The sequence below is a fragment of the Aeromonas sp. 601039 genome, assembly GCF_049174415.1.
Lineage (GTDB): Bacteria > Pseudomonadota > Gammaproteobacteria > Enterobacterales > Aeromonadaceae > Aeromonas > Aeromonas veronii_A.
In genome coordinates, this window is the sequence record NZ_JAAKTL010000001.1 from 173,015 (window position 1) to 403,700 (window position 230,686).

Consider the following 230,686-nt stretch of genomic DNA (forward strand, 5'->3'; position numbering starts at 1 on the left):
AGGATCGCTGCGGCAGGCAATACCGCTACCGGCACCATCAGGGCACGGCCGATCTTTTGCAAATAACCGAGAATGTTCACGGTTCCTCTCCTTAGTTAATGTTTTTCTAGAAATTAAGTGCTTATCACGTTTGACGCATAAGCCATCAAGGCTTGATTGGCAGTCTAGGGCTTTTATTTCGCTGCGCAAATTAATAAACCGATAATCGTGATCGTTATCACCCAAACAAGATAAAGGTGGTGGATAGATGTGGCTTAGTTCGCAATCTTTATTTACGCTATAAAACAACTTGAATCCGTCTTAGCCAATTGCCACCGCCAAACCGGTCGCAACCCGACACAGAGGTATCCCATATGCGCCTGATCCCGTTGAAATCTGCCAGCCAAGTAGGCCTGTGGTCTGCTCGTTACATCGTTGACCGCATCAACGCGTTCAAGCCGACCAGCGATCGCCCTTTCGTACTGGGCCTGCCCACCGGTGGCACCCCGCTCAACACCTACAAGCGCCTGATCGAGTTGCACAAAGCCGGTGAAGTGAGCTTCCAGAACGTGGTCACCTTCAACATGGACGAGTACGTTGGCCTGCCGGAAGATCACCCGGAGAGCTACCACAGCTTCATGCACAACAACTTCTTCAGCCACATCGACATTCGTCCCGAGAACATCAACATCCTCAACGGCAATGCCGAGGATCTGGTGGCCGAGTGCAAGCGCTACGAAGACAAAATCAAGTCCTACGGCAAGATCCACCTGTTCATGGGTGGCGTGGGTAACGACGGCCACATCGCATTCAACGAGCCGGCCTCCTCCCTCTCCTCCCGCACCCGGGTCAAGACCCTGACCGAAGACACCCGTATCGCCAACTCCCGCTTCTTCGGTGGCGACATGGAGCAGGTGCCCAAGCTGGCGCTGACCGTGGGTGTCGGCACCCTGATGGATGCGGAAGAGATCATGATCCTGGTCACCGGTCACGGCAAGGCACTGGCCCTGCAGGCCGCCGTGGAAGGCAGCGTCAACCACATGTGGACCATCTCCACCCTGCAACTGCATCCGAAGGGAATGATGGTGTGCGACGAGCCCTCCACCATGGAGCTCAAGGTCAAGACCGTTCGCTACTTCCAGCAACTGGAAGCCGCCAACATCGGCCGTCTGTAAGGAGTCGTCATGTACGCATTGACCAACTGCACCCTCTACACCGGCAGCTGCGTGCTGACCGGCTACGGGGTGCTTATCGAGGGCGACAAGATTGTCGCCATCTCTCACCTGGCCGAACTGCCTGCGGGCATCGAGCAGATTGACCTCAAAGGCGCCAACCTGACCGCCGGTTTTATCGACGTGCAGCTCAACGGCTGTGGCGGGGTGATGTTCAACACCGACATCACGGTCGAGACCCTGGCAACCATGCAGGCGGCCAACCTCAAATCTGGTACCACCAGCTTCCTGCCGACCCTGATCACCAGTCCGGATGCGGATATGAAGCAGGCCGTTGCGGTGACCCGTGACTACATGGCGGCACACCCCAACGAGGTGCTGGGCGTCCATCTGGAAGGGCCTTACACCAACCTCAAGCGCAAGGGGATCCACCCTGCCGCGCAAATTCGCCAGCCAGCGGACGAGATGATCGACTTCTTCTGCGCCAACGCGGATGCCATCACCAAGATCACCCTGGCTCCGGAGCGCAACGAGCCGGCCCATATCCGCCGTCTGGTGGAAGCGGGCATTCTGGTCTCGGCCGGTCACACTGCCGCCAGTTACGATCAGGCCATGGCCGGGTTTGATAACGGTATTCGCTTTGCGACCCACCTCTACAACGCCATGACCCCGACCCTCAACGGTCGCGAGCCGGGTGTTGTGGGCGCCATCTATGATCGCAAGGATGTCTACGCGGGCATCATCGTCGATGGCCACCATGTGCACTGGGCCAACGTGCGTCTGGCTCACAAGGCGCTGGGGGAGCGACTGGTGCTGGTCACCGATGCCACCGCGGCAGCCGGAGCGCCGGAAGGCTTTGAGAAATTTGATTTTTGTGGCACCACCGTCTTTTTACGCGATGGTCAGTGTGTCGACGAGAATGGTACACTCGGCGGTTCCTCCCTCACCATGATTGAGGGGGTGGAAAATCTGGTCAAGCAGGTCGGATTACCGCTCGATGAAGCACTGAGAATGGCCAGCCTCTACCCCGCTCGCGCCATTGGATGGGACTCACGTCTCGGTAGTATCCAGGTCGGTAAAGTAGCCAACCTCACTGTCTTCGATCAGGACTTCACGGTCCGTGGGACCGTGGTTAACGGACACTACACACAACAGTGACATCATGACTGGCGGACAAATAGCAAACGTAGATCTTATCAAGCAGGTCAACAGTGCAGCCGTGTATCGGCTCATCGATCTGCAAGGGCCCATCTCCCGGGTCAAGATTGCCGAGTTGAGTCAGCTGGCCCCGGCCAGCGTGACCAAAATAACCCGGCAACTGATCGAGCATGGCCTGATCAAGGAGACCTCTCCGCAAGCCTCAACCGGCGGGCGGCGTGCCATCTCCCTGACCACCATCAAACATCGCTTTCAGTTTGTCTCTGCCAAGCTGGGCCGCGGCTACCTGCAACTGAGTCTCTATGACCTCGATGGCAAGGAGCTCGACCAGCACGTCATTCAGGTGACCGAGATCGACCAGCAACCCGTGGTCGACATGCTGCTGCGTGAGATTGGCGCCTTTATCGATGCCAACCGCGAACGTTGTCGCAACCTCATCAGCATCGCGCTGACCATGCCGGGTCTGGTCAACCCGGAATCCGGCATGGTCATCTACACCCCCAAGTACCAGATCCGCAATCTGGGACTGGCGAAGCTGCTTGAGAACCACTTCAACCTCCCCTGCTACGTGGGCAACGACACCCGCTCTCTGGCACTGGCCGAACACTTCTTCGGCGAGTCCCGCGACTGCATGGACTCCATTCTGGTGAGTGTTCACCAGGGGACGGGCTCGGGGATCATCACCAAGGGTCAGGTGTTCCTCGGTCAGAACCGCAACGTCGGCGAGATCGGCCATATTCAGGTCGAGCCGCTCGGCAAGCGCTGTCACTGCGGCAACTTCGGCTGCCTCGAAACCATCGCCTCCAACGAGGCCATTGTCGACAAGGTGAAGGAGCTCATCAGCCGCGGTCACCAGAGCGCGCTGCAAGAGAAGCACATCACCATTCAGGAGGTGTGCAAGGCGGCGCTGGCGGGCGATGAACTGGCCCGCAGCGTGATCGAGAACGTGGGTGAGCATCTGGGACGAGCGGTGGCTATTACGGTCAACCTGTTCAACCCGCAGAAGGTGCTGATCGCCGGCGAAATCACCGCCGCCGAAGAGATCCTCTTCCCGGCCATCCGTCGCTGTGTCGAGCATCAATCCCTGCCGAGCTTCCACCGTGGCCTGCCCATCGTGAAAGCCCGCTTCCAGAACCAGCCAACCTATGGCGGCTTTGCACTGGTCAAGCGCGCCCTGCTGGAAGGGGATCTGCTGCAGATCATCATGGAGCAGAAGTAAGACACTGATCTTGCGAGATAACCAAACGGCAGCCAGTGGCTGCCGTTTTCTATTGTGTGCTTTGCTGGCGGTTTAGCCCGCCCGACATGGCTTGAACAGATCCAGCTTGTTGTCGTAAACACGGGTCTGTACATCCATGATCCCCAGCATGGAGTGGAACAGGTTATCGTGGGAGAAGCGCTGACTGCTCGCCTCCGCCGCCAGGCAACCCATATCAAGCTGGCGATCGGCCTGTAACTGGGGCGAGAACCAGGTCAGCAGCGGCACCCGGGTCTGATCATCCGGCGCAAACTTGTAGGGCGTGCCGTGCAGATAGAGCCCCATAGCCCCAAGGGATTCGCCGTGATCGGAGAGATAGACCAGTCCCACATCGTACTGGCTCTCCAGCGACTTGAGCTTGTCTATCAGCAGTCCCACCACCTTGTCGGTGTAGCGGATGGTGTTGTCATAGGTGTTGACCAGCTCTTCGTTGCTGCAGTTTTCAATGTCGCTACGCGGGCAGTCCGGCATAAAGACGCGCTCGCTGGCAGGGTAACGACGAAAATAGGTCGGGCCATGGCTGCCCATCAGGTGAAAAGCCACCAGCTTGTTGCCCTTCATGCCGGCAATCTGCTGATCCAGCCCCTCCAGCAGCACCTCGTCATAGCAAGACTCCCCCTGACAGAGCGCAGGATAGGATTTGGGGAGGATCTCGATGGTCGGCACATTGCGGCACACCCCTTTACAGCCGCCATCGTTCTCTTTCCACAACACCGAGACCCCGGCATGTTGCAGCACATCGAGCAGGCCGTCACGGGAGCTGGCAAGCTGGTCATCGTAACCGCGGCGAGTGAGGTTGGAGAACATGCAGGGCACCGAGACGGCGGTGGCTGTACCGCAGGAGCGCACATTCCTGAACGACACCACCCCCTGCTCTTTTGCTGTAAAGCTGTTGGTCGCCTTGCCATACCCGTTAAGGGAGTAGTTCTGGCTGCGCGCCGTCTCCCCCACCACCAGGAACATCAAAGTCGGCTTGCTTCCCCGCGCCACCACCCTGGCATCTGTCCCCAGATGCTGGTAGGGGATCGGCGTGGCAAACAGCACATCCCGCCCATATTTGTAGAGGCCGTGCACATAGTTGGCGGGCACAATCTCTTTGGCCAGCGACTTGTTGTTGCGCCCGACCGAGGCGTAATCCTGATAGTAAAGTGACGCGACGCCCCCGATAAACAGCAGAGAGATAGCCAGTGCACCAGCCCGCCACGCCAACCCCTGATACCAGCGAGCCGGATAGCGGATCCGCAGTGACCAGAGCACCAGAACAGGCAGCAGCCCGGTCAGCAGAAACCAGAGCGCAACCGAGCCATTCAAATAGGCACCCGCCTCACCACTGTTGGTCTCCACTATGTTCTGGATCATGCCGGCATCAAAGATGACACCGTATTTGAGCATGGCGTAGCTGACGATGGAGCCAGTCAGAATGAGCACGGTAAAAAAGGGCTTGAGCACAAACCGGAACGTGAAGGGAATAAACACGGCATTGAGCGCAGCGATCAGCACCAACGGGATCGAGATGGCAAATCCGGCTTTGACATGGGTCAGGGCGCTGAGCACCGTATAGAAATGCAAAAAGATTGGCCAGTTCAGTACCAGGGCGAAAAAGAGCACCAGCAACAGATTGGTCTGCAGTACACCGAGAGTTACACGCATAAACAACTCCTACATACCGGCCTGCAGCGCAGCGGGCCGGCCAAGCCAACAAAAACGACGGGGCCAGCGTAGGAAGTAAAACTTAAGCGCGAATTAAGAGGAGAAGCACGGCGCTCGTGCGCCCCATCACAGCACGGGGTGCTCCGTAGCCCCGAAATGGATTTTTAGTTGTCTATCCATCGGATTTTGCTAGCTTGTTGAGTAGGCATTCACGAAATGCAGGTTAACCGATGGCACTGATCCAAGCCTCGATAGAGCAATTGAGAGTAGGCCACTATATCCATCTCCCCACGGGATGGACTAACCACCCATTTATGTTCAATACCTTCAAGATCAAGGATCAGCAGCAACTCGACATTCTCCGTCATCTTGATCTCACCCTGCTGATGGTCGACCCCGACAAGAGCGATCTGCCCATCGAGCCGCTGCTGCGCGGCGATATCCCCGATGCCGGGCCCGATCTCGAAGAGCTGGAGTCCCTGATTGATGCCGGCCCGCCCCCTTTTGACGAAAAAGCCTTTCGCCGCTCCATGCGCGCCGCCGACAAGGCCTTTGGCCAGTCCATGAGCGAGCTGCGTGATGCTCTCGGGGCACTCAACCTCAAACCCGATGAAGGGCTGGCCAACACCGCCCAGATCGTCCGCAATGCCGCCTTCACCCTTAGTCAGCACGAGGGCCCCCTCGGGCTCCACCTGATCCGTAGTCCCCACACCGATGTCCTGCTGCAGCACAGTCTCAATGTGGCTTTCATTGCCATGTTGATGGCGCGCGAACTGGGGATGAATCCCATCGAGCTGGAAGAGACCGGCCTTGCGGGACTTATCCACGACATAGGTGAACTGAAAATTCCCAGCCAGATCACCCAAAAGCGTGGTGAGCTAAACAAGGCCGAGCAGAACTTCCTCAAGATGCATCCCCAGTACGGATTTGACATGCTGAACCAACTCAATGCCTTTGAGCCCAAAATTCGTCAGGTAGCCCATCTGCACCACGAACGGCTCGACGGCAGCGGTTATCCGCTGGGGATCAAGGGGGGGGAGATCCCGCCGCTGGCGCGGCTGATCGGACTGGTCGACTTCTACGACGAGCTGCTTCATCCCCGCAACAGTGGCACGCCGGCGGCACCGAGTCAGGCCATCAGCCAGCTCTACAAGTTATCCCAGAAGAAGTTCGACCAGAATCTGGTCAAGTTGCTGGTCAAGGTGCTGGGGGTCTACCCACCGGGCTCCCTGGTGAAACTCTCCGACGAGAGCATTGCGCTGGTGCTATCTACCGAACCCACCATGCCCCTCAAGCCGAAGATCCTGCCCTATATCAAGGCCCAGCGGCCGGAAGCGGTCGCCATGATCGATCTGCGGGAAGATGAACGCACAATCACTGCCTTTATCAAACAGGAGGAGCTGGATGAGGGACAGCGGCAGTTCTTCAATCTGACCCGCCGCTTCTGTTACTACTTTGCATTCTGAGTTATCCCCAGAAGCTGGGGATAACTCATTGGACAAACCGGAATAATTGCTCAAACCCCCATCAGAAGGTTGCCAACTGACCATGTATAAAAAACGCCCAGCCAAGGGGCCGGGCGGAGCATGCCACCTCCGTGTGGCGTATCCGGCGGATACATTCATGCTCCATTCATCAATAGCAATCCATCACCTCTTACACAAATATCAATTTAACATGCTGATTTAATGTAGTTTTATCCAGTTTTTCTGGCAAACTGACGGCCCGTTGCGCCCAGTTGGGCCAACAGAACAAGATCCTGATCACACTTATTCACGGGCTGGTTGTTTTTTAGGCTGGCTGATGAGGCGCGTTTTTTATGCAGTTGGTTCTCTCTTTGTTACAGCAGATGAGCGTCAGCCTGGTGATCGCCTATCTCTTCTCGAAAAGCCCGCTGCTTCGCCCGCTTGCCAACTATTCAGTGAGGCTTCCTCACAAGATACTGATATACATAATATTTTCATGTTTTTGCATCCTCGGAACCTATGTGGGCCTCGATATCGACGATGCCATCGCCAACACCCGGGCGGTCGGCGCCGTCTTGGGGGGATTATTGGGGGGGCCGCTGGTGGGCTTTCTGGTGGGGCTGACCGGTGGTCTGCACCGCTATACGCTGGGGGGATTTACCGATCTCGCCTGCGCTATCTCCACCACCTGCGAGGGGTTGCTTGGGGGCATAGTGCACTGGCGACTGATGCGCTCGGGGCGAACGGATGCCCTGTTTGAACCGCGTATCGCCTTCTTTACCACCCTCTACGCCGAGATCATGCAGATGGTCATCATCCTGCTGGTGGCGACCCCGTTCGACAAATCCCTGCTGCTGGTGCGCACCATCGCCACCCCGATGATTCTCGCCAACTCCTGCGGCGCGGCGCTCTTTATCAGCATGATCCGCGACCAGCAGCGGATGTATGAGAAGTTCTCCCGGGTCTTCTCCGCCAAGGCGCTCAATATCGCCAACCGTACAGTGGGGATCATGAGTCAGGGCTTTACCCCACAGGCGAGCAACAAGATTGCCCGCATCATTCAGGAGGAGACCGGCGTTGGGGCGGTCGCCATCACGGACACCGAGCAGATCCTCGCCTTTATCGGCACCGGCGAAGATCACCATCTGCCGGGCACCCCCATCGCGTCAGCCATCACCATGCAGGCCATCGCCCAGAACAAGGTGCTGTTTGCCGATGGCAACAGCCAGCCCTATCGCTGCAGCCTCTCCTCCGCATGCCAGCTGGGCTCGGTGCTGGTGATCCCGCTGCAGGGGGACAAGGGGGTGATCGGCACCATCAAGCTCTACGAGCCGAAGAAGCGGCTGTTTCTCAAGATCAACCACACCCTGGGGGAAGGGATTGCCAACCTGCTGTCACAGCAGTTGCTGGCCGGTCGGCTGGAGCAGCATCAGCGGCTGCTGGTGCAGTCCGAACTCAAGCTGATCCAGGCCCAGATCAACCCCCACTTTCTGTTCAACACCCTCAACACCATCAGTGCCATCACCCGGCGCGATCCGGACAAGGCGCGGGATCTGCTGCTGCATCTGTCGCTGTTCTTTCGCAAGAACCTCAAGCGCCAGAGCGGCCTTGCGACCCTGCAGGAGGAGCAGGAGCACTGCCAATCCTATCTGGAGATCGAGCTGGCCCGTTTTGGCGATCGGCTGACGGTGATAAACGAGATCCCGCCCCATCTGGCCACACTGCGACTGCCCAGCTTCACCCTGCAACCGTTGATCGAGAATGCCATCAAGCACGGCATCTCGACTCTGCTGGAGCAGGGGCGCATTCGCCTCTGGACCGATGAGCATCCCACCAGCGTCACCATCCATGTGGAAGATAATGCAGGCACCTGGCAAGCACATCCCGCTGGCGACGGTCTGGGCATGACCATCGTAGACCGGCGACTGAAAAGCGCCTTTGGCGAGCGCTATGGCGTGACTATTGCGTGCGAGCCGGAACAGTGGACCCGGGTGTCGTTCACCATCCCCAAGGAGCAACCATGATCCGCACTCTGATAGTCGATGACGAACACTACGCCCGCGAAGAGCTGAGGCAGCAGCTGGCCTGCGATCCTGCCATCGAGATCGTGGGGGAAGCGGCCAACGCCATCGAGGCGCTGCCGCTTATTCAGCGCCTCAAGCCTGATGTGGTGTTCCTCGATATCCAGATGCCCAAGCTGAGCGGCATGGAGCTGGTCGCCATGCTCGACCCCCTGCCCCGCATCGTCTTTGTCACCGCCTTTGACGAATATGCCATTCAGGCCTTTGAAGAGAACGCCTTCGACTACCTGCTCAAGCCGGTGGAGCCCGCCCGGCTCGCCAAGACCCTCGCTCGCCTCAAGCAGGATATCTCCCCGCAGCCCATCGAGCGGCTGGCCCCGACTATCGAACATATTCCGGGCTATCTGCACAATCGGGTCAGGCTGCTGCCCATCGCGCAGGTGGAGTATGCCTTCTCCGATCTGGGCGGGGTCCATGTGGCCTGTCAGGGCGAGCTGTTCCACACCCAGCTCACCCTCAAATCGCTGGAAGAAAAGAGCCCGCTGCTGCGCTGCCACCGCCAGTATCTGGTCTCCCCCAACGCCATCTTCGAGATCCAGCTGCTGGATAACCAGCTGGCAGAGATTGTCACCCCGAGCGGCGCCCGAGTGCCGGTCAGTCGTCGCTATCTCAAGGAGCTCAAAGATCAGCTGGGGCTGGACTGAGCCGCGGAGTGTGCGCCTGATCACAGCCGCCGACCGCTCGGCGCGCCAAAGCGCCGCTCGGGGAGTTTCACCTGCCAGACAGGCGCAACCGTTTTAGACTCGCTCTGCACACTAAAAAAACAATGCAGGAGCGTAGCAATGATCTGGTTCTTCCTCTGTGTCGGCTTACTTGTGGCCGGCTACTTCATATACGGCAAATTCATCGAACGGATATTCAGCCCGAAACCCGAGCTGAAAACCCCCGCCATCACCATGGCTGACGGGGTGGACTATGTCCCGATGTCGGACAAGAAAGTCTATCTGGTTCAACTGCTCAACATCGCAGGCGTCGGCCCCATCTTCGGCCCCATCCTGGGTGCCCTCTACGGCCCGGTCGCCATGCTGTGGATCGTCTTTGGCTGCATCTTCGCCGGTGCGGTACATGACTACTTCTCCGGCATGCTGTCGGTGCGCGCCAAGGGTGCCTCAGTGCCAACCGTGGTCGGTGAGCATCTGGGCACCGCCGCCAAGCACTTCATGAACCTGTTTGCCGTGGTGCTGCTGATGCTGGTGGGCGTGGTATTCGTGCTGAGCCCGGCAGGGCTGCTCGCCAACCTCACCTCCACCGATCTGGTCTACTGGATCGTGGCAATCTTTGCCTACTACATCCTCGCGACCATAGTCCCCATCGACAAGATCATCGGCCGCTTCTACCCCATCTTCGGCGCCCTGCTGGTCTTCATGTCGGTCGGCCTCATCGTTGGCCTGATCGCCTCCGGCAAAGGCTTCTACAACACCGGGATGGACTTCTCCAACCTGCACCCGACCGAACTGCCGCTCTGGCCGCTGCTGTTCATCACCATCGCCTGTGGCGCGGTATCAGGCTTCCACGCCACCCAGTCACCGCTGATGGCGCGCTGCATGCAGAACGAAAAATCCGGCCGCTTCATCTTCTACGGCGCAATGATCGGTGAAGGGATCATCGCCCTTATCTGGTGCACCCTGGGTCTCTCCTTCTACGACAGCACCGAAGCACTCAACGCTACTATGGCCAACGGCGGCCCGGCAGCCGTGGTACACGAAGTCTCCACCAGCCTGCTCGGCACAGTCGGCGGCATTCTGGCCATCCTCGGCGTGGTGATCCTGCCCATCACCTCTGGTGACACCGCGTTTCGCAGTGCTCGCCTGATCGTGGCGGACTTCCTGAAGATGACCCAGAAGCCGCTGGCCAAGCGTCTGCTGATCGCCATCCCCATGTTTATCCTTGGCTTCATCATCTCCAAGGCTGAATTCGGGGTGATCTGGCGCTACTTCGGCTGGGCCAACCAGACCACCGCCGTCATCATGCTGTGGGCTGCGGCTGCCTACCTCATCAAAGAGGGCAAGCTGCACTGGATCTGCACCATTCCCGCCATGTTCATGACTGCTGTAGTGATCACCTATCTGGCCAACGCCCCCATCGGGTTCGGGCTGGAGATGGGGACCTCCACCATCATCGGCCTGACTGCAACGGCGGCCATTACCGTGGCCTTCCTGATGAAGTTCCGCCAGCCGCTGGTCAGCAGTACCAGCGAAGGGTAAAAACAGCAAAAAATGCAGCGAAAGCAGCACAAAAAAGGCGCCTGATGGCGCCTTTTTTAATGACAAAAAGACTAATAATGCAACTGTTGAACGGCTTCAGCTTCAATACAGCGAATAGCTTTAAGATTCCGGGCAAACTGACGATAAATGTGTGATTCTTAATTGCTTTAGTGCTTGTTGGAACCAATGATTAAGCTGTGCGTCATGCCAGTGGAGGTTATAAATGGCCCTTGATTATTTTGCCCTTGGTCTGCTCGTCTTTGTCGGGCTGGTCATTTTTTATGGAGTCATCGTTATCCACGATATTCCTTACGAGATTGCCAAACATCGGAATCACCCTCATCAGGATGCCATTCACGTGGCAGGTTGGGTCAGCCTGTTTACCCTGCATGTGCTGTGGCCCTTCCTCTGGATCTGGGCAACCATCTATCGCCCCGATCGCGGCTGGGGCTTTAGCCAGCGGTTGCAAAAAGATGAAGAGGAGCTGGCGGCCCTCAAGCAGGAGTTGGCGGATCTGAAGAGCCGTATCAACACTATCGAACAGAGTGAGCAACAGGGATAAACCATGGACCTGCTACTGATCCTGACCTACACGGCGCTGTGTGTCGCCATATTCAAAATCTTCCGCATCCCGCTCAACAAGTGGACCGTCCCCACCGCAGCACTGGGTGGCGTGCTGCTCATCGGCACCCTGATCATGCTGATGAACTACAACCACCCCTACTCCGAGATGGCGCGCAACTACTACGTCTCCACCCCCATAGTGCCGCTGGTCAAGGGCCGGGTGGTTGAGGTGCCGGTACAGGCCAACCAGCCGGTGAAAAAAGGGGATGTGCTGTTTCGCATCGATGACGAGCCGTTCCGCCTGAAAGTGGAGAGCCTCACCGCACGGGTCGAATCCAACCGCGAACACCTCAAGTCCATCGAGGCGAGACTGCGCTCCGCCAGGCTGGATCGGGATCGCGCCAGCGACCTGATGCGCCGTGGCGTGGGCAAGCAGCGCGACCTCGACGTCACCCAGGCCAACGTGGACGACATCGTGGCCCAGATTGACCAGCAGAAAGCCACCCTGAACGATCTGCAGGCCCAGCTGATGGAAGCCAAGTACCAGCAGTCACAAACCGTGGTCTATGCCCCGAGCGATGGTCATGTGGTGCAATTGGCCCTACGCCCCGGCATGATCGCCACCCCCTTCATGTATCGTCCGGTGATGACCTTCATCCACAAGGATGACACCGCCTACGTCGGCTGGTTCTGGCAGAACAGCATGCAGAGACTGGCGGTGGGCGATGAGGCCGAAGTGGTGATCGATGGCGTACCCGGCAAGATCTTCAAAGGCAAGGTGACAGCCGTGGTTCCGGCCATTGCCGCCGGTAACGTGCAGGCCAACGCCGGTCTGCTGGATCAGACCACGGCGGTGCGTCCGGGTCGCCTGCCGGTGGTTATCTCCATCACCGACCCCGAATGGGCCAAGTATCAGATGATTGCCGGTGCCAGCGGGCAGGCTGCCATCTATACCCACTACTTCCACCATGTATCTGTGATGCGCAAAGTGCTGCTGCGCATGGCAAGCTGGATGAACTACATCTTCCCGTTCCATTGATCAGCACCCAAGCACCCTGCGGGCCGGCATCATGCCGGCCCGCTGTTTTTGTGACGGCAAGCACCCTATAATGGCGCCATCTTGCACCACCCCACATCGACATACCCAAGCCTGCATGTTCGTTCTCAGACCCTATCAGACCGACGCCGTCAACGCCGTGATCAGCCACTTTCGCAAACACCCGGATCCCGCCGTAGTGGTGCTGCCCACCGGGGCCGGCAAGAGTCTGGTGATCGCCGAGCTGGCCCGCAAAGCGCGCGGTCGGGTGCTGGTGCTGGCCCACGTCAAGGAGCTGGTGGAGCAGAACCACGCTAAATACGAGGCGTGGGGGCTCAAGGCCGATATTTTCGCTGCCGGCCTGGATCGCAAGGAGGCGAGCGCCCAGGTGGTGTTCGGCTCGGTGCAGTCGGTCGCCCGCAATCTGGCGGCCTTCGACGGGGCGTTTTCGCTGCTGATCATCGATGAGTGCCATCGGGTCTCGCTCGATGACGACAGCCAGTACCATCAGGTGTTAGGCCACCTCAAGGCCGCCAATCCGGCCCTCAAGATCCTCGGCCTCACCGCGACCCCCTATCGGCTCGGGCTGGGCTGGATCTACCGGCGCCACTACCACGGCATGGTCAAAAGCCACGGCGAGCGGCTGTTTGGCGACTGCGTGTTCGAGCTGCCACTGCGCTTTATGGTCAAAAACGGCTACCTGACGCCGCCGCGCATGGTGGATGCCCCCATCGTTCACTACGACTTCAGCAAGCTGGTGGCGCGGGAGAACGGCCTCTTCAGCGAGGCGGATCTCAACGGCGAGCTCAAGCGCCAGCAGCGGGTTACACCCCATATCCTGAGCCAAGTGCTGGAGTATGCCGCCGACCGGCAGGGGGTGATGATCTTCGCCGCCACCGTCGAACATGCCCGCGAAATTCACGGCCTGCTTGGCGCCAGAGGCCAGCAGGCGGCCCTTATCACCGGCGAGACACCGGGGCCGGAGCGCGATGCCCTCATCAACGCCTTCAAGGCGCGCGAGCTCAAGTTTCTGGTCAACGTGGCGGTGCTCACCACCGGCTTCGACGCCCCCCATGTCGACCTTATCGTGATGCTCAGACCTACCGAGTCGGTCTCGCTCTATCAGCAGATCGTCGGGCGGGGCCTGCGTCTCTCGCCGGGCAAGGAGGATTGTCTGGTGCTCGACTACGCCGGCAACAACTTCAACCTGTTTGCCCCCGAAGTGGGGGAGCCTCGCCCTCACGCCGGCACCGAGCCGGTGCAGGTGCCCTGCCCCGCCTGCGGCTTTGCCAACACCTTCTGGGGCAAAACCGACGAGGATGGCAAGGTTATCGAGCACTACGGTCGCCGCTGTCAGGGGCTGTTTGAAGATGACGAGGGCAACCGCGAAGAGTGTGACTACCGCTTTCGCGCCAAGATCTGCCCCGGCTGCGGTGCAGAGAACGACATCGCCGCCCGCCGCTGCCAGAGCTGCGATCAGCTGCTGGTCGACCCTGACGACAAGCTTAAAGAGGCGCTCAATCTCAAGGATTGCATGGTGATCCGCTGTGCGGGGCTAACCCTCACCGCAGGGCGCGGCAAACAGGGGGAGCGGCTGGAGGTGACCTACCACGATGAGGATGGATTGACCCTCAGTGAATACTTCGGATTTCACTCCCCGGGCGCACGGCGCTTGTTTCAACAGCACTTTGTGCGTCATCATTGGCCCGCCCCGGGGCTGGAGCCCGAATTTGCCACCCTGGCGAGCGTGCTGGCCGCGCAAAGCCAGTTCCGTCATCCGGATTTTGTCATCGCCCGCAAATCGGGTCGCTTCTGGCAGATAAAAGAGAAAATTTTTGATTATGAGGGTCGCTATCGTACCGCCAACTCGCTGGCGTGATGGCCAGTGGCGACCGGCATCAATCGTATGAATTGCTTTGCCACGGCCGATCCGGCATCGGCGGGTGAAACAAGGTTGAATTATCAGGGTCAGTGCTATCGGTCTGGCCCCTTCGTCACGTTAGAGGATGTTATGCAGCGGCTGTTGATTGGTTTTTGTGCTCTCTTTTCTTCTCTGGCGGCTCATGCCGCCCCGCTGACGCCCCCTCAGGGTGGCCAGTACGCCATCATGGTGCAGGGCAATAACGGCGTCGAGTTCGCCCGCCATGCGGATCAGATGATCGCCCCCGCCTCCACCATGAAGGTGCTCACCGCGCTGGCGGCCCGCCTCGAGCTGGGTGCCGATTTCCGCTTCGCCACTGACATTCAGGCCCAACCCGGCGCCAAACAGGGTGACACCATCAACGGCGATATCTGGATTAACTTCGTCGGCGACCCCACCCTCTCCCGCATGGATCTGCTCGCCCTGTTCAAACAGCTCGGCGTCACCAGCATCAAGGGCAATGTCTACGTCAACACCGGCGCCTACAACGGCTACGAGCGCGGCAACGGCTGGTCGTGGGGAGATCAGACCCTCTGCTTCGCCGCTCCCGTCTCCTCGGTCATCATCGACAAGAACTGCGCCTACGGCACCATCACTGCCACCCAGATTGGCAAACCTGCGGTGGGCAATGTAGCTACCGGCGTGCCCATCGGCATCGGTGCCGACAACGTGGAAGTGATGAGCTATGGCGATATGGCGCGCCAGTTCTGCGCACTGGAAGTGGACATGGCCAAGGGCAACTTCTACGAGCTCAAGGGCTGCATTACTCCGAACAAGGAGCCGCAGGGGCTGCGTTTCGCCATCCACGACGTGGAAGCCTGGGGCTGGGACAACATCCGCTGGGCGATGAACCGTGCCGGTATCAAGCATGATGGCCTGCTGCGGGTCACCCACAAGGCCCCTGAAGGAGCAGAGACCCTCGGCACCCACTACTCGGTCTCCCTGCCGGTGATGCTCGCCAAGATGCTGAAGAAATCGGACAACCTCTATGCCGATACCTTCCTCAAAACCGTGGGCCGTCACTACTACAACAAGCCGGGCAGCTATCGCAGCGGCACCATGGCAGTGCGCGCCATCCTGACCAAGAACGGGATCGATCTGGGCAACGCCACCCTGGCAGACGGCTCCGGTCTATCCGCTCACAATCTCATCAGCGCCCGTCAGATGATGTCGGTGCTGAACTTCATCCAGAAAAATGATGCCGAACTTGGCCTGATCAAGCTGCTGCCAAGCTCTCAGGTGGATGGCACCCTGGCGTGGCGCCGCAGCGTCACCGCCCCCATGATGAAGAACAAGGTCCACGCCAAGACCGGCACCATCACCGGCACCTCCAATCTGGTGGGCTTTATCGACACGGCAGGCGGCCAGCGCAAGGCGTTCGTGATGTTCCAGCGCGGCCTGTCCCAAGATCCGGCCACCCATGAGCGCTACCGTGCCAGCAAGGCGCCGTGGCCCTGGACTGTATTCGAGAAGGGGGTGCTGGAGAGCATCTATCAGCAGCAGCCGATCCAGATCGCCGATGAGAGCTGAGCCAATAGGCCCACTCGAATCACGGTATCGATAATTTCGGCTTCAAGTCGCCACGAGGCAGGGCTATGCTGTTGCCTGCCTCATATCAACGGCCATACATAAACGGCTTAAAAAACGGAGAGAAAATATGTTTGCAGTGATTTTTGGTCGCCCGGGTTGCCCCTACTGTGTCCGTGCCGTACAGATCGCCGAGCAGCTGACCGAACAGCGCGATGACTTCAAATTCCGCTACGTGGATATCCATGCCGAAGGCATCACCAAAGAAGATCTGGCCAAGAGCGCCGGCAAGCCGGTCAATACCGTGCCGCAGATCTTCCTGGACGAGCAGCACATCGGTGGCTGCACCGATTTCGAAGCCTACGCCAAAGCGAATCTGGGTCTCTACCAGTAATGCCAGCGGGTCATCCCAACCGGGTTGACCGCCAGATCGTATAAAAAAATCCGGCGCTATCAGGCGCCGGATTTTTTTATGGGCAACACGCGCACATCATCCCCGATCAGGGGGTCACCGACTGGGCGGCAAAGCGCGCAATGATGGGGTTGTGATCCGAGCTGTCGGTGGCCGGTGAACTCACCTCGACCAGATCCAGATTGCGGTAGTAGAGATGATCCAGTGGGCGACCGAAGGCGGTACGGCGCAGGTCAGGCACCGGCACGGCCTCTTGCAGACCCAGCTCGTCCACCAATTTATTCAGCCAGAACTGGCGCTTGTCGCTCCAGGTATTGAAATCACCGGCCAGGATCACCGGCCCCTGATGGCGGCGCACCAAGGCAGTCAAATCGTTGAGCTGCTCGCGGAAGGTAGCCATCCCCAGCTCGAAATTGACCGCATGGATATTGATGACCATAACGCCGTCAGGATCGCCCTGCAGCGGATAGAGGCTCACCAGCCCGGATTTGGGGATGCGCAGCAAAGGCTCGGGGGAGCGCACGCCACAGACGAACGCCTGCGGGGTCTTGGCCACCGTCATTACCCCGAACGACACGCCGCCCTGGGTGAAGGCTTGCAGCTGTTGCCACTGGAAATCACCGGCGCGCAGCCAGTCGAGCATATCGGGACGGGTGGCCGACTCTTGCAGCAGCACCAGATCCTGCCCCTTGGCATAACTGTCCATCCCTTCGCGCCAGTTTTTGCGCTGGCCCTTGTAGAGATTCCACACCGTCACCCCGAATTCACGGGGCAGCGCCGTGGTCGCCAACGCTACCAGCGGCGGACGCTGGCAGTCGAGTCCCGGCACAATCCCTTGAGCAGTGACCAGATGGTTCTGATCCGGCACCTCAAAACAGCCTACCAACCCCAGGGTCAGCAGGGAGGTGCCAAGAATGCGATAACTATTTTTCATTGGCTAACAACCGCCCGCCTTTGCTTTTTGTTGCGACCATCACAAACGTCATCCACGCCGACTAAGCTGATAGTCCCTGTTCCACCCAAACAGAAGGACCTTGTCTCATGGCGAAAGAACTTCGGTACAACGTGACGTTTTATGATCAACAAGGAAATTGTCATCAAGTGGAGCTGTCCACCGTCTATCAGATAAGACGAGACCCTCAATGCGATCTCTGCCTGTTCGACACCCTGCAATATGTGGGCTCGGAAGAGATGCTGGAACGCATGATACGGCAAAAAACCGGGCTTGAGCAGGAAATATCCATCATCAATGCCCGGCTGATTTAATCAGGCACTCACCGGAACCGGGCGGGATTTGCCCTGTTCGTCGATGGCGACATAGGTGAAGATCCCCTCGGTCACACAGTAACGCTGGGCATCGTTCTCCCGCAGTACCGGCTTGACCCACACCTCCAGCTTGAGCTTCATGGAGCTGCGGCCGATCTTCATGCAGCGGCCGTAGCAGCAGACCACATCGCCCACCTTGACCGGACTGTGAAAGGTCATGCCTTCGACGGATACGGTACAAATACGTCCTTTTGCCAGCTCCTTGGCCATAATGCCCCCACCTATATCCATCTGGGACATGATCCAGCCACCAAAGATGTCGCCATTGGGGTTGGTATCGGCTGGCATTGCCAGGGTTCTCAGCAACAACTCCCCATCGGGGTGACGTTTTGTATCTACCATCATTACCGCCTCTCTCTCATGGATGGCGGCATGATAGGGGGCGATCACCCCCTTGGCAAACCTCAATTGCCCGAGGCGGCGAGCTCGGCAAACCAGTGGGCCGGATCGGGCCAGCGATAGTTGAATCCCATCTGCTGGCAAATCAGCTGACCGTCGATGGGCTGAAATTCACCGGCAGGCTCGATAAAGACCGGCGCGGGCAGCCCCTGCTGGCGCGCCGCAAAGGGGTAAAACTGCTCGCGACGCGGATGCACGGGCGCGCTCAGGTTGAAAACATCCCCGTCCTTGCCCCGCTCAAGCAGCAAGATGCAGGCCGCCACCACATCGTCCAGATGGACCAGATTGACCGACTGGGCGCCGCCATCCAAGGTCTTGCCCGCGAGGAAACGGCCGGGATGGCGATCCGGGCCATAAAGGCCGGAGGGACGCACTATCATCACCGACTCGAAACCGGCCGTCAGCACCGCCTGCTCCGCCGCCAGCATCCGCTCACCACGGGCATGGCGCGGTTGGGGTTGTTCACCCTCCTGCTGCCCCGCCCCCCATACCGAGGTGGCGCTGACAAACAGCACCCGCCGGGTGCCACTCGCGTTGGCCAATGCGCAGGCCTTTGCTACCGCCTGCGGATAGTCATCGGTCTTGCTGGGCGGTACGCAGATAACCAGCGATTCGCAGGGGATGGGCCATGCATCCGACATATGGGCAGAAATCGTCAGCGGATAGGCAGCGATCCCCTCCCCCTGCAGACGGGCCGCCTTCTCGGCGCTGCTGACCGTGACCGCCACCTGCTTGCCTGCCGCCAGCAGAGCCCGCACCAGCGGCAGCCCGAGCCACCCCGCCCCCAGAATACTGATCGTCCCGGCGATATGTTGTTCTGTCATCGTCCCTTCTCCTGTTTGACGCTATTTGCCCCGCAGCTTACCTGCCTTGGAATAAAAAGAAAGCTTTGGCCTGCAGATAGACAAATGCCGCCAATAGCTGCGGCATATCGTTTCTATTAGTGAGTGATGTCGTAAGTCATATCGGGCGTCATATTTTTTCCAACTCTCTTTTCCTCGATCACTCAACCTTCTTTCCCTGTGCCATTGATGCGAATTAAAAACTGAATATGTAACTTCTCAGTTATCTCGAGAGGGTAGAACCTGTTGCTAGGGTAAACATAACTCCCGGCTAAAGGACTTATAACGCAATAACACAACTACCGCAGCATCTTGGAACTAGAAGAGCCAAACGTTGATAGTTATTCTTGAAGCATTTGTTATATACATTATGACAAACCGTTTTTAATTAAATTAAACACTCTATCAAACAACCCATACATTTTGCTGTCAATCCCTTCCTTGTTAAGTATATTTTGCTCAGATTCAATTTTTTTAAGCTTGAGACCATTTATAGGCGTTAAAACAAACATGCCAGTCAGTTTGTTTTCATTAGAATAAGCCATTATGGCATTTCCTGAGTAAGCTCGAATAAGCACTCGACCTAATTCATCCGAAAAATATTCTTTTTGGTTTGATGCTGAAACATTACCAGCAGCATGCGCAGCGACAGCTAGGTAAAAACATATTAATACAACACGCCCAATCGATGCCTCACCAAATACTTTATATCTCTGAGTTAAACCACCATAACCCCTCGACCACTCAATAACTTTACTTTGAGCATCACTATACGAACCATAATTTTTTATTTCAAAAAATGGCATTATTATCTGAAACCACATATTCATAAAAGGGATAGTCAGAAAGAAAACCTTCTTATACCACTCTGCATCAATAAAAAGACACAATATCACCGCAGGAATAAAAATAACCCCATATGAGTCAAAAATTTTAGCTATTGGTTTATCCGCATACTTATCATTAATAACCGTAGTAACCAGATCTAAAACTTGATAAACCAATCCCGTCAGACCTAGAATAGACAAACATGCTAAAATTATTGACTTAACCTCAACCTGTAGTAACCCTTCTGGAACTTCAAAATATGAGAGATAGCTTCTCTCAAAAATATATGCCACCAAATAGGACATTGCAGTTATAACTAGTCCTGCTATAGCTTCATTACTAAAAATGATATTAGTACTACGTTGTTCTTTCAATTTAAAACCTCAATTATCTACAGAACACATATTGCTTCGTATATCGTGCCCAGTTCTGTCAGACAGTTCAATAAAAATGACATGTCTTTTCAATATTTTACTGTCGACATCTTCAAGATAGCCCTACCCTTACTATCGAATAAATGGAAGCTCTCCCTTTATAGACAATCTATTGTATCACTCCCACCCAATTTTTATAAATTTACAACATTGTAGGTGGTGCATATATTCGTAAGCCAAGAACCCTTTGCTATCAATATAAAAATAGCGGGCCAATGGCCCGCTTGGTTATATTTCACTCACACAATCCTCACACCGGCGGATGAAAATGGCTGGCCTCACGGGTGGCCATCTCCTCGTAGGTGGCCCACTTCTGCCACGCCACTTTTTGCGCCACCTGCATCAGCCGCTGCGCCTCCTCCGGGTGGCTCTGGGCCAGCACCCGATAACGGGTCTCCTCCTGCCGGTATTCAGCGAGGGGGATGGAGGGGCGCAGGCTGTCGAGACTAAAGGGGTTCTGCCCCGATCTGCGCAGTACCGGGTTGTAGCGCATCAGCGGCCAGTGGCCAGAGGCCACGGCGCGTTTTTGCTGAGTTAGACCAAACTCCATATCGATGCCATGAGCGATGCAGTGGCTGTAGGCGATGATCAGCGACGGGCCCGGATAGGCTTCGGCCTCACGCAAGGCCTGCAGCGCCTGCTGCGGATTGGCACCAAAGGCGATGCGGGCAACATAGACGTTGCCATAGGAGATGGCCTGCAACGCCACATCCTTCTTGGCCAGCGTCTTGCCCCCCGCCGCGAACTTGGCGACGGCGCCGAGCGGGGTCGATTTCGACATCTGGCCGCCGGTGTTGGAGTAGACCTCGGTATCCATCACCAGCACGTTCACATCGCGGCCGGAGGCGAGCACATGATCGAGCCCCGATGAGCCGATGTCATAGGCCCAGCCATCGCCGCCGATGATCCAGACCGAACGGCGTACCAGCTGATCGATGAGTGACAGCAGCTCGCGGGCCTTGCCGGATTTCACCTCTTCCAGCCGCTCCCGCACTTGCGCCACCCGGGTGCGCTGGGCGCGGATCTCCGACTCCAGCCGCTGCGGGGCGTTGATAAGCGACTCGACCAATGCCTCACCCAACACCCCCTTCATCGCTTCGAGGGCCGCCACCGCCTGACCGTGATGCTGATCGGCGGTGAGACGAAAACCAAAGCCAAACTCGGCGTTGTCCTCAAACAGGGAGTTGGACCAGGCCGGCCCCTTCCCTTCGCCGTTCTTGGCCCACGGCGTGGTCGGCAGGTTGCCGCCGTAGATGGAGGAGCAACCGGTGGCGTTGGCCACCAGCATGCGGTCGCCAAACAGCTGGGTCAGCAGCTTGAGGTACGGGGTCTCGCCACAACCGGCGCAGGCGCCAGAGAACTCGAACAGGGGTTCGAGGAACTGGGTGCCGCGCACCGTGGAGAAATCCACCCGCTCGCGGGCAGGCCAGGGCAGGCTCTCGAACCAGCGCAGCGCCTGTTTCTGACCAGCCAGATGGGGGGCCTTGTCCATCATGGTGATGGCACGTTCGCCCTCGTGTTCCTCATCAGCCCCGGCCCGCACCGGACAGGCCTGCACGCACTGGCCGCAGCCGGTGCAATCTTCCGGGTAGAGCTGCAGGGTGTAGCGGCTGTCGGGGAAACCCTTGGCGGTGACGGGCACCGACTGCGCCGCCTCGGGGGCGGTCGCCAGCCAGTCCTGATGGTAGAACTTGGCCCGCAGCGCCGCGTGGGGGCAGACAAAGACGCAGTTGCCGCACTGGATACAGATATCCGAATGCCAGATCGGGATCTCGCGGGCGATATCCCGCTTCTCGAAGCGGCTGGTGGCAGTGGGGTAAGTGCCATCCACCGGCAGCATGGAGACCGGAATAAGATCGCCACGCCCCGCCAGCATCTCGCCGGTGACCCGCTGGACAAACTCGCTGCCACCCGGTGCCAGTGGCAGCGGATAGTCGCTGATCTGCTCCTCACCGGCCGGGATGGCCACCTGATGGAGATGGGCCAGGGTGTCGTCCACCGCCGCGAAGTTGCGCTCGACCACTTCGGGCCCCTTGCGGGCATAGCTCTTCTCGATGCTCTCCTTGATCAGCGCAATCGCCTCATCCCGCGGCAAAATACCAGCCAGCGCGAAGAAGCAGGTCTGCATGATGGTGTTGATGCGATTGCCCATGCCGTTTTGCTCGGCCACCCGATCGCCGTCGATGCAGTAGAGCTGGATATTGAGGGCACGGATACGGGCGCGTAGCCGCTCGGGTAGCTCTGCCCAGACACGGTCAGCCTCATAGGGCGCATTGAGCAGCAGGGTCGCCCCTTCGGCGGCGTGCTCCAGCAGATCGACCGATTCGACAAAGCCCCACTGGTGGCAGCCGATAAAGCTCGCCTGCTCGATAAGCCAGGGGGCATCGATGGGCTCGGGGCCAAAGCGCAGGTGGGAGACGGTGCGCGAGCCCGACTTCTTGGAGTCGTAGACGAAGTAGCCCTGAGCGTGGAAGCCCTCCAGCTCGCCGATGATCTTGATGCTGTTCTTGTTGGCGCCGACTGTGCCGTCGGCACCGAGGCCGAAGAAGAGCGCCCGTACCCGACTGGCGGGCTCCAGATCGCCGATGGGGTGCCATGCCAGACTGAGGCCCGACACATCATCGACGATCCCCACGGTAAAGCGCGGGCGCGGCGCATCGGATGCCAGCTCCTCGAATACCGCCGCGCACATGGCGGGGGTGAACTCTTTGGAAGAGAGACCATAGCGACCGCCACTGAGCCACGGCAGCCGCTTGATAAGGCCGCGCTGCAAGCCATCGATCAGCGCGCTCTGCACATCCAGCAGCAGCGGCTCGCCACCCGCCCCCGGCTCCTTGGTGCGATCCAGCACTGCGATGCGGCGAACGCTCGCGGGCAGCGCATCGAGCAGCGCCTGTACCGGGAAGGGGCGATAGAGGCGCACAACCAAGACCCCGGTCTTGCGATCCTGTTGGTTGAGCCAATCCACTGTGGTGCGGGCGGTAGCCGCCCCCGAGCCCATCAGCACGATGACGTCGGTGGCATCGGGCGCGCCGTGGTACTCAACCAACCGGTAGTGGCGGCCGGTCAGCTCGCCGAGGCTGTCCATGCACTGCTGCACCCGCGCCGGTACCGCTTCGTAGAAGGGGTTGACGCTCTCGCGGGACTGGAAATAGGTATCCGGGTTCTGGGCGGTGCCGCGCATCACCGGATGATCCGGGTTGAGCGCCCGCGCACGGTGGGCGCGCACCCAGTCGTTGTCGATAAGGGCGCGAATTTCATCCCGATGCAGGGCGGTGATCTTGTTCACCTCGTGGGAGGTACGGAACCCGTCGAAGAAGTGGATAAAGGGCACCCGGCACTGCAGGGTGACACTATGGGCGACCAAGGCCAGGTCCTGCGCCTCCTGCACCGAGCCGGAGGCAAGCATGGCAAAGCCGGTGCTGCGCGCCGCCATCACGTCCTGATGGTCGCCAAAAATCGACAGTCCCTGCGCCGCCAGCGAGCGGGCCGCCACATGGAACACCGCCGCGGTCAATTCACCGGCGATCTTGTACATGTTGGGCAGCATCAACATCAGCCCCTGACTGGCGGTGAAGGTGGTGGCGAGCGCCCCCGCCTGCAGGGCGCCGTGTACCGTGCCGGCCGCCCCCCCTTCGCTCTGCATCTCCACCACTGTGGGGATGTTGCCCCACAGGTTGGTCTGCCCCTCCGCCGCCCAGGCGTCGGCCAGTTCGGCCATGGTCGAGCTCGGGGTAATGGGGTAGATGGCACACACTTCACTCAGCTGGTAGGCCACCCGAGCCGCGGCTTCGTTGCCGTCGACCATGATCAGTTCATGTTTCATTAGGACTCCTCCGGTTGGCGCAGCTCGATGGCGTGACAAGGGCACTGGTCGTGGCAGGCACCGCAGCCGGTGCAGCGCTCGGCATCCACCTGATAGCCTTTGCCCGGCCCCAGCTTGGCGATGGCCTGCTCGGGGCAACTGCCATAGCAGCCGTCGCACTCGAAGCAGTTGCCGCAGGAGTAGCAGCGCGCCGCCTCGTAGCGGGCGGCCACCTCATCCAGCCCGCCGATGATCTCGCCAAAATCATCCCGCGCCCACGCCGGTTTGACCGGCTGACTGCTGGCTGGGGCGTGGGTTTGGAACCAGAGCTGCAACTGCTCCGGCCCCACCAGCGGGTAGGAGAGTGGTTTGTGGTAGTGGCGACCGCGCAGCCAGGCATCCATATGGCGCGCCGCCTTCTTGCCGTGGCCGGTGGCGATGGTGACGGTGCGCTCGGAGGGCACCATGTCACCGCCCGCAAACAGACCCGGCACATCCGTCATCAGGTTGCCCGCCACCTGTACGACCCCCTCCTTGTTGACCCGCACGCCGGGAATACTCTCCAGCACGCTCAAGTCCACCTCTTGGCCCAGCGCCAGAATAAGGGAGTCCGCTTCGAGGGTTTCAAACTTGCCGGTGGGCACCGGCTTGCCCTCGGCATCCAGCGCCATCACCTCCACTTCGATATTGGTGCTATCGAGCTGGCGGATGCTGCGCAGCCAGTTGATCTTGATCCCCTCCTCCTCGGCCTCGTCGGCTTCAAAGGCGTGGGCCGGCATATGGTCCCGGTCGCGGCGGTAGATGATCATTGCCTCTTCAACGCCCAAACGGCGGGCGGTACGGGCCGCATCCATAGCGGTATTGCCACCCCCATAAATCGCTACCCGCCGTCCCAGTTTGGGGGGCGGCAAGCCCTGCTCTTCGGCCAGACTGGCCTGCTCTAGGAAACTCACCGCATCGAGGATCTTGCCCGCTTCCCGGGCCGGAATATCGACCCGCTTGGCCAGATGGGCGCCGATGGCCATAAAGACGGCGTCAAAGCCCCCCTCGTCGCGCTCGCGCAGCACATCCTCCACCTTGTGGTTGAGGGTCAGCGTCACTCCGGCCGCCACGATACGGGCTACCTCCCGATCCAGCACATCGCGGGGCAAACGGTAGGCGGGAATACCGAAACGCAGCATGCCGCCAGCAAGCGGCCCCGCTTCGCGGATCTCCACCTGATGGCCGAGCCGGTTGAGGTGCCAGGCGCAGGAGAGACCGGAGGGGCCAGCGCCAATTACCAGCACCTTCTTGCCGCTGGCAGGGGCAGGTGGCGCAGGCTGCCAGCCACGGGCCAGCGCCTCGTCGCCGAGGAAACGCTCGATGGCATGGATGGAGACGGATTCATCCACCTGCCCGCGATTGCAGGCGCTCTCGCAGGGGTGATAACAGACCCGGCCATGAATGGCGGGCAAAGGGTTCTCTTCGATCAGGGTCTGCCAGGCCGCCTCAAAACGGCCGGCCTGCGCCAAAGAGAGCCAGGCCTGGATATTTTCTCCGGCCGGGCAGGCGTGATTGCAGGGTGGCAGGGCCGGCCGCCAGACGGGTAGCCGGGTACGCACCGGGCCTGTTCCCGTTTTCAGGGAAAGATCCGGCAATGGGGTCATGTCCAGTTGTTTGCTCATACATTGCTTTCTTCTTTTTGTGTGACAGGCCCCACCCGATGGCGCTTGATACCGTGTAGCCGAGGCGGACGGTGGCCGGATGGGGAAGAAGCGAAAGCGTTAGAAACTGGGAACTGAGTCGATAATGGCCGCTTTTTTGTACTGATTAGCGAATCAGGATCAAAAAATGTTGCACTTTATGGTTCATAGAGACCAGAACGTGACTCAAGTAACATCTTCTCCAGCTGACCGCTGGCTTTCAGTTTGGCGAGCCCCCGATTGAAGGTTTTGATCAGCTCTTCAGCGTTGGCGCGCTTGCGGCTGATCAACAGATGACCTTCAACTTTCATCACGGGTTTTGAATGGGTTGCAAAGAGATCGACCGTGCTGGCCGGGTAGAACTGACGCAGGGAGTAGTAGCCGACATCTATGTTCTCTAGGGTCAGGTCGGCGCGGCCGGAGAGCAGCAGATCAAAGCTCTGGCGCAGCCGGGTGACGAACTGCACCTGCAGCGGCACCTGCGCGATGGCTGCAAAAAAATCTGCATTGTAGGTATAGCCACTGACCGCAGCCAGCTTGCGATCCGCCAGATCCTGATAGCCACGCCATTCCAGCGGATCGGACTTGAGATAGAACCAGACGTAGGTCTCGCTCAGGATGGGATCGCTGTAGAGATGGGTTTTGCGCCGCTCGCTCGACTCATACCAGTGGACTGTGCCATCCACTACGCCCTCCTCCGACAAGCGAAAGGCCCGTTTCCAGGGCAGAAACTGGAACTTGACGCTCACCCCCTCACTCTTGAATGCCTCGCTCACCACATGAGGGATTAGCCCCTGATATTTCAGCGTCTCGGAGCAGTAAGGGGGATACTCTCCCGTGGTCAGGGTCAGCTCCTGCGCCCAGAGCCCTTGGCAAAAAAGGCTCCCCGCCAGCAACCAGCTTATTTTCATCCCGATGCCCTCTTGTTCTGTTTTCCCAACTATAGACCGCCCCCTTGAAAGGATTGCCGGATCGCCGGGGAACCGTTATGTTCCCCTTTTTCCAGGCGATCTCGCCGCGCCACAAGGATATGAAGATGCCCAGGCTAGACAGCATTCACCTCTACCCCATCAAATCGACTGCAGGTATGCCGCTGGCTCGCGCCCGGGTGACCGAAGAGGGACTGGCAGGGGATCGCCGCTACATGGTGGTCAAACCGGACGGCACCTTTATCACCGCCCGAACCCATCCCCAACTGCAACAGATCGTGGCCACCCCCATCGAAGGGGGCTTGCAACTGCGCTATCCGGGCTTTGAACCGCTCACCCTGCAAGAGGTCGACTTCAGCCGCGCCCCGCAAGCTACCGGAGTCTGGAGCGACCGCTTCACCGCCCTGTACACCGACCCCAAAGCCGATGGATGGCTGAGCCGGGTGGCAGGGGAAACGGTGCAACTGCTCTGGCTGGGTGAAACCTCTGATCGCTTTCGTGAAAAGACCGGCACCCGGGTCAGCTTTGCCGACGGTTATCCGCTGCTGCTGATAAGCCAGGCTTCCCTTGAGGATCTCAATCTGCGCTCCGATGCCCTGCACCAGATGAGCCAGTTCCGCACCAATCTGGTGGCAAGCAACACCCAGCCCTTCGAGGAGGACAGTTGGGTGCGTATCCGCATCGGCGAGGTGGAATTCAAGGTGGTCAAGCCCTGCAGCCGCTGCATCATGACCACGGTGGAAGCGGGCACCGATCGTTTCAACGCCCTGAAAGAACCGCTGGCCACCCTCACCCGCTACCGCCGTGGCGAGGATGGCGAGGTCTACTTCGGCCAGAATCTGGTGGCGCTGAACGAAGGCTGGATTGAGGCAGGCAGCGAGATCGAGGTGCTGGAGCGCACCCGTCCGGTGGTCTATCCCGCCGCCGCGCCGAAGAAGCGCGAGCTGATTTGCGTGGCCCGCGAACCGCTGGCGCGGGATCTGGAGACCTTCTGGTTCGAAGCCGCCGATGGCGAGCCCCTGCCCGACTACCTGCCGGGCCAGCATCTGCCCATCAGTCTCGATATCAAAAATGAACGGATCCAGCGGCGCTATACCCTGAGCTCCACACCGGATCACCCGGAGCGTTACAGCATCAGCGTCAAGAAGGTGGAGGGTGGCCGCATCTCCCACTGGCTGCACCAGCAGTTGCAGGTGGGTGATCGGCTGCTGGCCGCCAACCCCGCTGGCGAGTTTCACTTAGGGTCCGAGCGCAACCTCCTGTTGCTCTCCGCAGGCTCCGGCGTCACCCCCATGCTGGCGATAGCCCGCACACTGGCGCTACGCGGGGAGCTGGAAGAGGTTCACTTTATGCACCTGTGCCGCAGCGAAGCGGACATTCCCGCCGCCAGCGAACTGCATGCCATGGCACAGCAGGGGATGACCCTCACCATTATCCTGAGCCAGCCGGACAATCACTGGCAGGGGCTGCAAGGGCGACTCAATGATGAGCATCTGCAACTGGTCAAAGGGTTGGCCGAAAAAGAGGTCTTTATCTGCGGCCCCCACGGTTTTATGGCCGACGCGGCGTCGAAAGTTGCGGCCCTCGGCGTTCCGGCCGCACGGATCAAACAGGAGAGTTTTGGCGGCGCCATTCTCTCGGTGGCCCGCCCCCATCAGGCGGTACAACTGCGTATCGGCGCCCAAGCCTTTACCGGCAACAATCAGGGCACTGTGCTGGATCAGGCCAACAAGCAAGGCGTAGAGCTGCCCTGGAGCTGCCGCGCCGGGATCTGCGGCAGTTGCAAACAGACGCTGATCTCGGGCGAGGTGGATCACCCCGACGCCCCCGCCATCAGTGCCGCCGAGCGGGCAGAGGGCAAAATCCTCACCTGCTGCGCCGTACCGCTCACAGACATCGTCATCAAATAAGGTGATCGAGCCACGAAAAGGCTGGCTGGGCCCCGATCCTGGCCGACCTTTTCCCCCTGTCGACCCGCGGTTCCTCCATTCTCGTCTCTTTATCGCCCCGCCTGCGCAACCATGCCGACGATGACTTCTATACTCACAGCAATAACAACAAAACCCCTCCGACGTAGCGGCCTTTGCCGTCTGACCAAGGGGGTTACCCGGTGAGAATAAGGACGCTCAAACCATGGAACAGAACAAACCCGCCTTTCAACTCAACCTCTTGCTCTCCGTCATCACCCTGATCCTGCTGTCACTGGTGTTTTTCGCCTACAGCTGGGCGGGTAAACAACTGGAAGAGAGTTATCGACAACAATATCTCTCCTACCTGCTGGCCGACGAGCTGCGCCAATCCTCCGATGACCTGACCCGACTCGGTCGCACCTACGTCATCACCAAGGATCCAGCCTACGAGCAGCAGTACATGCGGATCCTGGCCATTCGCAACGGCGAACAGCCGAGACCGGATGGCTACAACCGTATCTATTGGGATTTTGTCGCGGCCAACGGCCAGAATCCTCGCCCCGACAGCAATGTTCGCCGCGGCCTGATCGATCTGATGAAGGATGCCGGTTTCACCGATGCTGAACTCGCCAAGCTCAACGAGGCCAAGAACAACTCGGATGCACTGGTCAACACCGAGGTGGCTGCCTTCAAACTGGTGCAGCAGACGGACGGTGATCTGGCCGCCAACCAGCAGAAGGCCATCGCCATGATGCATGACAAGGCCTATCACCAGAACAAGGGTCGCATCATGTCACCCATCGACGATTTCTACGTGATGATGGAGGGGCGCAACCAGGAGGCGGTCGAGAGTGCCACCACCAATACCGACATGCTGCGCTATCTCTTTATCGCCCTCGGTCTGGTATTGATGTTCTTCCTCTGGCGCACATATCGCTCCCTGCTCGATCTGGTGGGCACCTCGGTCGAACAGCTCAAGACCGATCTCCATCTGCTGGCGGAAGGGGATTTCTCCCGCCCCATCAAGGTGCCCCAAGGCTCGAAAGAGAGTCTGATCGGCCTGCTTGGCACCACACAGAGCACCCTCAAGGGGATCATCGGCAAGGTATCCCACTCCACCGAGGAGTTGTCCAATTCGGCCGACAGCATCGCCCAGATAGCGGAGCAGACCGCCCAGTTCGCCACCGATCAGCAAACCAGTACCCAGACCATGGCCGCCGCCATCGAAGAGCTGGTGGTGAGCATCAGCCACCTCTCCGACAATGCCAGCCATGCAGACGAGCTCAGCAAGGTCTCAGCCGACACGCTGGAGGAGGGCTCCGGGGTCATCAAGGAGACGCTTGGCAGCATCGAGAATATCTCCACCACTGTGGGGGATGCAGCCAGCACCATCGCAGAACTCAACAGCCATACCCAGCAGATCTCGGAGATCATCGGCGTGATCCGCGGCATCGCCGATCAGACCAACCTGCTGGCCCTCAACGCGGCTATCGAGGCGGCGCGGGCCGGTGAGCAGGGACGTGGCTTTGCGGTGGTTGCCGACGAAGTACGCAATCTGGCCAGCCGCTCGGCGGCCTCGACCCAGCAGATCACCGGGATGATCAGCAAGATCCAGAGCGGGGCGGATGCCTCTATCCGCAGCATGGAGAACACGGTCAACAACGTCTCCCGCGGGGTCACACTGGCCAACCAGACCGGGCAGGCAATCGCCAGCATCCAGAGCCACGCCTCCAATCTCACCGGTCTGATGGGAGAGATCAGCCACACCCTGCGCGAGCAGTCCACCGCCGCCAACGAGGTGGTCTCTACCGTCGGCAACATCACCTCCCTCTCGGAACAATCGGGGGACGCAGCCCGCCACGTGTCCCAAGAGGCAGCCAAGCTCAAGCAGCTGTCACGGGTGCTGCGCCAGGAGATGGGGCACTTCAAGCTTTAAAGAAGGCTGCAAAACAAAACGGCTGCCCCAAGGCAGCCGTTTTTTATTCGGGGTTATCCCCTGTCATTCAGTATCTATCAACCACGCAGGGCGGCGATACGCTGCTCGATGGGCGGGTGGCTCATGAACAGTTCGCTCATGGAGCGCTTGCCGTTGATGCCAAAGGCCATCATGGAGCCTTCCAGCTGCGGCTCGGCACCGCGGGAGAGGCGCTCAAGGGCGGCAATCATCTTGTCGCGACCGGCCAGCTTGGCGGCACCGGCATCGGCACGGAACTCGCGCTGACGGCTGAACCACATGACGATGATGGAGGCCAGAATGCCGAACAACATCTCCAGCACAAACACGGTGATCATGTAGGCAAAACCACCGGTGCTGCTGCTCTCTTCCTCGTTGTTGGAACTGAAGAAGTTGCTGATGACGCCAGCCACGATGCGGGCGAAGAACATCACGAAGGTGTTCACCACCCCCTGGATCAGGGTCAGGGTCACCATGTCGCCGTTGGCAACGTGGCTCACCTCGTGGGCCAGTACCGCTTCCGCCTCGTCACGGCTCATGCTGTAGAGCAGGCCGGAGGAGACCGCCACCAGCGAATCATCTCGGCGGGCGCCGGTCGCAAAGGCGTTCATCTCGGGAGAGTCGTAGATCCCCACTTCCGGCATCTTGATACCCGCTTCGCGGGCCTGACGGGCAACAGTGCTCACCAGCCAGTGCTCGGTCTCGTTACGAGGTTGCTCGATGACCTGGACGCCATAGCTGCGCTTGGCCATCCACTTGGACATCAGCAAGGAGATAAAGGAACCCCCAAAACCGAACACGGCACAGAACATCAACAGCCCGGAAATGCTGGACTTGTTGATCCCCAGAACCGAGAACAGGATATTGAGTACCACCCCCAGCACCAGCATGACGGCCAGGTTGGTCACCAGGAATAGCATAATTCGCTTCATATAGACTCCTTGTGAGAATTAAAGACACGGAGATAGATCACTCGACCTCCCTATCTCCATGTTATGGATGAATTTTAGGGAGACTCGATGAATGTTCGCTGAATGTGACGTCACAAGAGCGGAGAGATATCAAGCCGCCCCTGCAAATCAGCCTCAAATGGATTGTTTATAAAGGGGATTTCCCCCAGAAACGGGGCCGGTAACATCCCCCTCAGGGTGTCCAGATTTTCCTGATAGTGGCTCATGGCACTGTGAAGGCGATTAATAACCCATCCCGCCACTGGCAACCGATCGTTGCGAATGGCAGCAAAGGTGAGCAGTGCATGGTTGAGACAGCCCAGTTTGGCCCCCACCACCAAAATCACCGGCATGTTCTCCTGCTTCACCCAATCCGACAGCAGATGCTTGCGATCCAGCGGCAGATACCAGCCCCCCGCCCCTTCCACTACTGCAAGCTCGGCCCCTGCCTGTTCAATCTTGCGCAGCCCCTCGCTCAGCCCCTGCATGGTAATGGGCTGGCGCGCCTCGCTGGCAGCGATATGGGGCGCAATCGGCGGCTCATAGGCAAAGGGATTGACCACCTCATAAGGCAGCTGAACACTCGCCGCCTCCTGCAACAGAACAGCGTCGAGGTTGCGCAATCCATCGGGTGTTCGGGCACACCCTGCCGAGATAGGCTTGTAGCCGGCACAGCGGATCCCCTGTGCGCTGAATTCGCGCAGCAGAGTGCGTGCCACCAGCGTCTTGCCCGCATCGGTATCTGTGCCGGTGATAAAGAATGATTTCATATGGTTCTCTCCTTGGCAGGGAGTGGCTCACTGCCCTGCACACACTGCAATTCCCGGCGCTCAGCGAGGCTTGCTGAGGCGACCGAGACACACCCGATAACTGGCGACCAACCTGCCATCGGGCTGGCGAAATGCTTCATATGCCTGAGCCAGCTGCTGCAATCTGGCGCGACCGCTCAGACCGGCTGGGGCGGCGCCCCCTTGATTGTCGTTGATCTGATTGGCCCCAATCCCCTTGAGATCGCGCAACAACTGCGGCAATTCAAGATAGGCGAGATCCCAGGTGATACAACGCAGCTCGGGAGCAGATACCCCGGCGCTAGCCAGCGCCTGCTCCAATTGTGGCAGGCTGAGGAAGCGATTGACATGGGCGCGACCATCAAGCTGCTGCCAGGCGGCTCGCAACTGCCAGAGCGACTCATCGAGCAGGGTCGAGAAAAAGATCTGGCCGCCCGGTTTGACCACCCGAAGCAGCTCGCCAAAAGCCTGGGCCGGACGCTCGCACCACTGCAACGCCAGACTGGAGAAAACCCAGTCGAACGAGTTATCGGCGAAAGGAAGCAGCTCCGCATCGCCGCAGAGCAGGCGAGCACCGCTGCCACGCAAGGCGGCCTGCGCCAGCATGCCGGGGGCGAGATCAAGCCCCACCAGCTGGTGACAACGGTTCGCCAGTTGGGGCAAGAAAAAGCCGGTGCCGCAGCCCAGATCCAGCCCGCTCACCGTCAGATCAGTGCCAACCAGCCTGTCTGGCATCCATTCCAGCAGCGCCTGACCCACCTCCTGCTGAAAGCGGGCGTGGGCATCGTAATGACGAGCGGCGGCGCCGAAACGGCGAGCAAGCTGCGCCTTGTCGACCGTTTGAAAACGCTCAGCCATAGTGAGCCTCCCCAAGCGTTGTAACTGCAGGGCTGACCCCCAAGGCATCGAGCAGGCGATCCACATCCTGCTCGCGGTGAGCCGCACTCAGGGTGATGCGCAGCCGGGCCGTACCGACCGGCACAGTGGGCGGGCGGATGGCGCTCACCCAGACGCCGCGCTCCCGCAGCCGTTCAGCCAGTTGCAGAGCGGTGCTGCTCTCCCCCACCAGCAGCGGCTGGATCGGGGTATCGCTCGCGCCAAGCTGCCAACCCAACGCCTCTGCCCCTTGCCGGAAGCGAGCGATCAGCTGGCCAAGATGGGCGCGGGACTCATCAGCCGCGCGCACCAGTTCGATGCTCTTGCTGACCGCGCAAGCCTGCGCGGCGGGCATATGGGTGCTGTAGACATAGTGGCGGGCAAAGTTGACCAGATACTCCACCAGCTCGCGACTGCCGCCGACAAAGGCACCGGCGACGCCAAGCGACTTGCCAAAAGTGCCCATCTGGATGTGTACGCTGGCAGGTTGAACCCCTTGTGCCGCCAGGGTGCCGCGCCCCTCGGATCCCAGCACACCAAGACCATGGGCATCGTCGATCATCAACCAGTTGCCGCTTTGGGCGGCGAGGGTTGCGAGCTCGCGCCAAGGGCCCTGATCCCCGTCCATGCTGAACACCCCTTCCGAGACAATCAGTCCGCGATTTGGCTCAAGCTGCCGTTCAAGGGCCGCCATGTCGTTGTGGGCAAAGCGCTTCATCTTGCAGGGGAGCTGGCTGCCCATCTCCTGCAGGGAGGCGTGGTTGAGTTTGTCCTGCCACAGCAGATGATCCTTGCCGAGCAGGGCTTTGAGCACCGCCTGATTGGCGGAAAAACCGCAGTTGAAGAGCAGCACCGCCTCCACCCCGAGCCACTCGGCCAGGGTCTTCTCAAGCTCTTGGTGGGCATGACTGTAACCGGTCACCAGCGGCGAGGCGCCGGAGCCCGTGCCATAACGTTCAATCCCCGCGTTGAAGGCGGCCTTGATGGCGCCGTGATCCGCCAGTCCCAGATAGTCGTTGGCGGAAAAGTTGAGGTAGTCGCGCCCCGCAACCCTGAGCCGCCCGCCACTCGCCCCGTCGGTCGCGATGCGGTTGCGGAGCAGGCCGGCCTGCTCGCGCTCGACCAGAGCCGTGCCCAGCACAAAGGGGCCCGTTACTGCAGGGCCGTTCATGACCGCGCAGCCCCTGCACGGGGGCGGGTGGCGTCATAAAACATCTCGGCAGGCTCGCTCTGGCGACTCACCTCGGCCAGCAGTTCCTCTTCTTGAACCTGATCCGGCTTCTGGGCCCGCTGGGCAGGGCGAATGCCGAGCCGCTTGAACAGCTGCATATCGCTGTTTTCGTCCGGGTTGGGGGTGGTCAGCAACTTGCAGCCATAGAAAATGGAGTTGGCCCCGGCCATAAAACACATGGCCTGCATCTGCTCATTCATCTTCTCCCGCCCGGCTGAGAGGCGCACATGGGAGGCGGGCATCATGATCCGTGCCACGGCGATGGTGCGGATAAATTCGAACGGATCGAGGTTCTCCTGATCCTCCAGCGGCGTTCCCTTCACCTTGACCAGCATGTTGATGGGCACACTCTCCGGGTGCCGCGGCAGGTTGGCGAGCGCCATCAAGAGGCCCGCACGGTCTTTGGCCTGCTCGCCCATGCCGACGATACCGCCGGAGCACACCTTCATCCCGGCACCGCGCACATGCTCCAGGGTATCGAGTCGATCCTGATAGGTGCGGGTAGAGATGATCTCGCCGTAAAACTCGGGCGAGGTATCGAGGTTGTGGTTGTAGTAATCGAGCCCCGCGGCCCCCAGACGCGCCGCCTGATCGGCGGTGAGCATCCCGAGCGTCATGCAGGTCTCCATCCCCAGCCCGCGCACCTCCTCGATCATCCGGATGATGTAGGGCATGTCCTTCTCTTTGGGGTTGCGCCAGGCGGCCCCCATGCAAAAGCGTGACGAGCCGTTGGCCTTGGCTTCGCGGGCCCGCTCCAGCACCTTCTCCACCTCCATCAGCCGCTCGGCCTCAAGACCGGTGTGGTAACGGGCGCTCTGGGGGCAGTATTTGCAATCTTCCGGGCAGGCGCCGGTCTTGATGGAGAGCAAAGTGCTCACCTGCACTTCGTTCGGGTCAAAGTGGGCGCGGTGGACGGTCTGGGCCTGAAACAGCAGATCGTTGAATGGCAGGGCAAACAGGGCCTGAACCTCGGCGAGAGTCCAGTCATGACGAAGGGCGTGACCGCCCGCGGTGAGAGCATTCATACATGGCTTCCGGTTGTTATTAGTGGGATCCTGCGCCCGCCATCTTGGGATGGACGGCCACAAAACCCGCCGCCGGGCCTGCGCGCTCAGGGTTATGCGCAGTGCCAAGTGGCTGAAATTGTTGGCTAGTGTAGAGAGCACGCGTAGACTGTCAACACCGACCAGATCAAACAAATTGACAACAGAACAACAAATGACCAATCAAGAATTCGACCTGCACCACATCTGGCACCCCTATACCTCCCTCACTCACCCCCTGCCCTGCTATGAAGTGGTCAGCGCCAAAGGGGTGAAGATCACCCTCAGCGACGGCCGTGAACTGGTGGATGGCATGAGCTCTTGGTGGGCTTGCGTGCACGGCTATCAGGTGCCGGAGTTGGACGCCGCCGCCACCGCCCAGCTCGGCAAGATGTCCCACGTGATGTTTGGCGGCCTCACCCACGCTCCGGCGGTCGAGCTCTGCCGCAAGCTGGTGGAGATCACTCCAAAGGGGCTTGATCGGGTCTTTCTGGCCGATTCCGGCTCGGTGGCAGTGGAAGTGGCGCTCAAGATGGCGCAGCAATACTGGCACGCCAAGGGGACGCCCAGAGCCAAATTTGTCGCCCTGCGCAGCGGCTATCACGGCGACACCTTTGGCGCCATGAGCGTCTGCGATCCCGATGGCGGCATGCACGAGCTCTACAAAGGATTCCTGCCGGAACACTATTTTGTCGAAGCACCCAGCTGCCGCTTCCACGCCGAGTGGGACGAGCAGTGCGTGGTGGAGCTGGCGACGCTCATGGCGGATCATCACGAAGAAATCGCCGCCATCGTGCTTGAGCCCATAGTGCAGGGCGCTGGCGGCATGCGCTTCTATCACCCCCGCTACCTGCAGTGGGTACGCGCCCTGTGCGACGAATTCGGCGTGCTGCTGATTGCTGACGAGATTGCCACCGGCTTTGGCCGCACCGGCCAGCTGTTTGCATGCGACTGGGCGGGGATCTGCCCCGACATCATGTGTCTGGGCAAGGCGCTCACCGGCGGCTACCTCACCCTCTCGGCGACCCTGACCACCGAGCATGTCGCCCATACCATCTGTGACGGCAAGGCGGGGGTCTTTATGCACGGCCCCACTTTTATGGGCAACCCGCTCGCCTGCGCGGTGGCCAACGCCTCCATCGAGTTGCTGCTGGCCTCACCTTGGCAGGAGCGGGTGCGCGCCATCGAGCATCAGCTGCGTACCGAACTGGTAGAGCTGACCCTGCACCCGGCGGTCGCGGATGTGCGGGTGCTCGGCGCCATCGGGGTGGTGGAGATGAAAGAGCGGGTGGATGTAGCGCGCATCCAGCGCAAGTTTGTCGAACTGGGCGCCTGGATCCGCCCCTTTGGCAAGCTGGTCTACCTGATGCCCCCCTTCGTCATCACCCCTGAAGAGTTGCGGGTATTGACCGGCGCCATCCGTCAGGCCATCACCGAGGGCGAGTTTTAATGCATGCAGCGGGCGGCCATCGCAGCCGCCCGTTTGACTACCCGCATTTGATATATAAAGAGGGCAACTTTATCCACTTCAGTGCGCTTTCACTTGCCGTAATGTGAGCAAAACACCAGACCTGAGGCCCCAAGAGGGGTAAACTGCTGCGGTTTTACCATCAAGAAAGACTGCTCATGCGCCTCTCCATTGCTGCCAAAATCAACTTTTTCCTGCTCTTCATCTTCTCCATGGTACTGGTCTTCTCCGCAGCCTATCAGGCGGTGCGCGAGCGCGATCTCATCCTGACCCTCATCAAGGAGCAGAGCCGCGAGCAGACCGAAGCCTATTTCGACGGCCTCAACATGCTGATGCTGACCGGCAAGATGGATGCCCGCGATACCCTGCGCGGCAAGTTTCTCGACCACGCCCATGTGGAGGATGCCCGCATCGTCCGTGGCGACGCGGTGAGCAAACAGTTCGGGCCTGGACGGGAGACAGAGCAGGTAAAAGATGAGTTTGATGAGCTGGCTCTGGCGGGCAAAGGGAGTCTGGAGGTGGTGCACAACGGCATGCACAGCCGTCTGGTAGTGACCCGACCGCTACTAGCCAAGAAGGATTTTCGCGGCACCGACTGCACCAGCTGTCATCTGGTGCCGGAGAACACTGTGCTCGGTGCGGTGCGCTTTGACTACTCCCTCGATTCGCTGTTTACCCGGGTCGAGCAGAATATCCTCACCTCGGCGCTGATCCTCACCGGCATCTTCGGGATGGGACTGCTGCTGACCCTCTGGGTCATCCGCACCTGGATCGTGCGCCCCCTCAACCAGTTGACCCGCTCCATGGAAGAGGCCACCGACTTGCACGACTTCGGCCACCGGCTGGAGGGGGATGACGGCGACGAGATTGGCCGGGTGGCGGTGGCCTACAACCAGATGCTCGACAGTGTGGAGCGCCAGCTCGGCAAGCGACCGCTCGGCGGCAAGCCGGGAGCTCGCCCTGGCGAATAGCGGACCACACCGCCCGGCATCGGCTAACCGGTGTAATAGAACAGCAGACAAGCAATAAGGATCAGCAGCAGGATCGCCAGATTGACGTGATAGGCATCATCCCTGCGCCGACTGCGCCGCCGCTCCAGCAGCAGTACAGCCAGGGTCAGCAAGCTGCAACCCCACAGGCCATGCACCAACCAGGGAGTGAGTGCGGGATCCCAGTAATCGCGTACCTTGATGCCGCCGTAAACCAGAAAACCATATGCAATCTCCGGCCTAGCATAGTGATAGAGCGCAAGCAGCACGATAAAACCGCACCAGCAGATCAGCACCATTGCTCGCAACAGTCGTGTCAGCCAATCCGGCCCTTGTCGCCGCTCTTTCACTCGCATCTCCTGTCCCGAGGGAACCCTGCTTGGGTGAACCATGCTGAAAACCCCACCAGAGTCCGACATTTTTGCTTGTTTATCAAACCCGCGCGGGTAAGATTGACGGCTTAGTCTGCCATGGTGGGCCATCTGTGCCCGGGCCAGACTCCCTAGTGTTGCAAATAGCGCTGCAAGAACAAGCTGGAGACAATATTTCGATGACGCACGCATCCGTAGTTGATGTGCTGACCGGTAAATATGCGGTTGGCACCACCCTGACTGTACGAGGGTGGATCCGGACTCGCCGTGATTCCAAGGCGGGGATCTCATTTTTGGCCATTTCCGATGGCTCCTGTTTCCATCCGGTACAGGCCGTCGTCCCCAATACCCTGGCCAATTACGAGAATGAAGTGCTGCGTCTGACCACCGCCTGCTCCGTGGAAGTGACTGGCATCATCGCCGAATCCCAGGGCAGCGGCCAGGCTTTCGAACTGCAGGCCACCGATGTGAAGGTCGTCGGCTGGGTCGAAGATCCCGATACCTACCCGATGGCCGCCAAGCGCCACAGCATCGAGTACCTGCGTGAACAGGCTCACCTGCGCCCGCGCACCAACATCGTGGGTGCCGTGACCCGGGTTCGCCACTGCCTGGCGCAAGCTATCCACCGCTTCTTCCACGAAGAGGGCTTTGTCTGGGTTGCGACCCCGCTCATCACCGCCTCTGATACCGAAGGGGCCGGCGAGATGTTCCGTGTCTCTACCCTGGATCTGGAAAACCTGCCGCGTACCGACGCCGGCAAGGTGGACTACAACGAAGATTTCTTCGGCAAAGAGGCCTTCCTGACCGTATCCGGCCAGCTGAACGCCGAAACCTATGCCTGCGCCCTCTCCAAGGTCTATACCTTCGGGCCGACCTTCCGCGCTGAAAACTCCAACACCAGCCGTCACCTGGCCGAGTTCTGGATGGTTGAGCCGGAAGTGGCCTTCAACAATCTGGAAGATAACGCCGCCCTGGCCGAAGCCATGCTGAAGTATGTCTTCAACGCCGTCCTGACCGAACGTCGCGACGATCTGGAGTTCTTTGCCCAGCACGTAGACAAGGATGCCATCGGCCGTCTGGAGCGTTTCGTCGCCTCCGACTTCGCCCAGATTGATTACACAGATGCCATCGAAGTGCTGAAAAACTGCGGCAAGAAGTTCGAGTTCCCGGTCTCCTGGGGCATCGATCTCTCCTCCGAGCACGAACGCTATCTGGCCGAGGAGCACTTCAAGTCTCCGGTGGTGGTGAAGAACTATCCGAAAGATATCAAGGCCTTCTACATGCGCCTCAACGACGACGGCAAGACCGTTGCCGCGATGGACGTACTGGCACCGGGCATCGGCGAGATCATCGGTGGCTCCCAGCGTGAAGAGCGTCTGGAGGTACTGGATGCCCGCCTGGCCGAGATGGGCCTGAAGCAGGAAGATTACTGGTGGTATCGCGATCTGCGCCGCTACGGCACAGTCCCGCACTCCGGCTTCGGTCTGGGCTTCGAGCGTCTGGTGGTTTACGTGACCGGTATGGGCAACGTCCGCGACGTGATCCCGTTCCCGCGAACTCCGCGTACCGCCGAGTTCTGATCAGCGGCATATTGCCACTACATTGCAAAAGCCGTCCTCAGGGTCGGCTTTTTTATTACCCCCGTTATGGGTAATACTCAGAACCAATCGACACAAGGAATGGGTCGTTCATGGGATATCGTCGGCTTCTGACACTCTTGCTGCTCTGGCTCCCCCTGCAATTGCGGGCAGAACCCGTGCACCTGACCACCCTGGAGTGGCCCCCCTATACCAGCCAGCATCTCCCTGATGGTGGCCTTACCGGCCATATCGTCAAGCGTGCATTTGCCGAAGCGGGGCTGGAGGTTCAGTTTGACTTCTACCCCTGGCATCGAGCCATGTTGCTGGCATCCGATCCCGCCCAGCACTACAGCGGCTACTTCCCCAAATACTTCGCCGATGATCTGGATAAACGGTGGCATATTTCCACCAGCGTGGGCAGTAGTGTGCTGGGCATGGCGCAGCAAGCCGGCCCCCCTATCCACTGGCAGCGACTCGAAGATCTCGCTTCCTACCGGATTGGGGTCGTCGCAGGTTATATCAATACCCGTGAATTTGATGCCCTGATGGCCAGCAAGCGCCTCAACACCTTTGCCGTGGACGACGATCACCTCAACCTGCGAAAATTGCAGCGCGACCGGCTCGATCTGGCCGTGATCGACCGGGATGTTTTCTACTGGCTCACCTATCACGATGACAAACTCCACCCCGAACAGCTGCAGTTCAACCCGAAGATCCTCGGGTACAAGAGCCTGCACATCATGTTCCGTCCCGATCAACAGCAACTGCAACAGCGAGTGAACAATGCGCTAGCCAGACTCGATATCAAGCAGCTGAGCGAACAGTATCAGCGTCGCTATCTGCTATCAGCACCCGCCCCCCCGATGAGCAGAGTCGCAGAACACCCCATTTGTCAAAAAAGATATCTTTAACCCGTGTTTTTACAGCCTCTTCTCCCCTGACCCGGGCCTTTTTCCACAACTTCCTTACCAACGCATTCCCCATCACAACGCCTCTGGTTGCACTCTGATGGGCTGGCCCCGAGTGATACCACTTGGTGACAAAAATGATGTTTTTGTTAGTACGTGGTTTTTAAGTGGTTTAATCAAAAATTCATCGAGTTATTGAAGTAACTCAATTTTTTCACTTTTTCAGGGGAGCAGAATAGCAACTAACCCTTTCGGGCTAAATAAAACAGACAATGACAATTCATGGTTCAGGCTACCCGCGGCAATATGGGTTGAATCACACGAGGTAACGGAATGATCTTGATGGAATTTTTAGTGGTACTCGGCTGCTTGCTGCTGGGTACCCGCTTTGGGGGCATGGGACTCGGTCTCATCAGTGGTATCGGTCTCTTCCTGCTGACCTTCGTCTTCGGCCTAGTGCCGGGCGAACCGCCTGTTCAGGTAATGCTGACCATTCTGGCGGTGATCGGCTGTGCCGCCACCCTGCAGACTGCCGGTGGCCTTAACCTGATGATGCAAGTGGCCGAGCGTCTGCTGCGCCGTCACCCGCAATACATCACTATCCTGGCGCCGCTCACCACCTGGACCCTCACCTTCCTGTGCGGTACCGGCCACGTGGTCTACACCATGTTCCCCATCATCGCTGACATCGCGCTGCAAAAGAACATCCGTCCCGAGCGCCCGATGGCTGTCGCCTCCGTTGCCTCCCAGATGGCCATCTGCGCCTCCCCGGTCTCCGTTGCTGTGGTCTCCATGGTCTCCATTCTGGCGGCCGGTCACGGTATCGGTCAGGCTTACGGCCTGCTCGACATCCTGATGATCGCCATCCCCTCCTCCCTGACCGGTGTCATCGTGGCGGCCCTGTGGAGCCTGCGTCGCGGCAAGGATCTGGACAAGGACGAAGAGTTCCAGGCCAAGATCAAAGACCCGGAGCAGCGTGCCTTCATCTACGGCGGTGGTGAAACCCTGCTCAACACCAAGTTCCCGAAAGAGGCCTACTGGTCTACCTGGATCTTCTTCGCCGCCATCGCTGCCGTGGTATTGCTCGGTGCCAACGAAGGTCTGCGTCCGGTGTTCACCATCAAGGACAAAACTGGCCCGCTCTCCATGAACCTGGTGATCCAGATGATGATGCTGATCGCCGGTGCCATCATCCTGATGCGCTGCAAGGTCAAGCCGGGCGAGATCGCCAATGGTGCCGTCTTCAAGGCAGGCATGGTCGCCATCTTCTCCGTATTCGGGGTGGCATGGATGAGTGAGACCTTCTTCCAGGCTCATATGCCCCTGCTCAAAGAGACCCTGGCCCATGTGGTACAAGCCCAGCCCTGGACCTACGCCCTGGTGCTGTTCCTCATCTCCAAGCTGGTAAACAGCCAGGCCGCCGCCCTCACCGCCATCGCCCCCATGGGTCTGGCGCTGGGTGTCGAACCCAAGCTGCTGATCGCCTTCCTGCCGGCGAGCTACGGCTACTTCGTGCTGCCGACCTACCCGAGCGATCTGGCCTGTATCGGTTTCGACCGCTCCGGCACCACCCGCATCGGCAAGTTCATCATCAACCACAGCTTCATCATTCCGGGGCTGATCGGGGTGGTGACCTCCTGCTCGCTGGGCTTTATCCTCACCAGCATCCTGCTCTAATCGCAGTCGCGTTTAACACATTGCCAGACAGGCCCCCGCTTCGGGGGCCTGCTTTTTTCCCGCTCTGTGACCCCAACCATTTTCCCGCCGCCATTTCCGGACACAATACCTTTACCTCTGCCCCCGCCGCTGGGTAGCATGCCCCCTCGTTCACCACCGGAATCTCATCCATGTCTCGCGTCATCCTGCTCTGGAGCGGTGGCAAAGATGCCATGCTGGCCCTCTGTCATGCCCGCCAAGCGGGCCATCAGGTGGTGGCACTGGCCACCTTTGCGCCGCCAGAGCCCCGATTTCTCGCTCATCCTTTGCCGCTGGTGCGTCTTCAGGCGGAAGCCCTCGAGCTGCCCCATCTGCTGGTCACCATAGAAGCGCCGTTCGATCTCGGTTATGAGCGGGAACTGGCACGGCTCAAGGAGGAGTGGCAACTCGATGGCGTAGTTACCGGCGATATCGACAGCGTGGGCGGTGCGCCTAACTGGATCCGCGAACGCTGCCAGCCGCTGGGCCTCACCGTCCATACCCCGCTCTGGCAGCAATCTCGTCAAGCCTTGCTGGCGGATATGCTGGCGCGTGGCATCGTCGCCCACCTCTCCTGCGTCGATACCCGGGTGCTGGCTCCCGAGTGGACTGGACGCACCCTTGATGCCGCCACCCTCGCCGAGTTACAGCAACTGGCCGAGCGCGAGGGCTTCGATGCCTGCGGCGAGCAAGGGGAGTACCACACCATGGTGACTGACGGCCCGGGCTTTGCCGCCCCGCTGTGCCTCGATGGCTGGCTGGTGGCGCGACAGGAGCATCTGGCCTATCTGGCCGAGCCGAAGGGGTAACTGCCGCAAGCCATCTGGCCCGCTCACTCAGCGCGCGAAAAATCGAGATAAAAAAACGGGAGGCAACAGCCTCCCGTTTGAGTTTGAGCGAACCAGTTTTGAGCAGGCCATGGCGACCCGAACAAGGGATAAACCGGCTTATTTCGCCAGCTTGCCCAGCACCCGCTGCAGCAGGCGGATGCGCGGCTCGATGCTCTCCAGCATCAGGAATTCCGCCTCCGAGTGGAAGCCGCCCCCCATGGGACCGAAGCCATCCAGCGACGGCACACCCGCGGCGGCGGTGAAGTTGGCATCCGAGCCGCCACCGGCTTCCAGCCAGTTGAAGGGGATACCTTCCTCTTTGGCTGCCGCCTCCACCAGCGCCATCAGCGCCTCGGTGTCACCACTCGGTCGCATCGCCGGCTTGAAGGTCTGGCGATCCACCTCGACCCGACAGCCCGCGAGGAAGGGGTTGTTGGCCATAAAGGTGAGCCGGTCGTGTACCGCAGCGGCCTCTTCGTTGCTCCAGAAGCGCAAATCCACGATCGCCTCGGCAAAGTCCGGCACCACGTTGACGCCGGTGCCGCCCTGTACCACGCCGACGTTCATGGTGGTGCCCGTGGTCATGTTGACCTGCTCGTTGATGGCCAGCACCCAATGCGCCAGCTCGGTGATGGCAGAGACACCTTCGGTCAGGGCCGAACCGGCGTGGGAGGCCTTGCCGTGGAAGGTGATGCGGTACTTGGCATTGCCCTTGCGGGCGCTGATGAGATCCCCGTTGGGACGGGCTGCCTCGGCCACCAGCACGCAGCCGCTCTGTTTGGCCTTCTCCACCAGCCAATCTTTCGACCAAGGGGAGCCAATCTCTTCGTCGCAGTTGTAGCAGACCAGCACCTTGAGCTTGGCAAGCAATGCCGGATCCATCTCTTTGAGGGCATACCAGATAGAGAGCAGGCCGCTCTTCATGTCCGACACACCGGGACCAAAGGCTTGATTGCCTTCGATTTTCAGCGGGCGCTTGGCCGCCGTCCCCTCGGGGAAGACGGTATCCATGTGGCCGCACAGCATCACATCGTAGTGATCGGCACCCGGCGCATTGGTTGCCTCGAGGCAGGGGCCGCACTCGGCAGCGAACTGGTGGCGGGTCACCTGCCAGCCGATGGCTTCATATTTCTCGGTCATGATGTCGGCCACTTTCGCTACCCCGGCCGGGGTGCGAGTACCGCAATCGAGGTTGATGAGCGGGGCCAGATCGGCCAGATAGCTATCGAGGGAAAACGGGCTCTTTACAACTGTCATTATCTTCTCCATGCAACAATCAGCGTTGATGGCCGATCGTCTATTGCAACAATGCGACACAGTGAGAAAAAGGCGGGCAGCCATGCCACCCGCCCGACCGGTAAATTCCAAACACCACTACATAACCCACATCACTACATGAACAGCAGATAGTTGAGGGTCAGCGCCGTCAGCAGCGCCCCCGCCATCGGCACGCTGGTGCGTTTGACCACGGTAAAGGGCGATACCTTGGCAATCCCCGCACAGGCGATCAGTACCGCTGCGATGGGAGAGACGGTGCGGCCGATACTGGAAGCAAGCTGCATCGGCAGCAGCATGGTCACCGCAGGTACGCCAAACTTGGCCGCAACCGCCGGTGCCAGGGTCGAGAAGCTGAGGAACGCCGCGTTGCCGGAGCCCATGATGACCGCCGCTACCATGATCAGCGCCACCATCACCAGGGTCATCAGACCGCTGCCGATACCGGCATTGCTGGCAGAGTGCAGCAGGGTGTCGATGGCACCGATGGCCTTGAGGGATTCAGCAAACAGCTCGGCACAGACGATGAGCGCCACCACGGGGCCAAACACCTTGCCCATACCATCGAGGAAGCTCGACAGCCCGGCAAAAGCGGTACGCACCGAGCGACTACGCAGCAGCTCGCACAGCATGCCGATAAAGACCGACAGCAGCATGGCCACCTCCACGCTCATCTTGATGTCGCTCACCAGCAGCTTGGAGAAGGTCATCATCAGCACGAAGGGGATGATCGGCAGCAGGGCATACCAGGTGGGCGCCTGCACGCTCTCGGTGCCCTGTTCGTCCAGCTCGGCGTGATCGCCGCGATGGAGCGCCGGATCCCAGCCATCCTTGCGATCGCAGTGACGCTGCCAGAAGAAGTGCAGCACCATGGTCACCAGCAGCATGGGGGCCACCAGCCAGATCTGGTAGTCGACAAAATAGCTGGTCGGATCCATGCCGGATTGACCGGCGGAGAAGATGGCGTTGGTCTGGGTCGGGCCAATTTCAAACGCCTGTGAGGTGGCGATGACGCCACAGGCGGAGGCCGGGCTGATGCCGAGGTTGCGCATCACCGGATACATGGTGACCATCAACAGCAGGCCAAGGCCGGTAGCGGAGGTGACGAACAGGGAGACGAATACCGCCACCAGATAGCAGATGGAGAGCATCAGGTAGCTGGACTGGATGCCTGCCACCGGTTTGACCGCCACCCGCACCAGCGCCTGGGAGGCACCGATATGGGACATGTAGGTGGCAAAACCCGCCACCGCCATGATGGTGAGGCCGAGGCCCGCCGCGCGGTAGGAGAAGATTCCCTTGAACACTTCGAACAGGTCGAACAGGGCGAAACCGGTGCTCTTGTCAGCGGGGAGAATGGGGTGCAGCCCCAGCCAGTAGGCCACCGCAAAAATGGCCATGCCCGCCAGCGCCAGCACCGCCTGCGGGTTGTAATCCTTGATAATGCCGTAGACCACGGCGACCAGAACGAGCAAGACGAATAAAAGTTCCAATATTCACTCCTGATAAATTTATCGAAGAGCGAAATCTAGTGATCTGACCACTGTTTGCCTTTGATCCCTATCAATAAAGGTGCCGTCACCGTGATTCATTAGCATAATATGTCGGCCATGTAACAATTTTTCGTTATTTCAACTGCCGTAAAACCTTTATCACCCCATATCCGGGAATTGTGTGACGCGACTCCCCTCTTTTTTGCGTTGGATCAACATATGACGGCGCCGAACTGGCGAAGATGCGCTTCGACATATAGCGACCATTTCGCGCCGGAGAGAGTTATGACAAGCCAAGCCACCGCAGGTGCTTCGACCTGCGACTACAAGCTGTGGGACATCCTCGTCGAGTCTGCAAAGGAACGCACTACCATTCGTTACTCCAAACTGGCCAAACAGGCCGGGCTGGAGCAGTGCCAGGATGAACTGCGCACCCTGCTGCAACGCATCCGCATGTACTGCACCGAAAACAACCTGCCGATCCTCTCCGCCATCGTGGTGGACGACGTGGGCAAATACACTGGCCTCTCTTCCAGCCTGCCTGATGCACCCTGGGAACGGGCCCGGGTCTTTGACCATGAGTGGACCACCCTGCACTAATTGAGGTGCTTGATGATGCCGACCAAAACGCGCCCGCTGGCGCGTTTTAGCTATCTGGCGTTTGCCCTTTCTCTTTTTCTCCTGCAAACGCGGCTCTTCTCCCGCAATAACCGCCCCATCGGGCACGCCAGCCGCACCGCTTCTGATCTTGTGCTCAAAATCGCCGTTCAGGTGTGACCAGTTCCGGTAAAACCCGCGAGCCGGACCATCGGCGTTGCCATGGGATTGCCACAATGCCAGAATCGGGCCCTTGCACTCTGTTGATTCGGATTTTCGGGACGCGGCCCACGGCCAGCGCACACAAGAGAAGGACTCCCCATGGCCATCACCCTCTATGGCATCAAGAACTGCGACACCATCAAGAAAGCCCGCAAGTGGCTGGATGAGGCCGGTATCGACTACCGCTTTCACGACCACCGCGCCGACGGCCTGAACCCGGACGATCTGGACAGCTGGCTGGCAAAACTCGGCTGGGAAGCCCTGCTCAACAGCCGCGGCACCACCTTCCGCGCCCTGCCGGATGAGGCCAAACAGGGGCTCGACACCACCAAGGCGCGTGCCCTGCTGCTGGAACATCCGGCCATGATCAAGCGCCCGCTGCTCGACCGTGACGGCGAACTGACTCTGGGTTTCAAGGCTGATCACTACCAATCCCTCTTCTCCCGTTAAGGACAACTAAGGACAACTGATGTCGGATGTCATCGCACTGGCCAAGGATCTGATCCGCCGCCCCTCCGTTACCCCCCTCGATGAAGGGTGTCAGACCCTGATGGCGGAGCGCCTCGCCAGGATCGGGTTCGTTATCGAGCCCATGGTGTTTGAGGACACCACCAACCTCTGGGCCCGTCGTGGCAGCGAGGGGCCACTGTTCTGCTTCGCCGGTCACACAGACGTGGTGCCCGCCGGGCCGCTGGACAAATGGCACACCCCGCCGTTCGAGCCGACCATCAAGGATGGCGTGCTCTACGGACGCGGCGCCGCCGACATGAAGGGCTCGCTGGCTGCCATGGTGGTGGCGGTAGAGCGCTTCGTGGCCGAGCATCCGGATCACACCGGGTCCATCGCCTTTCTCATCACCTCCGATGAGGAGGGGCCCTTTATCAATGGCACCACCCGGGTGATCGACACCCTGGAGGCCCGCAACGAGAAGATCCGCTGGTGCATCGTCGGCGAGCCCTCCTCTACCGCCGTGGTAGGGGATGTAGTGAAGAACGGCCGCCGCGGCTCCATCACCGGCGATCTGCTGGTACGCGGGGTGCAGGGCCATGTGGCTTATCCCCATCTGGCTGACAACCCGATCCACAAGGCGGCGCCAGCGCTGGCCGAACTTGCCGCCACCGTGTGGGATGAGGGCAACGCCTACTTCCCCCCCACCAGCTTCCAGATTGCCAACATCTCGGCCGGCACCGGCGCTTCCAACGTCATTCCGGGCGAATTGCACGTCCAGTTCAACTTCCGCTTCAGCACCGAACTGACCGACCTGGATATCCGCGAGCGGGTCGAGGCGCTGCTGGATAAACATGGCCTCGATTATCAGCTGAGCTGGACCCTCTCCGGCCAACCTTTCCTCACCGATACCGGCGCGCTGCTTGATGCGGCCGTGGCGGCCATCGAGGCGGTGAACGGTCAGCGACCGGCCCTGCTCACCACTGGTGGCACCTCCGACGGGCGCTTTATCGCCCCCACCGGCGCCGAGGTGATTGAGCTCGGGCCGGTCAACGCCACCATTCACAAGGTGAACGAGTGCGTGAAGGCGGACGATCTGGATCTGCTGGCCGACATGTACCAAGGGGTGCTCGAGAGATTGCTGGCATGACGCAGGAACAACTGCTGGGGCTCGACGAGAGCCACCTTATTCTGGTGGGGCGCGGCCCCCATCGGCTGACCGCCGCCACCGCGGCGGCCTTCAACGACATGCAGGTGGCGGCAGCCTACGAGGGGTTCAACCTGCAGGCGGCCTCCAGCTGGCGCAGCTTCGAGCGCCAACTCGCCATCTGGAATGGCAAGTGGCGCGGCGAACGGCCACTGCTCGATGCCCACAGCCAGCCCATCGACGCCCTGCAACTGAGCGACGAGGAGCGCCTCCACGCTATCCTGCGCTGGAGCGCCCTGCCCGGCACCAGCCGTCACCACTGGGGGACCGATCTCGATATCTACGACCCGGACTGCCTGCCCGCCAATACCAAACTGGCACTGGAGCCGTGGGAGTATGAAGCCGGGGGCTGGTTTGCAGGCTTGAGCGAGTGGCTCAGCGACCATATGAGCGACTTCGGCTTCTTCCTCCCTTATGCCAAGCCGGTCGGGGCAGAGAGCGGGGTCGCCTACGAGCCCTGGCATATTAGCTTCTCGCTGGAGTCCGACGAGCAGCGACTTGATCCCGCGGCACTGGCGCTTTGCCTGCAACAGGCGGATATTGAAGGCAAGTCGACCATACTGGCCAACCTTGATGAAATTTTGGCCTGTTATGTCACCACCTGTCCTGACGAAAGGAAAATCCCATGAATCTCTGGCTGTGGATAGGGTTGCCGCTGCTGTTCCTGCTCGGGCTGTTTCTCAATGCCATCAAAGACATGAAACGGCTGGAGAAGCAGTTGCCCAACTACAAGGACAAGATCCGCGAAGTAAAGGATGACGAGGACGACTGAATCCCGCCCCCATCCCGTGGGGAGCGCCCTTGTGCTCCCCTCTCCCTCTGCTGTGCCGTTTCGCTTTTCCCCGCCCTCTCCTCCCTGCGCATCCTGAAATCGACGATCCTTTGACTCCGCTTTCGTTAACCCCGTCACAGTCAGAATATGGCGCGGCCATGCTGAAAAAAGGGATGAAAAATGTAAGAAAGTGAAAATTGATGCACAAATAAGCCACACAAGGGGGGCCTAACTGCATATAATGTGCCTACTTTGCACATTACCAGGAAGGAGTTCGCCCTTGGATGCCGCTACCATCAACAGTTTCTTTTTTGTCGCTGCCCTGTTGGTGGGAGCCAGCGTACTGTTGAGCGCCCTCTCTTCCCGCCTCGGTATTCCCATTCTGGTTATCTTCCTCGCCGTCGGCATGCTGGCCGGTGAGGATGGCCCTGGTGGCATCCACTTCGCCGACTACTCCATCGCCTATCTGGTGGGCAACCTGGCGCTTGCCATCATTCTGCTCGACGGTGGCATGCGCACCCGGGTCTCCTCGTTTCGGGTTGCACTCTGGCCTGCCTTGTCGCTGGCGACAGTCGGGGTGGCTATCACCACCGGCCTGACGGGGCTTGCCGCAGCCTGGCTGTTTGACCTCAACCTGATGCAGGGGATGCTGATCGGCGCCATTGTCGGCTCCACCGATGCGGCGGCGGTCTTCTCCCTGCTCGGCGGGCGCAGCCTCAACGAGCGGGTGAGCGCGACGCTGGAGATAGAGTCGGGCAGCAACGATCCTATGGCAGTGTTTCTTACCGTCACCCTGATCGAGGTGCTCGCCACCGCCCAGCAAGGGCTGGATGGGGGCTTCCTGCTGCTGCAACTGGTCAAGCAGTTTGGTCTTGGCGCCGGGATCGGCCTTGGCGGCGGCTGGCTGCTGTGGCGCCTCATCAACACAGCCCGCTTGGCGCCGGGGCTCTATCCGCTGCTCACCGTCAGCGGCGGTCTGCTGATCTTCGCCCTCACCACGGCGGTCGGTGGCAGCGGCATTCTCGCCATCTATCTCACCGGTCTGTTGCTCGGTAACCTCGCCCTGCGCAGCCGCAGCACCACATTGTCGGTGCTGGACGGTCTGACCTGGCTCAGCCAAATCGGCATGTTTCTGGTGCTGGGGCTGCTTGCCTCCCCCCACAAGCTGCTGCCCATCGCCCTGCCCGCGCTGGCGCTGGCGATGTGGATGATCCTGTTTGCCCGCCCGGTGTCGGTCTGGATCGGGCTGCTACCGTTCAAGAACTTCGCCCCCCGCGAGCGCTGGTTTATCTCCTGGGTTGGCCTGCGCGGCGCCGTGCCCATCATTCTGGCGGTGTTCCCCATGATGGCGGGGCTGCCCAACGCCCAGCTCTACTTCAACGTCGCCTTCTTTGTAGTACTGGTCTCGCTGATTTTGCAGGGCAGCTCGCTACCGCTGGCCTCAAAACTGGCGCGGGTGGAGGTACCGGCACCGCCGTCGCCCATCAACCGCTCGGGGCTCGAAATCGATCTCGACAGCCAGTGGGAGACCTTCGTCTACCAGCTGGGGGAAGAGAAGTGGTGCATCGGCTCGCCACTGCGGGATCTGCAGATGCCCACCGGCACCCGGATCTGCGCCCTGTTTCGTGGCCGCGAGCTGCTCCACCCCTCGGGTAGTACCTGTCTGCAGGCCGATGACATCCTCTGCGTCATCGGTCACGAACGTGACCTCCCCGCCCTCGGTCAGCTCTTTAGTCAGGCACCGGAGCAAGATCTCGGCCCCCGCTTCTTCGGTGACTTCCTGCTGGAAGCGGCGGCACGGCTGGTGGATCTCGCCCCTCTTTACGGGCTGGATGTGAGCGAGGTGGCGGATCAGACACTGGGCGATTTTATTGCCAGTCAGTTGGGCGATAATCTGGTGGTCGGTGACAACATCGAATGGCAGGGCCTGATCTGGACCGTGGCCGAAATGGACGAGAGCGTGCCGAGCAAGATCGGGGTGCGCTTTCAGGAAGAGGACCCGGTCTGACTGACCGTCCCGTATCAAGTCCCCAGCAAGAAGGGAGAGAGTTATGCCATATCAAAGTTTGCTGTCCGGCCCCCTGCCCCCCGCTGCCAATCTGGGGGTCATTGAAGGCTTTTTTGGCAAGGGATGGAGCTGGCAGGCCCGCGCCCGCTACGCCCAGTGGCTGCCACGCCACGGTTACGGTTTCTATATCTATGCACCGAAAGAGGATGGCTATCTGCGCAAGCACTGGGCCCTCCCCTGGCCCGAGCAGCAGCAGGCCGATCTCGCCGAACTGGCGCGCCAGTGCCGCGCCAACGGCCTCGCCTTCGGGGTGGGCTTGAGCCCCATGGGGGCTCATCACGACTACGATCGCAAACGCTCGGCGCTGCTTGAGAAAGTGCGCCTCATCGACGAGATGCTGCAGCCTGACATTCTGGCAGTGCTGTTTGACGACATGAAGGGGGATACCCCGGATCTGGCGCACCATCAGCTCATCATCGCCCACGACATCGCGGCTCACAGCAAGGCGACCCGCCTCATCTTCTGCCCCAGCTACTACTCGACCGATCCGGTGCTGGAGAAGGTGTTTGGCGCCATGCCTCCCCACTATCTGGAGGAGCTTGGCGAGCGGCTCGATCGCCGTTTCGAGATCTTCTGGACCGGCCCCAAGGTCTGCTCCAGCGAATATCCGGCCAGCCACCTCAAGCAGGTGACCGAACTGCTCGGCCGCAAGCCCTTCCTGTGGGACAACTACCCGGTCAACGATGGCAGCAAGGCGAGCAGCTACCTGCACCTGCGCGCCTTCGAGAATCGCCCTGCCGAGCTGGCAGAGCTGGTCTCTGGCCACGCGGTCAACCCGATGAAACAGGCGGCGCTGTCGACCCTACCCCTCGCCACCCTGCCGATGAGCTACCGCCTCGGCAAGCAGTACGACCCCGACAAGGCGCAGCATGCCGCCCTCAACGCCACCTGCGGCCCACAGATCTCGGCGATGATCGAGGCCGACCTGCCGCTGTTTCAGGACATAGGGATGGCCCAGCTGACCCCTGAGCAGGTGGCCCATCTCAAGGCCCGCTACCTGCCGTTTCGTGACCAATCCTGCGTCGACGAAATCGTGCGCTGGCTGGATGGGGAGTATGTGTTCGACCCCGACTGCCTGACCGATTAAACCACCCCTGCGGGGGGCAGAAAGGAGGTTGTATGGATGCACATCTGCTTTACCAGAATCTGGCGGTGATCGCTGCCTTCTTGCTGATCTACAGCCTGATCGCGGGGCGCTTCGAATCAAAGCTGGTCAACGGCCCCCTGCTCTTTCTACTGACCGGCTGGTTGCTGGGGCCTGGCGGGCTGGAGCTGCTCTCCCTCTCTATCGACAGCGCCGGCATCAAGCTGCTGGCCGAGCTGACTCTGGTTATCGTGCTGTTCAACGATGCCGCCAACACCAACTGGCAAGTATTGCTGGCCAACCGGCAGCTGCCCATCCGGCTGCTAATGATCGGCCTGCCACTGACGCTCATCGCCGGAGCCCTGTTTGGTCACTGGATCTTCCCCGACCTGCCACTGCTGGAGATGGCCATCCTCTCCACCATTCTTGCCCCCACGGATGCGGCGCTCGGCAAGGCGGTGGTGAGCAACCCGGCCGTACCGGCGCCACTGCGCGAAGGGCTCAATCAGGAGAGCGGCCTCAACGACGGCATCTGTGTGCCTGTGCTGCTTCTGCTGCTGGCCCTTATCGCCCCCACAGAGCAGCACGCAGGCACAGCCACGCTGGCCATCACCCTGATGCTGGAGGAGATCGGCATTGGCCTGCTGGTCGCCTTCGTGCTGACCAGCCTAACCATACGGCTGCTGAAAATCTCTTATCTCAACGGCTGGCAACTGCCGCTCTGGCGCCAGCTCACCATGCCGGGACTGGCCCTGCTCTGCTTTGCGCTGGCCCAGAGTCTGGGGGGGAGCGGCTTTATCGCCGCCTTTGTCGGCGGTCTCTTTATCGGGCGCAGACTCGGTGAACACAAGCACGCCTATATGGACAGTTGCGAAGGCTACGGCGACCTGCTCTCCGTGGTGATCTGGATGGTGTTTGGCGCAACTCTGCTCCCCATGTTGTCGGAGCTGATGCACTGGCAATACTGGCTCTATGCCATTGCCAGCCTCACCCTGCTGCGGATGGTGCCGGTCTGGCTGAGCCTGCTCGGCACCGGCCTCAAGCCAGAGCTCAAGCTCTTTATCGGCTGGTTCGGCCCGCGGGGCCTTGCCAGCATCGTCTTTGCAGTGATGGTGCTGCAAAACCAGCCTGCCCTGATTGGCCAGCGCCCCATCATCGCCACTGTGCTCTGCACCATCATATTGAGCGTGCTGCTGCATGGCATCACCGCCAACCCCTGGGTCGCACGTTTCAAACCCCGCTGAACCACTTGGCACTCATAAAAAATGCCACCGACCGGTGGCATTTTTCTTGTCTGGTGCGGGTCACTGACAGCGCTTAACCAAGCGCCAGCCAGACTCCCACCCCCAGCATCAGAGTACCGGCGATGCGGTTCATCAGGGTGACGTTGCCGCTCTTGGCGAGGAAGTGGCGCAGAGTTCGGCCACCACTGGCGTAGAGCAGCAGGCAGGAGAATTCGATGACCAGAATAAGCGCCACCAGCGCAGTGATCTGCGGCACCATCGGCTTGCTGGCCGAAATAAACGGTGGCAGCAGGGAGATCATGAAGGCCCACCCCTTGGGGTTGGCGATGGCGGTGACAAAGCCCTGCAGCGCCAGCCCCATGGCACTGGTCTGTTGACCGGCCGAGAGATCCGCCGGAATGGCCATCTTCCCCTTGGCCTGCCACATCTGGATGCCGAGCCACACCAGATAGGCCCCCCCCACATATTTGAAGGCGGCGAAGATCCCCGGATAGTTGAGCATGATGGCTGCCACCCCGATCACCGAGAGCACCGAGACCAGCCCGACACCGATCAGCTCCCCCCACATCATGTGCAGGGTGCGGCGCACCCCCAGGCTCATCCCCAGGGTCATCGACAGGGTCATGCACATGCCGGGGGTCACCGAGACAAAGAAAAAGGTCGGGATAAACAGAGCCAGAATGGCCGGATCGATCCAGCTGGACACAACACACCTCCATATGACGAGAGCGGGAAATCACGAAAACGGGACAGGATTGACACAACTCAGCCAGTTGTACCACATATTCAGGGGATAAAGCGCTCAATCATGCCTAAATGGCTCCTTTCTCACAAGAAAAAACCTTTTCTTCAGCAAATTTCAGCAATAAAAGCCTGTGACAGCTCCTGACGTAGGTGTGTAATATGTCGGCTCCTCCCATTTCGGATTAGAGCCATTTATGTCATTGAATAATCTATCAATACGTGTCCAGGTCCTGATACCGCTGCTGCTGGCCAGCCTGCTGATGATGGTGATGATTGCCATCAGTAAACAGGGGCTGGATGAAGCCATCAATGACATAGATGAGACGACCCAGAGCGTGGTCCAAAACAAGGACGATATTGCCAAACTGATCCACGCCACCTACCGGCTGCGCACCAGCGCCATCTATGGCCTCTACGATGCCAAGCTGTTTGCCGCACTGCCCGCAAACCTCAACAGCGCCGAGCAGGAGATCAACGCAATCCTCGGCCGTCTGGTGCTCCCCGGTGCCGAGCAGGATAACCGGCAGGTCGCTGCCGCCCTGCAGGCCTACCTCAGCCATACCCGCAGCAACATGCTGCCGCTGCTGGCGCAAAAACATCAGGGTGGCGGCGATCCGGTCGCCTACGAGGCGGCCCGCCTCCATTTCCGCGAGCTGGGTGAACAGCTGATCAAACAGATCGACAGCATGTCGGCCCACATCAACCAGCTGATCCAGCAAGAGCTGGCCGACGAGCAGGCTCACTACGACGCCACCCTGCTGCGTACCCTGCTGCTCACCGCCGGTACCCTGCTGGCGGCGCTGATCTGTGGCTGGGTCCTCTCCGGTCGCATCGTCAGCCCCATCGGTCAGTTGCAAGAGGTGATGCACGCCGTGGCGCAAGGGCGCTTCAACGTGCGCGCCAAAGCGGATGGCAACAACGAGCTGACCCGTCTGGCCAAAGATATCAACCTCACTCTGGGGCAACTTGGTAGCACCATCGAGAACCTGACCGGGATCAGCAACAGCGTCGCCTCCGCCGCCACCGAGCTGGCCGCCGTGATGACCCAGTCAGAGGCCAATGCAAAGCAGCAGCACAGCGAGATCGAACAGGTCGCCTCCGCCGTGACCGAACTCTCCAGCACCGCTGACAACGTCAACCACAACGCCGCCGTCGCCGACGAGCTGGCGCGTGATGCCAATGGCCGGGTCGAACAGGGGCTCGCCCTCTTTACCGAAAGCATCGCCGCCAACAGCCGGATGGCGGGCAGTCTGGAAGATGCCGCAGCCATCGTGGCCCAGCTCAAATCCCAGTCCGAGCAGATCGGCAAGGTAATTGAAGTGATCCAGGGGATCTCCGAGCAGACCAACCTGCTGGCGCTCAATGCCGCCATCGAAGCAGCTCGCGCCGGTGAAACGGGCCGTGGTTTTGCGGTGGTGGCCGACGAGGTGAGAATGCTGGCTGCCCGCACCCAGGACTCCACCAAGGAGATCCAGGCCATCATCGAGCGGCTGCAGAGCCAGTCCCAATCCGCCAACAACGGCGTGCAGGAAACCCTGGAGATCCTCAGCCATAACCAGCGTTTGTCCGCTCAGGTGCAGGATCTGCTGAGCGGCATTACCGGTGCCGTACGCCAGATCAACGACGCCAACGCCCAGGTCGCCACTGCCGCCGAGGAGCAGTCCTGCGTCACTGCCGACATCAACCGCAACATCACCAATATTCACGAGATCGTGAGCCAGAGCTCCGCTGGCATCAGCCAGAGCGCCTGTGCCAGCAACGAACTCTCGCAGCTCGCCGAACAGCAACGCAAGCAACTGGCCCAATTCCAGCTGTAAGCGCACAACGTGAACCAGACAAAAAGGCCCGCAAGGGCCTTTCTTGTTGATGGTGCAATGGCTTTGTCTCTGTTTTAAACGCCATTTTTTGGCTTGCGGAGCCATAAGGGGCTGGGCTGAGGGGGCAAATGTGAGTATGGTAGAGGCACGTCACTCCCCCCTCACGTGAGAACACCATGAGCCTGAGATTCAAGAAACCCGCCTTTATTGCCCTTGGGCTCATCGCCCTCATTTCTGCCGCCTGGCTCGACTACTACCTGCCAGAGCACACCATCGCCACCATCACAGGGGTCGAGGTGAAGCGCACCGACAAGGATGGTCCCATCAGCCAGAAGAACCCGGCTGACGGCCCGACCACCGACGTCTACTACATCTATACCGAACGCCCCGGCGAGAAGATCCGGGTGTTCAGAAATGAGGATACCGAGTGGGGCTGGCCCTTCTACTTCAAGTTCAACGCCGCCGACGTGCAGGCCAAGGCCAAGTCGATGGAGTTTGAAAAGCGTCTGGCCATCATTACTTCCTACGGCTGGCGCGTGAACATGTTCTCCATGTTCCCCAACGTCACCAAGATTGAGAGTACCGAGCCTGATGCTTCCACCTGGAGCTTCTTCCGCTGGTTCTGGTTCGGCCTCTGGGCCCTAGTGATGGGCAAGGCAGCCATCGCAACCTGGCGCTACTTCGATCGTCTTGAGGACGAGCTATGAGTGAGCCGAGCAAGACCCGCACCAGCTTCTACCGGCGGCTCTACGTGGCCTGGCTGATCAGTCAGGGCACAGATACGGTGCCTGCCATCATGGAGGCGACCGGCATGCCGCGCCGCACCGCGCAGGATACCCTGACGGCGCTGGCCGAACTCGACATCAGCTGCGCCTTCGAGCAGACCGAGGGGGCTCGCCACCTGCAGGGACACTACCGTATCAGCGATTGGGGGCCCATCAATCCGGCGTGGATCAAGGCTCAACTGCCGCTTATCAAAGAGACTTTGAGCTATCCCTGATCCGGGAACCGCTCTGCAATCACACCCAGCTTTGAATTAAAGAGGGGCCAGCCGGCAAGGCTGGCCCCTCTTTTTTCAAGCCGATGGCGTAACAGGTCGCCCTACTCGGGCATGGCCGAATCCTCAAGCTCCCCGTCAGACTCGCCGCGGGTGCAGTCGATGATGGAGCGCTTGGGGTTGTTGGGGTCGCGCAGCAGCAGGGGCGCCAACCCCTCGTCATGCTTCTGCTCGTCGCTAAACTCGCTGCCGTAGGCGTTGTGGGTCAGCCGGCGGGCGTTGGCGATGGGGGTATCAACAAACAGGGCATGCACTTCGAAGCTGGAAGCGGGCACGATAAAGCCGACCACCGGCAGGCCGTGCAGCTCCTCGTGCACCTTGTACCAGGCAAAGCCGTCGCTCACCTTGTAGGGGGTGTAGTTGGCCAGTTGTAGATTGGCGGGCCTGCCCGTCTCATCCACATAGAGATCGGTAAATTCACAGGTCGCCAGCCCCTGCCACATCCGCTCGAATGGCGTCGCACAGCCTGTCAGTTGCAACCCGGCCAGCAGCACCAAGCCTCTCTTCCACATTCCCCGCCCCTTCTTGCAAAAATGAACCGGCGCTCAGTCAAACGCCCGCAGCCGCGTCACCAGCAGATCGATAAAGCCCGGACGATCCAGCCCCAACAATACCAGCGCATTGGCTGGCTTGCCGGTCAGACCATAACGATCCACCACCGTCATCCCCACGGTATGCACCCCCCGGGTCTCGATATCGACCCGGCACTCGACCCCGTGGAACAGCTCAGGAGCCAGCAACCAGGCAATGGTACAGGGGTCGTGGAGCGGTGCACCAGCAAATCCCCACTTGGGATCCCGATGGTAGATCATGAAAAAGTCGAGCAGCCCGGCCACGCACTGGGCCACCGGATTGGTGATGGCGCGCACCCGCTCGATATCCGCATCCATCACCTGCGCCTCATGGGTCACATCGAGGCCGCACATGGTGATGGGAATACCCGACTTGAACACCATATCGGCCGCTTCCGGGTCCACATAAATATTGAATTCCGCCGCCGGCGTCCAGTTGCCAGCCCCTGCGGCGCCCCCCATCAGCACGATGCGGGCGATCTTGCCCTTTAGCTCCGGGTGAGCTGCCAGCAGCAGGGCGATATTGGTCAGCGGCCCGGTCGGCACCAGAGTCACGGGCTGCGGGCTCTCACGCAGGCACTTGGCCATCAGCTCGATCCCCGTCATGGCCTGCGGGGCAAAAGCGGGATCCGGCAACTTGGGGCCATCGAGACCCGATTCGCCGTGAACGTTGTCGGCGATAATCAGCTCGCGGGCCAGCGGTTTCGGCGCCCCGGCCGCCACCGGAATATCGTCCCGTCCCAGCAAGGTGAGGATGCGCAGGGCATTGTTGAGGGTCTTGTCCGGCGTCTGGTTGCCCGCGCTGGTGGTAACCGCCAGCACCTTCAGTTCAGGGCTGGCCAGCGCCAGAATGAGGGCGATGGCGTCGTCGTGGCCGGGATCACAATCAAGAATAACGGGCAGTGCCATGGGATGAGTCCTTACAACATAACAGGGAGCCATACCTTAACAAGCAAGCCTCGGATGAACTCGGGAAGGGGTCACAAAACGGGGCCTTGTTGGTGACCTGGGCGGTTTGCACGGCACGCCACCTCGCTCAACACGGCTCACTATCAAAAGGTTGCATGGCGTCATGCCGTTCATTTTCCGAGGCTGCGCACCACCCATTCGCCCGGCCGCGCCGGTTCGGGTATGATCGCACCCCGTTTTCTGCCCGTGCCACCTATGTCCGTTATCGTCGACACCTTTATTGCCCCGCCCTGCAATGCCGCCATCGAGATCCTGTTCGAAGATGAGCACCTGCTGCTCATCAACAAGCCGAGCGGCCTGTTGAGCCTCTCGGGCAAGAACCCGCAGAACCTCGACTCGGTGCACTATCGCTTGGTGCAGGATTTCCCCGGCTGCACTCTGGTGCATCGCCTCGATTTTGGTACCTCGGGCATCATGGTGGTGGCCAGAAACAAGGCCATCAATGCCCTGCTCTGCCAGCAGTTCAGCCAGCGGGCGGTGAGCAAGGCCTACAGCGCCCTGCTGTGCGGTCATCTGGCTAGTGATGAAGGGCTTATCGATGCCCCCATCGCCAAGGACCCGTCGATTTTCCCGCTGATGAAGATCTGCAACGCCAGTGGCAAACCCGCCCGCTCCCGCTATCAGGTGATTGAGCGGCTGGAGTTGCAGATGCAGGGGCAGACCGTGCCTTTGACCCGGGCACGATTGGTGCCACAGACCGGCCGCACCCATCAGCTGCGCATCCACAGCCAGCTGCTGGGTCATCCCATCCTAGGTTGCGATCTCTATGGCGGTCTGCTGCCGCCCGGCTGCGAACAGGCGCCGCGGCTGATGCTGCACGCCAGCGAGCTGGATTTTACTCATCCGGTAAGCGGCGAGCCGATGCAAGTGCGCTGTCCAGCGCCGTTTTAGAGGCAATCAGTAAAGACAAACAGCGCGAGTGCGACGGGATCAGTGAAAGGGGTGACGGGAGAGGAAAGGCGGTAAACGGCGGATAAAGATAGGGGCCGCGCTTTCGCAACGGCCCCCACCCCCCACTCTTTGTGGTGCTATCAGATCAGCTTGCGGGCAGCGCCCAGTACGATCTTGATGGCATCAGATTCGGTCTTCGCCATGGTCTCGGCGTTCGGGATCTCTTGCTGGGTACGGTTGACGATAACGCCAGCCACCATACCGGCACGCAGACCCTGGCTGGAGCACATGGTCAGCAGGGTTGCGGACTCCATCTCATAGTTCAGCACGCCCATGGCTTGCCACTCTTTCATGGAACCCTGGAAACGGCTCACTACGCGGCCGGATACGGTGTCGTAACGCTCCTGACCCGGGTAGAAGGTGTCAGAGGAGGCGGTCACACCGATGTGCAGCTTGGAGCCCATCTCTTTAGCGGTGTTCACCAGCGCGGTGGTGCAGTCGAAGTCGGCAACAGCCGGGAACTCCATCGGTGCAAAGTGCAGGCTGGCACCGTCGAGGCGCACGGAACCGGTGGTTACGATCACGTCACCCACGTTCAGGTGCGGCTGGATGGCGCCGGTGGTGCCGATGCGCAGGAAGGTGCGGATACCCAGCTGGGCCAGCTCTTCCACTGCAATGGAGGTGGACGGGCCACCGATACCGGTAGAGCAGATGATCACGGCCTTGCCGTCCATCTCGCCGCGCCAGGTAGTGAATTCACGATGGCTGGCCAGGTGCACCGGGTTATCCAACAGCTCTGCGATACGCTTCACGCGCTCGGGGTCACCGGGGACGATCGCCAGGGTGGCGCCTTGCAGATCCGCTTTCTTCAAACCCAAGTGAAATACATCAGACATAGTGGACTCCTGGTTGCCCCCTGCCAGCATGGTCAGGGCACAAGTTAAGATGATTCTTTATGATACTTTCAAGCCTTTACCCCCCTCTTCGGGGAGGCGCCAACTATGGTCGAAAGCGCTTTCCAATTCCTTGAAGCGCCTCACACTTCCACGCATTGACAGTGACAAACATTGCGCAAAACGTTTGCTAACTCAATGAAATAATTGACAAACGTTTTTCTGCAAATCGAGTCAGATGCGGGAAAGTCAAGCCTGGTTCAGCGCTTAATTAACGACTCGTGATCGACCCCGTAAAGTTGTAAACAAGATGCTTTTGCATCCCTTTCTAGATGGTAACCTAGCTCTCAACTACCACTTAATGGCTAACTATAGGAAGTCCATCATGGCTACATTCAAATTCTATATTCCCGCAATCAACCTGATGGGTGCCGGCTGTCTGCAAGAGGCAGCCGCCGATATCAAGGGTTACGGCTATCGCAAGGCGTTGATCGTCACCGACAAAATTCTCAACCAGATCGGCGTGGTCGCCAAGCTCACCTCCCTGTTGGCTGAACATGGCATTGAAAGCGCTGTTTTCGATGAGACCAAACCCAACCCCACCACCAGCAACGTTGAAGCGGGTCTGGCGATGATCAAGGCCAACGGCTGCGACTGCGTCGTCTCGCTGGGTGGCGGCTCGCCTCACGACTGCGCCAAGGGCATAGCGCTGGTCGCCGCCAACGGTGGCAGCATCAAGGATTACGAAGGGGTGGATCGCTCCGCCAAGCCGCAGTTGCCGCTTATCGCCATCAACACCACCGCCGGTACCGCCTCCGAGATGACCCGCTTCTGCATCATCACCGACGAAGCGCGCCACGTGAAAATGGCCATCATCGACAAGCACGTTACCCCACTGATGTCGGTCAACGATCCCGAGCTGATGCTGGCCAAGCCAGCGGGTCTCACCGCCGCCACCGGTATGGATGCCCTGACCCACGCCATCGAGGCCTATGTCTCCACCATCGCCACCCCGGTGACCGATGCCAGCGCCGTGATGGCCATCGAGCTGATTGCCAAGCACCTGCGCACCGCAGTTCACCATGGCGATGACCTGCATGCCCGCGAGCAGATGGCCTATGCCCAGTTCCTGGCCGGCATGGCCTTCAACAACGCAAGCCTGGGCTATGTGCACGCCATGGCCCACCAGCTGGGCGGTTTCTATGACCTGCCCCACGGTGTCTGCAACGCCGTGCTGCTGCCCCACGTTCAGGCGTTCAACGCCCAGGTGAGCGCGGCTCGTCTGAAGGATGTGGCCCGCTACATGGGTGTGGACGTGAGTGCAATGAACGACGAGCAGGGCGCCGCCGCTGCCATTGCCGCCATCAAGCAGCTGGCGCTGGATGTGAAGATCCCGGCCGGTCTGGAGCAGCTCGGCGTCAAGGCCGATGACTTCGATACCCTGGCCAGCAACGCCCTGAAAGATGCCTGCGGCTTCACCAACCCGAAACAGGCAAGCCACGAAGAGATCGTCGCCATCTTCCGCGCAGCGATGTAACGGCTGCCGGATTGCCAGAAAGGGTCGCAGTGCGGCCCTTTTTATTGGCTGATGGATCAATGGCTTTTTACTTCCGTGGAGGGAGTCGGTATGATTTGCCGAGCCAAAAAGACTGTATGGATGATCTGAACTCGATATGCGGATGAAACACCTGATTGCCGCGGCTTTGACCGCCCTCACCCTCTCCGGTTGCAGCCTGGTCTATCGTATCGATATTCCCCAGGGCAACTATGTGGAACAAAAACAGGTCGACAAACTGCGCCAGGGGATGACCCGCGAGCAGGTCAGCTATGTACTGGGGACCCCCATGCTGCGTGACGGCTTTGACCCCAACACCTGGTACTACCTCTATGAATTCCAGCCGGGCCACGGCGACAAGGAGCGCAAAGAGCTCACTGTCACCTTCGCCAACGACAGGCTGACCACAGTGACGGGTGACTTCCCGCTGCCAGCAGCCTTCAATACCCCGCTCTGATATCCTGCAAAACCGGCCTCGCGCCGGTTTTGTTTTATCCAGCCCCGCGTAATTCATCCTGCCCGACAACACTGAGTCATTTCTCCCCATTGCAGCTGCCCGCAAATTGCCTGATGCTGATGAGCAGCCACCATGGCATCAACACCATCGAATGACACAGGGAGAATCCCCATGAGCCGGATCCTGATTGCCGGAGCCAGCGGCCTGATCGGTCGCGAACTGGTGCAGCAACTGCCTGCCGAACATGAACTGACCCTGCTCTGTCGCAAGCCGGGCAAGGAGGCACACCACTGGCTGCCGGTCAATTTTGATGATCTGGCCAGCGTCACCCTCTCCCGCCCGGTGGATATCGCCTTTTGTGCCCTCGGTACCACCCGCAAGGAGGCAGGCTCTGCCGAGGCGTTTCGCCGGGTCGATCTCGACTATGTGGTCGCCTTTGCCGAGCTGGCCCGCCGCCACGGTTGTCAACGGCTCATCGTGGTCTCAAGCATGGGGGCCAGTGCATCGTCCCCGGCTCTCTATCCGCGTACCAAGGGGGAGATGGAGCAGGCCCTGCTGGCCCAATCCTGGCCACGGCTCGCCATCGTGCGGCCCGCCATGCTGCTCGGAGATCGCCAGCCACCGCGCCTCTCCGAGCAGATCTTTCAGACCATCTACCCGCTGTTTCGGCCGCTGCTGGTGGGCAAGCTCGTCCGTTGGCGCGCCATCGAGGCCCGTCAGGTGGCCCGCGCCATGATCGCCCTCTCGAAACTGCCCGCCGGGTGCGAGATTGTCGAAAACGAGCAGTTGCTGGCCCTCTGAACCCGGCCTTCCCCACTACTTACGCACAGTGCTGCAAAAACAAAAGAGCAAGCCAATTGGCTTGCCCTTTGTTTATCTGTTGGCGAGGTACCCTGACAGCCTCTTGCCATCACAGGCCGCGCTCGACTGTCAGGGCAACATCCATCAACCGCGAATATGGTCGATAAAGGCGTCGATCTGCTCGCGAGTGCAGGCAGGGTTCATAAATACCGCCTTCTCCCCGGCGATGTAGGAGTACTTGCCGCGGGCGTCATAGTCGGAGTGAGCCACCGCCTCCACCCAGTTGGTGTAGAGCCCCACCTTGCCACGCCCCTTGAACAGGCTGCGGTGATAGTCGGTATTGCGCTGCAGTCGCGCCTTGTAGGCAGGGTCGCTGGAGCGGGCCAGCTCGAAGGCGAATTCGGCTTCCGGGTCACTCACCCACTCGGGATTGTAGATCTTGAAGCCGACGCTCGGCCCCTGATTCTCCTGCGCCACCAGCTTGACGTTGCCAAGCTGACTCAGGCGATAGCGGAAGTAGTTGGCATTTTGCAGGCAGTGGGCCAGCACGGTGCGATATCCCTCGACCCCCATGTAGTTGAGCGCCGCATAGGCACCGAACAGGCCGCTCGCGCCGCGGGAGCACTCGATGGTGGATTGCAGATGGGTCTGGCCCTGAATGTCCCGCTCGAAGTAGGAGAAGTTCTCCGGGTCATTCTCCATCGCTTTGAGATCATCCTGCTCCTTGATCATCACCAGACTGGAGGTGTAGGGCACATAGCCCCACTTCTGGAAGTCGACGGTGAAGGAGTCGGCATATTTGAGCTCGGCAAAGCGCACCACGTTGCGCTCGATCCCCGCCAGAGTGGCGCTGTTGATGGCGAGCGGGTTGGCGGCAAAGTCGTAACCCAGGAAGAAGATCATCGACCAGCCGATGGCGGCATCGACGTGGATGTGAGGTTTGACCGCCACCTCGAACTGCTCGCAGAGGCGATTGCGCAGCTCGAAAACGGGTTTCACCTGATCCACCCCGAAGGTGTCGGTAGTGCCCATGGTGAGCATGATGGTGGGCACCACGTGTTTCAGTGCAAAACAGGCGGTCAGGGTGCGCTCGAGGTGGTCGAGATCGATGTCATTGTTCTCGCCGACCTGAATGCGGATGGTCTTGTTCTCGATGTCGACCCCGAGCAGGGAGAGGTTGGTGATGTTGGAGTAGTGACCGCCCTGGGAGTTGATGATGCGGTAATCCTGATAGTGGCCGAGCCCCTTGTGCTTGGCCTCGGGCAGGCTTTTGCGAATGCCGAGCAGGTAGCCATAGAGGTTACAGAAGGTCCCCCCCTGGGTGAAGATGCCGGTGGCACGAGCCGGGTCGTAACCTGCCAGCAGCGCAATCTGGCGCACCACCTTCTTCTCCAGCTCCTCGGCCACCCCGGCGTATTCGGAGTAGACCAGATTGGGGTTGGCCAGAATGCCCAGCTGGGCGCCGTAGATGGCGGGATCTGCCGACATGGTGATGACGTTCTCGACGCTGGAGGGATTCTCCCAATCCTTCGACAACGCGGCGGCAAACAACAGCTCGACCATGGGCTCGCCCGGGGTGCGCATGGTGGCGGGCACCGGCATGGTCTCGCAGAGATCGGCCAGGCGGGCACGGCCATCAGGCCAGGCATTCAAACGGGCATCGGGGGCCAGGCCACGGGCCCGAAATTGATTGAGGGTGGCAAATCCGGGTTCGCGAAAAACGGGCCAGAGATCGGGATTGCGCGAGAAAAAGTTGGCTTTGACGGTGGCGAAACGGGCGGAAAAATCGGGGTGGACGGCATTGACGCTTTCGTCTTGCAGATAAACTAAGTCACTCATTTTTATACCATTAGTACAGCAAATGTGCGGCCGTTATACCCCTGAGGCAGCGGGGCCGACAGTGACAATATCTAATGGTCTACCCTACTTTTTGTCATGTATCAGTCATCACAAGGGCTGGCAAAAAGGCGCCTTTGAGGCGCCTCTTTATATTTCGTGATCTTGCTCCCATCCAGGCTGACAGAGTCCTTACTACCAGACCACCATCAGCGCAGCGTCCCCCTCAACGCAGGGAGGCCAACAGCCACTCGGCAAACTCCGCCAGCTCGCTCTGCTGCTGCGGGAAGGCCGCCAGCCAGGGCTGCAGGCGCGCGGAAACCGCCTCCGGTCGATAGCCGCAACCCGCCAGTTCGGCCGCCAGCAGATCAAACGGGGCCGGCTCCAGAGTATCGCTAAAGAGCTGTGCCCGGGTGATGACCCCCTTCTCCACATCAAAGTGCAGCTCCACCCCGCCCCAGCTGAACCGCTCCTCCAGCAGATGGCTGAACGCCGGGGCATGACCATAGTTCCACTCCCAACTGCGCTGACGGGCGAAGGTCTCGGCAAAGCCCGGCAGATCCGGCATCTGCTCGGGGGAGATATGCTCGGGCTCAACTCGCGCGCCGTAATGATGGAAAAAGGCCTCCTGCAGCGCCTCGCTCACCTGTTGATGGTCGATCCCCGGCTGCAGTTCGCACAGATTGGCCACCCGGCTGCGCACCGAGGTGATCCCCTTGGCCGCCAGCTTCTTGGGGTCGGGGTTGAGGTAGTTGGCAAGGCGGCCGAGAGCGGCGTCCAGCAGCAGGGTGCCGTGGTGAAAACCCCGATCCAGGGTCTCCCGATAGGCCGACCCGGACACTTTGCGCTCCCCATCCAGGGTGGCCACCAGCAGATCGTTGCGACCGGAGGCAAAGGCCTCGATCCCCAATCGTTTGAGCCCGTCCAGCACTATGGCGGTGGAGACACTCTTGTCATACTCCGGCTTGCCCGCCATGAAGGTGAAGCAGCTGTTGCCAAGGTCGTGGAACACGGCGCCACCGCCACTGCTGCGGCGCGCCAGGGTCACCCCATCCTCTTGCATGCGGCGGGTATTGCACTCCTTCCACGGGTTCTGGGCACGACCAATCACCACGGTATTGGCGTTGCGCCAGAGGAACAGCACCCGCTGGCCGGGGTCCATCTGGCGGAAGATGCACTCCTCAACGGCCAGATTGAACAGGGGATCGTGAGAGTCGGAGACAAGCAGACGCAAGCGGGACATAAAAAGACCTTATCCGGAACTGGGGGCAGCATGATAACACTGACGGGGTACCATCACTGAGCCATCGCACATTAACCGGTGCGCAGCAGCCGCGATACATTTGCGTCACACCTGACTGCCCCATAAAAGTATCTATTGATATAACGACACAGCTTGACGTGCAACCACGGAAAAAATGCAGTCAAGCCACAATGCCAACGATAAAAACGGGAAAAAGTGGCTAGAATGCGACCACTTCGATAGGCCATATGACTCTCTTATTGGTCACATAACTTGCAAAAAAACGGCATGTATCCATCCCGTGTGATGAACGACACAAAAATGACTTTCCAACCCCCCTATACCCCATTGCAAACGCCTTTTCTCCCCTTGCAGGTGACACAAAATTGCTTGAATCTAGCCTAGACACCGCTCCCGAGAGAAACGTTGTATGACGGAGAACGCAGCCCCCCGCCAGCCCCTGAGCTGGTTTCTGCCAATGCTGGTCGGTATGGTCATCGCGACCCTGACCTCTTCCCCCGTGCGAGCCGGCGAGCAGGTCATCGTCCAGTTGCCGTGGCAACACCAGTTCCAGTTTGCCGGTTACTACGCGGCCATCGCCAAAGGGTTTTATCGGGAGGCCGGTCTGCATGTCACCCTGCGCGAAGCGGACTCCCGCACCGATGTGGTCAGCGAGGTAATCTCGGGAAAGGCCCATTTTGGCATCAGCGGCAGTGATCTGCTGCTGGATCGGGCTGCCGGTCGTCCGGTGGTGGTGCTCGCCGCCCTGCTGCAGCACTCGCCGCTGGTTTTGCTCACGCTGGATCGGCCAGATATTCGCAACCCGGCCGATCTGGCCAACAAGCGACTGATGCTGGAGCCTGGCTCCAACGAGCTGCTGACCTACCTTTCCCACCATACCCGCAGCCGCGACTGGGTCACCCTTCCCTACAAACAGGGGATAGAGGCACTGCTGGCGGGCAAGGTGGATGCCATCAGCGCCTACAGCACTACCGAGCCCTTCTATCTGCAACAAAAAGGCATCCCCTATCGGGTCTTCAGTCCGCGCACCATCGACTTTGACTTCTACGGCGACAACCTGTTTACCTCCGAGCGGGAGCTGATCACTCGACAGGATCGGGTCTACGCCTTCCAGCAGGCCAGCCTCAAGGGGTGGCGCTATGCGATGGACCACCCCGAAGAGATGATCAACCTCATCATGGAGCAGTACCCGACCGGGGCTGGCCGTGAACAGCTGGAGTTCGAAGCTCGCGAAACCAGAGCGCTGATGCAGCCAGATCTGATCGAACCCGGCTACATGCAGCAGGAGCGCTGGCTGCAGATCGCCAAAACCTATCTGGAAGCGGGCATGCTCACGGTATTGCCCAACCTCGACCGCTTTATCTACGACCCGGCTCAGGAGCGGCTGCGCCAGCAACGGCTGCTGCTCGACAAGAGCGTGGCGGTGGCCATGCTCATCACCTTTACCCTGATGACCCTGCTCGGCATCTTCTCGCACCTCTATCTGCGCCTGCGTGAGGAGGCGCGGGATCGCCAGCGGCTGACCCGTGAACTGGCCCAGAGCGAGCAGCACTATCGCTTCGTGGCGGAGAACAGTGCCGATGTGATCTGGACCATGGATGCCGCCAGCTTGCGCTTTCGCTATGTCAGCCCGGCCATCGCCCCCCTGAGCGGCTACGAGGCCCCCGAGCTGTTTGCCCTGCCCCTCAAACAGCTGCTGCCGGATGCCTCAAGGCAACTGCTGCGCGAGGAGATCTCCGCCACCCTGGAGGCATGGCAGCGGGGGGAACATGACCAGACCCGCCGGGTCATTCGCACCCAGCTGCGCCACAAGGATGGCCATCTGGTGGCGACCGAGACCATCACCACCCTCCATGGCAACCACAATGCCCAGCCGGAGGCGATCCTCGGGGTCACCCGGGATATCACCGAGCGGGCAGCGCGGGAGGAGATGATGCGCCGCCTCGCCTTCTACGACCCCCTCACCGGGCTGCCCAATCGCCGCTTGCTGCAGCAACGGCTCAAGGAGCTGATGGAGCAGGAGACGCCCCGTCCGCTGGCGCTGATGTTTATCGATCTCGATCACTTCAAGCCGATCAACGACACCTTCGGCCATGAGACCGGGGATATTCTGCTCAATATGGTGGCCGAGCGGATGAGCCACTGCGTGCGCAAACAGGATCTGGTGGCACGGCTGGGGGGCGACGAGTTCGTTATCTTGCTGCCGGAGAGTGGCGACGAAGTGCTGGCGGTGGCCGACAAGCTGCACCAGCAGCTGCGCCATCCGTTCCAGCTGGAGGGGCAGGAGCTGCTTATCTCCAGCAGTATCGGGCTGGCGCTCTATCCCGAGCACGGGGAGGATGCCAAGACGCTGATGCACCACGCCGATCAGGCCATGTATCAGGCGAAGAATCGCGGCCGCGGCCGGGTCTGCCTCTATACCGAAGGCCTTGATCCCGAGCAGGGCGCGCTGCTGTGGCAACCCGGCCACGAGTGCGGTCACCCCCGTATCGATGCCGAGCATCGCCAGCTCTTCGTATTGACCAACCGGCTGCTGGAGCGGATGAAAGACCAGCATGAGGATCCGGCCCCGTTTCTGGAGAGTCTGGAGAGCCTGTTCGACATGGCCCGCCATCACTTCGCCTTTGAAGAGCAGATGCTGGCGGAGATCGACTATCGGGAGCTCGTCAGCCACCGTCAGGATCACCAACGCCTGCTCAACAAGGCGAGCCAGCTGCTGCACGCCGCCAAAGCGGGAACACTGGGCAACGACGAGCTGCTCAACTTCATCATTCAGGAGCTGGTAGTCGGCCACATGAGTCAGGCGGATCGCCGCTACTTCCCCCTGTTCAGATCTGAGCGCAGCCTGTTGGTTGCAGAGGGGGTCACCTAGTTCCCCCCTGTTCAGCCCCGAGCGTAACGAGCCTCTTGCGAAAGGGGCGGCCTAGTCACCGCGCAGGGCAACCACGGGGTCGAGACGCACTGCCCGCAAGGCAGGAGCGACCCCGGCCAATAGGCCAACCAGGGCGCTGCAACCAAGCGCCAGCAGCAGATAGAGAGGATGGAGGGTGAGCGGCAAGCCAGCCGCCAGCAGGGTGAGCAGCAGTTTTAGCCCGCCGAGCAGGGTCAGTCCCATGGCCCCGCCCAGCAGCGCCAGCACCACGGCTTCGAGCAGGAACAGCAATAGAATGCGCCGCCGTGGGCAGCCCAGCGCCATCAGCAAGCCCACTTCGGGGATCCGCTCCTGCTGGGCGATGCTCATGATGCTGAAGATGCCGACCGCCCCGATCAGCAGCGAGATAATGCCGAGCCCGCCAACCGCCAGCTTGATGATGGAGAGGATCTTGTCGAGGCTGGTCAGCATATCCTGCTGGGAGGTGAGGGTAAAATCCTCGGCGCCGTGGCGGGCGATCAGCACCCGCCTGATCTGGGCGGTGATCTCGGCCTCCGCCTGCCCAGCGCGATAGATGACGTCGATCTCCTGCAGCCCCTCCTTGTTGAACAGCGCCTGGGCGTGAGCGGCGGGCAGATAGATCATGTCGTCCAGATCAAAGCCGAGAAATTGCCCCTTGGGCGCCAGCACCCCGGCCACCCGAAAACGGCGATCACCGGCGCGCAGCAGACTCCCAGGCGCATCGCCACCGGGAAACAACTCAGCCGCCACCTTGGCCCCCAGCACCGCATAGGCGCGGGGCATGGCACTGTCGTCCGCGGGCAGAAAACGCCCCTGCACCAGGGTGAGTCGCCAGCCTGAGAGCGCCGCCGAGCCTGTGCCCAAAATAGCGGTGCTGCGGGTGAGCCCGCGGCTGCGCACCTCCCCCTGCCCCTGCACCACAGGGAGCGCCGCCTCTACCCCTGCCAATCTGGCGAGGGCATCGGCATCCTCCAGCAGCAGGGGACGGCTGCTGGAGAGGATGCCTGGCGGGCCGCCTGCGGTTTCGGTCTTACCCGGGGTCACGGCGATCAACCGGGTGCCAAATTGGGAGAAGCTGTCGAGCAGATAGAGCCTGAGCCCCTCGCCGATGCCGGTGAGCAGGGTCACCGAGGCGATCCCGATGGCGATCCCCAGCGCCGACAGCAGACTGCGGCTGCGCCCCGCCAGCAAGGCGTGCCAGAGCCAGAACAGCAGATCAGCGGCGCGCATCAGCCACCGCTCCACTGCCCGCTGCGCAGGCTGCTGACCGGATCTTGCCGTGCTGCACGGGAGGCGGGCAGCCAGCTAAAAAACAGCCCGGTCAGCAGGGCCGCCGGTATGGTGCAGAGGGTCGCGAGCAGAGGGACAGCCGCCGGAAATCCGGGCCAAATCACTCCGGCGAGGGCAACCAGGGCATAGCCCAACACAGTGCCAAACAGCGCGCCACTGCCGCTCAGCAGCAGCGCCTCCCACAAAAACAGCTGGCGGATCTGGCGACTGTCAGCCCCCAGCGCCTTGAGCAGGCCGATCTCGCCGGTGCGCTGGCGAGTGCTGATCAGCGCAAGATTCATCATCATGATGCCGGAGACCAGCAGGCCGATGGCGCCGATGCCGGCAACTGCCAGGGTGAGGGTCGAGAGAATGGTGGAGAAGGTAGCCAGCATGGCGTCGCGGCGCACCACGGTCACATCGAGCACCCCGTGGCGCGATTGCATCAGCTGCTCCAGTCGCTTGACCAGCGGCGGCACCGCTTGCCCCGCCAGCGGCTGGATCAGCAGCCGAAACAGCCCCTCGGTGTTGAACAGCCGCATGGCGCTACCGACCGGGATCAGCGCGGCCTCGGCCATGTCCATCCCCAGATTGCTGCTCTGGCTGGTGAATACCCCCACCACCCGAAAGCGGCGATTGTCAAAACGCAGCCACTGACCGACCGGATCGACCTGACCGAACAGCTCACGGGCCACCTTGGCCCCGAGCAGGACGGCCGGTCGATCCTCTGCGGCATCCCCCGGCAACCAGCGGCCGGAGAGCAGCTCCAGCCCGTGGGTATCGCGCAGCCCGTTGCTGCTGCCAAGCAGCATGGTCTGGCGCAGCCGTGCCCCTTGTTTGGCCTCGGCAAAGCCCATCACCAGCGGCACCAGCCGCACGTTTGGCTGGTGCTGGCCAAGGTAGTGCATATCATCGAGAGTGATCTGCCGCAGACTGTTGCCGGTGACCGGCGGCAGCCCGCCGGTGGTCTCCTTGCGGCCGGGGAACATCACCAGCAGATCCTTGCCAAGGGAGCTGAACTGGTCGGCCACATAGCGCCTCGCCCCCTCCCCCAGCGCGGTGAGCAGCAGCACCGAGGTGACGCTCAGACTCACCGCCAGGATCAAGACCAGCGCCCGTGAACGCTGACGCAATAACGCCACGGCGGCAAAGCGGATCACATCGGGCCGCCGCATTCAGCCACCGCCGCTATCAATGTTGATGCGGCCATCGTTCATCAGGATCCGCCTGCCCGCCCGCTCACCAAGGCGCGGATCGTGGGTCACTACCACCAGCGTGATCCCCTGCTCCCGGTTGAGCCCCTCCAGCAGGGTAATCACCTCCTCCCCGGAGCGGGAGTCGAGATTGCCGGTGGGCTCGTCGGCCAGGATCAGCCGCGGCGCCATTGCCATGGCCCGGGCGATGGCTACCCGCTGACGCTGACCGCCGGAAAGCTCGGCAGGGCGGTGTCCGGCCCGGTTCTCCAGCCCCAGCTCTCCCAGCAACTGCTGGCTTCGGCGATGGCGCTCGGCGGGGGCGATCCCGCACAGCATCAGCGGCAGCTCGACGTTTTCACGGGCGGTGAGGCGGGAGATGAGGTGAAACGACTGGAACACGAAACCGATGCGATGGCCGCGCAGCTGGGCCAATGCGGGTTCTGACAGGGTGGCGGTATCCTCCCCTCCCAGCCAGTAACGCCCCTCATCGGGCCGATCCAGCAGCCCCAGCACATTGAGCAGGGTCGATTTGCCGGATCCCGAGGGGCCCATCACCGCCAGATACTCCCCCTCGGCAACCCGCAGGGAAACGCGGTCGAGGGCAGCCACCTCGCTCCCCCCCAGAGTGAAACGACGGCTGACGGCATCAAGGCGAATGAGATCACTCATCCGTCTGCTCCGTGGCGGCGCTGAAAGGGCCCTCCCCGACAATCTGTCCGGGCTGGGCTGCCAGCCGATCACCGGCAGCGAGCCCCTCGGCCACCTCAATCCAGTTCCAGTTCTCCACGCCCCAGCGGGGCACCACCCGCACCAGCGTATCCCCTTCCAGCCGCAGCACGCTGCCATCGTCGGCCCGGCTGCTGGCCGCAACCCGCAGCACATCGGTGGCGCGGGTCACCTCGACCTCAAGATCGGCGCTGTAGCCGATAAGCAGGGGTACATCGGTGGGCAGGGCAGTGAGCGATGCCTCCACCTCGACGGTGCGGGCCTGCTTCTCCAGCTCCTTCACATAGGGGGCGATACGGGTGACGGTAGCGGCAAAATCGCGCCCGGGCATGGCATCGAGCAGTACCCGGGCAGACTGGCCCACCTTGAGGCGGGCGGCATCCACCTCATCGATGGGGGCTGAGACATACAGACACTTATCATCGATAAGATCGATCACCGGAGGCATGGCCACTCCGGGCGGTGAGGGGGTCATGTATTCGCCCAGCTTGCTGTTGACCTCCGCCACCACGCCGGCAAACGGCGCCAGCAGGCGACGCTCGCTCAAGCGAGCCTCCACCTGGGCGACCTGCGCCTCGTCGACCCGCTCCTGCTGACGGGATGCCTGACAGACATAGCGGCGGGTATCGGCCAGATTCTGGGCCTGCTCAGCGAGGGTGCGGGAGGTGAGGTTTTTGGCCAGCAAGGTGGCCAGCCGGTTGGCCTCCCGCTCGTAGTAGGCCGCCTCGCTGCAACGCTCCTCGCGCTGGGTCTTGCCGAGCGCCTGCTGGGCGCGGGCCTGGGCGAGATCGGCGTGAATATCGTCACTCCAGAGGGTCAGCAGCAGATCTCCCCGGGCTACCCGCTCCCCGGCCTTGACGGCGATCTGCTCCACCACGCCGCCACCGGGCAGACTGAGTCCGGCCCGCTGACACGACTTGATGGTGCCAGCCCGGGTGTTGACCACGGTGACCAGCACATCCCCCCGCCCGACCTCAGCCAGCCTGATCGGCGTCGGCTGCGGTCGCCACCACCATGCCACAGCAGCCACCGCTACCACAGCGCCACTTCCCCACCACAACCAACCTCTCTTCATCGCGCATCCTTTCGCTAGTGACTCCCGTCATGTGCGTCGGGAGAGCAGGGCATAATAGAGCAAGGGTATCACCACCAGGGTGAGCAAAGTGGAGACCAGGATCCCGAAAATCAGGCTGATGGCCAGTCCGTTGAAGATGGGATCATCGAGGATAAACAGAGCCCCGATCATCGCCGCCAGCGCCGTCAGCATGATGGGTTTGGCCCGTACCTGCGCCGCTTCGATCACCGCCTGCTCGAACGCCACTCCGGCGCTGCGCTGCTGCTCGATAAAGTCCACCAGCAGGATGCTGTTGCGTACGATGATCCCGGCCAGGGCGATCATCCCTATCATCGAGGTGGCGGTAAACTGGGCCCCCAGCAGGGCGTGGCCCGGCATCACCCCTATGATGGTGAGCGGAATGGGGGCCATGATGATGAGCGGCACCAGATAGGAGCGGAACTGGGCCACCACCAGCAGATAGATGAGGATCATCCCCACTCCGTAGGCGATACCCATGTCGCGGAAGGTCTCGTAGGTGATCTTCCACTCCCCGTCCCACAACAGCGCCACCTCTCCCAGTTTATCCGGCTGCTGCACGTAATACTGGGGCAGGTCGATGTCGGCACCGGCAGCAAACATGCCGTAGAGCGGGCTGTCGGTGTGGCCGCCCATGTCGGCCACCACCATCACCATGGGCTGCATGTTCTTGTGCATGATATAGCTGGGGGCCACCTCATCACGGCGACTCACCAGTTCGGAGACCCGCACCAGCTGGCCGCTCTGGCTGCGCACCTTGAGGGCCAGCACGCCCGCCAGATCCCGTTTGTCACCGGGAGCCAGTTCGATGCGGATCGGCACCGGATACTTGGCACCGTGCCCCTGCAGCCAGCCGGCATCCTGATAACCCACCCCACCATTGAGAGTGCTCACCAGATCCCCGAGATCGACCCCGAGCAGGGCCGCCTTGCTGCGATCCACCACCAGCCGCCACTTGGGCTGCGGATCGGTCAGATAGATATCCACATCCACCAGATCCGCCGTGGCCACAAAACGGGCCTGTACGGCGCGAGCGGCCGCTTCGCGGGCGGCCTGAGTCGGGCCATAGATCTCGGCAACGATGGGGGACCAGACCGGCGGGCCGGGCGGCACCTCAACGACTTTCAGGTTGCCCCCTGCCGCACTGGCGATGGCCTGCAGCGGCTCCCGAACCGACTGGGCAATCTGGTGGCTACTGCGATCCCGCTCATGCTTGTCCACCAGATTGACCTGAATATCCCCCACGTTGGCGCCGCTGCGGATAAAGTAGTGGCGCACCAGCCCGTTGAAATTGATGGGGGCGGCGGTGCCGGCATAGACCTGGTAATCCTTCACCTCCTCCACCTTGGCAAGCTCCCGCCCGACCGCCAGCAGGGTGCGCTCGGTCTGCTCCAGGGTCGCCCCCTCCGGCATATCGAGCACCAGCTGAAATTCCGACTTGTTGTCAAAGGGAAGCATCTTGAGCACCACCCACTGCACCACCGGCATGGCGGTAGCGGCCCCGACCAACAGCAACACCGCCAGCCAGAGCTTGCGTCTGGCGCGCTTGGCGCCATCACCGATCAGGAAAGGGGTCATCAGCCGGTGAAAAAGACCCGCCTTGGCCTCGCCGTGGGCACCGTGCGCCTCCCCCTTGAGCAAATGGCTCGCCAGCCAGGGGGAGAAGATAAAGGCCACCAGCAGGGAGATAAGCATCCCCATGCTGGCATTGATGGGGATGGGGCTCATGTAGGGGCCCATCAGGCCACTGACAAAGGCCATCGGCAGCAGGGCCGCGATGACGGTTAGGGTCGCCAGTATGGTCGGCCCCCCCACCTCGTCCACCGCCCCCGGGATCAGATCCTTGAGCGACCCCTTGCCCAAACCGCGATGGCGGTGGATGTTCTCCACCACCACGATGGCGTCATCCACCAGAATGCCGATGGAGAAGATCAGCGCAAACAGCGACACCCGGTTGAGGGTAAAGCCCCAGGCCCAGCTGGCAAACAGGGTCAGTGCCAGGGTGATGACGATGGCAACCCCCACCACCAGCGCCTCACGCCAGCCCATGCTCACCAGCACCAGCAGCACCACCGCCGTGGTGGCAAAAATCAGCTTGCCGATGAGGGTGTTGGATTTGGTCTCGGCGGTAACGCCGTAATCCCGGGTCACCGTCACCTCGACCCCGGCAGGGATAAGCCGATTTTTGAGACTCTCGACCCGCGCCTCCACCCGCTTGGCCACCTCGACCGCGTTCTGGCCCGGCTGCTTGCCGATGGCCAGGGTCACCGCCGGATAACTGGCCTGCCCTTGCCCCATCCAGCTGCGTTTGGTCGGGGTCTCCTGACCCAGAGAGACCCTGGCCACATCCCCGAGATAGACCGGCTTGCCATCGTGCAGCCCCACTACCAGCTCGCGGGCCTGCTGATCGTTTTGCAGGAACTGCCCCACCTGCACCTTGATCTCACTGTTGTCTTGCTCGATAGCCTGTGTCGGGCCCACCTGATTGGCGGCAGCAAGTCGCTGGCTCAGCTCGCCCCAGCTGATGTCGTGGGCGCTGAGGGCCGCCGGATCCGGCATCACCCGCAACACGGTGCTCTGGCTGCCCAGCGTGTAAATATCGCGGGTACCGGGAATGCGCTTGAGTTCGGTCTCCAGCTCATGGGCGACCCGGGTCAGCTCGGGAGCTCCCAGTTGTTTGCTCCCCTCTTTGCTCCATAAGGTCAGACTGACGATGGGGACATCATCGATCCCCCGGGGTTTTACCAGTGGTTGACCGACCCCGATCCCCTGTGGCAACCAGTCGCGGTTGGAGTCGAGCTGGTTGTTGAGATCGACGATGGCCTGCTCGCGGCTCACTCCCACCTTGAACACCACCACCAGCAGGGCGCCATCGGGTTGGGAAAAAGAGTAGAGGGTATCAATGCCCTTAATCTGGGAGACCACCTGCTCGGCAGGGGTGGTGACGAGAGAGGCCACTTCAGCCGGAGTGGCTCCCGGGAAGGGAATGTAGACATCAGCGAAGGTGACATCAATCTGCGGCTCCTCCTCCTTGGGGGTCACCAGCACTGCAAACAGGCCGAGCAGCAGCCCCACCAGCGCCAGCAGCGGGGTGATAGCCGAGCCTTGGAACAGCGCAGCCAGCCGACCGGCAGGCCCCAACCTCTCCTTGTTGCCGTTCAGCTCGCTACTCATGGGCCACCTCCTGCTGCTGCGCCCAGCCATCGGGAGCCAGCTTGTCACCGGCTTGCAGCCCGGCCAGGATCTCGCACTGTCCTTCAAAACAATGGCCGACCCGCACCGGCGTCAGGGCCCAGCCAGCAGGCTGCTGCAGATAGACGCCGTTGAACTCCCCTTGCCGCAGCAGGGCGCGATCCGGCACCTGCAACACCTGACGTTCACCCTGCTTGAGCTGCACCTTGAGCCACATGCCGGGCAATACCCCGGCGGTTTGCGGCGGCAAGTCGAGGCGCAACCTGAAGGCGTGGCTCTGGCTGTCGGCATAGTTAAAGCGGGTCAATTTGACCGGGGTAACAGACTTGCCATCCGGCAGCAGCACTTGCACATCCGCAGGCTCACGAGCCAGCGTCAGGGCGGATTGGGGCAGCTCCACCTCCACCCGCAAGGTGTCGAGGGAGAAGCCGGAGAGCAGCGGGGTACCGGGGGCGACAGTCTCCCCCAGCTCCACCAACCGCTTGGTCACCACCCCGGCGTAGGGGGCCAGAATGCGGGTATAACCGTAAGCCTCGCGGGCCTGAGTAAGAGCCGCATCGGCAGCGTTCACCTCGGCACGGGCGGCGCGATCAGTCGCCTGGGCATTGTCGAGCTGGGCGCGAGTGATCACCCCTTTGGCAATCAGAGCCTGAAAACGAGCAAGCTGGCGCTCTGCCTCCACCTGCTGGGCCTTGGCTCTGGCCAGTCGCGCCTCGGCCCCCGTGACGGCGGCAAACTGCTCCTTGCCGCTGATCTCGAGCAGCGGCTGTCCCGCCTGCACCTGATCGTTCACATCCACCAGCATGCGGGAGACCCGGCCGCTGGTCTGGGCCGCCACCGTCCCCTGATTGATGGCACTGACAGTGCCATCCAGCGTCAGCCAGTCGGTCACCTGACGGGGAACCAGAGTCAGGGTGGCATCACCATTCGCCTCGGCAGACCATGTCATCGGAGAGACAAGAGCGGAGGTCACAGCCAGCATGGCGGCCCCCAGCAAGCGGATCTGTTCCATGATATTTCTCCTTCCCCGACACCAGGGGCAATCCATTCAGGCAGAGCGGGGGTGGCAGCGCTTCTCCCGCACCTTTACCAAGACCCGATCAACAAGCAAAATCCCGGCCACCATGGCCGCTATAAACAACATTATCATGGGCTGCCCGCTGGAAATGAGACTCAGAGCAGGCCCCGGGCAGATACCCACCAATCCCCAGCCGATGCCAAACAGTGCGGCCCCGCCGATCAGCCGGCGCTCCAGTCTGGGAGCCGGTACGGCGACGATGGGCTCCCCCAGCACACTCTGGCGACGGGGTTTCACCAGCAGAAAATAACCCGGCATAAAGACCAGCAGGGCCCCTCCCATCACGAAGGCGAGGCTGGGATCCCAGGCCCCGGCCAGATCGAGAAATCCGGTGACCCGGGCGGGATCCACCATGCCGGAGATGGCCATCCCCAGTCCAAACAACAGGCCAGCAAACAAACTTGTCAGCAACTTCATGGCGAACAGCCTCTTACAACAGATGATGAGTAACGAAGACGGTGATAAAGCCCGCCGCCATAAAGGTCAGGGTAGCGACGATGGAGCGCAGGGAGAGCCGCCCCATGCCACAGATGCCGTGGCCGCTGGTGCAGCCATTGCCAAGACGGGTACCGACCCCGACCAGCAGACCGGCCAGTAGCACAACGGGCCAGCCGGGCAAGGTGGTGAATACGGGCATGCTGGCCCAGCCCAGGGTCAGCGCCAACCAGGCACCCGCCCCCAGTCCCAGCAGAAACAGCACCCGCCAGGGCGCACGGTGTTGCAGCGCACCGGCCAGAATGCCGCTGATCCCAGCCACCCGGCCGTTGAACAACATCAAGATCAGGGCCGACAGCCCCGCCAGCATGCCACCGCCCAAAGAGAGCAGCCATTGGCTTTCCATCATCAAGATTCCTTATTTTCCGAGTGACAAAAATGGGTTTGCAGCGCTCCCAGCACATCGGCGGCCGCCTCGCTCACCAGCGAGTAGTAGATCTGCTGGGAGACCTTGCGCGAACGGATAAGGCCGTAGCGCTTCAATACCGAAAGTTGCTGGGAGAAGGCCGACTGCCCAAGTTGGCTATGGGCCAGCAGCTCCCCGACCCCCTTCTCCCCCTCCACCAGCTGGCAGAGCACCATCAGGCGTTCGGGATGAGCCAACGCCTTGAGCAGGGAGGCGGCGGCTGTCGCATGTCTGTTCATCTCGTCGAATTGGCTCATAAGAGTAAATTAGCAATTGCTGATATTTGTTCTATTGTATAAAACAACACTAAATTAGCAACATCTAAAGTAGAGAAGGAGAAAGACCATGACAGTAGATAACGGAGTCAGAATCGTCGCGGGTTGCATGTTGCTGCTCTCGCTGATCCTTACCACCTGGGTTCATCCGGGCTTTGTCTGGCTAAGCGTCTTTGTCGGGGTCAACCTGATCCAGAGTGCGTTCACTGGGTTCTGCCCGGCAGCCCTGATCCTGAAGCGCTTGGGGCTGAAGTAACAGGTCGCGCAAGACAGGGGAGGTCCTGCTAGCGGGGCGTCATCGCGCGGCGATAGCTATCGTCGCTCCCTGATGCTTATGGAGGTAGCCAGTCGGCCCCATTATTGACAAACTTGTATCTAAATGTTGCTGGAAGGCCGATAAGGCTTTACCTCACCGCTCTGGATGAGTACCATTTTGCCGTTCTTAACACAGCGGAGACCATCAGTGGGCAACTCATCAAGTGACAGTTGTAGACCGACCCTCATCGTCGGTACCAAGGTCGCGAGCTAGCCGCAGGTCTTTCTCTGCCGCATGCTCGCAACCCTGCGAGAAGCGGAAATACACTCCCCTCTTCTCCCTTTTTACACTTGACGTCAGGTGATCTGGCTTTGCCATGACACCTTGCCTGCATAGTTTCTGCTTCCCACAAGGAGGCTGCTATGCGTTTTATCTCAATCAAACCGGCTGCGGATCGCGCGGTCGCAACAGGTTCTGTTGCACCCCGGGCTCACCCCCTGCTGAGCAAGCTGGGGCGCGGCATGTTGCCACGCTGGCTGGGCGGCAAACCGCGCCAGCACCACTATAGGCTGCAGATCCGCTGCGAGGATCGCGCCGATATGGAGCAGGTGCTGGATATGGTGAGCCACACCCTGCAACCGGCCGGACTGCAACCGATGCAATCGATGAAACCGGGTCGCAGCGGCGGGCGAGAGCTGGTGCTCAATGTGCACTGCACTCCACCCCAGCGCCGCTATCTGGTGCAGTTTGTTCATCAGGTCGGAGTAGCGCATCCGGTGCGCTGGGAGCTGCGTCCGCGCATCGACACGACTCCCGAACTCAACTGACGCGCATCCTGCTGCACTAACGACCGTTCAAGGGGCCAGCCACGCTGGCCCCACTTGTTGCGTCCTCTCCGAGCGTCAGGGCATCTGATGATGCTCGCGCCCCGGAAGCTAAACCCGGGACGCTGCGTTTTTCTGCTGGCCATCCGCTCAATCCCCCTCTGATCCATCCGCCACCCGGCGTTTCATCATGGATTGTGCCAAGCCAGCTTTCATAAGAAGGAGTACGCCATGAAGATGTGGCAACAACTAGACATGCTCTCACTGCTCGACACTCTGGCTAGCCTGCTGCTCGCCTTTGTGCTCGGCAGTCTGGTCGGGCTGGAGCGCCAGTACCGCCAACGTACCGCGGGCCTGCGCACCAACGTGCTGGTCGCCGTGGGAGCCGCCCTGTTCGTCAGCCTGGCCCAGCGAATCTATGACCTGCACGGCGGCAACTACAACGTGGTCCATGTGGTGGCCTATATTGTCTCCGGCATCGGCTTTCTCGGCGCTGGCGTCATCATGCGCGAGTCGGGCAATATCCGTGGCATCAACACCGCCGCCACCCTGTGGGGTGTCGCTGCGGTCGGCGCCGCCTGTGGCGCCGGGCTCGCCATGGAGGCCATTCTGGGCGCCCTGTTCGTGCTGGCCGCCAACACCCTGCTGAGACCGCTGGTCAACCAGATCAACCGTCGCCCGGTAGACAATCTGGACACAGAAGTTACCTACAAGGTGACAGCCCTGACCCCGCGCGAGCATCAGAAGGAGGTGCTGCACTGGCTCGAGGAGATGCTGGAGCAGGCCAACTATCCCATGAGCGAGCTCGACATCGAGCCGTTTGGCGAGAGGGATCTGGAGATCTCGGCGGTGCTGCTGGCTACCTCCATCGATGGTGACGAGCTCGACGCCCTGATGGTGAAACTCGGCATTCATCCCCATATCAAGCAGATATTCTGGCGCGCCAGCACCACGGATTGAGTTGTCGATCAGAGTCATGGCTCCATCCACTAACGGCAAAAAGCCCCGCCAGCAATGGCGGGGCTTTCTCATATGGGATGGGCGAAGAGTGGCTAGCGGCGGCTGCGCCAGCGCACCCTGGGGGTGATCACCTGGGCAGTCTGCGCCGGGGGATTGCCCGCAATCAGTTGCTGCATCAGCTCGAAAGCGGCGAGGGCCAGCGCCGGACAATCCTGCGCCACCGAGTCGATTCGCATGGGAATGCAGTCGAGCAGGTCGTGATCGTCGAAGGTGCACAGCCGCATCCCTGTCTCCATCAACCCCGCCTCGTTGAGGTAGCGCAGCACCCCTTCCAGCAGGGTAAAGGAGGCGGTAAAGAGCCCCCTTGGGGGCGCCCCCAGCTCGGCCACCAGCTCGGCCATCAGCTGATAACCGGAGCTCGGCTGATAGTCGCGATGGCGCACCCGGGCTGCATCGGCTTCAAAACCGGCGCGATGGAGCCCCAGCTCATAGCCCGCCAGCCGGTGACGGCTGGGGGAGAGATCCAGCAAACCGCCGAAGTAGTAGATCTGCTCGCCGCACTCGCTGGCCATGTCCCGCACCAGCTCGGCGGTGGCCTTGCAGGCATCGGAGATCACCATGGGCAGGCGCGACTCGCCAATATGGCGGTCGAGCTGCACCACCGGCAGGCGGTCGTGGATGCGGGCATAGATGTCATCGCTGTGGCCGCTGGAGGCGACAATCAGCCCATCCACCTGGCGGCTGATGAGGTTGTCCACCACCCGCTGCTCGAGGGCGGGATCATCCTCGGAGCAGGCGATCAGCAGCTGGATGCCCGCCTCCCGGCAGTGGGCCTCGAGGGCGCGGGCGATGCGGGCAAAACCGAAGTTGGTGAGATCGGGGATCACCAGCCCCCAAGTGTAGCTGCGGGTCTCGCGCAGGGAGCGGGCGTGAAAGCTCGGCAGGTAGTGACACTCCTCCGCCACCGCCTGAATGCGCTTGCGGGTATCGTCGGCAATGCGGTACTCCGCACTCTTCCCGTTGAGCACCAGACTGGCGGTCGCCTTGGACACCCCCGCCAGTTCGGCGATCTGGGCAATCGTGATCCGTTTCTTCTTCTCCACCTGGCCTCCCGGCTGACTAGAACCGGGCTATTGTACTAGGCACGCCGACAGCGGCCAGTGATTGAGGCAAATTTTGCAGCCATCATCGCCGTTACCTGATGAAAGTTGCGGTTTTTCCCCAGGAAAGTAGCGCGCAGACAGGCTGTGACGGCCCTCATCGATGAAACACTCCAGACTGGAGCGATCGCACAGGACGGTGATCAGTCCACCAGCCCATGGGCTGCTGCGGGTCTCCCATACCCCACTCTGCCAGTTCTGGCGCCGCAAGGTAATGTGCCCCGGCTGCCACACCAGCTCGGCCACGGCGCCGAACCAGAGACTCCCCTCACCGCAGAGATCCAGATCGAGCCAGGCCGAGTCGATGGCCAGCCCCGAAAATTCGCCGAGCGTCCCCTCGAAACGGGTCAACTCTCCCTTCAATGCCGCAAGCTCCGCCACCGGCCGCTGGCAGAGCCACTCATCCTGCCAGAACAGCTCCCGCGGGCAGCTCATCTGGTGGATCCAGCCGTGAGCGACCGTAGGCTGGCTCATCTCGTTCTCCTCCGGCAGCCCCAGCCAACCGAACAAGAGGCGGCGACCCTGAGTGTCCAGGGTAGTTTGCGGCGCATAGAACTCGAAGCCCCGGTCCAGCTCGTGGAAAGCCCCGTGCTCGAAGCGCTCGCCGTCGAAATCCCCCGCCAGCCAGCCGCACTGGTAGAGGTTGCGATAATCCTCGCCTGCCGGGGCAATCCCCTGCGGGCAGCTGATCAACACATGGCGTTCCCCCAGCGGGAAGAGATCCGGGCACTCCCACATATAGCCAAACTCACCCAGCCCCCCGTGCCCACTGCCGGCGATGGGGCCCACCCGCTGCCAGCTTTGCAGGGTGTCGCCGCGATAGAGCAGCACTTCCCCCTTGTCATCCAGGGTGCGCGCTCCCAGCACCATCAGCCACTGTTTGCCGTCGTGCCACACCTTGGGGTCGCGCACATGGCCGCTGTAGCCTTCGGGTAGATCCAGCACAGGTCCCAGCTTGGCAAAACCGCCCTCACCGTCGGCGCGGGACAGACACTGATAGGCGGTGCGGCTGCCATCCGGGAATTTGACGTTGCCGGTGTAGATAAGGGTCAGGCGCCCCTGCTCGTCGCTCACCGCAGAGCCCGAATAGCAGCCGTGGCTCTCATAGGCTTCGGTGGGTAAGAGCGCCACCGGCTCGTGCTGCCAATGCAGCAGATCGGTGGAGGTGACATGGCCCCAGCCCTTGTTGCGGTGCTCGCAGCCAAGCGGGTTCCACTGGTAGAAGAGGTGGTAGCGCCCGTCGTGCTCGATAAAGCCGTTGGGATCGTTAAGCAGCCCCACCGGGGCTGCCAGATGCCAGCGGGGCCGATGGGGATCGGCCGCCGCCTTGAGCTGTCCGGCCAGCAGCGACCGGACAATCTGGTTGAGAAGATCGCTTACCTTCATCACTCCACCTTGTACTTGAGCAAGGTGGAAGCGGCGAAGGCGGCGCCAAAGGCGATCACCAGCCCGATGATGTAGTGAATAAGGCTCATGGGCTGGACGATGGCCATGCCGGGAATACCTGTCAGCCCTACCGCCGTCATCCCCACCTTGGCCGCCACCACGTAGGCGCCGCCGCAGGCCCCGCCAAACAGACCGGCGAGGAAGGGTTTGATGTAGCGCAGGTTGACGCCAAAGATCGCCGCTTCCGTGATACCCAGCAGGCAGGACATGGCCGCCGGCACGGTAATGGCCTTGATCTTCACATCGCGGGTCTTGAAATAGACCGCGAGGCAAGCCCCGCCCTGTGCCACGTTGGCCATGGCCCAGATGGGCAGCAGGAAGTTGACGCCAATTTGCGGATTGGCCAGCAGCCCCGCCTCGATGGCATGGAAGCTGTGGTGGATGCCGGTGATGACGATAAGTGAATAGGTGCCGCCAAACACCAGCCCCGCCAACCAGCCAGCCTGCTCATAAAGGGCGCTCAGACCGAACGAGATGCCATCCCCCAGCACCCGACCCGCCGGGCCGATAAAGAGCAGCGCCACAAAGCCGGTGATGATGACGGTGAGGAACGGCGTGAGGATCAGATCCAGTGCATCCGGAATGCGCTTGCGCAGCTGTTTCTCCAGATGGGACATAAACCAGACCGCCAACAGCACCGGGAAGACGGTGCCCTGATAGCCGATCATGGCGACATCGAGCCCGAAGAAATCCATGGTCTTGAAGCCACCGGCCACGCCCCAGGCGTTGGTTAGCGCCGGGTGGGTGAGGATGCCGCCGAGGGTCGCCCCGAGGTACGGATTGCCGCCAAACTCCCGCGCCGCCGTAAAGCCGATGAGGATCGGCAGTATGATAAAGGCCGCCGAGCTGAACATGTCGAGCATCACAAACAGAGCGCTGTCGGCATTGGCCCAGCCGTAGGTGCGCACCATGCCGAGCAGCCCCATCAGCAGGCCCGAGGCGACGATGGCCGGAATGATCGGCACGAAGATGTTGGAAAGGGTTCGCGCCAACCGCTGGGCCACGTTGAGCTTGGCCGCCGCCATGTCGGTCAGCTCAGCCTTGCTGGCGGTGCCGGTACCGGTCAGCGCCACAAACTCCGCATAGACCTTGTTGACCAGACCGGTGCCGAAGATCACCTGAATTTGGCCCGCGTTGCTAAAGCACCCCTTGACCCCCTCCAGCTTGTCGATGGCGGCCTTGTTTACCTTGCTGTCATCGGCCAGCACCAACCGCAGCCGGGTGGCGCAGTGGGCAGCGCTGACAATGTTCTCCTTGCCCCCGAGCAGGGGCACCAGATCCTTGGCTATCGCACTGATATTCATATTCTTCCTCTTATGACCCGCCACGCTGGCGGGCCCTTGTCACATGAGAGTAGGGGCTGTCGAGCCGGGCTTCTAGCCTCAGCTCAACAGCCGCTTGCACCTGATCGCAAAAAGGCATCCAGTTCGGTGCGGGTCGGCAGCGCCGTCATCGCCCCCTTGGCGGTGGTGGCGAGCGCCCCGCAGCCGTGGGCCTGAGCCAGGATGGCGGGTAGCTCGGCCAGAGTCGGCAGCGACGAGCGCCCGGCCAGCGCCTCCAGCAGACCGGCGACAAAGGCATCCCCCGCCCCCGTGGTATCGATGGGCGTCACTTTCTGCCCCACCCACTCCAGCAACTCGCCATCAAGGCGAGCCACCACCCCGGCCGCCCCTCTGGTCACCAGCATCAGCGCCGGGCCAGAGAGAGTTGCAAGCCCAGCGACCAGTTCATCCTCGCCACTCAGCAATTGCAGCTCCTCGATGGAGAGCTTGACCACATCCGCCTGTGCAATGGCCTGACGCACCAGCGGCAGCATCTCGGCGGGGTTGCCCCACACTTCGGGGCGGAGGTTGGGGTCGAAACAGACCCGCCCGCCTGCCGCCTTGATGGCCGCCATGGCCTGCAGGCAGCTGGTGCGCACCGGTTCGTTGGCGAGCGCGATGGAGCAGGTCAGCAACCACTGACCGGCATCGAAGCGGGGCAACTCATTTGGGGTGAGAAACTGGTCGGCACTGGGGCGCACCATAAAGGTGAAGCTGCGCTCCCCCTCGTCATCCAGTTCTACCAGCACGGTAGAGGTGCGATGGTCTGGATCGAGCCGCAGCGCACCGATATCCACCCCCTCCCCGCTCAGGGTGTCGGCCATAAAGCGGCCGAACGGGTCAGCACCAACCCGGCCGATAAAGGCCGCATCGCCGCCCAGCCGTGCCACGCCAACCGCCACATTGGCGGGCGCGCCACCCGGACACTTGAGGTAGTGCAACGCCCCTTCCGGGATCAAGTCCACCACCGCATCCCCCATTACCCACACACGATTCGTCACCTTGCTACTCCACTGCTGCATCGGATCCACGGTCAAACCCGAACTCTATTCTGTTGGCTGGCATTATCAGCTAAACCGTTTTAGCAAACCAACAGATCTCGGCACCGGCTGCCATTTTTGTGATCGGGATAACGAACTAGAACCAGGTTTCCATCTGCACGCCAAAGTTCCACTCGCCACCGGCGGTGAAGTTGCTCTGGCCCATGGCATCGTCGCTGGCGTAGTTGTCGAGCTCGGAGGACCAGTCCATCCAGCTGACGAACACCCGCAGTTCGGGCCGCTCGAAGAAACCGGCGGTCTGCGCCTTGAAGGTGGGGGCGAAGGTGAGCTTGGTGAAATTGCCGTTCACCGCCTGGCGTCCCTTGTAGCCCTTGGGATCGAGATCCATGTACTGCCAGGCCGCCTCGTAGACCAGCTCGACGTTCTGGCTCAGCACCTGCGCTACCCGGGTATTGACGGTGAGCCAGCGGTACTCGTCCCCTTTCACGTAGCGATCCTGACTCTGCTCGGCCAGCAGGGCCGGGGCAAAACGCCAGCGCGAGTTGAGATCGGTGGCGCCAAACACGGCGACCCGCACTGCATCGGCGTCCGGCAGCAGTTCGCTGTCAGAGCCCAGCCCCTTGACCTCGGCCCCCAACCCATGACCGTACAGCACCGCTGCCTTGGCAAACCCTGGGTTGATGCCAAAGAAGCTCTCGCCGTGGTAGGCCAGCAGGGTGTGTGCCCCCTTGTCCGCCGCATCGCTGCCCGCCACCTTGTCATTGATGCGGGCGTCATTGTCCTTGGCCGAGAGACCGTTCACCATCCACTGCCAGTTACCGATGCGGTTGTTCATGGTGAGGATGTAGCTCTCGATATCGGAGAGACCGCTGGCGCTGATGTCGCCGTAATCGCGGCCATAGAGGGAGAAGTTGGCCTTCCAGCTGTCGGCCAGCTGCACGTCGTAGACGCCGCCGCCGGTACCGGCCAGGAACACCACGTCGGAATCGAGCCAGTGGATGTCAAAGTTGTCCCGATCAAAGCGCTTACCCGCCCACAGCACCGCATTCTTGAAGGGGCCGTCGAAGCTCGCCAGATTGCCGATCTCGGCAAACACCTGACGGGTATTGAGGCTCGAATCGCTGGCGGTCCAGTCGTTGCTGGTCTCCACCCCGTCTGCCAGCATCAGCTTGTAGCGGGCCCAGCTGCCATCCTCGAAGGTCTGGGTTTTCAGCAGGTTGACCTCCATGTAGGTGTCATCCTCGTTGCCAAGGCGACCGACGGCCCCACCCACCGAACCGGCTGGCGTGATGTAGGGGCCGCCGCGCCCGCCGTTGCCATTGCCGTTGACCAACAGGCCCGAGCGGGCGTAGCCGTGAAACTCGAAGCCCTGGGCACCAGCGGTCTTCTCATCCACCTGCTGGCTGCGGTTGTCGGCCACCTGAGCCTGCTCGCTCGCCGCGCTCGCCTTCACTTCCGCCTGACTGGCACGGCTCTCTGCCGCCTCGGCTCTCGCTTCGGCTGCCTGTACCCGCGCCTCCAGCGCCGCCAATCTGGCCTCGACACTCTCACCTGCAATACTCGCCTGCGCCGCCCACAGCGGGCTGCTCATCCCCAATCCCAGCGCTACCGCCAGCGCCAACTTGCTCTTGAACATCATCATCTTCCTCACCTGTCATCTGTGGCCCGGACGGGCGCTGTTGTTATCGACAGCCAGAGCATAGCTAAACCAATTTAGCTAACTCAATATGACAACTAAACCGTTTCAGCAACAGTGTGAGCGGGATAACATTTGTACAGCAGGAATTGGCGGGAGTTGTGAGGAGGATCCCTCATCAGGATCCACTCAATAAGGCGGATCCCGATTCTGCGAGCAGCGACCCTGACAATGTGAATAGGAAGGGAGGCACCTCACCACCAACCGGATCAGGGTGCTGGCGATGGGTCTGCCAGGTATCGGCATACCCTATGCGTCATTCTGTTGGTGGAGATTGTTACACGCATTACACCATCAGGTTCGGCTACAAAGCAGCGTAAATAATACCGATCACGCATGCGATATGGCTGAATACGCGACATTCCTGTCGTTCAATTACCAAAATATCAATAAAGATGTTTCTAAATGTTTCTAGCGGTGGATTAATTATTTACCAATAAGAACCATTCCAGTAGCATCGCAGCATTGATTAATAACGGAGACCATCAGTGGGCAATTCATCAGATGACAGTAGGTTGTTGAGCTCGTCAGCCAATACCTGAGTCGCGAGATCCCCGCAGATTTTTCTGCCGCTATCTCGCACTATGCGGAGAGCGGTTTATTTGCACCTGAGTGCAATTCCTTCCCTGTATTCACTCGATGTCTGTTACTGACGCCATCCAATGCTACAGACTGGATGCGTAAATAATGCCTGCATGGGTTTTCTCCTGATATCAGGATCACCATGTCATTACCACTGTTACCTCATCACGCCATGTTTTTCCGCCTCTGGCGTGCGTCAACGATGGCGAGCCTCTATCGCTGCAGGTCAGTAGCCACAAGGCTTTTGACAAGGCTTTTGACAAGGTGGCATGGGAGATGGCAACAGCCGCTAGCCGGGCGACGACCGTCCCGCGATCCGCTCCACCTTCATTTACTTGTGCCGAGTGCAACACCTGTTCATTCCCCATGCGTGGCTATTGACGGGTAAGCATATGACGATTTTTTACATCAATCAGGAGGTGTGTAATGGACCCTGACCCTGGAGCCGGTATCGGTGACTAGTCCGGATTAATTTTCGGGCGTTATTTCCTTATCTATTTTTGCTGATGTGATGTCAGTCGGAATTCTATTTTCTATTTTCCAGGCTGATGTATTAAAGGATATATAAATGCAATACCAAGATATTCACCAACAACTGTATGTACTGCTGCAAAACAAGGATCGTATGGGGATCCAGAGCCTCAGCCTGAATATTCATGAGGTCGATCTGGCACAAGCGATAAACCGCCTGACAGATAAACATATTCATACCTTTCTCAATCTGGTTCCTGCATTGCGTGCCGCACGCATCTTCCGCCATCTGCCCAGCGATATTCAGGCCAGCCTGGTACGTTCCATGGCCAAGCCCCAATTGGAGGAGTTGTGTACCCGCCTATCCCCCGATGACAGAGCCGATCTCTACAATCGTCTGCCCGCAGCCTTGCGCCAGACCCTGCTCGATGCGATGACAGATGAAGAACGTGAGGATACGCAACGGCTGGCCTCTTACCCGGAAAACCTCGTCGGCTCCATCATGAGCTCGGATTGTGCCAGCCTGACGGCTGACATCACTGTGGGAGAGGGGCTGCAACGGCTGCGCAGCACTGCTGCCGACAGGGAGAGTATTTATACCCTGTATGTCGTGGATGAAATGCGCCGCCTCATCGGGGTTGTCTCCCTGCGCGAACTGTTTCTCGCCGACAGCAAAACCCCCATCTCGGCCATTATGCAGCGCGAGCTGGTGAGTATTCAGGCCGATGCCCCCAAAGGCGAAGCCGCGGAGATGATCGCCCGTTACAACCTGCTGGCCCTCCCCGTATTGAATCAGGATCAGCAGTTGCTCGGCATGGTGACCGTGGATGATGCAATGGATGTTGCCGAAGAGGAAGATGCCAACCGGATTGCCCGCTTCGGTGGTACGGCTGCGCTGGGAGGTCCCGAACTTGATCTTCGCGCATCCAGCACCTTTAACATGTTCAGCGCCCGATTCTTCTGGCTGGCGGTCTTGACCGTATTCGGCATACTGACCAGCAATCTGGTCGCCGCTCAGGAAGAACTCATCAGCGAAGTACTGATCCTCGCAGCCTTTATTGCCCCTATTATCGACATGGGGGGCAACTCGGGCAGCCAGTCGGCCACCTTGGTGATCCGGGCAATAGGCATGGGTCAGATCAAGCTGAGCATGCGTGACTTCTTTTTCGTGCTGCGGCGCGATCTGCCCGTCGCAATGGCTCTGGGGCTGGGTGTCGCCCTGCTGGAAGGGGTGATGGCATTCTGGAGCAAGAGCATCGGCTGGGACATCGTCATGATTGTCAGCCTCTCTGCCATGACGGTGACTGTGGTTGGCAGCCTGCTTGGTCTGGTCCTGCCGTTTGCCGCACGGAAGATGGGGACTGATCCGGCAACCCTCAGCTCCCCCATGCTCACCTCGATCATGGATCTGTTGGGCGTGCTGATCTATTTTGGTTTCGCCTATGCCTTCCTCGGTGGGTCACTGGCTGCTGCCTGACAGCGCACAGCAGATGGGGGCAGCCAAACCACCGCCATCTCCGATAGTTCAAGATAAAAGAGAGGGAGGCATCACGCCTCCCTCTCTCTTTATATCGACACGGGTCTATGCCATCACTTGGTCAGATCGTCGAAGAAGCGTTTCACCCCTTCGAAGAAGCCTTCCGATTTCGGCTTGTGAGTCTTGGCAGCGGCACCGCTGAAGGATTCGTCCAGCTGGCGCAGCAGCTCTTTCTGCTGCTCAGTGAGGTTGACCGGAGTCTCGATCACCACCTTGCACATCAGATCCCCTACCTGACCGGAGCGCACGGACTTCACGCCCTTGCCGCGCATGCGGAACATCTTGCCGGTCTGGGTCTCCGGAGTGACCTTGAGTTTGACGCGGCCATCCAGGGTCGGCACTTCGATCTCGCCACCGAGGGCGGCTGCGGTGAAGCTGATGGGCACTTCGCAGTAGAGGTTGTTGCCGTCACGCACGAAGATCTCGTGCTCTTTGACGTGCACCTGTACGTAGAGATCCCCTGCCGGAGCTCCTGCTTCCCCCGCTTCCCCTTCGCCGGAGAGGCGGATGCGATCGCCGGTATCGACGCCCGCCGGAATTTTCACCGACAGGGTCTTGGTGCGCTGGTAGCGACCTTCACCGTGACACTTGCGGCACGGATCCTTGATGATCTTGCCGCGGCCGTGACAGTGCGGACACGCCTGCTGCACCGCGAAGAAGCCCTGACGCATCTGCACCTGGCCGGAGCCGTGGCAGGTCGGGCAAGTCTGGGCACTGCTGCCGGTGTGGGCACCGGAGCCGTTACAGACTTCGCAGTGAACCAGAGTCGGCACCTTGATCTCCTTGGAGACCCCGCGTACCGCCTCTTCCAGCGTCAGCTCCATGGTGTAACGCAGGTCGGAGCCACGGGCCGGGCCACGACGGGCACCACCACGGCCACCGCCGAAGATGTCACCGAATACGTCACCAAACATGTCGGCGAAGTCGGCACCGCCGCCAAAGCCACCGTGGCCACCGCCACCCTGGCTCGGGTCGACACCGGCATGGCCGTACTGGTCGTAACGGGCACGCAGGTTGGCATCGGTCAGGACCTCGTAGGCTTCCTTGACCTCTTTGAACTTCTCTTCGGATGCGGCATCACCCTGGTTACGATCCGGGTGATACTTCATGGCCAGGCGCTTGTACGCCTTCTTGATCTCGCGATCGTCGGCATCTTTCGCCACACCCAGTACTTCGTAGAAATCGCGCTTCGACATACTCATCCTGTGGTTACGCAGACGGGCGTTGGTTACCCAACGCCCGTGAATTCATTGACCAAGCCGATGGGCGAAGCGGACTCCGCCCATCTGGGTAGGGCTTACTTCTTGTCGTCTTTCACTTCTTCGAACTCGGCGTCGACTACGTCGTCGTCAGCCTTGGCAGAAGAGGAGGACTGACCGGCATCAGCACCGGCTGCACCCTGGGCCTGAGCCTGCTGCTGGGCAATTTCCATCAGCTTCTGGGACGCTTCCAGCAGAGCCTGCTGTTTGGCTTCGATAGCAGCCTTGTCGTCACCCTTGATGGCAACTTCCAGCTCGCTCAGAGCGGCTTCGATCTTGGTCTTGTCGTCGGCAGGCAGGGCTTCACCGGCTTCGGTGATCTGCTTGCGTACGGAGTGGACCAGACCATCAGCCTGGTTGCGAGCCTGTACCAGCTCTTCAAACTTCTTGTCCTCGGCCGCGTTGGCTTCGGCTTCGCGTACCATGCGCTCGATCTCGTCATCAGACAGACCAGAGGAGGCCTGGATGGTGATCTTCTGCTCTTTGTTGGTCTCTTTGTCTTTCGCAGAGACGTGCAGGATACCGTTGGCATCGATGTCGAAGGTCACTTCGATCTGCGGCAGACCGCGCGGTGCCGGACGGATGCCTTCCAGGTTGAACTGGCCCAGAGACTTGTTGTCGCTGGCGCGCTTGCGCTCACCCTGCAGCACGTGAATGGTCACGGCAGACTGGTTGTCTTCGGCAGTGGAGAACACCTGGGACTTCTTGGTCGGGATAGTGGTGTTCTTCTCGATCAGCGCAGTCATCACGCTGCCCATGGTTTCGATACCCAGGGAGAGCGGGGTAACGTCCAGCAGCAGTACGTCGGTCTTGTCACCGGACAGTACGGCACCCTGGATGGCAGCACCCATGGCCACGGCTTCGTCCGGGTTGACGTCTTTACGCGGCTCTTTGCCAAAGAACTCGGCAACGGTCTTCTGAACCAGCGGCATACGGGTCTGGCCACCAACCAGGATCACGTCGTCGATCTCGCCAACTGCCAGACCGGAGTCTTTCAGGGCGACACGAACCGGCTCCAGAGAGTCTTTCACCATATCTTCTACCAGGGATTCCAGCTTGGCGCGGGTCACCTTGATGTTCATGTGCTTCGGACCGGTGGCATCTGCAGTGATGTACGGCAGGTTGACGTCGGTCTGCTGGGCAGAAGAGAGCTCGATCTTGGCTTTCTCGGCGGCATCTTTCAGACGCTGCAGAGCCAGCTGGTCGTTGCGCAGGTCGATGCCCTGCTCACGCTTGAACTCGTCTACCAGGTAGTTGATGACGCGGTTGTCGAAGTCTTCACCACCCAGGTGGGTGTTACCGTTGGTCGCCAGTACTTCGAAGGTGGTTTCGCCTTCCACTTCGTCGATCTCGATGATGGAGATATCGAAAGTACCGCCACCCAGATCATATACGGCAACCTTGCGCTCGCCCTTGACCTTGTTCACGCCGTAAGCGAATGCAGCAGCAGTCGGTTCGTTGATGATGCGCTTTACATCCAGACCGGCGATGCGACCGGCATCCTTGGTAGCCTGACGCTGGGCGTCGTTGAAGTAGGCCGGAACAGTGATGACTGCTTCGGTTACCGGCTCACCCAGATAGTCTTCGGCGGTCTTTTTCATCTTTTTCAGCACTTCGGCAGAGATCTGCGGCGGTGCCATTTTCTTGCCCTTCACTTCAACCCAAGCATCGCCGTTGTCAGCTTTGGCGATGGCGTACGGCATGATTTTCAGGTCACGCTGCACTTCTTCATCTTCAAAACGACGACCGATCAGACGCTTGATGGCGAACAGGGTGTTTTTCGGGTTGGTGATGGCCTGACGCTTGGCCGGCTGACCAACCAGGATCTCGCCATCATCGGCATAGGCAATGATGGACGGAGTAGTACGATCGCCTTCTGCGTTCTCGATCACGCGAGCAGTGTCGCCATCCAGAATAGCGACGCAGGAGTTGGTAGTACCCAGGTCAATACCGATGATTTTACCCATTTGACGAATCTCCAAATACTTTGAATAAACTGGCGAGGAACTCGCCTTAATGCGTTAACGGCTAGGTGGGGGCTGCCAATCTGGCTTTCAAGCTCCCGGCATCAAATTTTTTGTGCCGCCGCGGCCTTGCTACCTATATGGGGTCGCCGGACGCAGCTTCAAGCCCCAACCCTAAAAAACCACACCCTTTGTCATGGTTGCGCGGTCACGTTGAGGCGTAAAACCGGGCAAGATGAACAGGTGCTGCACTGCGAAACAAAAAGCCCGCCACAGGGCGGGCTCGGGCACCCACAGCCAATCAGTCGACCGCTTTGGCGATCATCACCATGGCCGGACGGATCACCCGACCGTTGAGGTCATAGCCTTTCTGCATCACTGCGATCACGGTGTTCGGCGCCACATCGGCACTCGGTACCATGCTCATCGCCTGATGGGCATTGGGGTCAAACGGCTGGTTGATCGGGTCGAGCGCCACCAGACCAAACTTGGCCACGCCGCTCTGCATGGATTTCAGGGTCAGCTCGACACCTTCGATCATCGGCTTGAGGGCTTCGTTCTCCTTGTCGGCCAGTTCGATGGCTCGCTCAAGGTTGTCCAGCACCGGCAGCAGTTCGTTGGCGAACTTCTCCAGAGCAAACTTGTGCGCCTTCTCCACATCCAGCTCGGTACGACGGCGCAGGTTCTCCATCTCGGCGGCGGTACGCAGGGCGCGTTCACGCTCTTCCGCTGCTTTTTGAATGGCGGTTTCCAGCTGCGCTTCCAGTTCGGCAATACGGGCCTGCTCGGCTGTCACTTCACTGTCTACATCGGTCGGCTCGACTGGCTGGGCTTCCACTTGCTCCATCGCTTCAACCTTTTGCTCTTCGTGGTTCATGACATCTCCAATTCCGGGGTTACTTATGAGGGCCCTGACGTCTGGTTGAGCGACCGGACGACAACAGACCGACTATGTTGGCGCTATTATGGGGATGCATCCCCGGCTTTCAAGGGGTAAAGGGCAATCAGGGTTGCTGAATAGCCGCAACCGTCGGTTTATCCGGGTTACCGCTCACCGTTTAACCAGTAGCCTCAAGGGGATAGCCAGCCCCGTCACACGGGAGAGCGTCACAAGCGGAGCAAAGCACTGTATACTGGCCCGCAATACCCATCCCAGATCTGACTGACTATGGATTCTCCGTTCAAAACCATCGCCCTGATTGGCAAACCCCACCATGAGGGGGCCAACCAGACGCTGACCGGCCTGCATCAATACCTGACCGCCCGCGGCTTTCGGGTTCTGGTGGAGAGCCGGGTCGCCCAGACCCTGAGCATCCTCGATGAAAACGTGATGGATCTGGTGCAACTGGGCCAGCAGGCCGATCTCGCCATCGTGGTCGGCGGTGACGGCAACATGCTGGGGGCGGCGCGAGTGCTGTCGCGCTTCGATGTAGCAGTGATCGGGGTCAACCGGGGCAACCTCGGCTTTCTGACCGATCTCTCGCCACAAGATTACCTGCTGCCGCTGGAGCAGGTGCTCTCCGGTCACTACAAGAGCGAACACCGCTTCCTGCTGGAAGCCTCGGTCTATCGCCACGGCGAGCGCAAGTCGAGCAATCTGGCGGTGAATGAAGCAGTGCTGCACCCGGGCAAGATCGCCCACATGATCGAGTTCGAGGTCTATATCGATGGCAGCTTTATGTATAGCCAGCGCTCGGACGGCATCATAGTGGCCACCCCGACCGGCTCGACCGCCTACTCCCTGTCGGCAGGTGGCGCCATCCTCACCCCCAAGCTCAACGCTATAACGCTGGTGCCCATGTTCCCGCACACCCTCAGCAGTCGCCCCATCGTGCTCGATGCCGACAGCGAAGTACGGCTGCTGGTATCACCGGACAATCAGGACGATGCCATGCAGGTCAGCTGTGATGGCCAGGTGACCCTGGCGGTCCACCCGGGGGACGAGATCCTCATCAAGAAGAGCCACCACCAGCTTCATCTGGTGCATCCCCTCGACTACAGCTACTTCCACGTGCTGCGCAACAAGCTCGGCTGGGGCAGCAAGCTGTTCTAATCAGCTTTGACCGACAACGGCATTGCCAGAGAAGGGCGCCTGAATTGGCGCCCTTCTCTTTTTTGTCGTGGCAACGTCCCCTGCATTCTCATATCCGTACCGCGTCCCAATAGTCAGTACCGCATTTTCATAGCCATACTACACTGGCTCCCCCCTTCCTGTGTTAAAAATGGCGGCGCCCTCTTTACTGTATATAAGACCAGTATATACTGGATGCATACACAGTAATGTTGACCTATACAGGATGAGACCATGCTGACCCAGCTGACCGTCAACAACTTCGCCATCGTCAAGTTTCTAGAACTCGATCTGCAACCGGGGATGACCTGCATCACAGGTGAGACCGGTGCCGGTAAATCCATCGCCATCGACGCTCTCGGTCTCTGCCTCGGAGAGCGTGCAGAAGCCAGCATGGTGCGACCCGATAGCGACAAAAGCGAGGTCAGCGCCCGCTTCCTGCTGGACAACAACCCGGCCGCCCGCGCCTGGCTCGCCACCAACGAACTGGAAAACGAAGGTGAGTGTATCGTCCGGCGAGTCATCTCCGCCGAGGGCCGCTCACGCAGCTATATCAACGGCGTGCCCGTCCCCCTCACCCAGCTCAAGAATCTGGGTCAGCTGCTGGTCAACGTGCACGGTCAGCATGCCCACCAGATGCTGCTCAAACCCGACTACCAGCTCGCCCTGCTCGACGGCTACGCCGGCCACCATCTGCTGCTCGACGAGGTGCGCCAGCACTATCAGCAGTGGCGCCAACTGCAAAACGAGCTCAACCGGCTCAAGGCCGAGCAGCAGCAGCGGGAGGCCCGTCGCCAACTGATCGAGTATCAGGTGCAGGAGCTGGACGAATTCGCCCTGCAACCAGGGGAGTTCGAAGAGATAGAAGAGGAGCACCAGCGTCTCGCCAACGGCACAGAACTGATGCAAGAGTGTGGGGCTTGCCTGGACCTGCTCTATGACAACGAAGAGACCACTATCGCAGGGCTGCTGCAATCGGCCGTCGATCGGGCCGAGGGACTGGTCAGCATGGACAGCCGCCTCACCCCGGTACTGGAGATGCTGAATGAAGCGCTGATCGGGGTGCAGGAGAGCCACAGCGAACTTCGCAGCTACCTCGATCGGCTGGAACTGGATCCCGAGCGTTTTAACGAGCTGGAGGCCCGCCTCTCCAGAGCAATCAATCTGGCCCGCAAGCACCACGTCAAACCGGCAGATCTGGCTCAGTACCATCAGGAGCTGGCCTCTGATCTTGCTCGCCTCAACTCCGATGAAGAGCGGTTAGAGGGGATGGAAGATGAGCTGGCCGAGGCCCGTCAGGCTTTTGTCCAGGCCGCCGAAGCCCTGAGTCAGAGCCGTCAGCGTTATGCCGAGGAGCTGGGCGCCAAGGTGACCAGCAGCATGCACGAACTGGCGATGCCTGATGGCCGTTTCGCCATCGAGGTGCGCCCCGACGCCCAGAGCAGCCTCTCTCCGCTGGGTATCGACCGGGTGGAGTTTATGGTCACCACCAACCCGGGCCAACCGATCCAGCCGCTTGGCAAGGTGGCCTCCGGCGGTGAACTGTCACGTATCAGCCTCGCCATCGTGGTGATCAGTGCTCGCAAGATCTCCACCCCGACCCTGATTTTCGACGAAGTGGATGTGGGGATCAGCGGCCCGACCGCCGCCGTGGTAGGTCGCCTGCTGCGCCAGCTCGGGGAGTCCACTCAGGTGATGGTGGTCACTCACTTGCCTCAGGTGGCAGGCAACGGCCACCAGCATATGGTGGTGAGCAAACATACCGATGGCAAAACCACCGAAACTCGGATGGATGCGCTCGACCAGAATGCCCGTCTCAATGAGCTGGCACGCCTGCTCGGTGGCGACCAGATCACCGACAACACCCTGGCCAATGCCCGCGAGCTGCTGCGCCGCTGAATCAGGCAATAAAGCCCATTTGCAGCGATGGCGACTGATAGCGCTGACAGAACATGCTGACTGCGCAGGCACAGGCGAGAGCTATGGCCTGCGCAGTCAGTAATAGCCAATAGCCAATAGCCAATAGCCAATAGCCAATAGCCAACTGTGAGAACCGAACTCGCGTCAGGATTACCGACTCAGATCAATAAAATGGCGAGTTAGGCGAAGCTGGCAGCAACATGGGCGTGGATCCGGTTGCCTTCATGTGGCGGATTTCGCATAGTGTTGCCCCCCTTTATGGGTATCCAATTGTGAGGCTTTGTCTATGATCCACGTTTTTGGTCACAAGAATCCTGATAGCGACAGTATCTGCAGTGCGCTGGTTATCACCGACTGGCTCAATGGCCAGGGCCGTCAGGCCACCCCATGGCGTTTGGGTGACCTGCGCACCGAAACCCGTTTTATTCTGGAGCAGGCTGGCGTCAGCGAACCCGAGTTGCTGACCAAAGATCTGACCGGTGAAAACGTCTGGCTGGTGGATTTCAGTGATCTGGAACAGGGCCCCGCCACACTGGCACAAGCCAATGTATTGGGTCTGGTGGATCACCACCGTCTCGGCACTCTGGTCACCCAGTCTCCGCTGGATGCCTGGATCCGGGCCGTCGGCTGCACCTGCACCATCGCCTTCGATCTGCTGAGCCAGCAAGGCACCGTGACCCGCAGCCAGGCTCGCCTGATGCTGGGTGCCATCATGAGCGACACCCTCTGTCTCACCTCGCCGACCACCACCGAGCAGGACAAGATCGCTTGTGAGCGTCTGGCACCGCTGGCCGAAGTATCGCTGGCCGAGTTCGGTCAACAGCTGCTGATGGCAAAAACCGACCTGAGCGGCCTCACTCCTGCGCAGTTGCTGCAGCAGGATGAGAAAGCATTCCAGGCCGAAGGTCTGAACTTCATCATGAGCCAGATTGAAGTGGGCAGCGAACAACAGCTTGCCGACCAGATTGACACTCTGCTGCAAGAGATGGCACACCGTGTTGAAGGCGAAGGGCTCGACTTCTTCGTGCTGATGGTGACTGACCTGACGGCCGCAGCCAGCCGCATCTACTTTACTGCACACCCGAAAGTACCGGCAGAGTCCAGCTACCACCCGGGCTTTGTCAGCCGCAAGAAGCAGGGTCTGCCCTGGGTGATGGATCTGCTGGCCAAGGCCTGATCCTCCCTCGCCATCACCTATTCCAAAGCCCTGCCTCTGCGCAGGGCTTTTTCATCGCCACCGCCAGCCGCACTCCCCACCCTCTTGTTGACCATCTTGCTCACGACTGCGGTCTATCGCTTACTCCTTTCTCGGCTTATTGACAGTTAACGCCATAACTTTGCTTACATATTTGCGGCTGTTATTTATCAGGGCTTTGCTGCAGGATAATCGCCGCGCACAACCTTTTCCGTTTCCATTCAGGTGATCGATGAACATAACCCCCAAGCAGAGAACCCTGGCCATCACCATGCTGATCGCCGTGGTTCTCATCGGCTGGCTGCTCTGGCCCAGTCAACCACCCAAGGCGATGCTAACCGCTCAGGTGACCCGCGAGGATATTGCCCAGACCGTGCTGGCCAGTGGTGTGCTGCAGGCCGTGGAGCAGGTGGATGTGGGGGCCCAGGTCTCCGGTCAGGTTACCAAGCTGGCCGTCGAGGCTGGTGATCAGGTCAAGCAGGGAGACCTGCTGGCCGAGATCGATCCCCTGATTGCCCAGAACAACCTCAAGACGGCCGAGGCGGAGCTTGCCAGCAACCGCGCCCAGCTCAAGATCAAGCAGGCACAACTCAAACAGAACGAGCTCGCCTGGCGGCGCCAGCAGCAGATGTTCAAGCAGGAGGCGAGCTCACGGGCCGATCTGGAGAGTGCCGAAGCACTGCTGGCGGTCACCCGCGCCGAACTGCAAAACAGCCAGGCCAATATCGACAATGCCCTGATCAAGGTTGATCGGGCCAAGACCGAGCTGGGCTACACCAAGATCCTGGCGCCGATGGATGGCACCGTCATCAGCATTGTGACCCGTCAGGGCCAGACCCTGGCTGCCAGCCAGACGGTGCCGACCGTGCTCAAGCTGGCCAACCTCGAGACCATGACGGTCAAGGCGCAGATCTCCGAAGCTGATGTCACCAAGGTCAAAGCCGGCATGCCGGTCTATTTCACCCTGATCGGCGATCCGGATACCCGCTATCAGGGTACCCTTCGCGCCGTGGAGTTAGCGCCTACCAATATTAACGATCAGGCCACCACAGGTACCACCACCAGCAATGCGGCCGTTTACTACTACGCCCTGTTCGATGTGCCCAATCCCGATCATACCCTGCGGGTGGCAATGACCCCCCAGGTGACCATTGTGCTCGGCGAGCGCAAGCAGGTGCTCACTGTGCCGCAAACCGCCCTCGGCAAGTCGCTGGGTGACAACGAGTATGAAGTCACCGTGATCAATGACGATGAGACAACCGAAACCCGTCATATCAAGACCGGTATGAAGGACGAGATCCGCATTGAAGTGATCAGCGGGCTGAGTGAGAAGGAGGAGGTGCAGCTCAATCACGGAGCCCCCGCCGACAATGATGAGATGGCGGTGATGCTATGAGTGAGCCCCTGAACCAGCTGCCGTTGATCCAGCTGAAAGGGGTCGAGCGACGCTACCAGAGCGGCGACAGCGAAGTCACCGTGCTCCACCCTCTTGACCTCACCATCACGGCAGGAGAGATGATCGCCATTGTCGGCGCGTCCGGCTCCGGTAAGTCGACCCTGATGAACCTGCTGGGTTGTCTGGATAGCCCGAGCGGCGGCCAGTACCTGTTTCGCGGTCAGGACACAGCCACCATGGATGCGTTGGCGCTGGCCCGACTGCGCTGCCACCACTTCGGCTTTATCTTTCAGCGCTACCACCTGCTGCCCCACCTCGATGCCGCCGCCAACGTGGAGATCCCAGCCGTCTATGCGGGCACCAGTCGCCCGGATCGCCAGGCACGTGCGCGTCAGCTGCTGGGCAGACTGGGTCTGGCCGATCGCAGCCACCATACCCCGGGCCAACTCTCCGGCGGTCAGCAGCAGCGGGTCAGTATCGCCCGGGCGCTGGCCAATGGCGGCGAAGTGATCCTCGCCGATGAACCGACCGGCGCACTGGATAGCCAGAGCGGCAAGGAGGTGATGGCGATCCTCAAGGAGCTGCACGCTCAGGGCCATACCATCATTCTGGTCACCCACGATATGAACGTGGCCAGCCATGCCGACCGGATCATCACTCTCAAGGATGGTCGGATTGAACAAGATAGCGGCCCCTGCCAAACGGCGGTGTTGGCTCCAGCCACCGCTGTAGCCCCTCAAAAAATAGCGCCCACTAAAGGCGCCATGGGCCACGATTGGGATCGTTATCGGGAAGCGGGACGGATGGCAATCCATGCCATGCTAGCCCACCGGATGCGCACCTTCCTCACCATGCTCGGCATCATCATCGGCATCGCCGCCGTGGTGAGTGTGGTGGCGCTGGGGCAAGGGGCGCGCGCCAAGGTGATCGACCAGATCAATGCGATGGGCACCAACACCATCGAAATCTTCCCGGGTAAAGGATGGGGCGATGAGAAGATGGCCAGCATCCAGACCCTCAACAAGGGGGATCTCGATGCCCTGTTGGGGCAACCCTATCTTGCGGGCGCCAGCCCCGAGATCGGCAGCTCAGGGCAGTTGCGCTATCGCAACAAGACCAACAGCGGCAATGTGACCGGGGTCGGTAACGACTATTTCAAGGTAAAGGGGATGACGCTGGTCAGTGGTCGCTTACTGGAGTGGCAAGATATCCAGCAGCGTGCCGCCGTTGCCGTGGTGGACAAGAAGAGCATCACCAGCCTGCTTGGCAAGGAGGAGCCGGTCGGCAAGGTGGTACTGGTCGGCACCTTGCCGGTGCGGATTGTCGGTGTGGTTTCGCAGGAGACCGGCTTCGGCCCCACCAGCCAGTCGGTCAATATCTGGCTGCCCTACAGCGCGGTGATGAGTCGCCTCATCTCGCAGCACCACTTCAGCCAGATCACCATCCGGGTCAAGGACGGGGTACAACCGGCGCTGGCCGAGCAGGCGGTGATCGAGCTGATCACCAAGCGCCACGGGGTGAAGGATTTCTTCACCTTCAGCAGCGACAGCATCATCAAATCGGTGGAGAAAACCACCGCCACCATGACCCTGATGGTCTCGGCCATCGCGGTGATCTCGCTGATCGTCGGCGGGGTGGGCGTGATGAACATCATGCTGGTGTCAGTGGTCGAGCGCACCCGCGAGATCGGCATTCGCATGGCCGTGGGCGCCCGCCAGTCGGATATTTTGCAGCAGTTCCTGATTGAAGCTGTGATGGTGAGCCTGCTGGGGGGTATCTTCGGCGTCGGCCTCTCGCTAGGCATTGGTGCGCTCTTTGCACTGCTGGTGGACTCCATCAAGATGCAGTTCTCGCTCTTCTCCATCCTGATGGCCTTTGGCTGCTCGTCACTCATCGGGATCCTGTTTGGTTACCTGCCGGCACGCAATGCGGCGCGGCTCGACCCTGTTGTCGCACTGGCGAGGGAATAACAATGCACAAACTCTCCTGGCTGGCTCTCTCTATGGCCCTCAGCGGCTGTAGTCAGCACAGCACCTATCAAAGACCCGAGTTGGCGATCGCCCCCACATGGCAACAAGCAGAGGGCGCCCAACTGGCTGCGCAGGCTGGCCTCTGGTGGCGGGAATTTCATGATCCCCAACTCGACAAATTGGTCGAGGCGGTTCTAGCCGCCAACCCGGACATGCATGTGGCGGCCCTCAAGCTCAAAAGCGCCAGACTGGGCGCCGAGCAGGCCGATACCAACCTCACCCCCTCGGTCAATGGCACTATCGCAGCCAGTGGCAACAAGGATCTGAAAAGCGGCAAAGGCACCAACAGTCTGGGCCCCTCGCTGAGCCTCAGTTACGAAGTGGATTTGTGGGGCAAGCTTGCCTCGGTGCGAGATCAGGCAAGCTGGGAGGCGGCGGCAAGCGAGCAGGATCTCGCCAGCACCCGACTCCTGCTGATTGGCAATACTCTGGAGCAGTATTGGCAGCTCGGCTATCTCGGCTCTGCCATCGCACTCGGAGAACAGCAGCTGGCCAACCTGACGCGAACCGAGCAGCTGACCCAAACCAAATACCAGGCAGGCGCCATCACCCGACTCGATCTGGCGCAGGCACGCCAGCAACTGGCAGGCAAGCAGGCTGAGCTGGCCTCCCTCAAGGCGCAGCAGGAGCAGGCTCGCAATGCCCTGCGTCTGTTGCTGGGCCGCAGCAGCGGGCCGCTGGAGTATGCACCCGCTTCCCTTGCAAAGCAGGCCATTCCTGAACTTGCGGTGGGTATTCCGGCCGATGTGCTGGCCCGCCGCCCCGATGTCAAAGCGGCCGAATTGCGGCTGCGCAAGACGCTGGCTAAAGGGGATGAGATCCGCACCAGCTTCTACCCCAGCCTGACCCTGACCGGCAGCGCCAGCACCGCATCCGATAGATTGGCGCAAGTGCTGCAAAATCCGGTCGGTACGCTGGGAGCCAGCCTTGCCCTCCCCTTCCTTGAATACAACCGCACCCAGCTCGCCATTGAAAGCTCGGAGCTGGATTACCAGATCGCCGAAACCGAGTTTCGCAAGCAGCTCTACACTGCACTGGTGGAAGTGGAAGACAATCTGGCCGCCCGCCACTATGGCCAGCAGCGACTCGATTATCTGCAGGAGCAGCTGAGTTATGCCCGGGAGGCCGAACGACTGGCCAAGGCTCGCTTCCAGGCGGGTGCGACCGGCGTGCAAGCTTGGCTTGATGAGCAGAACCGACTGTGGGATGCCCAGCAGAGCCTGCTGGCACAGCAAAAAGAGCAGCTCACCACCACAGCCAAAATCTATCGCGCCCTGGGTGGCAGCGATAGCGTGACGCCCCGATAGCGCTTCACCTGGCTATCCCCCACTCTGCCTACAGAGTGGGGAATATCATCGCCATAGACCATACAGAATTTCCTCTCCCACACTGCAGCCGAACTTCATTGCCCATTATCAGGGGCAGTCATGGCAGCGCAGCCAATTACATGCATCGGCGACCCTGAATATACCGGCCATACCTTGCGGCTCTCTCTATACCTAACGCCCCCTGACCGGAGATAACGATTACCGGATATTCCATCAGCAGAGAGCTCTACTCTTGCCGAACGACGCACCGTGAATCGTGAATCGTGAATCGTGAATCGTGAATCGTGAATCGTGAATCGTGAGAAACATATCCGAAGCTCGTATCAGCACAACGCATACAAATAGCGATATCGCGTTGGTGAGCCACAGGACAAAATTAATCGTAAACAACGAATGATATTGAGTAAAGGAACTGCGGGTAAGGCGAGAGAGAAAGGATACAAACGAGGAATGCAGATAACAATGAGGTGGAAATACTGGTTGGATAACCACGAGTAAAACGGCAAAAATAATGCCGCCCGAGGGCGGCATTATTCAATCTCTGAACCTGACGAATTAGATCAGGAAATCGTTCAGGTCTTTACCCAATGCGACTTGAGCAGCAATGGCTTTCGGCATACGGCCTTGACCGGTCCAGGTCTTTTCCTGGCCATCTTCTTCGTACTTGTATTTAGCCGGACGCGGAGCTCGCTTGCTCTTGGCAGCGCCAGTTGCAGCAGCCGGAGCAGCGGCAGTCGCCAGTAGCTCACGAGGATCAATACCAGCCTGCTGCAGCATTTCGGTGAATTCATTCAGCTTGCGCTGACGCTCTTCCTGTTCAGCACGCTCCTGTTCAACAGAATCGGCGCGCTCTTGGTAAACCAGGTCAAACTTCTCTTTAGCTTCCAGCAGTTGCTCAAACGGCAGCTCACGAACAGCCGCACGCAGACTGCGAATGTTCAGCAGAACTTTCAGAAACTCGTTCATTATTTCCTCACAAAAAGTCGGTCACAGGGATTACCGTGTCAGAATAGCATGGACAATTGATAACAACATACCGTTTTCTGTATTTACACTCCTTTTTTTTATTTTTCACTCACCATACTCTCTTGACGCGAAGCGTGATAACAAATCAATGCTCAGTTGTGATTGCTATACAATCTGACAGATGATGATCTCAGATATTACAGGGCTCATTAATATCCCACTACATGCAGTCAGAAGATTCTCTTTATAGTGACACCCGATATGCCCTCCCCCCCGCCCAGTTACCCATCAAGCAAGGTGAAATAAAAAAGCCACAAAGCAATTCCTCAGCAACGACGACTTAAAAGGCCATAATTTTTATCCATAAAAATCATGAACTTACAACATCAACCCATATATCTAAAGACAAATAAACAATCTGTTTTTTAACATAACCGATCTTACCCGGTTGTTAAATTACGCTAATTTGCGCGAGCATTACTTTGTGCCGATTGATCAACACCACTGATCACCGGTATAGCTACAGAGCCACTCAGCAGAGGTTCCGCAGGATAGAGTCTGAGCGCTTCCAGACGCATCGCATCGGCTGCCTCTTTGCGACCCAGAGCGTTAAGTGCTGTCACCATATTGGCGTATATATTAGCTCGTGGTGTATGAAGTACGAAGGCCTGCCCCCACTCCAGATAAGCTTCCAGTTCATCCTTGTTGTTTGTCTGCAAACCGACCATCAGACGAACCGAGTTCACATCAAATTCAACTCGTGTCAGCCATGCCATAGGATTGATAATCTCCAGCAAGAGCGTCGGCTCCTTATAACCTCCCCGCTCGTATTTGGTGACGACCCAGGCAGTATGAAGGGCTGTCAGCATAAATGGGACAATCAATAGAGGGATAGCTATTGCCATAAATCGGAGCAACAACCAGGGGCGATACTCAATGTCCAACCACGATGGGCTACCGCAACTCACGAAACGGGTTTCTTCAATCTCGGTGTCAACGACATAGATCAGCGTCAGCAACAACCACCACAACACGATTGCATGGTAAAGGGGATATTCCGTCTGAGTATGGAGCAATATCGGTGTCACCAGGGCAAGCAGTGCCATGGCATTTACCCAACGCACCTTCGTCAGGCGCCACAATAATGCGCCCCCCATAATCACCATACCAACCATGGGAGCCACCCCTCCCTCAACAGCCCAATAAAGGAATTCGTTGTGGGGATGGTCAAGATTGTACTCAATCTGCACCATAGATGGATTCAGCGCCTTATCAGCCATGTAGTGATGGAGAAAAACAGATTCAAAACTGCCGTATCCCCAACCACTCCATGGTGCTTCGGCAATCAGCTTGGCTGCATAAGGCCAATAAATAGATCGCATACCACCAGATTGATAAATCTCCAACCCGCGCTTTGCTCCTGCCATCCAGTACTGTGATAGCAGGCCAAGGGCCACCGCAAAAATAACCAGCGCCAACATACGCCATAGCACTCGATGGCGATGGAGTTGCGGTATCAATAAAAACAGAGCTAGCAGACCGCCAAGTTGACCCACTCGGGATTGCAAAACAACCAGCAACAGTGTTGCTGATAGAATGACGCCATAGCGTAGAGCCATCAGCAAACGACCACCCTCTCGGCGTAATTCCAGCCAAATAGCAAGGGCAAGACCAGTTGCCATAAAGGTTGCCATCACGTTTGGCTGTTGAAAGATCCCGTAAGGACGATTGGTTTTAGTGTCGTAGCCAATCCAGTTACCGGGTGTCAACAGATAGAACTGTATCAGACCGAGCAAAGCCTCCATCGCGATCGCTATCAGGACGATATAGAGCAAGCGATCACGCTGCAACCGATTGAAGCGCCATTGATAGAGCCCGAATAAAAACAGCAGACCAGCAAAAAGCCCCAATAATCTTGGAATGGCATAATCCCTGAGTGCAAAACCTGGATAGAACATCGGCAGCAGTAGCAAGAGTGCCCCTATCCATAAGCCCGCTTGTAATGGAGAAAAGAGCAGACGCTGGCGTAACGTCACTTGCCACAATCCTAATCCAATAGCCAGCGAGGCAAACACCCATCCCCATGCGTTAAAGGGCAGATATAGCCCTGCTCCTCCCGGGTTGTGCATAAAAAAATGCACTCCAAGTAACCAGTATAATGAAGATAAAATCCAATACAAGCTGCTCATATATTATTTCCGTATACTCAACGAGCCCCAAACCCTGTCAGCATTGTTTTAATAGTTTTGATTACTATTAATAGATCAAGCCAAAGCGAAAAGTTTCTAATATAATAAAAATCATATTCTAATTTTATACGAGTACTATCTGTATCAGCTGAGTAGCCATGCATCACCTGAGCCCATCCACTTATACCAGGACGAACCATATGACGATACATATAGAATGGTAATTCAGACTCAAACCTCTCCACAAAAAAACGCTGTTCAGGCCGAGGACCAATCAAGCTCATATCCCCTTTAAGAACATTAAAGAATTGCGGGAGCTCATCAATTCTATATTTACGAATAAAATTACCAACACGAGTAATCCGTTTGTCAACCTGCTGAGCAAAATATGCATTGTCTGATGATGAACTGTCATGCATACTACGAAATTTATATATTACAAAATCTTTATTACCCAACCCAACTCTCTTTTGCTTAAAGAAAACAGGGCCAGGGCTTTCCAGCTTTATTAATATTGCTGTTATAAGTAACACCGGCATAAAAAAGGGGAGTGCAATTATAACAACCAAAAGATCAGCTAGTCTTTTTAAAAAGAAATAAAACAACGAGGGAATAGCGGAACCCAAGTCATTTTCATATAATTGCTCAACGCTCACTCGGCCTGTTAATGATGCATATATAGTTTTGCTGTGATAGATTGGTATCCCTAACAAAACGAAATCAGTTAATAACCTTTGCCATTCACTCGTCAAATCAGATGAGTGAAGGTCAGCAACTACGGCATTACCACAAAACAGAGAAAAATCTGGTTTGTGAAGAATATTCCATTCAACAGCAGTCAAGGCACACAGTTTCTGATAATTACCAACCGGGATGATGGAATACTTAACCTTGCCAGATCGTGCCCCTAAGTAATAAATAAGCCAGCAAGATACTAAAACCAATATATACGAGCTTATAATTACTGGCCTACTATACTCAAGACGAAACAGCAGCAACACACCGAATAATATTCCATACACAGCGGTTACTGTTGGAATCATATAAGATAAAGCATTAACTCCAGGATAGCAAAGCACTCGACTCAGGAAAAAACCAGCAGTAATACATGTTATAAAGATTCCTAAAAGTGAATTTATTTTTACATCATCAAGGAAATTCCAAAAGTCCTCGCCCCAAAACAAAAATGCAGGTAATAATGTTGACACCAAGGATGTAAAAAAGAACATTATTGTATAATTAAACCGTACAAGGTCATACCAACGACCACCATATGGATAATAGCTATTATTTATCATGAAAAACTCATTTAGTTATCAACCACAGGGCTGAGCGCCATCGATATGCTGAGCCAATATGTCAAAATATATGCCAATGATTTTTTTCTCATCGAATCTGGCACTAACTAATTGCCTCCCAGCATTACCCATCAAGGTTCTTTGAGCTGTAGTCATTCGTATGAATGTCATCATCGCATCAGCCAATGATGAAACATTTCTAGCTTGACAGAGTAACCCGGTTTTCTCATGTAGCAGTACATCTCTACATCCAGGAACATCAGTAACAATAATTGGCTTTGCCATTGCAGCAGCTTCGATCATAGTTCTTGGCAATCCTTCGCGATAAGAAGGTAACACAATACAATCACTTTCCATTATGATAGGCCTAACATCATGTGTAGTACCGAGATATTCCAGCACACCGTCATTGATCCATTCATGCAATTGTGCATATCCGATCGCTCGTGGGTTATCAGCCTGAACATCGCCTAGCAATTTAAACTTTATGTTTGGATGACGAATATGAATCTGCTTTGCGGCTGCTGCATATTCTCCAATCCCCTTATCCCATAACAACCGAGCAATGAGCAAAAAACTAACCGAGTCATCTTCAGCAAATTTTTCTGAAGGATAAAAAAAACTCAAATCAACGCCCTCGCCAGGCAGTAACAGAGTCTTTCTTTCATCTACCAACTGTCTTGATACAAATTCAAGGCGATCATCTTCATTTAAGAAAATGACTAGCTTAGGATATTTAAAAGCGAATTTATAAAGCAACCTTACTACTTTGGGCACCCAACCATCATTCATAAAGGCATATCCTAACCCAGTGGTTATAGCCAAGGCAGGTGTGCGACAAAGATGTGCAGCAAAAGAACCATATATATTTGGTTTTACCGTATAATGGATAATTAAATCCGCATTAATTTTTCTATATATTCTTACGAAATCAAATATTAATTTTAGTTCAACAATTGGGTTGACTCCTTTAGGGGATAGTGCCAACGGTATAAATGAACACCCCAAATCACAGAGCGAAAAAACTGTATTATCAGGTGGAGCAACAATGGTTATGCGATATCCATGTTGTATAAGTGCAGATAATAATCCGCGGCGAAAATTCCACATTGACCACGCTGTATTGCTCACCATACAAAGATGTTTGCTCATGTGTAGTCCTGGTACAAATTTAACCAACGCAGACAGATAGTCTCTATTGAATAATGGCTAATAACCCGAATCCGAGCCTCCCTAGTCATCACCTCTCTCTCAAGCGGCGAAAGCATCATAGCCTGCTCAATCGCGGTAAATAGCTGCTGACTATTTTTAGAGGGGACAAGCAATCCAGCAGAGCCAACCACTTCCCTCACTCCACCACAATCGGTGGCAACCACTACCCGCTCAGTAGCCATAGCCTCAGCCACAACTAAACCAAACCCCTCCCAAGCTGATGACAACACAAATATATCTGCTGCACTCATCCAATCTTCAACATCATAGCGCAGCCCCAAGAAATGAACTCGCTCGCTAATCCCTTGTGCGCTAGCGATTGTGGTTAAGTATTCTTTTTCCTCACCCTCACCTATGATGACCAACTTAACATTATTGGATCTCGAAGATAACATCGCAAATGCAACAAGCAAATTTGTATAGTCCTTGGCAGCGGTCAGTCTGCCTACTGAAATTAACAATATGTTATTGTCATCAATCCCAAGCTGAGAGCGTAATTTATTTCTGACTGTGGCGTTAAAATAAAAACGCTCCGTATCAATACCATTATACATGACTTTCATTCGCCCGGCAGATACCGCACCTTGTTTAATAAAAGCCTCAACTGCTTCTTGGCTTACGTTTGTGTTAAGATCACATAACCTTTCGGTAAGCCGGTATGCCAATATCCGCCACCCTCTTCCCTCATTAACACTATGTGCAGAGCAGATAAGCTTCGGAAATGATACAAACAATCGTAATAACCGAGCAAAAATATTTGCATGCACCATATGGCTATGCACCACATCCGGTTTATATTGATTAAGTAACCTGATCGCCTGCCAGTATGCTTTGAAAACACTAAATGGAGTTTTCCTCATCTGCAGTGAAACGATGTTTGCTGCAGTCGAATGTGGGCGATTGCTAATTTCACCGGTCATCGAGATAATTAATATATGGTGGCCCAACCTAATAAATTGATCTGCCAAATCGCACACTTGTCGTTCAGCGCCCCCCATACCAAGGCCTGTGATTACCATCGCAATTTTCATGCTATTTTTTCAACCAACAGTAAAGAATGCACTGGAGACTTCTGACACATGCTTTGACCTTGCCGAACAATCGAGTATCTCGGATCACCTGGTCTCGATAAAACAAACCAAAACCACATGGATTACTTCTTAGATTTTTTTTAAAATTTGAGGTGTAGCCATCAGGAAGATATTCACACAAGTATATTACTTGGTCTACATAAAAAACTATCTTACCTATATCGGCAATTTTATTCCATATATATAACTCTGGTACAAACTTTTCGCCCGGGAACTGAGGAAAAGGAAACTCACGCATAACATTAGTGCGAAAAACATAAGCCAGGTCACCTTGTAATATATGCCCTGCCATGATGGGCTGCATTACCATTGACTTGCTCCATGCGGTGTCGGAGATACCAATCATATGACCAGATAATGTTGCTTTTCTAAAACACATCCCAACAAATTCCGAGCCAATATGATTCATAACATCATATAGCTTGGCAACAGCATCACCAGTTAATAAGTCATCACTATCCACAATGATAATCCAATCACCGGTCGCATGAACCACACCTTCATTTATAGCGCGATGCTTCCCTCCATTTTCTTTATAAAAATAATTGATTGGAAAGTCAGATTTAACTCTATAATCAAAAATAAGCTCGGCGGTACCATCAGTGCTACCGTCATCGATTACAAGCCATTCAAAGTCCCGCCTTGTCTGCTGACACAAACTGTCATACAACCTTGGTAAAACATATGCTCTGTTATAAGTTGGCGTCATTATTGTTATCATTGCACGACCTTACACACGCAACCTTTATATTGATGAATGAAGTATATCGACATCGTCGCAGCCATCATCAAAAAAGCATTAGTTATGTAAACGATGTAAATGTCACCGGAACGAAATACTTTTAGCAACAACCAATAGTTGAACATGCTTATAATTAAGAGAAAGAACCACTTGCACATTATCAAAAAATATTTTTTGTCACGGTATAACCGTTGCATTAAAACGCTATCCACAGCGAAAAAAGAAAGCGCAGGCAACATCATAATGGCTAATTCTGCTGCTAACTCATAATCTTTTCCAAAGATAAAATAGACAATTTCATGTAGCCATAACCAACCCATTAATTGCAAGATACATGCAACTAATAACAGCCCTAAACAGACCGTATGTATTTTTTTTACTCTGCGCCCATATAACATCATTGGGGCTATAGACTGCACAACTATACCAAGTACAAGTACGCCCTGCTCTAGCATTTGACTAGCTACACCATACATGGCTAGTTGTTCATACCCTAAGTAATGCTCGATGAAAAAGCGATCAATTCTCATATAAATCAGCATAAGCATTAATGGGACCCAGAGCGCCCCACCTCGACTTAACATTACCACTGCCACTTTTTTATGCCAGTCCCAGATGCCACCTCTAAAATAAATAACACAACACAGTGACATAGCTAAAAACATTGCTTCTATTGCCCTGCTTGAATAGATGATGAAATAAGATGAAAGTAAAAGAGCGAGGCTTACCAAAAGCACCCTTAATAATAAAATTGCAAGACGAATCGCTACAACAATACCTATATTTGTGGTAGCTTGATAGTAGTTGGCTATTACTGAAAATGGTTCATTAAAAATGAGCGCCAGTGCCAATAGCATCAGCATTAATCTTACATCTTGATCTGCGACAATAAAATTTGCGTAGACTAATGTGACAAGCAAAGCAACCAAAGCGAAAAGTAGACGAAAAACAAATACTGAAGATAGTATCTTCCAACGCAAATGAGGATGCCGAACTAATGCCGGAACAACAACTTCCGAGCCGGCAATCAATGTAACTGATGACAATAAAATGACGGCATTGAGCGAATATAGCCATTTCCCATATAATGACACACCGAGTAGATGACTAATTACCCCCTCGCAAAAAAAAACCAACCCAATGGTCACCATTTTTTCAAATAATAGAATACTAACATTAGTAATAATTGCGGCATATTCTCGATAAAATGCCACAACCAGGCCTAATCGCATCCAAGTTGCCTCATTATAGAAACAGGTAACTCAATTTCTAGCCAGCAAAAAATTAACATTGTGTACTGGTAGCTTCACGATGTTCTCCGTTATTGTATGCTGCTTCGCTAGCCACACCAGATCACAGATACCATCCGTCGGTTCGAATGCAGCAGGAGCATGCATCAGGATCTCGCGCACTTGCTGTTGATCAAAACGGTGACAAGCATCATCCAGCGAGGCCAGCAAGGGGCGCAGTCGGGACCAGGGCAGCCAGCTCTCTTGTGCCACCATGATCCTGGGGTGTTCGGTTCCTCTGGCATCATCACCAATCAGTAACTCTTCGTAGAGCTTTTCGCCCGGCCGCAACCCCGTCACCTCTATGGCGATATCACCATCGGGACGCTGCTCATCACGCAGTGTCAGGCCGCTGAGGCGTATCATGCGCTTGGCCAGCTCCATGATCCGTACCGGTTGCCCCATATCGAGCACAAAGACGTCGCCCCCCTCCCCCATGGCGCCGGCCTGGATCACCAACTGGGCAGCCTCAGGTATCGTCATGAAGTAACGGATGATATCGGGGTGAGTCAGGGTGATAGGCCCCCCCTTATCTATCTGCTGTCTGAATAACGGCACCACTGAGCCGGAAGATCCAAGAACATTGCCAAAGCGCACCATACAAAAACGGGTGCTGTGCTTCTCGCGGGTCAAGGCTTGCAAGATCAATTCGGCCAGACGCTTGCTGGCCCCCATGGTATTGGTTGGCCGCACGGCTTTATCGGTAGAGATCAGCACGAATGTTTCCACCCCTGCCTCAATGGCCGCCTGTGCCGCATAAAGAGTGCCGAATACGTTGTTACGTACTCCTTCAATGATATTGAACTCGACCAGCGGGACATGTTTGTAAGCCGCGGTATGGTAGACGGTCTGGATCCTGAAGCTCTGCATCACCGTTTTTAGACGATGCTGGCGCTGTACTGAACCCAATAACGGCACCAGCTCTGTTTCGATCTGCTCGCGCTGACACTGTTCACGCAGATTCTTATTTAAGGCATAGAGAGCATATTCAGATAGCTCGAACAGAACCAAGGTGGACGGTCGGCACCGCAAGATCTGGCGACATAACTCAGAACCAATGGAGCCACCGGCACCGGTTACCATGACCGCTTTGCCTGTGATATTGGCTTCCATTAATTTTGTCACCGGCTCTACCGGATCTCTGCCCAACAGATCGTCGATGGAGACCTCATTGAGCTGATCTATGCGGGCAGAGCCATTGACCAGATCGGCCATTCCCGGGATAGAGAGCACTTCGCAAGAGAGGGGCTCAAGTGCATTAATCACCTCCTGACGACGAGCCCTGGTGCTGCTCGGCATAGCCAGCAAGATCTTCTGCACCCCATGGTGGTCAATCAGAGTTGGCAGCTGAGCACTGTGATAAACGGTACAACCCTGGATCACGCATCCCTGTTTGGCGGGATCGTCATCAATAAAGGCGACGGGATAAAACTCATTACCTTGCAACAAGGCCATTTGAAGCTGTCGACCCGAAGAACCCGCGCCATAGATCAACACCTGGGTACGAGCCAGACGGGTGGTATTGAGCAGCGCCCGGAAAAACAGCCGCACACCACCAACCAGCAGCACCAAAAAGGAGAGATAGATAACAGATACCGTTCTGGGCAGAAAGATATCAAAGTAAAATGCAGAGAGAACAAAGAAACAGGTTGAAAGAAATGCGCCTAGCGAGATTGTCCATAAGACCCGAAAGCTGACATATCGGAGTACTGCGCGATAGAGCCCCAGCCGTACAAACAAACTGATGCTGACAACGATAATTGCGCCAAGGAGTGCCCAGTGATGAGGGCTATCGATGGGCCAGTTATGTTCAAGCCGGATCCAGTACGCTCCCCAATAGGTCATGGTGATCAAGAGCATATCAACGGCGACAGAGATGACACGCTTGCTGGCTCGTGATAGGGAGCCCAGGCAACTCAGTAGCCAGCCCCCTCCGGGTAAAAGCTCATTTCTCATTCTGGTACTCCTGCATTCAGGTGATACGCAAGAAAGGCTAACGGCAAGTAGGCAATGACCAGACCGATCACACCATCGAGCTGGCCCAATACAATCATGACAGCGATCGGCGCAAGCCAGAGGCTATTTATAAGAAGCACAGCCAAGGTCACGTTTCGATGACTTTGCCAACGTCTCGCCAGATATTGATAGCCATGAGTACGATGCGCCTCGCTCAGACGACATTTCAGACGATAGCGATTCAGTAACGTCCAGGTCGCATCAACCACAAAGACTCCGAGCATGACGAGCCATGCCCACAGGAATTGAGGCGCAGAAGCGGCATCCAGCAGCATCAGGGAAGCCAGCATCAAGCCAAGAAATCCGCTGCCACCATCCCCCATAAAGATCCTGGCGGGCGGAAAATTCCAGCACAAGAAGCCAGCCGCCGAAATCCCCAGTAGCAGGATCAAACTGGCAGACGACCACTCCCCCCCAACCAGATAGTGAAATAACGTCATGAACAGACAGACGACAACGGCTTCACCTGCCGCCAAGCCATCGATGCCATCCATAAAGTTGTAGAGATTGATAAACCAGATCACCCCCAGCCAGACCAGCAGGTAACCAAACCAGGCCAGATCGAGCTGCCAACCAAAGAAGGTCAGCGCTGGCAAACCATTAACCGCAGAAACCACCAAAGCGGCCGCCATGCTCTGCACAATCAGGCGGGTTCGAGGCTTGAGAGAGATGTGGTCATCGATAAAACCAACCAATGCAATGCCCAGCGCCGCAGCCCATATCAATGCAAAGCTGCTCTGGGATATGCCGGCGGGCAGTGGGATCAGGGTAACAAACAACGGGGCTGCCAGCAGAAAGGTCGCCACGATAGCCATGCCACCGCCTCTCGGGGTAGGCACCTGATGCGAACTGCGATGATTGGGTTGGTCAAGCAAGCGGGTCTGGGCGTAGCGCCTGAGCAGGCCGGTCATGGTAATTGAAAGAAAAAGACAAAATATCGACAACAAAACAAATGCCAGCATCAAGACGACTCACTATGGATTGACGCCATCAGAGATAAGGTCTGAGAGAGCGAATAGGGTGCCGACCATTGTAATCGGCTCTGAGCCTTGCGGGTATTCATTTCCAGAGAGCCATAAATCCGTTGTAGCTTGGCATCAATCCCCAAACAGCGTCCAAGCCCTCTTATTACTCCTGGTGGGAGATAAAAGAGCCGACAGCTAACGCCTTCTGCTTCTGCAATCGCCGCCAACAACTGAGACGTCGACACTGCGACAGGATCTGCGACTAAAAAGACCTGATTCACTGCAGCCGGGTGCGCCATCGCATGGGCAATAAAGTCACACAGATTAGGTAACGCCAACAGGCTACGCGCATTGGTCAAACGGGCAAAAGGGAGCGGGATCCCTTTGCGCACCCAGGTCATCATGCTGGCAAAGTTAGCCTTCACTCCTTCTCCATAGATAAGAGGAGGACGAATGATGGTTACAGCCATACCACACTCTTTCGCGAGTGCCATCAGCCCCTGTTCCGCCTCATACTTCGAGCGTCCATAGGGATCTTCTGGCGGACTTTGCACATTCTCATCAAATGGCTTGCCAGGCTCGGTCTGCTCGCCATTCACTTTTATCGAACTGATAAAGATGAAGCGCTTCACCCCTGCCTCAGCCGCTTGTCGAGCAAGAGCGAGGGTGCCCTCTGTATTCACCGCTCGAAAAGCCGCCAAAGGATCTGTCGCGGTTTCCGACATCACATGCACCCTGGCTGCACAGTGAACAACCACATCCACCTGTTGCAATTGGGCTGTCCAGTTTGCATAGGCAGTCAGAGAGGGAGCCTGAACATGGTAAGAAGCCAGCGGGTGACTTCGCACCGCTCCTTTAACATTCGCCCCCAGCGCCAGCAAGTGTTCACAGACCGCCTTGCCTACAAATCCGTTGGCACCTATGACAAGAATTCTAGGTATGGACATACAGTTTGAGATAGGCATTTCAAGATGAATAATAATTTGAGATAACCTTTTCATATAACGTCATATATTTATCAATCATGACGTCGGCAGTAAAGTTATGTTCAAATCTAGCCTTTGCATTTTTCCCCATACGCTCAGCTTCATCTTGATCATCCCATAACTTTTTCATTGCAGATGAGAGAGCCTCACTATTTGCTGGCTCAACTGCCAAGCCGGTTTCACCATGCAGATTTATATATGTAGTGCCTGTACCAATTTCGCAAGTAATCATTGGCTTACCATACATTGATGCCTCTAACAAAGTCATACCAAACGCTTCAGAACGCAGATGAGATGGAAATACCACAGCGTAACATAACTCCAGTAAAATATTTTTTTCAGCGTCACTTACTGGACCAACAAACAACGTATTTTTTAATCCTAACTTATCCGCCTGAGACTTCAACTCCTTTTCACATGGGCCTTCACCAATTATTATCAAAGGATAATCAAGTCCACGCATAGCATCAAGGACAAATGACAACCCCTTATAATATCGTAAAAATCCGATAAAAAGAAAAAAACGCCCTTTTATTTTATCATTCCATTTATTCGATAACGATAGTTCTGCATAACTTGGAGATACCTTTTCCAGACCGAATGGTATCACCTCAACATCCTTTTTTAGGCTAGAGAGAACAGGGCTGGTCTTGACATAATTGGGTGAAGAAGCGACCACAGCATCAACTTTATTTAGAAAAGACATCATCAATGGCTTATAAAGTTGTAGCAGGTATTTTTGTTTGACAATGTCAGAATGGTAACTGACCACCGTCGGCTTTTTAGGATTAACCCAAAAATGAACGAGATCCATATAGGGCCACGGAAAATGATAATGAATAATATCAGCTTTCTCAGCCAGTCGCCTGAATTCGACAATCGCAGACCATGAAAAACCAGTCGAAGCTATATAAAAATCTTCTTTTGCAGCATGCACACTATGATTAGCGATGTTAAAATTTCGACCAGCATTCTCAGCACTTAAACATAATACATCGACCTCATGCCCTCTTTTTACTGCACCTTCCGCAAGCTGATATATGACTTGTTGCACACCACCGTAAGCATCTGGATAATATGTTTTAAAAAAATGAAGAATTTTCATTATCTTCCAAGCCCTTATCTAAAAAATAGTTCTTTGTGTATTGATGAACATCTGGTGATGCAAGAAGGTCTACTATATCAAACCATTTATACTTTGAATGCTGAGCAACAGAGAATGAATTTATATCATGGTCTAGTTCTATTGAATACGCTAAAACAACATAGTGAGTTGGAGTCATAACGTCATAAAAAGAATCTTTATAAAAATGCTCGTAGACTCCAATAAATTTAGCTTTCGAATTCTGTAACGTCACACCAAGCTCATTCTCAGCAACTCTTTTAAAGGCATCTAATATAGCTTCTCCCTTTTTTATCCTGCCCCCCAAAACAAACCAATGATCGGCTGCAGGTCTATTTCTTCTGAGACCGAGAAGATATCGCCCTGAACTATCAGAAATCACCAGATCAATCGAGATTAAGGGGGTGTTTTTTATTGTTTTTAAAAAATCATCATCCGTAAGATGCATATCTCGCCCCAAGATGTTATTTATATTTCTTTGCTGGCACACCCACATAAATTCCGGGCTGATCTATAGTGTTTACAACACACGCACCTGCACCAACAGTAATCTCGTCGCGAACAGTAATATTGTTGATTATAGTCGCGCCAGCACCTATAAAACATAACGTCCCAATATTAACTGAACCTGCCACTGTACTGTTGACCGATACATGCGTAAATTCATCAACACAGACGTCATGTTCAATTATTGCACCTGAATTGATAATGCATCCCTCACCAATTTTAACTGAGGGACCAATGTGCCCATGATGACCGACGAATGTTCCTTTACCTATGATAGAGTTAATACCAATCGTGGCTGTGGCAGAAATCAAGGTGGCAACTTGCCACCCCATTTTCCCCAATATCTCTAACTGTAACTTTCTTTTATGATTATCACCTACTGCAGAAAAAAAAATCCACTCATCGGGAGAGATTACATCCCACGAAGGAAAAACTGGATAACCCAAAATACTCTCGCCAGGTTTTGCATTATCATCAATAAAGCATAACGTTGAAAATCCTAACGATAATGCTACATCAGCCACACTTCTTGCATGTCCACCACATCCTAAAATGGCCAACTTCTTTGAATCTACCACATTATTTCTCCAAGCAACTAATACGCTCAAGTATATCGATATGCTCATTTACAACATCAGACCATGTACGCATTGATAACTGATCGTATATCTGCAACTGTTTTCGTAGTAAGATGTCCTTATGGTGGAGTGCCCATTCTATTCTCTTAGCCATATCTCTCCAATCATATGGATCAAAAAATGTCATTTCCTGTAACTCAGGGTCAGTAAGAATTTCTTCAGTTACAGGAATACGTGCCATAACAACTGGAGTATTAACAGATAACGCCTCAGTAAATGTAAATGGACACCCACCTTCACTTAGACTTGGATTGACAGCTAGTTCAGCAAGATGATAACAAGCAGCTAATTCTGGAACAGACAAGCCATGCAAAAACAGAACATCCAACTCTAATTCCTGTTCTTTGATAAATGTAGCTATTTCTGATATCTCACTCTGACTCCCTGTCACAATCAACTTACATGATAAAAAACGCTCTCTTAATAAATAATTATATGCCTTAAAAAGGCTTAGCATATTTTTATTAGGTCTAGTCTGACTCGCATAAAATATAAATTTCACCTCATCATTACTAAAACCAGATATATACCTAGTTTTATTAGATTTTTTAAGCGCATTCATAAAGTCTGAACGAGCCTGCAAATTAACTTCTTCACATTGAAGACTTTTACCATCAGGTGAGATAGTCCTGTCTAGCGTGTTTGGAGCATGATGAATCACTGATATGTGAGCAGGGTTTACTTTATAACGTTCAACTAAAGTATCCCATTTAACTTTATTACTATAGGTAACAAAATGATCTCCATCACGAATAGTTGACTCAATTTTTCTGAACGTTTGAAGAAAACGCTCTCCTCCAACATTGCAAAATCCGACTGGAAACTCCGTCAAGACAACATCAGGCACACATAGCAAACGAGGTGCATGTATTTTATTAAATTCAGGCCAAAAGGCAGTAGGGCAATACCAAGCAGATATATCGCTCAATGAGTCAACCAGATTTAGCATCCTTTTAGACTCAGCGGCTTCAAGTTTATTGTATAGACTTATCACTAGCCCATCGTTTTTGGGTGATGATATTATACTGGACATTCGTATCAAATACTTTATGAAGAATTTAAGTAATGTTCCCTTAACTACACTTGATATTTTAATAAGCAACGCAAAAAACATAAGAAGAGCTATGAATACAGGAGCCAAACCTATTAAAAGAATGCCAATAATCGCAACTTCAAAAAGTATTGGAATAATATCCCGAAGAGAAACGGCGGATATCAGATAAGATTCAACCCGGTTTAAATACCGATCAGTAAGATGACGTAGATATTCCTTTGCGTTTGACAGAACTCTATATTTATTTCTTCGATTCTTTTTATATGAAATATACTTCTCGTAAATAGACAATATTAATGGCTTCGAATCTGGCGACTGAATAACAAACTTATCTAATGGAACATTTTCACTTTCAAATAATGCATATAAACCACTTTTTGACCAACTAGGACACACTATTGTAAACTGCACTTCATTTCGAGAGATAGCTCCCTTCATAAACGAAGCCAAATAGCGCCCTAGACCTTCACTTCTCAAATCCACATTTGGTGCATACGACAAAAAAATACCATAGTTTTTCTTCATCACTTTAATAGTTCCTTAATTGCAAGCCAATAGCACTCCGAATAGTTAGCCACATTATTCCGCATTAATTCATCACCAGACGGCAACGTAATTTTGGCCGCATTTTCTTGCATAAAAAGCAACTTATCTGCCATATCATATGGATCCGATGAGTCCATCCATTTCAAGGAAAGATTGAACTGCTCATTAATTTCTCTCATTGCAGGATAATTGCTAGAAAGCCCCGGCGTTTTCAAATATGCAGCCTCTATAACAGAAAATGTCCCATTATCAATAGAAGCTGGATGCCATAAAAACTCAGCATTCGCTAAAAGCTTCTTGTATGCAGATGTCGAAAGCTCACCCTTTAAAACTAAATTTTGTGACAATAATAATGATGATGACAGTACTCTCAAAATATCTGCGTTAAAATTGGAAGGATCCGATTCGAACACCGCATGAGAGTCCACACCTGTAACTATACATTTTAAATTACCACCAAGAACCTCATAATAATGCTTCAAAGCTCTAACTGCATTTAGATGATTTTTATGAATGGCTTTATTAGTTGTCCATACAAAATACTTATCATGAATGTCAATAAGTTCAACAGAAGACGAGAAATCTGGTGCCAACATAGGAAGTAGGCTCAACTTTGACTTATCTAATCCAGCATACTGAAGAGCATCATCATAAGTGAATTTTGTGGTAACAATAACCTTATCAGCTCGTCTCGCAACGGATAAGAATGACATATTAATATCTTCATTGATGATTTTTCGATAACGCTGTAAATAATCGTAGATAACTGCAACAACTGGTCTAATAGGAAGTATGGGATGTTCCAATCGGTCAGACACGATTACCCAAACATCGCAATCACATAAATTCTGAATCCCATCGTTTGGCACAAAATAATCACAATTATCAGGCTCCCATGTAGCATTTCCACTATAACACATAGCTCTTCTAGCTTCAGCGGGAGATATAGTCATCCATTTAAATGAGCGCTTTACTGTTGACCTTGGTAAGTCATCAAGCTCACCTTCCGCTTCAAGATATTCAAGATCAGGATGAAGAAAAATAATCTCAACATTATCTTTATCAGCTTTGCTTCCAAGATAAAACGCCTCTACAAGTAACTTTGCAGCTCTTAAACTCCCTCCTCTGTATGGGATAGGTACAATAACTGCAACCCTTAACGGTTTAATCAAGTATGCTGGCTTAACTTCACTTTCCATTACATGACACCCATAACCTTGACTATCAAAAGTCATAAAAACAGTCCATTTATAGATCTATAGTATTCAATTGCATTGGGCATATCACCATCGAACACAATCTCTCCATGATGAAATACTACTCCTCTATGACAAATTTCTTTCAACGCACCAAAATCATGAGATGCTAGAATCAAAATTTCTGCATTTTCAATAAGTTGAGATATTCTGCTTTTAGCTTTGGCCATAAAGTTTGCATCACCCGCACCTATAACCTCATCAAGGAGTAATATATCACCTCCTACAGTTGTTGATATGGCAAATGCTAGTCTTACCTGCATGCCTGCAGAGTAAGTTTTAATTGGATAATCAATAAACTCACCCAAACCAGCAAACTCTACGATCTCATTTTCTTTCTCTTTCATAAAAGTCGGAGAGAGGCCAAGCAGAAGACCACGATAGAGAATATTCTCTCGGCCTGTTGCATCAGGTTCAAAACCTAGACTTAAATCAAAAAGAGAACGAACTTGCCCTTCAACAATTAATTTACCACTAGATATAGGATAGAGACCTGCCACCGTTTTAAGAAATGTACTTTTTCCTGCACCATTATGCCCTAAGAGCCCAACCCTCTCTCCATTATTTATTTCTAGCGTAATATTTTTTAATGCATGAATATCAGAAACAGAACGTTCTGCTTTTCCTTTTTTAAAAGCAGTAGAGAAAAGAGACTTTAGTGACCGCTCTTTGTAAGCTACTGATGCATAATGAAGGTTAACACTCTCAAGTTTAATTTTATTCTTTTTCATAGGTAGAAGATCACTTTTTTCTCTGCATTTCGGCCAATCAGCCACGCAAGCAAAAATAGGAAAGCAGCAGTTATTAGACTAAATGTATAGTTCTCTAGACTCGGCCATTCACCTTTTAGTAGTGGTGCTCTTATAATTTGCAATACATGATACACAGGATTGTAATCGACTAACCAATCCAATCCGCCAGAACGGAACATACGTTCTTCGAAATATACCGGAGAGATAAACCATATCGCTTGCATGACTAATCCCATCGCATGTGGTACATCTCTAAATCTAACCCCGATATAGGCTAGCAATGTTGATAATGGCCATGCTATAAGTGCCAATATTGGGAAAACAGTTAAGGTGGCTAGCCAGGTTATATTTATATTTTGTGGCAATACAACTATTGACCAAGCAAATAGAGCCAAACTGGCAAGTGCAAGTACTATAATGCTGCTCAAGACAGTTCGTAATGTATATATTGCTAATGGATGCTTGCATTGTTTAATGTAGGCATCTGCTTGCACAAACGCAAGTGAACCACCAATGGTATTGGCTACTACAAAATCCCAGACTATAATTCCTGACAAAATATAGGGTGCATACGTCACTATGTCCGTATTAAACATTTTACTAAAAACTATAGATATTAATAATGTCATACCTAAAGGTTGAATAAATGACCATAATACACCGAAAAAAGACCGCCGCCAACGAGAGCGTAGATCCGATAAAGCGAGATGCTGCCAAAAATATCTAGCATCCCAAATACCCCTAACATAAGAAAGACTCATAAAACTCCCACCAACTTAAAATAACCCTTCACCAACGAAAGATGAAGGGTTATTTATTTAACATTACTTATTTAAATAAAAATCAGAAATTACGTTGCAGATATAATCAACATCTTTTTCCAATAATTCAGGGTAGCTTGGTAAATTCATTCCTCTTGAGCTGATATCTTCAGCAACAGGAAATTTATGTTCCGTAAATACATGTGGCATCGTATTAGCTAAAGGAAACAATGGCCTTGTCTCAACATCATGACTCTTTAGAACTGTTCTGAGCAAGTCTCTATCTTGTGCATTCTCGACTAGGATCGAGCACATCCAAAATGAATGTCTGGTATTCTCAATCTCTTTGTGGAATGTTATCGGCAAATGGTTTAATCGACGCTGATACCAACTGGCAATCTCTCTTTTTTTTGCAATTATCTCGTCTGCTTGCTCTAATTGTGCCAGGCCAATCGCAGCACATATATTTGTCATGCGATAATTAAATGCCAACGCATCATGCCAATACTCTTTAACCTTCGAAACACCTTGGCTCTTCAAGTGGCATGCCAAGTCATGGACATTTTTATCCTTTGAAACAACCATGCCACCTTCGCCGGTAGTTATTGTCTTATTTCCAAAGAAACTGAATGTTGCCACATCACCAAATGTACCAACATGCTTATTCTTATAAAGAGTACCGAACGCCTCCGCACAGTCTTCTATCAAAAACAAGTTATGTTTCTTACAAACATCGACTAACGCATCCATATCACATGGTAAACCATAAAGATGCACAGCCATGACAGCCTTGGTCTTTGTTGTGATTTTTGCTATTACATCATTGACATCGATGTTCCATGTATCTGGTAGCGAGTCAACATAGACTGCTTTTGCACCGGTCTGAATGATTGTATTCACTGAGGCAATATATGTGAATGAAGGAACAATAACCTCATCACCAGGACCAATACCTAAAGCAGCCAACGCCAAATGAAGTGCTACAGTACCATTACTCACTGTTGTACAATTTTCTGCACCAATATACTTTGAAAATGCAGATTCAAATCTGTTAATAAACTCACCTTTTGAAGAGATCCATGTTGAATCAAGGCATTCATTAACATATTTTTTTTCATTACCAGATAATCTTGGTTGATATACTGGAATCATAGTCACTCCACACTGACATTAACATCAAAGCCATGAGATTTCAGCAAGGCATGCTGGCGAGCTTGCTGCAAATCATATGCAACCATCTCACTTACCATTTCTGCGAGTGTCGTTTCCGGCTCCCAACCCAGCTTATTTTTTGCATTAGATGGGTCACCAAGAAGAGTCTCTACCTCGGCCGGTCTGAAATAACGTGGATCAACACATACGATAATATCACCGACCTTCAATGCCGGCGCCTTATCTCCATAAATCGCCGAAACGACAGCTTTTTCCTCGACGCCGCTTCCAACAAAGTTCAATTCAATACCTAACTCAGCAGCGGCCATTTTTATAAATTCACGGACACTATATTGCACTCCAGTTGCAATGACAAAGTCCTCTGGCTGCTCTTGTTGCAACATCATCCATTGCATCTTGACATAGTCTCTTGCATGTCCCCAATCACGCAATGAGTCCATGTTTCCCATATACAGGCACTTTTCGAGGCCTTGAGCAATATTTGACAAACCTCGAGTAATTTTTCTAGTGACAAATGTTTCTCCACGACGGGGTGACTCATGATTAAACAAAATACCATTACAAGCATACATACCATATGCCTCACGATAATTCACCGTAATCCAGTACGCATACATTTTTGCAACAGCATAAGGGCTGCGCGGATAAAAAGGTGTTGTCTCTCGCTGCGGAATTTCTTGCACGAGGCCGTATAGTTCGGATGTCGATGCCTGATAAAAACGAGTTTTTTTTGTCAGTCCCAAGAAACGAATAGCTTCCAATAAGCGTAAAGTACCTATCGCATCAACATCCGCAGTATATTCTGGTGAATCAAAACTAACAGCGACATGAGATTGAGCACCAAGATTATAAACTTCATCTGGTTGAACTTCGGCTATAATTCTCGTTAGATTTGATGAATCCGTTAAGTCACCATAATGTAGTTTAAAATCAACGTTCTCTTCATGAGGGTCTTTATAAATGTGGTCTACACGTTGTGTATTAAACTGAGATGCACGGCGCTTAATACCATGGACTTCATACCCCTTCTCTAATAGAAACTCAGCCAGATATGAACCATCCTGACCAGTCACCCCAGTAATTAACGCTACTTTCTTGGACATTTTTAGTACTCTCCTTATAAGTTGTTGATCATTTTATGTAATGAATTCAAACCAGACGTTAACTTGCTTATATCGTTTTTGCTTTCAACATTAAGCCTTAGTAATGGTTCTGTGTTTGAAATGCGAACATTAAATCGCCAATCATTCATTTCAATACTAAGACCATCTACATATTCTACCTTGACAGCAAGTGGCGCATAGACCTCTTCCAGCTTCTTTATTATCTCAAGAGCATTATCAACTCTATAATTTATCTCACCACTGCATGGATAGGCTTTAACACGTTCAGCAACTAAACTAGACAATGTGGATTTTTTTAGTGATAGCAAGTTAATTACTAGTAACCAAGGAATCATACCGCTATCACAGTAGCCAAAGTCACGGAAATAGTGATGGGCACTCATTTCACCACCATATATTGCATTCTCACTGCGCATCCGTTCTTTAATAAATGCGTGACCAGTTTTGCTTTGTACTGGTGTACCACCAGACTTTTCAACGATATCAATAGTATTCCATGTCAAGCGCGGATCATGAATGATTTTCTCATGAGGATTATCTACTAAAAATGCCTCTGCTAATAATCCAACAATATAGTATCCTTCGATGAAATCACCATTTTCATCAAACAGAAAGCAGCGATCAAAATCACCATCCCAAGCAATACCCATATCAGCATGATAGAACTTTACCGCTTCCGATGTAGCACTTCTATTTTCAGGAAGCAATGGGTTAGGAATACCATTGGGAAAGTTACCATCTTCCTCATGATGAATTTTTATAAACTCAACAGGAACATTGAGGGTATTGAAACGTCGCTCGATAACATCAAGCACATGCCCTGCCGCCCCGTTACCGGCATTCACAACTAGCTTGAGTGGACGTAATTGATGCGGCTTTATATACGTCAGCAAATGATCGACATAAGCATCTAGTATCGATTTTTTAATCAATGTTCCTTGCCGGGAGGATGCAAGGAAGTCACCCTTTTCAGCCAATGCTCGAATATCATTCAAACCACTATCACCACTAATTGGACAAGCATCACGACCAACCAGTTTCATGCCATTGTAATCCATAGGATTATGACTGGCCGTCACTTCTATAGCACCATCAATGTCTAACGTAAATGCTGCAAAATAGGTTTCTTCAGTCCCCGTAGTCCCTAAGTCGATGACATCACAACCGGCATCAAGAATCCCTCTTGCAAGTGCTTGCTTTAGGCTTTCGCTCGTGAGCCTAACATCGCCTCCAACAGCAATTGTCGTTGCATTTAGATACTGTGCAGTTGCACGGCCAATACGGTATGCAATCTCAGTGTTCAGCTCATCACCCAGTTTGCCGCGAATATCGTAAGCTTTAAAACAGGTAAGATTCATGATGCCCCCTAAATTAAATTCCTTTTCAATAATCAATGATGTCATCTTCACCTAAATATTCACCCGTTTGCACCTCTAGCATAACTAAATCGATGAGACCTGGATTTTTTAATTGGTGACGATGCCCAGCAGGAATATATGTAGATTGGTTAGCAGTTAGCAAGGCAATTTGATCTTCATAGAAAACCTCTGCAACACCAGATAATACCACCCAGTGTTCATTTCTATGATGATGCATTTGCATCGTTAAGCTAGCCCCAGGTTTAACTTCAAGTCTTTTTATTTTAAAACGCTCTCCCACCTCAAGTAACGTATAACGTCCCCATGGACAATAGACTGTACGATGTATTTTATATGCATCATTATTTATCGTCTTAAGGTGATTATAAATTAATTTTACATCCTGACTACTTTCTTTGTGAGCGACCAATAGAGCATCAGCAGTATCAACAATTACTAGGTTTTCTACACCTACAGCACCAATAACCCGATCCTCGCTCGAAATATAACAATTTGAGGTAGCATGTAAAATTGCATGCCCCTGAACGGTGTTTCCATCGTCATCAGCTTGATGTAGTTCACTTATTGCAGCCCAAGACCCAATATCACTCCAGCCTATGTCACATGGAACTACTGAAACATTTCCTGATTTTTCCATCACGGCATAATCTATCGAGATGTCTGGAACATGGATAAATGTGTCAGGGTCCAGATCAATATGCTTGACCTTTTTACTTTGAACCGAATCGGACTTGTCAAGGCAAGCTTTTGTTGCTATCAATACTTCCGGACAATGCAAGTCCATCTCTGCAATCATTGTACTTGCTTTAAAGCAAAACATACCTGAATTCCAGAAGAAGCGACCGCTTTCAACGTACTCAATTGCCTTATCCAATGTTGGCTTTTCAACAAAGCGCAAAACCTCTGTACCAAGAGCTTCAATGTAACCATAACCTGTTTCAGGTATTGTGGGTTTAATACCAAATGTGACTAACCGTCCTGCTTTTGCTAATTCAATAGCGCAGGAAACAGCATCATCGAATGCAACTTGCTCTGTGATCAAGTGATCAGCAGCCAAGACCAACAAGACCGCATCATCGCCATATGTATCGCGAGCATAAATTGCTGCAGATGCTACTGCTGCTGCAGTGTTACGGCCATAAGGTTCAAGAATAAATGAAGTCTGAATTTCATTACTATTAACTTCTTTAAATGAATCTAGTGTTTTGAAATAAAGGTCTCGATTAGTAATAGTTAATACTTCACTGACATCTGATAATTTTGCTCCACGTAAAAATGCTTTTTGTAAAAAACTTTGATTATCCGATAGTTTAATGAATGGCTTGGGATGTTGTTCACGTGAAACAGGCCATAATCTTGAACCGCTTCCACCACACATAATAGCAGGAATTAAGACAGTCATAGATACACCATAATGTATTTAATGTGTTGATATGATTTTCAGAAATGTTTAGCTGCCATAAATGGCTTTGCATTTTTATCTTTAAGAGATAATATAGGGAGCATATCACTCTCCCACTCTATTCCTAGTTGCTGGTCATTCCAACATATTGTATGTTCAAAATCAGGTCTATAATAATTGGTTGCTTTATATAAAACTTCTGCTGTTTCTGTTCTAGTTATAAAACCATGGGCGAACCCTTTCGGAATCCACAATTGCCGCTTATTCTCAGCTGATAGATGAACACCGACCCATTTTCCAAAGGTCGGCGAATTTTCACGAATATCCACTGCTACATCAAATACTTCTCCCACAACACATCGCACCAGCTTTCCCTGGGCGTGTGGTGATGATTGATAATGCAGTCCACGCAACACGTTTTTCGAGGATTTAGAATGATTATCTTGAACAAAAGTAACAGGGTATCCTACTGCTTCTTCGAACAGTTTATGGTTGAAACTCTCAAAGAAAAAGCCACGCTCATCACCAAATATTTTTGGCTCAAAAATAAGTACATCAGGTATCGTGGTCTCGATTACATTCATCTTCATATCCATATTTTATTTAGTTTATTTTGCAGGAACGGGTGCACACCCTTAACTCCAACTCATACTTTCGAAACCATCTTTAACAGGTATTGTCCATAAGCATTTTTCGCAAGTGGTGTCGCCAACGTTTTTACTTGCTCTGCATCAATGAATTTCTTGCGATAGGCGATCTCTTCAGGACAAGCGACTTTCAACCCCTGACGAGTCTCGATGGTCTGAATAAAGTTGCTCGCTTCAATCATGCTCTCGTGGGTACCGGTATCAAGCCAAGCATAACCACGGCCCATCATGGCCACCGACAGATTACCTTGTTCCAGGTAGATACGGTTTACATCGGTTATCTCCAGCTCGCCACGGGGCGACGGCGTCAGACTCTTGGCGATCTTGACCACGCTGTTGTCGTAGAAATAGAGGCCGGTTACCGCATAGTTGCTCTTGGGCTCCAGTGGCTTCTCCTCCAGAGAGATCGCGGTGCCCTCTTTATCAAATTCAACCACCCCATAACGCTCGGGGTCATGCACATGGTAGGCAAAGACGGTAGCACCGCTCTCTTTGGCCACTGCCGCCTCCAACTGTTTCTGCAAGTCGTGGCCGTAGAAGATGTTGTCCCCCAACACCAGTGCACAGGGGTCTGAACCGATAAACTCTGCACCCAGAATAAAGGCTTGTGCCAACCCGTCCGGGCTTGGTTGAACCTTGTATTGCAAACTCAGGCCCCACTGACTGCCATCACCTAGCAGTTGCTCAAAACGGGGGGTATCTTGCGGCGTGCTGATGATCAAAATATCGCGAATTCCCGCCAGCATCAGGGTGCTGAGAGGATAGTAGATCATCGGCTTGTCATAGATAGGCAACAGCTGCTTGCTCACTGCCATGGTTACCGGATAGAGACGGGTGCCTGAACCGCCGGCCAGAATAATGCCTTTACGTTTGGTCATGATGCTTGTTTCTTATATAGAGGAAGCATGGCTTTAGGCCACCTTTCCGTTTTATCCCTGCCAGCCATGGAGGCAGTCACTACATCCCTGGCCAGTAATTTACTTGCCAAGGATCTCGGTCAACATCCGCTCCACACCGACTGTCCACTCCGGCAACACCAGATCGAAGGTGCGCTGGAATTTGCCGGTATCCAGGCGGGAGTTATGGGGGCGTTTGGCCGGGGTAGGGAAGGCGCTGGTCGGCACGGCATTGAGTTGTGTCACCGCCAGTTCAACGCCAGCCTCTCTGGCTTTGGCAAACACCAGCTGGGCGTAGTCAAACCAGGTGGTGGTACCGGAGGCAATCAGATGGTACAGCCCGGCGACCTCGGGTTTGCGCTGCGCCACGCGGAGAGCATGGGCGGTGCAATCGGCCAGCAACTCGGCGCCGGTCGGAGCGCCAAACTGGTCATTGATCACTGACATCTCGCTACGCTCTTTGCCAAAGCGCAGCATGGTCTTGGCAAAATTGGCTCCGCGGGCGGCGTAAACCCAGCTGGTGCGGAAGATCAGGTGACGGGAACAAAGTGCGGCCCCTTGCTCACCCGCAAGCTTGGTTTCGCCATAGACGTTGAGCGGGGCGGTTGCATCGGTTTCCCCCCAGGGGCGCTCACCGCTGCCATCAAATACATAGTCGGTGGAGTAATGCACCAACCAGGCACCCAATGCTTCCGCTTCTTTGGCTATCGCTGCCACGCTGGTCGCGTTGAGCAGCTCGGCAAATTCACGCTCTCTCTCCGCCTTGTCGACTGCGGTGTGGGCCGCAGCGTTGACAATCACATCCGGCTTGACCAGACGTACAGTGTCGGCCACCCCTGCCGGGTTGCTGAAATCGCCGCAATAGTCGGTGGAGTCAAAATCAACGGCAGTGATGCGCCCCAGCGGCGCCAGTGCGCGTTGCAGCTCCCAGCCTACCTGGCCGTTTTTGCCAAACAGCAGAATATGCATCAGGCACGCTCCCCATCATTCTGTTCAATCGAGGAATAGTGTTGCTCAATCCAGGACTGGTAGGCACCGCTCTTGACGTTGCTGACCCACTGCTGGTTATCCAGATACCACTGCAGAGTTTTGCGAATACCGGATTCAAAGGTCTCTTGCGGTTGCCAATCCAGCTCTGCGCTCATCTTGGTCGCATCGATGGCATAGCGGCGATCGTGGCCAGGGCGATCCGCCACATAGGTGATTTGCTCACGATAAGAGCCCACCTTCGGCACCATCTCGTCCAGCAGATCGCAGATGGTGTGTACCACCTCCAGATTCTGCTTCTCGTTATGACCGCCGATGTTGTAGGTCTCACCGACCACGCCTGTGGTTGCTACCTTGTAGAGCGCACGCGCGTGATCTTCCACGTAGAGCCAGTCACGGACCTGGTCGCCCTTGCCATAGACAGGTAACGGCTTGCCATCCAGCGCGTTAAGAATGACCAACGGGATCAGCTTCTCGGGGAAGTGGTACGGGCCGTAGTTGTTGGAGCAGTTGGTGACGATGGTCGGCAGACCGTAGGTGCGGCGCCAAGCGCGCACCAGATGGTCGCTGGAAGCCTTGGAGGCAGAATAGGGGCTGCTGGGGGCGTAGGGGGTGGTCTCGGTAAAGAGCGGCAATGGTTCACCGGCAGCCACTTCATCCGGATGAGGCAGATCACCATACACCTCGTCGGTGGAGATATGGTGGAAGCGGAAGGCCGCCTTGCGCTGATCATGAAGACCATTCCAGTAAGCGCGAGCCGCTTCCAGCAACATATAGGTGCCGACGATATTGGTCTCGATAAAGTCAGCCGGCCCTGTAATGGAGCGGTCAACATGGCTCTCGGCGGCCAGATGCATCACGGCATCCGGCTGGTGCAAGGCAAACACCCGATCCAGCTCGGCGCGATTGCAGATATCCACCTGCTCAAACACATAACGCTCGCTTGACGATACATCGGCCAAGGATTCCAGATTGCCGGCATAGGTGAGTTTATCGAGATTGATAACGGAATCTTGGGTATCACGGATAATATGGCGCACCACGGCAGAGCCGATAAAGCCGGCACCACCGGTCACGAGGATTTTCATAAATATGTATCTCTTGCGAGGCGTTGATATGACATCAGAGAGAGGCTGGCTATCCACTGATGCGTTATTGAAACACCCAATAGACTGCAATTTAACCAGCGCCAACAGCAGCAAAACAATAAATGAACATTATTTGTGCAAATCGCTGAATAATCTCAAGGCTACCGCCCTTGGGTTACAGCCCCCAGTTTGCTGCTTTTAACCAAATTAGGTCTGCTGTTGGTCATCATGTCCTCCAGCATTTTGCTGTCTTGATGGTGTGTAGCACAGCTTTATGGCCCAAGACCAAGAAAGAGCGGACACTACCTATCCAACCCTATAAGACGCAGATTCTATCTTGTTTCCAGCCGAGCTGCACAGCAGAAACTGACTTGCCCCTCACCTCTGAAAAGGAGTCGATAGAAAACCACCTCACGGCGACATAATTTCTCGAAAAGAAGCAGTATTAACTTAATAATTACGCTTAAGTTACCGTTTTTACGGAAAAAAAATAGAGCGACTTTCCAAGTCGCTCTATTTATTACTCAGTCATACCTGATGTATTTGTCTTATTGTGATCTGCCACCCAGAACTTCAGGGGTTACTTTGCTCAGTCACCTTTTGACTCAACTGCTGCAACCATGCGCGCCTCTTTACTTTTGTGGCTAGTGAAGTAACGCATCACCAGCACGAAGAAGAGCGGGACGAAGAAGATGGCCAGCACGGTGGCGCTGATCATCCCCCCCATTACGCCGGTACCGATGGCGTTACGGCTGCTGGCGCCCGCGCCGGAGCTGATAACCAGCGGCAATACCCCGAGGATAAAGGCGAGCGAGGTCATCAGGATCGGGCGCAGACGCAGACGCGCCGCCTCCACTACGGCTTCACCCAGTCCCATCCCCTTGTCATAGAGTTCTTTGGCAAATTCCACGATCAAAATCGCGTTTTTCGCCGACAAGCCGATGGTGGTGAGCAGACCGACTTGGAAGTAGACGTCGTTCTCCAGCCCGCGAAGGGTGGCAGCCACAATGGCCCCCAGAACCCCGAGCGGTACTACCAGCATCACCGAGAAGGGAATGCTCCAGCTCTCGTAGAGGGCAGCCAGACAGAGGAACACCACCAGCAGCGAGATCGCGTAGAGCGCAGGTGCCTGTGAACCGGCCTGACGCTCCTGGAAGGAGAGCCCGGTCCACTCGATGCCCACCCCTTCCGGTAGCTGTTTCACCATCTGCTCGATGGCGGCCATTGCATCACCGGTACTCTTGCCGGGCGCTGCTTCACCGACGATCTCCATCGCCGGCACGCCGTTGTAGCGCTCCAGACGGGGCGAACCGAAGCTCCACTCGGTGCTGGCAAAGGCGGAGAAGGGCACCATCTGACCGGCACTGTTGCGCACATACCAGAGTTTCAGATCTTCCGGGTTCATCCGGAAGGGGGCATCCGCCTGCATGTAGACCTTTTTGATCCGGCCACGGTCAACGAAGTCATTAACGTAGGACGAGCCCCAGGCGGTGGCCAGGGTGTTGTTGATATCCGCGATGGATAGCCCCTGCGCCAGTGCCTTCTCGTAGTCGATCTTGATATCGAGCTGCGGCGTATCTTCCATCCCGTTCGGGCGTACCCGCACCAGAGTGGGATCCTGCGCCGCCATGCCGAGCAGCTGGTTACGCGCCGCCATCAGCTTGTCGTGACCGATACCGCCGCGATCCTGCAGGAAGAAGTCAAAACCGGTCGCCGTCCCCAGCTCCGGGATCGGAGGCAGGTTGAAGGCGAACACTTGCGCCTCCTTGATGCTGAAGAGATAGCCCATGGCGCGGCCGATGATGGCATTGGCGCTGCGATCCGGGCTCTTGCGCTCGCTCCAGTCCTTGAGCTTGATAAAGGCCATACCCGCGTTCTGGCCACTACCGGCGAAGCTGAAGCCCGATACGGTAAGTACGGAGTCAACGTTATCCTTCTCGTTTTTCAGGAAGTAGTCGCGCATGTCTGCCAGCACCACCTCGGTGCGCTGCTTGGTCGCCCCCACCGGCAGTTGCACCATGGACATGATGACCCCCTGATCCTCTTCCGGCAGGAAGGAGGTGGGCATCCGCATAAAGAGCACTGCCAGTACCGCCAGCATGGCACCGTAGATCAGGCTGTAGCGCACGCCCTGCTTGATCACCTTGCGCACACCGCTCTGATAGCGGTTGGTACCGGCATCAAAGGCGCGGTTGAACCAGCCAAAGAAGCCGCGCTTGGCACCAAACTCGCCATGTTTCATCGGCTTGAGCAGGGTGGCACAAAGGGCCGGTGTCAGGATCAACGCCACCAGCACCGACAGCACCATGGCCGAGACGATGGTCAGCGAGAACTGGCGATAGATGGCGCCGGTCGAGCCGCCGAAGAAGGCCATCGGCACGAACACGGCGGAGAGCACCAACGCGATCCCCACCAGTGCGCCGGTGATCTGGGTCATCGACTTGCGGGTCGCTTCCAGCGGGGAGAGGTCCTCCTCACTCATCAGCCGCTCCACGTTCTCCACCACCACGATGGCGTCATCCACCAGCAGGCCGATGGCCAGCACCATACCGAACATGGTGAGGGTGTTGATGGAGAAGCCGAACGCCGCCATCACCCCGAAGGTACCGAGCAGCACCACAGGCACCGCAATGGTCGGGATCAGGGTGGCGCGGAAATTCTGCAGGAACAGATACATGACGCAGAACACCAGGAAGATCGCCTCGATCAGGGTCTGCACCACCTCCTCGATGGAGATCTTCACAAACGGCGTAGTGTCGTAGGGGTAGACGATCTCCATGTTGGCCGGGAAGTAATCCGACAGCTCATTGAGCTTGGCACGCACCTTCTCGGCGGTATCCAGCGCATTGGCGCCGGTCGCCAGCTTGATGGCGACCGCGGCGGTAGACTGGCCGTTGTAGAGCGCATCGGCGTCATAGCTTTCGCCCGCCAGCTCGACCCGGGCCACATCTTTCAGCCGTACCTTGGAGCCATCCTGATTCACCCGCAGCAGGATGTCGTTGAACTGCTCCACGGTAGAGAGACGGGTCTGCCCCATGATGGTGGCGGTGAACTGCTGATCTTCCACCGACGGTGTGCCGCCCAGCTTGCCGAACGCGACCTGGGCGTTCTGCGCCTTGATGGCTGCCTGCACATCTCCCGGGGTCATCTGCACCCGGTTGAGCTTGTTGGGATCGAGCCAGACCCGCATGGAGTACTGGCTGCCGAACAAGGTGATATCCCCTACCCCGTCCAGACGGCTCAGGGGCTCCTTGATATTGGAGACCACATAATCCGCCAGATCGTCGTTGTTCATCGAGCCATCGCTGGAGATGAAAGCCGCGACCATCAGGAAGCTGCTGGAGGTCTTCTGTACCCGGATCCCCTGCTGCTGAACCTCTTGCGGCAGCAGCGACATCGCTTGCTGCAGCTTGTTCTGCACCTGCACCTGGGCAATATCGGGATCGGTCCCCGGCTGGAAGGTGAGGGTCACCGACACCCGCCCCGCGGAGTCAGACTGGGAGGACATGTAGAGCAGGTGATCCAGCCCGGTCATGTTCTGTTCGATGATCTGGGTCACCGAGTCTTCCACCGTTTTGGCGGATGCGCCCGGATAGCTGGCAGAAATACCGACAGCGGGCGGCGCAATGCTCGGATACTGGGCGACCGGCAATTTGATGATGGCCAGGCTGCCCGCCAGCATGATCACCAGCGCGATCACCCAGGCAAAAATGGGTCTGTCTATAAAAAATCGAGCCATGAAGCGACTACTCCATCCTACTTGTTGGCCGGGGTGTTGGACGCAGCTTGAGCAGGCGCTGCATCAGCACCCTGCTCGGCGGGATTGACCACGGCGCCCGGTCGTACTTTCTGCAAGCCAGCCACGATCACCCGCTCGCCGGAGGTGAGCCCTGACTCCACCACCCAGTTGCTGCCGACGACACGGCTCAGCTGCACGTTGCGCAGCTCCACCTTGTTGTCAGCGGTTACCACCATCACGGTGGCGCCACCATTGGGAGTGCGAGTCACGGCAGTTTGCGGCACCAGCAGCCCTTGCGCCCGCTCACCCTCTTGCAGGGTGGCGCGCATGAACATGCCGGGCAGCAGCAGCTGGTGAGGGTTGGGCACAATCACCCGCAGGGTCACCATGCCGGAGGTCTCATCCACGGTCACATCGGAGAACTGCAACGAGCCCTCTTCGCCGTAAGTGGAGCCATCTTCCAGCTGGAAGGTCACCTTGGCCCCCTTCTGCTCGTCCTGGGTCAGCTTGCCCTCGGCGACCAGTCGCTTGAGGCGCAGCAGATCGGCGGTGGACTGACGCACATCTACATACATGGGATCGAGCTGCTGGATGGCGGTCAGGCTGTCAGCCTGCTGGGCGGTCACCAGCGCCCCCTCGGTCACCGCGGATTTACCGATGCGGCCACTGATAGGGGCTGTGATGCGGGTGTAACCGAGATTGATCTCGGCAGTACGCAAAGCCGCCTTACTCGCCATGATCTCCGCCTTGGCCTGCTTCCAGCTGGCGTCGGCGTCGTCATAGTCCTGACGGCTGATGGATTTGACCTTGAGCAGCTCCTGATAGCGCTGCGCCTTGAGGCGGGCACTCTGCTCGTTAGCCTCGGCCTTGGCCAGATTGGCTTTGGCGCTGGCGACTGCCGCCTGATAGACAGCCGGGTCGATCTGATAGAGCAGATCGCCCGCCTTCACATCGCTCCCCTCGGTAAAGAGGCGCTTGAGGATGATGCCGCTCACCTGCGGACGCACTTCAGCCACCCGCAACGGGGCGCTGCGGCCGGTCAACTCGGTGGTCAACATCAGCGGACCGCTCTGCAGGGTCACTACGTTGACCGCCGCGGGGGGCATGTCGCCCTGTCCCTGGGGTGCGTCCCCCTTGTCACCACAACCTGCCAGCAAGCCTGTAGCCAGCAAGGCAAGACCAACTGAACGAGCAAGAATATGTTTATGCATGAAACACCTGAGCCTTTGCCAGTCAATGAACAATCAGGGCCGCATGGGCCCTGTTGGTAAATAGTCGAAAGATGAGGCAATATACATACATTCATAAATGTATGTAAGTGACTTTTTGCTTGCATGAGGCACAAATTTCGATGGCCAGACGAACCAAAGAAGAGGCGCAGCAAACCCGCTGCCACATCATGAGCACGGCGCTGGATCTGTTCTGCTCTCAGGGCTTGGCCAAGACCAGCCTGACCGACATCGCCAGGGCGGCAGACCTGACCCGCGGAGCCATCTATTGGCACTTCAAGAACAAGGATGAACTCTTCATTTCGCTCTGGCAGGAGCTCTGCAGCCCCCTTGCCCACCAGCTCGATGCCTGCCTCAATCCAGATGAGCCGGATCCGCTGGGGCAACTGCGCCTCTTCTTCGAAGGGGTGCTCCACAGCTTCATTCACAATCCGGCCCAGCGGCAGATGTTCACCATCCTGTTCAATCTCGAATCGCTGGAGGGGGAAGCCATCTCATTGCGCGAGCATATCCGCAGCCAGTCCGCCAACTTCTTTCGGGACCTGGAGACCACCCTGGCCAATGCGGTACGGCGGGGCCAGTTGCCCGCCAACCTCAACCTGCAGCGCGCCGCCACCCTGCTCCACTGCACTCTGGATGGCTACATCATCAACTGGCTCCACTTTCCGGGGCGGATCGACCTGCAGGGCGAATCCGCCTTTATGATAGAGAGCATGTTCACCATGCTGGCCCAGCCCCACGGGCCTGCCTGTGGCCGCTAGCCGGCTCCGGCAACTCCCCCCCATCCAAATCGGGGCCTGACCGCGCGCTTTGGCAGTCAGGCCCCGATTTGTTACCCTGTGCGCCCCCTGCTTGAGGTAACCCCTGTGCCACACTCTGACGCCATCCCCGCTTCTCGGCCATTTAACGACCAGCACGCCCACGTTCGAGCTGCCTTTGTGGCGCACCTCAAACCCGGCGCTCACCTGCTCAATGGTCAGTGCGGTATGGGGGAGGATCTGTGCTGGCTGCGTGCAGAAGGGTATGTGGTCACCGCCTGTGAAGCGGTACTGGCTGACGCCAAAGTAGCCTCACAGCAATCCGGGCAAGCTGTGCGGGTCTGCCCGCTGGCGAAGATGCACTCGGTGCTCCCTTACGATGGCATCTGGCTGAGCCGCCCGCTTGATAGCGACGTGGCCACTCTTGTCCCCCTGTTGCAACAGCTGGCGACCCTGCTCAAAGCGGGCGCTCCGCTCTGTTTCCCCCTACAGCCAAGCGGCGAAATGAGCCACGACCAGCAGCTCCCGCATCTTCAGCAAATCGTCACCTCATCCGGGGTAGCGCTGCAACTGGCTTCGATGGAAGCCGTATCAGCCAGCACCTCAGACTCCGCAAGTCAATATGCCAACCAGTACGTCATGTTGCTGCGCGGCGATCATCAGGCCACCTAACGGGCTAATTCATCACGGATTTTCCCATTCAATGCCAAGCCGGCTGCTAGTCGGCGATCTTGGCCATCGACAATATTTAACTCGGCATTAACGCATAAAAGGCAGACATAACACGGCTTACGTGTTAAAAAGTTCGATTAATATCAAAATTTAATAACAAAACAGACAATACAACCAACTCCGGATTTCCTTATGAAACTTGTCCTGAAACTCATTGCTGGCATCCTTGCCGGTCTCTTGCTCGGTCTCTACGCCCCTGAGTGGGTGGCGCGCGTGCTGTTTACGGCCAAGACAGTGATAGGTCAGCTGATCACCTTCACGATTCCGCTCATCATTCTGTTCTTCATCATGAGCGGCATCGCCAGCCTGCCGAAAAACTCCGGCAAGCTGCTGGGCAAAACCGTGGCCCTCTCCTACTGCTCCACCATTCTGGCGGGGCTGTTCGCCTTTACCGTGGCGAGCCACCTGATCCCGCAGTTCACCACCGCCGCCGAGCCCACCACGGCCACGGCCATCAAGCTTGCCTCCTACGTCAATCTGGAGATCCCGCCGCTGTTTGGCGTGATGTCGGCACTGGCCGCTGCCTTCGTGTTCGGCATTGGCATCAGCGCCACCCAGGCCACCGATCTGCGCCGGGTCGCCGATCAGGGTCGTGACATCATCGACCGCCTGCTGGCCAAGGTGATCATTCCGCTGCTGCCGTTCTACATCGCTGGCGTCTTTGTCGAGATGACGGTGGAAGGCACCGTATTCGCCACTCTGAAAACTTTCGGCGTGGTGCTGGTGATGGCGATCCTGATGCACTGGATCTGGCTCACCGTGCTGTTCGTGGGCACCGGTCTGGCCCTTGGCCGCTCACCGGCCCAGCTCATCAAGAACATGCTGCCCGCCTACTTCACCGCGCTGGGGACCATGTCGAGCGCAGCCACCATTCCGGTTGCCCTGCAGTCGAGCAAGAACAACGGGGTGAGCGACGGCATCGCCAACTTTACCGTACCGCTGTGTGCCACCATTCACCTCTGTGGCTCCACCATTACCCTGGTCACCTGCGCCACCGCGGTGATGTTCCTCTCCGAGCATCTGGCCATTCCGGGCATCGAGACCATGCTCCCCTTCATCATGATGCTGGGGGTGATCATGATCGCCGCACCGGGCGCGCCGGGTGGTGGCGTGATGTCGGCGCTGGGCCTGCTCACCTCCATGCTCGGTTTTGGTGAAGCCTCCATCGCCCTGATGATCGCCCTCTATCTGGCGCAAGACAGCTTCGGCACCGCCTGCAACGTCACCGGTGACGGCGTGATTGCCCTGTGGGCGGATCGCTTCGCCAACGGTAGCGAGAGCACAGCCCCCGTGGCCGAGGCCGAACAGGCGTAAGCTCGCCGGGATAGCTCGACCATCCTCTGCAAAACCGCAGGCCCGAACCATGTTCGGGCCTGCGTCGTTTCTGCCACCTTCACTGCTTTTGTACGTATTCCTCCTCCCTCTCTTTACCCCTCTCTGCCGTAAACAGCACTGGCGCCACCCTCTGCATCAGACAAAATTATTGGCATATGCTACATATGAGCGTATAAATGGCTTATGCCAATTAGGAGCCACCATGCCAAGACCCAAGATTGCCCGCCAGATCTGTGGCCGCCCCGCCAACAGCTGCTTCAAACCCAACGGCCGCCCCATGCATCAGCTGGAACAGGTCACGCTGGCCCCTGACGAGTTCGAGGCACTGCGCCTCGTCGACCTTCAAGGAATGCAGCAGCAGGAGGCCGCCCTGGTGATGGGGGTCTCCCGCCAGACCCTGGCCAATATCCTGAAAAAAGGGCGCTACAAGGTGGTGGAGTGTCTGAGTCTGGGCAAGGCATTGATGATGCAATCCGCCGAGCCCGACCACCCAACTAGTGGAGAAGAGCCGACATGAATGCTGTCACAACCATGACCACCACCCTCTGCAACAGCGCCCTGATGCTGAGTCAGGGGTTGCTGGCTGGCCACTTTACCCGTGCCGAGCAGCTGCAAATTCTTAACCCCGAAGGGAACGTTATCGCCACCCTGGCTAACCCGGCCGCCGCCGAAGGCTGCCACGGCAAGCAAGCGCTGCTCGACGCCCTCGCCCATCATCAGGTGGGTCAGGTGGTAGTGCGCAATATCGGCGAGCGAATGCTGAGTCGTCTGCTGGCGGCCAATATCCGGGTGCTGCAGTGCCGCTCTGCCCGCCTGCCGCTACCCGCGCTGCTGGCCCCCGCCAATCTGCAACCTCTTACCGAGGCCAGTCAGGGCCGTCCGTCTCGTCGTCATCAGAGCAAGGTGACTATCCGTGCCATCCAGCCCGTCGGCGCAGGCCAGAGTCATAGCCATTGTCATGGTGGTTGCAACAGTGGCTCCGATCACTGTTGCGCCAGTAGTGGCCATCAGGCAGAGAGCTCACGACAAGGCCATACTTGTTGTCACGGCAGTGAAGGCGCCAGCCAGCAGGGCGGTTGCTGCCATCATCACTGATGTCATCGCCGTGCATGTCATCACCATCAAGGAGAAGAGATCATGTCCATCTGGTTGTTGAGCATGCTTGCCTCGTTCGTACTGATCCTGGCCATGGGCACCATCATCTGGTGGCGCCAATATCAGCTTGCCCAGAAGCGGGAAGATAAAGAGGTGCGCCCCTGTGGCTGCTCCAGCGCCTGCGCGGATCACCTCTATCAAATCAGCGAGCCGACGCCCAAAAAGTAACCTGAGCGCAAACGCCATAGCCGCAGATAGAAGGTCGGCAAAAATTAAGGGCGCGTGGAATCGAGAGGCGCATAAAAGAGAGGGGGCACCTGCTGGTGCCCCCTCTCTTGTTACGCTTTTCATTCATGCTTGTTCCGCCACTTTGCCCTTACGCGCATCACACACGCTCAACCCGGCTCTGCGCCGCTGGCCGGCACACTCGCAGAGCAGGCCGGATCCTGATACTGCTGATAGATGGCATAAAACTCGGCCTTGTTGCGCAGGGCCGCGGCGACACAAGCGGGATCGAACTGGCTGCCGGCATGCTCCTCCAGATAGGCAAAGGCCGTCTCGAACGGCCAGGGCTGCTTGTAGGGGCGCTCGCTGGTCAGGGCATCAAACACATCGGCCACCGCCACGATGCGCGCCGCCAGCGGGATCGCCTCCCCCGCCAGCCCCAGCGGATAGCCGGTGCCGTCAAAGCGTTCGTGATGGCTGGCGATGATATTGGTCAGCATATCGGTGTGATGAATGCCATCGAGACCAAACTCGTTGATCATCAGGCTGATCATCTCCCGTCCCTTGCCGGGGTGGATCTTCATGATCTCGAACTCTTCCGGGGTCAGCTTGCCCGGCTTGAGCAAAATGGCATCCGGCACCGCGATCTTGCCGATGTCGTGCAGCTCGGAGAAGAGGTAGACAAACTCCACCTCCTCGTCGCTCAGCCCGCAAGTCGGGGCCAGCGTCTTGGCGATCAGTCGGGAGTAGGCCGACATCCGATGCAGATGGTTGGCGGTCTCCTCATCCCGATAGCGACTGAACTCCCGTGCCGTGGTCAGCGCGCCGCCGAGGGTCTGAATAGAGAAGAACTCCACCGCAATGATGGCGGACAACATCTGGGCATAGGCCGACAGCTCGCTTTGGATCGACTCATCGAAATAGCCCGGCTCCATGGCATCGCAAAACAGAAAACCAAACAGCTTGCTGTTGAACAACAGCGGCTCGGTATAGCTGGAGGCATAGCCCGCCTCCAGCAGCTTGCGGCTGTGTTCCGACGCGGAACCACGCAGGGCATCGAGATTGCCAAGCACCCGGGGGTGCTTGTGCTCCGCCAGATAGCGCAAGGAGGGAACATCGCTCAGCTTCACCTCATACTGCACCAGCGGCGAGGGCCCCTCGGTGCTGTGGGCGAAGGTCTTGAGCTGATCGGTATGGGGATCGTAAATCGCAATGGCCACCCGACTCAGCTTGTCAAAACGCTCGCGTAGCGTAGCGTGCAGATTCTGCATTCTTTCGCCAAATGAACTTTCCATTGCCTTCTCCACCGGATCACCATGATGGGAGTATAGGGGCACCCGTGACAGGGTTCCCAGCCACAGACCGCGAAATTGACTAATAAGTCAGCAATGCATATTGCCAGCCACAAACCTGTGCAGCAGGGACTGCGCGCCAGTCAGGGCTCCACCATCAGCCGCTATTCGCACGGCCCAATCCTGCCCACTCGGAGATATTGTTAGGTTCTGCCATGCTGGCTGTATAGTTTTTGGTTAACCATTCCGGTAAAATCCGCGCCCTTAAAGAAGAGCCACCTAAGAGTGATTGAGCGATGTCCAACACAAAACAGGCCCCCAAAGTAGGATTCGTCTCCTTGGGTTGCCCCAAAAACCTGGTCGATTCAGAACGCATCCTGACCCAGCTGCGTACCGAAGGGTACGATGTGGTGCCCAGCTATGACGATGCCGAGCTGGTCGTCGTCAACACCTGCGGCTTTATCGACAGCGCGGTGCAAGAGTCGCTGGAAGCGATCGGCGAAGCGCTGGCCGAGAACGGCAAGGTGATCGTCACCGGCTGCCTTGGCGCCAAAGAGAACCAGATCCGCGAGATCCACCCCAAGGTGCTCGAGATCACCGGCCCCCACGCCTATGAAGAGGTGCTGGGTCACGTCCACAAATATGTGGAGAAGCCGCAGCACAACCCCTTCACCAGTCTGGTACCGGCCCACGGCGTCAAGCTGACCCCGCGCCACTACGCCTATCTGAAGATTTCCGAGGGGTGCAACCACCGCTGCACCTTCTGCATCATCCCCTCCATGCGCGGGGATCTGGTGAGCCGCCCCATCGGCGACGTGCTGGCCGAAGCCAAGCGCCTGAAAGAGGCGGGCGTGAAGGAGCTGCTGGTGATCTCCCAGGACACCTCCGCCTACGGCGTCGATGTGAAACACCGCACCGGTTTCTACGACGGTATGCCGGTCAAGACCAGCATGGTCGCCCTGTGCGAAGAGCTGGCCAAGCTCGATATCTGGGTACGTCTGCACTACGTCTACCCCTACCCACACGTAGATGACGTCATCCCGCTGATGCGCGATGGCAAGGTACTGCCCTACCTCGATATTCCGTTGCAGCACGCCAGCCCGCGCATCCTGAAACTGATGAAACGCCCGGGTACTGTCGAGCGCACTCTGGAGCGGATCCAGAAGTGGCGCGAAATCTGCCCGCAGATCACCCTGCGCTCCACCTTTATCGTTGGCTTCCCGGGCGAGACCGAGGAAGATTTCCAGATGCTGCTGGACTTTATCGACAAGGCGGAGCTGGATCGGGTCGGCTGCTTCAAATACAGCCCGGTCGAAGGGGCGCTGGCCAACGAGCTGCCGGACCCGGTGCCGGAAGAGATTCAGGAAGAGCGCTTCCAGCGCTTTATGGAGCTGCAACAGCAGGTCTCCATCCGCAAGCTGGCCCGCAAAGTGGGCCAGGAGATGACCGTTATCATCGACGAAGTGGACGAAGAGGGTGCCACTGGCCGCTCCTTCGCCGATGCGCCGGAGATCGACGGTCTGGTCTACCTCAACGGCGAAACCGGCCTCAAGCCGGGCGACATGGTCAAGGTGCGGATCGACGAATCCGACGAATATGACCTGTGGGCCAGCCTGATTAGCTAACCCTTGCTGACCACCGCTCAATGAAAAAGCGCCTTCGGGCGCTTTTTTATGCTTCCAGATTGCACTTCTACACCAGTAAGCCCCACTTTGCGGTACAAAACTGGCATATCCGTATGCAAGGGTGTGTAATAGTCGTTTCTGTTTGGCGACGACTCGAAATCCCATGCAACTCAAACCCCTTCTCAAGGGACGCTTTCAGCCCCACTGGCAGGCCAGTCATGATCTTATCGTGCAGGTAGTGCAATCCTGCATCACGGAGCAGCATCTGATCCCCGAGGGGGAGCCCCTGATGCGTCAGGGGGAGCTATTGCGGGATCTGGTGCTGGTACCGGGCGGCCGCATCGCCATGGGCCACACCGCCATGAATGGCCGCCGCTTTCAGCTCGGCACCCTGGAGTGCGACAACCAGCTGTTTGGCGAGATGGAGTTCTTCACCGGCTACCGCTGCCAGCTCGACATCATCGCCGAGGAGCCGCTGGAAGTGGCCCGCATCGACGGCGAGCAGCTGGAGCAGGCGCTGGTCGCCCACCCCAAGGTGGCGCTCTTCTTTGCCACCGCCATTGCCATCGACTATCAGGACACGGTGGATATCTTCACCTGCCGCATGCTCTACCCCATCAGCTACAACATCGCCCTCGACCTCTATCACAGCCACTGCCACCACAACCCGGTGAGCGGCTTTCGCAAGGGGTATCAGGAGGCGGAACGCTTCGGCACGACCGACCGGGTCTACCGGCGGGCGGTGAAAGAGCTGATAGACAAGGGACTGGTGGAGCGCGGCGAGGAGGGATTGCAGATCCGCGATCTGGCGGGGCTCAGGGCCTTTCTGGAGCAGCCATAAGTCGCCGACTGAACAGCAACAAAAAAAGGGGCGGTCGATACCGCCCCTCTTGCTGTTTACTCTCCCGCTCAGGCGAGACAAGGCTGCGGCCGGGCCATGCGCAGTGAAGCCACCAACATGGCGAGGATCACGCCATAGATAAGCGGGATGGCGTACATCACCGCCTGCAGACCGATCACCTGCTCGAACAGGGCGCTGATGGCCGGGCTGAACATGGCCCCCGCGCTGCCGCTGATGAGGATGTAGGAGACGTTCTTGCTCGACGCCTGGCGCACAAACGACACCCCGTAGGCGATAAAGGCGTTGTAGAGCGCCGCGCAGACAAAGCCGTAACCATAGGTGAGGTATGGCAACTGGCTCATGTTATCGGTGGTAACGATGAGCGCCGTCATCCCCATCGCTAGGGTGATGATCACCAGCAGGAAGGTTCGGATCGCAATGCGGGTCACGATGGCGGTGGAGACCAGTGCGCCGAGCAGGGCAGCCGTCCAGTATTGGGTGATGATGTTGCCCGCCTCCTCGAAGGGGATGCCGAACTTATTCTTCACGAACATGGGCGCCCAGGTGAGGAAGGTGTAGAGCGCCAGCATGCCTAGAAAGAGCCCCAACCCGCCGCTGATGATGCCGAGGTTCCACTCCGAGTGCTCGTTGCCTGCGCTCTCGCCACCCGCCTCGCAGCTGCGGAAGTTGGTCAGCACCGCCACCAGCATGGTCGCCAGCGCCACCACACCCACCGCCAGATAGCTCCAGCTCCACGCCATGGCGTGAGTCAGGGTGTAGGTGGTGATAAGCGGGAAGACCACCCCGGCCACGTTGAAGGTGGCATCCTGCACCACCAGCATGGTGCTCTGCATCCGCGCCTGCCAGACGCTCACCACCAGCGTCCCTGCAATGCAGAGTCCCACCCCGCCACACAGGCCGATCACCGTCATGGCAGCCATCACCACATAGAGCGAGCCGGTCAGATGGAGCGAAGCCGCCGCCAGCGCGATCAGGCCGTAGCAGAGCAGGGTCATCCGCTTGAGCCCCACCTTCTCGATAAGGAAGAAGGCGGCAATGGTGCCCGCCAGCGCCCCGCCGTTGAGCAGGGAGAAGATGGAGGCCACCTGATTGACGTCGGCGCCGAACTTGGCGGCGATGGGGTCGATCAGCATGCCGAACTGGGTCGCAAAACCGGCCATCACAAAGTTGGCCAGGAAGCTGATGGCAGTGAGGGAGAGCTTATTGTTCATATTGGATCTCTCTTGGGGTCAGGGTGCGTGCAGGGGTGGGCGGACTGCGGCGCTTACAGCGCGGTGTGCAGCGCCAGCTCGATCATCTGGTTGAAGGAGAGTTGCCGCTCTTCGGCAGTGGTCTCTTCACCGGTCAGGCAGTGGTCGGAGACAGTCAGGATGGCGAGCGCCTCTATCCCCTGCTGATGGGCCAGCCCGTAGAGACCGGCCACCTCCATGTCGATGCCAAGCACGCCGAACTTCTCCAGCGCCGGAATGAGGTTTTCGTCCGGATCGTAATAGAGGTCGCCGGTGAAGATATTGCCCACCTTGACCGGAATCGCCTTCTCCTGCGCCTTGGTAAACGCCTTGTGCAGCAGGGCAAAGTCGGCCGAGGTCGCCATCTGGTAACCGGCGCTGCGCTTGGCATTGGTCGGGGAATCTGTGCCCGCCGCCTGCGCCAGAATGACGTCGCGCATCTGCACGTGGCGCTGGGTCGCTCCCAGACTGCCGATGCGGATGATGCGCTTGACCCCGAAGTCGTTCACCAGCTCGTGGGCGTAGAGCACCATGGAGGGGATCCCCATGCCGTGGCCCATCACCGAGATGCGCTGGCCGTTGTAATAGCCGGTGTAGCCCAGCATATTGCGCACATTGGTCACCTCGCGTGCATTGGTCAGAAAGGTCTCGGCGATATAGCGGGCCCGCAGCGGGTCCCCCGGCATAATGACGGTCTCGGCGAAATCGCCCGGGTTGGCATTGATATGAGCGGTCATGGTTGTTGTGCTCCAGTTTGACTCGTTTTATTGTTTTGATGTGGCCATCCTAGCCGCCACCCCACCTCCCCTTGCAGGACAAAAGTCCTGTTGTCCCGATCGAGATCCCAGTTCCGGTAACTTGTGTCTGCTACATCGCATACCGCATGCTTTTCGACGTTGCTTGCCAAGGCTTGCCCATCACAGCCACCCGCCATTCCCGACCTACCGGTGTAAAAAAGCGGGAGGGCAACGCCCCTCCCGCTCGATAGACCCTGCGAATGACGCTACAGGCCGACGGCATTGTTCACTCTGCCGGTTGACACGCAATGCCAGCCATGGGCTGGCTAGCTCAAATCATGCAGTGCCTTGCCCAGGGGCGGCGTGAGGCGCAGATCCGAAAAACGCACCACCAACCCCTGCCGCTCGGGGGTGCAGCACATCACCCCGATAAAGCAGCGCTCGCCTGGCGGGAACGGAGCGAGCCGCAGCAGTGGCCACACCTCACCATCGGTGGAGTATTGCAGACGCAGACAATCGGCCAGCCGGGTCAGGCGCAGCCAGAAACGGCGCGGATTGCCGCTGAAAATACCGGTGGCCCAGTCAGATCGCTGATTGGTGAGCACGCTGCCGATCATCGGTTGGGCATCGTTGTACTCTATCCCCGCTTTGAGCCAGTGCGCCTCGTCTTGCAGCAACATCAGCCCCGCCTGATCGTAGAGGGTCGTGAACTCCCCTTCGACACAGACCTGAAAGGTAAATTCCCCCTCGACCTCACAGCCATAGAGATGCCCACTGTGGCGCTCGAAACCATACCAGGTGCTGCGCCAAAAATCGGTCTGCTTGTCCGTTACCACCAGCAAGCCGTCGCTTGTTTTGTGCCATTCGGCCGGTTCATTGAGCCAGAACCATTCAAGCCCTTCCCTCATCCTCTTTTGCTCCTGTTCTCGCCATGTTTCCCGTTGTCACCGGCCCATAACACTCGGGCGCGCTCATACTATCGCTGGCCATTCGGCCACGAGCCCCAGCTGCGAGCGGCCAACCAAAGGGACTCCATTGTGTCGCCATCATGACTGGCGAGCAAGCCGTTGGGGCCAACCTTGCAACCGATAGGCGATCGGGCAAGTAAAAGGGGGCCCCTATTGCACGACGATAAGACATCTCGATATGGGCTCGAGTCGACTAACAGGTGGTCGATAGAGGGGACGCTTCAAGCCCGCCAACATCAGATGGCATATCAGGCATCACACGAAACGAAAAAGCCCAAGCAATTTAATTGCTTGGGCTTGGTATGTGGCGGAGAGACAGGGATTCGAACCCTGGGTGGCATTGCTGCCACAATTGATTTCGAGTCAATCCCGTTCGGCCACTCCGGCATCTCTCCGTGGGATGAGATTTTTACCCGAGCTGGACCGAGGATGCAATAAAAATTTCTTAGATATCAAATGGCTGAATCAGCTATCTGGGAGCAGGCTCACAATGCTTCACGCACGGCCTGCGTCGCGAGGCCACTCTTGTATGGCTCTGTATCCACCCGCTCGCACACCCGGCCATTATCCACGTCGTGATATTCCCCCATTGCCATGAGGCGCCTCTTTTTCCTGCTTGGCACTCAAATTTATGGGTGATGCCGATTTTGGCTGGTTTCCTATGTATCCCCACATCATTGCGGGTGCGCGGCAAGCTGGTAATCATGGGCTGATTGAGGAACAATCGCGCCATCCTGGCGGCTGTGTTGATGATGTTCCGCCCCGATTGAACTGATGGATCTCCTTATGCGATTGCCGAAACTCATCCCCCTCTCCATAACGCCCGCCCTTTCCCTGCTGCTGGCAGCGATCCTGCTCTGCGCCACGCCGGCAGAGGCCAAACGCTACCCGCTGCCACCTGCCGGGAGTCGCCTAATCGGTGAGCTGGAGGATTACATCATCCAGCAGAATGAACATCTGGAGCTGGTTGGCAAAAATACACAAATTGGATTTTTGGCGCTGCTTGAAGCAAATCCGGGTGTAGACCCCTATTTACCCAAGCCGGGCACCCGCTTGACGCTGCCCACCCAGATGCTGCTGCCTGATGTGCCTCGCGAGGGGATCGTCATCAATCTGCCCGAACTGCGCCTCTACTACTTCCCCAAAGGGAAGAACGAGGTCATCGTGCTGCCCATCGGGATTGGCGATATCGGCCGCGAAACACCCGAGATGACCACCACCGTCATCGAGAAGAATCCCAACCCGACCTGGGTTCCCGGCCCCATGGTGCGCAAATCCTGGCTGGAGCAAAAAGGGATCACCCTGCCCGCCGTGGTGCCCCCCGGCCCGGAGAATCCCCTCGGCAAGTTCGCCATGCGCCTTGGCTATGGCAAGCGCGACTACCTGATCCACGGCACCAACAAGGATTTTGGCGTTGGCCTGCGGGTAAGTGCAGGCTGCATCCGGCTGCGACCTGACGATATTGAGGCCCTGTTCAAGATTGTGCCGATCGGCACGCCGGTGCGGGTCATCAATCAACCGGTCAAGGTCGCCATCGAACCGGATGGTAGGCGCTGGCTGGAGGTGCACTCCCCGCTCTCCCGCACCGAAGAGGAGCTTGAAAATGGCGCCCCGCTGGTGCTATCTCCGGCCATAGAGAGCTTTATCAGTGCACCTGACGTGATGCAGGATGAGGTGACGGCGGCGCTGGAGAGCAAAAATGGCCTGCCCCGCCCCATCAGCAGCCAACTTGTCAGTGGTTAAGTCACCAGCGCCCGAGTCGCACCGGAGTCACCTTACCTCATGAAATTCCTGCCCCTCCTGCTCCTGTTGGTCTGTCACTCCTTGTGGGCCAAGGACATTCTCTGGATGAACAATGGCGATCGTCTGACCGGCAACATCGAGGAGGTGACCGAACAGTCGGTGCGCATCGCCCTTCCCTACAGCGGCGCAGTCACCGTCCAGCGAGAGGCCATCAAACGCTGGCGTATCGATAAAGAGGACAAACCCAAGGCGACGGCAAAGGGTGGGCTCAAGCTGTTCGAGGATGACCAGGATGAACGCAACGCCTGGCTCTGGACCGGCAGCGGCGATCTCAATGTCAAACTCAAACAGAATGACAAGCAGACCAACAACGTCAACCTCAAGTGGAAAAGCGAGCTGGCCAATCTGGACTGGCGTTACAGCTTCTCCGGTGAATACACCTATGAGACCGCTGACAACGTCACCGACAGCCATGATTATCAGCTCAACCCTACGCTGGACTACTTCTTCAACCAGCAGTGGTTCTTGCGTACCTCACTCGATGCCGAATATGACATGCTGGATAAAGATCGCTATCTCTACATGGACTATGGCTCGGGGCCTGGCTATCGCTTTTGGAACGACAAGCGCCGCCGACTGGAGCTGATGGCCCAAGGGGGGCTAAGTCGGCTCTACTTCCGTGAAGATAGCAAGATCACCGGCGTTTTTCTGGGTGAACGGGTCATAGACTACCCCTTCGCTGGCCTGAACTGGGATTATCGCCAACCTTTCTCCCTCTGGCAGGAGAAAATGGAACTGTTCAGCCAGGGGCGCTATCTGAAATATCTGGCACAACCCTCCCCCTATGTCACCCGTAATCAGGACCTGAAAGGCAGCATAGGGTTGCGCTACTACTTCAATGACCATCTGCGCCTCTCCTGGTCGAGTGAGCTGAATTGGGAAGATGCTGACATCCTTGTCGACACAGGCAGCCCGGAACCCCGCGAGAGCGAATTAAGACACCTGCTCAGCCTTGGCGTCAGTTTCTAGCCCCGGATCCCCAACACGCAAAGAGGAGCCAATTCGGCTCCTCTTTGCTTTAGGCAGACAGGCTCGCTAGATCAGCCCCCAGGCGGCAATCTGGTAGATCCATACCATCGCCAGCAGGGTGCCGACCAACCCCATGATGACGCCGATGCGCACCATCTGGTGACTCTCCACCAGACCGGTGGCGTGGGCCAGCGCATTGGGCGGGGTACTGATGGGCAGCGACATCCCGAGCGAAACCGAAATGGTGACCGCCAGGATCAAGGTGTGGCTGCCGCCCCACTCGGCCAGCTCCGGCATGCTGACCGCCAGTGCCGCCACCAGTGGCAGCAACAGATTGGCGGTTGCGGTGTTGGACATGAAGTTGGCCATCACCACTGCCAGCAGACAGGCACCAATCAGCACCGCCAGCGTGGAGTATTCGTGGAACGGAATGTGGGTGATGAGCCGCTCGGCCAACCCGGAGTCCTCCAGCGCCAGCCCCAGCGCGATACCACCCGAGACCAGCCAGAGCACATCGAGGGAGATCTTGTGCAGATCGTCCTTGGTGATGATGCCGGTGGTCAGGAACACTGCCACCGGGATCATGGCGACCACGTAGGAGCTCATGCCGTGCAGATCCCCCAGCAGCCAGAGTACTATGGTGGTGATAAAGGTGAGGTAGACCACCCAGGCGCGGGGGGTCTGCATAAAGCGCCCCTCAATCTTGAGATCCATCCGCTTGAGGGAACTCGGGAAGAAGCGCCCCAGCAGGAACCAGCCAAGCAGCAACAGCAACACCACAAAGGGCACCGCAAATCCCATCCACTGACCGAACGAGATGGCATGCTCGCCGGTCAGGTATTTGAGGGCCACTGCGTTGGGCGGAGTACCGATGGGAGTGCCGATCCCGCCGAGGTTGGCCGCCAGCGGAATGGCCAGCACAAAGCCGACTTTGGCCGGGTCCTTGTCGGGAAATGCCGCCAGCACAGGGGTAAGGATGGCCAGCATCATGGCGGTGGTGGCGGTATTGCTCATAAACATGGAGAAGGTGGCGGTGATCAACATCAGCCCCAGCATGACGATCCGGGGATCCTGACCAAACGGGCGCAGCAACACCCGCGCCAGATTGACGTCCAGATGGTATTTGGTCGCCGCAATGGCGAGGAAAAAACCGCCGAGAAACAGCATGATGACCGGCGAGGCAAAGGTCGCCATCACCTCGGTGGACTTGAGCAGCTCACCAAACCCCGGTTCGGCCTTGTCGGCAGTCATGAACCAGAGCCCCTTGTCGGAGAGCAGCAGCAGCTCCAGCACGATGATCAGCACCGAGGTAGCAAAGATAGGGATGGGCTCCAGGATCCAGCAGAGGGCGGCCAGCACGAAAATGGCCACGACCCGCTGCTCGATGACGGTGATCCCCTCCAGCGGGATCCAGTGGGTCGGGATCAGCAGGATGGTGAGGCTCAGCAGCAGTGGCAGAATAATCTTGTTATTGATGGGCACTATTGTCTCCAGGATCGGGAGTAAGAAGCCAATAGTGGCATAACATGCTATCGCCTCACGCGGCCAACTCGCCAAAATGAGAGCTGGCTAACTGCAGGGCGCACAGTTTTGTGAGTCATATCAAGCTGGGGTCGGCGCGCTATGGCTGACGCCTCAACCCTTGCAACAAACAGGCAAAAAAACGCGCCCGCTGTTCGTTGCACACGACAGCGGGCCCGTTTCACCATTCATGCCGATGAGGGGCTCAGAAGTAGATGCGGGTCACCGACTCGATGACGCAACCCGGGCGGCGGACCCCTTCGATCTCCACCTTGATCTCTTTGAGCAGCTCCAGCCCACCCTTGATGGGGGTGACCCGGGCCAGCTTGGTTCGGGCGCGGATGTTGCTGTCCACCTTGATGGGGTACGGGAAACGTACCTGATCCAGCCCGAAGTTCACCACCATGCGGGCGGTCGGGAACTCGGGGGTGGCCTCATCGACCGAGCCGGTCAACTGCGGCAGCAGCGCCAGGGTCAGGAAGCCGTGGGCGATGGTGGTCTTGAAGGGCGACTCGGCGGCCGCGCGCTCCGGATCGGTGTGGATCCACTGATGATCCCCAGTCACTGCAGCAAACTGATCGATCATCTGCTGGCTGACGTGCAGCCACTCGCCGACATGGGTCTCTTCACCAATGCGGGCCTGCAGGGCAGCATAAAGCTCGGCCGCCTCGGCCCCCAGCTCAACTGCGGGTTCCTGAGCCACGGCAGGCTGACCGTTGGCTACTTGTGCCACGGTTGCTGCATCCTGTTGCTGCTCGCTCTGGGACTCGGCTTGCAAGTCCAGCACACGACCCAGCAAAGGGTGAAGATGTGCCTTTTGCTGAAACTCACGCCAGTAGTCGCGGATCGCCGGAGAGAGCCAATCCTTGAGCTCAAAGGGGTGCTGCGCCAGAATTTCGCGCTTGCGCTTCAGAAAATCGACAACTTTCATCTACCGATCCCTATTTGATTCAATGCCTGTAAAGAGGTCTAACCAGTCCTATTTTATTAAAGTTTCAGCTGTAAGTGCAAAAAAATCTCGGCGTACACCTGTACCAAGGCGGAAGTAACTACTTACACCATGTAAACCAGCACGATCTACCAATGAGGAAATCGATTGCCAAAGATGCCGCCAGCAGGGGAAATTCGCGGGGCTCATCATGAAAAAAGGCCCTCATCGGGCCTTGTGGTGGGGACTCAGCGCGCGCTCGACCAGCCGCTACGCAATCCCTCCTCATCCAGAAAGGACCAGGCGAGGATCCGGCTCACCTTGTTGCCCTGCGCCATGTCGATCACCCGTACCTGACGCGCCCCCACCCGGCTCAACGCCTTTTTCGCCCCCGGCAGGTTCTCTTTTTTCGACACCAGCGAGCTGAACCAGAGGCACTGAGTAGCAAACTCCTTGCTCTGGGCAATCATGTTGGCCAGAAACGCCGCCTCACCCCCTTCGCACCAGAGCTCGGCCTTCTGGCCGCCGAAGTTGAGCACAGGGGCGCCTGTCACCTCCTTGCCCAGATTGCGCAGCTTGCGCTCCGTTCCCCTGCTTGCCTCCTCCAGCGACGCATGGAACGGCGGATTGCATAGCGTCAGGGCGAAGCGCTCCTTCGGCCCTATGATGCCGCGAAACACATGGTTGGGGTTACCCTGCAGGCGGCACTCAATCAGGTTGCCGAGTCCGTTGCTCTTGGCCAGCAGGGTGGCAGCCTTGACCGAGACCGGATCGATATCCGATCCCACAAAACGCCAGCCATATTCGCGGCAGCCGAGCAGCGGATAGATGCAGTTTGCCCCCACCCCGATATCCAGCACCCTCACCCCCTTGCCGGTAGGGAGCTGGCCTGCGCTCTCGGCCAGCAGGTCGGCCGCCCAGTGCAGGTAGTCCACCCGTCCCGGGATGGGTGGGCAGAGGTAACCGGCAGGCAAGTCCCAGTGGGCAATCCCGTAGTGATGGGCCAGCAGGGCGCGATTGAGGGTCTTCACTGCATCGGGATTGGAAAAATCGATGGTGCGGGTGCCGTAGTCATTGATAAAGACATGAGCGGCCAATTCGGGAGTTCGCAGGCAAAGCGCCTCAAAGTCGTAACCCGTCTGATGGCGATTACGGGAGTGAAGTCCGGATTTGCGGTCGCCCGACTTGGGGCCACCGGCTGATGGGATGCGGGGTTTCATGCTGAGCCTGCCGAAGAAAACGGGCCCACACTATAGTGATTTGACTCGGGAAAGTCTAAACGAGGGCAATAAAAAACCGGGCTATCGAGCCCGGTTCAAGTGAGGTTGGAAAAACAGTCCGTACTGCGAGCCGTTTGTCCAGCCTGACTCAGATATCGATCCGGCGAGCTTGCCAGAACTTGCTGCGCCAGTATTGGCTGTCCAGCTTGGAGCGGGTCACACCGGCTCGAGTCGAGGCGTGAATGAATTCGCCATTCCCGACATAGATACCAACGTGGTTGAGACGACGATTGATTTTGAAGAAGACCAGATCACCTTCGACCAGATCCTGCTTGGAAACGCGCGTCCCTTCGTGAACTTGAGAGCGGGTATCGCGGGGAAGTTCAATACCGACCGCATTGCGAAACACTTCACGGGCGAAGGCGGAACAATCGATACCACGTTCGGTTGTACCACCGTAGCGGTAAGGGGTACCGCGCCACTCTTTGTATACTGTCAGGATTTCATTCACATCGGGTGTCTGCGAAGCTTCCGGTTCAATAACGGGTTCCATCATGGAAACTTCGATCTTGCTCGCGACCTCGGGTTGGGGTGCCGAAGCACAACCCGCCATTCCGAGCGCGACCAGCAGTAGCATCAGGTAGCGCAATCCTTTATCCCCGCAAAATAGTAAATCTTGTTAAAATACGGCCCCAAAGGGCAATTTATAAGGCAACAGCACCCGACTATATCCAAGAATTCTATCGAGGCAAGTGAAAATCCCTATCAAGCTCACATTTTTGCAAGGAAATGCACGATTTTTCATAATTAATGTGATCATGCCCAAACAATATACAATCGCAAAAAGGACCTTTGGCCTCATAGATAACTGGCTTTTATCCCTGCTTCAGCACCTTTTTAAAGTGAAAAATCATGATCGAAACCGATCTTTTTTTGTTAAAACCAGCCAGGGTATGCCAGGCACTGCTTGCTCAATTGCCTGAATGGTTGTCAACCGATGAGCTGCATATCTGGCAAACCATGACCCATCCTGAACGGCGTCAGGAATATCTGGTGAGCCGCGCCCTGCTGCGCCAGCTGTTGTCCGAGAGGCTGCAACGCCCTGCCGCCAGCCTGCAATTTTGCAACGGCCCCCACGGCAAGCCCCGACTGCATGATGATGCTTGGCAGTTCAATCTGAGCCACAGTGGCAGCTGGCTGGTGTTGGCGCTCTGCCCGCAGGGGCAGCTTGGGGTGGATATCGAACTGGGCAAACGGCGGCATCACCCCCTCCCCCTGGCCCGCCGGTTTTATGCACAGAGTGAATATGAGTGGCTCTGCGCGCTGCCTGCTCCAGAGCAGGAGAGTGCCTTCTACCGGCTCTGGTCACGCAAGGAGGCGGTACTGAAAGCCCACGGTGGCGGCATAGCGGCGGGGCTGGAGAAGGTGCGGTTTCTCCCGGATGAAGGGTGGCGACTCGACAACCGGTTGGATGACACCCCTTATCAGGTACAGGATTGGCCCTTTGCCAGCGGCTGGCTCAGTCTCGCGGCGGCGGCAACCCCCGTGACCTTTTACCGGCTTGATGAGCGCTTGAATTACCAGTCACTCAACCCCATGTTACTCAACACCCTTTCTGAAGAGTCCAACTCATGATCGTCGACATTACTCCCCAGAATTTTCACGCTGAACTGATCGATGCCTCCATGAAGAAGCCGGTCGTAATCTATTTCCATGCTCCGCAGATGCCGGAGTGTCAGGGGATGACACCGCTGATCGAATCACTGGTTGGGCCCGCCAATGAGCAGGTCACCCTGGCCAAGGTGGATATGAACGATCCCCAGTTTCAACCGCTCGCCAGCCAGCTCGGCCTGCGCGCCCTACCCGCATTGGTGCTGTTCCATCAGGGTCGCCCTGACGAACAGGGGATCATCGAAGGGCCGCAGGATGAAGCCACCCTGCGCCAGTATTTCGCCGCCTTCACCCCCAAAGAAGAGGAAGAGTTGCTGGCCAAGGGGCAACAGGCACTGGCTGACGAGCAGCCCAGCATCGCCTATGCCCATCTGACCAAGGCACACCAGCTGGCCCCTGAACGTCACGACATCAGCCTGTGGCTCATTCAGGCCGCACTCGACCTCAACCTGCTGGATGAAGCGCAGGAGCGCCTCGGCACCATCCCGATGGTGGCACAGGAAAGTCACTTCCATACCCTGAGCTCACGACTGGCGCTGGCCCTGCAAGCGGCAGACAGCCCGGAACTGCGCGCGCTGGAAGCCCGTCATGCAGAACAGCCTGATGATTTTGGTCTGGCACAAGAACTTGCTGTGCAATACAACCAGGCCGGCCGTCAGGAAGAGGCATTGGAACTGCTGCTGGCGATCCTCAAACGGGACTTGGCATTCGGCGAAGCCAGAAAGACCTATCTCGATATTCTCGCCACTATGGGTAACACACCACAGGCGCAGAGCTACCGTCGCAAACTCTATAGTCTGCTCTACTGATCGGAATCGAACTGGCTGGTAATGATGGGGGAGTGCCGGGAGACCGGCATGACCTCATGGGTCAAGTACGAAGAAGGTACTGTGGGAATAGTGGAGATACTGTGAATTTCAGGCAAAAAAAAATGGCGCAAAACTGCGCCATTTTTTTCGCATGGATTACTTCTTGTAGGAAGTAGCCATGTTGTCGATGCGCTGGTTAGCACGCATAGCTTCTTGCTTGGCTTCGGCAACATCAGCAGCGATTTTGGACTGATCAGCACGAACTGCGCTAACATCTTGAGCCAGTTGGTCAACTTTGTTAGACAGATTCTGAACGGAAGTTTCCAGTTCGCTGGTGTTTGCACAACCGCCCAGCAGAGCGGACAGACCAACAACACCTACCAACAACAATTTTTTCATTTTTAAAGCTCCCTTGAACTCGCCAGACGTTTAGCAAGCGGCGTGATTATGGCACAAAAAAATCCTACTTTGCATAGTCCCCACCACAGATAAATGCATTAAAACCCTCATTTTTTTTTGAATGAACAGTTTTTGTCCAGATTCGTCTAAAAAATGAGTGTCGTGTGGTGGGGGCACGGACAAAGGTTAACCAAATTTTTGCCTTATTACAATTTCGTATGAGGCTCAGGCTGTACGTTCTGACAACAATTGACGATATTGCACCAGATCCTCGATGGTCAGCACCGGCATTTGGTGCTTGCGACCGAACGCAACCAGGTCTGGCAGACGCGCCATCGAGCCATCTTCTTTGGTCAATTCACACAACACACCAAACGGTTTGAGGCCAGCCAGCTGCATCAGATCGACCGTCGCTTCGGTATGACCACGGCGGGTAAGCACCCCACCGGTTCGCGCCCGCAGCGGGAAAACATGACCCGGGCGATGCAGATCACCCGGTTTGGCGCCGTCAGCGATAGCCGCGCGGATGGTGGTGATGCGATCAGCCGCCGAGACACCGGTCGTGACCCCCTGCGCCGCTTCGATGGTCACGGTAAAGGCGGTCTGGTAGTGGCTGGAGTTGGCCTCCACCATCATCGGCAGTTCGAGCTGGCGAACCCGCTCGTCGGGCAGGCAGAGGCAGACGATGCCGGAGCACTCGCGGATCATCATCGCCATCTGTTCATTGGTCATGGATTCGGCGGCGAAAATGAGGTCGCCCTCGTTCTCCCGATCTTCATCGTCGGCCACCAGCACGCCGCCTCCGGCACGCAAGGCAGACAGAGCCGCTTCGACACGGGCAACGGGATCACCGAATTCACTGAGTAGAGACTGATTCATGGTAAAACTCCTAAACAAGACAAGGACCAGAATCAGGGCATGGAAAGGCAGACAGAGACGGGCATGCAGCGGCCAGCCCACAAGGGCCAACACGGCAAGGTCTGTCTTATCCTCTTTCATCCGGACTATGACCGTCGGCTCCGGCATCTCACCGGATCTGCTGACCCCGACCCGGCAATCAGCCAAGTCGGGCGCTCGCGGGCTCCCCGAGTCAATCGGGATACCGCCGGTGGGGAATTGCACCCCGCCCTGAGAATAAGCGCAGACAGCCTAAAGAAAAACGGTTGCAGATACCAGCCAAAATCCCCCGCAGGCTGAAAAGCGTTTCAACATTGCGCCCGGGATCCCGCTCTGCGGCCCGCTCGCCAGCACGAAAGACCATGACTGGCGAATTTCTTTATGGCGCGGATCGGTTTATGGCATAGTTCCCGAAACAAAAAAACAGGGCCCGAAAAGAGAGCCTGAACAACGCTGCCGGCGCAGACAGCAGCGCCAACACCACAAACGGAAAATGACAGAGATGGAAAAGAAAATACTGCTCACGGATTGCCCGGATGCCAAAGGGCTCATCGCCAAGATCACCAACATCTGCTACAAGCACCAGCTCAACATCATCAAGAACGATGAGTTTGTGGATCACGAGAATGGCCGCTTCTTCATGCGTACCGAGCTGGAGGGACGCTTCAACGACGAGACCCTGCTGGCCGACCTCGATGATGCCCTGCCCACCGGTGCCCAGCGCCGTCTGGTCAAGGCGGGCAAGAAGCGCATCGTCATCCTGGTGACCAAAGAGACCCACTGCCTCGGCGATATTCTGATGAAGAACTACGCGGGCGCGCTGGATATGGATATCGTCGCGGTGATCGGCAACTACGACACCCTGGCCGAGCTCACCGGCAAGTTCGATATCCCGTTCCACACCGTCAGTCACGAGGGTCTGAGCCGGACAGAGCATGAGGAGCAGGTTCGCGCCATCATCGACAGCTATGAGCCTGACTATGTGATCCTGGCCAAGTACATGCGGGTGCTGACCCCGAGCTTCGTCGAGGCCTACCCGCGCAAGATCCTCAACATCCATCACTCCTTCCTACCCGCCTTCATCGGTGCCCGCCCCTACCGGCAGGCGTTTGATCGCGGCGTCAAGCTGATCGGCGCCACCGCCCACTTCGTGACCGACGATCTGGATGAAGGCCCCATCGTCGAACAGGACGTGATCCACGTCGGTCATGCCTTCAGTGCGGACGACATGGCCAAGGCGGGTCGGGATGTGGAGAAATCGGTGCTGAGCCGCGCGCTGGAGCTGGTACTGAACGAGCGGGTGTTCGTCTACGGCAACAAGACGGTGGTCTTCAAGTAATTCGCCCACACGGCCCATATGCAAACGCCAGAAACAACAACGGCTCCCGCGGGAGCCGTTGTTGTTTCTGCGCCGAGTGTCAGAGCGGCAGATCGTTTACCGTCACCGCGCCCTTCTCCAGCTTCAGCTCGGAGGTCAGCGCTTGCTTGTCGGCCTTCAGATAACCCATCTGGGTCAGCTGATCGAGCATGGGGGCCAGTTGCGGCACCGCCTTGCCCAGCTTGTCGCTGAGGCTGGCATGCAGCACGCCGGAGAGGGCCTGCATTCCCGCGTCGCTGTTGAACAGCTGCTCCAGCGAAGTGGAGGCCAGCTTCACGTCCCCCTTCATGGTCACCGCCTCACCGTTGAGCTTGGCGCTGAGATCGGCCAGTTCAAGGGTCGCGCCACGTTTGAGCATCTTGTCCAGCGCCTGCTGGATAGCGGCATCTTCAACTCCCTTGCCACCGGCGGCCTGCAGCCCCTGATACCCTTCCAGATCCAGACCGTTGAGGTTGAGCGCCAACTTGCTGTCGGTCACCGCCAGGGTGTCAGTCTCGTTCTCCAGATCCAGCTTGGCAATTTTCATCTGATAGCTGCTGGAGAGGGTCTGGGCATCATCACCGGTCAGCTGAGTCTCGGTAGTCATCCCCTGCAGGGCAACCTTGACGCTGTCAGGCAGTTGTACCGTGAGGGCCGAGAGGGTCATCTCGCTCTGGGGCGAGAGGAGCACACCGCTGATCTCGGCAATGTCGGCACTCCCTTTCAGATCGGCAAGCACCAAGTCCATCTTGCTCTGCTCTTCATGGACCGTCATCCCCTGCCAGGTCATGGTGAGGTGACCATTCCCCTCCAGATTGCCGTGGAACTCGCCGCTCAGGGGCAGGAAGCTGAACTCGTCCAGCCCCTGTTTTACCTTGAATTCATTGGCCCAGAAACGGCTGCTGTTACCCTGGGTCCAGAGACTGGTGACCGACTCCAGACCGAGTTCCCACTGCTCCATGCCCAGTGCGGTGAAAACCGGCGCTAGCGTGCCATTATGGGTATCGAGCAGGAGGTGGCTCTTGATGTAGAGCGGCAGGATCTGGCTCTTGACCACCAGTTGCAACTCGATGGACTGACTGCCCTCCAGCTCGCTGTCAATGGCAGCCAGCTCCTCCGGCGTCACCACGACCTTCAGGACCCCGTCACGGGTGAAGAGGCTGCTGCTACTCGGCTGCCACTGCATATCGATACCGGTCTCTTGCTCTACCTTGGCGATCTGCTCCGCCATGATGTTGTCGAAGCTGTTGCCCGTGTACCAACACGCAGCCAGACCACCACCTACCAGTGCCGCACCCACGGCGAGGGCCACTATCTTTTTCATATATCCATGTGTCTCCAGGGAGTTGTCACTGCACTCTACGGGGCGGACTCGGGGCTAGGCAAGTCCAATCAGATGGCGAGTCCACTTTCTTGCGGCTCGCCACAACATCACAGCAAGGGGCTGAAGAGATAGAAGATGTTCTCCATCGCCTTCTTGTACCAGGGGCGGGCCTGCCATTGGGCCAGGGTCATCGGGGTGGCTTCCGCCATATAGCCCTGTACCAGCCGGGTCATCTGGGCCACGAACGAGGGGTTATCCACCAGCAGGGTCACCTCGAAGTTGAGCCAGAGGCTGCGCCGATCCAGATTGACCGTCCCCACCAGCGCGAAGTCATCATCCACCAGCACGCTCTTGGTATGGAGCAGACCGGCATCGTAGCGGTAGATCTCCACCCCGGCCGCCAGCAGCTCCTCCATAAAGGCGTTGCAGGCGTAATTGGCCATGATGGAGTCGTTGCGTGCCGGCAACACCAGCTGCACCTGCACCCCGCGCGCCGCCGCCGAACTGAGTGCGGCCGCCAGCGGATCGTCGGGCACAAAGTAAGGGGTCGTCAGCACCAGATGGCTGCGCGCCTGATAGATGGCCAGCAGCAGGCTCTGCTGGATGCAGTCGCCGCCGACGAAGGGGCCGGACGGGATCAGCTGGGCGCGGTAGTTGGTCTGGGGCCAGGCTTCCGGCTCATGCTGCAGACTGTCGAGCAGCCGCTCGCCGGTCTCCATCTCCCAGTCCCAGACAAAGATCGACCACATCAGCGGCACCATGGGCCCCTGCACCCGGATCATGATGTCGACCCACTGGCCGACCCCGGCATCCTGCTTGAAAAAACGGGGATCCACCATGTTCATGGAGCCGGTATAGCCGACCTTGTCATCGATCACCACCAACTTGCGGTGCATTCGCAAATCCTGCCGCTGGAACGGAATGCGCCAGGCGCCGACCGGCAGCACCTCCACCAGCTTGACCCCCGCCTTGCGCAGCTTTTTCGGCCACCCGGAGCGGAAGAAGTGCTTGCTGCCCACCGAATCGAGCAACAAACGACAATCCACGCCGCACAGCGCGACTTCCATCAGTGCTTCACACACCTCGTCGGCATCACCGCCCGGATGCCAGATATAGAACTCCAGATAGCATGAGAGCGTCGAGCGGCGAATATCCTGAGCAATCTCATGCAGGATCTGGTCGGGTTGGCTGAGCAGAGTCATCCGGTTACCGGACAGCATCGGCATGGCCAACCGCCCCTGGATCAGATCGTGCAATGGTTGGGCCTTTTCCCCCACCTCGCAGCAATGCTGGGGGAAAAGGCGGGCCAACTGACGAATCCAGATAGCGTAAGGGCGATACATGGCCTGTGCCCGCTCGGCGCGGCGGCGCCCCAACTTGATTTCACCAAACAGCAAGTAAAAGCCGACGCCGGCAAACGGAATGGCGTAGATCAGCGCCAGCCAGGCCAGCGACACCCCGATGGGGCGGCGTTTCATCACTACCCGAAACGACACACCCGCGACGATAACGGTATGAAAAAGCAGTAGCAGCCAGCCCAGAAAGCGGGAGAACAGCAGGTGGAGATCATGTTCCAGACCGTTTAGCAACGGTAACTCCTTTTCATCAACAAACAGTGGTCGGCAGATCCTGCCAGTCAGGAATGGTATGCTGTAAGGCAAATCCATTCTATCAGGTTGCCCCCATGATTCTGCAATCCATGCTGCTCAGCCTGGCCATGCTAGGTCAAGGCTCATATGACATCAATGAGCAGCAGATCAATCAGTACCTGCAATCCCAGGTGCAAGTCGACAAACAGCTGGAGCTGCCCGGCATCATAAAGGCCCATGTGAAGCTGGAGCAGAGCGATGTCCAGATTGGCCGTCAACAGCCAGACACCGCCCGAGTCTATGGCAAGGGCAAGCTCAAGATCGCCCTGCCCGACAATACCGAATATGACGCCCGCCTGCAGATGACCTATGAGGCAAGACCCCGCTATGACAAGAGCCAGAGCGCGCTGTTTCTCGACAACATGAAACTGGTGGAGTACAAGCTGGAACCGGAGGCGGCAGAGAGAAAGTTCGGGCTGATGCTCAACATGCTGCTGCAGAGCATGGAGAAGCGTCTTGAGAGCAAACCGGTTTACCGACTGGATGACAAGGATCCGCAACAAGCCTGGCTGAAAGAAAACCTGCTGGGGCTGGAGCTGTCACCGGGCAAAATCCACCTGCTGACCAAACCCCGCTAAACCGCTCAATTCAGGAGGGGCTGGGTGGTATCCCGTACCAGCAGCTCCACCTGATAACCCTGCTGCTGCTGCCGCTCGTAGAGGGAGAAAAGTGACCCGCTCAATTGGTTGAGGGAGATATCGGCAAAACCGGCCTTGAGATAGAAGGGTTTCTCGAAAGGCAGTACCTGACAGACTACCGGTTTGTCCTCCAGACCGTGACAGGCGTGCTGCAACAGCCGTGAACCCAATCCCAGCGACTGGTAGTGAGGCAACAGACGAAAGCCGCACAGATGATAAAACTCCTCCTCGTCCCGCAACCGAACAGCCCCCACCAGCCAGTGAGCATCACGTACGACAAAGACCCGCTCTGCCAGATCCGGCACATAGTGGGAAAAAGTCGTCTCGTAATAATCCTTGATGAGAGAGAGATCGGCGTCACAGTACTCCTCGAAGATGAGTTCCCTCGCCAGCATTCCTGACACAAAAAAATTCCTTTATAATCAGTAGATAAGATAGATTGAAACTAACTAGCCAGACCAGCTTACACCAGCAAGATAGCATGCCTTTTATTAACAAAAAAGCGAGCATGCTGGAGCACTTCCCTAAGACGCTTATGACCATTGGCTACCGGAAAATTCCACCTTTTGGCGCCTCTCCTGGCCATACTCCGGCATCCCCCCGTCCCTCGGTCAAATCCCCCCTCCACTTCACAACTCCCTGTTTGTACGCTTGTTCTGCACTCGCCATGGTGCTTTACTCAACATGATGATCCAGGGAAGGAGTGTGACGGTTGAAAGCATGGATGCTGGCAGGCCAGATGGTGTTGATCCCCTTGAATGGATGGAGCCAGACGCCCCCTCCCGCGGAGGTGGTCTTCCTGACCGCAGCCCCCTCTCCCTTGCGCCCGGTCAATCATGCTGCGCCCGCCCCACAACCCGAAACCGCTCAAACGGCGGCAACCGCCGCTGGCGGCAAGAAGCAGATCCAGGTCTATAAATCGGTGCAGCAAAACGGGGTAGTACGTTACTCCGATATGGCGCCCGAACAGGGCCATTACGAACTGCTGCTGTTCAACGACTGCTTCGCCTGCGACCCCAAATCCAGCGTCAACTGGCAGACCACAGGACTGTTTCTCTATGACTATGCCAGCACCATCAAGGCAGCAGCAAAGACCTATCAGGTTGAGCCTGCACTGATCCGAGCGCTCATTCACGCCGAATCGGCTTTCAATCCACTGGCGGTCTCCCGCAAGGGGGCGATGGGGCTGACCCAGCTAATGCCTGCCACGGCGCGGGAGCTGGGGGTCGGCAATGCCCTGCTGGCGGAACAGAATATTTTCGGCGGGGTGAAATACCTAGCGGGACTGCTCAAGCAGTATGACGGCAACATTGCGCTGGCGACCGCGGCCTACAACGCCGGGGCGGGCGCCGTACAAAAACATGGCGGCATCCCACCCTATGCGGAAACGCGCGCTTATGTGGAGCGCGTCCAGTTGCTCCATCAGCGCTACAAAGAGATGCTGCAGGCCAAGGGACTCTGACGTTTGGCTTGGTGAGTTCTCTTATCTCACTCCTCCAGAAACAAAAAACACGCCCTCAGGCGTGTCGATACCACACTTTGTTTCGCAAATGATTACTTCTGCTCCGTCGCCACCAGGCGATAAGCCAGCGCACCCAGAATGGCACCGACAATCGGGGCAACCCAGAACAACCACAGCTGGCTGACCGCCCAGTCACCGACAAACAGCGCAACGCCGGTACTGCGGGCCGGGTTGACCGAGGTATTGGTCACCGGAATGCTCACCAGATGGATCAGGGTCAGGCACAGGCCGATGGCAACCGGAGCAAGCACAGCTGGCGCACGGCTGTCGGTAGCGCCCATGATGACGAACAGGAAGAAGCCGGTCATCACCACTTCACACACCAGTGCGGCAGTCAGACTGTAACCACCCGGAGAGTGCTCACCGTAGCCGTTGGAAGCAAAACCGGCAGAGAGATCAAACCCGGCCTGACCGCTGGCAATCACGTAAAGCACGGCAGCGGCGGCAATGCCACCCAGCACTTGCGCCACGATATAAGGCAGTACACCGGATGCCGGAAAACGACCACCCGCCCACAGACCGACGGTGACGGCCGGATTGAGGTGGCAACCGGAGATATGACCGATGGCAAATGCCATGGTCAGCACGGTCAGACCGAAGGCCAGCGATACGCCCAAGAGGCCGATCCCCACATGGGGGAAGGCTGCAGCCAGCACGGCACTGCCACAACCTCCCAATACCAGCCAGAAGGTTCCCAAAAACTCTGCTGCAACAGGTTTCACACTATGTCTCCCGATAAGATGAGATAAAAAGGCCCGCAAAGGGGCCATGCGTTAACACGCGCAGCATTATGGGAGCAGCAATAGCCGATGCGAACCCGGTTACCAGTCGCCAGAAAATGTGACTCAAGTCACAATTGGTTGATTAATAGAGATATTTGTCAGTAGCAAGCCACACAGAGGCTGTTGCCAACAAGGAGCCTCATGCGACAACTTGTGACTCCAAAGACCTGTTCTGTCTATTTGTTGAACAACAGTTCAGGGCCACACCAGCGGATCACTTGATCGGCGAAAATCGGCTAACCACCTGACCCTGATGCTCAATCCACTCCATAAACATGGCGACTGGACGGGCATAGACGGCGCCATCCTGTTCCGACTGATAGATCACCAGCTGCTCGCCTGTCTCGGTATGGCTGGCCAGGGTCAGCACCTGATAGTAACCTCCCTTGAAGTGACGATAGCGACCGGGTGTGAGTGCATGCATGGGATACCTCTGCAGATAGAACAGGACGGGAAAGGGGAAATATGCGCTGGCCAGTGCCAGTTGTATCAGCTTTTTCTCGTCGGAAATGACGATGAAGAGGCTTTTTTACACAAGCCAATCGTGCCAGAGAGCGTGAAGATTTCAACACAGTAGAGTAGCTTTGTTAATCACTCCCCCATCTTTCACTGGTGAACCTTGCCAAGCACAAACGATCGTGCTGAATTTAACCTTTTAATAACTCTGTTTTGGGGCTAAAAATCAGGAATTTCTACTAAAAAGAAGATTGTTCTAGCATTCAATTCTGTGAAGAATAGGGGAAAAGATATTTGATACTAAAAACCGCCTTTTTCGCTAACGCGTCCCTGTGGGGAAGGAATCACACTCATCATGTTCACAATCGACAAGTCGCACAAGCTCGACGATGTCTGCTATGACATCCGCGGCCCGGTGCATAAAGAGGCTCGCCGTCTCGAAGACGAAGGCCACCGTATTCTCAAGCTCAACATCGGCAACCCGGCCCCGTTCGGCTTTGATGCGCCGGAAGAGATCATCAAGGATGTGATCCTCAACATGCCGCTGAGCCAGGGCTACTGCGACTCCAAGGGGCTCTTCTCTGCCCGTAAAGCGGTGATGCAGTACTACCAGCAAAAAGGGATGCGCAAGGTCGATATCGACGACATCTACATCGGCAACGGCGCCAGCGAGCTGATCGTGATGGCGATGCAGGCGCTGCTCAACAATGGCGACGAGATGCTGGTACCCTCCCCCGACTACCCGCTCTGGACTGCTGCCGTCACTCTCTCCGGTGGCCATGCGGTGCACTATCGCTGCGACGAAGGGGCTGACTGGTATCCGGACCTCGACGACATCCGCGCCCGCATCACCCCGCGCACCCGCGGCCTAGTGCTGATCAACCCCAACAACCCGACCGGTGCTGTCTACGGCAGCGAGTTCCTGCTGGAGGTGATCGAGATCGCCCGCCAGCACAACCTCATCATCTTCGCCGACGAGATCTACGACAAGATCCTCTACGACGATATCTCCCACACCAGCGTCTGCACCCTGTGCGACGATGTGATGGTGGTGACCTTCAACGGCCTCTCCAAGGCCTACCGTGCCTGCGGCTTCCGTCAGGGCTGGATGGTCATCACCGGTCCCAAGGGCCGTGCCCGCGGTTATATCGAAGGGCTGGAGATGCTGGCCTCCATGCGGCTGTGTGCCAACGTGCCGATGCAGCACGCCATCCAGACTGCACTCGGCGGCTATCAGAGCATCAACGAGCTGATCCTGCCGGGCGGCCGCCTGCGCAAGCAGCGGGACAAGGCGTGGGAGCTCTTGAACGAGATCCCCGGGGTCTCCTGCGTCAAACCCAAGGGGGCGCTCTACATGTTCCCGCGCCTTGATCCCAAGGTGTATGACATCCGCGACGATCAGAAGATGGTGTTCGACCTGCTGCAACAGGAGAAGCTGCTGCTGGTACAGGGCACCGGCTTCAACTGGCCCGCGCCGGATCACTTCCGGCTGGTGTTTCTGCCCCGCGAAGAGGAGCTGGAGGATGCCATCGGCCGCCTCGCCCGCTTCCTCAAGGGCTACAAGCAGTAAGCAAAGCTCATGAAAAAGGCTCCCGCGGGAGCCTTTTTGTTATCTGTGGCTTTATCCGTGCCATCAGCCGTGCAGCAGGGCGCCGGCCACCAGCACCGCCATGGTGATGAGGGCTACGCCGATGATAAAGGGCAGCACCCAGCGCACGAAGCGATCGTAGGGGATCTTGGCGAGCGCCAGACCCGCCACCAGATGGGCGGCAGTGGGGGCAAACAGGTTGATCCAGCCGGAGGCGGACTGATAGGCCGTGATCACCAGATCCCGGGAGATACCGGAGAAGTCAGCCAGCGGCCCCATCAGCGGCATGGAGACGGTCGCCAGCCCCGAGGTGGAGGGGATGAAAAAACTCAGGATGATGTGCACCAGATAGGCCATCAGGATGAAGACCGATGAGGAGAGTCCGGTCACCAGCCCCTCGGCCCAGTGCAAAATGGTGTCGATGATGACGCCCTGCTCCATCACCACATAGATGCCGCGCGCCACCGCCACCACCAGCGCTACCCCGATGAGATCCCGAGCGCCGCTCAGGAAAGTCGCCACATAGTTGGACTCCGGCATCCGGTTGATCAGCGCAATCAGGATGGAGGCACTGAAGAACAGGGTCGAGAGCTCGTCAAACCACCAGCCAAAGGTGGGCAGCACGTCGATCCCCAAATCCGACCAGGGCACCACCGCGTAAATCATCAGCAGGAAGGTGCCGAAGAAGACCAGCATGGTGAGTTTCTGCTTGCCGGTGAAGGCGAGGTTGCCGCTCTTCATCTGGGAAAACTCGTCGTCATAGGCGATGTCGGCCAGCACGGAGCGGGACTTGTCCTGCTGCACCTGCTTGGCGTAGCGCATCACGAACCAGGAGGCGAAGATCACCAGCAGCAGCCACTGCACAACCCTAAGGCCAATCCCCTCACCGATGGGGATACCGGCAAAGCCCGAGGCGATACCGGTGGCAAACGGGTTGACGGTGGAGGCGAGCACCCCGACCCCGGAGCCGAGCAGGATAATCCCCGCCGCCACCATGCGATCGAAGCCCGCCGCCATCATCACCGGCACGATCAGCGCCCAGAAGGCTACCGTCTCCTCTGCCATGCCGAAGGTGGAGCCGCCGAGGGCAAACAGGGCGATCAACACAGGAATTAGCAACCGCTCACGCCCGGCAAAGCCACGCACAATGGCCCCAACCCCGGCATCCAGCGCACCGCTCTGCATGGTCACCGCGAGAAAACCGCCGATGATGAGCACGAACAGCGCCACATCGGCCGCCTTGTGAAAACCCTGGATGGGCGCCTTGAGCACCTCGAATACCCCTTGCGGGTGGGCGGGTAACTCGGTGTAGCTGCCGGGTACAGGCAACAGCCGCTCGTCGCCGCTGTAATCGGCCACGGCCGCTGCCGCAACCGGCTGCTGGGTCTTGGCGGTGACATAGTCATATTTGCCCGCTGGCAGCACCCAGGTCAGGGCGGCCATCAGCGCGATGATGATAAAAAGCAGGGTATAGACAGTGGGGAGTTGGCGCTTCTTGGGCGCCTCGTTTGGAGTGGTCATAGCTTCCGTTCCTCGGCAATGCCGTCTGTGATCCGATCAGCGCAAGACTAGCGGGTTTGATATGGGAAAAAGGTGATCGCAGATAATAAAATTCCGCAAATTAGCGGAATGTTTGCCAAAAAAACAGGGCCCCGCGGGGCCCTGTTTTCACTTGAGTCAGACTCAGAGCTCGACCACGTCGAATTTCACATCCGGATTTACATCCGCATCGTAATCGACCTCGTCCAGACCGAAACCGAACAGGCGCAGGAACTCCTGCTTGTAGCCGGTGTAATCAGTCAGCTCGGAAAGATTCTCGCTGGTGATGGATGGCCACAGGTCGCGGCAGGTCTGCTGTACGTCTTCGCGCAGTTCCCAGTCATCCATGCGGATGCGGGCCTGATCGTCCAGCGCCATGTCGGACGCGTAGAGACGGGTGCGCATCATGCGATCCACCTGCTCCATGCAGCCCTCGTGAATACCCTTCTCCTTCATGATCTTGAAGGCCATGGAGATATAGAGCGGCATCACCGGAATGGCGGAAGAGGCCTGGGTCACTACGGATTTCAGCACGGCCACGTGTGCGGTGCCGCCCTTGGCAGCCAGATCACCACGGATGGCGGCAGCGGCGCGGTCCAGATCTTCCTTGGCGCGGCCCAGGGTGCCATGCCAGTAGATTGGCCAGGTCAGATCAGTACCGATGTAGGAGTAAGCCACGGACTTGGCGCCATCAGCCAGCACGCCAGCATCGCGCAGGGCGGCCATCCACAGCTCCCAATCCTGACCGCCCATGACGGTGATGGTGTTCTGGATCTCTTCCTCATTCGCCGGCTCAACGGTGGCGGTGATGATCTGATCTTTGTTGGTATCGATGGCGGTGGTGGTGTAGACCTCACCGATCGGTTTCAGGGCAGAGCGCACCACTTCGCCGGTTTCCGGCATCTTGCGCACCGGAGAGGCCAGGGAGTAGACAACCAGATCAATCTGACCCAGATCCTGCTTGATAAGCTCGATCACCTTGGCGCGGCACTCGTTGGAGAAGGCATCGCCGTTGACGCTCTTGGCGTAGAGGCCCGCCTCTTTGGCTGCCTTGTCGAAGGCGGCAGAGTTGTACCAGCCAGCGGTACCGGTCTTGGACTCGGTGCCCGCTTTTTCAAAGAAGACGCCGAGGGTGGCGGCGCCGCTACCGAAGGCAGCCGCAATCCGGGAGGCCAGGCCATAACCGGTGGAAGCGCCGATCACCAGCACCTTCTTGGGACCATTCTCGATGGTGCCCTTGGCCTTGGTATAAGCGATCTGGCGACGAACATTGGCTTCACAACCGACCGGATGAGTGGTGGTGCAGATAAAGCCGCGAACCTTGGGTTTGATGATCATATGGGGTCTCGGATCCGTTTAATGGATGAAATCGGGGCATAAGATACCTCATCTTGCCGCGATAAGGTGCTCTGATGTGTTGAACTGCGGCAAAAATGGGCATCCGAAGGTGGCAATCATGGTCCATGCCATGGTGCCACCTCACGGCAACGAGCAGGCAATGCGGGTGATGTGGCCATCCTGCAGCTTATAGAAGGCATCTTGCGGCAACTCCTGTGACCAGATCGCCTCATAGTCGAGATCGGCATAGACGCCACGCAACATGGCACCAAGCAGACCGTGGGAGATAACGATGGCCCGCTCGGCGATGGCGGGATCCTGCAACCACTGGTGTGCCCGGCGCTGAATGCTCTCGAAGCTCTCGGCCCCCGGTGCCTGCAGATACCAGTCCCCCTTGCCGGTATCGAGCTCGGGGTGGGCAAGACGCAGCGCCGGGATCTGGCAGCTCTCCCACTCCCCCATGCCCAGCTCCATCAATCGGTCGTCCCAGACGATGCGCTCTGCCGCCAACCCCAGTTGCTCGCACACCAGCAGCGCAGTCTGGCGAGCACGGCCGAGCGGACTGGCGTAGACGGTCCAGCGGGCGGGATCTGCCAGTTCGGCAGCAAGGCGCCGCCCCATGGCGATGGCTTGTGCCTCGCCCTTGTCGGTCAGATCGGAGTTGCAACGCCCCTGCAGACGCTGCTCGGCATTGAAGCGGGTCTGGCCATGGCGCAGCAGATAGATGAGTCGAGACATGATTTCTCCAGCACGTTCAGAGAGATAGAAAAATAAAGGGGGAGATGATAGCAGATGAGCCCGAAGGATGGCCCAAACAGAGAGGCTAAAGCGGGCGTAAAAAACGGGTCAAGGCTGACCCGTTTGCTGCCAATTTGGCCAGAGTGTATCGGCTCAGCCCTTCTTGATCTCCCGCAGATAGCGGTAGATGGAGTGGACCGAAATGCCGAGCTGGCGCGCCGCAATCTGGGCACTGTCTTTTAGCTCGAAGATCCCCATGTCGTGCAGCTGGTTGACGATGACCCGGGTCTTCTGGGATGGGGGAACCGCCTCGTTGCCGCGCACCTCGGCACTGACGGTGTCGATGGTGCTGTTGAGCGCTTCGTCGATGTTGCGGGCGAACACCTCCGGGGTGGCATGGCTCTCGTGGGGATGCATGCACTCCGGCATCATGGTGCGCAGCACGGATTGCAACGGGGCATCCATGTCGCTGTTGATACAGAGCAACCCGATGGCCCTGTGCTCCCCGTTGCGGATCACGGTAGTAATGGAGCGCAGCGTCTTGCCGGTGGCACACTTGGTCATGTAGGGGCTGGAGATATCCTGCCCGCTCTTGAGCTTCATCATCGCCAGGTTGGTGATGGGGGCGCCGACACTGCGGCCGGTGATATGGCCGTTGGCAATCTTGACGATCGAGGGATTGCGCGCATCCAGACTGTGGAGCAGCACTTCGGTGTGCTGACCATACATGGCGGCGATGCCGTCCACAATGTTCTCCATCGACTTGAGGATCTCAAAATCGCTCGGACTCAACTCTTGCAGCTTCACAATGGGACCTTCTTGCAAGGGTTGCTGCCGGACAATGGACGCCGGGCAGCAACCAACAGGGACATCAGGCGGACATGATATCAATAATGGTGCTGTCTGTGGCAGACATGCCCTCCTTCACCATCTGGCCGACGTTGCGGATGGTCTGATCCACGTCACCGGCGACGATCCCCTGCCCCGACACCGAGTGGCTGTTGAGGGCCATCAGGAAGCCGCGCACCGCCGCACCGGAGGAGGTACTCACCTTCATGGCGCAGGAGGCTTTCGCCCCGTCACATACCATACCGGCACTGTCGCTCAGCACGTTCTGGATGGCGAAGCAGGATTGCTCGAAGCTGCCGCCTGCCAAATAAACCATGGCCATGGAGGCGGCCGCGCTGGTCACGGTATTGCCACAGAAGGCCGACAGCGGCGGATAGTGGGACTTGATATAGATGGCGCCCAGATGGCTCATGATGAGGGCGCGAGCCAGCTGCTCTTCGCTGGCCGCAAAGCGCTCGGCAATCACCATCACCGGAATGGTGGCGGCAATGCCCTGGTTGCCGCTGCCGAAGTTGCTCATGGCTGGCAGGGTCGCGCCCCCCATGCGAGCATCGGAGGCAGCCGCCGTCATCATCACGATGCGGTTCATCACATCCTCGCCGATGAGACCGGCATCGATGTTCTGCTGCATGGTGCGCCCGATCTCGAGACCATAGGGGTTGTTCATCCCCTCGGCGGAGAGCTTGCCGTTGAGTTCGGAGGCTTTGAGGATGAACCTGATCTGCTCGAACTCCACCTGGGTGGCGAACTCGTAGATGGCGGCGATGCTGATATCTACCCCATCGCAGATGGAACCGGTGGCACCGCCCTGGCTCTGATCAGCGGTGAAGGTCACCTCGCCATCGCGGCGCTGCTCGACGATGCGGGTATGACCACCGCAGAGGGTCACTTCGGCGCTGTGTTCTTCACCCTTGTCATCAGTGCCATAAACTGTCACGCGGCAGAAGATAAACTCGGGGGCGGCGGTGCGGCTCACCTGCACCTTGCCGGCATCGATCAGCTGCTGGGCACGATCCACCTGTGCTGGCTGGATCGCGGCCAGCACCTCCAGCCCGGCATCGGCGTTGCCGCCGATGGCACCGGCCGCGGCCGCAATGGCCAGACCGATCTTGCCGGTGCCCGGCACATAGACACCCATCGAGTTTTTATAGAGATTGTCCGACACCGCAACCTCGAGGCGACCGGGCTCACAGCCCAGTTGCCGGACGGCGACAGCCGCGGCATAGGCGGCGGCGATTGGCTCGGTACAACCCAGCGCTGGTTTGACAACCTGTTGAATAATCTGCAGATACTGCTGCCACGCTTGTTTCATCACTTGAACCTTTTTATCAGCATTAACGAGCGATATGGGCGATCGCTTCCACTTCAACCTTGACGCCCATCGGCAGATCCTTCACTGCGAAGCAGCTGCGCGCCGGACAATCTTTCTGGAAATAGGCTTTATAGACCTCGTTGAACGCGGCAAAATCGCTGATCTCGGCGAGGTAGCAGGTGGTTTTGAGCACGGTATCCAGCGAGCCGCCAGCGGCTTCCAGCACGGATTTCAGGTTTTCCAGTGACTGGCGGGTCTGGGCGGCAATGCCCCCTTCCACCACACCACCCTGCAGCTTGCAGACCGGCAACTGACCGGAGGTAAAGATAAGGTCGCCATAGGCAGTGCCGTGGCTGTAGGGACCGATAGCGTCAGGTGCCGCTGCTGCTGTGATGATGCGTTTCATATAGCCACTCCTGTTTGTGCAATTTTTTTTGCAATCATGAATCTCATTCTGTTCAACATTATTTGCTTTTTATTTTATCCATTCAACAAAAAGATACAAAAATGGCGTTTAAAGGCACCTTTCGGCCTCAATGTAAACCGTGATCACCATCCTGATTTGAACAAAAGTACTCTTATGGGCATTGTTTATGACAGTTTCATTCAACTATATTTGCGCCGCTTTCCCACATCCCTACAAAAAAGAAGGTTTTAATGGACGCGCATAGCACTACACTCGCCAGCCCCGTGATGGGCACGCTGGAATGGAAAGAAGCGGTTCGCTTCGACAGCACCGACTGGGGCTGGATCATCATGAGCATCGGCATGGCCATCGGCGCAGGGATCGTCTTCCTGCCGGTACAGGTGGGTCTGATGGGCTTGTGGGTCTTTCTGCTCTCGGCGGTGATCGGCTACCCCGCCATGTACATGTTCCAACGCCTCTTTATCAACACCCTGGCCACCTCGCCGGAGTGCAAGGATTACCCCAGCGTCATCACCGGCTACCTCGGCAAGAACTGGGGTGTACTGCTCGGCGCCCTCTACTTCGTGATGCTGGTGATCTGGGTCTTCGTCTACTCCACCGCCATCACCAATGACAGCGCCTCCTTCCTGCAGAGCTTCGGCGTCACCGACGGCCTGCTCTCGGAAAATCCCCTCTACGGTCTGGTGCTGATCTGTGGCTTGGTGGCACTGGCCTCGCGCGGCGAAAACCTGCTGTTCAAGATCTCCACCTTTATGGTGCTGACCAAGATCAGCGTGGTCGCAGTGCTCGGCCTTATGATGGTGGACAAGTGGGATGCGGCCAACATCACCGCCATGCCCGCCGCCGGTGACTGGATGAAGGATGCCATCATCATGCTGCCCTTTACCCTCACCTCCATCCTCTTTATCCAGAGCCTGAGTCCCATGGTGATCTCCTACCGCTCGCGGGAAAAGTCGCTGGAAGTGGCCCGCTACAAGGCGATGCGCGCCATGAATATCGCCTTCGGCATCCTGTTTGTGGTGGTGTTCTTCTACGCGGTCTCCTTCACTCTGGCCATGGGCCACGATCAGGCGGTCAAAGCCTCTGAAGAGAACATCTCCGCGCTGGCGATGGTAGCCCAGGGGATGCCCGGCCAGACCCTCAAGCTCCTGAGCCTCACCCTCAACATCTTCGCGGTGATGACCGCCTACTTCGGCGTCTATCTGGGCTTTCGTGAAGCCTGTCAGGGTCTGGCGATGAACCTGTTGCGCAGGGTGCTGCCGGAAAACCGCATCAACAAAGGATTGGTAGGCAAAGGCATCATGGTGTTTACCGTCATGCTCTCCTGGGGGGCCATCGTGCTCAACGCACCGGTACTGAGCTTCACCTCCATCTGCAGCCCCATCTTCGGCATGGTGGGTTGCCTCATCCCGGCCTATCTGGTCTATCAGGTACCGGCGCTGCACAAGTACAAGGGTACCTCCCTCTACATCATCATCGTCACTGGCCTACTGCTCTGTGTCTCGCCCTTCCTGGCGTTCAACTGATCGGTGTCCCCTTATCGACCGCGGGTCACCTTCGGGTGGCCCGTTTTCTATTGGCTCGGCTGACGGCGCCCCGCCCGGAAGTAAAAAGCCAAGGGGATCACAACTTGCAACCGGCCATCACCCAAGGGAGGCCGCTCGGAGTACTATTCAGGCAACACGACTCACGCCCGCACTCAGGTATCGAGGCTTAACATGAAATGGATTTTCAACCCCGCCATCCGGCTGGGCAATCAGCTCTCCTTCAAATACAAATTCCTGCTCTGGTCCTGCCTGATGCTGCTGCCACTGGCCTACAGCATGACCAATCTGCTGGGGCGGCTGCAAGATGACAACGTCCAGGCCAACCGCGAGCTGGCGGGAGTGGTCAATCTCACCCCCGTGCCCGCTATCGAGCAAGCCCTGCTCATCCATCGCAATCTGGTAACCCGTCACGCCTATGAAGCAGATCCGGTCGGTGATGATCAGGTCAAGGCAGCCGCACAAGCCGTTGATCAGAGCCTGCAAGCCTTTGCCGACACCCGCCAGAACAACCCCTCCTTTGAGGTGATCCAGCAGGGCTGGGCCGCCCTGCAGAGTGAAGCGGGCAAGCTGGAAGTGGAGCAGAGCAACCTGCGCCACGACAAGCTGCTGACCGAGGTGCGCCATCTCTACAAGCACATTACCGCCAGTAGCAGCCTGATCCAGGATCCGGCGCTCGGTACCTACTACATGGTGATCCTCGCCAGCGAGCGGTTGCCGCAGCTGCGCGACTTGCTGGCCCAAGTGCGGGATCGCGCCGCCACCATCGCCGATTTCGGCCTGTTTCAGGCAGAGGGCTACAGCGGCCTGCGTTTTCGTCTTGATCTTATCAGCGCCACCCTGCAAGAGCTGGAAGCAGACCTGACCCTGCTTTACCAGATTGAACCGGCCTACCGCGCCGAGCTGGGTCAGCAGACCGATGCTCTGATACAGCTGGTGCGTCAGGGGGTCGAGACCATGGAAAACAAGATGATGAAAGATCAGCTGGTGCAGCTCTCCACCAAGGAGGTGCAGGCACTGGGGGATAAGATGGACGAGGCTATCACCGCGCTGGCAGGCCAGGTACGCCAGCGGCTGGAGGCCGACCTGCATCAGCGGCTGACCGCCAACCAACGCCACTTCTGGTGGGTCACCGCGCCGCTGACCGCCAGCTTGCTGCTCTACCTCTACCTGATGATCGGCGCCTATCTATCCCTGCGCGACACCGTGGGTCGGGTGCGCGATATCGCCGCCCGGGTCAACGCCCAGGATCTCAGCCAGCATATCGAGATCGTTGGTCAGGACGAGCTGGCCGCCATCAGCCGGGATTACAACGTGACCCTGGAGACCCTGCGCACCCTGATGCTGCGAGTGCGTGAAAATGGTGTCACAGTAGTGGAGAGCGCCACCGAGATCGAAGCGCGCACCTGCCGCTCACAGGAGGTCATTGCCGATCAGCAAGGGGAGACCCATCAGGTCGCCACCGCCATCAAGGAGCTGGCTGCCACCTCACAAGACATGGCGGGCAACGCCCTGCAAGCGGCCCGCATGACCCAGGAGGCGCAGAACGTGGTCGGTCAGGGCGAGGATGTGGTGGAGCGCACCATCAAGGCCATCGATCATATCAACCGCGAGGTGCTGCGCACCGCCGACACCATAGGCCAACTGGAGCAGCAGTGCAGTCAGATTGGCGGCGTCATCAGCGTGATCCGTGGCATCGCCGAACAGACCAACCTGCTGGCCCTCAACGCCGCCATCGAAGCGGCCCGGGCCGGTGAGCAGGGTCGCGGCTTTGCGGTGGTGGCCGACGAGGTGCGGTCTCTTGCCAACCGCACCCAGGGGGCCACCGTCGAGATCCAGCAGATGATTGAACAGCTGCAATCCGGCGCCCGCGCCTCGGTCACCGCCATGTCGGCGGCCAGCCATGAAGCGCAGGAGGGGGTCGGGCTGGCGCAGGAGGCAAAACAGGCTTTCGGCGCCATCACCGAGAAGGTGGATCGAATGGTCGATACCAACGCCATCATCGCCAGCGCCATCGAGCAGCAGGGCGCCGTGGTCAACGAGATCGAACGCAACGTGGTGCGCATCTCCGATGGCAGTGACGAGGCGCTGCAAGTGGCCAACGCCGCCCGCGATGCCGCCCGCCAGATCCACCAGCTCACCGAACAGCTGCGCGCCATGGTACAGAGCTTCGTGCTGTAACAGAGCGCTGACAAGCCGGGCTCAACGTGAGCCCGGCATTATCCCGGTCTCGCCCCTGCCACAACATCTCGGTTGCTCGGATCATCCAGAAAATCTCTGCGACCCACTTGCCGGGCAGATGCCAACAAAGTAGTCTCGAACGAAAACAAAATGCGGCGTTCCCGACACGCACGGTCTGCGACGTCGAGGCAAGCAAGCCGCCTGCGAGCCACAGATTAAACACAGCGTCACGTCATTTATCACCCGCTTCAAGCGAGGATTTACCCATGGCCAGATACCAGTTTTTTACCATTCCGGCGTCCAATCGGCAGCAATACACCTTTATCGACATGGCATCACCGACTTTTCTGAGTGAAAAGGCGGCACTGCTGACCCAAGGATTCGAGGTGGAGGAGGACTTTATTGACGCGACCAGTCCACGGGAGGCCGTCGAGAAGTACCAATCCAATTTTCTCTACGTGGCGGATGAGATAGGCAAGTCTGATAGCAGCTATGCCGCAGCCGTCGCCATGCTGGAGATTGGCAAGGGGTTATTCGGTAATAAAACCCGCCTAGATTAGGTGCAGCGGTAAAGAGTGGTGGCCATCGTGGCAACGCGCCCGATGGCCATATGGCAAGACATCAATTCGGTAAGTCAGAAGCGCCCCAGCTGCTGGAGCATCTCGATCAGTTCCTCTTCGCTGCTCGGCTCATAGGCCAGCTGAAGGCTCGGCGCGGCGCCTCCCATCAGCATATAGACGTTGGTGCTGCAGTGGTCGTAGTGATACCACTTACCGTCGATACAGACGTCGGTATAGCATCTCGGGTCCCTTTTCAGTTCCATATGCACATCCTTTTGTTACATTCCATCAACATCACTCCTGACCGTAAAATAACCACCGAGGTTCACGCTTGATGCAGATCAAGGGAAACAGCTGAAAGGGACAGATATCTGCCAGATCTGTGGCATGCGGATGCCTTGAGCCCGCATCGGTTATCCGAATGAAGATGGGCCGAGTGCCCCGTCATATCGCCGGATGGCCCCCGGTAACAAAAACGGCGCCCGCAGGCGCCGTTTTTTCATTTTCCCTCAAAAGCGAGGGGCAAACAGAAGGCTTATTCGTCTTCCAGATAGGCGTAGCCTTGCAGGCCCAGCTCCAGCTCGTCGAGCAGGGCTTTGCGAGTGGCATCGTCCAGCGCCGGGTGAGCGGCGATCCGCTGGTAGTTTTCGCGGATCACGGACGGGTCGATGTTGACGTAACGCAGCAGCTGGTCGACGGTGTCGCCGCGCACCACGTTGCGAATGTCCATCTTGCCCTCTTCGTCCAGCCACACTTCCGCGCAGTGGGTGTCACCAAACAGGTTGTGCAGATCCCCCAGGATCTCCTGATAGGCACCGACCAGGAAGAAGCCGACGTGGCACTCTTCGTTCTCGCCGTAGACCGGCATCGGCAGGGTGCTCTCGACCCCCAGACCGTCGACATAGTGCTCGACCTGACCGTCGGAGTCACAGGTGATATCCATCAGGATACCGCGACGGCTAAGCGGACGATCGAGACCCGCCAGCGGCATCACCGGGAATACCTGACCGATACCCCAGGCATCCGGCAGGGACTGGAACAGAGAGAAGTTGGCAAAGCACTTGTCCGCAAGCTTTTCACTCAGTTCGTCAGCCAGCGCACGGTGGTTGCGGTTGACCGGGTTGAGCATCTCTTTGAGCGCCAGACAGGTGTTCTGGTGCAGCATCTCGGCCCAGGCACGCTGTTCAAGGTTCAAGAGGCCCATGGTGTACTGGGTATTCACGTCACCCAGATCGGCAACCGAGTCGTGGAAGATCTCCAGCAGGGAGGGATCTTCGCTGCGCAGATCCAGCCAGCCTTTCCACATGTTCTGCAGAATGGTCGGTGCATCTTCGTCCGGCGCGCTGATGTCGTTCATCTCCACCCCTTCGGCACCAATGATATTGGTGACCAGCACGGCGTGGTGGGCGGTCAGGGCACGGCCAGACTCGCTGATGATGGTCGGGTGCGGCAGATCGAACTCGCGGCAGACATCGCCGATGCCCCATACCACGTTGTTGGCGTACTCGGAGAGGCTGTAGTTGGCGGAGCAGTGGCTCTGGGAACGGGTTCCCTCGTAGTCCACCCCCAGGCCGCCACCGACGTCCACAACTTCGATGTTGGCACCGAGGCGACGCAGTTCAGCGTAGAAACGGCCGCACTCGCGTATGCCGCCCTGAATGTCGCGGATATTGGCGATCTGGGAGCCCAGATGGAAGTGCAGCAGTTGCAGGCAATCCAGCTTGCCCAGCCCGCGCAGACGTTCGATCAGCGCCAGGATCTGGGAGGCGGAGAGACCAAATTTGGACATGGAGCCACCGCTCGATTCCCACATGCCGGAGCCGGTGGAGGCGAGCTTGGCACGCACCCCGATGTTGGGCTTGATGTTGAGACGAGCTGACTCGTCCAGCACCATTTCCAGTTCGGAGGGCTTCTCCACCACGATGTAGACCTTGTGGCCCATCAGGTTGCCCAGGAGGGCGTGGCGGATATATTCGCGGTCTTTGTAACCGTTGCAGACGATCACCGAGCCTTGCTCATGGTGATGGGACAGCACGGCCAGCAGTTCCGGTTTGGAACCAGCTTCCAGGCCAAGCCGGGGCTTGTCGCTGTAGGACTGGCTGATGGTCTCGATGACACGACGCTGCTGGTTTACCTTGATCGGGTAAACGCAGAGGTAGTCCCCTTCATAGCCTGACTTCTCGATGGCCTGACCAAAGGCGTTGAACAGCGCATCGACCCGACTCTTGAGGATGTCGGGGAAGCGCAGCAACACGGGGGTGGTCAGCCCGGACTGACGCAACTGTTCGATGGCGTCAGAGAGCACAATATGCGCGTCAGGGCGTGATTTGTCGGGGGCGACGGTCACATGACCGGCGTCATTGATATTGAAAAAACCCGCACCCCAGTAGGGAACGTTGTAGACCTTCAAGGAGTCCTTGCTGGACCAGTTAGTCATGGGCTATGCCTCGCAAATGAGCGACCCAAAGTCGCCTTCGTTACCCTCAATCACATCCAGACCATCTAGTGCAGAGTACGGCGAGCGCTGCCATCACGAGACGCAGCCACCCAAACCAGCGCTTTGCACATCGCGGCAAGCCAGAGGCTGCCTGGTGGATCTTGGGGAAGTAACGAGTCTTGATGTGGGGCTGGTGGCTTTACATCAAGCTCAACGGTATGCGGTGCCACTATGCCGTGGCGCCGCGGTACTTTGATGACAGACGACATCAGCCACGCCGTCAGTTCATCATTCGGCAGCGATCCCGACAGAAGGAGAGGGTTCCAAGGAAGAGAAGCGAAGGCGCCAGCACGCATGCGTGTTGATAGACGACAACAACCACAGCCCACCTCATCGTCAGTGACCGCCCATGACAAGGGAAGATGATGAGCCGGTGGCCCACTCGGTCAAATGAAGGATGAGAGTCTGTTGTTCTCCCTGATACCGGAGCCTAACCGGTATTAAAGAAACCATTCCCCAGCAGTGTCTGTCGTTTCTGCGTGCCTCGCCCTATAGGCGTATGATCGGTCGGGTTTCTGGCGGCTCTGCCTGCTTCAGGGTTGCCCTTGGATCGGCGCGGAGTGTACACACTTACCGCGGGCAGTGACAATAAAAAATAGTGTTCAAAATCCCCTTTTAATAAGTCGATCAAATCTTGCTGGCGGGCAGGCGGGCTCTGGGATGGCGCAGGTTATGCGACAGCCCGGTTTCCCCTTGAAAAGTGTGTGAAAACGCCATGATTGGGCTGACGCCTTGCTGTGCGGTCGCTGAGGGGAATTTGGCCGCCACCGCCAGCGCCTAAATATCGCAATAAATGCCACATTTATGCGATCTCCCTCCCGGACGTTGCCCCGCGCGCCGCACATTCGCCGCTCTTCCCTTGCGTCAAAAAATGGGAAAAACCTGCGCTGACGCAATGAGTGCCCCGCACGGATTGGCCACAATGACCGCTCACAATCGGTTAGAGGCTGACTAATGGATACCCTGCTTGAGCGTTTTCTGCGTTACGTAACTTTTCATACCCGCTCCGATGAGACCAATCCAGCCTGCCCCAGCAGCGAAGGCCAGCTGATCTTTGCCCGTGCCCTGCAAGAAGAGATGAAGGCGCTGGGGCTGACCCAGGTCACTCTGGATGAGCACGGCTACCTCACCGGTTGCCTGCCAGGCAACCAGCCGGACGCCCCCGCCATCGGCCTGATTGCCCACATGGACACCGCCGACTACGAGGCGGAGCACGTAGTACCGCAAATCATCGAAAACTATCAGGGCGGCGACATCTGCCTTGGCAAGGGTGACGAGGTGCTCGCCATCCGTGACTACCGCTTCCTGAAAAACTATCTGGGTCAGGATCTCATCACCACCGACGGCACCACCCTGCTGGGCGCTGACGACAAGGCAGGCATTGCCGAAATCCTTACCGCCATCGACCACCTGCAGGCCCACCCCGAGATCCCACGTGGCGATATCTGGGTCGGCTTTACTCCGGATGAGGAGATCGGCCGCGGCGCCAACCTGTTCCCGCTGGAGAGATTCCCGGCCAAGTGGGCCTATACCGTGGATGGCGGCGAACTGGGCGAGCTGGAGTATGAAAACTTCAACGCTGCCAGCGCCACGGTGCGTTTTATCGGCAACAACGTCCACCCCGGCACCGCAAAGGGAAACATGATCAATAGCCAGACCCTGGCCGCCCGCTTCCACGCAGCCATGCCTGCCGAGCAGACCCCGGAGTGCACCGACGGGTATGAGGGCTTCTTCCATCTGGCCCAGATGAGCGGTACCGTGGAAGAGAGCACCCTGCACTACATCATCCGTGACTTCGACGACGAACATTTCGCCGCGCGCAAGGCCGAGATGCAGAGCCGGGTGGCCGCCCTGCAGGCCGAATATCCCAAGGCCCGCATCGAGCTGACCTTGACCGACAGCTATCGCAACATGCGCAGCCAGATTGAGCCGCACATGCATATCGTCAAGCTGGCCAAGGCCGCCATGGAGGCCGCCGACGTGGTGCCGAAGATCAAGCCCATTCGCGGCGGTACCGATGGCGCCCGCCTCTCCTTTATGGGTCTGCCCTGCCCCAACCTCTTCACCGGTGGCCACAACTTCCACGGCAAGCACGAGTTCATCCCGCTGCAATCCATGGAGAAATCGGTCGCCACCCTGGTGGAGCTGGTGCGCCTCACCGCAGCCTGGCGCGGCTAATCGATTACCATGACAACCAAGGGGGGAGCCGGTTAACCGGCGCCCCCCTTGCTATCTGGCCATCACCCATCAAGAAAGGGAAACCGGGGAGGGTCGCTCAGGAGCAACTGGCCGCCGCTGCCATCAAACTGTCATCCCGCTGACATGTCGCGGGAACAGTGTCACATCATGCTGGGAGCAACGGATCGCCGGAGCCCCCCAGATGTTCACTATCGATACCCTGCTGACCCAGCACTTCCCCCGCCTGCTTGGCTATCCCCTGCTTACCCCGTTGTTCAAGCGGCTGCTGGGCTGGCTGCTCAACGAGCAGGCTTTTGCCGCCTTTGCCTCCCGCTACCCGCACCTGCGCGGCCTCGACTTTGTCGAGCAGGCGCTGACCCAGCTCGATTTCGACTATCGGGTCAGCGAGGCGCAACTGGAGCATATTCCCGCCAGCGGCCGGGTCATTCTTGTCGCCAACCACCCCATCGGCTCGCTGGACGGACTGGCGCTGCTACAACTGCTCGGTCGCATTCGCCCCGATGTGAAGATCGTCGCCAACCAGCTGCTGGCCCAACTCGCGCCGCTGCGCCCTCTGCTATTGCCGGTAGACAATATGGAGGGCAAGACCGATCGACAGGCCATCCTCGCCATGAACGAACACCTCGCCCATGAAGGGGCACTGGTGATCTTCCCCGCAGGCGAAGTCTCGCGGCTTGGCCTCAAGGGGGTGAAAGATGGCCCCTGGCAGGCAGGCTTTATCAAGCTGGCCCAGCGCACCCGCACCCCGCTGGTGCCCATCCATCTGGGAGGGCGCAACAGCCTCTGGTTCTATCTCGCCTCCTGGCTCAACAAGCCCGCCTCCGCCCTATTGCTGGTGCGCCAGCTGTTTCGCCAGCAGGGGCAGACCCTGCCGGTGACCATAGGAGCGCGCATTCCGCTCGGCAGTTTTCAGGAGCTGCCCGCCAAGACGGCGGCGCGGCTGGTGCGCAACCACCTCTACCGGATTGGCCGTGGCAAGGCGGGACGGCTGCAGACCGAGGCCCCCATCGCCCTGCCGGGGGATCGCCGCCAACTCAAACAGGCCATCGAAAGCTGCGAACAGCTCGGCACCACCCCGGATGGTCAGGGGATCTACCTCTACCGCCGCCACGAACTGAGCCACTCGGTGATCCTGCGCGAGCTGGGGCGACTGCGGGAGATCGCCTTTCGCGCAGTGGGGGAAGGGTCTGGCAAGCGGCGGGATCTCGATGGTTTTGACAACGACTATCACCACCTGATCCTCTGGGATCCGGCCCGACTCGACATTATCGGCGCCTACCGCTTTGCCCCGGTGGCGGAGCTGCTGGCCAGCAAGGGGAAGGATGGCCTCTACAGCCACACCCTGTTCGGCTTTGAGGATAAGTTGCTGCCCCGGCTGGAGCAGGCTATCGAGCTTGGCCGCAGCTTTATCCAGCCCGCCTACTGGGGCAAGCGGGGGCTCGATTATCTCTGGTTCGGCATCGGTGCCTATCTGGCCCGCTATCCCCGCTACCGCTACCTGTTTGGCCCGGTGTCGCTCTCCGGCAGCCTGCCGCCGGCGGCCAAGGATCTGCTGGTGAGCTTCTACCGCCAGCACTTTGCCCCCGAGCTGGCGCTGGCCCCCTCCCGCCGTCCCTACCCCGAGACGCAGCCTCTGTTCGAAGGGGTGGATTACGGCGCCGATCTCAAAGCACTCAAGGCCCGTCTCGACAATCTGGGCTGCGCCATCCCCACCCTCTACAAGCAGTACTCCGAGCTGTGCGAGCCGGGCGGGGTGCAATTTATGGACTTTGGTATCGACCCCGACTTCAACCACTGCATCGATGGCCTGGTGTGGGTCGATGTGAGCCGCATCAAGCCCCACAAGCGGGCCCGCTATATCGGCAGTCATCTGGCCGAGCCGCGCTCATAGCCCTGCAGGCGCCAGGCAAACAGCCAAAGGCAAAAAAGGAGAGAGAGGCCATCGCCTCCCTCTCCTTTCGCTCTCATGCTCAGCACCTTTTCGAGGCGCTCGGCCCATCTGGCGTTACTCGGCCGCCTTGCGATCCGAGTGGCCGAGATCCCGCTCAGGGGCGATAACATCGCGCACCCGCTGCTTGATCTCCTTGGCCTCGGGGAAGCCGTCATCGACCACCCGATCCCACACCTGCACCCCGTTCACCAGAATGCGGAACTCCCCCTTGCAGGCCGGCACCAGCGCCACCTCCCCCAGATCGCTGTCAAAGGTGGAAAGCAGCTCCTGCGCCAGCCAGGCGGCGCGCAGCATCCAGCGACAGAGGGTGCAGTAGCGGATTTCGATGCGGGGTTTGCTGATCAGGGTTTCAGACTCGGTCATGAGTGACTCCATAAAAAAGCGGCCAATGGCGGGAAGTGGCGTACCGCCACCCAATGGCCAATCCCGGTTCGGTCAAATCAGTGCTGATCAACCCCATGAAAATCGGCCAGCCAATGGCGGGCAATGGTACGCATCGCCGATTCTGGCAGCTCGAACAGGCCGGGAGCAAGAGGGCCTGCCGCCAGCATCCGGATCCCTTCCATGATCTCCGCCAGCACCAGATAGACATATTCGCCAATCACGGCGCCATGGACGAAGTTGACCGCCTCACCCCGGTTGAGCAGGTAGATCTGGGTACCATCCGGCCGGTTGAGGGCCAGCACATGGGGGCACACCTCTTCGCTCGGCCACGGCAACTGGGCCAGCGAGAAGGCAAACTCGTCATCGGCCGAGGTGACCGAGGCGACCATGGTGCCGGGGCGCAGCGCCTGCAGATCCGCCAAATCCAGCGAGCCGTTGCCGGTAGAGCAGATCACCAGCTCGGCGCGGCTCAACGCCTCGGCCTTGGTGATCAAGCGAAAACCGTGAGAGAGCGCTTCGACCTGTCGCAGCACATCGGTCTCCACCAGCCCGAGATGGAGGTTGCGACAGCGCAGGTCGCGGGCGATGCTGCGCCCCACCTTGCCATAGCCAAACAGCACGGCTTCGCAGACGTTGAAAGTACGGTTGAGGTTACGAGCCAGCGACTCCGCGGAGTAGACCACGCTCAAACCAATCTGGATATCCTCGGCCTGCTTGAGGGGGCTGCGCGCCACCGACACCACCGGGGTCGCCAGCACCTCCTGCTCATAGCGTTGATGGCCGTTCTCGGTCATCTCCACCACCCCGAGGAAACGGGGCCCGAAGTATTCACTCAAGATCACCTGGGTTTTGGCAAAGTAACCGCCAATATCGAGGATCAGCAACCGCTCGTGGGGGGCCACCAGCGGCGCAATCTGCTGGATGATGCTGTCGGGATCATTGGTCCAGCGCCGGTTGAGGGGCAGCACCGGATAGTGTTGTGATACCCACTCCAGGGTCGGGCCATGTACCGATTTCGGTTTGGGTAAAATCGCGCCAATCCGCCCAATCTGACCGAGGGCATCGATAAAATGGGGGCGATCGGGAAGCAGGTGAGTGACCAGCAGAATGCAGAGACCGTCGATACGTCCCTGTCCGGTGAAATGGCGAAAAAACAGATGCTCAGATCCTTGACTGCGCAACTGTGGCCTCCTTATGTGCCGCAAAGCAGGCAAACAGAACCCGGCACGGCCGGGTTCTGTGTGTGTCCAAATAAAATGAAAATCCTTTTTATCTGAAACACATATGGGGCTCAATCATTATCTACCAAGAGTATGAGCGAGTATGCAAAAATGACTGTAATTGCCTGTTTTTCATGCAAAAATCAGTACAAAGAAGCAGCAGGCCAGACCCACCATAGGCTGAGCCCGGTTCCCGCGGCAGCGAGCAAGATCAACCCACCCCAACGCACTGGCCAGGGTTTGTCACGCAACGCCCACTCCAGCAGCGGCAGCAACCAGACCGGCAGCAACACCACCAGCGGCACCTCCACATATTGCCAGGCCAGCATCTGGACGAAGGCGAGGGCCAGCGCCAGACCGGCGGGTGCTACCTTGATGCCAACAAAGGTGGCAAGCAGGGCGCGAAAACCGGCAAAGGCTGCCAAGGCACCTGCCAGCTGGGCAATCAGCAGGCTGCCATCGATGCCGATCACCAGCGCCAGCCAGATAAAACCGAGGGCAAACCCGAGCCCCTCGCGGCTGTCACCGCGCAAGGTGCTCCAGCCAAACCAGAGGATGGCGGGCAGCAGTGCCAGCCAGATCCCGGGCTCGCTCGCCAGTACCGAGGCCAGCCCCTGCCACCACACCAGCGCACTGAACACCGCAAAGAGCAGCAGTGAACCGCGCAGATCGTTCACCTGAGCCGCAATGGCGGGCACCAGCAGGGTCAGCGGCAGCCACTGCCACGCCTTGGCCGGAATACCATAGAGACCGCCGAGCAATGAGCCCACCAGCCAGAGCGCCAGCGCGCCCCACAGATAACCCAGTCGCGGCCAGCGCCACGATAGCAAAGCGGCTCCCAGAGGAGCCGCCAGGGTTTGCAGCAGAAGTTCCGCGCCCATTACTTGCGCACGCCTTCGACAAACAGGTTGATGTTCATCTCGTCCGGAATGCCGGGCAGCATGTAGCTCACGCCAAAGTCACTGCGCTTGATGGTGGTGGAGGCGTTGAAGCCGCTGCGGTAGCCGCCCCAGGGATCCTTGCCCTCACCGATCTTGACCAGATCGAAGGCCACTTCCTTGGAGACACCGTGCAGAGTCAGGGTCCCTTTCAGCACGCCTTTATCCTTGGTGCCCTCGTAAGCGGAGCTGACGAAGGTCATCTTGGGATACTGCTTCACGTCGAGGAAGTCCGGACTGCGCAGGTGCTTGTCGCGGGCCTCGTGATTGGAGTCGACGCTGGCGGCATCCACTTCAAAGCTCGCCTTGGCGGCCGCCGGGTTGGCGTCATCCATGCTGAAGGTGCCGCTGAAGGTGTTGAAGCGACCCACCAGCTCGGAGAAGCCCAGGTGACCCACCTTGAACTGCACCGTGGTGTGCGCCGCATCCACATCGTAATCCGCCGCCATCAGAGGGGTAACCATAAACAGGCAGGAGGCCAGCAGAGCCTTGGTCATTTTCATCCGTTCTTTCCTTCATCTTGGGGTTCACATCAGTGGTTAAAATGCTAACCTCGTTCTGAAGATGAATAATCAGTGATTTATTAAATTCATTATTTACTGAGGATGGAAAATGGACCAGATCGCCGCCATGCGTACCTTTATCAAGGTGGTGGAGTGCCAGAGCTTTACCAAGGCCGCCAACCAGCTCGGCATCTCGGTCGCCATGGCCTCCAAGCTAATGCAGCAGCTGGAGGAGTCCCTCGCCACCCGGCTGCTGTCGCGCACCACCCGTCAGGTCAATCCCACCGAAGCGGGCCAGTTCTACTACCAGCGCTCCCTCGCCCTGCTGGCGGAGTTGGAAGAGACCCACAGCCAGCTGACCCACCACAACCAGCAGCCGAACGGTACCCTCAAGCTCTCGGTGCCGATGGATTTTGGCTATCTGCACCTCTCCCCCGCCCTGCCGCTGTTTCGCCAGCGCTTTCCCGACCTCAAACTCGATATCGAGTACAGCGACCGGCGGGTAGCACTGGTGGAAGAGGGGTTCGATCTGGCGCTGCGGATCGGCCACCTCAGCGACTCCTCGCTGGTGGCGCGCCAGCTTGCCACCATTCGGGTCGAGCTTTGCGCCAGCCCCGCCTATCTGGCACGCAAGGGCAGACCGGGAAAACCCGAGGATCTCAAGCAGCACGACTGTCTGATCTACACCCTGACCCAGCCGGAGTGGCACTTCAAACGGGGAAGCGAGCAGCAGAGCATCCGGCCACAGGGGCCGCTGCGGGCCAACAACGGGGTGGCGCTGACCCGCGCCGCTTGTGATGATCAGGGCATCATATTGCAGCCCACCTTTATCGTGGGGGAGGCCCTGCGGTCAGGGCAACTGGTCAGCCTGCTGCCAGAGTGGGACAAGGGAGAGGTGGGACTTTATGCGGTCTATCCGCACCGCCGCTTCGTCTCGGCCAAGGTGCGCTGCTTTATCGAGTTCGTGCAGGAGCGCTATCTCGCCCCGCAACAGTGGGATAAGCCGTGATGATTGCCAGAGCAGAGGATACGGCCTGCTGGTCCGGCTTGAAACCTAGCGCTGGCCAGGTGCGGCGGTGGATGCGGCAACAGGAGTGAGCTTGGCTAGCAGACGCTCCTGCTCGAGACTCAACTGCCAGCGTGGCAGTCGGGTGCGGATCACCGACAACTGCTGCTCACTGAGAGCATAGGGGAGCGCCACTTCAATCTCGGGGCAGTCAAACATGGTGGCCAGCTGCAGGATCAAAATGAGGTTTGCCTCGTCTGTCTTGTGCTTGTTGACCCGTTTGCGGATCTCGTGGCGCAGCTGGGTTTCGGGGTCCTGGGTCATCGCCTGCCAGCCGAAACCGAACAACGGCACCAGCGCGCTGACAATCCCCAGCGCCGTCATCGGCTGCTTGGGGGGATGATAGAGTGCGTTGAGATCCAGCAGAACAGGATTCTGACGAACCTCATCATCACCAAATAAAATCGTTTTCGTCATTGGATTACCCGTTATATTCCACTAGACTGCGCCGCATATTTTACCCCGATATGCCAACGAGGTGCTGATGCTAAGCGATATCGAGATCTCCCGCCAGTCCCCCCGTCTCTCAATCCACGCGCTGGCCGAACGCCTCGCCATCCCCCAGCACCTGCTCAGCCCTCATGGCCACTACAAAGGCAAGCTCAGCCTCGACCTGCTCAAGTCTCAGCCCAAGCAGAGCGGCAAGCTGGTACTAGTGAGCGCCATCACCCCGACCCCGCTCGGTGAAGGGAAAACGGTGACTACCCTTGGCCTCTCCATGGGGCTCAACCATATCGGCCAGCCCAGCATCGCCACTATCCGCCAGCCGAGCCTCGGGCCGGTATTCGGGGTCAAGGGAGGGGCCGCTGGTGGCGGCCACGCCCAGGTGGTGCCGATGGAGGAGATGAACCTCCACCTCACCGGCGATTTTCACGCCCTGACGGCGGCCCACAATCTGGCGGCGGCAGCCCTCGATGCCCGCCTGTTCCACGAACAGAAACTGGATGCCGAGTTCACCGCCAAAACCGGCCTGCCGCGGCTCGATATCGATGCCGATAACATTCTCTGGCCACGCACCCTCGACATGAATGACCGCGCCCTGCGCCACCTCACGATTGGACAGGGGGGCGCTGCCGATGGTGTAGAACGCAGCGATCGCTTCGTCATTACCGCCGCCTCCGAGCTGATGGCCATTCTGGCGCTGGCGAGCGATCTGAAAGACCTGCGCCAGCGCATCGGCCGCATCCAGCTGGCCCGCGATATTCACGGCAAGCCCATTACCGCCGAACAGTTGGAAGTAGCGGGCGCCATGACGGTGCTGCTGAAAGATGCGCTGCAACCGACCCTGATGCAGACCACCGAGCAGACACCAGTGCTGGTACACGCCGGCCCCTTTGCCAACATCGCCCACGGCAACTCCTCGGTGATCGCCGATCGCATCGCTCTTGGCCTGACCGACTATGTAGTAACCGAAGCAGGTTTTGGCTCCGACATGGGGCTTGAGAAATTCTTCAACATCAAGAGCCGCCAATCCGGTATTACCCCCGCCTGCGTGGTGCTGGTAGCCACGGTGCGCGGTCTCAAGGCCAACAGCGGTCTGCTCGATATCCGTCCGGGCCAGCCGCTACCAGCCAGCCTGCAGGGGGAAGATCTGCCGACCCTCAAGCAGGGCTGCGCCAACCTCGCCTGGCATATCCGGAACGCCCGCCGCTACGGGGTGCCGGTGGTGGTCGCCATCAACCGCTTCCCCACCGACAGCGAGGCCGAACTGGCGCTGCTGGCCCATGAAGCGCAGCAAGCCGGTGCCTGTGGCGCGGCCATCTCCAACGCCTTCACCCAAGGTGGTGCCGGTGCCAGCGAGCTGGCCCGCGCCGTGGTCACCGCCTGCGAGCAACCAGGTAAGGTGAAACTGCTCTACCCCGACGAGGCGAGCCTCGACGCCAAGCTGGCGACCCTGGTGGAGTGCGGCTACGGCGGTCGCGGGGTGCAGATCTCCGATAAAGCCCGCCAGCAGCTGGCCCAACTCTCCGCCGAAGGGTGGGATCACTTGCCCATCTGCGTAGCCAAGACGCCGCTCTCCATCAGCCACGACCCAGCCCTCAAAGGGGTACCGACCGATTTCGAGGTGCCCATCGACGAGCTGAAGCTCTGCGCCGGTGCCGGGTTCGTCTATGCGCTGGCGGGCCCCATCATGACCATGCCGGGGCTGGGCAGTCTGCCTGCCTATCGCCATATCGATATCGATGAGAACGGCGAGATAGTCGGCCTGAGCTGAGCCCTTCCACAACGCCAGAAACAACAAGGCCCCGCCAATTGCGGGGCCTTCTGTTATCCATGCATCAACCCTTAGAGGGTGAAGCGCTGGGTCATATGGTGCAGGGTGTTGGCCAGCTTGCTCAGCTCGACGCAAGCCTGGGCGATCTGATGAGCGCCCTGGGCATTCTCGTCAGCGGCATTGTGAATGTTGACGATGCTGCGGTTGAGCTCTTCGGTCACCGCGTTCTGCTCTTCGGTGGCGGTGGCGATCAGAGTGTTCATGTCGGTGATGCGCACCACGGCACCGTTGATGGTCTCGATACTGGTACCGGCATCCCGCGCCAGACCGACACTCTCCTGCATCTGGTGACGACTCAGCTGCATGGCGTTGCCCGCCTCAGCGGCGCGACTCTGCAACAGCTCGATCATCTTGCTGATCTCGGCGGTGGAGTCCTGGGTACGCTGGGCCAATGAACGCACTTCATCCGCAACGACCGCAAAACCACGACCCTGCTCACCGGCACGGGCCGCTTCGATGGCAGCGTTAAGGGCCAGCAGGTTGGTCTGACCGGCGATATCGCGGATCACATCCAGTACCACGCTGATGTTGGCGCTGTCGGCCTCCAGCTGCTGCACCACTGTGCCCGCCTGTTCAATCTTGACCGACACCTCTTCGATGCTGGTAATCGAGCTGCGCACCACTTCGCTGCCGGCAGCAGAGGTGCGGGAGGCATCCTTGGCGGCGCTCATGGCATCCGTGGTGTTGCGGGCCACTTCGTTGACGGTGGACTGCATCTCGTTCATGGCGGTCGCCACCTGGGAGACTTCGTTCTGCTGGATAGCCATGCCGCTGGCGGACTGGCTGGAGATGGCGCTCACCTCCTCCACTGCGCTGCTGAGTTGGCTCACGGAGCCGGCGATCTCGCTCACCAGATCGGAGAGGGAGCCCTGCATCCGGTTGATGGCGGAGCCCAGCTGACCCAGTTCATCGCGGTTGAAGCGGCTGTCACGGATCCACTGCTGCAGTTCGCCCTGACCCAGATCGCCATTGGCAATACGCTGGGCCTGACGGGCCAGCATGATCAGCGGGTCGCGGATCTGGCGGGTCAGTACCACGGAGAGCACCACCACAAGGATCAGACCAATCACCAGCGCGATGGTGACACTCAGATTGGCGGATTGATAAGAGTCGACAATGTCACTGCGGGATTCAGACGCATAACCATGGTTAATCTGGATCAGGGAGGCCACTGACTTGCTCAGCGCGGTGTAAAGGGGAACCCCCTCCTCAAGGAAGATGCGTTGGGCTTCGGCAAGCTGATCGCTGTCTTGCAGCTGTGTGACTCGCTGGTGCAGGGCGACGTAACGATCCCAGTCAGATTTCACCGTATCGAAGGTACGGCGCTCCGCCACATCCTCAGGCCAGATCGTCTTGTCATGGGCAATCAGCTGCTGCGCGATCGAGTTAAGCTGTTGACTGGCAATATTCCGATATTCAGCCCTTTTCAGCGGCTCGGCGGCCACCACGAAATAACCCAGCTCATAACGACGCAACTCACCGAGAGAATCCCCGATCGCGCTGGTGCGATTGACCGCTGGCAAGATGCTGTCGGTAAACCGGATGGCAACATCATTCATGTTGCCAAACTGGACAAGGGCAAAACCGCCGATAAAGGCGACCATCAAACCGAGCACGGCAAAGCCGGCGGTGAGTTTTTTACCTATGGTCATGGTACTGGTATTCATGGGATATCCTGGTGGTCGTTAAATTCGTAGCACTCGTCCGGTTCACGCCCTCCTGACATGAACTATCTGGCCACCTGTTCAGTGGCGCACCATCCAACCTTGATGAATATCTCTGAATTCCATGAGGGGCAGCGAGAGCCGTGAGGGGGCGCTAGAGTAACCGGATCGTGGCGGTTCGGAAAGAGTCTGTCCGGTTACTTTTTGTAAGGTGAAAGCGAGGTTTTTTTCGTGTTCGATTAAATATATCGCTCAGATGAATAAATCGAAAAAATGCATAACGTTTGCATAGGGCAAGCCACGCGGGCCAAGCAGTGGCAGACCGCCACTCTCATCCTGAACCAATGAAAAACGCCAGCAATGGCAGCTGGCGTCTCGTTTATTCAGCATGGCGGTTACAAAACAACCGCCATCTTATCCGCGCAGGCCACCGAGAAATTCGGCCCGGGTATCGGGCTGGGTCTTGAACACCCCGCCGAGGGAGGTGGTGGTGGTGTAGGAGGTGGAGTCCATCACCCCCCGCGCCTTGACGCAGTAGTGGGTCGCCTTGATGCTGATAGCCACGTCCTTGGTACCGAGCAGGGTCTGCAGCGCCAGCAGGATCTGCTGGGTCAGCCGCTCCTGCACCTGGGGACGACGGGCGAAGAACTGCACGATGCGGTTGATTTTCGACAGGCCAATCACCTTGCCGCGAGGGATATAGGCCACATGGGCCATGCCATCGATGGTGACGAAGTGGTGTTCGCAGGTGCTGGTGAGGCTGATGTCCCGCACCATGATCATCTCGTCCACCTGCATCTTGTTCTCGATCACCGTCACCTTGGGGAAGGTGGAATAATCGAGGCCGGAGAAGATCTCGTTGACGTACATCTTGGCGATGCGGTGCGGTGTCTCGGCCAGACTGTCATCGGCCAAATCCAGCCCCAGTGTCTCCATGATGGAGCGCATATGGCCTTCGATCTTCTCCCGCTTCTGCTGACTGTTCAGCTCGTTGGCAACCAGGGGGGTTTCCAGTCCCTGGGCTTCGAGGGCAGCCCTGACCAGCAAGGCTTCCGGACTTAAGGTTGTCATTGTCTTTTCTCCCACGCTCAGGGACTGAGGGCTGCTCAAGGAGCATCCCCCTATGTTATGGCGGCGCACAGGGCCGACGGTATCGCTGTAATGGTAGCCACACAGGATGTGACGGCCATCTGTTATGGCGGCATAGTAAACGGCCATTGCCGCCAAGATTCAAGTCAACTTGTGCGTCACCTCATACTTTATGGCCATCTACCCCCGTTTTTGCGCCGATTACCCCGAGATTCCCTCGAGATAACCTGCCCATCCCCGGGGAATTTTGTGATAATCCCGCCTTCAATCATAGAAAGAGGTCATGACGATGGGATTTGATACCAGCGGACTACTCCCCTTAAGCGATGCCCTGCAAGGGATGCTGGAACAACTTGCCTGCTGCTGCGACACCGAGCAGTTGCCCCTGCCTGATGCCCTTGGCCGGGTACTGGCCTGTGATATCGCCTCCCCACTCGCCGTGCCCCCCTTCGACAACTCTGCCATGGACGGTTATGCCGTACGCCTTGCGGATCTCGCCAGCGGCACCCCGCTCATCATGGCGGGCAAAGCGTTTGCCGGTCAGCCCTATCAGGGTGAATGGCCCGCTGGCCACTGCGTGCGTATCATGACAGGTGCTCCGGTACCGGCTGGTACGGATGCAGTGGTGATGCAGGAAGAAACGCAGGCCGACGGCGATCGGATCACTTTTCTGGCACAACCCGAACCGGGCCAGAATATCCGCCGCGCCGGCAGCGATATCGGCAAGGACGCCTGCGTGCTGCCAGCCGGTACTCGCCTCACCCCGCGCGAAATGCCACTGCTGGCCTCCCTCGGCGTGGCTACCGTCACGGTGCGTCGCCCGCTGAAAGTGGCCATCTTCAGCACCGGTGATGAGCTCAAACCGGTTGGTACCCCGCTCGCCCACGGCGATATCTATGACTCCAACCGCTATGGCGTACGGGCCATGCTGGCGCGCATGGGCTGCGACTGCCTCGACCTTGGCATCATCCCGGACGATCCCGCCCAGCTGCGCGCCGCCTTTATCCGCGCCGACGAAGAGGCCGATGTACTCATCACCACCGGCGGCGTCTCGGTGGGGGAAGCGGACTTCACCAAACAACTGCTGGACGAGCTCGGCGAGATTGGCTTCTGGAAGCTGGCCATCAAGCCGGGCAAGCCGTTTGCTTTTGGCCGTCTGCCCCGCGCCTGGTTCTTCGGCCTGCCGGGCAACCCCGTCTCCGCCATGGTCACCTTCGATCAGCTGGTGCAACCGGCGCTGGCCAAGCTGGCGGGCCAGCACTTCGAGCGCCCGCTCCAGCTGCAAGCCATTGCGGCCGAGCCACTCAAAAAGAGCCCGGGCCGACTCGACTTCCAGCGCGGCATCCTGAGTCAGGGACCGAACGGCATCGAGGTGCGCAGCACCGGCTCGCAGGACTCCGCCGTGTTCAGCTCCCTGTCGCAAGCCAACTGCTACATAGTTCTTGAACGGGAACGGGGCCGCGTCGCCGTGGGCGAGACGGTCACCGTGGAGCCATTCGGGGGATTGCTGCTGTGAGCGAGATCCTGAGCGACGCCGAACTGCTGCGCTACAACCGCCAGATCATCCTCAAGTCCTTCGATTTCGAGGGGCAGGAGGCGCTCAAGCAGGCCAGGGTGCTGGTGATCGGCGCCGGTGGCCTTGGTTGCGCCGCCAGCCAGTATCTGGCGGTGGCCGGGGTTGGCCAACTCACCTTGGTCGATTTCGACAAGGTGGAGCTCTCCAACCTGCAGCGTCAGGTGCTGCACAACGATGAGCGCATCGGTCACTACAAAGTAGACTCTGCCGCCCAGTCGCTGCGCGCGCTCAATCCCTGGCTCAAGGTGGAGACCCACGCGGCCGTGGCCGACGAGGCGCTGCTCGATACCCTGTTGCCCCAACACCAGCTGGTATTGGATTGCACTGACAACCTGGCCATTCGCGACCTGCTCAACCAAAAGGCACGCCAGCACAAGGTGCAGCTGGTCAGCGGCGCCGCCATCCGGCTGGAGGGGCAGCTCTGCAGCTTCACCTGGCAGGAAGATGAACCCTGCTACGCCTGCCTCAGCGCCCTGTTTGGCGAGCAGGCCCTCACCTGCGTCGAAGCCGGTGTACTCGCCCCCGTGGTGGGTCTGGTGGGCAGCCTGCAAGCACTGGAAGCTATCAAGCTCTTGGCAGGCATGGGCAAAAGCTACAGCGGCCGCCTGCTGATGATCGACGGCCTGAGCGGCACCTTCCGCGAGATGAAGCTGCCCAAGCGCCCCGACTGCCCCGTCTGCTCCCATCCTTGACGCAAACTGATCAAAAAAGCCGAACCCTGTGGTTCGGCTTTTTGGTACCTGCACCTAACAACCCCTTCCTCAATGGGTCGTGAGGATCCGTTGCAACAGGTGATTAAAGCCCGAGGGGTCTTCCGCAGGCCAGGCGTGGTGGCCGTTGGGGGTGTGGATGGTGGCGTTGGGCAAGGCGGCAAACTGCTCTACCCGTTTGGCCAGCGGCAGGTAGTCATGACTGGTGGAGATGATGGCCACCGGCTGCCAGATGGCGCCGAGCCGGGCGCGTACCGACCAGCCGGGTAGCGCCTCCAGCAGCGCCTTGTAAACCTTCTTTTTGTTGCGCACGAAACGCAGCCGGAAGGTGTGGCGCACCTGCGCCAGATCCGGGCCCGGGAAGAGCTCGCGTCCCAGCCACCAAGCGAGCGGACGCATGCCAAACCAGCGCAGCCACTTGAGGCGCTGGGCGTAACGCTCCTGCTCTTTGGGGCTCTCCAGCAGAAACTCGCTAAAACCGTTGACCAGCACCAGCCCCTGCACCTTGTGCGGCAGTTGCAGCGCCAGCTCCAGCGCTACCATGGCACCCAGCGACAATCCCACGACCCAGGCGGGTTCCGGCTGTGCATCGAGCCAGTTCACCACATCGGCTGCCAAAGTCGCCACATCGAACGGCCCCTCCTGCATGCTCTGGCCGTGGCCGCGCAAGTCCAGCGCCACCACCCGGTAGTGTTCGGAAAACCGTTCGATCTGCGCCTGCCAGTCGAGGCTGGAGGAGCCCAGCCCATGCAGTAGCAACAGCAAGGGGCCCTCCCCCGCGCTGCGCAGGGCAAGACCGTTGAATTTCATCACCTGATTGCGGCGCATCAGTGTATTGCCTCTCGACTCATCACCTGAACCATCTCTTGTTGTTATGTCACCCGTGGTTATCCTGCCACGGCACGGCGCCCAATCAGCCTTCGCTGACCAGACTCACCGCCTTGATATAAGCGTAGAGCTGCTGCTCCGGCGCCAGCGCCAGCCGCCTGGCGGAGCGGCTGGTGATCCGGGCCAGCAGTATCTGCTGACCCAGCGCCAACTGCAACAGGGTCTGGCCGGGGCGCACCTCGCGCACCGCCAGCAGACGGGTGACGAGACAGTTGGAGAGACTGGAGTGCTCGATGGGGGTGGTAGCGATCACCACATCGCGCCCCGCCACCTTGATCTGCAAGGGACCGCTCTCGTCCGGCACATGGGTCATGGTGACCCGCAGCTGCTGCTCACCGAGTTGCAGGGTCGCCATCTGCTCGTCGTCATCATAGTGGGCCAAGGTGGCATTCAGCATCACCCCGGCATCGTCGCGACTGGCAAGCGAAAGGTCGGTGCGGGCGAAGATTTCGCTCGGCCTGCCTTGTGCCTCGACCCTGCCACTTTCCAGCAGCACCAGCTGATCGCAGAGCAGGCTCACCTCCTCCATGGCGTGACTGACGAAGATCATCTGGATGCCGCTCTCCTGCTGCAACCCCTTGAGCACATGGGCCTGATGGATGCGGCTGCGCCGATCCAGCGCCGAGAAAGGCTCATCGAGCAGCAGCAGATCAGGCTCGGCCAGCAGCGCCCGCCCCAATGCCACCCGCTGGCGTTGACCGCCAGAGAGGGCATGGGCAGGCTGCCCCAGCAGATCGGCAAAACCGAGCCGAGCCGCCAGCGCTTCGGGCTGCCAGCGCCCTCGCCCCTTGCGGGCCGCCAGTTGCAGATTGCCAAGCACCGTCAGATGGGGGAAGAGGCGTGAGTCCTGAAACACCAGCCCGATCCGGCGCGCTTCGGGCAGCAGTTGAGCATACTCCCGATCGCGCCACAGCAAGCGATCCCCGTTTTGGCGATCGAGCCCGGCGATGATGCGCAGCAATGTGCTCTTGCCACAGCCCGAGGGGCCGAACAGGCCGAGGATCCCCCCCAGCTCGAGGGTCAGTGCGCAGTCGAGGGTAAAAGGGCCAAACTCGCGCCAGGCATGGAGGTTCAGGACATGGCGGTGCGGCACGTTCACTGACGGCATAGTGGCGGGCTGGTTCATCCAAACACTCTCCGCTGTCTACGCTGCAACACCCCGTAGACCAGCACCAGCATTACCAGCGAGAAGGCCATCAGGCCGCCCGCCAGAATATGGGCGTTCTGGTAGTCCATCGCCTCCACATGATCAAACAGGGCGATGGAGAGCACCTGGGTTTCGCCGGGGATATTGCCGCCAATCATCAACACCACGCCAAACTCCCCCAGGGTATGGGCAAAGCCCAGCGCCGCCGCCATCACAAAGCTCGGCAGGGTCATCGGCAAGATGATGTGGAAGAAGCGTTCCAGCGGGCCGAGCCCCAAAGTAGCGGCGGCCTCCAATTCCTTGTTGCCCATGTTGACGAAGGCGGAGGTGAGCGGCTGCACTACGAACGGCAGCGAATAGAGGATGGAGGCAAACAGCAGGCCGAGAAAGCTGAAGGCGAGCGGGGCACCAAAGGTGTCGCGCCACCAGGCGCCGAAGCCATATTCGGGGGAGAAGGCGAGCAGCAGATAAAAACCCAGCACTGTGGGGGGCAGCACCAACGGCAGTGCCACCAGCGCCTCCACCAGCGGCCGCAGCCGGTTCTGACTGCGCGACAGCCACCAGGCCAGCGGCGGTGCCAGCAACAGCAAAATCGCTGTGGTGCAGGCCGCAAGCTTCAGGGTGAGCCAGACCGCCAGCAGATCCCCTTCACTCATTGCCGACCTCCCGGTTGATAAATGCCCCCAACAGCATGGTATCCATCCTTATTGCAAAGAGTGGCCGACCCGAAGGCCGACCACTCAGGGTATCGCATCAGGCCCATCCCCTTATTGGGGCAAGGCATAACCCGCTGCCTTGATCTGCGCCTGACCCGGCCCCTTGAGCCAGGCCACCAGCGCCTCGACCGCGGCGCCTTTCTTCAATACCAGCCCCTGCTGCTCGATGGGGGGATAGAAGCTCGCAGGCACAGCCCAGGCTTCGCCAGTCTTGCCCGCCTCAACCAGATTGGCCCAGGCGACAAAGCCCAGTTCAGCATTGCCGGTGTCGACAAATTGCCAGGTCTGGCCGATGTTGGCGCCGGTCAGCAGCCGGTACTGCTTGGGATCGATCTTGAGATGGGTGAGGGTCGCCATGGCAGCAGCACCATAGGGGGCGGTACGGGCATTGGCGATGGCGAGGTTGCCTTTCCAGCTACGCAGGGTCGCCTCGTCAGGGGCCGGCCCTCCCTTCTTCCAGAGCCCCAGCTGGCCGATGGCGTAGGTGAAGCGCTCACTCCCCTTGCCCTCTTTTTCCAGCTTCTCGGGGGTCGCCGCATCGGCGGAGAGGAAGAGATCGAACGGTGCGCCGTGACTGATCTGGGTGTAGAGCACTCCGGTGGCGGCAGACGAGATGGCCAGGGTGTGGCCGGTCTTGGCGGTGAACTCCTTGCCGATACGATCTATGGTGCCCTTGAAGTTGGCCGCCACGGCCACTTTCACTTCATCGGCCTGCACGACACCGGTATGCAAGGTGGCGGCGCAGACTCCTACGATGACAACAGATAACAGCGGTTTCATTCCCTTTCTCCTGATGGGGCCCGCACATCCGCGCCCCTTGGCGGGGCCGTGGTTCCCGTTGAACCTGCGCCCCTCGTGATGAACAGGTCAGGCTTGCCAGCGGGCAGCGGCCGCGTTGTCGCTCTCCTTGGCCTCGACCCAGCGTTGCACACCCTCGGCGGTCAGCTCTTTTTTCCAGAACGGCGCCCGGGTTTTCAAGAAATCCATGATGAAGTGACAGGCGTCAAAGGCGGCGTCGCGGTGGGCACTGCTCACCGCCACCAGCACGATCTGATCGCCAAGCCACAGCTCGCCGATACGATGAATGAGGGTACACTCCTGCAGCGGCCAGCGGCGGCGGGCCTCCTGCACGATATCGGCCAGCGCCTTCTCGGTCATACCGGGGTAATGCTCGAGGGCAAGCCCCTTCACCTCCTCCCCCTGATTGAAGTCGCGCACCTTGCCAACAAAAGTGACGATGGCGCCACTGTCGGCGCGGGTGGCGAGGCGGGCATATTCGTCCGCCAGCGAGAAATCCTCACGCTGCACCAGAATGCGGTCTGTAATGGCTACGTCGTTCATGGCTCAGCCTCCGGTCGTTACTGGAGAGAAAGTGAAGAAGGCCACTTCGTCACCACCGCACAGCTCAGTGGTGCGATCCACGGTCATTATCTCGCTCATCCTTAACCTCCGGTCACCGGCGGGAAGAAGGCCACCTCATCGCCATCGTTGATGGGGGTATCGAGGGGCACCAGGGTCTGATTGACCGCGACCAAGAGCTTGCCTGCTTCCAGCGCCAGCGCCCACTTGTCGCCGCGTTCACAGAGCGCCGCACGCAGTTGTTCGGCGGTGGCATAGTCGCAGGGCAGGCTCAGCTCATCGCAGGCCACCAGCTCTCTTACTTGCGCAAAAAACAGTACCTTGATCATGCTTGCTCCCCGCTATTTGACCCCAGCTGAAAATGGCCGGACTTGCCGCCCTTTTTCTCTACCAGCCGCACCTGTTCGATCACCATGTCCTTTTGCACCGCCTTGCACATGTCGTAGATGGTCAGCGCCGCTACCGACGCGGCGGTCAGCGCTTCCATCTCGACACCAGTCTTGCCGGAGAGCTTGCAGAGGGTGCGGATATGCACCTTTTGCTGCTCGGGCAGCGGCACTATCTCCACCTCGACTTTGGTCAAGGCCAGCGGATGGCAGAGTGGGATAAGATCGGAGGTCTTCTTGGCGGCCATGATGCCGGCGATGCGGGCGGTAGCGAACACGTCACCCTTGTGGTGCTGGCCGTTCAGGATCAGCGCCAGCGTCTCGGGGGTCATGGCAACAAACGCCTCGGCACGGGCTTCGCGCTCGGTCACCTGCTTGTCGGTCACATCCACCATATGGGCTTCACCGCTCTGGTTCAGATGCGTCAGGTTGGGCTGGGTCTGCTTGGGATCGGTCTGGTTCATCGTTTGCTCTCAGAGGTGGGAGACAAAGTTGCACGGCTTGGTGCGGGCATCGAGCTGATCGCGGATCAGTTGCTCCCAACCCAGCTGGCAAGCGCCGGTGGAGCCGGGCAGACAGCAGATCAGGGTGCGATTGGCGAGTCCCGCCAGCGCACGGCTCTGCATGGCGGAGCCTTTAATCTCGGCAAAAGAGAGTTGACGGAACATCTCGCCAAAACCCTGTACGGTGCGCTCGAACAGCACACCGACCGCTTCCGGTACCCGGTTCTGTTCATTGAAGCCGGTACCGCCGTTAATCAGTACCACCTGCACCCCCTCATCGGCGATCCACTCGCTCACCTGGGCGCGGATGCGAAACAGGTTGTCGGGGCAGAGCGCCCGATCGGCCAGCTGATGGCCCGCGTCGGTAAGGGCCGAGACCAGATAGTCGCCCGAGCTGTCATCGGCGGCGGTGCGGCTGTCGGAAACCGTCAGCACGGCGATCTTGAGGGGAATAAATGCGTTGTGTTTCTGTCCCATCGGGCAGCTCCTTGTGGCTATGGGCCGTCAACGAGGCAGGAAGAGAAGGGGTATGAGAGGCCAGCTGTCAGGGCGCAAAAACTGATGCAGACAGAGGTGACCAACTTGCTCAAGCGTGTGACGGCGGGCTGATTCTATCAAAGGTTTCACGAGATATGGGATTTAAAAGACACACAAATCTGATGCTTGTCCCATATATGAACAAAACGCAGGCCGGGCAAACCCGGCCTGTCGTCGCAGGATCAGAATCCTTTCACCCCGGTCATGTCGGGCAGCTGGTGAGCAATCCCCTTGTGACAGTCGATGCAGGTACTTTCACCACTGGCCAGATTGGTAGAGTGCATCTTTGCGGCACGCTGCCCCTGCAGGGAGAAGTCCATGTACTCGAAGTTGTGGCAGTTGCGGCACTCGCGCGAATCGGTCTCTTTCATCCGCTGCCACTCTCGCTCCGCCATCTCGCGCCGGTGCGACTCGAACTTCTCACGGGTATCCACCTTGCCGGTGATCATGCCCCACAGCTCCTTGGAGGCCTGCACCTTGCGGATGATCTTGTAGGTCCACTCGTGCGGTACGTGGCAATCCGGGCAGCTGGCCCGCACGCCGGAGCGGTTGGCGTAGTGGATGGTGTCGCGGTACTCCTCGAACACGTTGTCCTTCATCTCGTGACAGCTGGTGCAGAAGGCCTCGGTGTTGGATGCTTCCATGGCGGTGTTGAAGCCACCCCAGAAAATCACGCCACCGAAGAAGCCCATCAGCAGGATGACCCAGAGAGCCGCCTTCGATGGTGACTTGAAGGTGGTCCACAGACGCTGGATAAAGCCGGGTAATTTCATCTATGGATTCCTCAGTTCAGCGCTTCAACCGGTTTAAAGGTATTTTCCACCAGCGGCTTGGCATCCGCTTGCGGTACATGGCACTGCAGGCAGAAGTAGCGACGCGGCGACACTTCACCCAGGGTCAGGCCGTCGCGGGTCTCGAAGTGAGTCGGACTGATCTTGGGGGCCTTCATGGCGCTGGCATTCTTGAAGCTGTGGCAAGCCAGGCACTTGTTGACCTTGGTATCCACCTCATAGTTGCGAATGTCGTGGGGGATCAGCGGCGGCTGATGCATGTACTGGCGATCGTAGGGCGCGCCATCCTTACGGAAGTTTTTCAGGGGTGCGGCGGTGGCATCGGTCACCAGATCGGTGGCGCCACGCTCGGACTTGAGGCCACCGGTACTGTTGGTGATCTCGGGGGCCGCTGCCATCAAGGATCCCGCCATCAGGCAGGCCAGCATTGCTCCAATCAGCTTTTTCATTATTTGTTCTCCGACGTTTTTTCTGCCTTGACGGCAAAACCTACAGTGATTTCAAAAACTTGTTCCGCGCAGACATCGATGCAGCGGCCACAGTTGGTACACTCCTGAGCCGCAATCAAGGGCCCGTGACCGCGCTTGGCACCGTGAACAGGCCCGCGCAGGATGGGACGCTCCGGGCAAACCGCATAACAATCCATGCAGTTGTTGCACCGCTCGCGCCCCTTGGCAGAAATCTTGATAAACCCGACCCGGTTGACCAGGGCATAGAAGGCCCCCACCGGACAGAGATGACCGCACCAGCCCCGCTCAACCACGAAAAGATCGAACAGGAATAGCGCCACCAGCAGGGCCCAGCCAGCCCCCATGCCAAACAGCAGACCGCGCATGGCGAGCGACACCGGATTGACCAACTCCCACGCCATCACCCCGGCCACCGCTGGCACCACCAGCACCATGGCCAGCAGCCAGTAGCGGGTCGCACGGCTGAACTGGCCATTTCCCTTGAGGCCAAGTCGCCCCCTGAGCCAGGCTGCTGCATCCGTGATAAGGTTGACCGGACAGACCCAGGAGCAGAACACCCGCCCCCCCACCAGCCAGTAACCGGCCAGCACAATGGCAGCCCCCAGCCAGAGGGTGGTGATGGGCCAGTGGCCCGCCGCCAGCGACTGCAACAGCGTAAGGGGATCGGTCAGCGGCATTGTTTCCAGCAACAGCGAGCTGGAGAGGTTGCCCTTGAGGATCCAGACACCCGCCAGCGGCCCCAGCAAAAACAGCCCGAGCACACTGAACTGACTCAGCCGACGCAACAGTAGGAAGCGGTGGGAACGCCACCACCCCAGCTTGATGCGAGCCTCTTCCCCCGGATAACGACTCATAACCCCTCCGGTTTGCGGGTGGGCAGGGTGAGTCTGTCGCCGATGAGCGACTTGTTCCCCGCCTTGGCCTTCTCTTCCCAGCCGAGCCGGTAGTGATGACCCAGCTCACCTTTGGCAAGCTGGCGTGGCACCACCTTGATGGCGGCCTCCTCCAGCACGCAGGCATGCTCGCACTTGCCACAGCCGGTACAGACATCGCTGTGTACCGTGGGCAGGAACATGGCATGCTTGCCGGTGCGCTGGTTATGCTGCAGCTCAAGAGTGATCGCCTTGTCAATCAGCGGGCAGACCCGATAACAGACATCGCAGCGCAGACCCAGATAGTTGAGACAGGTCTCGTGATCGATGAGCACTGCCACCCCCATCCGGGCCTGATCGATGTCGGTCATCTGCTGATCCAGCGCCCCGCTCGGACAGGCCACCACACAAGGGATGTCATCACACATCTCGCAGGGCACGGCACGCGCCTTGAAATAAGGGGTACCGGTGGTCACAGGGTCAAACAGCCGGGCGAGCTTGAGGGTGTCGTAGGGGCACGCCTCGACGCAGAGCCCACAGCGCACGCAGGCGCTGAGGAACTCTGCTTCATCGAGAGCGGCGGGCGGACGCAGCGCCTGGGCAGGCACAGCTTGCGCCTGCTGGCGGGCCACGCCACCGAGCCCCGCGCCAAGCAGGCCCACACCGCAGGCCCCCTTGGCCATGTCGGCCAGAAACTGGCGACGACTACGACTCATCTCGTACTCCCCCGCCTTAAGCCTTCATCACCTTGACGGCGCACTTCTTGTAATCGGTCTCTTTCGAGAGCGGATCGGTGGCGTCCAGGGTCAGCTTGTTGACCAGCTGGCTGGCATCAAAGAAGGGCATGAAGACCAGTCCTTTCGGCGGACGGTTGCGACCACGGGTCTCGACACGGGTCTTCACCTCGCCACGGCGGGAAGAGACGATCACCTCTTCACCACGGCGCACGCCGCGAGCCTTGGCATCGTCCGGGTGCATGAAGAGCACCGCATCCGGGAAGGCGCGATAAAGCTCGGGCACCCGACGGGTCATGGTGCCGGTGTGCCAGTGCTCCAGCACGCGGCCGGTGGAGAGCCACAGATCGTACTCTTTATCCGGCGACTCGGCGGCGGGCTCGAACGGCAGGGCGAAGATGACCGCCTTGCCATCTGGCTTGCCATAAAAACGCACCCCCTCGCCCGCTTTCACATAGGGGTCGAACCCTTCACGGTAGCGCCACAGGGTCTCTTTGCCATCTACCACAGGCCAGCGCAGACCGCGCGCTTCGTGGTACTGATCGAACGGTGCCAGATCGTGACCGTGGCCACGACCGAAGGTGGCGTACTCCTCGAACAAGCCCTTCTGGACGTAGAAACCGAAGTGCTCGGCTTCGTCGTTCAGCATCCCCTTGCTCTGCTCTTTCGGGAACTGGTTGACCTGACCGTTGGCATAGAGCACGTCAAACAGGGTTTTGCCCTTTACTTCCGGCATCTTGGCAATCAGCTCAGCCGGCCACACTTCCTCGACTTTGAAGCGCTTGGAGAACTCCATCAACTGCCACAAGTCGGACTTGGCCCCTTCCGGCGCTTTTACCTGCTGGTGCCAGAACTGGGTGCGGCGCTCGGCGTTGCCATAGGCCCCCTCTTTCTCCACCCACATGGCGGTGGGCAGGATGAGGTCCGCTGCCTGGGCAGTGACGGTCGGGTACGGGTCGGAGACCACGATAAAGTTGCGCGGATCGCGATAGCCAGGCAGGCGATCGGTATTCATGTTGGGGCCGGCCTGCATGTTGTTGTTACACATCACCCAGTAGGCGTTGAGCTTGCCGTCCTTGAGCATGCGATCCTGCAGCACAGCGTGGAAACCCACCTTGTCGGGAATGGTCCCTTCCGGCAGTTTCCAGATCTGCTCGGCAATGGCGCGGTGTTTGGGCTCGGTCACCACCATGTCGGCAGGCAGACGGTGGGCAAAGGTACCCACTTCACGCGCGGTGCCACAGGCAGAGGGCTGGCCGGTCAGTGAGAAAGGACCATTACCCGGCTCGGAGATCTTGCCGGTCAGCAGGTGGATGTTGTAGCAGAGGTTGTTGGCCCAGACGCCACGGGTATGCTGGTTGAAGCCCATGGTCCAGTAAGAGACCACCTTCTTGCCCGGATCGGCATAGAGCTTGGCCAGCTTTTCCAGCTTCTCTTTGGAGACGCCGGAGAGCTTGGAGACCGACTCCACATCGTAATCCGCCACGAACTTGGCAAACTCCTCGAAGGTCATCGGAGTGGCATCGCCGCTGTCCGGGTTCTTCGCTTTCTGCTGCAGCGGATCGGTCGGGCGCAGGCCGTAACCGATGTCGGTGGCCCCCTTCTTGAACACTGTGTGCTTGTTGACGAAGTCCCAGTTCACCTTGTCATTCTGGATGATGTAGTTGGCGACATAGTTGAGGATCGCCAGATCGGTCTGCGGGGTGAACACCATGCCGTTGTCCGCCAGCTCGAAGCTGCGGTGCTCGAAGGTCGAGAGCACGTGCACCTGCACATCCGGGTTGGAGAGACGGCGATCGGACATCCGCGACCAGAGGATGGGGTGCATCTCGGCCATGTTAGAGCCCCACAGCACGAACGCATCGGCCTGCTCGATATCGTCGTAACAGCCCATCGGCTCATCCATACCGAAGGTACGCATGAAGCCAACGACCGCAGAGGCCATGCAGTGACGGGCATTGGGGTCAATGTTGTTGGAGCGGAAACCGGCCTTCATCAGCTTGGCGGCAGCATAGCCTTCCCAGACGGTCCACTGGCCGGAGCCGAACATGCCGACGGCGGTCGGCCCCTTCTCTTTCAGGGTCGCCTTGAACTTCTCGGCCATGATGTCGAACGCCTGATCCCAGCTGATGGGGGCGAAGTCGCCATCCTTGTCGAACTGGCCGTTCTTCATCCGCAGCATCGGCTGGGTCAGGCGATCCTGGCCGTACATGATCTTGGAGAGGAAGTAGCCCTTGATGCAGTTGAGGCCACGGTTGACCGGCGCATCGGGGTCGCCCTGAGTCGCCACGACCCGACCATCCTGAGAGCCCACCAGCACGGAGCAGCCGGTACCGCAGAAGCGGCAGGGAGCCTTATCCCAATGGATGGCAGTCTTGTCGGTACTGGTGATGAGATTGGCTGCCAGCGTGGGGGCACTGACACCGGCCACGGCAGCGGCAGCTGCCACCGCGTTGGCCTTCATAAAGTCGCGTCGACTCAGCTTCATGGCATATCCTCACATTGCTTATCGCGTAATAGTTGTCGAATCTGTCGAACGGGAGCCAGCCATCAGCGGCAGAGGGCACGCCCGGCATCCCATCACTCTTTTCAGTGACCGCCCAGTTCATCGAACTGGTGGTAAATCAGGGCGGCAGAGAGCACACCCGGCATCGCCTGTATCGCATCAATGGCCGCCATGATCGGCCGCTGGCTCGGACCTTCCAGGGTCACGACCAGCTTGCCCTCGTCACTGACGGCGTGGATCTCGGCCCCTTCAAGGGCGCCAATCTGCTCGGCGAGCTGATGGCGCAAGGGGGGCTGGGTCAGCACCACCAGACTCGATACATGGAACTCCTGATCCATTGTGGCTTCTGTGTCACACGGCTTCTGACTCATTCTGACTCCTGCTTGAGGGTGGACTGGCTCGTAACACCGGATGGGGCGGCTCGCCCATCGACCTTGATGCTGCCAACCGGACAATCCTGCACGCAGGCGCCGCAGCCATTACAGCGATCCGGCTCGACCGTCGGGGTGGGCACACGCCCCAGCACCGGAATAAAGCGAATGGCATTGGGCTCGCAGCTGTCCTGACAGCGCTGGCAAAACACCTGACCATTGGCCAGACAGTTGGCCTCGATATGGGCCTTGTAGTGCCAGGGGGACTCGCTGGTCGGGCGAAACAGCGGCACCTTGCAGACCGTGACGCACTCGGTGCAGAAGGTGCATTCGCCACGCTGGAAATCGACCACCGGAAAACCGCCCTCGCCATTCACCAGGATCTGCTCCGGACAGGCGGCCAGACAGTCCCCGCAGCGGGTACAGTCGGCGACAAATGCCGACCAGTTGACTGACCAGGGCAACTGCACCGGCGGTTCGGCGGTTCTCAGCCGCCCCCGGAACAGGCCGCGGCGGGCAAGATCGATCTCATCCGGCATGTTGACTCCTGTTCTGGTGAAAAAGGGGACAGTGCGAGTCCATGATTGGCATTCTTGATACCAATTATAAGAGTGGGTGTATATTGCGGCCCTGACAAGGTAAGGGATATACCACCAGGGAGATAAACAGGGGGGATTCTTGCGCCAGATCAAAGCCTTGCAGCGCAATAAAAATGGAGGTATCGGTTAAAATACCTCCATGTGAGGATTGCTATTTAATCGTTGGCGATTTTTTGCGGTTATCCGCCGATCGAGGCGAGATGAGGGGTGATACCGGCATTGCCCTCATGGAGACGATGGGTAGCACTCTTGCCCGCCAGTGCCGCGCGAATGCGCTGTTGCAGCTCATCAGATTGCCCATCTGCGCCGAGCAGATCCCGCAAGTCGATGCCGTTGTCGCCAAACAGGCACAGATGCAGCTTCCCCAGCGAGGAGACCCGCAGCCGGTTGCAACCGGCACAGAAATCCTTGCTGTAGGGCATGATGAGCCCCACCCCACCTTGCGAATCGGGGTGCATAAAGACCTGCGCCGGACCGTCATCCGTGCCCCGCAACTGCTGCACCCAGCCGCTCTCCAGCAAGCGCTGTTTGATCTGTTCGCCGCTGACATGGTGGTCACGAAACAGGGTATCCATCTCGCCGGTCTGCATCAGCTCGATAAAGCGCAGCTCGATGGGCTTGTGTCTGATCCAGCCCAGAAAGGCATCGAGCTGGTAGTCGTTGAGCCCCTTGAGCAGCACAGCATTGATCTTCACCGATTTGAAACCGGCGGCCAGTGCTGCTTCGATCCCCTCCATCACTTCGGCCAGCTTGTTCTCACCGGTGATCTGGTGAAACTGGCGCGGGTCGAGACTGTCGACACTGACATTCAGCGCGTTGAGTCCGGCATCAAACCACTCCTGGGCCCGCTCCTTGAGGCGATAGCCGTTGGTGGTCATGGCGACCTTCTCGATACCCGGGGTGGTGGCAATCACCTTGACGATCTCGGTGAAATCGCGACGCAGGGAGGGCTCGCCCCCCGTGATGCGCACCTTGCGGGTGCCCATGGCGGCAAAACCGCTGACCACGCGGCGGATCTCGTCAATCGAGAGAAAGGGTTGACGCCCCGCTTTGTGGCCTTCCGGGGGGCGATAACCGTCAGGCAAACAATAGGTGCAACGGAAATTGCACACATCGGTCACCGACAGACGCAAATAGTAAAAACGACGGGAAAAACCATCTTCAAGTGGCAACATAAACACCTTTCCAAATACGGGAGGCCAGGGCATTTCTTTCCTGACCCTTACAGCTCGAACGTCGGCTGACGGCTGGTTTTCCCCTATCGCTAGGACTTAGGCAAAACCGCTCGGAGTTCATCTAGTTTTTCGATGCTAACACAAGTTGGAGTACACTCCCACGCATCTTGCGGGGTCCTTATCACTATTCAGAGGTGCGCATCAGTATGGGAAAACGGTTCAGGGTCCATTCGGTCAGCAGTGCCATTGGCCGCGCCATGGTGTTGATCCTCTTCATGGCCAGCCTGATCGCGCTGGTCGCCATGGTCACCCTCTTCTACTCGGTACCCGATGCCAAGGCGATCAACCTCTCCGGTTCGCTGCGGATGCAGGCCTACCGGATGGCCTATGAAATCGAGCGGGGCGACAGCGTGTTGGGGCGCCTCTCCCAGTTTGAAGAGACCCTGCACGCCGAAGAGCTGCAGGAGACCCAGCGCTGGATCACGCCTGCCTCCCTGCGTCGCACCTATGGCGAGGTGCTCGGCCAGTGGCAGGTGATGCGCCAGCACATCGAGGATCGCACTCCCAGACGGTACACCGATAACACCGAGCAGTTTGTGGCGGCCATCGACAATTTCGTCAATCAGATGCAGTACCACGTGGAATTCAAGGTGCGGATGCTGGCGCTTGCGGAGGGGCTCGGCCTGCTGGCCATCATCACCATCGCCTGGTTTACTGTGCGCTTCACCCGCCAGCAGGTGGTCGCCCCCCTCAACCAGCTGGTCTACTGTGCCCGCCAGATCCAGCGGCAGGATTTCGATCTTAAGCTGCCCGCCCACGGCGAAAACGAGCTGGGGGAGCTGTCGCGCGCCTTCGTCACCATGGCCGATGAGCTGGGCAAACTCTATCGGGAGCTGGAGAACAAGGTGGAAGAGAAAACCGCCAAGCTGCAACAGGCCAACGACACCCTCTCGTTTCTCTACTCGACCGCCCAGAAGCTGCACGCTGCCCCGCTCAGCACCCGTACCCTCATCAAACTGCTGGACCGCGCCGCCGCCCACCAGCATATCGACCACATCCGGCTGACCCGCTTCGAGCACAACGCCATGCCGGTCTACATCTCGGGGCGCACCGGCTGGCCCGGCGATCTCGATGCGGTCGCAAGCTTTTATCTGCAGATGGATGAGCAGGAGTTCGGCCGCCTCGACATCATCAGCCAGCACCCCATCGATGAGCGGTTGATTAAAAACTTCACCATGCTGCTGGCCCAGGTGCTGCACAAAGACCAGACCCTGCTGCAACAGCAGCGACTGCTGCTGATGGAGGAGCGGGCGGTGATCGCCCGGGAGCTGCACGACTCGCTGGCGCAGGCCCTCTCCTACCTCAAGATCCAGTCCACCCTGCTCAAACGCTCTTACGCCAAGGGGCAGCATGACAAGGCACAGGAGGCGATGCAGCAGATCGACGAGGGACTTAGCAATGCCTATACCCAGTTGCGCGAACTGCTCGGTACCTTCCGTCTCACCATTGGCGATGCCAATCTGGGGGAAGCGATCCGCGTCATGCTTGATCAACTGCAGCCTCAGACCCAGGCCGAAATCCGGTTCCATTACGGACTGGCCGACAACGACCTGGAGGCGGGCCAGCATATCCACATTTTGCAGCTGATCCGTGAGGCAGTGCTCAATGCCATCAAACATGCCAACGCACAAGTGATTGATGTTAGCTGTGAGACCCTCGCCAGTGGTAACATTGAGGTTCAGATTTCAGATGACGGTGTCGGGATCGGACTCGCCAGCTCGGCGATCAACCATTACGGTTTGAGCATCATGAACGAGCGCGCCAGCAAACTGCACGGTCTGCTGACCATCAACGAGCAGCAACCACAAGGCACCTGCGTGCATCTGACCTTTCCCACCAGTCTAGCGAGAGACGCCTGATGGACGAGATGAAATACACAGTTCTGGTCGTAGATGACCATCCCCTCATGCGCAAAGGGATTGTGCAGTTGCTGGCTCTGGAAGAGAACATGGAGGTGACCGGTGAAGCCTCCAACGGCACAGATGCCGTGGCGCTGGCCAAAGAATCAGAGCCGGATCTGATCCTGCTCGACCTCAACATGAAGGGGCTCTCCGGCCTCGATACCCTCAAAGCGCTGCGGGCCGAAGAGATCACCTCCCGGGTAGTGATCCTCACCGTCTCCGATGCCCGTCAAGATGTGGTGGCCCTGCTCAAGGCGGGTGCCGATGGCTACCTGCTCAAGGATACCGAGCCTGATCTGCTGCTGGCCCAGCTGGCCGACGTGATGACCGGTAAGCAGATCCTGAGCGAACCGCTACGCCCCTATCTCGAAAACATCTACGAGCTGGATCACCTGCAGCAGAAGCTGGAAAGCTTAACGCGTCGCGAAATGCAAATCCTGCGCGAAATTGCAAAAGGCCTCTCCAACAAACAGGTCGCCTCGGTACTCCATATCTCCGAGGGAACGGTCAAGGTTCACGTGAAGAGCCTGCTGAAGAAACTCGAGGCGCAAAGCCGCGTGGAAGCGGCTGTCATGTATCTGGAGCAGCGCAACTAAGCGCCCTCAACCGCCCGAAAAGCCACCCTCCGGTGGCTTTTTTCATTCTCTGGCACAGTCGCTGCATTGTCATATTCAGCAACTACTCAATGGAGGATGGAACATGAAACTACAACCTTTGGCACTGTTCCCCTTGCCTTCCCACATACTGCCGGGCGGCAAGCTTCCTCTGCGTCTGTTCGAGCCACGCCACCTGCAGATGCTCAAGGAGTCATTCATCAACGATCAGGGCTTTGGCATCGTGATGGAAGAGTCGACCACCTCGGGACAATCCGGCCGCATTCTGCCGGTGGGCACCCGGGTCAAGGTGACTGACTTCTACAGCCTTAATGATGGCCTGCTGGGAGTGACGGTGCTGGGACTGGAGCGCTTCTGCATCCACGAGATGGAAACAGACGAGATGGGCCTGCGCCGGGCCAAGGTGGAGATGCTGCCCAACTGGCCGAGCACCCACTCAGATTTCAACGACAAGCTGCTGGTCAATCGCCTGAGGGAAGTGTTCGAGCAGTATCCAGAGCTTGATGAGCTCTATCCGGACAAGCGCTTTGAAGATGCCGCCTGGCTCTGCCAACGCTGGCTCGAGATATTGCCGATGCCAATTTATGAAAAGCAGATGCTGATTGCCAAACAAAACAGCGAAGCAGCCCGTAAATTCCTGCATCGCCTGATTTCACAATGACAAAAACAGCGTTGCAAAATGCAATTATTCCAACAATGAAAATGTGAAATTCGCATTTTGCGAGTAAGTAGGAACGCAAAACGCCATAACAAGAGAGAGCCGCTGCGCTAAACGGCCAAAATTGAACACAAAAGAGTCCCATAAAAGTTGGCACAGATTTTTCATATAGATTGATACAACCCGATTTATCCCGTGCTCTCTTCAGTATTTGCTGAAGAACTGGTCAACCCACAAAGTTGACCATTTTTTTTATCCGCGCGTCGGCAACCGCTGACCAAAGTGACGCTGCAAACACTCTCTCAACCGTGACAAGGTGATAGGCTTGGCGAGAAAGTCATCCATCCCCTGCGCCAGACAGCAGGCCTTATCCTCCGCCATCGCATTGGCTGTCAGGGCGACGATAGGCATGGTGCATCCCAACTCACGCAAGCGCCGGGTGGCTTCCAGTCCGTCCATCAGGGGCATCCGCATATCCATCAGGATCAGATCCGGGAGCTGCTCATCCACCTGTGCCAGCGCCTCCAGACCATTGGCTGCCAGCCGTACCTTGCCCACCAGTTTTTGCAGCATCAGCGACACCACCAACTGATTCACCGGGCTGTCCTCCACCACCAGCACATCCAGTGGCAGCAGTGCCGAAGCCCCCTCCTCCCGCTGCGGCTGGCTATGGCAGGGTAGCGCCATGCCGGGCAGTTCGAACCAGAAACAGCTTCCCTTGCCCGGCTCGCTCTTCAGGTGGATCTCTCCCCCCATAAGCGTCACCAGACGCTTGCTGATGGCAAGACCGAGACCTGTACCGGAAAAACGCCGGGTGGCCGAGTTGTCGACCTGGGAGAAGGGTTCAAACAGCAGCGCCTGATCCGCATCAGCGATCCCGATCCCGGTGTCGGAGACCGAGATCAGCAGCTTCTCATCCTGCCAACCCAGGTGCAGTGTCACCTGCCCCTGCTCGGTAAATTTGAGAGCGTTGTCCAGCAGATTGCCCATCACCTGTGACAAACGCATCGGATCCCCCTGCAACTCCCGAGGAACCGACTCATCGACCCGATAAACCAGCGCGATCCCCTTGGCGGTCGCGCGAGCTTGCAGCGGCTCGACCAGAGATTGGCAAAGCTGGACGGGTTGCAGGGTCTCGCAGTGAAACACCAGGGTTTGCGACTCGATTTTCGAAAAATCGAGCACGTCGTCGATGATGGTTTGCAGCAATCTGGCCGAGTGGGTGGCATGGCGCAGCAGGCTCTGTTGCTCCGGCGCCAGCTCGGCATGCTGCACCAGATCGAGCATCCCCAACACCGCATTCATGGGCGAACGGATCTCGTGGGTCATCATGGCCAGAAACTGGGACTTGGCACGGTTGGCCGCTTCAGCCTCATCCCGTGCCCGCGCCAGCTCCTCTTCCCGGCGGATCTGGTTGCTGATATCCCGGGCAGTGCCACGATAACCGATAAACTGGCCATCATGGTCAAAGCAGGGCTCGGCGCTCACCTCCATCCAGCAGGGGCCGTGTTGCAGCGCAACCTGCATCCGCACCCCTCGCACCGGCTGGCGCAGCTCCAAAAGCTGCAGGTATTTCTGGGCATCGCAGCTCTGCTTGTTGCAGACGTAGTCATAGAGGGTCGGCCGGGTCGCCTGCGGGGTCATCTCATCCAGATAACCCGGCTCTGAGGCGTAACTAAGGCGATGCTCGGCATCTGTCTCCCAGAACCAGTCCGAAGCCATGGCGGCGAAGCTGCGAAAACGGCGTTCGCTGGCCTGCAACGCTTCGGTTTTTACCGCAACCTGCTCCTGCAAGCGGGCCCGATAGGTGATGTTGACCAGCGCCTGGGCGATGAGCGGACGGCAACGCTCCATGGCGGCCTTGCTGGTGAGATCGAAGGTGCCCGCCCGAGCGTGGCGGCAGATGAGGGTGGCGGTAAAACCGGGGGCCTGCAGCCCGGTCAGCATCACGCTGGCCCAGCCCGGCTCACTCGCCAGCGGCGCCAGCTCAGGCAACTGGAACGGGTCATAGATCACCAACGTCTCTCCGGCAATGGCACGAGCAAAGGCCGGGGTCATCAACCAGCTGCGACCGCACTGTTCCGGCTCGGTACTGAGGTGGGTGATGCCCTGTTCCCCACTCCAGGCCACCACATCCGCGTGCTCAAAGCCGATAAAGGGTTTGAGCACCTGGATAAGGCTCTCCAGCACCTGCTCCAGCGTCTTGGCATCGGCGAGGGTGGCAACGCCCCCCAGCAGAGTCTGGGACTCGTGACGATACTTGGCCTCGCGCTCGCGGCAACGCATAAGGTCGACCAGCGTGGTCTGCAATTTGTCGCCGAGGGCTTCCAGTTCACTGTTGCCAATCATCTTGTTGCCTGCTCTGTTATGTTCTGCCGACTCAACGGGTCAGGAAAATCACGCTCGATACCATCAGGTTGCCGTGGGCCAGCTCGCCATTGGGCAGCCGCCCCTGCTCGCCGAAGGTAAAGGGGGTGATAAAGGGGATCTTGCCGAGGCGAGCCTGGCTCTGCTCGACAAATTGGCACAACATATCACCTAGCGCCAAACGACAACCAGCACAAAAGATGATGAGCGCGCCGATAGGCTGCAATTCCACGTCGACCCCATACCCTGGCTCGATACGCATGGCATTGAGGCTGCGCTGCAGCAACCCTTCCTGACTGCTGTACATCAACAGCAGACGCTCCCCTTGCACCACATCGGTAAAGAGCCGCAGCCCGCCCTGTTCGGTCACCGCTTCGGGATGGGAGAGTTTGTAGTAAGGAATGCCATCCAGTGCTCCCACCTGACGAGCCAGCGGGGTGAGCGTGGTCTCGCGCAAAATAGCCCCCACCGGCCAGGGCTGCTCGCGCCCGCACCAGCGGGCATAGACCTCGGCAGCAGGCTGGTGATCGATGGTGAGTACCTCCCGCCCATTGCAGGCTGTGATCTCGCCGCTGAATTCGGCAGGCACATAACCGGAGTGAAACTGAAAAGCCAGCTGGCAATCGGGATAGAGCACCGCCAGACCGATGCCATCCTGAGCCACCGCCTCATCCCAGCAGAGCTGCCAGTCACCGCTGACACTGTTATCTGCCGCGGACCCACCGACCACCGGCACCGAGGCACCGAGTTCTGCCTCGATTCCGGCCAGCAGCCCCTCCTCCTTGCCGGGACTGGCATGAAACAGGATCAGCTGGGGCAGCTCGCCCGGTCGACCACAATCGCTCATGGCTCGGCGCAGCAACTGCCGCACATCCACCCCGTCACCGCTGGCACCGGCTACCCCGAATGCCCCTTTCTCATCGTACAGGGCAGCAACGGCCAGCCCATATCCGTCTCGGGCGTGGTGTCCCATCTCGGTCATGACGCCACCGCAAGAGCTGCACCCAAGCAGGCGGGTCGTCGGGAACTGGCGTTTGAGCGCGTCGCGCAGTATCGCCCCCTCATGGGCTTGGGTAAAATAGAGTAACAGCAGGGAGGGGGCCTGATCGGCATGGTGGCGCAGCTGCGCGCAGATATCTTGGGCCGCCAGCGATGAATTCTGGGCGAGGGAGTGAACGGTCAGAAATTTCAACACCATCTCCTTGTTTTATCGAATGGCAGCCTCAAGCAAAAATCATACCTTTATCAAACAATTATCTCGCTTCGCTTGCTAACATAGCGGTCAACTGAGACCAATGACAGGACGCCCATATGTGGCAAAAAAACATCAATGACTTCGATCGGGTCGTTGCCATCGGTGGTGGCCACGGCATGGGACGAGTGCTTTCGTCCCTCTCGTTTCTCGGTCAACGGCTCACCGGCATCGTCACCACCACAGATGATGGCGGCTCGACCGGACGCCTGCGCAAGAGTCAGGAGTGCATCGCCTGGGGCGATCTGCGCAACTGCCTGAACCAGCTGGTGACCGATCCCAGCATCGGCAGCCTGTTGTTCGAATACCGCTTCGCCGGCAAAGGCGAGCTGGCGGGTCACAACCTTGGCAACCTGATGCTGCTGGCGCTCGATAATCTCTGTGTCCGTCCTCTTGATGCTATCAAGCTGATCAGTGACATGCTCAAAATCGAGTCACAATTGCTACCCATGTCTGAATTTCCCACCGATCTCTGCGCCCATATGGAGTGTGGCACCCAGATCCTGGGAGAGGTATCCATCGATCAACTGACAACACCGCCCCTCTCCCTCGGCCTGATGCCGGAGGTGCAAGCGACTCGGGAAGCGGTGCTGGCACTGCAGCAGGCGGACATGATCATTCTTGGGCCGGGCAGTTTTCTCACCTCCATCATGCCGCCACTGCTGCTGGCCGAGCTCGCCCAGGCCATCAACGAGAGCAGCGCCATGCTGGTTTTCATCTGCAATCTGGTGGCGGAAAACGGCCCTGCCAGTCAGCTGGACCTGATGAGTCAGTGTCGCTGGCTGGAGTCCCGGGTCGGTCAGGGTCGGCTGGATGCCATCCTGGCCCCACAAGGCGCGGGTGATGCGGGGGACTGGCAAGGGCGTGTGATCGAAGCCGAGCTGGGCGAGCTTGAGCTGCCCCATCGACACGATCGGTTGAAGCTGAAACTGGCGCTGGACCGAATAATCCAGCAACTGCTCAACCAGCGTTAGGCAACGGTCACGGCGCCCCGGCATCCCTGCATTGCGCCGTTACTGATAATCGGCAAGAAACGCGAGCACCTGAGGCAAGGAGGCCTCCAGCAGTTGCAACTGGCGCTCTGCCTCGGCCACATCCGCCTGCTTGCTGGCCATCTCCAGCGCCATCACCTGCTGATAGCTCGGCATGGCGCCGTAGCTGCCACAGGATGATTTCATGCTGTGCGCCACCCGAGCCAGCGCCTCCCACTCCCCCTGCTCATAGAGGGGTCTGAGCTGACTCAGCTGCTCGCCCACCTCTTCAATAAAGACTGCGATGACCACGGGCAGCATATCCGGACCGATATCCTCTGCCAGCTGCTGCAACACCTTGCGATCCACCCACTCCATGCGAGGCTCCTCCTGAACGGTATTCAAACAGACCATACTATAGATAGTTTTCGATGTCGTGGCTCACGACCAGGCTGTGATGAAGCACCCGATTGGATGGCTCAGGGAATAAAGTGGCAAAAAATGTGATCAGTATCGAAATAGCGATGCTGAAACGCCCGTCAAGACAACAACTTGATTGCCACAAATTAACAATTGATCAACACTCAATGCCGTCAGAGTGATGATGCTCAGCAACACCTCTCATCCCTTTTGCCTTTTATGGCTGCTGCGAAGAACCAGGGTAGGTATCTACCCTGGTATTTTTTTATCTTGCTCAAGCGCGACCTGGTTGGTCGCCACCCGCTCCCCCATGCGAAACAGATTGAATTCGCCGGGCGCCATTTTGACCCAATTCTCATTGCCGGTCAGCGGACGGGTGGTGATCAGGGTCACCACATCGTTGGGGGTGGTCTCGCTTTGAAAGTCGATCACCACCTCCTCATCCAGCAAACTCGCCTCGCCAAAGGGTGCACAGCGAGTCAGCCAGTGCAGGTTGTTGCTGCAGTAGCTCATCACATACTCCCCGTCCGAGAGCAGCATGTTGAATACCCCAAGCCCCCTGAGCTCATCACACAAGGTGGCCATATAGCGAAACATGGCGGGAAAGTTTGCAGGACGCTTGGGGTACTTCTGCTCCAACCGGTCGAGCAGCCAGCAGAAGGCGTGTTCGCTGTCGGTATCCCCTACCGGACGGTGGCGACCGGTTGGCAGCTTCTTGTAACCGGTCAGCTGACCGTTGTGGGCGAAGGTCCAGTAACGGCCCCACAGCTCACGGGTAAAGGGGTGGGTATTTTCCAGTGACACGCAGCCACGGTTGGCCTGCCGAATGTGGCTGACCACGGCGCAGCTCTTGATGGGCAGCGCCTGTACCAGTCTGGCGATGGGAGATTGGGCGCTGGGCTCGGGATCCTTGAAGGTGCGAAAGCCCTTCCCTTCGTAAAAGGTGATCCCCCAGCCATCCTTGTGGGGCCCGGTCTTGCCGCCGCGCAGCATCAACCCGGTAAAGCTGAAGCAGATATCGGTCGGCACATTGGCACTCATGCCGAGCAGTTCGCACATATCCGGCAGACTCCTTTCATGATTTGGCTTGTGTCATGTTCGACCAGCACGCTGGTTCGACAGACAGCAGGGGAAGGCGCAATCCCTTCCCCTGTGACTGGCAACAACCGGCCGATGGCGAACCATGCTACCGGCGTTGCCCTTGTCTGGTAGTGACAGCCTGATTACTTGGCCATCTCTTTTTCGACCAGCTGGATCAGGATGTGGATCACCTTGATGTGCACTTCCTGAATACGGTCGGCATAGCCAAAGTGCGGAACCCGGATCTCGACATCCGCCAGACCTGCCATCTTGCCGCCATCCTTGCCGGTCAGGGCGATCACTTTCATCCCCTTGGCGCGAGCAGCCTCGATGGCTTTCAGGATATTGCCGGAGTTGCCGCTGGTGGAGATACCAAGCAGCACGTCGCCACGGCGGCCGACCGCTTCTACGTAACGGGAGAAGACATAGTCATAGCCAAAGTCGTTGGAGACGCAGGAGAGGTGGCTCGGATCGGAGATGGCGATACCGGCGTAACCCGGGCGGTTCTCGCGGTAACGACCGGTCAGCTCTTCGGCAAAATGCATGGCATCGCAGTGGGAGCCGCCATTGCCGCAGGAGAGCACCTTGCCCTCTTCTTTGAAAGAGTCAGCCAGCAGTTTGGCGGCCGCTTCGATGTTTTTCAGGTTCTGCTCATCAGCCAGGAAGGCCTGCAGCACGCTGGCAGCTTCGGTCAGTTCATTGCGGATCAATTCTTGGTACATGATGTCTCTTCCACTGTTTTTAGTGTGCGTGTAGATCGCGGCTATTCTCGCACAAGCGAATCGCACAGTCGCCCCCCTGCGAGCCACAGCCCTGGCGGCGCGTGAGCGTTATGGGGATCACAGAGAGAAGGTAATGAAGATGTAAACAGCTTGATAACTTTGTGCGTATGAATTACAACAGGGGCCATATCCAACAGGTCAGACCTCTGGATCAGTTACACCACGTTGGCACATTTATACACGCAAGGAGCAAGCAATGACGACGACCCTCACTCTGCTCGGGGTGATCCTGGTTATCGGAGCCTTGGCCTATCGCCGGGCATCCCTGTTCATCTCCACCCTGGTCACCGGCGCCGCCCTGGTGCTTGGCGCCATCTATGGTCATGTGCCCTTGCTGGTATGGGCGCTGTTCGCGGTGATCGCCATCCCGCTCAATCTGGTGGAATTTCGCCGCAATCAAATAACCAAGCCGCTGTTCAAGATCTACAAATCGATCATGCCGGAGATGTCCCGCACCGAGAAAGAGGCGATTGAAGCGGGCACCACCTGGTGGGAAGCCGATCTGTTCGCGGGCAACCCGGACTGGAAAAAGCTGCACGCTATCCCGGTCAGCACCCTCTCTGCCGAAGAGCAGGCCTTTATGGATGGTCCGGTCGAGGAAGTGTGCCGCATGGTGAGTGACTGGGAAGTGACCCACGAGCGCGCGGATCTCTCCCCCGAGGTGTGGCAATACCTGAAGGACAACAAGTTCTTCGCCATGATCATCAAGAAGAAATATGGCGGTCTGGAGTTCTCTGCCTACGCCCAGTCCTGCGTCCTGCAAAAGCTGTGCGGTGCCAGCGCCGTGCTCGCCTCCACCGTCGGCGTGCCCAACTCGCTGGGCCCGGGCGAACTGCTGCAGCACTATGGCACTGACGAGCAGAAAGATTACTACCTGCCCCGCCTGGCGGTCGGCAAAGAGATCCCCTGCTTCGCCCTGACCAGCCCGGAAGCGGGTTCTGATGCCGGTTCCATCCCCGACTTCGGTATCGTCTGCAAGGGCGAGTGGGAAGGCAAAGAGGTGCTCGGTATGCGCCTCACCTGGAACAAGCGCTACATCACGCTCGCCCCCATTGCTACCGTGCTGGGTCTGGCCTTCAAACTGCGTGACCCCGAGCACCTGCTGGGTGAAGAGGAAGAGCTCGGCATCACCTGCGCCCTCATTCCCACTCACATCAAGGGGGTCGGCATTGGCCGTCGCCACTTCCCGCTCAACGTGCCGTTCCAGAACGGCCCGACCCAGGGCAAGGATGTGTTCGTCCCGCTCGATTTCATCATCGGTGGCCCGGCCATGGCCGGTCAGGGCTGGCGTATGCTGGTCGAGTGTCTGTCGGTCGGTCGCGGCATCACCTTGCCCTCCAACAGTACCGGTGGCGTCAAGATGCTGGCCCTGGCGAGCGGCGCATATAGCCGCATCCGTCGCCAGTTCAAGCTGCCCATCGGCAAGATGGAAGGGATTGAAGAGCCGCTGGCCCGCATCGGTGGCAACGCCTACATCATGGGCGCCGCAGCCAACCTGACCGTGACCGGTATCGACCTTGGCGAGAAGCCCTCGGTCATCTCCGCCATCGTCAAATACCACCTCACCGACCGTGCCCAGAAGTGCATCATCGATGCCATGGATATCCACGGCGGCAAGGCCATCTGCATGGGCCCCAACAACTATCTGGCCCGTGGCTATCAGGGTGCGCCCATCGCCGTTACGGTGGAAGGGGCCAATATCCTGACCCGCAGCATGATCATCTATGGTCAGGGCGCTATCCGCTGCCACCCGTATGTACTGCCGGAGATGCTGGCCGCCAGCCATCCCGACAAGGAGCAGGCGCTGAAAGATTTCGACAAGGCGGTATTCAGCCACGTCGGCTTTGCCATCAGCAACCTGGTACGCAGCTTCTGGCTCGGTATCACCGGCGCCCGCTTTGCCGCGGCACCGTACAAGGATCAGACCAAGGGCTACTACCAGCAGCTCTCCCGCCTCTCGGCCAACCTGGCGTTCCTGTCAGACATGGCGATGGGCACTCTGGGTGGCGAGCTCAAACGCAAGGAGCGGGTCTCCGCCCGTCTTGGCGACGTGCTGAGCCAGCTCTATCTGGCCTCCAGCGCCCTCAAGCGCTATCAGGATGAGGGACGCCAGCAGGCCGACCTGCCGCTGCTGCACTGGGCACTGCAAGATGCCATGTTCAAGGCACAAGAGGCGATCGACGAGCTGCTGCGCAACTTCCCGAACCGCTGGATTGGGCTTGCCCTGCGCGCCGTGGTGCTGCCGCTGGGTCGTGACCTGAACCGTCCGTGCGACAAGCTGGACCAACAGGTTGCCCGTCTGCTGCAAACCCCGAGCGAGACCCGCAGCCGCCTGGCCAAGGGGCAATATCTGACCCGCGAAGAGGGCAACCCCTTCGGTCTGCTGGAGCAGGCGCTCGATGACGTGCTGGCCGCCGAGCCGCTGTTCGAGAAAGTCTGCAAGAGCGATGGTATCAAGCGTCCCTTCATGGCGCTGGACAAGGTGGCCGACATCGGCCTGGCCGCTGGCGTACTGACCCAGAGCGAAGCCGAGCTGCTGCGCCGCGCCGAGGTAAGTCGCCTGCGCACCATCAACGTCGATGATTTTGACCCCATAGATCTGGTGGCCAACAAGAAGCTGTTTGAAGCCTCCGCTTACCATCACGCGGCCTGATAACCAGCTATCGACAACGCCTCCCTTGTGGAGGCGTTTTTTATGGACGCTCACCACTATTCACGGCCCGAACAGCCACCACTTGCACTCACAGCTCCCCCGACCAGCTGCGGGCCCCGTGTGGTCAGCCAGGAAAAAAGGCACAATAGCCGACAAATCGAATCACCAAGGAAGCCAAGATGACCCTTGAGCACCTGATCCTGTGGCGCCGCGACCTGCACCGTCTGCCGGAAGCGGCCTGGAAAGAGTTTCGTACCACCAGCCTGATTGCCCACCATCTGAATGAACTTGGCTATCACATCCTGCTCGGCGACAAACTGCTGGCAAGCAATCTGATGATGGGCCGTGATGTGGATGTGGCGGCCGAGAAGGCCCGTGCCCGCCGTCAGGGAGCCCATCCCGACTGGCTGGAGCGGATCGGTGATGTCACTGGCCTGATGGGAGAGCTGGATACCGGCCGTCCCGGTCCGACCCTGGCCTTTCGCTTCGATATCGATGCGGTGGAGGTGGAAGAGTCCGACGCCGAACAACACCAGCCGCAGCAAGAGGGTTTTGCCTCCCACAACAAGGGGTGGATGCACGCCTGCGCTCACGATGGCCACACCGCCATCGGCATGGGGCTGGCCAGCAGCCTGATGGCGATGAAGGAGCAACTGTGCGGCCGCATCAAGCTCTTCTTCCAGCCCGCCGAAGAGGGGTGCCGCGGTGGCAAGGCGCTGGCTGCCGGTGGCGCACTCGATGACGTGGATGCCCTGCTTTCGCTCCATATCGGTATTCACGCTGGCAGCGGCGAGCTGGTGATCAACCCCACCGAGTTTCTCTGCTCCACCAAGTTCGACGTCCACTTTATGGGCACCGCCGCCCATGCAGGGCTCGAGCCCAACGCTGGCAGCAATGCGCTGGCAGCCGCCTGCATGGCCACCACCGCCATGCTCGGCATTCCCCGCCACCGTGACGGCATGACCCGCATCAACGTCGGCCAGCTTCACGCTGGCAGCGGCCGCAACGTCATCCCCGATCATGCCGAGCTGCGCGGTGAGACCCGCGGCGCCGACAGCGCGCTCAACGACTACATGTTCAGTCAGGTACAGCGCATCGTCGAAGGTACCGCCCTCGCCCACGGTGTCACCTACCGCATCATCAAGCAGGGTGAGGCCATTGCCCTCGACAACAGTCCGGCGCTGCAAGCCGAGCTGGCGGCGCTGGCCCGCAAGCAGGGGCTCGCCACCATCCAGACTCGCCGCTTTGGCGCCAGTGAAGATGCCGGTTTTCTGATGGAGCGGGTGCAAAAGCAGGGGGGCGAAGCGGCTTACCTCATCCTGGGGGCCGATCTGGCGGCGCCGCACCATCACAACGAATTCGATTTCGATGAGCGGGTGATGCAAAGCGGGGTCGAGCTGCTGGCTGCTTGGGCCCGTGCACGACTGGGTGTGGCAGAAGCAGCCCTCTCTTGATATCCCCTCGGCAAGCTCACCGGCTAACGGGATCAAAAAAAGGCGCCTCGGCGCCTTTTTTCTGCAAGAAAGACCTGAGCGCTACTCGCGGTGCTTGCGATGCACATCGGGGCGACCACCGGTCACGCTATCGGCTCTCCCCTCCTCTTTGGCCTTCTCGGCCCGCTTTTTGCGCATCTCGCGGGGATCGGCGATGAGCGGGCGGTAGATCTCGATACGATCGCCGTCGTGCAGCGGCTCGCTCCCTTTCACCGGGCGGCTGTAGATACCGAACTTGTTGACCGCCAGATCGATCTCGGGGTGTTTTTGTACGATGCCGGACTGCTCGATGGCCGCCAGCACGCAGGTCTCGGGCGCAACCCGCAGGGCAATCACCGTCTGCTGCTGCGGCAAGGCATAGACAACCTCGATATTGAGCTGGTCAGACACCGTAGACCTCCTTCGCCCGGTTGGAGAAGGCGGAGACCATGGAGCTCACCAGATCGCGGAACACCTGACCAAATGCCACCTCGATAAGCTTGGAGGTAAACTCGAAATCGAGATCAAACTCCACCTTGCAGGCGTCGACATCGAGCGGGGTAAAGGTCCACCAGCCCGCCAGCTTGCGGAACGGGCCATCCACCAGCTCCATCCTGATCTGACGGTTCACATCCAGCTGATTGCGGGTAGTAAAGGTCTTGGCAATCCCCGCCTTGGCCACATCGACTGACGCCATCATGTAGTCATCGCCAGCCTCGTGGACACGGCTGCCAACACAGCCGGGCAAAAACTGCGGATAGGCATCCACATCGTTAACCAACTTGAACATCTGTTCTGCACTGAACATCACCAGGGCACTGCGCGTAATTCGGGGCATGGCTTTTCCTCATCCAATCGGCGCGATTTTATCACCATGTTTGGGGTTGTGGAGGTAAAACCTCAGCCAAACCGCTCAGAAAGCCACCACTTGACCTGCTGCGCGTTTTACAGCCGCCCCTGCCTACGTATAATACGAGCCTCCTAGTCATTGCCGGAAATCGCCCGTCATGAGCAAAAAAAACAGTAAAAACAAAGCCGGGTCCAGCACCATTGCACTCAACAGAACCGCGCGCCACGAATACTTCATCGAAGAGAAGATCGAAGCGGGTCTGTCCCTGCAAGGGTGGGAAGTCAAATCCCTGCGGGCGGGCAAGGCCAACATCAGCGAAGCCTATGTCATCTTCCGCGATGGCGAGGCCTATCTGTTCGGCTCCAGCTTCCTGCCACTGCAAGCGGCCTCCAGCCACGTGGTATGTGACCCGACCCGCACCCGCAAACTGCTGCTGAGCCGTCGTGAACTCGACAAGCTCGAAAGCCTGATCGCCCGTCAGGGCTACACCATAGTTCCCCTCGCCCTCTACTGGAAACAGTGCTGGGTCAAGGTCGAGATCGGCCTGGTGAAGGGCAAGAAAGAGCACGACAAGCGCGAAGATACCAAGGCTCGCGAGTGGGATCGGGAAAAAGCTCGAATCATGAAGAACAAGCATCGCGGCTAACCAGCTACTGCCAGGATCAGGACGTCAGTTCACCTTCCCCCGGCGCAGCTGGCTCTTCAGGCTCAGCTGCGTACAATAAATCGGCAAACAGACTGGCTGCCAGAGGGAATGGGTATCAACGCCTTGCTATGACAGCATTTTTGCGTACAATCGCAATTAACAACTTGGGGCTGATTCTGGATTCGACAAGATTCACGAAACCCAAGGTGCATGCCGAGGTGCGGTAGGCCTCGTTAATAAACCGCAAAAAAATAGTCGCAAACGACGAAAACTACGCACTAGCAGCTTAATAACCTGCATAGAGCCCTTCTACCCTAGCTTGCCTGTGTCCTAGGGAATCGGAAGGTCATCCTTCACAGGATCGTGTGGAAGTCCTGCTCGGGGCGGAAGCATTAAAACCAATCGAGCTAGTCAATTCGTGGCGTGTCTCTCCGCAGCGGGTTGGCGAATGTAAAGAGTGACTAAGCATGTAGTGCCAAGGATGTAGTAATTTTGGACGGGGGTTCAAATCCCCCCAGCTCCACCAAATACCGGTCCAACAGTGACCAACGAAGTCCAAGAAACCCGCATAGCATAAGGCTTTGCGGGTTTTTTGTTGTCTTACGCTGTCCAATGGGGTGCGTTGCCATCCAGCCCTTTTAGGCATATCGTTAGGCATATCGTTTTGTATGCCTTCCGGAGCGTATGCCTATGCCTCGTATCACCCGTCCCTTATCCCCAACCGAGATCAAAGCAGCGAAGCCCAAAGAGAAGGAATACACCCTCTGCGACGGGGCTGGTCTGGAGCTCGTCATCAAGCCTAATGGCTCCAAGTTGTGGCGCCTGCGTTACTACCGCCCCCTAACTAAACAGAGAAACATGATCAGCTTTGGTTCCTGGCCGGAGATGTCGTTGGCTGAAGCGAGAGAGAAACGCTCCGAAGCCAAATCTCTGTTACTGCAAAGCATTGATCCCCAGCATCACCGTGATGAGCAAGCATCCGCCGCATTATCACAGAGCGAGCACACCTTTGAAGCCGTCGCCAAGCGCTGGTTTGATGTTAAGCGTCCTTCCGTCACCCCGGCCTATGCCGAGGATCTCTGGCGTTCGCTCGAAATGTATCTGTTCCCCGAGTTTGGCACTGTGCCTGTTATGGAGATCAAGGCTCAGAGAGCGATCAAGATCATCGAGCCCATCGCCGCTGCTGGTAAACTCGAAACTGTGCGTCGTCTCACCCAGCGGGTGAACGAGATCATGACCTTCGCCGTCAACTCTGGTCTGATCGATGCCAACCCTTGCTCGGGGATAAGCAAGGTCTTTCAGCGGCCAGCCAAACAGCACATGCCCAGCATCAACCCCAACCAGTTGCCAGAACTGATGAACCGGCTTTCCAAGGCCAGCATCAATTTGCAGACCCGCTGCCTTATCGAATGGAGCCTGCATACCTTGGCTCGCCCCAGCGAGGCGGCCGGAGCCCGGTGGGCAGAGATCGATATGGAAAAGAAACTCTGGCGGATCCCACCAGAGAGAATGAAGAAGCGCAGAGGTCATGACGTGCCCTTGACGCCACAAACACTTGCCTACCTAGACCTCATGCGGCCAATCAGCGGTCATCGTGAATTTATCTTCCCAGGACTACGAAATCCCAAGACACATACCAACGAACAGACAGCCAATGCCGCTTTGAAACGGATGGGATATGAAGGGACCTTAGTCGCTCACGGCCTGCGAGCCTTGGGCAGCACGACCCTTAATGAGAGAGGATTTGATCGAGACGTCATTGAGGCCGCTTTGGCGCACTCTGACAAAGATGAAGTTCGTAGCGCATACAATCGCACGGATTATCTGGAACGCCGCCGAGAAATGATGGTCTGGTGGTCAGAGCATATTGATGCAGCAGCGAAAACTGGCTCTGCACTGACCTGGTTGCCATCCACAAAAGCAGGTTGAGCATAATTCGGTGAGGTCTCGCAGGAAGTCCTCACCGCCCAATTGCGCGGGTGTGTCCTGAAATGACTGCCCTTTGGCTCTAACCTAAAGAAAAAGAATTAATTGTGAACATTACCTTATCCGTTCACTACGCCCGTAATTACGTCCACCTTCTACTTTCGAACGCAATTTAAAGAAATACCCGATCCTCTCCAAGAATTTATAAAATTTCTCATTGTGCAGAACTGCATCTCTGCGATCAAATCGATACTCTGCGTCAGGAGGGAAATGCACCAAAGATGCATAATCAGGGTATGCAAGCCTCAATGCTCTGCACCAAGCTTTACGGATACGCGTAGCCATGTTATCCGCATCAAAACTAGAGTAATCACCAAGATAACCGTAGTCATCTCGGTTAAATAGTAGCACCACGTGATAATGAGGGTACTGGCTTGTTACTTGCTCCTTTACCCAGATATAACCCAAGAAGAATCGTTTACCAGTCTGACCCTTACGGTGACGTAACGCCTGTATCTGGCTTTTTAGTGAAGCAAAAAAGCGCGTAATAACCTCTTCCTCTTCTACCTCCGGTGGAAAGCTTGTCGGCATGTCCGGATCATCCATAACTGGTATATGAGGGAAACGCAGATCAACGCGTACAGCAAATACTCGTGGATGTTTATTCAAAAAGTTTGTGATCACCTCCACGGATGTTTTCAACTGCTCAGAGGATATTTCACCATGCTTGGCCTCAGCCACAACTCGCAAGTTTTTTAGCTCGTTGGGCATTAAGTAATACCCAGCTTCAAATTTCATATATGCTCCTATTGTTCGAATGGAATATCCATGCCTTGGGGTTAGTGCACTAATCGTCATTAATGAGAGCTGCTACGTAAAATTTTACAGCCAACTGATACTTTGCTCTCTTATCAACCTACTGGGTTGATATACCAACCTGCATTTAGCACTCTGTGCTTTGCACATGCTGCACTATGCCGATGTATACGGCTAATAGCTTGTATCTGACGTACAAGCCTGATGTATATCTGATTGGTGTACACTTCGTGTATATATCACATGTTCTCGTTGGTATACTCGTTGATACACTCTGATGGTGTATCACTCTCTCCCTCGATATATCTCCTACACCCTCTACCTTGGTATACACCTTGGTGTATATATTACTATTACCGAACTTAGCGACCTCCTAAATCACCGGGAAACATGTGATTATTTTAAATAAAACCACAGTAATACCGGTTATTAAGGAAAGAAGTTACTCTGAACTTAGCTTGTCCTCTGCTCTCTGGTTGGAGCCATAAAATTGCTCAGGCTATTGCAAAGTGACCGTTATAGATACAGCTAGAGCTAGATCCTTATTTTCAGCTTAAATCCCGGTCACGATGCCGTTATTCTGGCTGGTGTGGACAAACCAAGTTCTTTTGATTTTATAAACTTGGACCTTCCCCTTCATCTGCAGGCGCTCCAGCGTTCGAGTCAGACGCTGACTATCCCGGAGTCGATTCGGGCCATGCTGGCGAATATAATTCTTAGGGATAGTTTTATTATTAAAGCGGCGATGGTTTGCTTGCAGCCAGGTTTCCAATTTCACTTCATCTTCCATCTCTTCTGGCAAAGCATCATCAGCCATCAGGTGAATAAATGAATCCAGATAGTAACTAGCCAACTGAATCGCCGCGTGCATAGTGTGCTCAGATATGACCACATTACCCGTTACAAACGCCTCCAGCACACCCGCAATTCTGGCCACATGTTCGAGCTGTTTGGAGGCATAGTCACGATATTCACGCAATGAGCCCGTTTGGCCGCACATCAGTTCAATCCGGTTGTACTCGGCATGCCACTTGGCTGCCGCCTCAGGTGACAGTGTCAGACAAGTACGCACATCATCTTCTTCCCGACGTTGAAATGATTGATTCAAAAGCTCCAGGACTCGCGCATGGAACCATTCCAAATGTTTGCCAGAAACGGGGGGCGGCAAAACTTGTTGCGGACCGTGGAGCCGTGCGCCAATGGTTGATGTCGGCTGGCACAGCAGTGTTCTGGCAAAGAAACCAGAGGCCCGTGCATGTCGTCCCTGGCGGTTGACATACTCCTTGAACAAGCCGGGTTGCACCATCAACATAGCCCCAAAGCGGGCATCTTCGATACGAAACGTATCGCCGGTTGCACGGTCCACTTCAATCGGCTGGGCGCTCCACAGCGAGTTCAGGAGCGGCGTATCGTGGAGCAGTTCGCCATTGAGGATGCTGCCCGCTTCATCCGAGAGCAGAACCAAAGAGGGCCAGCCTTTACCCAACGCCAGCTTTACCGCCGCTCGGGTTGCATCGCTGACCAGCAGGCGCTTACGCAGTGGTGCTATCGGTTGACGGCCCAAACACTCTGCCAAGCGCTGTTCACTCTCTGTCTTGGCCCCCCCTTTGACCACCTCTCGCTGGAACGCCTTCTCCAATGTTTTTTGTTCGCTCTGCCACAGACGCATCGCGATATTGTATCGCTGCTTATCCTCCTGATACTGCTTCTCCAACACTCCTTCGAGGTCACGAACAGGCTTCATCAGCATCTTGTCTACCGTGGACTTGCGCTCCCCGGATTCAGCCAGCACCACCTGATACAACGACATTGGAATGCGCAATCCAGCCTTGGGAGAGACGTCATACAAGTCCTGACAGGATTGTGCCATCCCACCGAGCAACGAGGTGGCAATCAAGTCCGCTGATGCCTGGGTTTCCTGCTGGACATAACGAATGATCTTTTGTAATTCCTCAGGCATTACGTAGACAGGGAACACAGGTACAGGCTTTGTCCCAACATTCTGCGAAAGGGGGATTTTCGGCGTAATGGGTGCTACAGGTTGAAGAGAGTGGTAATAATTCATCATGCTTGGTCCTTGAGTACAGGGATCGGATTAGCTTGGGGGCGTGCGGCGATCCAAGCCATGACTTCGTTCAAACTCCAGCCCACTGAGGCTGCTCCGAGTTTGATGGGTCTGGGAAAACTCGGATCAAAGCGCTTGGACTTGGGGTTGAGGCGATCGTAGACAGTGGCCCGGCTAAGTGCGATCAGTTGGAGCAGCTCTTTAAGCCTGATAATCCTGTCACAGACTTCGGGCTTAGGTGCTGCACATTTATCTTTGGTACTCACCAACATCTTCTTTGGCTCTCCTATACAGGCCTGTGAATTGATGAAGTCAGAATAATTTTTCGCAACGCCTTTAGACACGAGGATCTGGTGGGGTACCAGATCCTCGTGTCTAAAAGTAATCATTTCATTTTTTAGGCCAAAGCGATCACATTCCCTGTGTCTTGCACAGATGTCCATGACTGGTTGTTTTTTGTTCAGCCATGTAATGCCACATCCTCTGGTGAGGCTCCTTATTTCGAGCACCTACCTAAACGCGCACATTCTAGATATCCAATGGTGGATATATTTGGTATTTTAGGACTAATTAATATTTTTTCATCAGAGGAGTTAAGTGTGAAAATTGTGGATACTATTAATGCATCTCAGTACCAGCATATACTCATTAATGTGTTAGACAGACTAGTCGATTTTTATATCACTCTATATGTCGCAAGGAAGAGCGATCATGAAGTAGTTTCTGTGCTTACCGCCATCAGAAATGGTACCGAAAGCTACCTTGTTGATTCGGGATTTACTCAGAAAGATCTAATTGATATAAATGCTGTTGACGAAGCCTTGGACATTTTCCAAGTTAACTATTCTTATAGCCGCCCTATATCTAAAAAACTGATCAATGCGAACCCTAGGCTAGACGCCATCAACAAAAAATTCGCAAGATATATGTATGAAATAAACTCTGGAAATTCAGTTGAGTTAGTTGAAGATGAACTAGTCATTCATAAACTTCAATCTGAACAACAATCTATCATGAAAGCTTTTATTTCTTCCCTTAAAGAATATCACCCGAGCCTTCACCTAATCAGAATTGTTGACATCGTTAATGCGCCTAAAATAGAAAAGTTAATCCCCCTCATTAATAACGTTATTCAATCATGGAAAGAGCTCAACCATATTGGCAATGATAATAAAAAACATGATGATGAATGTATTGTTGAGGCAGCTATCGATAACATAATCAAACTCGCAGCCTTCTACCCTGAACGTCTCTATCCTGGGTTGCGCTATGCATTCCCTCAATACGAAGATGCAGAGAGTTACGATAGCCTTGCCATTTCGTTTAGCCATAAAACATCCACAAAAGATATGCAAAGCGCACTAAATGATATCAATTTTCAATTTGAAAAATTCAAGATGTACTACCATAATCACGAAATTAATTTCATCGATAACATTCGCCTTGAAAGATTAAAGCCATTCATATCCAAACCTGTTAGGGATAATGAATACATAAAGCAATTAAATAGCATTGAGGGTA

General features: G+C 57.8%; 205 protein-coding genes, 1 tRNA gene, 1 other RNA gene and 2 riboswitches (2 of these 209 cut by a window edge). Of the genes, 83 read left to right on the plus strand and 124 right to left on the minus strand.

Going from position 1 to position 230,686, the window contains the following annotated elements; translation table 11 throughout:
* Window positions 1-80, minus strand: partial view of an N-acetylglucosamine-specific PTS transporter subunit IIBC gene (gene nagE / locus G5195_RS00765; RefSeq protein WP_021231106.1) — the beginning only. The gene continues 1,399 nt to the left of window position 1, outside the view; the window shows 80 of its 1,479 coding nt (coding positions 1-80); the start codon lies at window positions 78-80; its stop codon lies off the left edge, out of view.
* A 273-nt stretch (window positions 81-353) separates the two neighbouring features.
* Between nagE and nagB the strand changes: the two genes are divergently transcribed.
* Genes nagB through nagC form a run of 3 tightly spaced genes read left to right on the plus strand, consistent with a single transcriptional unit; the run spans window position 354 to window position 3,528 of the window.
* Window positions 354-1,154 (plus strand): glucosamine-6-phosphate deaminase, encoded by an 801-nt coding sequence (gene nagB, locus G5195_RS00770; protein ID WP_005334308.1) that lies wholly within the window; start codon window positions 354-356, stop codon window positions 1,152-1,154.
* Window positions 1,155-1,163: 9 nt separating this feature from the next.
* Window positions 1,164-2,309 carry an N-acetylglucosamine-6-phosphate deacetylase gene (gene nagA / locus G5195_RS00775; protein ID WP_021231107.1) on the plus strand — a complete coding sequence of 382 codons (1,146 nt, stop codon included), beginning with the start codon at window positions 1,164-1,166 and terminating at the stop codon, window positions 2,307-2,309.
* A gap of 4 nt (window positions 2,310-2,313) precedes the next feature.
* Entirely contained in the window at window positions 2,314-3,528 is a 1,215-nt protein-coding gene (gene nagC, locus G5195_RS00780; protein WP_421221458.1) for a DNA-binding transcriptional regulator NagC, read from the plus strand.
* A 72-nt stretch (window positions 3,529-3,600) separates the two neighbouring features.
* On the opposite strand, the gene G5195_RS00785 is transcribed toward nagC, so the two are convergent.
* Window positions 3,601-5,217: a phosphoethanolamine transferase gene (locus G5195_RS00785; RefSeq protein ID WP_421221457.1), complete on the minus strand. Its 1,617-nt coding sequence runs from the start codon at window positions 5,215-5,217 to the stop codon at window positions 3,601-3,603.
* A 230-nt stretch (window positions 5,218-5,447) separates the two neighbouring features.
* On the opposite strand from G5195_RS00785, the gene G5195_RS00790 reads away from it, so the two are divergent.
* The 9 genes from G5195_RS00790 (at window position 5,448) to G5195_RS00830 (ending at window position 16,410) form a co-directional block, all read left to right on the plus strand.
* Complete coding sequence (locus tag G5195_RS00790) at window positions 5,448-6,683, plus strand: HD-GYP domain-containing protein (protein ID WP_421221456.1); 1,236 nt, start codon at window positions 5,448-5,450, stop codon at window positions 6,681-6,683.
* Between the two features lie 353 nt (window positions 6,684-7,036).
* Entirely contained in the window at window positions 7,037-8,707 is a 1,671-nt protein-coding gene (locus G5195_RS00795; protein WP_421221455.1) for a LytS/YhcK type 5TM receptor domain-containing protein, read from the plus strand.
* Window positions 8,704-9,408 (plus strand): two-component system response regulator BtsR, encoded by a 705-nt coding sequence (gene btsR, locus G5195_RS00800; protein WP_216979111.1) that lies wholly within the window; start codon window positions 8,704-8,706, stop codon window positions 9,406-9,408. The genes G5195_RS00795 and btsR overlap by 4 nt, the downstream gene beginning before the upstream one ends.
* A 138-nt stretch (window positions 9,409-9,546) precedes the next feature.
* Complete coding sequence (locus G5195_RS00805; RefSeq protein ID WP_005350521.1) at window positions 9,547-10,968, plus strand: carbon starvation protein A; 1,422 nt, start codon at window positions 9,547-9,549, stop codon at window positions 10,966-10,968.
* Window positions 10,969-11,191: 223 nt separating this feature from the next.
* A complete protein-coding gene (locus G5195_RS00810; protein ID WP_005337862.1) occupies window positions 11,192-11,530 on the plus strand; it encodes a DUF3302 domain-containing protein in 339 nt (112 codons plus the stop codon).
* 3 nt (window positions 11,531-11,533) lie between these two features.
* On the plus strand, window positions 11,534-12,571 hold the full coding sequence (locus G5195_RS00815) for an HlyD family secretion protein (protein WP_421221454.1): 1,038 nt from the start codon (window positions 11,534-11,536) through the stop codon (window positions 12,569-12,571).
* A 115-nt stretch (window positions 12,572-12,686) separates the two neighbouring features.
* A complete protein-coding gene (locus tag G5195_RS00820; RefSeq protein ID WP_421235723.1) occupies window positions 12,687-14,447 on the plus strand; it encodes a DEAD/DEAH box helicase in 1,761 nt (586 codons plus the stop codon).
* A 132-nt stretch (window positions 14,448-14,579) separates the two neighbouring features.
* Window positions 14,580-16,019, plus strand: coding sequence for a D-alanyl-D-alanine carboxypeptidase/D-alanyl-D-alanine endopeptidase (gene dacB / locus G5195_RS00825; protein WP_005350510.1), 1,440 nt, complete (start codon window positions 14,580-14,582; stop codon window positions 16,017-16,019).
* A gap of 94 nt (window positions 16,020-16,113) precedes the next feature.
* Window positions 16,114-16,410 carry a GrxA family glutaredoxin gene (locus G5195_RS00830; protein ID WP_223849348.1) on the plus strand — a complete coding sequence of 99 codons (297 nt, stop codon included), beginning with the start codon at window positions 16,114-16,116 and terminating at the stop codon, window positions 16,408-16,410.
* 106 nt (window positions 16,411-16,516) lie between these two features.
* Here the strand turns inward: G5195_RS00830 and G5195_RS00835 are convergent, their stop codons facing one another.
* Entirely contained in the window at window positions 16,517-17,362 is an 846-nt protein-coding gene (locus tag G5195_RS00835; protein ID WP_005337873.1) for an endonuclease/exonuclease/phosphatase family protein, read from the minus strand.
* Between the two features lie 107 nt (window positions 17,363-17,469).
* On the opposite strand from G5195_RS00835, the gene G5195_RS00840 reads away from it, so the two are divergent.
* Window positions 17,470-17,694 (plus strand): hypothetical protein, encoded by a 225-nt coding sequence (locus G5195_RS00840; RefSeq protein ID WP_005344394.1) that lies wholly within the window; start codon window positions 17,470-17,472, stop codon window positions 17,692-17,694.
* On the opposite strand, the gene yciA is transcribed toward G5195_RS00840, so the two are convergent.
* From yciA to G5195_RS00870, 6 genes are all read right to left on the minus strand, one after another.
* Window positions 17,695-18,099, minus strand: a complete 405-nt coding sequence (yciA, locus tag G5195_RS00845; RefSeq protein WP_005337875.1) for an acyl-CoA thioester hydrolase YciA — start codon at window positions 18,097-18,099, stop codon at window positions 17,695-17,697.
* 59 nt (window positions 18,100-18,158) lie between these two features.
* On the minus strand, window positions 18,159-18,977 hold the full coding sequence (locus G5195_RS00850) for an SDR family oxidoreductase (RefSeq protein WP_421235724.1): 819 nt from the start codon (window positions 18,975-18,977) through the stop codon (window positions 18,159-18,161).
* A gap of 386 nt (window positions 18,978-19,363) precedes the next feature.
* Entirely contained in the window at window positions 19,364-20,197 is an 834-nt protein-coding gene (locus G5195_RS00855; protein ID WP_227340883.1) for a hypothetical protein, read from the minus strand.
* 310 nt (window positions 20,198-20,507) lie between these two features.
* Window positions 20,508-24,083: a pyruvate:ferredoxin (flavodoxin) oxidoreductase gene (gene nifJ, locus G5195_RS00860; RefSeq protein WP_421235725.1), complete on the minus strand. Its 3,576-nt coding sequence runs from the start codon at window positions 24,081-24,083 to the stop codon at window positions 20,508-20,510.
* Window positions 24,083-25,726 carry an NAD(P)-binding protein gene (locus tag G5195_RS00865; RefSeq protein ID WP_421235726.1) on the minus strand — a complete coding sequence of 548 codons (1,644 nt, stop codon included), beginning with the start codon at window positions 25,724-25,726 and terminating at the stop codon, window positions 24,083-24,085. Before G5195_RS00865 ends, nifJ begins: the two co-directional genes overlap by 1 nt.
* Before the next feature lie 176 nt (window positions 25,727-25,902).
* On the minus strand, window positions 25,903-26,655 hold the full coding sequence (locus G5195_RS00870; RefSeq protein ID WP_421235727.1) for a substrate-binding periplasmic protein: 753 nt from the start codon (window positions 26,653-26,655) through the stop codon (window positions 25,903-25,905).
* A 77-nt stretch (window positions 26,656-26,732) separates the two neighbouring features.
* Here G5195_RS00870 and G5195_RS00875 point away from each other — a divergent pair, with 77 nt between their 5' ends.
* Complete coding sequence (locus G5195_RS00875) at window positions 26,733-28,583, plus strand: MOSC N-terminal beta barrel domain-containing protein (RefSeq protein ID WP_421235728.1); 1,851 nt, start codon at window positions 26,733-26,735, stop codon at window positions 28,581-28,583.
* A gap of 223 nt (window positions 28,584-28,806) precedes the next feature.
* A complete protein-coding gene (locus tag G5195_RS00880; RefSeq protein WP_421171973.1) occupies window positions 28,807-30,519 on the plus strand; it encodes a methyl-accepting chemotaxis protein in 1,713 nt (570 codons plus the stop codon).
* 77 nt (window positions 30,520-30,596) lie between these two features.
* Here the strand turns inward: G5195_RS00880 and htpX are convergent, their stop codons facing one another.
* The 5 genes from htpX to bioB all read right to left on the minus strand — a co-directional run bounded on the left by htpX (window position 30,597) and on the right by bioB (window position 35,407).
* On the minus strand, window positions 30,597-31,469 hold the full coding sequence (gene htpX, locus G5195_RS00885; protein ID WP_069527876.1) for a protease HtpX: 873 nt from the start codon (window positions 31,467-31,469) through the stop codon (window positions 30,597-30,599).
* Between the two features lie 110 nt (window positions 31,470-31,579).
* Entirely contained in the window at window positions 31,580-32,257 is a 678-nt protein-coding gene (gene bioD, locus G5195_RS00890) for a dethiobiotin synthase (RefSeq protein ID WP_227340888.1), read from the minus strand.
* A 60-nt stretch (window positions 32,258-32,317) separates the two neighbouring features.
* Window positions 32,318-33,133: a malonyl-ACP O-methyltransferase BioC gene (gene bioC / locus G5195_RS00895; protein ID WP_421235729.1), complete on the minus strand. Its 816-nt coding sequence runs from the start codon at window positions 33,131-33,133 to the stop codon at window positions 32,318-32,320.
* Window positions 33,126-34,322, minus strand: a complete 1,197-nt coding sequence (bioF, locus tag G5195_RS00900; protein WP_421235730.1) for an 8-amino-7-oxononanoate synthase — start codon at window positions 34,320-34,322, stop codon at window positions 33,126-33,128. Before bioF ends, bioC begins: the two co-directional genes overlap by 8 nt.
* Window positions 34,319-35,407: a biotin synthase BioB gene (gene bioB, locus G5195_RS00905; RefSeq protein WP_005350480.1), complete on the minus strand. Its 1,089-nt coding sequence runs from the start codon at window positions 35,405-35,407 to the stop codon at window positions 34,319-34,321. The genes bioF and bioB overlap by 4 nt, the downstream gene beginning before the upstream one ends.
* 193 nt (window positions 35,408-35,600) lie before the next feature.
* Between bioB and bioA the strand changes: the two genes are divergently transcribed.
* Both bioA and G5195_RS00915 read left to right on the plus strand, forming a co-directional pair.
* The gene (gene bioA, locus G5195_RS00910; RefSeq protein WP_216979126.1) at window positions 35,601-36,875 is read left to right on the plus strand and encodes an adenosylmethionine--8-amino-7-oxononanoate transaminase; all 1,275 of its coding nucleotides are present in this window, start codon (window positions 35,601-35,603) and stop codon (window positions 36,873-36,875) included.
* Window positions 36,876-37,051: 176 nt separating this feature from the next.
* Window positions 37,052-37,864, plus strand: coding sequence for a HAMP domain-containing protein (locus G5195_RS00915; RefSeq protein WP_216979127.1), 813 nt, complete (start codon window positions 37,052-37,054; stop codon window positions 37,862-37,864).
* A 23-nt stretch (window positions 37,865-37,887) separates the two neighbouring features.
* Here the strand turns inward: G5195_RS00915 and G5195_RS00920 are convergent, their stop codons facing one another.
* Window positions 37,888-38,238, minus strand: coding sequence for a hypothetical protein (locus G5195_RS00920; protein WP_216979128.1), 351 nt, complete (start codon window positions 38,236-38,238; stop codon window positions 37,888-37,890).
* Window positions 38,239-38,432: 194 nt separating this feature from the next.
* Between G5195_RS00920 and asnS the strand changes: the two genes are divergently transcribed.
* The 4 genes from asnS to G5195_RS00940 all read left to right on the plus strand — a co-directional run bounded on the left by asnS (window position 38,433) and on the right by G5195_RS00940 (window position 43,245).
* Window positions 38,433-39,833 (plus strand): asparagine--tRNA ligase, encoded by a 1,401-nt coding sequence (gene asnS / locus G5195_RS00925; RefSeq protein WP_216979129.1) that lies wholly within the window; start codon window positions 38,433-38,435, stop codon window positions 39,831-39,833.
* A 110-nt stretch (window positions 39,834-39,943) separates the two neighbouring features.
* Window positions 39,944-40,744: a substrate-binding periplasmic protein gene (locus G5195_RS00930; protein WP_421221444.1), complete on the plus strand. Its 801-nt coding sequence runs from the start codon at window positions 39,944-39,946 to the stop codon at window positions 40,742-40,744.
* 330 nt (window positions 40,745-41,074) lie between these two features.
* Window positions 41,075-42,418 carry an anaerobic C4-dicarboxylate transporter gene (locus G5195_RS00935; RefSeq protein WP_005337916.1) on the plus strand — a complete coding sequence of 448 codons (1,344 nt, stop codon included), beginning with the start codon at window positions 41,075-41,077 and terminating at the stop codon, window positions 42,416-42,418.
* 170 nt (window positions 42,419-42,588) lie between these two features.
* Window positions 42,589-43,245 carry a hypothetical protein gene (locus G5195_RS00940; protein ID WP_421221443.1) on the plus strand — a complete coding sequence of 219 codons (657 nt, stop codon included), beginning with the start codon at window positions 42,589-42,591 and terminating at the stop codon, window positions 43,243-43,245.
* Between the two features lie 138 nt (window positions 43,246-43,383).
* Here G5195_RS00940 and G5195_RS00945 read toward each other — a convergent pair whose 3' ends face one another.
* Together G5195_RS00945 and dcuC are read right to left on the minus strand one after the other, a co-directional pair.
* Entirely contained in the window at window positions 43,384-44,523 is a 1,140-nt protein-coding gene (locus G5195_RS00945) for a M20 family metallopeptidase (RefSeq protein WP_421221442.1), read from the minus strand.
* 134 nt (window positions 44,524-44,657) lie between these two features.
* Window positions 44,658-46,034, minus strand: coding sequence for a C4-dicarboxylate transporter DcuC (gene dcuC, locus G5195_RS00950; RefSeq protein ID WP_128836092.1), 1,377 nt, complete (start codon window positions 46,032-46,034; stop codon window positions 44,658-44,660).
* A gap of 285 nt (window positions 46,035-46,319) precedes the next feature.
* Here dcuC and G5195_RS00955 point away from each other — a divergent pair, with 285 nt between their 5' ends.
* The 9 genes from G5195_RS00955 (at window position 46,320) to G5195_RS00995 (ending at window position 53,675) form a co-directional block, all read left to right on the plus strand.
* The gene (locus tag G5195_RS00955; RefSeq protein ID WP_005337929.1) at window positions 46,320-46,634 is read left to right on the plus strand and encodes a hypothetical protein; all 315 of its coding nucleotides are present in this window, start codon (window positions 46,320-46,322) and stop codon (window positions 46,632-46,634) included.
* Window positions 46,635-46,646: 12 nt separating this feature from the next.
* A complete protein-coding gene (locus tag G5195_RS00960) occupies window positions 46,647-46,811 on the plus strand; it encodes a hypothetical protein (protein WP_376896128.1) in 165 nt (54 codons plus the stop codon).
* A gap of 141 nt (window positions 46,812-46,952) precedes the next feature.
* Complete coding sequence (locus tag G5195_RS00965; RefSeq protein ID WP_005350451.1) at window positions 46,953-47,303, plus strand: ArsC family reductase; 351 nt, start codon at window positions 46,953-46,955, stop codon at window positions 47,301-47,303.
* Between the two features lie 19 nt (window positions 47,304-47,322).
* Window positions 47,323-48,450 (plus strand): succinyl-diaminopimelate desuccinylase, encoded by a 1,128-nt coding sequence (dapE, locus tag G5195_RS00970; RefSeq protein WP_421235731.1) that lies wholly within the window; start codon window positions 47,323-47,325, stop codon window positions 48,448-48,450.
* Window positions 48,447-49,136: a M15 family metallopeptidase gene (locus G5195_RS00975; RefSeq protein WP_216954216.1), complete on the plus strand. Its 690-nt coding sequence runs from the start codon at window positions 48,447-48,449 to the stop codon at window positions 49,134-49,136. The genes dapE and G5195_RS00975 overlap by 4 nt, the downstream gene beginning before the upstream one ends.
* Complete coding sequence (locus tag G5195_RS00980; RefSeq protein ID WP_005337933.1) at window positions 49,133-49,279, plus strand: hypothetical protein; 147 nt, start codon at window positions 49,133-49,135, stop codon at window positions 49,277-49,279. The genes G5195_RS00975 and G5195_RS00980 overlap by 4 nt, the downstream gene beginning before the upstream one ends.
* A gap of 280 nt (window positions 49,280-49,559) precedes the next feature.
* The gene (locus G5195_RS00985) at window positions 49,560-51,287 is read left to right on the plus strand and encodes a potassium/proton antiporter (protein WP_005359340.1); all 1,728 of its coding nucleotides are present in this window, start codon (window positions 49,560-49,562) and stop codon (window positions 51,285-51,287) included.
* A 43-nt stretch (window positions 51,288-51,330) separates the two neighbouring features.
* On the plus strand, window positions 51,331-52,434 hold the full coding sequence (locus G5195_RS00990; protein WP_421221440.1) for a beta-N-acetylglucosaminidase domain-containing protein: 1,104 nt from the start codon (window positions 51,331-51,333) through the stop codon (window positions 52,432-52,434).
* A 32-nt stretch (window positions 52,435-52,466) separates the two neighbouring features.
* Window positions 52,467-53,675: a cation:proton antiporter gene (locus G5195_RS00995; protein WP_421208063.1), complete on the plus strand. Its 1,209-nt coding sequence runs from the start codon at window positions 52,467-52,469 to the stop codon at window positions 53,673-53,675.
* 73 nt (window positions 53,676-53,748) lie between these two features.
* Here G5195_RS00995 and G5195_RS01000 read toward each other — a convergent pair whose 3' ends face one another.
* A complete protein-coding gene (locus G5195_RS01000) occupies window positions 53,749-54,381 on the minus strand; it encodes a LysE family translocator (RefSeq protein WP_362774257.1) in 633 nt (210 codons plus the stop codon).
* A gap of 232 nt (window positions 54,382-54,613) precedes the next feature.
* Between G5195_RS01000 and G5195_RS01005 the strand changes: the two genes are divergently transcribed.
* The 3 genes from G5195_RS01005 to G5195_RS01015 all read left to right on the plus strand — a co-directional run bounded on the left by G5195_RS01005 (window position 54,614) and on the right by G5195_RS01015 (window position 57,236).
* Window positions 54,614-56,236: a methyl-accepting chemotaxis protein gene (locus G5195_RS01005; protein WP_421221439.1), complete on the plus strand. Its 1,623-nt coding sequence runs from the start codon at window positions 54,614-54,616 to the stop codon at window positions 56,234-56,236.
* A 176-nt stretch (window positions 56,237-56,412) separates the two neighbouring features.
* The gene (locus G5195_RS01010; protein WP_005350438.1) at window positions 56,413-56,943 is read left to right on the plus strand and encodes a DUF1523 family protein; all 531 of its coding nucleotides are present in this window, start codon (window positions 56,413-56,415) and stop codon (window positions 56,941-56,943) included.
* Window positions 56,940-57,236 carry a winged helix-turn-helix domain-containing protein gene (locus G5195_RS01015; RefSeq protein ID WP_005337957.1) on the plus strand — a complete coding sequence of 99 codons (297 nt, stop codon included), beginning with the start codon at window positions 56,940-56,942 and terminating at the stop codon, window positions 57,234-57,236. Before G5195_RS01010 ends, G5195_RS01015 begins: the two co-directional genes overlap by 4 nt.
* A gap of 101 nt (window positions 57,237-57,337) precedes the next feature.
* On the opposite strand, the gene G5195_RS01020 is transcribed toward G5195_RS01015, so the two are convergent.
* Window positions 57,338-57,805 (minus strand): hypothetical protein, encoded by a 468-nt coding sequence (locus G5195_RS01020; RefSeq protein ID WP_406595461.1) that lies wholly within the window; start codon window positions 57,803-57,805, stop codon window positions 57,338-57,340.
* A 33-nt stretch (window positions 57,806-57,838) separates the two neighbouring features.
* Window positions 57,839-58,774 carry a pyrimidine-specific ribonucleoside hydrolase RihA gene (gene rihA, locus G5195_RS01025; RefSeq protein WP_421221438.1) on the minus strand — a complete coding sequence of 312 codons (936 nt, stop codon included), beginning with the start codon at window positions 58,772-58,774 and terminating at the stop codon, window positions 57,839-57,841.
* Between the two features lie 255 nt (window positions 58,775-59,029).
* Between rihA and G5195_RS01030 the strand changes: the two genes are divergently transcribed.
* Complete coding sequence (locus G5195_RS01030; RefSeq protein WP_421235778.1) at window positions 59,030-59,725, plus strand: RluA family pseudouridine synthase; 696 nt, start codon at window positions 59,030-59,032, stop codon at window positions 59,723-59,725.
* Between the two features lie 140 nt (window positions 59,726-59,865).
* Here G5195_RS01030 and udp read toward each other — a convergent pair whose 3' ends face one another.
* On the minus strand, window positions 59,866-60,621 hold the full coding sequence (udp, locus tag G5195_RS01035) for a uridine phosphorylase (protein WP_005337975.1): 756 nt from the start codon (window positions 60,619-60,621) through the stop codon (window positions 59,866-59,868).
* Window positions 60,622-61,003: 382 nt separating this feature from the next.
* Between udp and yiaY the strand changes: the two genes are divergently transcribed.
* The 3 genes from yiaY (at window position 61,004) to G5195_RS01050 (ending at window position 63,431) form a co-directional block, all read left to right on the plus strand.
* Entirely contained in the window at window positions 61,004-62,155 is a 1,152-nt protein-coding gene (yiaY, locus tag G5195_RS01040) for an L-threonine dehydrogenase (protein ID WP_421235732.1), read from the plus strand.
* A gap of 136 nt (window positions 62,156-62,291) precedes the next feature.
* The gene (gene bamE, locus G5195_RS01045) at window positions 62,292-62,630 is read left to right on the plus strand and encodes an outer membrane protein assembly factor BamE (RefSeq protein ID WP_005337980.1); all 339 of its coding nucleotides are present in this window, start codon (window positions 62,292-62,294) and stop codon (window positions 62,628-62,630) included.
* A gap of 171 nt (window positions 62,631-62,801) precedes the next feature.
* The gene (locus tag G5195_RS01050) at window positions 62,802-63,431 is read left to right on the plus strand and encodes an NAD(P)H-binding protein (RefSeq protein WP_421235733.1); all 630 of its coding nucleotides are present in this window, start codon (window positions 62,802-62,804) and stop codon (window positions 63,429-63,431) included.
* 144 nt (window positions 63,432-63,575) lie between these two features.
* On the opposite strand, the gene G5195_RS01055 is transcribed toward G5195_RS01050, so the two are convergent.
* Complete coding sequence (locus tag G5195_RS01055; RefSeq protein WP_421235734.1) at window positions 63,576-65,270, minus strand: pyridoxal phosphate-dependent decarboxylase family protein; 1,695 nt, start codon at window positions 65,268-65,270, stop codon at window positions 63,576-63,578.
* A 223-nt stretch (window positions 65,271-65,493) separates the two neighbouring features.
* Window positions 65,494-66,510: a lipoate--protein ligase A gene (locus G5195_RS01060; RefSeq protein WP_421235735.1), complete on the minus strand. Its 1,017-nt coding sequence runs from the start codon at window positions 66,508-66,510 to the stop codon at window positions 65,494-65,496.
* Between the two features lie 430 nt (window positions 66,511-66,940).
* On the opposite strand from G5195_RS01060, the gene G5195_RS01065 reads away from it, so the two are divergent.
* Window positions 66,941-69,403, plus strand: coding sequence for a diguanylate cyclase domain-containing protein (locus G5195_RS01065; protein ID WP_421235736.1), 2,463 nt, complete (start codon window positions 66,941-66,943; stop codon window positions 69,401-69,403).
* A gap of 51 nt (window positions 69,404-69,454) precedes the next feature.
* On the opposite strand, the gene G5195_RS01070 is transcribed toward G5195_RS01065, so the two are convergent.
* The 9 genes from G5195_RS01070 to G5195_RS01110 are packed head-to-tail and all read right to left on the minus strand — an operon-like array spanning window position 69,455 to window position 79,136.
* Window positions 69,455-70,654 (minus strand): ABC transporter permease, encoded by a 1,200-nt coding sequence (locus G5195_RS01070; RefSeq protein ID WP_421235737.1) that lies wholly within the window; start codon window positions 70,652-70,654, stop codon window positions 69,455-69,457.
* On the minus strand, window positions 70,654-71,868 hold the full coding sequence (locus tag G5195_RS01075; RefSeq protein ID WP_421235738.1) for an ABC transporter permease: 1,215 nt from the start codon (window positions 71,866-71,868) through the stop codon (window positions 70,654-70,656). Before G5195_RS01075 ends, G5195_RS01070 begins: the two co-directional genes overlap by 1 nt.
* Window positions 71,869-72,558, minus strand: coding sequence for an ABC transporter ATP-binding protein (locus G5195_RS01080; protein ID WP_040066014.1), 690 nt, complete (start codon window positions 72,556-72,558; stop codon window positions 71,869-71,871).
* Window positions 72,551-73,690, minus strand: coding sequence for an efflux RND transporter periplasmic adaptor subunit (locus tag G5195_RS01085; RefSeq protein WP_421235739.1), 1,140 nt, complete (start codon window positions 73,688-73,690; stop codon window positions 72,551-72,553). The genes G5195_RS01080 and G5195_RS01085 overlap by 8 nt, the downstream gene beginning before the upstream one ends.
* A 27-nt stretch (window positions 73,691-73,717) precedes the next feature.
* Entirely contained in the window at window positions 73,718-76,882 is a 3,165-nt protein-coding gene (locus G5195_RS01090; protein ID WP_421235740.1) for an efflux RND transporter permease subunit, read from the minus strand.
* Window positions 76,875-77,912: an efflux RND transporter periplasmic adaptor subunit gene (locus tag G5195_RS01095; RefSeq protein ID WP_421221431.1), complete on the minus strand. Its 1,038-nt coding sequence runs from the start codon at window positions 77,910-77,912 to the stop codon at window positions 76,875-76,877. The genes G5195_RS01090 and G5195_RS01095 overlap by 8 nt, the downstream gene beginning before the upstream one ends.
* A gap of 36 nt (window positions 77,913-77,948) precedes the next feature.
* Entirely contained in the window at window positions 77,949-78,395 is a 447-nt protein-coding gene (locus tag G5195_RS01100) for a DUF6691 family protein (RefSeq protein ID WP_421221430.1), read from the minus strand.
* A gap of 13 nt (window positions 78,396-78,408) precedes the next feature.
* On the minus strand, window positions 78,409-78,822 hold the full coding sequence (locus tag G5195_RS01105; protein ID WP_368150173.1) for a YeeE/YedE family protein: 414 nt from the start codon (window positions 78,820-78,822) through the stop codon (window positions 78,409-78,411).
* Window positions 78,822-79,136, minus strand: a complete 315-nt coding sequence (locus G5195_RS01110) for an ArsR/SmtB family transcription factor (protein WP_005338008.1) — start codon at window positions 79,134-79,136, stop codon at window positions 78,822-78,824. The genes G5195_RS01105 and G5195_RS01110 overlap by 1 nt, the downstream gene beginning before the upstream one ends.
* A gap of 88 nt (window positions 79,137-79,224) precedes the next feature.
* Between G5195_RS01110 and G5195_RS01115 the strand changes: the two genes are divergently transcribed.
* The 3 genes from G5195_RS01115 (at window position 79,225) to G5195_RS01125 (ending at window position 81,194) form a co-directional block, all read left to right on the plus strand.
* The gene (locus G5195_RS01115; RefSeq protein WP_337073604.1) at window positions 79,225-79,410 is read left to right on the plus strand and encodes a DUF2892 domain-containing protein; all 186 of its coding nucleotides are present in this window, start codon (window positions 79,225-79,227) and stop codon (window positions 79,408-79,410) included.
* Between the two features lie 422 nt (window positions 79,411-79,832).
* Window positions 79,833-80,237, plus strand: coding sequence for a hypothetical protein (locus G5195_RS01120; protein WP_227340909.1), 405 nt, complete (start codon window positions 79,833-79,835; stop codon window positions 80,235-80,237).
* Window positions 80,238-80,465: 228 nt separating this feature from the next.
* Window positions 80,466-81,194, plus strand: a complete 729-nt coding sequence (locus G5195_RS01125) for an MgtC/SapB family protein (RefSeq protein ID WP_201990472.1) — start codon at window positions 80,466-80,468, stop codon at window positions 81,192-81,194.
* A 92-nt stretch (window positions 81,195-81,286) separates the two neighbouring features.
* On the opposite strand, the gene G5195_RS01130 is transcribed toward G5195_RS01125, so the two are convergent.
* The 5 genes from G5195_RS01130 to G5195_RS01150 form a co-directional block, all read right to left on the minus strand.
* The gene (locus G5195_RS01130) at window positions 81,287-82,297 is read right to left on the minus strand and encodes a substrate-binding domain-containing protein (protein WP_139740684.1); all 1,011 of its coding nucleotides are present in this window, start codon (window positions 82,295-82,297) and stop codon (window positions 81,287-81,289) included.
* A 27-nt stretch (window positions 82,298-82,324) separates the two neighbouring features.
* A complete protein-coding gene (locus tag G5195_RS01135; RefSeq protein WP_421235741.1) occupies window positions 82,325-83,740 on the minus strand; it encodes a glycoside hydrolase family 32 protein in 1,416 nt (471 codons plus the stop codon).
* Entirely contained in the window at window positions 83,740-85,104 is a 1,365-nt protein-coding gene (locus tag G5195_RS01140; RefSeq protein WP_421235742.1) for a sucrose-specific PTS transporter subunit IIBC, read from the minus strand. Before G5195_RS01140 ends, G5195_RS01135 begins: the two co-directional genes overlap by 1 nt.
* 83 nt (window positions 85,105-85,187) lie before the next feature.
* Window positions 85,188-86,144, minus strand: a complete 957-nt coding sequence (locus tag G5195_RS01145) for an aminoimidazole riboside kinase (RefSeq protein ID WP_421235743.1) — start codon at window positions 86,142-86,144, stop codon at window positions 85,188-85,190.
* 115 nt (window positions 86,145-86,259) lie between these two features.
* The gene (locus G5195_RS01150; RefSeq protein WP_421235744.1) at window positions 86,260-87,765 is read right to left on the minus strand and encodes a carbohydrate porin; all 1,506 of its coding nucleotides are present in this window, start codon (window positions 87,763-87,765) and stop codon (window positions 86,260-86,262) included.
* A gap of 1,204 nt (window positions 87,766-88,969) precedes the next feature.
* Here G5195_RS01150 and mgtE point away from each other — a divergent pair.
* Complete coding sequence (mgtE, locus tag G5195_RS01155) at window positions 88,970-90,349, plus strand: magnesium transporter (RefSeq protein WP_421235745.1); 1,380 nt, start codon at window positions 88,970-88,972, stop codon at window positions 90,347-90,349.
* Between the two features lie 113 nt (window positions 90,350-90,462).
* On the opposite strand, the gene dnaJ is transcribed toward mgtE, so the two are convergent.
* The 3 genes from dnaJ to grpE form a co-directional block, all read right to left on the minus strand.
* Window positions 90,463-91,605, minus strand: coding sequence for a molecular chaperone DnaJ (gene dnaJ / locus G5195_RS01160; protein ID WP_216954258.1), 1,143 nt, complete (start codon window positions 91,603-91,605; stop codon window positions 90,463-90,465).
* Between the two features lie 101 nt (window positions 91,606-91,706).
* A complete protein-coding gene (gene dnaK, locus G5195_RS01165) occupies window positions 91,707-93,635 on the minus strand; it encodes a molecular chaperone DnaK (RefSeq protein WP_042053028.1) in 1,929 nt (642 codons plus the stop codon).
* A gap of 298 nt (window positions 93,636-93,933) precedes the next feature.
* Window positions 93,934-94,509 (minus strand): nucleotide exchange factor GrpE, encoded by a 576-nt coding sequence (grpE, locus tag G5195_RS01170; RefSeq protein ID WP_005338036.1) that lies wholly within the window; start codon window positions 94,507-94,509, stop codon window positions 93,934-93,936.
* 291 nt (window positions 94,510-94,800) lie between these two features.
* On the opposite strand from grpE, the gene nadK reads away from it, so the two are divergent.
* From nadK to G5195_RS01200, 6 genes are all read left to right on the plus strand, one after another.
* Window positions 94,801-95,685, plus strand: coding sequence for an NAD(+) kinase (nadK, locus tag G5195_RS01175; protein ID WP_005338038.1), 885 nt, complete (start codon window positions 94,801-94,803; stop codon window positions 95,683-95,685).
* A 252-nt stretch (window positions 95,686-95,937) separates the two neighbouring features.
* Complete coding sequence (gene recN, locus G5195_RS01180; protein WP_421235746.1) at window positions 95,938-97,602, plus strand: DNA repair protein RecN; 1,665 nt, start codon at window positions 95,938-95,940, stop codon at window positions 97,600-97,602.
* Between the two features lie 307 nt (window positions 97,603-97,909).
* Window positions 97,910-98,800 carry a manganese-dependent inorganic pyrophosphatase gene (locus G5195_RS01185; RefSeq protein ID WP_323874835.1) on the plus strand — a complete coding sequence of 297 codons (891 nt, stop codon included), beginning with the start codon at window positions 97,910-97,912 and terminating at the stop codon, window positions 98,798-98,800.
* 250 nt (window positions 98,801-99,050) lie between these two features.
* Window positions 99,051-100,214: a macrolide transporter subunit MacA gene (gene macA, locus G5195_RS01190; RefSeq protein WP_421235747.1), complete on the plus strand. Its 1,164-nt coding sequence runs from the start codon at window positions 99,051-99,053 to the stop codon at window positions 100,212-100,214.
* Window positions 100,211-102,184 (plus strand): MacB family efflux pump subunit, encoded by a 1,974-nt coding sequence (locus tag G5195_RS01195; protein ID WP_421235748.1) that lies wholly within the window; start codon window positions 100,211-100,213, stop codon window positions 102,182-102,184. The genes macA and G5195_RS01195 overlap by 4 nt, the downstream gene beginning before the upstream one ends.
* A 2-nt stretch (window positions 102,185-102,186) precedes the next feature.
* The gene (locus G5195_RS01200; RefSeq protein WP_323912944.1) at window positions 102,187-103,551 is read left to right on the plus strand and encodes an efflux transporter outer membrane subunit; all 1,365 of its coding nucleotides are present in this window, start codon (window positions 102,187-102,189) and stop codon (window positions 103,549-103,551) included.
* A gap of 576 nt (window positions 103,552-104,127) precedes the next feature.
* On the opposite strand, the gene G5195_RS01205 is transcribed toward G5195_RS01200, so the two are convergent.
* From G5195_RS01205 to G5195_RS01335, 27 genes are all read right to left on the minus strand, one after another.
* Window positions 104,128-104,538 carry an H-NS family nucleoid-associated regulatory protein gene (locus tag G5195_RS01205; protein WP_216954269.1) on the minus strand — a complete coding sequence of 137 codons (411 nt, stop codon included), beginning with the start codon at window positions 104,536-104,538 and terminating at the stop codon, window positions 104,128-104,130.
* A 461-nt stretch (window positions 104,539-104,999) separates the two neighbouring features.
* On the minus strand, window positions 105,000-106,727 hold the full coding sequence (locus G5195_RS01210) for a Wzy polymerase domain-containing protein (protein ID WP_421222180.1): 1,728 nt from the start codon (window positions 106,725-106,727) through the stop codon (window positions 105,000-105,002).
* 17 nt (window positions 106,728-106,744) lie between these two features.
* Window positions 106,745-108,025: a sugar transferase gene (locus G5195_RS01215; protein ID WP_421222178.1), complete on the minus strand. Its 1,281-nt coding sequence runs from the start codon at window positions 108,023-108,025 to the stop codon at window positions 106,745-106,747.
* Window positions 108,026-108,043: 18 nt separating this feature from the next.
* The gene (locus tag G5195_RS01220) at window positions 108,044-109,177 is read right to left on the minus strand and encodes a glycosyltransferase family 4 protein (protein WP_421222177.1); all 1,134 of its coding nucleotides are present in this window, start codon (window positions 109,175-109,177) and stop codon (window positions 108,044-108,046) included.
* Window positions 109,174-110,268, minus strand: a complete 1,095-nt coding sequence (locus tag G5195_RS01225; protein ID WP_227340921.1) for a glycosyltransferase — start codon at window positions 110,266-110,268, stop codon at window positions 109,174-109,176. Before G5195_RS01225 ends, G5195_RS01220 begins: the two co-directional genes overlap by 4 nt.
* A 1-nt stretch (window position 110,269) precedes the next feature.
* Window positions 110,270-111,037 carry a glycosyltransferase family A protein gene (locus G5195_RS01230; RefSeq protein WP_421222175.1) on the minus strand — a complete coding sequence of 256 codons (768 nt, stop codon included), beginning with the start codon at window positions 111,035-111,037 and terminating at the stop codon, window positions 110,270-110,272.
* A gap of 8 nt (window positions 111,038-111,045) precedes the next feature.
* A complete protein-coding gene (locus tag G5195_RS01235) occupies window positions 111,046-112,302 on the minus strand; it encodes a lipopolysaccharide biosynthesis protein (protein WP_323912956.1) in 1,257 nt (418 codons plus the stop codon).
* A 30-nt stretch (window positions 112,303-112,332) separates the two neighbouring features.
* Complete coding sequence (locus G5195_RS01240) at window positions 112,333-114,315, minus strand: polysaccharide biosynthesis protein (protein ID WP_421222172.1); 1,983 nt, start codon at window positions 114,313-114,315, stop codon at window positions 112,333-112,335.
* Window positions 114,312-115,337, minus strand: coding sequence for an MraY family glycosyltransferase (locus G5195_RS01245; protein WP_421222171.1), 1,026 nt, complete (start codon window positions 115,335-115,337; stop codon window positions 114,312-114,314). The genes G5195_RS01240 and G5195_RS01245 overlap by 4 nt, the downstream gene beginning before the upstream one ends.
* Complete coding sequence (locus tag G5195_RS01250; RefSeq protein WP_421235779.1) at window positions 115,337-116,287, minus strand: NAD-dependent epimerase/dehydratase family protein; 951 nt, start codon at window positions 116,285-116,287, stop codon at window positions 115,337-115,339. The genes G5195_RS01245 and G5195_RS01250 overlap by 1 nt, the downstream gene beginning before the upstream one ends.
* A gap of 19 nt (window positions 116,288-116,306) precedes the next feature.
* Complete coding sequence (locus G5195_RS01255) at window positions 116,307-117,431, minus strand: glycosyltransferase family 4 protein (protein WP_421208013.1); 1,125 nt, start codon at window positions 117,429-117,431, stop codon at window positions 116,307-116,309.
* Entirely contained in the window at window positions 117,409-117,897 is a 489-nt protein-coding gene (locus G5195_RS01260) for a GDP-mannose mannosyl hydrolase (RefSeq protein WP_421222170.1), read from the minus strand. The genes G5195_RS01255 and G5195_RS01260 overlap by 23 nt, the downstream gene beginning before the upstream one ends.
* 16 nt (window positions 117,898-117,913) lie before the next feature.
* The gene (locus G5195_RS01265; RefSeq protein ID WP_254204284.1) at window positions 117,914-118,564 is read right to left on the minus strand and encodes an acetyltransferase; all 651 of its coding nucleotides are present in this window, start codon (window positions 118,562-118,564) and stop codon (window positions 117,914-117,916) included.
* Window positions 118,536-120,173, minus strand: coding sequence for a glycosyltransferase (locus tag G5195_RS01270; RefSeq protein WP_421222190.1), 1,638 nt, complete (start codon window positions 120,171-120,173; stop codon window positions 118,536-118,538). The genes G5195_RS01265 and G5195_RS01270 overlap by 29 nt, the downstream gene beginning before the upstream one ends.
* Window positions 120,173-121,429, minus strand: a complete 1,257-nt coding sequence (locus G5195_RS01275; protein WP_421222168.1) for a glycosyltransferase — start codon at window positions 121,427-121,429, stop codon at window positions 120,173-120,175. The genes G5195_RS01270 and G5195_RS01275 overlap by 1 nt, the downstream gene beginning before the upstream one ends.
* Window positions 121,426-122,181, minus strand: coding sequence for an ABC transporter ATP-binding protein (locus G5195_RS01280; protein ID WP_421222166.1), 756 nt, complete (start codon window positions 122,179-122,181; stop codon window positions 121,426-121,428). The genes G5195_RS01275 and G5195_RS01280 overlap by 4 nt, the downstream gene beginning before the upstream one ends.
* On the minus strand, window positions 122,178-122,963 hold the full coding sequence (locus G5195_RS01285; RefSeq protein ID WP_213386863.1) for an ABC transporter permease: 786 nt from the start codon (window positions 122,961-122,963) through the stop codon (window positions 122,178-122,180). Before G5195_RS01285 ends, G5195_RS01280 begins: the two co-directional genes overlap by 4 nt.
* A gap of 63 nt (window positions 122,964-123,026) precedes the next feature.
* Window positions 123,027-124,115 (minus strand): DegT/DnrJ/EryC1/StrS family aminotransferase, encoded by a 1,089-nt coding sequence (locus G5195_RS01290; protein ID WP_421208008.1) that lies wholly within the window; start codon window positions 124,113-124,115, stop codon window positions 123,027-123,029.
* Window positions 124,116-124,117: 2 nt separating this feature from the next.
* A complete protein-coding gene (gene gmd, locus G5195_RS01295) occupies window positions 124,118-125,239 on the minus strand; it encodes a GDP-mannose 4,6-dehydratase (protein ID WP_108540000.1) in 1,122 nt (373 codons plus the stop codon).
* A gap of 14 nt (window positions 125,240-125,253) precedes the next feature.
* Window positions 125,254-126,663, minus strand: a complete 1,410-nt coding sequence (locus G5195_RS01300; protein WP_421222164.1) for a phosphomannomutase CpsG — start codon at window positions 126,661-126,663, stop codon at window positions 125,254-125,256.
* A complete protein-coding gene (locus tag G5195_RS01305; protein ID WP_108540002.1) occupies window positions 126,644-128,041 on the minus strand; it encodes a mannose-1-phosphate guanylyltransferase/mannose-6-phosphate isomerase in 1,398 nt (465 codons plus the stop codon). The genes G5195_RS01300 and G5195_RS01305 overlap by 20 nt, the downstream gene beginning before the upstream one ends.
* Before the next feature lie 38 nt (window positions 128,042-128,079).
* Window positions 128,080-128,625 carry a dTDP-4-dehydrorhamnose 3,5-epimerase gene (gene rfbC / locus G5195_RS01310; protein ID WP_216954296.1) on the minus strand — a complete coding sequence of 182 codons (546 nt, stop codon included), beginning with the start codon at window positions 128,623-128,625 and terminating at the stop codon, window positions 128,080-128,082.
* 62 nt (window positions 128,626-128,687) lie between these two features.
* Entirely contained in the window at window positions 128,688-129,566 is an 879-nt protein-coding gene (gene rfbA / locus G5195_RS01315; RefSeq protein WP_216954298.1) for a glucose-1-phosphate thymidylyltransferase RfbA, read from the minus strand.
* Between the two features lie 99 nt (window positions 129,567-129,665).
* Window positions 129,666-130,553, minus strand: coding sequence for a dTDP-4-dehydrorhamnose reductase (rfbD, locus tag G5195_RS01320; RefSeq protein WP_421235749.1), 888 nt, complete (start codon window positions 130,551-130,553; stop codon window positions 129,666-129,668).
* A complete protein-coding gene (rfbB, locus tag G5195_RS01325) occupies window positions 130,553-131,659 on the minus strand; it encodes a dTDP-glucose 4,6-dehydratase (RefSeq protein WP_421235750.1) in 1,107 nt (368 codons plus the stop codon). Before rfbB ends, rfbD begins: the two co-directional genes overlap by 1 nt.
* Before the next feature lie 589 nt (window positions 131,660-132,248).
* Entirely contained in the window at window positions 132,249-135,398 is a 3,150-nt protein-coding gene (locus G5195_RS01330) for an efflux RND transporter permease subunit (protein WP_181222115.1), read from the minus strand.
* A 17-nt stretch (window positions 135,399-135,415) separates the two neighbouring features.
* Window positions 135,416-136,609 (minus strand): efflux RND transporter periplasmic adaptor subunit, encoded by a 1,194-nt coding sequence (locus tag G5195_RS01335; RefSeq protein ID WP_421235751.1) that lies wholly within the window; start codon window positions 136,607-136,609, stop codon window positions 135,416-135,418.
* Between the two features lie 140 nt (window positions 136,610-136,749).
* On the opposite strand from G5195_RS01335, the gene G5195_RS01340 reads away from it, so the two are divergent.
* From G5195_RS01340 to G5195_RS01365, 6 genes are all read left to right on the plus strand, one after another.
* The gene (locus G5195_RS01340; protein WP_005359187.1) at window positions 136,750-137,388 is read left to right on the plus strand and encodes a TetR family transcriptional regulator; all 639 of its coding nucleotides are present in this window, start codon (window positions 136,750-136,752) and stop codon (window positions 137,386-137,388) included.
* A 105-nt stretch (window positions 137,389-137,493) separates the two neighbouring features.
* The gene (locus G5195_RS01345) at window positions 137,494-138,057 is read left to right on the plus strand and encodes a hypothetical protein (RefSeq protein WP_216951699.1); all 564 of its coding nucleotides are present in this window, start codon (window positions 137,494-137,496) and stop codon (window positions 138,055-138,057) included.
* A gap of 192 nt (window positions 138,058-138,249) precedes the next feature.
* Window positions 138,250-139,431 carry a dicarboxylate/amino acid:cation symporter gene (locus tag G5195_RS01350; protein WP_421235752.1) on the plus strand — a complete coding sequence of 394 codons (1,182 nt, stop codon included), beginning with the start codon at window positions 138,250-138,252 and terminating at the stop codon, window positions 139,429-139,431.
* Between the two features lie 223 nt (window positions 139,432-139,654).
* Complete coding sequence (locus G5195_RS01355; protein WP_203116026.1) at window positions 139,655-139,969, plus strand: DUF134 domain-containing protein; 315 nt, start codon at window positions 139,655-139,657, stop codon at window positions 139,967-139,969.
* Entirely contained in the window at window positions 139,966-140,547 is a 582-nt protein-coding gene (locus G5195_RS01360) for a NifB/NifX family molybdenum-iron cluster-binding protein (RefSeq protein WP_421235753.1), read from the plus strand. The genes G5195_RS01355 and G5195_RS01360 overlap by 4 nt, the downstream gene beginning before the upstream one ends.
* Before the next feature lie 42 nt (window positions 140,548-140,589).
* A complete protein-coding gene (locus G5195_RS01365) occupies window positions 140,590-140,775 on the plus strand; it encodes a hypothetical protein (protein WP_337072709.1) in 186 nt (61 codons plus the stop codon).
* A gap of 167 nt (window positions 140,776-140,942) precedes the next feature.
* On the opposite strand, the gene G5195_RS01370 is transcribed toward G5195_RS01365, so the two are convergent.
* Window positions 140,943-142,067 (minus strand): HD domain-containing phosphohydrolase, encoded by a 1,125-nt coding sequence (locus G5195_RS01370; protein WP_337072708.1) that lies wholly within the window; start codon window positions 142,065-142,067, stop codon window positions 140,943-140,945.
* A gap of 293 nt (window positions 142,068-142,360) precedes the next feature.
* Here G5195_RS01370 and rimO point away from each other — a divergent pair, with 293 nt between their 5' ends.
* A complete protein-coding gene (rimO, locus tag G5195_RS01375; RefSeq protein WP_021231199.1) occupies window positions 142,361-143,689 on the plus strand; it encodes a 30S ribosomal protein S12 methylthiotransferase RimO in 1,329 nt (442 codons plus the stop codon).
* A 163-nt stretch (window positions 143,690-143,852) separates the two neighbouring features.
* A complete protein-coding gene (locus tag G5195_RS01380) occupies window positions 143,853-144,530 on the plus strand; it encodes a Crp/Fnr family transcriptional regulator (protein WP_421235754.1) in 678 nt (225 codons plus the stop codon).
* Window positions 144,531-144,598: 68 nt separating this feature from the next.
* Here G5195_RS01380 and tsgA read toward each other — a convergent pair whose 3' ends face one another.
* The 4 genes from tsgA to G5195_RS01400 form a co-directional block, all read right to left on the minus strand.
* Window positions 144,599-145,762: an MFS transporter TsgA gene (gene tsgA / locus G5195_RS01385; RefSeq protein ID WP_421235755.1), complete on the minus strand. Its 1,164-nt coding sequence runs from the start codon at window positions 145,760-145,762 to the stop codon at window positions 144,599-144,601.
* Between the two features lie 53 nt (window positions 145,763-145,815).
* The gene (deoD, locus tag G5195_RS01390) at window positions 145,816-146,517 is read right to left on the minus strand and encodes a purine-nucleoside phosphorylase (RefSeq protein WP_421205831.1); all 702 of its coding nucleotides are present in this window, start codon (window positions 146,515-146,517) and stop codon (window positions 145,816-145,818) included.
* A 326-nt stretch (window positions 146,518-146,843) separates the two neighbouring features.
* Window positions 146,844-147,425 (minus strand): DUF1349 domain-containing protein, encoded by a 582-nt coding sequence (locus G5195_RS01395; protein ID WP_421205832.1) that lies wholly within the window; start codon window positions 147,423-147,425, stop codon window positions 146,844-146,846.
* 365 nt (window positions 147,426-147,790) lie between these two features.
* A tRNA-Ser gene (locus G5195_RS01400) sits at window positions 147,791-147,880 on the minus strand.
* 391 nt (window positions 147,881-148,271) lie between these two features.
* Here G5195_RS01400 and G5195_RS01405 point away from each other — a divergent pair.
* Window positions 148,272-149,228, plus strand: a complete 957-nt coding sequence (locus G5195_RS01405) for a L,D-transpeptidase family protein (RefSeq protein WP_216979181.1) — start codon at window positions 148,272-148,274, stop codon at window positions 149,226-149,228.
* Between the two features lie 39 nt (window positions 149,229-149,267).
* Window positions 149,268-150,257 carry a DUF481 domain-containing protein gene (locus G5195_RS01410; RefSeq protein WP_323913161.1) on the plus strand — a complete coding sequence of 330 codons (990 nt, stop codon included), beginning with the start codon at window positions 149,268-149,270 and terminating at the stop codon, window positions 150,255-150,257.
* 66 nt (window positions 150,258-150,323) lie between these two features.
* Here G5195_RS01410 and G5195_RS01415 read toward each other — a convergent pair whose 3' ends face one another.
* The 4 genes from G5195_RS01415 to G5195_RS01430 all read right to left on the minus strand — a co-directional run bounded on the left by G5195_RS01415 (window position 150,324) and on the right by G5195_RS01430 (window position 154,563).
* Window positions 150,324-151,739: a DASS family sodium-coupled anion symporter gene (locus G5195_RS01415; RefSeq protein ID WP_337072705.1), complete on the minus strand. Its 1,416-nt coding sequence runs from the start codon at window positions 151,737-151,739 to the stop codon at window positions 150,324-150,326.
* A 244-nt stretch (window positions 151,740-151,983) separates the two neighbouring features.
* Window positions 151,984-152,709, minus strand: a complete 726-nt coding sequence (locus G5195_RS01420) for a MaoC family dehydratase (RefSeq protein ID WP_337072704.1) — start codon at window positions 152,707-152,709, stop codon at window positions 151,984-151,986.
* A 245-nt stretch (window positions 152,710-152,954) separates the two neighbouring features.
* Complete coding sequence (rlmF, locus tag G5195_RS01425; protein ID WP_337072703.1) at window positions 152,955-153,926, minus strand: 23S rRNA (adenine(1618)-N(6))-methyltransferase RlmF; 972 nt, start codon at window positions 153,924-153,926, stop codon at window positions 152,955-152,957.
* Window positions 153,927-154,074: 148 nt separating this feature from the next.
* The gene (locus G5195_RS01430; RefSeq protein ID WP_421172010.1) at window positions 154,075-154,563 is read right to left on the minus strand and encodes a C40 family peptidase; all 489 of its coding nucleotides are present in this window, start codon (window positions 154,561-154,563) and stop codon (window positions 154,075-154,077) included.
* A 275-nt stretch (window positions 154,564-154,838) separates the two neighbouring features.
* On the opposite strand from G5195_RS01430, the gene G5195_RS01435 reads away from it, so the two are divergent.
* Together G5195_RS01435 and G5195_RS01440 are read left to right on the plus strand one after the other, a co-directional pair.
* Entirely contained in the window at window positions 154,839-155,561 is a 723-nt protein-coding gene (locus tag G5195_RS01435; RefSeq protein WP_421235756.1) for a 4'-phosphopantetheinyl transferase family protein, read from the plus strand.
* Window positions 155,558-156,406, plus strand: coding sequence for a tetratricopeptide repeat protein (locus tag G5195_RS01440; protein ID WP_421222142.1), 849 nt, complete (start codon window positions 155,558-155,560; stop codon window positions 156,404-156,406). Before G5195_RS01435 ends, G5195_RS01440 begins: the two co-directional genes overlap by 4 nt.
* Window positions 156,407-156,562: 156 nt before the next feature.
* Here the strand turns inward: G5195_RS01440 and G5195_RS01445 are convergent, their stop codons facing one another.
* Both G5195_RS01445 and ribB read right to left on the minus strand, forming a co-directional pair.
* On the minus strand, window positions 156,563-156,805 hold the full coding sequence (locus G5195_RS01445; RefSeq protein WP_005334342.1) for an Lpp/OprI family alanine-zipper lipoprotein: 243 nt from the start codon (window positions 156,803-156,805) through the stop codon (window positions 156,563-156,565).
* 225 nt (window positions 156,806-157,030) lie between these two features.
* Window positions 157,031-157,684 (minus strand): 3,4-dihydroxy-2-butanone-4-phosphate synthase, encoded by a 654-nt coding sequence (ribB, locus tag G5195_RS01450; protein ID WP_100654777.1) that lies wholly within the window; start codon window positions 157,682-157,684, stop codon window positions 157,031-157,033.
* Between the two features lie 104 nt (window positions 157,685-157,788).
* A riboswitch (FMN riboswitch) is annotated at window positions 157,789-157,945 on the minus strand.
* A gap of 259 nt (window positions 157,946-158,204) precedes the next feature.
* Between ribB and purU the strand changes: the two genes are divergently transcribed.
* A complete protein-coding gene (gene purU / locus G5195_RS01455; RefSeq protein WP_005344188.1) occupies window positions 158,205-159,041 on the plus strand; it encodes a formyltetrahydrofolate deformylase in 837 nt (278 codons plus the stop codon).
* A gap of 79 nt (window positions 159,042-159,120) precedes the next feature.
* Here purU and G5195_RS01460 read toward each other — a convergent pair whose 3' ends face one another.
* A complete protein-coding gene (locus G5195_RS01460) occupies window positions 159,121-160,383 on the minus strand; it encodes a DUF945 family protein (RefSeq protein ID WP_421235757.1) in 1,263 nt (420 codons plus the stop codon).
* Window positions 160,384-160,490: 107 nt separating this feature from the next.
* Complete coding sequence (cls, locus tag G5195_RS01465) at window positions 160,491-161,972, minus strand: cardiolipin synthase (RefSeq protein ID WP_421205839.1); 1,482 nt, start codon at window positions 161,970-161,972, stop codon at window positions 160,491-160,493.
* Between the two features lie 95 nt (window positions 161,973-162,067).
* Here cls and G5195_RS01470 point away from each other — a divergent pair, with 95 nt between their 5' ends.
* Complete coding sequence (locus G5195_RS01470; RefSeq protein WP_227340965.1) at window positions 162,068-162,610, plus strand: DUF1439 domain-containing protein; 543 nt, start codon at window positions 162,068-162,070, stop codon at window positions 162,608-162,610.
* A 5-nt stretch (window positions 162,611-162,615) separates the two neighbouring features.
* Here the strand turns inward: G5195_RS01470 and G5195_RS01475 are convergent, their stop codons facing one another.
* Complete coding sequence (locus tag G5195_RS01475) at window positions 162,616-163,065, minus strand: GNAT family N-acetyltransferase (RefSeq protein WP_227343081.1); 450 nt, start codon at window positions 163,063-163,065, stop codon at window positions 162,616-162,618.
* Between the two features lie 317 nt (window positions 163,066-163,382).
* Here G5195_RS01475 and G5195_RS01480 point away from each other — a divergent pair, with 317 nt between their 5' ends.
* Window positions 163,383-164,132: a lytic transglycosylase domain-containing protein gene (locus G5195_RS01480; RefSeq protein WP_408082954.1), complete on the plus strand. Its 750-nt coding sequence runs from the start codon at window positions 163,383-163,385 to the stop codon at window positions 164,130-164,132.
* 92 nt (window positions 164,133-164,224) lie between these two features.
* Here the strand turns inward: G5195_RS01480 and aqpZ are convergent, their stop codons facing one another.
* Both aqpZ and G5195_RS01490 read right to left on the minus strand, forming a co-directional pair.
* Window positions 164,225-164,914: an aquaporin Z gene (gene aqpZ / locus G5195_RS01485; RefSeq protein WP_227340966.1), complete on the minus strand. Its 690-nt coding sequence runs from the start codon at window positions 164,912-164,914 to the stop codon at window positions 164,225-164,227.
* A 274-nt stretch (window positions 164,915-165,188) separates the two neighbouring features.
* Window positions 165,189-165,398, minus strand: coding sequence for a DUF1653 domain-containing protein (locus G5195_RS01490; RefSeq protein ID WP_227340967.1), 210 nt, complete (start codon window positions 165,396-165,398; stop codon window positions 165,189-165,191).
* A gap of 387 nt (window positions 165,399-165,785) precedes the next feature.
* Here G5195_RS01490 and G5195_RS01495 point away from each other — a divergent pair, with 387 nt between their 5' ends.
* Entirely contained in the window at window positions 165,786-167,000 is a 1,215-nt protein-coding gene (locus G5195_RS01495; RefSeq protein ID WP_005334367.1) for a pyridoxal phosphate-dependent aminotransferase, read from the plus strand.
* 63 nt (window positions 167,001-167,063) lie between these two features.
* On the opposite strand, the gene G5195_RS01500 is transcribed toward G5195_RS01495, so the two are convergent.
* From G5195_RS01500 to G5195_RS01525, 6 genes are all read right to left on the minus strand, one after another.
* Window positions 167,064-168,539, minus strand: coding sequence for a YfcC family protein (locus G5195_RS01500; RefSeq protein WP_164537218.1), 1,476 nt, complete (start codon window positions 168,537-168,539; stop codon window positions 167,064-167,066).
* Window positions 168,540-168,701: 162 nt separating this feature from the next.
* A complete protein-coding gene (gene fabV / locus G5195_RS01505) occupies window positions 168,702-169,895 on the minus strand; it encodes an enoyl-ACP reductase FabV (protein ID WP_005361765.1) in 1,194 nt (397 codons plus the stop codon).
* Window positions 169,896-170,036: 141 nt separating this feature from the next.
* On the minus strand, window positions 170,037-170,633 hold the full coding sequence (locus G5195_RS01510) for a histidine phosphatase family protein (RefSeq protein ID WP_421222135.1): 597 nt from the start codon (window positions 170,631-170,633) through the stop codon (window positions 170,037-170,039).
* Window positions 170,634-170,786: 153 nt separating this feature from the next.
* A complete protein-coding gene (locus tag G5195_RS01515; protein ID WP_005334376.1) occupies window positions 170,787-171,440 on the minus strand; it encodes a helix-turn-helix transcriptional regulator in 654 nt (217 codons plus the stop codon).
* A gap of 64 nt (window positions 171,441-171,504) precedes the next feature.
* Window positions 171,505-172,794 carry a serine dehydratase subunit alpha family protein gene (locus G5195_RS01520; RefSeq protein WP_421235758.1) on the minus strand — a complete coding sequence of 430 codons (1,290 nt, stop codon included), beginning with the start codon at window positions 172,792-172,794 and terminating at the stop codon, window positions 171,505-171,507.
* Window positions 172,795-172,816: 22 nt separating this feature from the next.
* The gene (locus G5195_RS01525; protein WP_040095234.1) at window positions 172,817-173,200 is read right to left on the minus strand and encodes a Rid family detoxifying hydrolase; all 384 of its coding nucleotides are present in this window, start codon (window positions 173,198-173,200) and stop codon (window positions 172,817-172,819) included.
* Between the two features lie 251 nt (window positions 173,201-173,451).
* On the opposite strand from G5195_RS01525, the gene G5195_RS01530 reads away from it, so the two are divergent.
* The 3 genes from G5195_RS01530 to G5195_RS01540 all read left to right on the plus strand — a co-directional run bounded on the left by G5195_RS01530 (window position 173,452) and on the right by G5195_RS01540 (window position 177,506).
* Entirely contained in the window at window positions 173,452-174,747 is a 1,296-nt protein-coding gene (locus G5195_RS01530; RefSeq protein WP_421235759.1) for a hypothetical protein, read from the plus strand.
* Between the two features lie 192 nt (window positions 174,748-174,939).
* Entirely contained in the window at window positions 174,940-176,946 is a 2,007-nt protein-coding gene (locus G5195_RS01535) for a methyl-accepting chemotaxis protein (protein ID WP_421235760.1), read from the plus strand.
* A 266-nt stretch (window positions 176,947-177,212) separates the two neighbouring features.
* Window positions 177,213-177,506 carry a hypothetical protein gene (locus G5195_RS01540; RefSeq protein WP_421235761.1) on the plus strand — a complete coding sequence of 98 codons (294 nt, stop codon included), beginning with the start codon at window positions 177,213-177,215 and terminating at the stop codon, window positions 177,504-177,506.
* A gap of 74 nt (window positions 177,507-177,580) precedes the next feature.
* Here the strand turns inward: G5195_RS01540 and G5195_RS01545 are convergent, their stop codons facing one another.
* Window positions 177,581-177,769, minus strand: a complete 189-nt coding sequence (locus tag G5195_RS01545) for a hypothetical protein (protein WP_005334402.1) — start codon at window positions 177,767-177,769, stop codon at window positions 177,581-177,583.
* Between the two features lie 272 nt (window positions 177,770-178,041).
* Window positions 178,042-179,943, minus strand: coding sequence for a biosynthetic arginine decarboxylase (gene speA / locus G5195_RS01550; RefSeq protein WP_005344160.1), 1,902 nt, complete (start codon window positions 179,941-179,943; stop codon window positions 178,042-178,044).
* A 1,014-nt stretch (window positions 179,944-180,957) separates the two neighbouring features.
* On the opposite strand from speA, the gene pepT reads away from it, so the two are divergent.
* Window positions 180,958-182,181 carry a peptidase T gene (gene pepT, locus G5195_RS01555; RefSeq protein WP_421235762.1) on the plus strand — a complete coding sequence of 408 codons (1,224 nt, stop codon included), beginning with the start codon at window positions 180,958-180,960 and terminating at the stop codon, window positions 182,179-182,181.
* A 202-nt stretch (window positions 182,182-182,383) separates the two neighbouring features.
* On the plus strand, window positions 182,384-184,093 hold the full coding sequence (locus tag G5195_RS01560) for a lysophospholipid acyltransferase family protein (RefSeq protein WP_421235763.1): 1,710 nt from the start codon (window positions 182,384-182,386) through the stop codon (window positions 184,091-184,093).
* A 114-nt stretch (window positions 184,094-184,207) separates the two neighbouring features.
* Here G5195_RS01560 and G5195_RS01565 read toward each other — a convergent pair whose 3' ends face one another.
* From G5195_RS01565 to G5195_RS01580, 4 genes are all read right to left on the minus strand, one after another.
* Window positions 184,208-184,516 carry a SelT/SelW/SelH family protein gene (locus tag G5195_RS01565; protein WP_216979195.1) on the minus strand — a complete coding sequence of 103 codons (309 nt, stop codon included), beginning with the start codon at window positions 184,514-184,516 and terminating at the stop codon, window positions 184,208-184,210.
* Between the two features lie 77 nt (window positions 184,517-184,593).
* Window positions 184,594-185,718 (minus strand): adenosylhomocysteinase, encoded by a 1,125-nt coding sequence (locus G5195_RS01570; protein WP_421222125.1) that lies wholly within the window; start codon window positions 185,716-185,718, stop codon window positions 184,594-184,596.
* A 182-nt stretch (window positions 185,719-185,900) separates the two neighbouring features.
* Complete coding sequence (locus tag G5195_RS01575) at window positions 185,901-186,638, minus strand: hypothetical protein (RefSeq protein ID WP_201980853.1); 738 nt, start codon at window positions 186,636-186,638, stop codon at window positions 185,901-185,903.
* The gene (locus G5195_RS01580; RefSeq protein ID WP_216951725.1) at window positions 186,638-187,198 is read right to left on the minus strand and encodes a YceI family protein; all 561 of its coding nucleotides are present in this window, start codon (window positions 187,196-187,198) and stop codon (window positions 186,638-186,640) included. Before G5195_RS01580 ends, G5195_RS01575 begins: the two co-directional genes overlap by 1 nt.
* A gap of 109 nt (window positions 187,199-187,307) precedes the next feature.
* On the opposite strand from G5195_RS01580, the gene G5195_RS01585 reads away from it, so the two are divergent.
* Window positions 187,308-188,207 carry a LysR family transcriptional regulator gene (locus G5195_RS01585; protein ID WP_150997262.1) on the plus strand — a complete coding sequence of 300 codons (900 nt, stop codon included), beginning with the start codon at window positions 187,308-187,310 and terminating at the stop codon, window positions 188,205-188,207.
* 45 nt (window positions 188,208-188,252) lie between these two features.
* On the opposite strand, the gene G5195_RS01590 is transcribed toward G5195_RS01585, so the two are convergent.
* On the minus strand, window positions 188,253-188,681 hold the full coding sequence (locus G5195_RS01590) for a hypothetical protein (protein WP_421222122.1): 429 nt from the start codon (window positions 188,679-188,681) through the stop codon (window positions 188,253-188,255).
* A 67-nt stretch (window positions 188,682-188,748) separates the two neighbouring features.
* On the opposite strand from G5195_RS01590, the gene G5195_RS01595 reads away from it, so the two are divergent.
* Window positions 188,749-190,479, plus strand: a complete 1,731-nt coding sequence (locus tag G5195_RS01595; RefSeq protein WP_421222120.1) for a formate--tetrahydrofolate ligase — start codon at window positions 188,749-188,751, stop codon at window positions 190,477-190,479.
* A gap of 71 nt (window positions 190,480-190,550) precedes the next feature.
* Here G5195_RS01595 and G5195_RS01600 read toward each other — a convergent pair whose 3' ends face one another.
* On the minus strand, window positions 190,551-192,206 hold the full coding sequence (locus tag G5195_RS01600; protein WP_421235764.1) for a methyl-accepting chemotaxis protein: 1,656 nt from the start codon (window positions 192,204-192,206) through the stop codon (window positions 190,551-190,553).
* A gap of 411 nt (window positions 192,207-192,617) precedes the next feature.
* A complete protein-coding gene (gene folE, locus G5195_RS01605; RefSeq protein ID WP_005344140.1) occupies window positions 192,618-193,274 on the minus strand; it encodes a GTP cyclohydrolase I FolE in 657 nt (218 codons plus the stop codon).
* Between the two features lie 307 nt (window positions 193,275-193,581).
* Here folE and moeA point away from each other — a divergent pair, with 307 nt between their 5' ends.
* Together moeA and moeB are read left to right on the plus strand one after the other, a co-directional pair.
* Window positions 193,582-194,808, plus strand: coding sequence for a molybdopterin molybdotransferase MoeA (moeA, locus tag G5195_RS01610; protein WP_421222117.1), 1,227 nt, complete (start codon window positions 193,582-193,584; stop codon window positions 194,806-194,808).
* Window positions 194,805-195,560 (plus strand): molybdopterin-synthase adenylyltransferase MoeB, encoded by a 756-nt coding sequence (moeB, locus tag G5195_RS01615; protein WP_274160338.1) that lies wholly within the window; start codon window positions 194,805-194,807, stop codon window positions 195,558-195,560. The genes moeA and moeB overlap by 4 nt, the downstream gene beginning before the upstream one ends.
* Before the next feature lie 69 nt (window positions 195,561-195,629).
* On the opposite strand, the gene G5195_RS01620 is transcribed toward moeB, so the two are convergent.
* From G5195_RS01620 to moaA, 16 genes are all read right to left on the minus strand, one after another.
* Window positions 195,630-196,406: an alpha/beta fold hydrolase gene (locus tag G5195_RS01620; protein ID WP_421222115.1), complete on the minus strand. Its 777-nt coding sequence runs from the start codon at window positions 196,404-196,406 to the stop codon at window positions 195,630-195,632.
* An 85-nt stretch (window positions 196,407-196,491) separates the two neighbouring features.
* Window positions 196,492-197,592, minus strand: coding sequence for a molybdenum ABC transporter ATP-binding protein (gene modC, locus G5195_RS01625; RefSeq protein WP_335838102.1), 1,101 nt, complete (start codon window positions 197,590-197,592; stop codon window positions 196,492-196,494).
* Entirely contained in the window at window positions 197,589-198,269 is a 681-nt protein-coding gene (gene modB, locus G5195_RS01630; RefSeq protein WP_005361814.1) for a molybdate ABC transporter permease subunit, read from the minus strand. The genes modC and modB overlap by 4 nt, the downstream gene beginning before the upstream one ends.
* 111 nt (window positions 198,270-198,380) lie before the next feature.
* A complete protein-coding gene (gene modA, locus G5195_RS01635) occupies window positions 198,381-199,109 on the minus strand; it encodes a molybdate ABC transporter substrate-binding protein (protein WP_202003236.1) in 729 nt (242 codons plus the stop codon).
* An 87-nt stretch (window positions 199,110-199,196) separates the two neighbouring features.
* On the minus strand, window positions 199,197-199,670 hold the full coding sequence (moaE, locus tag G5195_RS01640) for a molybdopterin synthase catalytic subunit MoaE (RefSeq protein WP_201995903.1): 474 nt from the start codon (window positions 199,668-199,670) through the stop codon (window positions 199,197-199,199).
* Window positions 199,671-199,771: 101 nt separating this feature from the next.
* Window positions 199,772-200,017, minus strand: a complete 246-nt coding sequence (gene moaD, locus G5195_RS01645; RefSeq protein ID WP_005353453.1) for a molybdopterin synthase sulfur carrier subunit — start codon at window positions 200,015-200,017, stop codon at window positions 199,772-199,774.
* Window positions 200,014-200,538, minus strand: a complete 525-nt coding sequence (moaC, locus tag G5195_RS01650) for a cyclic pyranopterin monophosphate synthase MoaC (protein ID WP_421222111.1) — start codon at window positions 200,536-200,538, stop codon at window positions 200,014-200,016. Before moaC ends, moaD begins: the two co-directional genes overlap by 4 nt.
* A 9-nt stretch (window positions 200,539-200,547) precedes the next feature.
* Window positions 200,548-201,054 carry a molybdenum cofactor biosynthesis protein B gene (gene moaB / locus G5195_RS01655; RefSeq protein WP_064340970.1) on the minus strand — a complete coding sequence of 169 codons (507 nt, stop codon included), beginning with the start codon at window positions 201,052-201,054 and terminating at the stop codon, window positions 200,548-200,550.
* 242 nt (window positions 201,055-201,296) lie between these two features.
* Window positions 201,297-201,887 carry a cytochrome c3 family protein gene (locus G5195_RS01660; RefSeq protein ID WP_005353459.1) on the minus strand — a complete coding sequence of 197 codons (591 nt, stop codon included), beginning with the start codon at window positions 201,885-201,887 and terminating at the stop codon, window positions 201,297-201,299.
* Window positions 201,888-201,898: 11 nt separating this feature from the next.
* Window positions 201,899-202,354 carry a nitrate reductase cytochrome c-type subunit gene (locus G5195_RS01665; protein ID WP_005334452.1) on the minus strand — a complete coding sequence of 152 codons (456 nt, stop codon included), beginning with the start codon at window positions 202,352-202,354 and terminating at the stop codon, window positions 201,899-201,901.
* Entirely contained in the window at window positions 202,354-203,229 is an 876-nt protein-coding gene (gene napH / locus G5195_RS01670) for a quinol dehydrogenase ferredoxin subunit NapH (protein WP_335838099.1), read from the minus strand. Before napH ends, G5195_RS01665 begins: the two co-directional genes overlap by 1 nt.
* Window positions 203,226-203,963 carry a ferredoxin-type protein NapG gene (gene napG / locus G5195_RS01675; protein WP_236767173.1) on the minus strand — a complete coding sequence of 246 codons (738 nt, stop codon included), beginning with the start codon at window positions 203,961-203,963 and terminating at the stop codon, window positions 203,226-203,228. Before napG ends, napH begins: the two co-directional genes overlap by 4 nt.
* A gap of 16 nt (window positions 203,964-203,979) precedes the next feature.
* Window positions 203,980-206,469, minus strand: a complete 2,490-nt coding sequence (gene napA, locus G5195_RS01680) for a nitrate reductase catalytic subunit NapA (RefSeq protein ID WP_040065199.1) — start codon at window positions 206,467-206,469, stop codon at window positions 203,980-203,982.
* Between the two features lie 101 nt (window positions 206,470-206,570).
* The gene (locus G5195_RS01685; RefSeq protein WP_031227438.1) at window positions 206,571-206,825 is read right to left on the minus strand and encodes a chaperone NapD; all 255 of its coding nucleotides are present in this window, start codon (window positions 206,823-206,825) and stop codon (window positions 206,571-206,573) included.
* Between the two features lie 29 nt (window positions 206,826-206,854).
* The gene (napF, locus tag G5195_RS01690) at window positions 206,855-207,397 is read right to left on the minus strand and encodes a ferredoxin-type protein NapF (RefSeq protein WP_139410607.1); all 543 of its coding nucleotides are present in this window, start codon (window positions 207,395-207,397) and stop codon (window positions 206,855-206,857) included.
* A 239-nt stretch (window positions 207,398-207,636) separates the two neighbouring features.
* Window positions 207,637-208,632 carry a GTP 3',8-cyclase MoaA gene (gene moaA, locus G5195_RS01695; protein ID WP_041202199.1) on the minus strand — a complete coding sequence of 332 codons (996 nt, stop codon included), beginning with the start codon at window positions 208,630-208,632 and terminating at the stop codon, window positions 207,637-207,639.
* Window positions 208,620-208,760: riboswitch (molybdenum cofactor riboswitch) on the minus strand. (Overlaps the previous gene by 13 nt.)
* Before the next feature lie 78 nt (window positions 208,761-208,838).
* Between moaA and narQ the strand changes: the two genes are divergently transcribed.
* From narQ to G5195_RS01710, 3 genes are all read left to right on the plus strand, one after another.
* Complete coding sequence (narQ, locus tag G5195_RS01700; protein ID WP_005334468.1) at window positions 208,839-210,551, plus strand: nitrate/nitrite two-component system sensor histidine kinase NarQ; 1,713 nt, start codon at window positions 208,839-208,841, stop codon at window positions 210,549-210,551.
* Complete coding sequence (gene narL, locus G5195_RS01705) at window positions 210,551-211,189, plus strand: two-component system response regulator NarL (RefSeq protein ID WP_005334471.1); 639 nt, start codon at window positions 210,551-210,553, stop codon at window positions 211,187-211,189. Before narQ ends, narL begins: the two co-directional genes overlap by 1 nt.
* Window positions 211,190-211,292: 103 nt before the next feature.
* Window positions 211,293-211,868 (plus strand): LON peptidase substrate-binding domain-containing protein, encoded by a 576-nt coding sequence (locus tag G5195_RS01710; protein ID WP_201937094.1) that lies wholly within the window; start codon window positions 211,293-211,295, stop codon window positions 211,866-211,868.
* A gap of 249 nt (window positions 211,869-212,117) precedes the next feature.
* Here G5195_RS01710 and G5195_RS01715 read toward each other — a convergent pair whose 3' ends face one another.
* Together G5195_RS01715 and G5195_RS01720 are read right to left on the minus strand one after the other, a co-directional pair.
* Window positions 212,118-214,214, minus strand: a complete 2,097-nt coding sequence (locus G5195_RS01715) for an ATP-binding protein (protein ID WP_421235765.1) — start codon at window positions 214,212-214,214, stop codon at window positions 212,118-212,120.
* Window positions 214,215-214,245: 31 nt separating this feature from the next.
* Complete coding sequence (locus G5195_RS01720; RefSeq protein WP_139407088.1) at window positions 214,246-215,430, minus strand: FIST signal transduction protein; 1,185 nt, start codon at window positions 215,428-215,430, stop codon at window positions 214,246-214,248.
* Between the two features lie 113 nt (window positions 215,431-215,543).
* On the opposite strand from G5195_RS01720, the gene G5195_RS01725 reads away from it, so the two are divergent.
* Window positions 215,544-216,458 (plus strand): gluconeogenesis factor YvcK family protein, encoded by a 915-nt coding sequence (locus tag G5195_RS01725; protein ID WP_139407086.1) that lies wholly within the window; start codon window positions 215,544-215,546, stop codon window positions 216,456-216,458.
* Between the two features lie 39 nt (window positions 216,459-216,497).
* Here the strand turns inward: G5195_RS01725 and G5195_RS01730 are convergent, their stop codons facing one another.
* The 3 genes from G5195_RS01730 to lpcA form a co-directional block, all read right to left on the minus strand.
* The gene (locus tag G5195_RS01730; protein WP_005353511.1) at window positions 216,498-216,833 is read right to left on the minus strand and encodes an Hpt domain-containing protein; all 336 of its coding nucleotides are present in this window, start codon (window positions 216,831-216,833) and stop codon (window positions 216,498-216,500) included.
* Window positions 216,834-217,124: 291 nt separating this feature from the next.
* Entirely contained in the window at window positions 217,125-217,934 is an 810-nt protein-coding gene (locus G5195_RS01735) for a class II glutamine amidotransferase (protein WP_421222103.1), read from the minus strand.
* Between the two features lie 164 nt (window positions 217,935-218,098).
* Window positions 218,099-218,677 carry a D-sedoheptulose 7-phosphate isomerase gene (gene lpcA / locus G5195_RS01740; RefSeq protein ID WP_005334485.1) on the minus strand — a complete coding sequence of 193 codons (579 nt, stop codon included), beginning with the start codon at window positions 218,675-218,677 and terminating at the stop codon, window positions 218,099-218,101.
* A 256-nt stretch (window positions 218,678-218,933) separates the two neighbouring features.
* Between lpcA and fadE the strand changes: the two genes are divergently transcribed.
* Together fadE and G5195_RS01750 are read left to right on the plus strand one after the other, a co-directional pair.
* Complete coding sequence (gene fadE / locus G5195_RS01745) at window positions 218,934-221,390, plus strand: acyl-CoA dehydrogenase FadE (protein WP_042054645.1); 2,457 nt, start codon at window positions 218,934-218,936, stop codon at window positions 221,388-221,390.
* A gap of 179 nt (window positions 221,391-221,569) precedes the next feature.
* Entirely contained in the window at window positions 221,570-222,844 is a 1,275-nt protein-coding gene (locus tag G5195_RS01750; RefSeq protein ID WP_421222101.1) for an amidohydrolase, read from the plus strand.
* 81 nt (window positions 222,845-222,925) lie between these two features.
* On the opposite strand, the gene G5195_RS01755 is transcribed toward G5195_RS01750, so the two are convergent.
* Window positions 222,926-223,273 carry an RnfH family protein gene (locus G5195_RS01755; protein ID WP_005353535.1) on the minus strand — a complete coding sequence of 116 codons (348 nt, stop codon included), beginning with the start codon at window positions 223,271-223,273 and terminating at the stop codon, window positions 222,926-222,928.
* Window positions 223,266-223,700, minus strand: coding sequence for an SRPBCC family protein (locus G5195_RS01760; protein ID WP_005334496.1), 435 nt, complete (start codon window positions 223,698-223,700; stop codon window positions 223,266-223,268). Before G5195_RS01760 ends, G5195_RS01755 begins: the two co-directional genes overlap by 8 nt.
* 169 nt (window positions 223,701-223,869) lie before the next feature.
* On the opposite strand from G5195_RS01760, the gene smpB reads away from it, so the two are divergent.
* From smpB to G5195_RS01775, 3 genes are all read left to right on the plus strand, one after another.
* A complete protein-coding gene (smpB, locus tag G5195_RS01765) occupies window positions 223,870-224,358 on the plus strand; it encodes an SsrA-binding protein SmpB (protein WP_005334498.1) in 489 nt (162 codons plus the stop codon).
* A 166-nt stretch (window positions 224,359-224,524) separates the two neighbouring features.
* Window positions 224,525-224,884: a transfer-messenger RNA gene (gene ssrA, locus G5195_RS01770) on the plus strand.
* Window positions 224,885-225,048: 164 nt separating this feature from the next.
* Window positions 225,049-226,287, plus strand: coding sequence for an integrase domain-containing protein (locus G5195_RS01775; protein ID WP_107685076.1), 1,239 nt, complete (start codon window positions 225,049-225,051; stop codon window positions 226,285-226,287).
* A gap of 111 nt (window positions 226,288-226,398) precedes the next feature.
* Here G5195_RS01775 and G5195_RS01780 read toward each other — a convergent pair whose 3' ends face one another.
* The 3 genes from G5195_RS01780 to G5195_RS01790 all read right to left on the minus strand — a co-directional run bounded on the left by G5195_RS01780 (window position 226,399) and on the right by G5195_RS01790 (window position 229,608).
* Complete coding sequence (locus G5195_RS01780; RefSeq protein WP_421235766.1) at window positions 226,399-227,082, minus strand: inovirus Gp2 family protein; 684 nt, start codon at window positions 227,080-227,082, stop codon at window positions 226,399-226,401.
* 571 nt (window positions 227,083-227,653) lie between these two features.
* Window positions 227,654-229,168, minus strand: a complete 1,515-nt coding sequence (locus G5195_RS01785) for a YfjI family protein (protein ID WP_421235767.1) — start codon at window positions 229,166-229,168, stop codon at window positions 227,654-227,656.
* Entirely contained in the window at window positions 229,165-229,608 is a 444-nt protein-coding gene (locus G5195_RS01790) for a helix-turn-helix transcriptional regulator (RefSeq protein ID WP_234928711.1), read from the minus strand. The genes G5195_RS01785 and G5195_RS01790 overlap by 4 nt, the downstream gene beginning before the upstream one ends.
* Window positions 229,609-229,764: 156 nt before the next feature.
* Between G5195_RS01790 and G5195_RS01795 the strand changes: the two genes are divergently transcribed.
* Window positions 229,765-230,686: the 5' portion of a hypothetical protein gene (locus G5195_RS01795; RefSeq protein WP_107685168.1), read on the plus strand. It continues 206 nt past the right edge of the window; 922 of the gene's 1,128 nt are visible here — the first part of the coding sequence; it begins with the start codon at window positions 229,765-229,767; its stop codon lies beyond the right edge, outside the window.

Coding starts and splice junctions, on each gene's coding strand:
- G5195_RS01410 (WP_323913161.1), top strand. CDS start 149,268: ATGAAATTCCTGCCCCTCCTGCTCCTGTTGGTCTGTCACTCCTTGTGG.
- G5195_RS01020 (WP_406595461.1), bottom strand. CDS start 57,805: ATGTGGAAGAGAGGCTTGGTGCTGCTGGCCGGGTTGCAACTGACAGGC.
- G5195_RS01750 (WP_421222101.1), top strand. CDS start 221,570: ATGACCCTTGAGCACCTGATCCTGTGGCGCCGCGACCTGCACCGTCTG.
- G5195_RS01350 (WP_421235752.1), top strand. CDS start 138,250: ATGAAACTTGTCCTGAAACTCATTGCTGGCATCCTTGCCGGTCTCTTG.
- G5195_RS01620 (WP_421222115.1), bottom strand. CDS start 196,406: ATGCGCCGCAATCAGGTGATGAAATTCAACGGTCTTGCCCTGCGCAGC.
- G5195_RS01580 (WP_216951725.1), bottom strand. CDS start 187,198: ATGAAAATGACCAAGGCTCTGCTGGCCTCCTGCCTGTTTATGGTTACC.
- yciA (WP_005337875.1), bottom strand. CDS start 18,099: ATGATGGTAGATACAAAACGTCACCCCGATGGGGAGTTGTTGCTGAGA.
- G5195_RS01500 (WP_164537218.1), bottom strand. CDS start 168,539: ATGACCACTCCAAACGAGGCGCCCAAGAAGCGCCAACTCCCCACTGTC.
- G5195_RS01365 (WP_337072709.1), top strand. CDS start 140,590: ATGTCCATCTGGTTGTTGAGCATGCTTGCCTCGTTCGTACTGATCCTG.
- G5195_RS01270 (WP_421222190.1), bottom strand. CDS start 120,173: ATGAAGAAAAACTATGGTATTTTTTTGTCGTATGCACCAAATGTGGAT.
- rfbB (WP_421235750.1), bottom strand. CDS start 131,659: ATGAAAATCCTCGTGACCGGTGGTGCCGGCTTTATCGGCTCTGCCGTG.
- dapE (WP_421235731.1), top strand. CDS start 47,323: ATGTCGGATGTCATCGCACTGGCCAAGGATCTGATCCGCCGCCCCTCC.
- G5195_RS01760 (WP_005334496.1), bottom strand. CDS start 223,700: ATGCCCCGAATTACGCGCAGTGCCCTGGTGATGTTCAGTGCAGAACAG.
- G5195_RS01050 (WP_421235733.1), top strand. CDS start 62,802: ATGAGCCGGATCCTGATTGCCGGAGCCAGCGGCCTGATCGGTCGCGAA.
- napA (WP_040065199.1), bottom strand. CDS start 206,469: ATGAAGCTGAGTCGACGCGACTTTATGAAGGCCAACGCGGTGGCAGCT.
- G5195_RS01725 (WP_139407086.1), top strand. CDS start 215,544: ATGTGGCAAAAAAACATCAATGACTTCGATCGGGTCGTTGCCATCGGT.
- G5195_RS01430 (WP_421172010.1), bottom strand. CDS start 154,563: ATGCTACTGCTGGTCGCGCTCGGAATGGCGGGTTGTGCTTCGGCACCC.
- G5195_RS01275 (WP_421222168.1), bottom strand. CDS start 121,429: ATGACTTTTGATAGTCAAGGTTATGGGTGTCATGTAATGGAAAGTGAA.
- G5195_RS01435 (WP_421235756.1), top strand. CDS start 154,839: ATGATCGAAACCGATCTTTTTTTGTTAAAACCAGCCAGGGTATGCCAG.
- G5195_RS01145 (WP_421235743.1), bottom strand. CDS start 86,144: ATGCAGCAGTGGAGTAGCAAGGTGACGAATCGTGTGTGGGTAATGGGG.
- G5195_RS00875 (WP_421235728.1), top strand. CDS start 26,733: ATGTTCCCCTTTTTCCAGGCGATCTCGCCGCGCCACAAGGATATGAAG.
- G5195_RS00940 (WP_421221443.1), top strand. CDS start 42,589: ATGTCTCGCGTCATCCTGCTCTGGAGCGGTGGCAAAGATGCCATGCTG.
- G5195_RS01220 (WP_421222177.1), bottom strand. CDS start 109,177: ATGAGCAAACATCTTTGTATGGTGAGCAATACAGCGTGGTCAATGTGG.
- rlmF (WP_337072703.1), bottom strand. CDS start 153,926: ATGAAACCCCGCATCCCATCAGCCGGTGGCCCCAAGTCGGGCGACCGC.
- bioD (WP_227340888.1), bottom strand. CDS start 32,257: ATGAAATCATTCTTTATCACCGGCACAGATACCGATGCGGGCAAGACG.
- G5195_RS01355 (WP_203116026.1), top strand. CDS start 139,655: ATGCCAAGACCCAAGATTGCCCGCCAGATCTGTGGCCGCCCCGCCAAC.
- G5195_RS01090 (WP_421235740.1), bottom strand. CDS start 76,882: ATGAGTAGCGAGCTGAACGGCAACAAGGAGAGGTTGGGGCCTGCCGGT.
- moeA (WP_421222117.1), top strand. CDS start 193,582: ATGGGATTTGATACCAGCGGACTACTCCCCTTAAGCGATGCCCTGCAA.
- gmd (WP_108540000.1), bottom strand. CDS start 125,239: ATGTCCAAGAAAGTAGCGTTAATTACTGGGGTGACTGGTCAGGATGGT.
- G5195_RS01395 (WP_421205832.1), bottom strand. CDS start 147,425: ATGAGGGAAGGGCTTGAATGGTTCTGGCTCAATGAACCGGCCGAATGG.
- G5195_RS00805 (WP_005350521.1), top strand. CDS start 9,547: ATGATCTGGTTCTTCCTCTGTGTCGGCTTACTTGTGGCCGGCTACTTC.
- G5195_RS01305 (WP_108540002.1), bottom strand. CDS start 128,041: ATGACTGTCTTAATTCCTGCTATTATGTGTGGTGGAAGCGGTTCAAGA.
- ribB (WP_100654777.1), bottom strand. CDS start 157,684: ATGAATCAGTCTCTACTCAGTGAATTCGGTGATCCCGTTGCCCGTGTC.
- G5195_RS01290 (WP_421208008.1), bottom strand. CDS start 124,115: ATGATTCCAGTATATCAACCAAGATTATCTGGTAATGAAAAAAAATAT.
- bioC (WP_421235729.1), bottom strand. CDS start 33,133: ATGGCTGAGCGTTTTCAAACGGTCGACAAGGCGCAGCTTGCTCGCCGT.
- nagC (WP_421221458.1), top strand. CDS start 2,314: ATGACTGGCGGACAAATAGCAAACGTAGATCTTATCAAGCAGGTCAAC.
- G5195_RS01780 (WP_421235766.1), bottom strand. CDS start 227,082: ATGAAATTTGAAGCTGGGTATTACTTAATGCCCAACGAGCTAAAAAAC.
- G5195_RS00785 (WP_421221457.1), bottom strand. CDS start 5,217: ATGCGTGTAACTCTCGGTGTACTGCAGACCAATCTGTTGCTGGTGCTC.
- G5195_RS01215 (WP_421222178.1), bottom strand. CDS start 108,025: ATGATAAATAATAGCTATTATCCATATGGTGGTCGTTGGTATGACCTT.
- G5195_RS01715 (WP_421235765.1), bottom strand. CDS start 214,214: ATGATTGGCAACAGTGAACTGGAAGCCCTCGGCGACAAATTGCAGACC.
- nifJ (WP_421235725.1), bottom strand. CDS start 24,083: ATGAAACATGAACTGATCATGGTCGACGGCAACGAAGCCGCGGCTCGG.
- udp (WP_005337975.1), bottom strand. CDS start 60,621: ATGTCTGATGTATTTCACTTGGGTTTGAAGAAAGCGGATCTGCAAGGC.
- rihA (WP_421221438.1), bottom strand. CDS start 58,774: ATGGCACTGCCCGTTATTCTTGATTGTGATCCCGGCCACGACGACGCC.
- rfbD (WP_421235749.1), bottom strand. CDS start 130,553: ATGCATATTCTGCTGTTTGGCAAAAACGGCCAGGTAGGCTGGGAGCTG.
- G5195_RS01300 (WP_421222164.1), bottom strand. CDS start 126,663: ATGACATCATTGATTATTGAAAAGGAATTTAATTTAGGGGGCATCATG.
- G5195_RS01495 (WP_005334367.1), top strand. CDS start 165,786: ATGTTCACAATCGACAAGTCGCACAAGCTCGACGATGTCTGCTATGAC.
- G5195_RS01420 (WP_337072704.1), bottom strand. CDS start 152,709: ATGAAAGTTGTCGATTTTCTGAAGCGCAAGCGCGAAATTCTGGCGCAG.
- G5195_RS01260 (WP_421222170.1), bottom strand. CDS start 117,897: ATGCATCTTACGGATGATGATTTTTTAAAAACAATAAAAAACACCCCC.
- G5195_RS01150 (WP_421235744.1), bottom strand. CDS start 87,765: ATGATGATGTTCAAGAGCAAGTTGGCGCTGGCGGTAGCGCTGGGATTG.
- G5195_RS01340 (WP_005359187.1), top strand. CDS start 136,750: ATGGCCAGACGAACCAAAGAAGAGGCGCAGCAAACCCGCTGCCACATC.
- G5195_RS01200 (WP_323912944.1), top strand. CDS start 102,187: ATGCACAAACTCTCCTGGCTGGCTCTCTCTATGGCCCTCAGCGGCTGT.
- bioB (WP_005350480.1), bottom strand. CDS start 35,407: ATGAATGCTCTCACCGCGGGCGGTCACGCCCTTCGTCATGACTGGACT.
- G5195_RS00880 (WP_421171973.1), top strand. CDS start 28,807: ATGGAACAGAACAAACCCGCCTTTCAACTCAACCTCTTGCTCTCCGTC.
- G5195_RS01535 (WP_421235760.1), top strand. CDS start 174,940: ATGAAATGGATTTTCAACCCCGCCATCCGGCTGGGCAATCAGCTCTCC.
- G5195_RS01720 (WP_139407088.1), bottom strand. CDS start 215,430: ATGGTGTTGAAATTTCTGACCGTTCACTCCCTCGCCCAGAATTCATCG.
- G5195_RS00955 (WP_005337929.1), top strand. CDS start 46,320: ATGACAAGCCAAGCCACCGCAGGTGCTTCGACCTGCGACTACAAGCTG.
- G5195_RS01545 (WP_005334402.1), bottom strand. CDS start 177,769: ATGGAACTGAAAAGGGACCCGAGATGCTATACCGACGTCTGTATCGAC.
- modB (WP_005361814.1), bottom strand. CDS start 198,269: ATGAGTGAAGGGGATCTGCTGGCGGTCTGGCTCACCCTGAAGCTTGCG.
- napF (WP_139410607.1), bottom strand. CDS start 207,397: ATGCCGGATGAGATCGATCTTGCCCGCCGCGGCCTGTTCCGGGGGCGG.
- tsgA (WP_421235755.1), bottom strand. CDS start 145,762: ATGAACAATAAGCTCTCCCTCACTGCCATCAGCTTCCTGGCCAACTTT.
- yiaY (WP_421235732.1), top strand. CDS start 61,004: ATGGCTACATTCAAATTCTATATTCCCGCAATCAACCTGATGGGTGCC.
- G5195_RS00915 (WP_216979127.1), top strand. CDS start 37,052: ATGCGCCTCTCCATTGCTGCCAAAATCAACTTTTTCCTGCTCTTCATC.
- G5195_RS01140 (WP_421235742.1), bottom strand. CDS start 85,104: ATGAATATCAGTGCGATAGCCAAGGATCTGGTGCCCCTGCTCGGGGGC.
- moaA (WP_041202199.1), bottom strand. CDS start 208,632: ATGTTGCCACTTGAAGATGGTTTTTCCCGTCGTTTTTACTATTTGCGT.
- modC (WP_335838102.1), bottom strand. CDS start 197,592: ATGAACCAGCCCGCCACTATGCCGTCAGTGAACGTGCCGCACCGCCAT.
- napG (WP_236767173.1), bottom strand. CDS start 203,963: ATGAGTCGTAGTCGTCGCCAGTTTCTGGCCGACATGGCCAAGGGGGCC.
- bioA (WP_216979126.1), top strand. CDS start 35,601: ATGACCAATCAAGAATTCGACCTGCACCACATCTGGCACCCCTATACC.
- G5195_RS00995 (WP_421208063.1), top strand. CDS start 52,467: ATGGATGCACATCTGCTTTACCAGAATCTGGCGGTGATCGCTGCCTTC.
- G5195_RS00810 (WP_005337862.1), top strand. CDS start 11,192: ATGGCCCTTGATTATTTTGCCCTTGGTCTGCTCGTCTTTGTCGGGCTG.
- G5195_RS01195 (WP_421235748.1), top strand. CDS start 100,211: ATGAGTGAGCCCCTGAACCAGCTGCCGTTGATCCAGCTGAAAGGGGTC.
- G5195_RS01135 (WP_421235741.1), bottom strand. CDS start 83,740: ATGAAGGTAAGCGATCTTCTCAACCAGATTGTCCGGTCGCTGCTGGCC.
- smpB (WP_005334498.1), top strand. CDS start 223,870: ATGAGCAAAAAAAACAGTAAAAACAAAGCCGGGTCCAGCACCATTGCA.
- G5195_RS01540 (WP_421235761.1), top strand. CDS start 177,213: ATGGCCAGATACCAGTTTTTTACCATTCCGGCGTCCAATCGGCAGCAA.
- G5195_RS00870 (WP_421235727.1), bottom strand. CDS start 26,655: ATGAAAATAAGCTGGTTGCTGGCGGGGAGCCTTTTTTGCCAAGGGCTC.
- G5195_RS01460 (WP_421235757.1), bottom strand. CDS start 160,383: ATGAAAAAGATAGTGGCCCTCGCCGTGGGTGCGGCACTGGTAGGTGGT.
- G5195_RS00960 (WP_376896128.1), top strand. CDS start 46,647: ATGATGCCGACCAAAACGCGCCCGCTGGCGCGTTTTAGCTATCTGGCG.
- narL (WP_005334471.1), top strand. CDS start 210,551: ATGGACGAGATGAAATACACAGTTCTGGTCGTAGATGACCATCCCCTC.
- G5195_RS01520 (WP_421235758.1), bottom strand. CDS start 172,794: ATGAAACAAGCGTGGCAGCAGTATCTGCAGATTATTCAACAGGTTGTC.
- G5195_RS01115 (WP_337073604.1), top strand. CDS start 79,225: ATGACAGTAGATAACGGAGTCAGAATCGTCGCGGGTTGCATGTTGCTG.
- asnS (WP_216979129.1), top strand. CDS start 38,433: ATGACGCACGCATCCGTAGTTGATGTGCTGACCGGTAAATATGCGGTT.
- bioF (WP_421235730.1), bottom strand. CDS start 34,322: ATGAACGGCCCTGCAGTAACGGGCCCCTTTGTGCTGGGCACGGCTCTG.
- G5195_RS01510 (WP_421222135.1), bottom strand. CDS start 170,633: ATGTCTCGACTCATCTATCTGCTGCGCCATGGCCAGACCCGCTTCAAT.
- G5195_RS01250 (WP_421235779.1), bottom strand. CDS start 116,287: ATGTCCATACCTAGAATTCTTGTCATAGGTGCCAACGGATTTGTAGGC.
- G5195_RS01370 (WP_337072708.1), bottom strand. CDS start 142,067: ATGGAAAGTTCATTTGGCGAAAGAATGCAGAATCTGCACGCTACGCTA.
- rfbA (WP_216954298.1), bottom strand. CDS start 129,566: ATGACCAAACGTAAAGGCATTATTCTGGCCGGCGGTTCAGGCACCCGT.
- purU (WP_005344188.1), top strand. CDS start 158,205: ATGGAAAAGAAAATACTGCTCACGGATTGCCCGGATGCCAAAGGGCTC.
- G5195_RS01105 (WP_368150173.1), bottom strand. CDS start 78,822: ATGATGGAAAGCCAATGGCTGCTCTCTTTGGGCGGTGGCATGCTGGCG.
- G5195_RS01790 (WP_234928711.1), bottom strand. CDS start 229,608: ATGGACATCTGTGCAAGACACAGGGAATGTGATCGCTTTGGCCTAAAA.
- rimO (WP_021231199.1), top strand. CDS start 142,361: ATGTCCAACACAAAACAGGCCCCCAAAGTAGGATTCGTCTCCTTGGGT.
- dacB (WP_005350510.1), top strand. CDS start 14,580: ATGCAGCGGCTGTTGATTGGTTTTTGTGCTCTCTTTTCTTCTCTGGCG.
- napH (WP_335838099.1), bottom strand. CDS start 203,229: ATGAGTCGTTATCCGGGGGAAGAGGCTCGCATCAAGCTGGGGTGGTGG.
- G5195_RS01125 (WP_201990472.1), top strand. CDS start 80,466: ATGAAGATGTGGCAACAACTAGACATGCTCTCACTGCTCGACACTCTG.
- G5195_RS00975 (WP_216954216.1), top strand. CDS start 48,447: ATGACGCAGGAACAACTGCTGGGGCTCGACGAGAGCCACCTTATTCTG.
- G5195_RS00850 (WP_421235724.1), bottom strand. CDS start 18,977: ATGACAGAACAACATATCGCCGGGACGATCAGTATTCTGGGGGCGGGG.
- G5195_RS01595 (WP_421222120.1), top strand. CDS start 188,749: ATGCTAAGCGATATCGAGATCTCCCGCCAGTCCCCCCGTCTCTCAATC.
- folE (WP_005344140.1), bottom strand. CDS start 193,274: ATGACAACCTTAAGTCCGGAAGCCTTGCTGGTCAGGGCTGCCCTCGAA.
- G5195_RS01055 (WP_421235734.1), bottom strand. CDS start 65,270: ATGAGTGACTTAGTTTATCTGCAAGACGAAAGCGTCAATGCCGTCCAC.
- lpcA (WP_005334485.1), bottom strand. CDS start 218,677: ATGTACCAAGAATTGATCCGCAATGAACTGACCGAAGCTGCCAGCGTG.
- G5195_RS01470 (WP_227340965.1), top strand. CDS start 162,068: ATGATTCTGCAATCCATGCTGCTCAGCCTGGCCATGCTAGGTCAAGGC.
- mgtE (WP_421235745.1), top strand. CDS start 88,970: ATGCAATACCAAGATATTCACCAACAACTGTATGTACTGCTGCAAAAC.
- nagB (WP_005334308.1), top strand. CDS start 354: ATGCGCCTGATCCCGTTGAAATCTGCCAGCCAAGTAGGCCTGTGGTCT.
- G5195_RS00920 (WP_216979128.1), bottom strand. CDS start 38,238: ATGCGAGTGAAAGAGCGGCGACAAGGGCCGGATTGGCTGACACGACTG.
- G5195_RS00935 (WP_005337916.1), top strand. CDS start 41,075: ATGATCTTGATGGAATTTTTAGTGGTACTCGGCTGCTTGCTGCTGGGT.
- G5195_RS01380 (WP_421235754.1), top strand. CDS start 143,853: ATGCAACTCAAACCCCTTCTCAAGGGACGCTTTCAGCCCCACTGGCAG.
- macA (WP_421235747.1), top strand. CDS start 99,051: ATGAACATAACCCCCAAGCAGAGAACCCTGGCCATCACCATGCTGATC.
- fabV (WP_005361765.1), bottom strand. CDS start 169,895: ATGATCATCAAACCCAAGGTTCGCGGCTTTATCTGCACCACCACTCAT.
- moaD (WP_005353453.1), bottom strand. CDS start 200,017: ATGATCAAGGTACTGTTTTTTGCGCAAGTAAGAGAGCTGGTGGCCTGC.
- moaC (WP_421222111.1), bottom strand. CDS start 200,538: ATGAACCAGACCGATCCCAAGCAGACCCAGCCCAACCTGACGCATCTG.
- G5195_RS01575 (WP_201980853.1), bottom strand. CDS start 186,638: ATGGGCGCGGAACTTCTGCTGCAAACCCTGGCGGCTCCTCTGGGAGCC.
- G5195_RS01235 (WP_323912956.1), bottom strand. CDS start 112,302: ATGCGATTAGGCCTGGTTGTGGCATTTTATCGAGAATATGCCGCAATT.
- G5195_RS01660 (WP_005353459.1), bottom strand. CDS start 201,887: ATGAAATTACCCGGCTTTATCCAGCGTCTGTGGACCACCTTCAAGTCA.
- G5195_RS01095 (WP_421221431.1), bottom strand. CDS start 77,912: ATGGAACAGATCCGCTTGCTGGGGGCCGCCATGCTGGCTGTGACCTCC.
- G5195_RS01225 (WP_227340921.1), bottom strand. CDS start 110,268: ATGAAAATTGCGATGGTAATCACAGGCCTTGGTATGGGGGGCGCTGAA.
- G5195_RS01565 (WP_216979195.1), bottom strand. CDS start 184,516: ATGACCGAGTCTGAAACCCTGATCAGCAAACCCCGCATCGAAATCCGC.
- G5195_RS01775 (WP_107685076.1), top strand. CDS start 225,049: ATGCCTCGTATCACCCGTCCCTTATCCCCAACCGAGATCAAAGCAGCG.
- G5195_RS01060 (WP_421235735.1), bottom strand. CDS start 66,510: ATGTCCCGCTTGCGTCTGCTTGTCTCCGACTCTCACGATCCCCTGTTC.
- recN (WP_421235746.1), top strand. CDS start 95,938: ATGCTGACCCAGCTGACCGTCAACAACTTCGCCATCGTCAAGTTTCTA.
- G5195_RS01085 (WP_421235739.1), bottom strand. CDS start 73,690: ATGAAGAGAGGTTGGTTGTGGTGGGGAAGTGGCGCTGTGGTAGCGGTG.
- modA (WP_202003236.1), bottom strand. CDS start 199,109: ATGAAACCGCTGTTATCTGTTGTCATCGTAGGAGTCTGCGCCGCCACC.
- G5195_RS00835 (WP_005337873.1), bottom strand. CDS start 17,362: ATGAAAAATAGTTATCGCATTCTTGGCACCTCCCTGCTGACCCTGGGG.
- speA (WP_005344160.1), bottom strand. CDS start 179,943: ATGACTAACTGGTCCAGCAAGGACTCCTTGAAGGTCTACAACGTTCCC.
- G5195_RS00815 (WP_421221454.1), top strand. CDS start 11,534: ATGGACCTGCTACTGATCCTGACCTACACGGCGCTGTGTGTCGCCATA.
- dnaJ (WP_216954258.1), bottom strand. CDS start 91,605: ATGTCGAAGCGCGATTTCTACGAAGTACTGGGTGTGGCGAAAGATGCC.
- G5195_RS01330 (WP_181222115.1), bottom strand. CDS start 135,398: ATGGCTCGATTTTTTATAGACAGACCCATTTTTGCCTGGGTGATCGCG.
- G5195_RS01585 (WP_150997262.1), top strand. CDS start 187,308: ATGGACCAGATCGCCGCCATGCGTACCTTTATCAAGGTGGTGGAGTGC.
- G5195_RS01280 (WP_421222166.1), bottom strand. CDS start 122,181: ATGAAAAAGAATAAAATTAAACTTGAGAGTGTTAACCTTCATTATGCA.
- G5195_RS01100 (WP_421221430.1), bottom strand. CDS start 78,395: ATGAAGTTGCTGACAAGTTTGTTTGCTGGCCTGTTGTTTGGACTGGGG.
- G5195_RS00840 (WP_005344394.1), top strand. CDS start 17,470: ATGGCGAAAGAACTTCGGTACAACGTGACGTTTTATGATCAACAAGGA.
- G5195_RS01730 (WP_005353511.1), bottom strand. CDS start 216,833: ATGGAGTGGGTGGATCGCAAGGTGTTGCAGCAGCTGGCAGAGGATATC.
- G5195_RS01735 (WP_421222103.1), bottom strand. CDS start 217,934: ATGTGCGAACTGCTCGGCATGAGTGCCAATGTGCCGACCGATATCTGC.
- G5195_RS01005 (WP_421221439.1), top strand. CDS start 54,614: ATGTCATTGAATAATCTATCAATACGTGTCCAGGTCCTGATACCGCTG.
- G5195_RS01685 (WP_031227438.1), bottom strand. CDS start 206,825: ATGGATCAGGAGTTCCATGTATCGAGTCTGGTGGTGCTGACCCAGCCC.
- moaB (WP_064340970.1), bottom strand. CDS start 201,054: ATGGGACAGAAACACAACGCATTTATTCCCCTCAAGATCGCCGTGCTG.
- nadK (WP_005338038.1), top strand. CDS start 94,801: ATGGATTCTCCGTTCAAAACCATCGCCCTGATTGGCAAACCCCACCAT.
- G5195_RS01665 (WP_005334452.1), bottom strand. CDS start 202,354: ATGAAAAAGCTGATTGGAGCAATGCTGGCCTGCCTGATGGCGGGATCC.
- G5195_RS01490 (WP_227340967.1), bottom strand. CDS start 165,398: ATGCATGCACTCACACCCGGTCGCTATCGTCACTTCAAGGGAGGTTAC.
- pepT (WP_421235762.1), top strand. CDS start 180,958: ATGGATACCCTGCTTGAGCGTTTTCTGCGTTACGTAACTTTTCATACC.
- G5195_RS01230 (WP_421222175.1), bottom strand. CDS start 111,037: ATGACGCCAACTTATAACAGAGCATATGTTTTACCAAGGTTGTATGAC.
- G5195_RS01205 (WP_216954269.1), bottom strand. CDS start 104,538: ATGAACGAGTTTCTGAAAGTTCTGCTGAACATTCGCAGTCTGCGTGCG.
- G5195_RS01110 (WP_005338008.1), bottom strand. CDS start 79,136: ATGAGCCAATTCGACGAGATGAACAGACATGCGACAGCCGCCGCCTCC.
- G5195_RS01010 (WP_005350438.1), top strand. CDS start 56,413: ATGAGCCTGAGATTCAAGAAACCCGCCTTTATTGCCCTTGGGCTCATC.
- G5195_RS00945 (WP_421221442.1), bottom strand. CDS start 44,523: ATGACAGTTGTAAAGAGCCCGTTTTCCCTCGATAGCTATCTGGCCGAT.
- fadE (WP_042054645.1), top strand. CDS start 218,934: ATGACGACGACCCTCACTCTGCTCGGGGTGATCCTGGTTATCGGAGCC.
- bamE (WP_005337980.1), top strand. CDS start 62,292: ATGCGGATGAAACACCTGATTGCCGCGGCTTTGACCGCCCTCACCCTC.
- deoD (WP_421205831.1), bottom strand. CDS start 146,517: ATGACCGCTCATATCAATGCCAACCCGGGCGATTTCGCCGAGACCGTC.
- btsR (WP_216979111.1), top strand. CDS start 8,704: ATGATCCGCACTCTGATAGTCGATGACGAACACTACGCCCGCGAAGAG.
- G5195_RS01560 (WP_421235763.1), top strand. CDS start 182,384: ATGTTCACTATCGATACCCTGCTGACCCAGCACTTCCCCCGCCTGCTT.
- rfbC (WP_216954296.1), bottom strand. CDS start 128,625: ATGAATGTAATCGAGACCACGATACCTGATGTACTTATTTTTGAGCCA.
- G5195_RS01065 (WP_421235736.1), top strand. CDS start 66,941: ATGACGGAGAACGCAGCCCCCCGCCAGCCCCTGAGCTGGTTTCTGCCA.
- G5195_RS00790 (WP_421221456.1), top strand. CDS start 5,448: ATGGCACTGATCCAAGCCTCGATAGAGCAATTGAGAGTAGGCCACTAT.
- G5195_RS01445 (WP_005334342.1), bottom strand. CDS start 156,805: ATGAAAAAATTGTTGTTGGTAGGTGTTGTTGGTCTGTCCGCTCTGCTG.
- G5195_RS00865 (WP_421235726.1), bottom strand. CDS start 25,726: ATGAGCAAACAACTGGACATGACCCCATTGCCGGATCTTTCCCTGAAA.
- G5195_RS00795 (WP_421221455.1), top strand. CDS start 7,037: ATGCAGTTGGTTCTCTCTTTGTTACAGCAGATGAGCGTCAGCCTGGTG.
- G5195_RS00820 (WP_421235723.1), top strand. CDS start 12,687: ATGTTCGTTCTCAGACCCTATCAGACCGACGCCGTCAACGCCGTGATC.
- G5195_RS01070 (WP_421235737.1), bottom strand. CDS start 70,654: ATGCGCGCCGCTGATCTGCTGTTCTGGCTCTGGCACGCCTTGCTGGCG.
- G5195_RS01075 (WP_421235738.1), bottom strand. CDS start 71,868: ATGCGGCGGCCCGATGTGATCCGCTTTGCCGCCGTGGCGTTATTGCGT.
- G5195_RS01210 (WP_421222180.1), bottom strand. CDS start 106,727: ATGAGCAGCTTGTATTGGATTTTATCTTCATTATACTGGTTACTTGGA.
- G5195_RS01590 (WP_421222122.1), bottom strand. CDS start 188,681: ATGACGAAAACGATTTTATTTGGTGATGATGAGGTTCGTCAGAATCCT.
- G5195_RS01785 (WP_421235767.1), bottom strand. CDS start 229,168: ATGATGAATTATTACCACTCTCTTCAACCTGTAGCACCCATTACGCCG.
- G5195_RS00980 (WP_005337933.1), top strand. CDS start 49,133: ATGAATCTCTGGCTGTGGATAGGGTTGCCGCTGCTGTTCCTGCTCGGG.
- G5195_RS00930 (WP_421221444.1), top strand. CDS start 39,944: ATGGGATATCGTCGGCTTCTGACACTCTTGCTGCTCTGGCTCCCCCTG.
- narQ (WP_005334468.1), top strand. CDS start 208,839: ATGGGAAAACGGTTCAGGGTCCATTCGGTCAGCAGTGCCATTGGCCGC.
- G5195_RS01475 (WP_227343081.1), bottom strand. CDS start 163,065: ATGCTGGCGAGGGAACTCATCTTCGAGGAGTACTGTGACGCCGATCTC.
- G5195_RS01240 (WP_421222172.1), bottom strand. CDS start 114,315: ATGAGAAATGAGCTTTTACCCGGAGGGGGCTGGCTACTGAGTTGCCTG.
- dnaK (WP_042053028.1), bottom strand. CDS start 93,635: ATGGGTAAAATCATCGGTATTGACCTGGGTACTACCAACTCCTGCGTC.
- htpX (WP_069527876.1), bottom strand. CDS start 31,469: ATGAAGCGAATTATGCTATTCCTGGTGACCAACCTGGCCGTCATGCTG.
- G5195_RS01245 (WP_421222171.1), bottom strand. CDS start 115,337: ATGCTGGCATTTGTTTTGTTGTCGATATTTTGTCTTTTTCTTTCAATT.
- G5195_RS00990 (WP_421221440.1), top strand. CDS start 51,331: ATGCCATATCAAAGTTTGCTGTCCGGCCCCCTGCCCCCCGCTGCCAAT.
- G5195_RS01600 (WP_421235764.1), bottom strand. CDS start 192,206: ATGAATACCAGTACCATGACCATAGGTAAAAAACTCACCGCCGGCTTT.
- G5195_RS01525 (WP_040095234.1), bottom strand. CDS start 173,200: ATGAAACGCATCATCACAGCAGCAGCGGCACCTGACGCTATCGGTCCC.
- G5195_RS01030 (WP_421235778.1), top strand. CDS start 59,030: ATGTCCGTTATCGTCGACACCTTTATTGCCCCGCCCTGCAATGCCGCC.
- G5195_RS01710 (WP_201937094.1), top strand. CDS start 211,293: ATGAAACTACAACCTTTGGCACTGTTCCCCTTGCCTTCCCACATACTG.
- G5195_RS01285 (WP_213386863.1), bottom strand. CDS start 122,963: ATGAGTCTTTCTTATGTTAGGGGTATTTGGGATGCTAGATATTTTTGG.
- grpE (WP_005338036.1), bottom strand. CDS start 94,509: ATGAACCACGAAGAGCAAAAGGTTGAAGCGATGGAGCAAGTGGAAGCC.
- G5195_RS01335 (WP_421235751.1), bottom strand. CDS start 136,609: ATGCATAAACATATTCTTGCTCGTTCAGTTGGTCTTGCCTTGCTGGCT.
- G5195_RS01440 (WP_421222142.1), top strand. CDS start 155,558: ATGATCGTCGACATTACTCCCCAGAATTTTCACGCTGAACTGATCGAT.
- moaE (WP_201995903.1), bottom strand. CDS start 199,670: ATGAACGACGTAGCCATTACAGACCGCATTCTGGTGCAGCGTGAGGAT.
- G5195_RS01080 (WP_040066014.1), bottom strand. CDS start 72,558: ATGAGTGATCTCATTCGCCTTGATGCCGTCAGCCGTCGTTTCACTCTG.
- G5195_RS01360 (WP_421235753.1), top strand. CDS start 139,966: ATGAATGCTGTCACAACCATGACCACCACCCTCTGCAACAGCGCCCTG.
- nagA (WP_021231107.1), top strand. CDS start 1,164: ATGTACGCATTGACCAACTGCACCCTCTACACCGGCAGCTGCGTGCTG.
- G5195_RS01405 (WP_216979181.1), top strand. CDS start 148,272: ATGCGATTGCCGAAACTCATCCCCCTCTCCATAACGCCCGCCCTTTCC.
- G5195_RS00965 (WP_005350451.1), top strand. CDS start 46,953: ATGGCCATCACCCTCTATGGCATCAAGAACTGCGACACCATCAAGAAA.
- G5195_RS01255 (WP_421208013.1), bottom strand. CDS start 117,431: ATGAAAATTCTTCATTTTTTTAAAACATATTATCCAGATGCTTACGGT.
- G5195_RS01120 (WP_227340909.1), top strand. CDS start 79,833: ATGCGTTTTATCTCAATCAAACCGGCTGCGGATCGCGCGGTCGCAACA.
- G5195_RS01185 (WP_323874835.1), top strand. CDS start 97,910: ATGATCCACGTTTTTGGTCACAAGAATCCTGATAGCGACAGTATCTGC.
- G5195_RS01530 (WP_421235759.1), top strand. CDS start 173,452: ATGGACGCGCATAGCACTACACTCGCCAGCCCCGTGATGGGCACGCTG.
- G5195_RS01015 (WP_005337957.1), top strand. CDS start 56,940: ATGAGTGAGCCGAGCAAGACCCGCACCAGCTTCTACCGGCGGCTCTAC.